This window comes from Rossellomorea sp. NRS-1567 (assembly GCF_050467885.1).
Taxonomy (GTDB): domain Bacteria; phylum Bacillota; class Bacilli; order Bacillales; family Bacillaceae_B; genus Rossellomorea; species Rossellomorea aquimaris_C.
In genome coordinates, this window is the sequence record NZ_JBITPL010000015.1 from 173015 (window position 1) to 403700 (window position 230686).

Consider the following 230686-nt stretch of genomic DNA (forward strand, 5'->3'; position numbering starts at 1 on the left):
GTACCTCGGATCTTGGGGGAGGAATGATAGGGAGCGTTCTATTTGCCGTTTCTTATTTTCTATTTGACTCTCAAGGAGCAAGAATTGTTAGTGCCACATTCATATTGATCGGAATCATACTAGTGACAGGTAAATCCATCGGGGATGTTCTGGGAAGAGCGGGTAAGCGCTTTGGGGCATTCTTAAGCGGACAATGGTCTGCATTCAAACAAGATATGAGTGATTGGAAAGAAGATCAGTCAAAGAAAAAAGAAGTGAAAGAAAAGAAAAAGAAAGAAGTTCCTGTGAAACAGGAGAAAGCGGTTGAAACACAGCTGCCTCAGGAAGAGGAAACGAGAGAACCGATTATCTCCAACTTCGCGGAACGTGCATACGGAGGAGTCCAGACTAAAGAACAACCTTCCTCTACAGGTGCGGGAATGAATGATGAAAATGATGATGCTGCAGCTAAAGATAAGTCCGGTTCAGAGGGAGAAGCGGATTCTGCACCACCGATTACGTTTACTGAGGTAGAAAATAAGGATTATAAACTACCTTCTATTTCGTTATTAAAGAGTCCTAGAAAAACAGATCAGAGTAATGAATATCAACTGATCCATGCCAACGCAGCCAAACTTGAAAGAACCTTCCAAAGTTTCGGAGTGAAAGCGAAAGTTACACAAGTTCACTTAGGTCCTGCCGTCACCAAGTATGAAGTACACCCGGATGTAGGTGTGAAAGTAAGCCGCATCGTAAACCTTAGTGATGATTTAGCGTTGGCTCTTGCAGCTAAAGATATCCGAATCGAAGCTCCTATTCCAGGGAAATCGGCTATCGGGATTGAAGTTCCTAACTCAGAGGTGGCCATGGTGTCTTTAAGAGAGGTGCTTGAAGCTAAGGAACATAATAAACCGGATGCCAAGCTCCAAATTGGTTTAGGACGGGATATTACGGGAGAAGCCGTACTTGCAGAATTGAATAAAATGCCTCACTTACTTGTAGCCGGGGCCACAGGAAGCGGAAAGAGTGTCTGTATTAATGGTATCATTACGAGTATCCTAATGAGAGCTAAACCACATGAAGTTAAACTCATGATGATAGATCCGAAAATGGTTGAATTGAATGTATATAACGGGGTCCCGCACCTATTGGCTCCCGTTGTAACTGATGCGAAGAAAGCTTCACAGGCATTAAAAAAGGTTGTAAGTGAAATGGAGCGGAGATATGAATTGTTCTCTCACACAGGGACAAGGAATATTGAAGGCTACAACGACTACGTTAAGAGACAGAATCTCGAAAATGAAGAAAAGCAGCCGCTGCTTCCGTACATTGTGGTGATAGTGGATGAGCTGGCTGATTTAATGATGGTTGCTTCAAACGATGTAGAAGACGCAATCACCAGACTCGCACAGATGGCACGTGCCGCAGGGATCCATTTAATTATTGCGACCCAGCGTCCTTCTGTTGATGTTATTACAGGGGTCATCAAAGCGAATATACCATCCAGGATTGCGTTTGCCGTATCATCTCAAATCGATTCCAGAACCATCCTGGACTCAGGTGGCGCAGAAAAACTATTGGGTAGAGGAGACATGCTCTTTATGCCTGTAGGGGCTTCAAAGCCTACAAGGGTACAAGGCGCCTTTTTATCTGATGAAGAAGTTGAAGAAATCGTTGACTTTGTCATTTCTCAACAAAAGGCACAGTATCAGGAAGAAATGATTCCGGATGAGATACAAGAAGATGAGAAGACGGGCGAAGCTGAAGACGAACTTTATAATGATGCAGTTCAGTTAATCGCTGAAATGCAAACCGCTTCCGTGTCCATGCTTCAAAGGAGATTTAGAATTGGATATACAAGAGCAGCACGATTGATTGATGAGATGGAAGTAAGAGGAGTCGTTGGGCCTTATGAAGGAAGTAAGCCGCGAACCGTCTTGATCGGAAAACCTTCAGAAGAGCAAAGCTCTTAACAAAAGGTGTGTTACCCTATTCAAAGTGAACGGGGTAACACACCTTTTTTATGTAAAATCCAAGGAGGAAACCTCAAAATGTATCCGTTTTAAATGATGTTATTCTAGTTTATCCACTAATGTGTTATACTATTAAAAGCGTTTACAATTGTAATGGCGTTGTTTTAATTTTGTAAAGATTGATAATCTATAACAACCTTACTGTAAATTATTTGTAAAATTACTCCATGAAACCCTATTCATCTTTACTTTTTTACTATTTTTTTACAAATAAGGATTCTAAATTGTCATTCTAGTCATTTTTTTCGACAAAATCACACAATGCTATTTATTTATGAAAAGAAAAGTGTTATAGTATTTTCGATTAGTAGGAAAGATATACATCAGAGGTCTGATGTCTTGAGAAAATTTGGTGGTGGTTCCAGTGACAATAAAGACAGACAATCGACATTTATACTTACAAGTGATAGACCGTTTGAAGAAAGATATCGAAGCGGGGGTATACAAAGAAAAAGAAAAACTCCCGTCTGAATTTGATCTCTCCAAACAACTAGGTGTGAGTAGGGCTACTCTCCGGGAAGCTCTCAGAATTCTTGAGGAAGAAAGTGTCATCGTACGACGTCATGGTGTAGGTACATTTGTAAACGCTAAACCGCTCTTTACTTCTGGTATTGAGCAGCTGAACAGTGTAACGAACATGATTAAGCAGGCTGGTATGGAGCCAGGGACCATTTTCTTAAGCTCAACAACTCAAGAAGCTACTGAGGATGATGTGAAGAGGTTTACTTGCAATGAAGAGGACGACGTGATCCTGATTGAGCGGGTTCGTACTGCAAACGGGGAACCGGTTGTGTATTGTGTAGACAAAATTCCTGAAAAGATTATGCCGAGGAATTTCACCCATGAAGATAATTCGATTTTTACCGTTTTGGAAAAACGTGAGAATAAGAGAATCACTCATGCTGTTGCACAAATAGAACCTATGGGCTATCACGATAAAATCTCCCCTATTCTAAATTGTGAACCAGAAACGGCACTACTCGTTTTAAAGCAAATGCATTTTGATGAAAACGATGAGCCGATTCTGTACTCAGTAAACTATTTTCGGTCAGACAAATTTAGCTTCCACGTATTAAGAAAGCGTGTATAACAACAATCCATCTTTCTACTAATTTATTACAATATTAGGGGGTACTCTAGGTGAAAAAACGTAAAATGGGTTTAGCGTTGTCATTTGTTCTAGCTGCAGGTACATTATTAGGTGCTTGTGGAACAAGCGAGGACAAAGAAGGTGCATCTAGTGGTGAAGGTAACAAAAAAGAAGATCAATTTACAGTAGCAATGGTTACGGATGTTGGTGGAGTAGATGACAAATCTTTCAACCAATCTGCTTGGGAAGGTTTAAAAGCTTTCGGTGAAGAACACGACTTAGAAAAAGGTAAGAAAGGTTATGACTACTTACAATCACAATCTGATGCTGACTATGCTACTAACTTAAACACATTAGCTCGTCAAGACTTTGACTTAGTATATGGTATCGGCTTCCTTATGGAAGGTGCAATCAATGATATTGCACAACAACAAAAAGATTCTCACTTTGCAATCGTTGATGCTGTTGTAGATCAGCCAAACGTTGCAAGTATCACATTCAAAGAGCAAGAAGGTTCATTCCTTGCCGGAGTTGCTGCTGGGCTAGCAACGAAAACGAACAAAATCGGCTTCCTTGGTGGAATGGAAATTCCAGTAATCGAGCGTTTCCACTCTGGCTTCATTGCTGGTGTTAAATCAGTCAATCCCGAAGCTGAGATCGTTGCAGACTATGCAGGAGCATTCGATAAAGCTGAACTTGGTCAAACAATCGCGTCTAAGATGTACTCACAAGATGTAGACGTTATCTTCCATGCAGCTGGTGGTACGGGTAATGGATTGTTCAAAGAAGCACGTGACTTAAAAGAAAAAGATCCTTCCCGTGAGCTATGGGCAATCGGAGTTGACTCCGACCAATCGGCAGAGGGTAAAGTTGGGGATCATAACATCATCTTAACTTCTTCTTTAAAGCGTGTAGATAATGCGGTTCTGGATCTTTCTAATAAAGCAAAAGAAGGAAACTTCCCAGGTGGAGAAGTTATCTCTTACGGTCTTAACGAAGAGGGTGTTGGATTAGCTGAACTTAACGAAGAGCTTTCTAACAAAGACGAGGTTATGACTAAAGTTGATGAATGGAAAGAAAAGATCATGAGTGGGGAAATTACTGTACCTGAATCTTTAGATGCAGCAAATTCATTCTCTGCTAACTAATTGAACAGGGATAAGGGGGGCCAAGGATAGCCGGCCTCTTAAACCCTTTTTTAGAAGGAGTATTCATAATAATTAAAATTTTAATTGAAGTATAGAAACTTCTTTCTATCTTTCATTTAGAGTTTTAATCGGGGCAACCCTTTTTTTTCTAGAGTCTTAAGGTCTGACCTCTAACTACTAGATAAATATCCCTAGCCTATGCAAGGAGTGATTAGCAATGGATTATGTAATTGAGATGCTGAATATCCGTAAAGAATTTCCAGGCATCGTAGCAAACGATAATATTACCCTCCAGCTCAAAAAAGGTGAAATTCATGCGCTTCTAGGTGAAAATGGAGCAGGTAAGTCTACACTGATGAATGTTTTATTTGGACTTTATCAGCCTGAACAAGGAGAAATTCGTGTTAAGGGGCAGAAAGTAAACATCACCAATCCCAATATCGCCAATGACTTAGGGATTGGAATGGTTCACCAGCACTTTATGCTCGTTGATACCTTTACAGTAACAGAGAATATTATTCTTGGAAGAGAGCCGAAGTCCGGTGCAACAGTGGATATTAAAAAGGCAGAGAAGGATATTCGGGAAATCTCAGAAAGATACGGTTTGAAAGTGGATCCTTCCGCTAAAATTTCTGAAATTTCAGTAGGAATGCAGCAGCGTGTTGAGATTTTGAAAACACTTTATCGTGGTGCAGAGATTCTGATCTTCGATGAGCCTACAGCGGTACTGACTCCACAAGAGATCAAAGAGCTTATTCAAATCATGAAAACTCTAATTCAAGAAGGCAAGTCTATCATTCTTATCACTCATAAGCTTAAAGAGATTATGGAAGTGTGTGATAATGTAACCGTTATCAGAAAAGGAAAAGGGATCGGGACGGTGCAAGTATCGGAAACCGATCCGAATCATCTTGCCAGCCTGATGGTAGGACGTGAAGTAACCTTTAAGACGGAGAAGAAGGAAGCCACTCCTACTGACAATGTACTCGAAATTCGAGATTTGAACGTAAAAGATCACCGCAACGTTTCCGTTGTAAAGGGGTTAAACCTGGAAGTGAAAGCCGGGGAAATCCTTGGTATTGCGGGAGTTGATGGGAACGGTCAAAGTGAACTGATTGAAGCGATTACAGGGTTATACAAAGTTAATAGTGGCTCGATCAAGCTGAATGGAAAAGAAATAGTCAATATGAAACCGCGCAAGATTTATGAAACAGGTGTAGGTCATATTCCTCAGGATCGCCACAAACATGGTTTAGTCCTGGATTTTCCAATCGGTGAAAATATGGTTCTACAAACCTATTACCAAAAGCCTTATTCAAATAAAGGGGTATTAAGCTATAAGAATATTTACAATCAAGCGAGAAAGCTAATTTCAGAGTTTGATGTAAGGACACCTTCTGAATATACCCTTGCAAGGGCATTATCCGGTGGTAATCAGCAAAAAGCGATCATCGGTCGGGAAATCGACCGTGATCCGGATCTGTTGATTGCTGCCCAGCCTACCCGGGGACTGGATGTAGGAGCGATCGAGTTCATTCACAAGCGCCTGATCGAGCAGCGGGATAACGGGAAAGCTGTACTATTACTTTCATTTGAATTGGATGAAATCATGAATGTGAGTGACCGCATCGCTGTCATTTATGAAGGGCAAATTGTAGCAATTGTGAATCCGAAAGAAACAACCGAACAAGAACTTGGACTACTGATGGCTGGTTCGAAGAGGAAGGAAGCGGGGGAGAACGCACATGTCTAATCGATTAACAAATATATTAATCCCGGTTATTTCGGTCCTTTTAGGAATTATTGTCGGAACCATTATTATGCTTGTGAGTGGATATGATCCAATTGCAGGATATTCTGCACTATGGCAAGGTATTTTCGGAGAGATCTACTATGTAGGGGAAACGGTGCGTCAAGTGACTCCATATATTCTTGCGGGATTGGCTGTTGCCTTTGCATTCAGAACCGGATTATTCAATATAGGGGTCGAAGGACAACTGATTGTAGGGTGGCTTGCTGCAGTATGGGTAGGGGTCGCTTTCGATGAGTTACCTAAGATCATTCACTTACCGCTTGCTGTAATCGCAGCGGCATTAGCTGGCGCATTCTGGGGCTTCATTCCAGGATTACTGAAAGCAAGATATCGTGTACACGAAGTAATTGTTACGATCATGATGAACTATATTGCACTTCACGTAACGAATGCGATTATCCGTGATGTATTGACGGAGCGCAAAGATCGTACGGACTATATCGCAGAGACGGCTTCATTAAAGTCTCCATTCTTTGAGGCCTTAACGGATTACTCAAGACTGCATTGGGGGATCTTCATTGCCCTTCTGTGTGTCTTTATCATGTGGTTCCTTTTAGAAAAAACGACTCGTGGATATGAACTGCGTTCCGTAGGCTTTAACCAACATGCTTCTCAATACGCAGGAATGAACGTAAATGGAAACATCATTCTTTCTATGGTCATCTCTGGAGCATTTGCCGGACTCGCAGGTGCTATGGAAGGATTGGGAACATTTGGATACGCTTCGATCAAAGGTGGATTTACAGGGGTCGGATTCGACGGGATCGCTGTAGCTTTATTGGGAGGAAATGTTGCCATTGGTGTTGTGTTCGCAGCACTATTATTTGGAGGGCTAAAAGTAGGTGCATTGAATATGCCTCTTGAAGCGGGCATTCCAAATGAACTAGTAGACATTATTATTGCCCTGATTATTTTCTTTGTAGCATCTGGTTATATGATTCGATATCTGATTCAACGATTTAGTAAGAAGGGGGTGAAATAAGTGGGCTTTATCGATATCTTAACAATCCTTATTCCATCAACATTATTGTGGGCATCACCACTTATTTTCACTGCTTTAGGCGGAGCGTTCTCTGAACGTTCTGGTGTGGTTAACATCGGACTTGAAGGATTAATGGTCATTGGAGCTTTCTCAAGTATCGTTTTCAACTTGGCGTTTGCTGACACATTTGGTGCGGCAACACCATGGGTAGCCCTGCTTATAGCCATGGTCATGGGGGCGTTACTTGCCGTACTCCATGCGGTTGCTTCCATTACATTCCGTGCCGATCAGGTAGTGTCCGGAGTGGCAATCAATCTGCTTGCCATCGGTTTAACTCTTTTCTTAGTCAAACGTATTTACGGAAAAGGTCAAACAGACATCATTTCTGAAGGTTTTGGAAAAGTGGATGTACCGTTACTTAACAAAATTCCGGTGATAGGGGATATTTTCTTCTCCAACACTTACTGGCCACCATTTGTAGCCATTCTTGTGTCGGTCATCGTTTGGTTCATTATGTTTAAAACTCCATTTGGTCTCAGATTGCGTTCCGTAGGTGAGCATCCAATGGCTGCCGACACTATGGGAATCAACGTAACGAAAATGCGCTATATCGGCGTCATCATTTCCGGGGCTTTTGCAGGAGTAGGCGGAGGAGTATATGCCCAGTCGATTTCGTCCGACTTTAGTCATGCAACGATAAGCGGACAGGGATTCATGGCCTTAGCTGCTTTGATCTTCGGTAAGTGGCATCCCCTTGGCGCAATGGGTGCAGCATTATTCTTTGGATTCGCTCAAAGCTTAAGTATCATCGGATCGAGTATCCCGTTATTTGAGAATATTCCAAGTGTATATCTGCTAATCGCACCATATGTATTGACCATCCTTGCACTTACCGGATTCATCGGCCGTGCAGATGCACCTAAAGCACTTGGTACACCATATATTAAAGGAAATCGTTAATCATAACATAAGCACCAATCAAAGGTATCTCGACATTCGGGGTACCTTTTTTGTGAGGTTCTTTTGGTTATTGAAAAAAACAAAAGAAAGATCATAAATGAATATTATCCATGCATATACTAGTTTACTCTATGGGTATTTTTCCAATAGAGGAAGATGCTTGAAATCAACATATCACTACATGTATAGTTATACATAAATACCGCACAATAAAGGTGTTTATAACTTTTTTGATATCAAAAATGACGGAAGTGTTGAACTAAGGAGGACGGTACGATGACAGCCATAAATGAAGTAGTAAAGAAGAAACAGGGGTACACGCTACATATCGTTCAAACGGATAAGTATAAAACCAACAGTCTGATCTTGAAAATGAAAGCTCCACTAGATCAAGAAACAGTGACCTTACGCGGATTACTCCCTCATGTGATGCAAAGCAGTACAAAGACCTATCCGAGTACAACGGAATTACGATCCTACCTTGATGAATTATATGGTGCTAACTTTTTTACGGATTTAGGTAAAAAAGGTGAGTACCACGTGGTCAGCATGTCAGTTGAAATCGCCAACGAAAAGTTTTTAAGGGACTCAGAGCCTTTACTTCAAAAAGGAATAGAATTTTTAGCAGACGTCCTGCAAAATCCGCATATTGAAAATAACGAATTCGATAAGAAAACGGTGGAGAAAGAAAAACGAAACCAGAAGGTAAGAATACAGGCAGTATATGACGATAAAATGCGCTACGCTAATTCCCGGCTTGTAGAAGAAATGTGTAAGGGAGAACGTTTTGCCCTTCATGTCAATGGCATTAGTGAAGAAGTAGAGTCCATAACGGCCAAGAGTTTATATGAATATTATCAAAAAGTCATGAATGAAGATCAATTCGATCTTTATGTCATCGGCGATGTAGATGTTGCGGAAGTTGAAAATCTGTGTGATCAACTCCTCCAATTAAACGAACGTACCCCTCTCGAAGTCGATTCATCGAAAGTGGAACAAAAAGAAAGGGAAAACGTCGTGAAGGAAAAGCAGGATGTGAAGCAAGGTAAGCTGAATATGGGCTACCGGACACATACACAATATGGCGATGATGATTACTTTGCCCTTCAGGTGTTCAATGGCATATTCGGTGGATTTTCTCATTCTAAATTGTTCATAAATGTGAGAGAAAAAGCGAGCTTAGCCTACTATGCAGCAAGTAGACTGGAAAGTCATAAAGGATTATTGATGGTTATGTCCGGCATAGAATTTGAGAAATATGATCAAGCAGTCGGAATCATCAATGATCAGCTGCAAGCCATGAAGGATGGAGACTTTACAGATGGTGAGATCGAACAAACGAAAGCGGTCATCCGCAATCAACTGCTTGAAACCATTGATACGTCCCGTGGGTTGGTTGAGGTCCTTTATCATAATGCTGTCGCCCATGAAGAAATTGATCTAAAACACTGGCTTGATGAAATTGAGAAAACGACGAAAGAAGACATCGTGAAAGCAGCAAATAAAGTCGAACTTGATACCATCTACTTTTTAACAGGAATGGAGGGATAAGGATGAAGAAAATTTCCTTCGATCAACTACAGGAAAACTTATATTATGAAAAAATGTCTAATGGACTGGATGTCTATATTCTCCCGAAAAAAGGATTCAATAAGACGTATGCTACGTTTACGACGAAGTACGGAAGCATCGACAATCATTTTGCCCCTCTGGACGAAGAAGGATTCGTTAAGGTTCCAGATGGAATCGCCCACTTCTTGGAGCATAAATTGTTTGAAAAGGAAGATGGTGATGTATTCCAGCAATTCAGCCGCCAGGGAGCGTCGGCTAATGCTTTCACATCTTTTACACGAACGGCTTATCTATTCTCAAGTACCACCAATGTAGAACGAAATTTAGAAACGCTTATAGACTTTGTTCAAGACCCGTATTTTACAGAAAAGACAGTGGAAAAAGAAAAAGGCATCATCGGTCAGGAAATCACCATGTATGATGATAACCCTGACTGGCGATTATACTTTGGTGTGATTCAGAATATGTACAAAAATCACCCTGTGAAGATTGATATTGCAGGAACGATTGAGTCCATCACACCAATCACGAAAGATATGTTGTATCAGTGCTATAACACATTCTACCACCCAAGCAATATGCTTCTCTTTGTAGTGGGGGCTGTAGACCCGGATCAAATCATGAATCAGATTCGTTCCAACCAGGAAAAGAAGGATTATGAAAAAATGCCTGAGATCAAGCGGAGATTTGATGAAGAACCGGAAACGGTTGCTGAGAAGAAGCAGGTCCTTAAGATGAATGTACAAAGCCCTAAGTGCCTGGTAGGTCTTAAAGCGCCTGAACCACATCAGCAAGGCAAGGAAATGCTTAGACAAGAGCTTTCTATGAACGTTTTCCTGGATATGTTATTCGGTAAAAGCTCTACGTATTATTCTGAACTATACAATGATGGCTTGATCGATGAAACATTCCACTATGACTATACACAAGAAAATGGCTTTGGATTCCTAACCGTCGGCGGGGATACGGAAAAGCCGGATATCCTTGCCGAGAAGGTACAATCGCTGCTACTTAAAGCCAAACATGAATCTCTCTTTACAGAAGAGGGATTAGAAAGAACGAAGAAAAAGAAAATTGGTGCGTTTTTACGTGCCATTAATTCTCCTGAGTTTATTGCAAATCAATTCACACGCTATGCTTTTAACGAAATGGATCTGTTTGAGGTCGTACCTACACTTGAATCATTAAAGTATGATGATATTCAAACCGTTGCGAGTACCATTATTAGTGAAGAGCGCTTTACGGTGTGTCAAGTAGTTCCGAAATCATAATATCGGAGGGAGCTGCCCGAGGGTAGCTCCTCTCTTTATGTAGACATTGAGGTGGAAACAGATGAAATATGCTTTAATAACAGGGGCTTCAGGGGGAATCGGAAGCAGTACGGCTTTAAGCTTGGCAGAAGAGGGATGGAATTTATATTTACATTATCATTCGAATGAAAAAGCTATAACAGAGCTGCTACTTAAGATTGAAAAGTTTGGGGTGGAGGCCATCCCCATTCGGGCAAATCTTGCCCTCCCGAGAGAAGTCGGGAGTCTCGTGAACAGTATCTTCCAACTTGATGCCATTATATATAGTAGTGGGAATTCAAGCTGGGGAATGTTTCAAGATCAGACTGAAGAAGAGGTGGACTATTTGATTAACGTTCATGTGAAAAGTCCTTTACTCCTTATTCAAAAGTTATTGCCTAAGCTGATAGAACGTAAGGGGAGTATTGTAATGGTAAGCTCCATTTGGGGACAAATTGGCGCAGCATGTGAGGTCGTTTATTCAACTGTTAAGGGTGCGCAATTGGCATTTGTGAAATCATTGAGTAAGGAGCTTGCTCTAAGCGGGGTAAGGATCAATGCAATCGCTCCAGGAGCAGTTGATACATCGATGATGAGTTCGTTTTCTGAAGGGGAACTAGAAGCTATCAGGGAGGAGATTCCAATGGGTCGTCTCGCTCAGGCGGATGAAATAGCCGACTCGATTCAATTTCTCACTTCTGCCAAAGCCTCTTATATCACAGGTCAAACCATTTCCATCAATGGTGGGTGGCATACATGAAAAAGTTTTTTGGTCAAAAGATTATGGCGAATAATTTTTCCTCCGGGATACAAACTAAGGTTGTATTTCAATAAAGGAGGTCATGACAAATGTCTGTATTAGATAACTGGTCTGATTGGAAAAACTTCTTAGGTGAGCGTCTCAACCAGGCTCAACATGGTGGAATGGAAAATGAAACGGTTTCTGACTTAGCTTACCAAATTGGTGACTACTTAGCGAATCAAGTCGAAGCTAAGAACGATCAGGAAAAAGTGTTAGCGGATTTATGGTCTGTCGCTTCCCCTGAAGAACAACATGCCATTGCGAACATGATGGTTAAACTTGTTAATAACAATGGTACTCGTTAAGGAGAGGGATTTTTTCCTCTCTTTTTTTATATGCTTCAAAAAAATCACTTGAGAAGTCTATACTTCTTTACTATAAACAGCTTATGAGGTCTAAAATGAGAAATTGTACATATTTATGTAGGTTTTGCTTTTCTATTACCGGAAAATCATTTATTATAATACCTAGATGTTTAAATAAATTTTCCGAATTATGTCGATTTTTATCGAATTGGAATGTCACAGTTTTTTCAGGAGGGAACCAATGGAACGCAAAGAATGGTATTTAGAATATGAAATTCAAAAAAATCGTCCTGGCCTCTTAGGTGATATTTCCTCGTTATTAGGAATGCTTTCTATAAATATAGTGACGATAAATGGAGTAGATGAAGGCAGGAGGGGAATGCTTCTTCTTGCAAACAATGATGAACAGATTACGAGGCTTGAGTCCATCTTACAAACGATGGACACCATTAATGTAACAAAGCTCCGAGAGCCGAAATTACGGGATCGCCTTGCCGTTCGTCACGGCCGTTATATTCAGCGTGATGCCGATGACAAGAAAACGTTTCGGTTTGTTCGTGATGAGCTGGGTTTATTAGTAGACTTTATGGCTGAGCTATTTAAGCAAGAGGGACATAAGCTTGTTGGGATCAGAGGAATGCCCCGGGTAGGGAAGACCGAATCCATTGTGGCATCAAGCGTATGTGCAAATAAGAAATGGCTCTTTGTCTCTTCTACTTTGTTAAAGCAGACAATAAGAAGCAAACTGATTGAAGACGAGTATTCATCTGAAAATCTATTTATTATTGACGGAATCGTTTCAACTCGCCGTGCAAGTGAAAAGCACTGGCAACTAGTAAGGGAAATCATGAGATTGCCTGCTGTGAAAGTAATCGAACATCCTGATGTATTCGTTCAAAACTCTGAATATTCACTTGAAGATTTTGATTATATCATTGAACTTAGAAACGATCCTGATGAAGAAATTACATATGAATTAGTAGAACAAAATAATTTATTTCAAAATTCCGATTTTGGAGGTTTTGATTTTTAATATTGGAAGGTGTTAAGTGGTGACGGAATTAGGAAATCGTTTAAAGGAAGCCCGTGAAGCTAAAGGTTACAGCCTCGATGATTTACAAAGAATAACAAAAATTCAAAAACGCTATTTGATTGGGATAGAAGAAGGCTCGTATGACGCGATGCCCGGGAAGTTCTATGTGCGTGCATTTATTAAACAATATTGTGAAGCGGTCGGTCTTCCTCCTGAAGTGATTTTTGAGGAGCATAAGGAAGAAATTCCGACTACCTATGAAGATGAGATACCGGTTTCCCTTTCCAGGGTTCAGTCAAGAAAGTCTGTATCAGAAAGCTCTACAAGGGTATTTGACTTCGTGCCCAAACTGCTTATAGCCCTGTTCGTTATTGGTGCCTTGATTGCCGTATGGGTATTCTGGCAAGGGAAGGTGGGGGATAAAGCCCCTGAGACACAACCTTCAGAAAATCAGGAGCAAGTCGCTGTAGATGAGAATCAAACGACTGAAAGTGAAGAGCCTGAAGAAGAAACCAAAGATAAGAATGAAACAGAAAGTAAATCTTCAGAAGATGAAAATGCTAAGGAAGATAAAGAACAAAAACCAGAACAATCATTAGAAGCTGTTAATACTTCAGGCTATAAAACAACCTATGAACTAAAAAATGCAGATGAATTCAAGCTGGAATTATCTGCTAAGGGTGATACTTGGGTCGGTGTATATAACACGAAGGATGAATTGTTGTTTGAAGGGTTATTAAAAGAGGGGAATAAAAAGGACTTTGACTTTTCCGCAGAAGAGCTTGCTTATCTTGTAATCGGTAACGCTTCAAATACAAATATTTCAGTAAACGGCAATCAACTTGAGTACAAGATATCTTCTTCGGATGTTGTAAGACAGGATATTATCATTAACTATGAACCTAAAGCGACACAATAATTGAGATGAAAGGAGTTTTAATAACTCCTTTTTCTTACATACTATAGTTAGAACGTGTTTTTTAAGTATTGGAGGTAGAAAGGTGAACTTACCTAATAAGATTACAGTTTCAAGGATATTTTTAATTCCATTATTTTTAATCATTATGCTTGCACCTTTAAACTGGGGTGACATGATGTTTCTTGGGGCAGAAATGCCGGTCAAGCACTTTATAGGGGCTTTGATATTCATCATTGCGGCAACAACCGATTGGGTAGACGGTTATTATGCACGAAAGCTTGACCTCGTGACGAACCTTGGGAAATTTTTAGATCCATTAGCGGATAAATTGCTTGTATCCGCTGCATTAATTGTTCTGGTTGAGCTTGGCCTTGCCCCGTCATGGATTGTCATTATCATCATCAGCCGTGAGTTTGCGGTAACAGGCCTGCGCCTTGTGTTAGCCGGTGAAGGGGAAGTGGTTGCTGCGGGTCAACTTGGAAAGATCAAAACATGGGCACAAATCATCGCTATATCAGCGCTGCTTCTGCATAATGCCATTTTCGAACTGATCAATCTGCCATTTGCGACCATTGCTCTTTGGGTGGCTATGTTCTTTACGATTTGGTCTGGGTGGGACTATTTCAAACATAACAAAAAAGCATTTGTAAATTCGAAATAAAACGTTTAACAAGGGGGTTGATTCTACTGGAATCATCCCCTTCTTTACATCAATGACAGGGGGAATAAGGATGAATGCAGAAATCATAGCGGTGGGATCGGAACTACTATTAGGTCAAATCGTCAATTCCAATGCTCAATTCATTTCAGAGCAGCTGGCTGAAATGGGGGTGAATGTATACTACCACACTAGTGTTGGAGACAACCCTGAACGATTGCAGCATGCGATTTCAGTAGCTCAAAGGAGAGCAGACTTGTTGATTTTCACTGGTGGACTTGGACCGACGAAGGATGATTTGACGAAAGAAACCATTGCCAAGTCATTAGGTAGAACTTTGACCTTGGACGAAGATGCATTGAAATCAATAAAAAGCTATTTTATAAAAGTCAATCGGGAGATGACCCCCAATAATGAAAAACAGGCTCTCATTTTAGCCGGCTCTCAGGTGTTGAAGAATGAACATGGTATGGCTCCCGGCATGCTATTGAAAAAAGATGCTAAAGCATACATGCTTTTACCCGGACCTCCATCTGAAATGAAACCGATGTTCAGTACTTACGGCAAACAGGCCATCCAAAATTTATTAAAAAAGAAAGAAATCATCCATTCCCGAGTCCTGCGCTTCTTCGGCATTGGTGAAGCTCAGTTGGAAACAGAACTGGAAGATCTGATTGATCAACAAACCAATCCAACGATTGCCCCACTGGCTGGTGACGGAGAAGTTACACTGAGGCTGACGGCCAAACACGAATCGAAAGGTGTTGCCATTACCCTATTGGATGCGTTGGAAATTGAGATTATGAATATTGTAGGAGAATACTTCTACGGCTACGATCAGGATTCTCTCGTCGAGGTGGGATTCAAATTATTAAAAGAGCAGGGTTTCACACTATCCTGTGCAGAGAGTTTAACCGGGGGGCTCTTTCAAGCTCAATTAGCATCATTACCAGGTGCATCCTCCATCCTGAATGGTGGGGTGATCTGTTACCAGGATGAGGTCAAGAAGAAGGTACTCTCCGTGAAAGAGAGTACGCTTGAACAGCATACCTCAGTAAGCGAAAAGTGTGCACAGGAGCTTGCTGAAAACGTAAGAGAACTTTTATCATCCGATATCGGGATCAGCTTTACAGGTGTGGCAGGTCCCGGATCACATGGAGGGCAACCTGCAGGAACCGTTTGGATTGGGTTGTCCATGAAAGATCAGCCAACTAAAACGTTTCATTTGAATCTTGGCGGCGGACGAAATGCTAACCGAATGAGAACGGCGAAGTATGGTTGGTATTATTTGATGAAAGAATTGAGTAAGTAATTGTACTGAGGCTGTCTTCTGATATGGAAGACAGTTTTTTTGAGCCAAACCGCTCTAAATTCAATCCAAAACACCCAGATTAAAAAACCGAATGAATGTTCGATTTTTTTCTTGTTTTCTATTATAAAAACGTTTATAGTATAGATAGGTTGGATTTGAGACAAGCTTATAAGTTGTCAATTTCAAGTTCTATATTCAAAGGAGGAAGATTTGTGAGCGATCGTAAAGCAGCCTTAGATATGGCGTTAAAACAAATAGAAAAGCAGTTTGGTAAAGGCTCAATCATGAAGCTTGGGGAGAAAACGGATAGAAACGTAGTAACATGTCCAAGTGGTTCACTTGCACTGGACGCTGCTCTTGGAATAGGCGGATATCCACGTGGAAGAATCATTGAGGTATATGGTCCCGAATCATCCGGTAAAACAACAGTAGCACTTCATGCGATTGCAGAGGTTCAGGCTCAAGGAGGTCAAGCTGCATTCATTGATGCAGAGCACGCACTTGATCCTGAGTATGCTCAAAAGCTTGGAGTAAACATAGATGAATTATTGCTTTCTCAACCTGATACAGGTGAGCAGGCATTGGAAATTGCGGAAGCGCTTGTACGTAGTGGAGCAGTGGACGCTATCGTTATCGACTCTGTTGCAGCCCTTGTACCGAAAGCAGAAATCGAAGGAGAGATGGGAGATGCTCACGTAGGTCTTCAAGCCCGTTTAATGTCACAGGCTCTTCGTAAGCTTTCAGGTGCCATCAACAAATCGAAAACCATCGCGATTTTCATTAACCAAATTCGTGAAAAGGTTGGAGTCATGTTTGGAAATCCTGAGACGACTCCCGGTGGGCGCGCACTGAAATTCTATTCTTCTGTACGTTTGGAAGTCCGTCGTGCTGAAACACTTAAGCAAGGAAATGAAATGGTAGGGAACAAAACGAAGATTAAAGTAGTGAAAAATAAGGTGGCTCCACCTTTCCGTGTAGCGGAAGTAGATATCATGTACGGTGAGGGGATTTCTAAAGAAGGTGAAATCGTCGATCTTGGATCTGAGCTTGATATTGTTCAGAAGAGCGGTGCCTGGTATTCTTATAACGAAGAGCGCTTAGGTCAAGGTCGTGAGAACGCGAAGATTTTCCTTAAAGAAAATCCGGAAATCCGCAGCGAAATCATGCTGAAAATCCGTGAACATTACGGATTGGATACAGGTCGAGCTGAAACCGATGATAAAGGTGAATTAAGTCTTTTAGAAGACTAACCAAATATAAGAGAAGCAGCCATTTTCGGTGTGCTTCTCTTTATTATGTATGATAAGCTATTAGTTGGCAGAAAATAGTAATAGTGTTTTTCTCTAACGCTAATCGCTTATAGTTGTGAAAAGCATGAGAATAATCGTGTTCTGAAGATAACTTCTAAATTCAACAAAAAATTTTCAAATAGTTGGATGGTGTCAAAAAATCATCCATAACCCCAGAGTGACAGTGTCAATTTATGTCGAATGGAAAAAATCCCTTGAGAAATCTAGGGATAGAGGGCTCAACCCCTTGACAATAAATTTTCAGAGATTTAAAATTAACATGTATATTTTACAAATTTTTCGAATGAATATTTGAAAGCCTAGCGCTGTATATTTTGTTCAAGTGAGCAATGTACAAGCCGACATGTAAAAGACATGATGACAGTTCATAGCAAGAGGAGGTGAAATAATGCAACCTATAACAATCATCTCCATTTTGCTTGGCCTAATCGTCGGTGTAGTTGTTGGATACCTAATTCGTAAGTCCATTGCTGAAGCAAAGATTGCTGGTGCTAAAGGTTCAGCAGAGCACATTTTAGAAGATGCTAAGCGCGAGGCAGATGCTCTGAAGAAAGAAGCACTATTAGAAGCAAAGGACGAAAATCATAAACTTCGCACAGAAATGGAAAATGACCTTCGTGAACGAAGAAATGAATTGCAGAAACAAGAAAATCGTTTGATGCAAAAAGAGGAAAACCTCGATCGGAAAGATGAAACGCTTGATAAGCGTGAAGCCTTACTCGAGAGAAAAGAGGGGACTCTTAACGAGAGACAACAACATATTGAAGAGATGGAAAGCAAAGTGGACGAGATGGTACGATCACAGCAAACAGAGCTAGAGCGTATCTCGAGCTTAACTCGTGATGAAGCGAAAGGAATCATTCTTGACCGCGTTGAAAATGAACTCTCCCATGATATCGCCATTATGGTCAGAGAGCATGAAACACGTGCGAAGGAAGATGCAGATAAGAAGGCGAAAGAAGTCCTTTCACTGGCTATTCAACGTTGTGCTGCTGAACATGTGGCAGAAACAACTGTTAGTGTTGTGAACCTACCGAATGATGAGATGAAAGGTCGAATTATTGGGCGAGAAGGACGTAACATTCGTACGCTGGAAACTTTAACAGGAATTGATCTGATTATTGATGATACTCCTGAAGCAGTTATTCTTTCTGGTTTTGATCCGATTCGTAGAGAAACGGCTCGAATTGCATTAGAGAAGTTAGTTCAGGATGGACGTATCCACCCTGCGCGAATTGAAGAGATGGTCGATAAATCTCGACGTGAAGTGGATGAATACATCCGTGAAATTGGTGAACAGACAACCTTTGAAGTTGGCGTTCATGGTCTTCACCCGGATTTAATTAAAATCTTGGGACGTTTAAAGTATCGTACAAGTTACGGTCAAAACGTTTTAAAACACTCAATGGAAGTGGCGTATCTATCCGGGTTACTAGCAGCAGAGCTTGGTGAGGATGAAAGACTCGCTAAACGTGCTGGATTACTTCATGATATCGGAAAAGCGATCGACCATGAAGTAGAAGGAAGCCACGTAGAAATTGGTGTTGAACTGGCAACGAAGTACAAGGAACACCCTGTTGTCATTAACAGTATTGCCTCTCACCACGGAGATACAGAGCCTACGTCCATCATTGCCGTACTGGTTGCTGCAGCTGATGCTTTATCTGCTGCGAGACCTGGCGCAAGAAGTGAGACGCTTGAGAACTATATCCGCCGATTAGAGAAGCTGGAAGAAATCTCAGAGTCATATGAAGGCGTTGAGAAATCTTTCGCGATCCAGGCAGGACGTGAAGTTCGTATTATGGTTAGACCAGAAGCCATTGACGATTTGGAATCTCACCGATTAGCGAGGGATATCCGTAAACGGATCGAAGATGAGCTCGATTATCCAGGCCATATTAAAGTAACGGTCATCCGTGAAACTAGGGCTGTCGAATACGCGAAATAAGAGGTTGACTCGAAAAGGGATATCCCTTTTCGAGTCAGCTTTTTTTATCGTTTATATGCTCCCGGGACGGATGAATAGACGACAGGTTATTTGTGATACAATAACTACAAGACTGAATACATATAGAGAAGGGAATTTTCATGAAAATTTTATTTGTTGGAGACGTTGTCGGTTCAATGGGCAGGGAAATGATCACAGAATACCTGCCGAAGTTAAAAAAGAAGCATTCACCGGATTTCACCATCGTTAACGGGGAAAATGCTGCTTCAGGCAGAGGGATCACGGAGAAGATTTACAAACAATTTTTGCAAGATGGTGCCAATATGGTTACTCTCGGTAATCATACTTGGGACAATAGAGACATTTTCAATTTTATCGACTCATCGAAGCGAATGGTGAGACCGGCGAATTTCCCGGAAGGAACGCCTGGGAGTGGTCTGGTGTTTGCTGAAGTGTATGGAAAAGAGGTAGCGGTTATCAATGCCCAGGGTAGAACTTTCATGCCTCCCCTTGATGACCCGTTTAAGGCACTGGATGAACTTGTAGCTGAAGCAAAGAAGAGAACGTCCGTTATCTTCGTTGACTTTCATGCAGAAGCAACTAGTGAAAAGCAGGCGGTTGGCTGGCTATTGGATGGCCGGGTATCTGCTGTAATAGGCACCCATACACATGTGCAAACAGCGGATAACCGCATCCTGCCCAATGGCACAGCATTTATGTGTGATGTCGGTATGACAGGCCCATATGATGAGGTACTGGGAATGAGTAAGGATTCTGTTCTGAAGAGATTTCAGACCAGTTTGCCCGTTCGTTTTGAAGTTCCAAAGACAGGTCGTAAAATTTTGAGTGCCTGTTTAATAGATGTTGATCAAAAAACGGGTAAAGCAAAAAAAATCGATCGTATTTTAATTAACGAAGATCATCCATTTATGGCAGAATATTAAATGTTTTCGTTCCTTTTTTCAATGAGACCGGAATGATTTGTCCATTTCCTGAATATAGTATCAGTGGAATCATTTATACCAAGTTTGTTCTTTACCACGGACATACGGTATGGGGGAAATGACAAGGAGGAAAAGGAATGGAAATATTAAAAGTTTCAGCAAAATCTAATCCTAATTCTGTAGCTGGTGCACTCGCCGGTGTTCTTCGTGAAAGAGGAGGAGCTGAGATACAAGCGATTGGTGCAGGGGCTTTAAATCAAGCCGTTAAAGCAGTTGCGATTGCCAGAGGCTTTGTGGCTCCCAGTGGTTTAGATTTGATATGTATCCCGGCATTTACAGATATTCTGATCGATGGGGAAGAGCGTACGGCGATAAAGTTAATAGTGGAACCAAGATAATATACCATAGGCTGTTCATTAAAGAGGGGATTCTTTAGTGGACAGCCTTTCTATTTTTCCATAATATTATTAATACGGAAGTCAGGCACTTGAAAGGATGAAGAGACATGTTATTTGATGCACACTGTGATGTATTGATGAAGTTATACTTAGAACCGGAGAAGAAAGCATTTCAATCTAAGCATACTTTACATATTACCTATCCACAGCTGGTGGATAGCAGAAGTAAGATACAATTGTTTGCTATTTATATCCCATCCAGTTTGAAGCCGGGTCAACGATTTCAAGCTGCCCTGGAAATGGTGAACTTATTTCATAATCAAATTCTGAAACCCAATCCTAAGCTTAAATTTGTCACCTCGAAAAGAGATATAGAAAAATTAGCGCATGATGAAATCGGGGCAATGCTTACACTTGAAGGCATTGAAGCGATAGAAGAGGATCTTACCAAGCTTGAAATTCTTTATCGGCTCGGGGTTCGTTCTACGGGATTAACATGGAATTGGGCCAACGCTGCAGCAGATGGAGCACTGGAGCCAAGGGGTGGCGGATTAACCAATTTTGGCCATGAGGTCGTTTCATTCTTAAATGAGAACAGGATGTGGACAGATGTTTCCCATTTATGTGAGAAAGCATTTTGGGATACAATCGAGATTGCTGAATATCCCATCGCTTCTCATTCGAATGCTTACTCCATTTGTCCAAATCCCCGAAATTTGAAAAACGGACAAATTGAAGCGTTAATCAAAAAGGACAGTGTCATGGGGATCACGTTTGTACCGCCATTTCTAAACAAAAAAGGTACAGCGGAAATTTCAGATGTCATCAGGCACATCGAACATGTTTGCAGTTTGGGTGGAGAGGATCACATTGGATTTGGATCGGATTTCGACGGAATATCAGAAACAGTACAGGGGTTATCATCATTCGATCAATATAATAACTTAATCAACACACTTCAACGATACTATAGCGAGAAACAGGTGGAAAAATTCCTGTTTGAAAACTTTGTTGGAAGATTACCAGATTGATTACTAAACCAGATATTAAAGAAATACCTTTAATGGTTTTTTTGTACCAGGAATAAAGTGTTTACATTCATAATCTCTTTAATACAGTAGTGATTTAAATAGAAAAGTGATAAACTGATAGAGTGAATACAAAGAAAAAAGTTGCAACAATCCTTTGTAGTAAAAGATTGTTTGAACGAAAAATGGGAATATGCTTCTCTAATAGATGTTGCAAAAATTGATTGAAGGGGTGTAATAAATGAAGGAACAACTTTCATGGAAAGTTGGTGGCCAGCAAGGTGAAGGGATAGAGAGTACGGGTGAAATCTTTTCTATGGCCCTCAATCGCCTTGGGTATTTCTTATATGGTTACCGCCATTTCTCCTCTCGTATTAAGGGAGGACATACAAATAACAAGATTCGGGTAAGCACAACACAAGTGCGTGCGATTGCTGATGACTTAGATATTTTAGTTGCATTTGATCAGGAAACGATTGATGTGAATTATAAAGAATTACATAGCAATGGTGTGATAATAGCTGATGCGAAGTTCAAGCCAGAAAAGCCTGAAGATACGGATGCTTCTCTCTATATCATCCCTTTCACACAGTTGGCTACGGAACTTGGGACGTCGTTAATGAAGAACATGGTAGCGGTAGGTGCGACCTGTGCCGTTCTCAACCTAAATCCAGACGTTTTCAAGGAAGTAGTGGAAGAAATCTTCGGCCGTAAAGGTGAGACGGTAGTAGAGAAAAATATGGAAGCCATCAAGCAAGGATATCAAACGATGAAAGATGAGCTTGGAAGCAAGGTCGGTTCATTACAACTGAAGGAAGCCGACGGAAATAAGCGCATGTTCATGATCGGGAACGATGCGATCGCTCTCGGTGCTCTGGCTGGTGGGGTTCGCCTGATGGCAGCATATCCAATCACTCCAGCTTCTGAAATCATGGAATACCTTATTAAGAAGCTTCCGATGGTCGGAGGAACGGTTATCCAGACAGAGGATGAGATTGCAGCCGCAACGATGGCAATCGGGGCGAACTACGGGGGAATCCGTTCATTCACTGCATCGGCTGGACCTGGTCTTTCACTTATGATGGAAGCAATCGGTTTATCCGGTATGACAGAGCAGCCTTTAGTAGTGGTGGATACTCAACGAGGAGGACCGTCCACGGGACTTCCAACGAAACAGGAGCAGTCCGATTTAATGGCCATGATTTACGGTACGCACGGTGAGATTCCTAAGATCGTCCTCGCTCCAAGTACTGTACAGGAAGCGTTCTATGATACAGTAGAGGCATTTAATTTAGCCGAAGAGTATCAATGTCCAGTCATCATTCTTTCTGATCTTCAACTTTCATTAGGAAAGCAATCGGTTGAACCACTTGATTACAGCAAAGTGGAAATTCGTAGAGGGAAGCTTGTCGGCAATGAATCAGAATTAAGTGAATTAGAAGCAAAGAAATACTTTAAACGTTTTGAAGTGACTGAAGATGGTGTATCACCACGTGTCATCCCTGGAATGAAGAACGGCATTCATCATGTGACAGGAGTCGAACATGATGAAACAGGGAAGCCTTCTGAATCTCCGGTAAACAGGCAGGCGCAAATGGATAAACGTATGCGCAAGGTGGAAAGCATCCGCTTTAACAATCCAATTCACACTTATGCACCACATGAAGAAGCCGATTTATTATTAGTCGGTTTCAACTCGACACGTGGAGTAATTGAAGAAGCAATGGAACGACTTGAAGCGGATGGACTGAAAGTAAATCATGCTCATATACGCTTGATCCATCCGTTTCCTGCAGATGAGCTGGAGACGTTGATGCAATCAGCGAAGAAAGTGGTCGTAATCGAACATAATGCTACTGGACAATTAGCCAATATAATCAAAATGAACGTAGGGTATGGAAATAAAATCACGAAGATGACAAAGTATGATGGCACACCCTACTTACCAAATGAAATTCATTCAAGATGTAAGGAGTTGATCTGATCCATGGCTACCTTTAAAGATTTTAGAAATAATGTTAAACCCAACTGGTGTCCTGGGTGTGGTGACTTCTCTGTACAAGCCGCGATTCAACGGGCATCGGCAAATGTAGGGCTGGATCCTGAACAATTGGCTGTCGTATCCGGAATCGGTTGTTCCGGACGTATATCAGGTTACATTAACTCGTACGGTTTTCATGGTATTCACGGACGTTCCCTTCCAATCGCTCAAGGATTGAAGATGGCTAATAAGGAGTTAACCGTCATCGCTTCTGGTGGGGATGGAGATGGGTTTGCCATCGGCCTTGGGCATACGATCCATGCGATCCGTCGTAATGTAGATGTCACATACATCGTTATGGATAACCAGATTTATGGGCTGACCAAAGGACAAACCTCTCCGCGTTCGTCATCCGGTTTTAAGACAAAGTCTACACCTCAAGGAAGCATAGAGCCGGCACTGGCACCGATGGAAATGGCACTGACAGCAGGTGCAACCTTCGTTGCCCAAAGTTTCTCTTCTGACTTGAAAGAGTTGACGGCGATAATCGAAGCAGGGCTTAATCACAAAGGCTTCTCATTGATCAACGTGTTTAGTCCTTGCGTAACCTATAACAAGATCAATACGTACGACTGGTTCAAAGAAAATCTGACAAAGCTCTCGGATGTTGAAGGCTATGATCCATCAAATCGTGAACAAGCAATGAATATGCTTATGGAGAAGGATGGACTGGTGACTGGATTGATTTATCAAAACAAAGAACAGCCTTCCTACCAAGAACTGGTGACCGGGTATTCTGAAGAGCCATTGAGCACCCATGATTTAAGGTTAGATGAAGATAAATTTGATGAATTAGTCAAAGAATTTATGTAATAGAATAAACCGGGCACCTCACTTGGATGTCCGGTTTTTTAATTTATTGATTTCTTCAATTAATTGAGCATTTGTGAATTGCAGGTGCTGAATTGTGTTTTCATAGCTTTTCATTTTATTTTTAATTGCAGCTGATTCTTCCTCGTGGAAACTGAATACGTCTTTTTTCATAAGTTTAATGTTCTTCCTAAGTGCATGAAGGGTATTGGTATAGGACTCTTTTTCGTCCAACTGTTTTTTTAGTGATGTTTCTATCTTTTGGATATATGCTGATTTTTCGATTTGCATTTTGGATGCCTGTTCAAGCTGATTTGCTTTGATGGTAAGTAAGTCCTTGTAATGGAATGTAGATTCTGAAAAAGTTTGTTGGACTTCATACAATTCTATTTCTCTTAAGTAAAGTTGAGCTTTCAAGGCTTCGATCTGATCCAGGAGATTGTGGTTTTTATGTTCCTCAAAGCTATGCAGTATGAGCAAATGTTGTTTCGTTGCTGCCCACTCGATTTTCAATTTTTCCAACTGCTCTCCCAGCTCCATTAGTTCTGTTTCTCTTAAGTAAAGATGAGTTTTCAAGGAGTCGTTCTGATTTAGGAGATTGTAGTTTTTATGTTCCTCACAGCTATTCAGTATGAGTAAATGTTGTTTATGTGCACTCCACTCCCTTTGTAATTCCTCTCCTGACACTCCCAGTTCCAATAATTCACTTTCTTTTCTGTATAATTGTTTTTCAATTTCTTGTTTATTTATCAATAGAAGTTCTATTTCTTTTGTAAGATAGCAATTTGTCACTTGTAGAGAAATGATTTTTTTTTCAAATGCATCCTTTGTTTCATTTTGGTGTTCCGTTTGTTTGTTTTTTTCCGTTAAGTGGATTTGGTTTGTTTTATGGAGTTGATCCTTTAGCTGATTGATGGTGTAGCGAAGCTTTGTCATTTCCTTTTCCTGTGCCTTAAGGAAGGTTTGGTATTTTGAGGATATCTGCTCTTTTTCCGCTTCTGTTTTTTTAATTTGCATTCGATACTCTTCCAGTGTGTTTTCTAAAAGTTGATTTTCCTTTTTTAAGGTTTTGCATTGTAGGACAAGAGAATTTCTTTCTAATAATGAACATTTTTGTTTGTATTTTTCCAGTTCGGATTTATAATGAATGATTTGCTGCTGCAATTGTATGGAAGAAAGCTGTTTCATCCAGGATGGCTCCTTTCTTTTCGTTTTTATTATGTATATGTTTTCAACAATGTGAACGCTATTTGTCCATAAAAATAAGCCATGAAAACTTCCCAGTGTTTACATGGCTTTTATATTTATAATAAATATCATTGCAATGATAAGATAAGCGTTTACGTTCGTAATATTCATTTAAAAGAGTAAGCGTAACCAATCAGAAGCTTTTTTTGAAGAAATATATATGAATGTCATATTATTGTAGTTTTGATCATTTTACATCACAAGTGGAGCAATTCGTTAAAGGTTATACAGTCCCCCTTTCCTTATGGTATATGATATGCAGGACTCGAAGTTGGAGCACTGACAAAAGTCTATATGATCAGCCTATTTTTTCATAGTTTTAAAAAACTATTAGTATGCCTATTATTTTTTTTTGTAAAAATAGGTATTTTCTCTATACCAAATTCTTTCTCGTCCATAGGATATAGTGTGATAGAAATATAATATTCATTAAAAGAAAGGAAGGATTTTTTTGAAGAAGCGTAAACAAATTAGGGGTTCCCAGACTCCGACTCCAACGCCAACCAGTATCCCATTGGATACAAACGATTTAGCACCTGAATGTATTCGAGTAGACAAAGTGTATGACTGGGTGTTCTTTGCGAATAAGTATGAGAACAAGAACTTCATTCCAGATGAAGCCTGTCGTGCAGCAGTCAGTGCAGCATTAGCGGCAGGTCAAAGAGTAGAGGTGCAAACTGCACCAGTAGACCCGGCTGACGTCAGCGTATCAGGTTCCATCATCGAGAATGGTAACCCTGGAAAAGTTCTTATCGTTTGGACTGTACCTGTAGACGTTACGATTTTGATCGATGGAGTAGCAGAGTGTTCATTCACTATTCGCACTCAATTCACCGACGAAATTATGCTTTGCGTACCGACAGGAATTACAAATGATAACTTAAACATCAGAGCGACTCAAGTAATTGCGACCTCTGGTGGAGTATTAATGGGGCCGGATCCATTTGGACCAATGATCCCATTGAAAGTCGTTCTATGTAAAGATGTTCAAGTAGAGTATCCGGTTAAACTTGAAGTATTGGCTAAATTCTGTTTCCCACGTCCAAACAATATCCCAGTACCTGAAGAAAGACTTCAATGTGACCTGAGCTTACTAGAATTCCCACGTCAATGTCCAGGATTATTCCCGGTTGATAACTGTGAATGCCAGGCCACTGCTCTTGCTAGAAATGAAGATACACTTGCAACATTTGGTTCCGGTGCAACCTCAGACGTTGTGACAGGTCTATCGACTCTTAGAGCAGAGATTTGTCAAGAATGTTCACTTGCTGATAGCACATGGTCTTACTCTTTCACTGATACTGAAGTAGGTCCTACACCGGCTCCAACTGGAACAGGATTCCAACCAGACTTCAGCTTCACTTTCGATCCATCTTCGATTGATAGCGTAACATGTGGAGAGGACGCGTTGACAGCTGTAGGAGAAGGAATCCGCTACTTTGATGGTGCTCCTGAACAATTATTCTACGAATTACAGATCTTTACAGGATTATTAGGACCAATCTCAGAAGGCTTCCGCTTAATCTTAAGAAATACAGCTAATGTTGTTATCTTTGATAGTGGAGTAGTAGAAGCATTGGTAGAATTCGGTGAGTGTGATACATTTGCTGACCTGCTTGGCGGATTGGATGACTAATTAAATGAGGGAGAGAGGGAACTCTCTCCCTTTTTTTTAACATGTAAACAAACCATACATAAGATAATACAAAGAAATCAATGGAGGTGAATGTGATGAAAGTGGAGGAGGATGAATCTAAAGATGGCACAGGCTACCCGGAAGTCATGAATGATATTCATTTGTTATCAGAAGAACTTGAGTCTCTCTATAATCATTATTCAAGGCGAATGAAAAATGTGTCAGAGGAATTGTCCAGGGAAAGATCAAAACATAAGGTGTATCAATTGGAAATCGCGGAGAATCACCATACCATTCAGATGTTGACAGAACAAATTGACTACTTACTACAAGATATAGAACTGAAACATGAGATTTATCTTCAACTGCAACATGAATTAAAGAGAGGACCATTTCAAGATGAAACTGAATTAATCAATGAAGCAACCTATGAACCAGAGTATCTGAATGTTAGCTGGGAAGATCATGACTTTTTACTTCCTACAGCCATTCCAGAAATAAGGGTTATTTATGAAAGCACTATTAGTCATAAGAAATCAAAACTGGAAAGTGTTAAAAATGATGCAATATCCTTGTTGATAGAAGCCAATGAGTACTTCCTATCAGAGAGCAAAAGGTCCTTTGAGGTCGAGTTATATGCGAATGCATTCATAACGCAATTAGCATGGATAAGAAAGCAACAGAAGCAATACATGGAGGAAAAAAATGAAAGGTGGTATGCGAAAATGTGGAAATTTTTATGGGGTAAAGAAGAAAACAATCATCCTGAAATAATTAAGAAGCTTAATTTGATTGAAGAACATTTAGAATCATATTCTGGAAAAATCAATGAAGTGAAGGAATCCTTGAATAAGAGCAATGAAAGAGAAGAAACCACTCAGAATTACTTACAGAAAATGAGTGCCTTGCATGAAGAGCTAAAGAAAATTGAGGAGCATTACGAGGAAGAACTTCATGCATTAAGGAATCAAATTGAAGAATTTAAACAAAGAGAAACAGATCTTGAAAGACAAATGACTTTAATGAATGAAAAAGATTCAGGTAATCAGAAGGGAAAAAGCCATCGGGAAATGGAACTGGAAAAAGAATTGACTAAACTGCGTCAAGATCTAAAATCTCAGTCAAATAAGAAAAATGATCTCTATAATAAAATGAAACAGCAAAGTAAACAGGCTCCCCAGGGGAACCCTCAATTTGAAGAGTATGGAAATATACCGATGGCTCCTGAAGCAAAACGAACAATGTTTAATCCGAATAAATACATTCGATGAATTTGAAAGGGGGGAAAAAGATGCAATCCAATGATCTAAATAAAATTTACAGGCAGCAAAAGAGCGTACCCATTGGGATTAGAAAAGAACAAAAAAAGAAAATGGAAGCGAAACGAACAAAGTTCAAATATAAGGGATGCGGGTGTAACGCATAAAGAAAAAGTCTATATCTCAAAGAAATTAAACCAATCACTCATAGCGGAATGTAAAAAAGAACTTCCAAATGAGGCATGCGGATTTATTTCTGGTCATACGAAGTTATGTAAAAATGTATGGCCGACCAGAAACACAAACCCTTCTCCTTATACATTTGCCATTGATATCCATGATCAAGATAGAATATTGGGTGAACTGAAAAAAAATCATGAAGAATTAGTTGGAGTTTATCATTCTCATCCTTTTGGTAAAGCAGTACCTTCAAACGATGATATTAAGCATGCCCCTGGCCAACAAATTTATTATTTCATCATTGCCTTAGGAAGGGGAGAAGCAAATATCAGATGCTATAAAATATTTAATGGTATGGTAAGGGAAGTCGATATCGAAATTTACGGTTGACAAATTTCACTTTAAAAAGGGATCTGCCATAGCAGGTCCCTTTTACTATTGAAAAGGTTGACCTGACAATAAGAATAAGAAGGAGATTCAATCTCCTTCTTCGAGTGTATAAACATTAAATACCCTTCCTTTTTGAAAGGATTTTCAGCATTTCTTCTTTTTTATTATAGGCCATAAAATATTCACTAACAATTCTATGGTTATTTGAATAATATGGGTTTGTTTTAGCTTTTTTTGGTGGGTGCCATAAATGATAGATGTTACCGGTTAATCTTTTATGAGCACCACAAATTGTATCACTGGCAGCAACAAATGCGTCGTCCTCACCACCCCAGCCTGTAAAACGTTCATCAAAACCATTAATCTTCATAAAGCATGTTTTTTTGATTAAATTTATTCCGCCCACAGGAACTGACTTTTGATTGTGTCGGTTTTTACCATGTAACATGGAAGTGCTCAGAGAGTAATTCGGTTTGTCATATAGCACTTCAGACATCTGGCGGGACAAATCACACACATTATTATATGGGAGAATAAGGGGAAAAGATTCAAGAAGTTTCAAGCCTGTGAGCAATGAACTTTTTGGACAAAGTATATCTGCATCTATAATGGCAATGAATTCAGTTTTAGTCCTTTTTACTGCCTTATTTATTGCAGAAGATTTGGAGTAAGGATCACTCACATTGGAAGCGATTAAGATATCTGTGTATGGAAACAACGTTTTATAGTAATTCATAACAACTCCTAAGGCTTTTTTTCGATAGGGGTCCTTTGAATGAAAAGGGATGATGATTGAAAAGGTAATCATCTTTAAACACATCCTTTCTTTAGGAAAAGTTAAAAAGCCTAATTCAGGTTTGCAAGTATTCTTTCAATAATGGAAAGGGAAGTCATACCATCTTCAGCTGTTACCTTTGGTTCCTTATCGGCTTTAACCGTTTGAATGAAATCTAATAGCTGCATTTGTAATGGATCATACTCAGGAGCAGAAATATTAATTGTAGATACTTTATCCTGATTTACAATATCTTCTAGTTCAGGATAATGAGATGACACTTGAATCGTCTTAATCGTATGGTTTATCAAATCTACATCAAAGTATGAATGGTTGGTTATTATTTCGATTTGTCTCTTTTTATATTTTGATATATAGCTGGCTGTTAATGTACAAATCAATCCGGACTGAAGGGTAAGAATAGACGTTACATGATCGTTCCCATGGTGATTTTTCTTTTTGGATCTAATAGAATATATTTCTTTAATTGTTTCACCCTTAGTGATCTCCTCTAAGAGATAAACATCATGAATCATTAAGTCACTAACTACATCAGGGGAATCCAAACGGATAGCAGCTGGGTTTAACCTATTAAAATTGATAGAGTAAATATCCTCGTACTTTAATAGCTCCATTAATAATCTAAAGGTAGGGTTGTATAATTCTATGTGCCCCACTTGTACAATCAAGTTTTTAGACTGAGCTTTTTCAACAATCTTTTCTGCATCAGAACTATTAGCAGTTATGGGTTTTTCTATTAATAAATGAACATTTTCATCTAAACATAGATTCGCAAGTTCGTAGTGATAATTAGTTGGCACACAAAGACTTATTGCATCCACACTTCTTACAAGATCGATCATAGTAGGGAAACGTTTAATTTTATATTTCTCTGAAATGTCTTGACTCTTTTTTATATCGTTATCAAATATTCCTAGTAGTGTCACATGATCCTTAAGTGCCAATAAGGCATTAATGTGCTTCTCTCCCATTTTACCAGCACCAATAACTCCAATTTTCAATTTGAACACCTCTTATACCTGTTTTTAATATAATATGCGAAAAATACTAAATTGCTTGGACAAACAATTAATTGTTTAGATTAGTCCAAACTTTTATAGAGGTTTGTACATACACTATGTAATAAATAACGTTTGCAGGGGTGATCTACGTGAAGAATCTTAATGGTGTGAAACTAGGGAGAAATGTAGTTGTAGAAGAGGATGTTTTGATAGAAGAAGGGGTCGAGATCGGCCATAACAGCGTGATTTTAAAGGGAACACATATAATGAAGAATTCAAAGATAGGGAATAATTGTGTGATTGGTATAAAACCTCAAGGAAATAATAGGATGAGGGGTAACGAAAGTTCTACTACATTATTAATTTCAGAGAATGTGAAAATAGGCAACCTGGTCAGCATTTATTCAGGTACCACTATTGGTCAACATGTATTCATTGGAGATCATGCAAGTATAAGGGAGAACGTAAAAATTGATCAGGATACTGTAGTTGGTAGGGGTGCTATCATTGAATTAAATAGTACGATTGGTAAGGCATGTACTATTCAAACGCTTGCGTATGTGACAGGTGATACCATTATCGAAGATCACGTATTTATTGGCCCTTGTGTTTCTATGTCTAATGATAAATACATGGGGAAATCTCCTTATGAGTTGAAAGGTCCTGTTATAAAGAAAGGTGCTTCCATTGGAAACAATGCCACTTTACTTCCTGGAGTGAAAATTGATAACGATTCTGTGGTTGGTGCAGGTTCAGTAGTAACAAAAGATGTACAAAATAATAGTACTGTTATAGGAAACCCCGCAAGATTATTATAGAGAAATTAATTCATACACATACTAATCAGTGAGAATGACTAAAGTAATTATTTTTAGACATGAAAAAAACCCCTCATAAACTGACATTTATGAGGGGTTTTTTACTTGTATAAATGATTAGGTGAAGAAACTTTTTCAAGTTAAGTTATAATTTTTTTATAGTATCTACACTATATAAGGTTTTCATTGTGTTAATTTCATTCTCTTTCATTGTAGTTACATATTTATCAATTTGCTTTTTGATAAATTGGCGGTAAGGTGGTGCGATAATATCTAAAGCTTCTGGGTGAAATTTTTCCATCCAGGATGTATTGATGGAATCCCCTCTAACTTTTTTCTTCAATTTATTCATTTCAAGGTGGTTGCCATTATATTTGGAAGTAATGTATGAAAGGACGTTTCCGAAGTGTGGATAAGGATGTTTTATTATATTGTTTGCATCATTGATTTTAAACAAATTATTTAGATAAGGTTCTGAAAGAGGTACGTTATTAATCGTTTTTTCCAATAGATCTTTCCTGAAACATTTATAACAGTTCATACAAGGCTTTCCTACGCCGCCTCTGCTGCATGCTTGCGCAATATTTTTATAACGGGAGTTCATAACCATCTTTGTTGTAGATACTTCACTTAATCCTATTAATGGAAGTGTAAAGGGCATATCTACGCTATCTAATATTTCTGACCAGATGGCTATGAATGGATTTTTCCTCCAGTCTGTATACCCCTCATAACCGACCCTGTATCCCTCTTCGATCGTATGACCATTTGCTAAACTATTGAAGCCGTAGTAATCAGATAATAGTAAACTAGGAGCTGCGTCGGCCAAAATGGTATTAAAGCCAACAGGATTCCTCACATACTGTAAATCTGTCTTTATTCGATGAATATTAAATCCAAGTTTTTTTAAAGAATCACATGCAAAATATGCAGCTTCTTGATTAAGCAATGTTTTTCTCTGTTTAAGTGTATTAGGAGGGATTCTATCTATATAGAACAAGTGAGTTGAAGGTGGGAGAAGTAATAAAGCTGAAGTTGAATCCATACCTCCACTATATGAAAGGGCTGGTGCAGCATTAATTGGAGCTTTTCTGGGTTTGAGATTATAATTTACAGGAACTATTTTTTTATTAGTGAGTCTGTAGAAAGCCCTGTGGAAGTGTACACTGACTCCTATTGGTACAGAGATTACAGGACCACAAAATGGGTACACAATGGAAATAGCAGCAAGAGCTAACATATCTGGATGAACTGAATCGATATTCCAGTTGTTTGGCAAGTGAATATTACATTGTTTATTATTTAGGTGTATTTCACCTGATGTTTTATAACTGTTTCTAAAAATAGTGAACTTGGTTTTATCCGATGGGTCAATAAAATAAGAGAGGGTCAATAACCCGCTTTTGCATTTGTAGTATATTTTCATTCCATTCATCCTTTTTTAATAAAATTCATAAAACTAATGATATAGAACCATTGTGAAGATAAGGTGATAAATGGGATATAATAGTTTTAGGGTTGGATAATCAATGTGATATAGTGTTTGAATTTCTTAGGGATTATAAAGCTATGAATCCCACTTATTTTTCCATTTTATCTTTTTTGGAGGATAATATCTTTTACGGAGTTAACAAACTGTCGAGCCCGTATTTGATTAGAGTGATTATGTTGAATGAAATGGTATCCATTATTTATTATTTCCTCTCTTGATTGATTGTTATTGAGATAATACTTCGCTTTTTCCTCAAAATTTGTATAACTGCAAGCGATGAAATTCTCACCATCCTTGAAGCCTAACTCGAGGATATCGTTGTTGGGTTCAGCGAGCAGTAAAGCTTTACATGCCGGTACCTCAAAGAACTTCAAAATTGGATATTTGAGATTACTTCCACAAGTGAAAAAGATTTTAGCCTTGTTGATTTCTTTCGCATATTTAATATCGACAATCGGTTCCTTATCCCAGGATACTAAGTGACCCGGGTGTGCAATGTGGGTGAAATTAGGAAGAGTATTAAACTTATTTAACACTGCTTCTCTAAATTTGTACCGGCCATGCGTTGGCGTGTTGATTAATCCCATCAGTAGATAGTCATACTCTTTATTTTGTTTCCAATCTCTATAAATTTTTGTGTTTACTGACCAGGGTAACCATTTGAATTTATGCTGAAGTTCTGGATAGGACTTGAGAAAATTTTCTTTGGATACCGAAAAAACAGCATCAAATTTATTAGTACGAACATAGTTTTTCCTGAAAGAAGGATTATAATGAGAATCAATAATAAAGCAACCTTTAGGTATGTCAATGGAATGTAAACCAGTGATATTCGGTGCCAGTGCATAATTATATCCGACATCATAATGAAAAATAAAATCAGGTTTGACTCTTATTTTTTCCAATATATCTCTTATATCCCCATCTTCATACCAATAGTATAGATCAGCAAATTCTTCAAATGCTTTAATCATATCAAACTTCGCCTTATGCTTAGCGTATTTTTTCCAGAATGGCTTAATTAATATTAAAATTTTAGGTTTCATCAGTTGACACCTCTTTAGTAATAATAGAGTAATCAAAATTATCAGGATTATAATTTTGAGGGAATAATATTAAGTCATTACATTTAGTATCAATAGAGTAGTAGGCACTTAGGAGATGAATGTTTAGCTGGGGGATTTTTATTAGAGTGTTTTCTTCACCAGGAATGAAAATGTTGAAGTTCTCATTTAGATAGTTAATGAATTCTTCTACATTAACATTGACTTTTTTGAGGAAATCTATATTGAACTCAATACATCCCACGAATGTATGGCAGCTTTTTATGATATCTTTCATCCCCTCCAATACTTTCCATTCGTGACCTTCGACATCAATCTTAAAGATGACTATCTGATTTTCAATACTTTTCAACTTAAATAGGTCGTCAATTTTAATACTGCCTATTTTCTTTTTAATTTGTTCTCTATGTTCTAATTGATAGATTGATGAATTTCCGGAACGTTCTTTATCTACAAAAAAATCTTGAGAATATAAGTTTTGATCAGAAGCCAATTTATAAATGATTTTCATTTGGTCTTTATTTAAATGCTTTTGTAGAGATTTTTCGATATAAGGTTTAAGTTCTTTATTTGGCTCCACACCATAAATCAATGCATCCTTACAGTAATTTGCAGAAAATAAAATCTCTCCATAATTCAAACCAATGTCTAAGATTATGTTCGGTTCCAGCTTCTCTACAATTCTTCTCCAGAAATTCACGACTCTGGGCTGAGTTATCCCATTGTGCAGTGACAAGCCTAGTCCTTTCTTTTCTTTATCATTTACAAAAAATGAATTGTGGTTATCACTAAATATGATTTCTTTCATCATTTCAACACCCCTTTATTATTATTGTTTTGGAGAGATTAGACTGAGAGAGTATGAATCAATCAATCCCGGGTTTTTTTCTTTCAATAATTAATTCATTAACATGCTTAATGAATTGATTTGCCCTAACCTCATTTGAGTGGTACCTATTAATAAAATTCGCCCCATTTTGAGATATCCTATTTCTTAAAGTAGGATTATTTAAATAGAAGAGAGCCTTTTCTTCAAAATCTTCTTTTGTACAGGCAATGAAGTTTACCCCATTACTGAACCCAAGTTCATAAATGTCATTATTAGCCTCAGCAAGTAATAGAGAATTACAAGCAAGAACTTCAAAATACTTTAAAACAGGGTAATTTAATGTACTACCACAAGTAAAAAAGATTTTCGATTTATTGATTTCTTTTGCGTAATTTAGATCGACCAAAGGATTTCCTTTCCATGAAACTAAATGTCCGGGGTGATGGTGATGGACAAATCCATTATATTTTTTCATTGTTTCCAATACTTTTTCCCTGAAAGGATATCTTCCTTCTAATACAGGATTGACTAAACCCATCAACATAAAGTCATAAACTTTTGGTTGCGACCAGTCTCTAAATATAGCGGTATTTATCGACCAGGGTAACCAAATAAACCGGTTTTTTAGGTCTGGATACATTTTCAGGAAGTTTTCTTTAGTAACCGAAAATATAACATCAATTTTATTTTTTTTTACATACTCCCTGCGGAAGCCAGGATTGTAATGGGAATCGATAATATAACATCCCTTAGGAATATCAATTTCAGACAAACCAGTGATTCTCGGTGATAGTTTATAATTGTACGCTGTGTCATAGTGGAAGATGAAATCTGGTCTAATGTTTAACTTTTTAATAATTTCATGTATTGACCCGTCTTTATGCCAATAGTATACGTCAGCAAATTGTTCTATTGTTGTAATGAAGTCGTATTTTGATTTATGTTTTGCGTACATTCTCCCAAATGGCCGAATTAGAATTAATAACTTTAATTTTTTGATTTTCAAATATCACACCTCCCTATCTAATATTTTATGGATAAATGGTGATTATGTGAGGACAAGATATGAAAATTTCCAATAATAGATTAGTGTCTTAACAGTTTCCTTGGATATGCATAAACTGATAAAAACAATAAGGGGTGTGTATATTGAATCTTGATAAGGATAACTTGAAAGTGACAGTTATTGGACTGGGCAAAATAGGGTTAACGATTGCTTCAGTAATAGCGGAGAAAGGGATAATAGTTTATGGAGTCGATAAGAATCCTGATGTAGTCGAACAGGTTAACAAGGGAATTTGTCATATTAAAGGAGAACCTGGATTGGAAGAATTGGTAAAGGCAAATCAAATCGCTCAAGTATTGATTTCTACCACGAATACTAAAGAAGCCGTCAGTAACTCCAATGTAGTAATTGTCATTGTCCCGGTATTAATAACATCCGATAACCAGGTTGATTACCAATATATTGATGAAGCCGTTAATCAAATTGGACAAAGTATAAAAAAAGATACATTAGTGATATTCGAAACAACGTTGCCAACCGGTGATACAAGGAATCGATTTGGTTCCAGTATCGAGAAGCTTTCCGGATTAAAGATGGGAACTGAATTCTACCTTGCATATAGTCCAGAGAGAGTATATTCAAATAGGATCATAAAAAATCTCAAGGATTATCCTAAAGTCGTGGGGGGAGTAAATGAAAAAAGTAAAGACCTTGCTGTATCTTTTTATAGAAGGGCACTAAAGTGTGAAGTGATTGAAATGAGTAGCACTGAAGCTGCTGAATTTGCTAAAGTAGCAGAATCAGTTTATAGAGACGTGAACATTGCGCTTGCAAACGAGCTTTCTGTATATGCGAATCAAAAAGGTGTAAATATCTTAGAAATCATAAAGGCTTCAAACTCACAACCATTCTCTCATATCCACAATCCCGGCATAGGAGTGGGGGGGCATTGCATTCCTATATACCCTTACTTTTTCTTGAATAACGGATTAAGTACCGATGGCTTAGTTCACAAAGCTAGAGAAATCAATGACAGCATGGCGGTTTATTCTGTCGATTTGATAGAAAAAGAAGTAGGTAAATTAGATTCTATGAATATTCTTATTTTAGGGCTGTCGTTCAGAGAAAATGTGAAAGAACATACAAAATCGATTACTATACGTCTAAATGAAATCCTAAATGAAAAGAATGCGAATGTGGTTGTGAACGATCCCTATTATTCTCCTGCTGAAGTTGAAGACATGGACCTAAAGTATATTTCACTTCAAGATAATTTAGTTTGTGAAATGGATATTGTCATTTTACAAGCTAATCATTTCGAATATAACAATCTTGATCTTTCCATGTTAAAGAACTGTAAAGTATTCCTTGATGGGAGAAATGCGTTCCACCGCAATGAAGTGGAAGAGCAGGGAATCAAATATATCGGCATTGGAGCCACATAAGAGGGTGATTGAATGATACCTATGGTAGATACTAAAAGTGACTTGAAGCTATACGAAAAGGAAATATTGAAAGAAGTGACTGCAGTAATCAGGAGTGGGGAGTATATTTTAGGACCTAAGTCCAAAAAAATCGAGGAAAAGATAGCTGAATATGTAGGCGTTAAGTATGCGTTGGGGTTAGCAAGTGGTACAGATGCTATTACATTGGGATTAAAAGCCCTGGGGATCGGAGAAGGGGATGAGGTCATCACTACTCCTTTCACCTTTTTTGCAACGGCTGAATCCATCGCCCATGTAGGAGCGAAACCGGTATTTGCAGATATTGAAGAAGAAACATTTAATATAGACCCTAAGGAAATCATCACGAAAATTACAAATAAAACGAAAGCCATCATAGTTGTCCATTTATTCGGCCTGGCTGCAAATATGGATGAGATAATGAAAATAGCCAAAGAGCACGGATTGTATGTAATTGAAGATGCTTGCCAGGCGTTGGGAACAAGGTACAAAGGAAAGATGGCAGGAAGCATAGGGGACATAGGGTGTTTTTCGTTTTATCCTACTAAGAACTTAGGTGCCTGCGGAGATGCAGGAATGCTGACAACTAACTCCCTGGAACTAAAAAGTAAAATTATACAATTACGAAATCACGGCTCTGAAGAAAGGTATATTCATAACACAGTAGGAATCAATAGCAGGTTGGATGAGATACAAGCAGCCATTCTATTAGTGAAATTAAAATACTTTGAAGAATTATTGGATAAAAGAAATTCTATTGCTAAAACGTATTATTCTGGATTAAAGAATATTCTAAAGCTTCCCGAGTATATACAATCAAGAGAACACACGTATCACCAATACTCATTTAGAGTGGAAAAAAGAGAAAGATTTATGGAGTATTTAAAAGAAAAAGGAATTTCGTCTATGATTTATTATCCAATTCCGTTACATTTACAAAAAGCGTTTAGCCACTTGAATTATCAAAAAGGGGATTTTCCAAAAACAGAAAAAATCTCCGATGAAATCATTTCCCTCCCATTGTATCCAACCCTATCCAAAACCCTTCAACAATATATCATTAACACTGTAGTCGAGTTTATTAACAATCAATAAAACTTTAAAAAAACCATTTCTTTTTTAGATAAAAAGAAATGGTTTTCGCTATTAAAAGTGTATATTAAAGTGTTTGAAATACCATTCATCATTAAAAGACCTGTTTTGAAGATATTTTCTTCTTCGTTGTTCCACTCCATCCTTGAGAACCAAATTTTCAATTTTTTTTGGACTCCTATGAATAATTAAATCTTTTGTTTTTTTAATCCTATCCTGATTAAAATGCAGGTAAGCCATCCGCAGTAAGTTATAATATACTCCGTCATAATCTACTTTGTAGGGATGAGACTTCCTAAACAAATGTTTAATTGTAACTGCCGGCTCACAGCTGCACCTATAGCCGAACAACCAAAGTTTTATCGATAATTCTACATCTTCATGTCCCCAGGTTTTAAAGCCGGTTTCAAATCCACCCACATTAAAGAAAACATCTCTTTTTATTAAAAAGCACCCGCCTGGAATGATTGCGGTATGAAATAAACCTGGCTTTTTCTTATGCCATTGTATTCTCAAGCTGCTATTTAAAGTTTGCCCATACCCTACAATCTTCGGGTCGTCCATTGAAGCTATAGCGGGACACACGACATCCGTCATATCCAACCTTAAAGTAGTTAATAATTTATCTATCCAAAAAGGTTGGAATGCCAAGTGAGCATCACAAAACATTAAATAGTCATATTTAGCGTTTTCTGCTCCGATATTACGCGCTACTGAAGGACCCACTCCCTCCGTTCTAATTAAATTAACTTTATTTTTAAAAGGGGATTGTTCTAAGAAATCACAACACCGATCTTCAGAAGCATCGTCAACTATAATAACTTCGAATTCAATAGTCGTATCATTGGCAAAAAGTGATGTTAATGTATTTTTTACATTAGCACCTTCATTTTTCACAGGAAAGATAATAGATACCTTCGACTTATCCATTTGCACGTCATATTCTCTCCTTCACATATATTCATCCATTTATCTTATGTCAATGAATACTGATGGTGTTTATAGAATTCAGGGCTCAAGAGATGCATCATAGTTAGTCGATTTGAATCATAAGATAAAGAGACCAAATAAGAATTAGGGGTGGTGAGACTGTAAATGAAATTAAAAATCAATAATCATGACTGGGGATCAATTCCAGCCCATTCCTTATTAGCCATCCAGTTTTTTTGTGCGGAGAATAATTATCATTTCAATTGGAACAAAGAGGAACAATTGGTGGAAGTGAAAAGTTCTCTTCATGGAAAAAAAGTATGGCTATCAGTGAATACATCGAATGAAGACATAAATCATGTGATAAATGAAGAGGTGAAAGAGGTATTAACTCATTATGGGGTTGATATTACAATAGTGGGAAATACTGAAGAGCTTACTGAGGGGGATCTATTCATTGAACTAGTGTCGAGCAAACCAAAGAACGATAAACGGTTTGTTTCATTAGGGTATAACGAAAAACTGAATTCCATCAATGTCAAAAAAAATCTCTCGTTCTATAAGGATGAGCTGCATTTCAATGGGTATTATCTATTGCCCGAGCGCCACTCCATTCCACATCTTAGATGTTCCGTGCAGTGTAAGGATGAGGAATTCCTACTTAATGAAGGCCCCTCCATTTTGACGACTTGTGTACTAAAAACACTACTGGGGAAGCAAAAACCTACCTTACTCGAATTGAATGTTCTGCATTTATTAAGAACGACAGATAAGCTTGTAGAGGATACCGGAATAAATAAGGGTGAGATGAAGAAGCCAAATAGGCATACCCAGATTGATGATAAAGAATACGAAGAAATCAAAAAGCAAAAAGCGGACCGGAAGATTCGAGAAGCCCAGGTGAAAAAGCCTTCTGCTGAAATATATTTTGATTATCATGTCCTACCTAATCGAAAATTGGAAAGATATTCTATCAAAGCCGGCTTTTTTATAAAGAATACCGGAAACGTAGACTTATTGAATCCAAAAATCTGCTTCCGAATGAACCCTCCTGATAAAATTGAAATTGGAGGACAGATCCTTCCCCCTGAAATGAGTGATATCTTTTCCATTCAAGGCCAAAACGGTGCACAAGGATGGAAGTATATGGGGGAAGACTGGCTGGAAAAGGCATACGCAACTGGCGATTATTGGATTGAATCTATACAGGAATCATTTATCCCGCCGGGTGAAACAATTGCGGTGGAGGGATTGCAATTTACGTTAGAAAATCTTGAAGAACAGGAAACCTCTACTATTTTAGGGTTTGTGTTATTTGAAGAACAAGAGCTCCAGCTCAGTTCAAACAATAAAATCATGATTACCTATTAACAATAAAAAGTTGCCCAGGGTCTCCCGAGGCAACTTTCTTTATTACTGTCGTCATTCTCTTGGACTGTCATCCTTTTGTGTACCCATCTTATTTGCGGAAGCTTTTTGACGAGGCTTAATTATATGAGTCTGACTTCTCTTTTGGTTCTCAACCAAGCGTTTCAGTTCAAATAGATTGTGAGTCATTATGGAATTATGGTCACGGATGGAATCCACTTCTTCAATAAATTCTATAAATCGCTGCTCGACTTCTTTAAATTTCTCCATTAGAGCTTCATTCTGGTGGATGAAGTGAAGTTCTTGCTCCTGTTCAACCGCTTCAATCCGTTCATCCTGTTGTTTTGACCGTTGATCAATATCGGCAAATTGGGTGGAAAACCACCACTCATTCTCTTCAAATTGCTTTTGATATTCGCTGATAAACGTTTTTATATATTCCATTTTTTGTTTTTCTGCTTCAACTAACTGATCCTTTGCGAACTGCAATGAATCAAGAGTATGTTTTCTCTCAGACATCAGCTTTTCTAACTCTTCTGTTTTAGAAATAAGGCTATAGAACATTTCTTTCTTCGTTTCTTCGGAATGAGCTAAAGCAGCATTTATATCAGAAATATGCTGTTGTTGACTATGGACCTTCGTATTTAACGATTGATTTAGTTGCAGTAATGTTTGATTTTCATTTAGTAACGTTACGTTTTCAGTTGATGACTTGTTATGACTTTCTTCCAGCTTGGATAATGAAAGTGAGAGGCTATTGAGTTCATTTTCCGATTGAAAGAGCTTTTTTTCAAGTTCGTTAATGGATATAGCTTTTTCTTGAAGGAGCGTTTCCTTATGATGAAGCTGTTGACGGAGTGAATCTCTTTCTTCATCTAGCCTGGACATGGAAAGGGACAGGTTTTTCCGTTCTACCTCAGTTTGAACCAGTTTTTTCTCCAACTCTTTTACCGTTTCACCTTGTTCCAAAAGGAATTCTTCCTTACTGATAAGCTTATCCTGAAGTGTTTTCACTTCATCTTCTAATAAGGATAAAGATACTGATAGATTTTTTCGCTCCATCTCGGTCCGAAGCAGCTTTTGCTCTAATTCATTAACCGTTTCAACCTTCTCTATAAGGATATTTTCCTTGACGTGTAGTTGATGATGAAGCTCATTCACTTGATACTCAAGCTTCTCTTTCCCTTCTTTAAATCTATTTCGATCCCGCATAAGTTCTTCCTCAGAAACCCGGTTTACTTCTAACTCCTCGTTTAGATCCTCCAATTGGTGAAGTTTTAAAGTGAAAAGTTCTTTATAATGCTGAACCTCTGCATACAGATAGCTTTCTTGTAATCTTTCAATGGTTTGATTCAGTTCATCTATTTTGGAATGGAAGTATAATTTTTCTTGGTTTTCAATGTGATACCTAGGCGTCTTTATTTTATCCTTTGCTATTTGAATCTCCTCCCTGGGTATTTGTCTTACTTTACGTTATGCACCATTTGCGAGGGGAGTTACATGGATGAAAGCCCATTTATCCACGTATGCAGGAAGTTTCGAACAAATTTCAACACTTAAGCGCCTCTATTGTATGTAGCCTCAAAAACCTTTATACTATTATAATGTGCAAGAATGTATATCTTCTTAGATTGTTTTATAATAGAAGATAAGCGGTTTGGTTATAGAGGTAGAAAGGGGATTTTTCATGAACGAAGAGCAACGAAAGCATGGACAACAATCGAAGTCTGTTACTCCACCGGACCAAAAATCCGAAAGGGACTACAGTAAATACTTTGAAAGTGTCTATATCCCACCATCGTTAAAAGATGCCAAAAAGCGTGGGAAGGAAGAAATTAAATATCATAATGACTTTACGATTGATGATCAATATAGAGGTTTAGGGGAAGGCAAGAAATTCTATATTCGTACGTACGGTTGTCAAATGAATGAACATGATACAGAAGTGATGGCAGGGATTTTCATGGCATTGGGCTATGAAGCGACGAATTCGACTGATGATGCAGATGTTATCCTTTTAAATACATGTGCGATTCGTGAAAATGCCGAAAATAAGGTGTTTGGGGAATTAGGGCACCTGAAGCATTTGAAACGGGAAAAGCCTGAGCTGTTAATCGGTGTATGCGGGTGTATGTCCCAGGAAGAATCCGTTGTGAATAAAATCCTGAAAACATACCAGCAGGTTGATATGATTTTTGGAACCCATAACATTCACCGTCTTCCTAAAATCCTGTCCGATGCTTATATGTCCAAGGCAATGGTCGTAGAAGTTTGGTCTAAAGAAGGGGACGTCATCGAGAACCTTCCGAAGGTACGCCGCGGTAACATTAAAGCATGGGTGAACATCATGTACGGGTGTGACAAGTTCTGTACATACTGTATCGTTCCATACACACGGGGTAAGGAACGAAGCCGCCGTCCTGAAGAAATCATTCAAGAGGTACGACAGCTTGCCGCCCAGGGGTATCAGGAAATCACTCTTCTTGGTCAGAACGTGAATGCCTATGGTAAAGATATCGAGGATCTTAAATATGGCTTAGGAGATTTAATGGATGACCTTCGAAAAGTGGATATTCCACGCATTCGATTTACGACGAGCCACCCGAGGGATTTCGATGATCACTTAATAGAAGTCCTTGCGAAAAAAGGGAATCTGGTTGAGCATATTCATTTACCGGTTCAATCCGGATCGACAGATGTTCTTAAAATCATGGCCCGTAAGTATACTCGTGAGCAATTCCTGGAATTAGTAAGGAAAATTAAAACAGCGATGCCGGACGTTGCTCTTACAACTGACATTATCGTCGGATATCCGAATGAAACCGACGAGCAATTTGAAGAAACTCTTTCTTTATATCGGGAAGTTGGATTTGAATCGGCTTTTACGTACATCTATTCTCCTAGGGAAGGTACCCCTGCAGCGAAAATGAATGACAATGTACCGATGGAAGTCAAAAAGGAACGGCTTCAACGATTAAATGCAGTTGTGAAGGAATACTCTGCTGAAGCGATGAAGAACTATAAAGGACAGATTGTTGAGGTATTGGTGGATGGAGAGAGTAAGAAAAACCCTGACATCCTTGCCGGCTATACCCGACGCAGCAAGCTTGTCAACTTCAAGGCTCCTAAAACAGCCATTGGAAAAATTGTAAAGGTGAAGATCACAGATGCTAAATCGTGGTCACTGGATGGGGAAATGGTCGAAAAAGGCCTGATTGGATCAGAATTTCAAGAACCGGTAGAGGTGAATTAATATGGCAAAGTACACAAAAGACGATATTATGAAGCGGGCAGAAGAGCTTGCAACGATGATTGCTGAAACAGAAGAAGTGGATTTCTTTAAACGCGCAGAAGCTCAGATTCACGAAAATCAAAAAGTGCGTGAAATGATCGCAAGTATTAAGAGCTTACAAAAACAAGCGGTTAACTTCCAGCACTATGGTAAGACAGAAGCGTTAAAAATGGTTGAAGAAAAGATTGAAAACCTGGAAAAAGAAATCGACGCCATTCCAGTCGTACAACAATTTAAAGAGTCTCAAACGGACGTGAATGATTTACTGCAAATTGTTGCTTCCGTCATTTCTAATAATGTGACGGATCAAATCATTGAAACCACCGGGGGAGACTTACTCCGTGGTGAAACTGGATCACAAGTGAAAAACTCAACGCCTGGAAGCTGTTCTTAATAGAAGAATGGTGTAAACAGGTGGATAATTAAAATAAAAACGATCTCTGCTTAAAGGAATGTCCTTTTCATGCGGAGATCGTTTTTTGTGTTTAGTTTGATCTTTTGCTAATGTTTCCTTTTTTGTTTTAGTTGTGCGCTCCATTATTGAAAAGTCTGGTAAGGTACTTCGGAGCCTCGTCACATCCCGGCCCGTATTTCTAAGGACATGATCCCTTTTTCGTCTTGCCTTGCTTTTTGACATGAATACATCCTCCTCTTCGAATCAACACTTCATTGCTGAATCTTAGTTTACCATTTTTCTATGGTGACGGGTAGTGCATTCCGGAACATTCAATGGGTATTCGCATACAATACATTATCTCGCAACAATCCCATTATGTAATTAAATTTACTCGCACAAACACCTAGATAGTCGCATAAGATGAATTGAAAATGAATGAGGAGGTTCGCTCGAATGGCAGAATATAGAGAGATTATTACTAAAGCGGTCGTAGCGAAGGGACGTAAATTCACACAGTCTCATCATACGATTAGCCCGCCGCATAATCCATCGAGCATTTTAGGCTGCTGGATCATTAATCATCAGTATGAAGCACACAAAGTCGGCAAGAAGGTTGAAATTCACGGTTCATACGATATCAACGTATGGTACTCCCACAGTGACAACACAAAGACATCCGTTGTAACAGAGAGAGTACAGTATACAGACTGCATTAAGTTGAAATACCGTGATCCTGATTGCTTAGATGATATTGAAGTATGTGCTCGAGTACTGCAACAGCCGAATTGCTGCGAAGCGGTTATTTCACCAAATGGTAACAAAATCATTGTTCACGTCGAACGTGAATTCCTAGTGGAAGTTATAGGAGAAACGAAAGTATGTGTCCTTGTAAATCCTGAAGGTTGTGACGATGAAGACTGGGATTGCGACTTAGATGATGAAGAATTTGAAGAGTTAGATCCAGACTTCTTAGAAGGAGACGAAGAATAGCATTTACTAGGAAGACGGCCTCTTCCTAGTTTTTTCTTCTTCAGAGTTAAAGGGAATTTATCGCATAAGGGATGGTAAACAGTACAGGGGGCATCTCTCTAGATGCTCTTTTTTTCGTGGGAGAAACCAACCACATGTAAAGGTGATTGCTCCGAACTCTAAAACACTATTCATTTTATTGTATGTTAAAATAGAAAAGATATAGAAACAAAACACCTAGTATTGAAAGGATTTTTTACATGAAAAAGATTTTAGTCCTGGCAGAAAAGCCTTCTGTCGGTAGAGATATTGCCAAAGTACTTCAGTGTACGAAAAAAGGAAATGGATTCTTAGAAGGAAACGACTATATCGTCACTTGGGCCCTGGGACATTTAGTCACATTAGCAGAGCCTGAAAGCTATGATGACCGCTACAAAGCATGGAAGATTGAGGATTTGCCTATGCTTCCCCCATCCCTTAACCTTGTGGTCATTAAGAAAACAGGGAAGCAGTTTAGCTCAGTGAAATCACAAATGAACCGTCCGGATGTCAAAGAAATCGTCATTGCCACTGATGCCGGCCGGGAAGGGGAACTTGTTGCCCGATGGATCATTGAGAAGGCCAGGGTAAATAAACCGCTGAAACGGTTATGGATTTCATCTGTCACCGATAAAGCGATTAAAGAAGGATTCAATAAACTGAAAGATGCCAAAAAATACGAAAACTTATATGCGGCTGCCCAAGCGAGATCTGAAGCCGATTGGTATGTGGGAATGAATGCAACCAGGGCTTTGACTACCAAGCACAATGCACAGCTATCATGTGGACGTGTACAAACACCTACGTTAAGCATCATTGCACAGAGGGAAGAAGAAATCAGGAACTTTAAACCACAAACGTATTATGGCATACAGGCCACGACGGATCGCGGTACGTTTATTTGGTCAAACCGTAAAAATAAAGATACGAAAACATTTTCTAAAGACGAAATGAAAGACGTCATGACTTTATTGAAGGACAAAAAGGAAATCACTATTCAGTCAGTAAAAAAATCACAAAAGAAAAATCACGCTCCTTCATTATATGATTTAACAGAATTGCAAAGAGATGCTCATAAAATCTTTGGCTATTCTGCTAAAGAAACACTGTCCATCATGCAGAAATTGTACGAGCAACATAAATTGGTGACTTATCCTAGAACAGATAGTAAACATTTATCCAGCGATATGGTCGACACATTGAAGGACAGATTGAAAGCGGTCAGTGTACAACCTTATCGTAAAATGGCTCATTTAGCGTTGCAGAGTTCAAAACAACTTTCAAAAGCATACGTGGATGACCAAAAGGTGACAGATCACCATGCCATTATTCCGACGGAGGAGACACCTTTCCTACAAAAGTTACAGGACCGTGAAAGAAAGATCTATGATCTAATCGTGAAACGCTTCTTAGCTGTATTCTACCCTCCATATCTTTATGAACAAACGACGATAGAAGCCTCGATTGGGACTGAAACCTTTCAGACGAAAGGAAAGCGGATTGTAGAAATCGGTTGGAAAGAAGTATATGATTTTGATTCAGAAAAAGATCAATTTCTATCAAAAATGGAAGAAGGGGATATATTTTCCGTTCTGTCAATAAAAGAAACAGAAGGGCAGACGAATCCTCCCGGCCGTTTTAATGAAGGAACACTTCTATCCGCTATGGAAAACCCGAAGATATTCATGAAAGAAAGTAACAAAGATCTTCTCGACACCATACATGAAGCAGGGGGACTGGGTACAGTCGCGACAAGGGCAGATATAATTGAAAAGCTTTTTAACTCAGGAGTGATTGAACCGAAAGGAAAAGAAATTCTTATTACGTCTAAAGGAAAGCAATTATTGGAATTGGCCCCTCTTGAATTACAATCCCCGACACTGACAGCAGAGTGGGAGCAAAAGCTTGAAAAAATCGCAAATGGATCTCTTAATAAACAAGTATTCTTAAAAGAGATTAAAGATTATACGAATAAGTCGGTTAATGAAATCAAGAACTCTACTAAGAAATTCTCTCATGATAATCTGACAGGAACCAAATGTCCTGACTGTGGAAATCTGATGCTGGAAATAAAAAATAAGCATGGGAAGAAATTGGTCTGTCAAGATCGCGAGTGCGGTCATCGCAAAAATATTAGCAAAAAAACCAATGCGCGATGCCCTAATTGCCATAAACGCTTAGATCTAAGAGGAGAAGGGGAAGGGCAGATGTTCACTTGTGTGTGTGGGCATAGAGAGAAACTTTCAACCTTTAACGATCGAAGAAAAAAAGAAAAGAATAGCAAAGCAAACAAAAAGGATGTAAATAAGTATTTGAAAACTCAGCAGAAGGATGAGCCGGTCAACACTGCATTAGCTGATGCTTTGGCTAAATTTAAACTGGATCAGTAACTTTTTTATAGGGATGACTTCCTATTTTAGGAGTCATCTCTATCTTTTTTTGAATACAATTGATAGAATATTTATAATTATGTGAAAATGAGGTGGATGTAATGACATCAATTACCATTCAAGAATTTTTTGAAGCAATTGAAACAGGTGACAAAGAGACAGTAGAACAGTCATTGAGAAATGACACAAATCTTTGTAACGCAGATAATGAACAAGGTTTAATAGCATTAGGAGTGGCTGCACATTATGGTCATAAGGAGATCGTCGAGCTTCTTCTGAATTTTGGTGCGGATATCAATTCCATTTCAAATTCGAAAGTTTCCTACATTCCTTCTAATACTGCTTTACATGCTGGAATCGCCGGGAAAGCTTCTAAAGAACTGCTGGAGTTTTTATTAAAACAGGGAGCGAATGTCAATCAGCCCGATTCATCGGGGCACACACCGTTACATATTGCTGCTTTCGACGGAAGTGAAGAAATTGTGTCCCTGTTACTGGCTCACGGGGATGGACAAGAGATACATTCAGGAAATGACCGTACTCCATTGGAAATTGCAAAGGAAAGGAATAATAAAGAATTTTTAAAAGCTCATGAAGAATTTGCAAAAGGAAAAGTACAGTAGCTTCCAACATGTAATATGCACCTCTTTTAAGAGGTGTATTTTATTTTTGTGATTTTATTTAAAAGAGTGTCGATTCAAGCAGAATGATTCACTATATATGTATTATGTTAGGAAACTTTTTTTGAATAATGTAATCCCTTACATTGTTTATTTGTCAGTCTTTAGCTTATATATAAATTGATTATTAATTCGGAAGAAATAATATTTTTAGAAAATTCTGTTGTTTTTTGTCGTTTCTCATATTAAAATAAACGTTAAATTCATTTACTGAAGGGAGGACATCGTGATGCTAACATTTCTTGCATCCATCTGTATTCTAGTAGTAGGTTATTTCATTTATTCAAAGGTGGTAGAGAAGATTTTCGGTATTGATGATAGCAATGTGACTCCTGCATACTCAAAGAAGGACGGCTTGGACTATATGCCCATGAGCTGGTGGAAAGCAAGCCTGGTTCAATTGTTAAACATTGCGGGGTTAGGTCCAATCTTCGGGGCAATTTTAGGTGCTTTGTATGGGCCGGTAGCATTCCTATGGATTGTGATTGGCACCCTGTTTGCTGGAGCGGTTCATGATTACTTTTCTGGAATGTTATCCCTTAGGCATAATGGAGCTCAGTTTCCTTCTATCGTAGGAAAATACTTAGGAAAACCTGTACAATCCGTTATGAACATTTTATCGATCGTGCTGATGATTCTCGTAGCCGCTGCTTTTACATCGGGCCCAGCACAACTAATGGCAGAGGTGACACCGCTTAATTTTATGACGTCACTTATCATTATTTTTACATACTTTCTCATTGCGACTGTCTTACCGATTAATAAGATTATTGGAAAGGTTTATCCGTTCTTTGGAGCCATCCTTATCTTTATGGCAGTGGCGATTGGAATTGGGTTGTTTTTCTTTGAACATCCAGTCCCAAATCTAACATTTGAAAACTTACATCCAAATGATTTACCTTTGTGGCCTTTGCTAATGGTTACCGTTTCATGCGGGGCAATCTCCGGGTTCCATTCCACTCAAAGTCCCATCTTAGCCAGAACCTTAAAAAAAGAAAGTGAAGGACGAAAAGTATTCTATGGAGCAATGGTGGCTGAAGGAATCATCGCATTGATCTGGGCTGCAGCAGGTATGGCATTCTTTAATGGAACAGCGGGGCTTCAAGAAGCATTGGCAGCTGGCGGACCTGCAGGAGTGGTAAATGAAATCAGCAAAACGACGTTAGGCACGTTAGGTGGAATACTTGCTGTCCTGGGTGTAATCATTCTTCCCGTCACAACTGGGGATACTGCGTTAAGATCATCAAGAATGATGCTTGCTGATTTACTGAATGATGTACGTAAGAAAGAGATTGAAGGGAAATGGCTACCGGTCTTGTTAGTTATTCCGGTGGCAGTCCCTACGTTTTTACTTACTCAAATTGACTATACTTTCCTGTGGAGATATGTTGGATGGTCCAACCAGGTAGTAGCAACCGTTATGTTGTGGACTGCTGCCATTTATTTATTACAGCAAGCAAGATTCCACTGGATTTGCAGTATTCCTGCACTGTTTATGACAGGAGTCGTAAGTTCGTATATTTTTTACGCTCCAGAAGGTTTTGGTCTTCCCTATTCAACAGCAATGATGATTGGTTTGGTCATTTGGTTGGCTGTCTTGAGTTGGTTTGTGGGACAAGTAGTGAAATACAGACCTAGAAGGAAACAATTACTAGAGATGAAGTCAGTAAGTTCATAACGATTATTGACAAAAACAGCCTTTTCAGTAGAGAAGGCTGTTTTTTTATTAGGAAAGTTCAACTGCTCTTGCACAGACCTTCAGGAATGAGAATGATGAATCAAGAGGGTAGCCTGTTTTTTTGTCGATTGAAAACTGAATTTTCTAAAGGTTAAAACAAATAATTCTACAAAATTCGTAATGAAAGTATGCTACTTTAAGAGAAACCATACATTTTATTGAATATACATAATGACAAATCAGGAACGTAGTTAGTGTTACAGAATGTATAGTGCATTCTGTGAATGTACGGGTTAAAATAAAGTGAAAATACTTAAAATTCAGATTTTTATTTCAGTAGTGAAATCTAGTAAGTGTGAACCAATGGAGCAAAAAACAATGAAAGCGCTTACTATTTTATATAATCTATCTGTGTAGGGGGTAATGAAATGTCAGACATGGTGAAAATTGGACTTATTCAAGCTTCTCATGATGTAGATGGAAGTGAAGGAGTTGACGTCCATAAAGAGCAAGCGATCAAGAAACATCTGGAACTGGTCCGGGATGCAGCAAAAAAGGGAGCTCAAATCATTTGTTTACAGGAAATCTTCTATGGTCCTTACTTTTGCTCCGAACAAAATTCAAAGTGGTACGATTCTGCTGAAGAAATACCAAATGGTCCAACAACAAAACAGTTTCAGGCGTTAGCCAAAGAGCTGAGTGTCGTCATCGTTCTTCCAATCTATGAGAGAGAAGGAATAGCTACTTACTATAATACGGCAGCGGTCATCGATGCAGATGGATCCTATCTCGGAAAATATCGAAAACAGCATATTCCACATGTTGGGGTTGGAGAGGATGGTTACGGATTCTGGGAGAAATATTACTTCAAACCAGGAAACCTTGGGTATCCGGTATTCGATACTGCATATGCAAAAGTAGGAGTTTATATTTGTTATGACCGTCACTTCCCGGAAGGGGCCCGCTTATTAGGATTAAAAGGGGCAGAAATTGTGTTCAATCCATCTGCAACCGTAGCCGGTTTATCTGAATACTTATGGAAGCTTGAGCAGCCAGCCCATGCGGTGGCAAACGGCTACTACTTAGGAGCTATTAATCGTGTTGGTTTTGAGGGTCCGTGGAATATGGGTGAATTTTACGGACAGTCCTATTTAGTCGATCCGAGAGGCAGCTTTGTTTCCATTGGAAGCAGAGATAGTGATGAGGTCATTATCGGTGAAATGAATAAGAAGCTATTACGTGAAGTCCGGGATACATGGCAGTTCTATCGAGATCGCAGGCCAGAAACTTATAACGATATGACGGCTTTACTTCCTTAATAAATTGAGGCTGACGGTGAACATCATTGTCAGTCCTGGGGTGTTTAACAGGTTATGGAAATCAATAGGAAATGGATAGGGGGAAGTCAGTTTGTCTAACACACTTTCATTACTCAATCTTGAGAAGAATTTTCTCGAAGCCCATGAGGGATTGACCAATAGGGAAGCCGTGGAGGAAGCGAATCGCTGCTTGTATTGTTATGATGCTCCGTGCATAACAGCTTGTCCCACAAGCATTGATATACCTTCATTTATTAAAAAGATTGCATCCGGGAACTTGAAAGGATCGGCAAAAACAATCATGTCTGCAAATCCTGTGGGTGCGAGCTGCTCGCGGGTCTGTCCGACAGAAGAGTTGTGCGAAGGGGCCTGTGTACTGAATCATTCTACTAAGCCAATCATGATTGGAGACTTGCAGCGATATGCAACAGATTGGGCAAGACATAACGACACTGTGCTATTTGAAGCAGGGGAGCCAAACGGGATTAGAGTAGGGATTATCGGAGGGGGACCAGCCGGCTTATCGGCTGCGAGGGAACTTGCACGCTTCGGTTATGAAGTGACCATTTATGAAGCTGAAAAAGAAGCGGGAGGCTTGAATACTTATGGAATTGTGTCTTTCCGCCTTCCCCAGAGCGTATCTTTCTGGGAAGTGGACCAGGTAAAGAAATTGAATGTCGATATTCGAACCAGCGTAAAAGTTGGTCAAGACATATCTGCAGATGAAATCGTAGAGAGACATGATTTTGTCATCCTGGCAGCAGGAATGTCCCATGTTCCAGATTTGAAAATTGAAGGGGAAAATTTAAAAGGTGTTCATGACGCCATTGAATTTGTTAAGGCCACGAAAAGTGGCAAGCTGTCGCAAGATTATGTAGGCAAAAAAGTGGTGGTGATCGGAGCGGGGAATACAGCCATCGATGGAGCCACCTGTTCTGTCCGCTTAGGAGCAGACAATGTAAAAATCTTATACCGACGTACACAAGAAGAAATGACTGCTTATGATTTTGAATACGAATTTGCAAAACAGGATGGAGTAGAATTCCGCTGGCTAACGTCACCTCAGCGAATTATAGGAAATGATGCAGGAGAAGTAACGGGAATCGAATGTATCAAGATGGAGTTAGGAGAGCCTGGTGAGGATGGAAGAAGACGTCCGATTCCTGTCAAAGGCTCACAGTTTGTGCTTCCTGTTGATGCAGTCATTAAGGCGATTGGCCAAACTCGTCATCTATCACTTATTGAACAATTCGATCTGGAGCATTCAGACGGTGTTGTACAGGTTAATCTTGAAACCTTCCAAACCTCTAATCCAAAGATTTTCGCCTGTGGAGACGTTGTTTTTGGTAAGGGAGTAGGAGAAGCAATGGTCGTTACGGCTGCAGAGCAAGGGAAGCTTGCCGCCTATCATTTACATGCACAATTGGAGAAAGTCCACGTGAATTAAGATTGTCCTAGGGGGGGGAACTCATGGCAAATTTAAACATTGATTTAGCAGGAATAAAATCACCTAATCCATTTTGGCTGGCGTCCGCGCCACCAACGAACTCGGGTTATCAGGTTCAAAGAGCATTCGAGGCCGGTTGGGGTGGTGCAGTATGGAAAACATTAGGGGAGCCTATTATTAATGTATCTTCAAGGTTCGCAGCTGTAAGCTTTAATGGTCAAAAAGTAGCAGGATTCAACAATATCGAACTCATTACCGACCGACCTTTAGAAGTGAATCTGAAGGAAATCTATGAAACAAAAAAGCGATTTCCGAATCATGCAATCATTGCATCATTAATGGTAGAGCCTAAACAAGAAAAATGGCATGAAATCGTAAAGAAGGTTGAAGACGTCGGTGTTGATGGGCTGGAGCTGAATTTCGGATGTCCACACGGAATGGCTGAACGGGGAATGGGATCTGCGTCCGGTCAGGTACCAGAACTCGTCGAGAAACAAACCTTTTGGGCCAAAGAGGTGGCCAGGACACCTGTAATTGTAAAATTAACGCCAAACATTACAGACATTACTGTCACAGCTGAAGCCGCTGTCCGGGGTGGAGCAGATGCAGTAAGTATGATCAATACAATCAACAGTTTAGCAGGTGTTGATCTGGATTCTTGGAATACCATTCCGCATGTAGCCGGAAAAGGTGCTCATGGAGGTTATTGCGGACCTGCAGTGAAGCCAATTTCATTGAACATGGTTGCCGAATGCGCCAGAAATCCTCGTATCAACGTTCCGATCTCAGGAATGGGAGGAGTATCCAATTGGCAGGATGCCGTTGAATTTATGCTTATGGGAGCATCTGGGGTTCAGGTTTGCACTGCTGCTATGCATCATGGTTTTAGAATAGTCGAGGATATGCTTGATGGCTTAAATAATTATTTGGATGAAAAAGGGATTGCTTCAGTCCAGGATATCGTCGGAAAATCAGTACCGAGATTTTCTGATTGGGGAAATCTTGATCTTAATTATAGTGTTGTGGCAAAAATCAACACCGATGTTTGTATTAACTGCAATAAGTGTCATATTGCCTGTGAAGATACGTCTCATCAATGCATTGACATGCTGAAAGACCCTAAAGGAAACAGCTATTTAAAAGTGCGGGAAGAAGATTGTGTCGGATGTAATTTATGCTCGATTGTATGTCCGGTTGATGGGGCTATTGACATGATAGAGGTTCCAAGTGGCCATATGCCAATGACATGGAATGAACGTCAAGCGGTAGTAGGGAGCTTATCCGAAGCTAAAGTAAACGCGGCGAAATAAATCTGGAGGTTTGGAAATGAATAAAATTATTCAAAATGGGACCATTGTGACGGCAACAGACACATATAAAGCGGATGTGCTTATACAAAATGGGAAGATCGCAGCCATAGGTAAAGGGTTTGATACTAGCAATGCAGAAATAATTGACGCGAAAGGAAAGTACATTTTTCCCGGTGGGATCGATCCCCATACTCATCTGGAAATGCCCTTCGGTGGGACGGTATCAAAGGATGATTTCGAGAGTGGAACCATTGCAGCAGCGTTTGGAGGAACGACGACACTCATTGATTTCTGTTTGACCAATAAGGGAGAACCACTTCAAAATGCCATTGATACATGGCATGCGAAGTCTAAGGATAAAGCAGTCATCGATTATAGTTTCCATTTAATGATCGGGGAAATCAATCAAGAGGTTCTATCGCAGCTTCCTGAGGTGATGGATAAAGAGGGGATTACTTCGTTCAAAGTCTTTATGGCATATAAAAATGTATTCCAGGCAGACGATGAAACGCTATTTAGAACCTTAATAGCCGCGAAGGAATTAGGAGCACTCGTCATGGTACATGCCGAGAATGGCGACGTTATTGAGTATTTGACCGAAAAGGCTTTAGAGGAAGGGAAAACGGAACCAATTTATCACGCGCTGACGAGACCGCCTGAACTGGAGGGTGAAGCGACTGGCCGCGCAGCTAAACTAACCGGATTGGCAGATTCCCAATTATATGTTGTGCATGTTTCCTGCTCTGATGCCGTTGAGCAGATTTCAGCAGCAAGAAGTAAAGGATTGAATGTCTGGGGAGAAACATGTCCTCAGTATCTTGTGCTTGATCAAACCTATTTAGAGCGTCCGAACTTTGAGGGAGCTAAATATGTTTGGTCGCCTCCCCTTCGTGAGAAGTGGCACCAAGATGTTCTCTGGAATGCCTTGAAAAGTGGACAGCTGCAAACATTAGGGTCTGATCAATGCTCATTTGATTTCCAAGGGCAAAAAGATCTTGGGAAAGATGATTTCACTAAAATCCCGAATGGCGGACCGATTGTTGAGGACCGTGTATCCATATTATTCTCAGAAGGAGTTGAAAAAGGGCGGATAAGCTTAAACCAGTTTGTTGATATCATGTCTACGCGTAGTGCAAAGCTGTTTGGTCTTTATCCTCAGAAAGGGACCATTGCTGTAGGTTCTGATGCAGATGTGGTCATTTTCGATCCAAGGGCTGAGAGAGTGATAAGTGCTGAAACTCATCATATGGCAGCAGATTATAACCCGTTTGAAGGCATGAAGATAAAAGGTGAACCTGTTTCTGTATTGTCCAGGGGTGAATATGTCATTAAAGACAAAAAGTTTGTCGGTAAGCTGGGAACCGGAAAGTATATTAAGAGAGCAAAATACGGTAAGCTTCTTTCAAATGAAGAGAGTGAAGCACTTCAATCCTCTAAGTCTTAAAAACTTTAGAAAATAATGCATCTTAACTGTAGAACAACTCCTGCCAGAGGAAGGGAGACTACCTTCCTCCGGCCTCTCTTGTCAAAGATATGGTTTTGCCATTCGAAGCAAACAAATAAGGGGTGTTCAAGATGAAGAAAAGTTATTTAAAGTCTCCGGATTTATTACCGATTAAAGAGAGCGAAAGAAAAATCACCAAGCTTGGCTATTCATTTATGTGGGTTGGAATGGTTGTCGTTCTTGCAACCTTCGCCATTGGGGGAGCCGGGGTCGTATCCCTACCTCTGCCTCTTGTTGTTCTGGCCACCATTATTGGGTCTCTTGCGATTGGTCTATTTATTACATTAACCGGGGATATCGGGATTGAGCATGGGGTATCATTTCCAGTTTATATGAGAGCACCTTTTGGAACACTGGGAACCCATATACCCTCTGTAGTTCGTGGTTTGGCAGCATCAATGTGGTTTGGAATAAACACCTACTTTGGTGCAACAGCGATGAATGGTATTTTAAATATTTTATCTGGTTTTGATAATTGGTTTGTTTGTTTCGTGATTTTTGCCGTCCTTCAATTAGTGAATACAGCTCTTGGGATTAAAGCGGTGGAAAGATTTGCCGACCTTGCCGCACCGGTCATCATTCTTATTTCTGTATGGATGTATTCATCCTTATCTGAATCAGCCGCTTCTCAAGGAAGGGACATTTGGAGCTGGGTTGAAAGTCCGGTAACAGGTGCTGCCACGTTTACTGCTTTTCTGGTAGTCATCTTTAGTAATATGGGATTTTGGGCCACACTATCTGCTGATATTCCGTCCATTTCCAGATTCATGAAAGCTCCAAAAAATGAGCGGAATTGGTTTAAGAGAAACAAAAGCTCAATCATTGGTAACCTTGTAGCTCTCCCTATTACTCAATCATTTATGGTGTTAATTGGTGGGATTTCGTATATTGCCGTTTTAAATTATGATCCCGTCGTAGCCCTTCAAGAAGCAGCGAGCGGATTCGTTTTAGGGGTCCTACTTCTGATGATCGTCCTGGCTCAATGGTCAACGAATATAGCTGCGAATATCGTTCCGGCTGCAACAATATTTTCTAATGTCGGGGGACCTAAATTCCCGTTCTGGGCAGGGGTCATCACTGCTGGTATTGTGGGTACGATCGTACAACCATGGAACCTTTTTGGTGTAATCATTCCAGTTCTACTATTCGTAGGGGGCATACTGTCAGCCATCGTGGGGATTTTAATTTCAGACTATTATTTTATCAGGAAGCGAAGAGTCAATGTACCTGCATTATATGAAGAAAAAGGACAATTCAAGTATATGAATGGAGTGAATCTAGCCGGGTTCATCTCATGGATTATTGGGGGAGTTGCCGCCTATTACGTTCCAAACTTCTCATTTTTAGTCGGCTTCGGGGTTGGAGCTCTTTGCTATTATGTATTGGCTAAATTCTGGTGGTTTAAGAAATACGAGCAGGCAGAACTAATTGACCCGAGTGATGAGAAATATCTTGGATTGTCTGTCGGTCGCGATTGGGAAATTCAAGTCGAAGAAGAAGTCGTTGTCTCGGAAGAATCCCCAACAGGAACAAGTTTTTCTTAATAGGAATGGTTTTCATTGGATCATGAAGCAGGGGAGTTCTTATCTGAAGATACGATAGAAGGGGTGTCGTCATGTCTGATTATCAAGAGTTTTTAAGTGAACGGGATAAGATTGATTTTCTCATTCAAAAAGGCTTTAAAATTGAGAAAATAACAGAGAACCTAAGTGGGGCATTTGTTCTGTTTAAGCATACTGAAAATAAAAGAAGTGCCACTCTTCATGTGAAAACGGCAAATGCACGAAAATATTTTTCAAATCTATTACTTCAAAACTAATAGTTGAAGGGGGAACTTGGATGAGTGACGTTATGGGACCGCGTGAAGGAAAGGAACTGACACTCTTTCCTGGAAATATGCAAACGTCTGATGAGTTAATCGATTGGGTGTTAGCCGTCTTATCTTCACAACAGCTATCAGATGAAGAAATAATGAAATGGTGGAGTGAAGAAATCCAGTTTGCCATCCCCTATATAGAAGATTAAAAGCAAAATGAAGGATTGGTTCCGCCAATCCTTTTTCTCCATTTTCCTAAGGCAGAACATAAGGAGAGAAAAATGAAAAGTAATTACTATTTCTCAGTAGAAGATATTCTAGAAAGAAAGTACTTTGAACATGCTAAAGTGATTGCTGGGCACAATGGTCTCAGCCGTCAGGTGAAGTGGGTCCATGTAGTCGAAGTAACTTCGATAAAAAATCTTCTTAACGGAAATGAACTGATTCTTTCTACAGGAATCGCTTTACAGGAGGAAAAGACCTTTCTTTCACTCCTTCAACAGTTAATCGAGAGTGAAGCAGCAGCCATTTGCATTGAACTTGATACAAATATTTCCACAATTCCGATTTCTGTATTAAAGTGTGCAGATGCATTTGATTTTCCTATTATCGTGTTTCAAAGGGAAGTTCCGTTCGTTAGTATAACTCAGGATATTCACTCCGTACTCATCAATCAGCAATACGACATGATAAAAAAACTGGATTCATATGCACAGGAGTTAAACAGAAGGCTGCTCGGGGTTAATCACTTCAGAGAGATCCTTCAGGTTTTACATAAGGAGCTTACTGTACCTGTACTCTTTCAGTTGAAAGAACAAGAGGTGGAAGTCTATCCACTCATGTGCTCACCGGATGAAGAGAGAATACGGAAATGTTATCACAGTCATAAAGATTCCCGTAATCACCATTTTGCCTCCGCTAAAGTTATTTTATTTGACCAGGAATATGCAGAGTTATGTATATACAGAAGCGATCATCCTTTTAGTGAATATGAGCTTCTCATATTGGACAGAACTTCAACGGCGCTAGCCCAGTATTTAATGAGAGAATTGTATTTTAACGAGCAAAAACGGTTAGAAGACTCCAAATGGATTACCTGTTGGTTAAAAGGAGAACAGTCCTATGAGAGACTCTCCGCATTTTTAGCCGACTTAAAAGTACAAGTCAATGGTGGAGTCGTCTGTATTTGCCAGACGAATAGGCTGAATGAACAAGAGCCGATTGATTTCACCTATTTTAATCTTGTCACCAGAAGTATTTTTGAACAACAGGGTTTTCGTGTGTTACCCGAAAGAGTAGGGAATGAGCTCATCTTCATTCTTCTGGACACAAGGAGGACAGGAGATTGGAAATCGAGAGTCGCCACTGCCTACGAAAAGATTCTTCAGTCTGATTTCTTTAAAGGTTCTTCACAAACAGTATTTGCAACTGGCAAATACCAAATGGAGACGATGGAAATTCACAAGAGCTATGAAACAGCTAAAGACAGTCTCATGTTTCAGTCAAAGGTGGATGCTTCAAAAGCGTATTTTTTCTTTGATGATCTGCATTTATACAGGCTGATTTCAATCGTTAACAACAATGTTAATCTGTGGGAAATGATCGAAGAGTACCTCACACCGCTCCTTGATTATGATCGTAAACATGATGGCAGTCTATTGAAGACGTTGAAGGTTTTCCTTGCATGTCAGGGATCAAAACAGGAAACATCGAAACAACTATTTATAGTAAGACAAACACTCTACCATCGCCTCAAAAAAATTGAAGATTTGCTTGGAGATGATTTCATGACCTCTGATAAACGTGTGGCCATCGAGTTCCTCCTTGCTGCCCATGATTATTTGCAACCACTTAGCTCTTTGAAAAAGTCGAAGATTAATTAATGGTAAAGTGTCAAATTGAGAAGTCAGGTTCTTTTACACAATGTCTAATGAAACCACTGACAATTTCTTTCATAATAAAACTATAAACTATACGACAGGTCCTACACCACGGAGAAAAATCCGATGAAAAAATAAGGAGGAACTAGAATATGACGATCATTAAAAAAGACGTAGCTGTATTAAAGAATTACATTGGAGGGGAATGGGTTGATTCTCTTAGCTCACAGACGTTACAAGTAGTGAATCCTGCTACAAATGAAGAGATTGCAAGAGTTCCGGTTTCTACTAAAGAAGACGTCGCTATGGCTGTGAAAGCTGCTAAACAAGCCTCACAAACCTGGAAGAAGACGCCGGTTCCAAAACGTGCCCGTATTCTATATAAATACCATTCTTTACTTTCTGACAATCATGAGGAGTTGGCCAAACTGGTTGTACAGGAAAATGGTAAATCATTTAAAGAGGCGTATGGTGAAGTGCAGCGTGGGCTTGAGTGCGTGGAATTCGCCTGTGGTGCACCGACGTTAATGATGGGTGAAACGCTGAGTGGTATTGCAGAGGATATTGACTCAGAGATGTTCCGATATCCACTTGGTGTAGTGGGGGGGATCACGCCTTTTAACTTTCCTATGATGGTACCCCTGTGGATGTTCCCGCTTGCAATTGCGTGTGGAAATACTTTCGTGTTGAAGCCATCTGAAAGAACCCCGATTTTAGCCAATAGGCTTGCAGAGTTATTAACAGATGCAGGAATGCCCGATGGTGTATTGAATGTCGTGCATGGTGCACATGATGTCGTAAATGGGTTGATCGAGCATAAAGATGTTGCAGCCATATCCTTCGTCGGGTCTCAGCCGGTGGCTAAATATGTGTACCAACAGGCTGCCTCTCATGGGAAAAGGGTTCAGGCCCTATCCGGGGCGAAGAATCATCATGTTGTCATGCCTGATGCAGATATGAATAAAGCGGCTGAGCATATTATCAGTTCAGCGTTTGGCAGTGCCGGCCAGCGATGTATGGCGTGCAGTGCCGTAGTGGTTGTAGGGGATAATGAACCGTTTGTTAAGGCATTAAGTAAAAAAGCAGATGAATTATGTATTGGTAACGGGATGGACGAAGAAGTGCTTCTCACTCCCGTCATTCGAAAAGAACATCGAGAGAAGACACTGGGTTATATTGACAAAGGACTGCAGGAAGGTGCAACCCTCTTACGGGATGGGCGTAAAGAAATGGATGACTTCAAGGAAGGAAACTTCTTGGGTGCAACAATCTTTGACCATGTTTCACCGGATATGACCATTGCAAAAGAAGAAATGTTTGCCCCTATCCTCAGTTTGTTGAGAGCCAAGGATCTGGATGAAGGTCTTGATTATATTCGTCAATCAAGATATGGAAATGGTGCTACGATTTACACGAAAGATGCAAAGGCAGTCCGACAGTTCAGAGAAGAAGCAGACGCTGGAATGCTGGGTATTAACGTTGGTGTTCCTGCGACAATGGCGTTCTTCCCATTTTCAGGGTGGAAGGATTCTTTCTATGGGGATATGCATGTAAACGGTAAAGACGGAGTAAATTTCTATACTAGGAAGAAAATGATCACTTCTCGATTTGATTTTTAATCAGAGTTAGGGGGAACTTTCATGGTGAAAGCAGGTCAATCTCAAGATGTATGGTTAAGGAATGATGAAAAGCTCATTTGGCATTCCATGAAACCATACAATCCCGATGGAACAATGGTTGTTACAGAGTCTGCCGGGTCCTGGATTACAGATAAGGATGGTCAAAGATTTCTGGATGGCATGGCAGGGCTATGGTGTGTAAACGTAGGATATGGTCGACAGGAATTAGCAGAGGCAGCCTATGATCAGCTTAAGAAAATGGCTTACTTCCCACTAACACAAAGTCATCAGCCGGCTATCGAGCTTGCAGAGAAATTAAATCAATTACTTGGGGATGACTATGTCATTTTCTTTTCCAATAGTGGATCCGAAGCCAATGAAACCGCCTTTAAGATTGCCAGGCAGTACCACCAGCAAAAAGGGGAACACGGACGGTATAAAATTTTCTCCAGATATAGAGGGTATCACGGGAATTCCATGGGGGCCCTGGCCGCAACAGGTCAGGCACAGCGGAAATATAAGTATGAGCCGTTAGCTCCTGGGTTTATCCATATCGCTCCACCTGATAGCTATCGCGATGAAACATCGGGGAAAAATCCACATGATCTTCCTGGAGTAAAGGCACTTGATCAAGCCATGACCTGGGAATTAAGTGAAACAGTGGCTGCGTTGATCATGGAACCGATCATCACAGGAGGTGGGATTCTCATTCCACAAGATGAATATATGAAAGCGGCGAAAGAAGTTTGTGAGAAGCATGGAGCACTTATGATTGTCGATGAAGTGATTTGTGGCTTTGGTCGTACAGGCAAGCCATTTGGTTTCATGAATTATGATGTGAAGCCGGATATCATCACGATGGCAAAAGGGATTACGAGTGCGTATCTTCCGCTATCAGCAACAGCCGTGAAGCGTGAGATATATGAAGAGTTTAAAGGATCTGAGGAATATGATTACTTCCGCCATATTAATACATTCGGTGGAAACCCTGCAGCATGTGCCCTTGCTTTGAAAAACATTGAAATCATGGAGAGTGAAAAGCTTTTTGAACGATCTGCTGATCTTGGTGAAAAGGCATTGAACACGTTGAAAAATCATTTACAAGATCATCGATATGTTGGAGATGTCCGAGGAAAGGGTCTGTTAATTGGAATTGAAATGGTAAGTGATAGGGAAACAAAAGAACCTTTAGACGTATCGAAGGTCAATGAGGTGATTGGATACTGTAAGCAAAAAGGGGTAATCATAGGGAAAAATGGGGCAACAGTCGCTGGTTACAATAATGTGCTAACTTTATCACCACCATTAAACATAGAAGAGGAAGATCTGGATCTGTTATTATCCACCGTGATGGATGGGATCAAGCAACTTCAATAGTAATGACTGGGAAAACACCTTGTTTGTGAGGTGTTTTTCCATTTTATGGCGAATTGAATATTATGGTAAAATTAACGAGTAGGAATCAAGGGGGAGGGGATGAGCATCATTTTCAAAGGGATTGATCATATTCAGTTTGCTGGTCCAAAAGGCTGTGAAGAGGAAGCTAGAAAGTTCTTTGGTAAAATTCTAGGTCTGAAGGAAATACCGAAACCTGAAAATCTTCAAGGGAGGGGCGGCTGTTGGTTTCAATATGGACCACAAGAAATTCATGTAGGGGTACAAAATGATTTTGCACCAGCAACAAAAGCGCATCCGGGTCTACTTGTTACAGATTTAGCTGCGCTCAAGCGTACCCTATTAGAAAAAGGAATCAGTATAAAAGAAGATACACCGATTAACGGTAGAGATCGCTTTTTCGTCTCAGATCCATTTGGAAATCGAATTGAATTTTTAGAATACCATTAATAATGAATGCACCTCAATCAGGAGGTGCATTTTCATTTCCATAACACTATTCATGAATAGATTTATCCACATCTTTCTCCGTAGATAATTGTTGTGAAGCGCTAGGTACCTTTCTTTTTTCCACATTGATAAGATCTGAAGAATAAATCGAAGTGATAACTTGCCCGCCCATTACTTTTGCACGGATGAGCAGTGGTTGGTTATAAGCGTTTCTAAAAGTGAAGTCAGGTCCATACCAGCTAACTGTAGCGTCTCTGCCCTTTGGCACGTATGGAACCCTCTTTGAATGATGATACCGTTCCAATATTTTTACGCCTGCCTGGTCAACGGCATTAAATAAAGTGGATGATACCTGACAAATCCCACCCCCTATATCTTCTGAGAGTTCCCCTTTTACAATCACGGGGGCTTTTTTATATCCCTTTTCTTTTGTTCTTTTCCCTACAACGCCGTTAAAGGAGAATACTTCTCCGGGGAACACAACCGTATTATTGATCTTTTCGGTTGCTAAAACAATATTTTGAGTCCGTTCCTCATTATGCTTATTGAAATATGTGACGTATCTCCCAATAAGCTGTGTCCGGATGTGAGCAAGGATCTCACTATCGACTTTGGGGTGTAGGGTCATAAGGGGGGCTTCCGTATTGACTGATCCTCTGGAAAAGAAGAAGGAATGAACAAGCTCACGAAATTTCCTTTCATTAAGTTTGTAGCCCGCTCTTTCTGAAATAATTTGATTATTCTCATTGATATAAGCATTCTGAGGCGGGCTATAAACCCGATTTTGCACTTCTGAAACTAATTCCTCATATTGATTTTCGTCCATTATTGGTTCATCTACCAATGGTATATTTAATGAATCTCGTTCTATAGATATTGGCATATGATTTGGAAATTGTATATGTAATTGATCTTGACCATTCATCACAGGAAACAGTAAAAGACCAATGGTACTAAGTTTAATCAAGAGCATATGAACCCTTCCTTTCGTATGTAGTATCGGTGGAAAAGGCTTCTTTCATGTCAAATCCTAATTGCCAAAAATTGATGGTTATGTATTTGTAGTTGTGATTAGAAACTAAGAAAAAAAAGAGGTCTTTACATGCTTTATTTATTCAGGTTCATGATGGTTGTGTCTTTACTTTTTGCATGCAGTCCTAAGCCTGCGGGGGCAATGCCTAGTTTTACTGTAGAAATACTTCCGTGGGATGAAGTGAAAGATATCATTCCTAAACAATCGTATTTTACGATCATTGATGTAGAAACCGGCCTTTCTTTCAAGGTACAAAGAAGAGCGGGAAGCAAACATGCAGATGTACAACCAGTTACTGAAAAAGACACGAAAATCATGAAAGCCATCTATGGAGGAAAATGGAGTTGGGACCGTCGTGCAATTCTCGTTTTAGTACACGATCAATTGATATCTGCCTCAATGAACGGGATGCCGCACGGAGCAGGTGCTCTCCAAAACAATTTTCCGGGACATTTCTGCGTGCATTTTTATGGAAGTACAACCCATAAAACGCCAACGCCTGATTTGGCCCATAAGATCATGATTTTAAAAGCAGGTGGAAAACTGGATGAGTTTCTATACAAATTGGACCCCTATGAGTTGATCAGCGTTATGGAGATTGCTGTCAATCAGCAGGATGAAAAGCTGATTTCACAAGTGATGTTTGGAAGTGGTGGGTCTGTCCTTAAGAGAGTGAAACATATAGATGTTACAGAGAGATCGATACTTCCTGTAGAGGATTTACCGGTACTTGTTGGGATGAAGCTTAAGCTTAGAGTGAAATGGATACGTTCCAATCAATCTCAAGAAGAAAATAACGTTCAATTCATCATTCGGAAAGATACGATTGAGGATCAATGGAAAATAGACGGTCATGCATTTCTTGAGGAAATGGAATAAGGGGCCATTCAGATACATTATTTCCCTCCAGTGGATGAATTCTTATTCTTTATGAGCGTTTTTAATATGCAAAATAGGGAAAAGGGTATGTAAATGAATCGTGGAGGGAACACACCGATGTTTGATTTCGTAATAAATTTAATTAAGGAGCTTGGAATGTGGGGGTTATTCGCTGGAAATGCGATTGAAGCATCATCCTTGCCATTTCCGGGAGCCCTCGTGACGCTGACATATGGTTACCTTTTGGATCCATCCTGGACGAAGCTAATCATTTTAGCATTCACAAGCAGCTTGGTATATACGGTATTTAGTTATATCCCATATGGTATAGGATATAAATTAAAAGATAAAATCAAAGAAAAAACCAGCTCAAAGAAAATGGCTAAAGGTCAGAAATGGTTTCGGAAATGTGGATTGTGGAGTATTGCCATCACGAGACCGCTTGGCATTGGTAACTATATTTCTTATGTTGCAGGTATTAGTAAAGTGAAAAAATGGAAGTTTGGCGGACTTACGTTCATCGGAATATTTCCCATTACCCTCACGATGTTAATAGTCGGCAAGAATGGAAACCTCAAATATGTACAGTCTTTGATGAGTAACATACAAACCTACCTTCTCATTGGAGGGGCTATACTGTTGATTGGTTTCTTATCATATAAATATTTTTTCAAGTTGAAGGCAAAAAACACCAGCTGTTTGAACGATGAGTCAAACATTGCAAAACAATCCGAATAAACAAGACATCGATTCGCTCCTCATTCGGGAAGCGGATTTTTTTGTAAAAAAGGAAATATACCCACTAATCTTGAGGTGACCAGATCCGGTTTCCTCAATCTACTACATGCTCCATCCCTTTTACGTGTGATATAATGAATAGTCGAGATTAGTAGATTTACTTGGAAAGGTTTGAATGAAACCATGACACAATATACTCCAATGATAAAACAATACTTACAAGTGAAGGCAGAATACCAGGATGCCTTTTTATTTTTTCGTTTAGGTGATTTTTATGAAATGTTTTTTGACGACGCCATTGCCGCATCGCAGGAACTTGAAATAACGTTAACAAGTCGTGATGGGGGAGGGAAGGAGCGTATTCCCATGTGTGGTGTACCGTATCATTCTGCCCCTAACTATATAGAGCAACTCATCGATAAAGGCTTCAAAGTAGCGATTTGTGAACAAACCGAAGATCCGAAACAAGCTAAGGGAGTTGTGCGGAGAGAAGTTGTTCAGCTCATTACACCAGGTACGGTTATGGATGGAAAGGGCCTGAATGACAAAGAGAACAACTATATTGCTTCTGTGACTGATTTTAATGATGAAACTTACGGACTGTCTTATAGTGACTTAACAACAGGGGAAACAAAAGTGACCTTAGTCACAGATGGCCTTCAAGCATTGCTGAATGAATTATCCACGGTTGGTGCGAAGGAAGTCGTCATTCATCCCGACCTTGGTGAAGCGATACAAGGAAAGATTAAAGAACGAAATGATGTTACCTTGTCATATGAGAAAGAAGCTGACGGCGGAGAAGATTTTGCTCATCTCGTTGCTCCTTTAAAACAAGATAAACTAATAAAAGCTTCATCCATCCTTTTTCATTACCTCTTCCGTACACAGAAGAGAAGCCTGGATCATTTACAAGTAGTTGAAACATATCAGCTGCATCAATTTATGAAAATGGATTATTATTCAAAGAGAAATCTGGAGTTGACAGAAACGATCCGCTCAAAAGGAAAGAAAGGTTCGCTTCTTTGGCTATTAGATGAAACGATGACGGCTATGGGAGCCCGGTTACTCAAGCAATGGATCGATCGACCACTTATTCATAAACAGGACATTGAAAGACGTCAAACGGTTGTCGAAGTGCTATTGGAGCGATTCTTTGAGAGGCAGGACCTTAGAGAACGATTAAAGGAAGTGTATGATCTGGAGAGGCTCGCCGGGCGGGTTGCGTTCGGTAATGTGAATGCACGTGATCTGATTCAGCTGAAAAAATCACTTCAGCAAGTACCCGTGTTAAAACATTTGGTCGGATCACTCGAAAATGAAACAACCGACGATCTCGTAAAGAAACTTGATCCATGCGAAGAGCTGACAGATCTTCTTGATCTAGCTTTAGTGGAAAACCCTCCTCTTACAATTAAAGAGGGAAGTCTGATTCGGGATGGGTATCATGATGAGCTTGATCAATACCGTGATGCAAGTAGAAACGGGAAGTCCTGGATTGCTCAACTCGAACGTGATGAGAGGGAAAGGACTGGAATCAGGTCCCTTAAAGTTGGATTTAACCGGGTGTTTGGCTACTATATCGAAGTAACGAGAGCAAACCTTCAACACCTGGAAGAAGACCGCTATGAAAGAAAACAAACATTAACAAATGCGGAGCGATTCATCACCCCGGAGTTAAAGGAAAAAGAAGCGCTTATCCTTCAAGCCGATGAAAAAAGCGTGGATCTGGAATATGAACTGTTCCTGGGGATTCGTGAAAGCGTGAAGGAATTTATACCCCGCCTTCAGAAGCTCGCGAAACTCGTAAGTGAATTGGATGTTCTTCAATGCTTTGCAACGGTCAGTGAAAAGCGTCATTATACCCGCCCTGCCTTTAATGAAGAAAGAAGAATCCTGTTGAGGGACGGACGTCATCCGGTTGTGGAAAAGGTGATGGGTGCTCAGGAATATGTTCCGAACGACTGCGATATGGATCAAGAAAAAGAAGTCTTTCTCATAACAGGACCGAATATGTCGGGGAAAAGTACCTATATGAGACAGGTAGCTTTAACGAGTATCCTTGCTCAAATTGGGTGTTATGTTCCTGCCAGTGAGGCAAACCTGCCAATCTTTGATCAAGTATTTACGCGAATTGGGGCAGCGGATGATCTGATTTCAGGTCAAAGTACTTTCATGGTTGAGATGTTAGAGGCGAAAAATGCGATCATCCACGCGACTCAGCAGAGTTTAATATTATTTGATGAAATTGGACGTGGTACTTCCACTTATGACGGCATGGCATTGGCCCAAGCAATCATAGAATACATTCATGAACATATAGGGGCAAAAACCTTATTCTCTACTCACTATCATGAGCTGACGGTTCTTGAAGAAGAATTACAAAAGGTAAAAAACGTACATGTAAGTGCCATGGAACAAAACGGGAAGCTCGTCTTCCTTCATAAAATCAAGGAGGGAGCAGCTGACAAAAGTTATGGAATTCATGTTGCCGAGCTTGCCGAGCTGCCTAAAGCCCTGATTGAAAGAGCGAACGAAATCCTTCTTGAGCTTGAGCGCAAGGATGAGCCTTCCTACTCCAGAGAAGTGGCTGCTGCGATGGAATCAGCTGGTGGGAAACACGAACCAAATGAAGAAGATCTTGCCCAGCTATCCTTCTTTGCTGCTGAGAAAAAGGGGAAAAAAGAAAATCTTACTACTAAAGAAAAGAAATGTTTAGATGAGCTTAAAAAGCTCGATATCCTGGAGATGACACCATTGGATGCAATGAACACCCTTTATGGGATCCAAAAAAAGTTAAAAAATTAAAGGAGGTGAAACTGTGGTGAAAATATTTCAGCTTGATGATGCGCTTTCTAATAAAATTGCCGCCGGTGAAGTGGTGGAAAGACCCGCTTCTGTCGTGAAGGAGCTCCTTGAAAACAGCATAGATGCAGGCGGATCCGTGATCGAAATTCATATAGAAGAAGCAGGTTTACATTCGATACGCATCATTGATGATGGTGACGGTATCGAAGAGGATGATGTACAAACAGCTTTTAAGCGTCATGCAACCAGTAAAATCAAAGATGAAAATGATTTATTCCGAATCCGGACTTTAGGATTTAGAGGAGAAGCACTTCCGAGTATTGCTTCTGTTTCTCATTTTACGTTAAAGACGAGTACGGGAGAAGGTCCAGGAACGTGTATCGAGCTTGAAGGTGGAGAAATCAACTCACTCGAAAAAACGTCGTCAAGAAAAGGCACAGATATCACAGTTTCACAATTGTTCTTCAATACACCCGCACGATTAAAATACATGAAAACCATTCACACTGAGCTGGGAAACATTACAGATGTGGTGAACCGGATTGCCCTGGCTCATCCTAACGTTTCAATCAAGCTTTTGCACAACGGTAAAGCTTTATTACAAACCAATGGTAATGGAGATGTCCTGCAGGTTCTGGCAGCAATCTATGGGATAGGAATTGCCAAAAAGATGGTTCCGATTGAAGTGAGCTCACTTGATTTCAAGGTTAAGGGCTTTATTTCCCTGCCGGAGGTTACACGTGCCTCCAGAAATTATATTTCAACGATGATCAATGGGCGGTTTATTAAAAACTATGCTTTGGCGAAAGCGATCGGCGAAGGGTATCACACACTTCTTCCTATTGGTCGTCACCCCATCGTCCTTCTGAGCATAGAAATGGATCCAATTCTGGTAGATGTCAATGTACATCCTTCCAAAATGGAAGTCCGCATTAGTAAAGAAAGTGAATTAAATACATTAGTTACTGAAGGAATCAAAAATGTGTTTAAAGGAAAAGAATTGATTCCTTCAGGATCCGTGGCACCGAAGATTGTACAGCCGAAATCAGAGCAAACGTTTATGAGTCTGGACCATTCGGCTAATACTCAGGCGAAAGAGGAGAGGGCAGGATTCGCAGGTGCGGTTCGTGAACGATTGCTTCCTAAAGAAGAGCTGGAAAAGCTTTATGAGCCAAAACCAGAAATGAACGAATCCCATGAGGCAAAAATTCCTGTTTCAGATAAACCGGCAGTTCCGGACTTAACGCACACACTTGAGGAAGAAATGGAATTTCAGGATACAAAAGGGGCAGAAGTATTCGATGAGAAAGGTCACTCTCCTAGAGTTCCACCACTTTACCCTGTTGGCCAAATGCACGGTACGTATATCTTCGCCCAAAATGATCGCGGCCTATATATCATTGATCAACATGCAGCTCAAGAACGAATAAAATATGAGTTCTTTAAAGAAAAAGTGGGGGAGGTTGCGAAGGAGCTCCAAGAACTCCTGGTCCCTCTTAACCTTGAATTTTCTACAGACGAGTATATTAAAATTAATGAATACCGCCATCTTCTGGAAGACGTCGGTGTGTTCCTGGAAGAGTTCGGCTACAATAGCTTTATTGTCCGGGCGCATCCTCAATGGTTTCCAAAAGGGGAAGAACAGCAAACCATCGAAGATATGATCGAACAAGTGTTGAAAATGAACCGGGTTGATATCAAAAAACTCCGGGAAGAAGCGGCTATTATGATGAGTTGCAAAGGTTCGATCAAGGCAAACCATCATTTGCGCAATGAAGACATGCAAGCTTTACTGGACGAACTGAGAAGAACCAGTGACCCATTTACCTGTCCACATGGGCGACCTATTATAATCCACTATTCAACTTATGAATTGGAAAAGATGTTTAAACGTATCATGTAATATCAGAAGTAGGGGATGAACCAGCAGTAGTTCATCCCTGTTCTATTTGTCATTAACCATATTTGTTTTGATGTTCTTTTTTTAGATGAAGGTATTCTTCATCCTCTCTGGCAAGCTTCCACTTTGTTTCGAATATTGCTGCAGATGCAGCTTTCTCTTCATCTATCTTTCTTCTTTTTAAATCTCCATCTTTATTATACTTTTTCCCTCCTGGGTAGTTGGCGTAACGCCGTGCTCTTGTATACCCCATTTGTAGAAACTTCCTGGCCATGTCCATTCCTACAAAATCATTTTCCAATTTATATTGAATAAACATCTCATAAATCTTATTAGAAGATTCTTTGGCAATATCAGTGGTCTTAAAGCGCCAGTGGGGAAGGATTTCACTCTTATAGGGTTCGACAAGTAAAACACCTTGTTCCCCTCGTCCCACCCGGTATTTTTCAGGCTGATCCCGAAAATCAATCTTCTCGAAATCAAGGTCATAATCAAATGCCATGTTCTTCACCTCCTGAATGTCTTGTACCCAACATGTTCCACCGTCTAAACGAAGGGGTGTGCAGGAAGGTTATTGCCAGTAATAATATTATGGTAACTAATTGAATCTTTCTCTTATTTTAATAAAAATGGAGTAGATATCAGCATAAAAAGCTTGTGATTGAAATGATAATCCATCACAAGCTTTGTTATATTGAATAAAAATATATTGAAAAATAACTATTATCGTGTAAAATTACACTAAAAGGGTAAGTTTGGAGGAAGAGGAAATGATTATTGGTTCCAAGAGAAAAAACAGGTTATGGTTGCTAATCCTTATTATGATTTCCTACACGGTGATATTCCAGTGGGTGATAACTAGTACTGACTCGGACAATGTCATTTCAGATGTAGGTAGATTAATGCCAATTAAAATCAAAAAAATGGTAAAAGGACAGGAAGAGGATAGTATAATCAATACGATAAATGAAGCACATAAAGAGGACCTTAAAGTTTCGATTGCGGGGAAGAGACACAGTCAAGGAGGTCATACATATTACCCGGATGGCATCGTGTTGGACATGACGGAATTTAACAAAGTTCTTAAAGTTGATCCCGTTCATAAAACTATTCATGTGCAAAGTGGTGTAACCTGGAATGATATTCAAAGAGCGATTAACCCCTATGGTCTTTCAGTGAAAGTGATGCAGTCCCAAAACCTTTTTACTGTAGGTGGGTCTTTATCTGTAAATGTGCATGGGAGAGACATCCGAAATGGTGCTTTAATTGAAACCGTGAATTGGTTTCGACTATTGAAGCCTGACGGCGAAATCATAACCGTATCGAGAGAAGAAAACTCAGAATATTTTCCGCTGGCTATCGGAGGATACGGATTGTTCGGAGTCATAATGGATGTGGAACTTCAGCTTACTTCAGATGAATTATATTATATAAAAACAGAAGAACTGAACTATGATGAATATGAGAACTATTTTAAAGAGAGTGTCTTACAAAATGACAAAGTGAAAATGCATCTGGCCCGATTGTCTACAGCACCTGACACATTTCTCCAAGACATGTATGTGACAGATTATTTGATAAGTCCCAAGCATGAAGAGTACTCTAATCATAATCAACTGAAAGAAGATAAATTTACCTTCTTAACTAAATTCTTGTTAGGACTCTCAAGAGATTTTAATTGGGGAAAAGATGTATTTTGGACCATGCAGAAATCATTTTTTCGGGATCGAGACGGTCATTTGGAAACGAGAAATAATGTGATGCGTTCTGAATCAGAGTTTCTGGAGCATGAGGGGAAGAATGACACAGATATCTTACAAGAGTATTTTATCCCAGTGGATAAGTATGAAGAATATATAGATGATTTACGGAAGTTCTTAGCTGATAAGGATCTTAACTTAATGAATATTACCGTTCGATACGTGACACACAATGAAGAAGCCGTTATGTCTTACGCCAAAGAGGATATGTTTGCACTTGTTCTGTTAATCAATCAGGGAATGGATGAAAAGGAAAAGAAGAAGACGGGAGATATCATTCAAGGTATGGTTGACGTGACACTGAAACATAGTGGAAGCTATTATCTCCCTTATTACGAGTATCCTACTGTAAAACAAATGCATGTTGCCTATCCAAAAGCAGAAGAATTTTTCAGGAAAAAGAGACAGCTTGATCCGGATGAACGTTTTGTGAATCTATTTTATGAGGAGTATGGCCAATGAAGTGGTTGATTGTTTCCCAAAGTTTTGCCATGGTAGCTGCAAGTGTATCCTTTCCTTTTTATCTATTGTTCATACAAAATATCGGCAGTTCATTTTCCAGTTTTGGTTTTGCTTATGGGTTGTTTACGTTAAGTGCCGCCCTTAGTCATCGTTTCATTGGAAGGCTGTCTGATTTAATCGGAGGTCCGAGTCTTCTAGTCATTTATTCCATAGGGATGAGTTTCCTGTTCCTTTTTATACCATCGGCAGGTTCCATTCATGAGGTATACTTCATTCAGGTAGGACTTGGAGTATTAGGGGCTTTGCAGAAAACGTCAGAGAAGGTAGTGATAAGTGAAGTGGTAGACCATGCTTCAAGAGGTAAGAGTATCGGGGTGTACCATTTTTGGACGTCTCTATTCTCAAGTGGAGCCGTTATGGGAACTGGGTTTCTATTAGACTACTTTACTATTAACTTTATTTTTTACGCCTGCTCCATTTTCTTTTTAACAAGTGGGATATTAATCATGACTTTCTGGTCAAGATTGAAACGTACTGTACCTCTATAAGACGAAAGAGCTTAATAGCCCTTTCGTTTTTTTATATATGAAATTTATCTGAATGCATTTTTGTAGAAGGAATTCTTCTCACATAAAGCTAATACTAAGATATAGATATTTTCAGAAAATTCCATATATACTAGGGGGAAATGGAATGAATGGAGACATAGAGCTTCTAAGGGAGAAAAAGAATAAACGCCTTAAAGTTACATTATGGACAGCGGGGGCCATCATGTTTATCATGCTTGGAATCCTAATTTTTGCAAATTATTACATTGACAGATCGCTGCCTGTTACAACTGGTTCCATTTCTTTAAAAGGGTTATCCGAAGATGTAGAAGTGATCAGGGATAAAGACGGTGTGCCCCATATTCTTGCTCAAAATGAAAAAGACTTGTATATGGCACAAGGCTATGTACAGGCTCAGGATCGCCTATTCCAAATGGACCTAAGCAGAAGGCAGGCTTCAGGGCGATTGAGTGAAGTGGTCGGTGAGAAAGCAGTTGATCGGGACAAGTTCTTCCGGACATTTGGTTTGCGGAGGGCAGCGGAAGTTTCATTTGCAGCATATCCTGATGAAGCCAAGCAGCTTCTCGAATGGTATGCAGGTGGGGTCAACGCTTATATGCAAGAAGCCACAGATGAAGGAAGGCTCCCTATTGAATTTACCCTGCTTGGTTATAAACCTGAAAAATGGACTCCCATTGATTCATTAACCATAGGGAAGTATATGGCATTTGATTTAGGGGGCCACTGGCAAGGTCAGGCTTTCCGATATTGGGCATTAGAAAACCTGCCAAAGGATAAAGCGTATGATTTGTTTCCGTCATACCCTGAAGACGCTCCTACCATTCTATCGGATATAGGAGAAGTTCAGGTTGATATGGAACAATCATTTGCCGGTGCAGTCATTCCACCTGAGTTTAATGGAAGCAACAACTGGGTGGTAAGCGGAGAGAAAACAGCCAGTGGTAAGCCCCTCCTGGCAGACGATCCCCATCTCTCATTGGGAACTCCTTCCATATGGTATCAGATGCACCTTGAATCACCACAAGTCAATGTGAGTGGAGTGATTTTTGCCGGTATTCCAGGGATCATCCTTGGTCATAATGAGCAAATTGCGTGGGGGGTAACAAATACGGGACCTGATGTTCAGGACTTATATGTTGAAAAACAAAATGAAGAAGATCCTTCTCTGTTTTTATATGATGAAAATTGGGAAAGGGCAACGATCATAGAAGAGCCCATTAAAGTAAAAGATGGTAACACCATTCCTTATGAAGTCACAATCACAAGGCATGGTCCGGTAATTTCAGAATTTGCTCATCAAAATGAGAGTGAAAAAGTACTATCAATGAGATGGACAGCACTTGATCCAAGTCTGGAACTTCTTGCAATCCTTAATATCAATAAGGCAAAGGATTGGGATGAATTTGAAGAAGCCTTAAAGGATTTCCATGTTCCTACGCAAAATTTCGTTTTTGCCTCAGAGGATGGGACGATTGCGTATAAGGCAAATGGGAAAATCCCTATAAGGAAAAAAGGGAACGGACTTCTGCCTGTTCCCGGATGGGATCCTGATTATGAATGGGAAGGATTTATACCATTCGAAGAGCTTCCAAAAGTCATCAATCCCCAATCGGGTTTCATTGCAACAGCAAATAATAAAGTAGTTTCCGATGAATATCCATATCACATTAGTCATCACTGGGCTCAGCCATATCGGTACATGAGAATATCGGAGTATTTAGAAGCGGAAAATGATCTCACTCTTTCCGATATGAAAGACCTTCAAATGGATCAGATGAATTTACATGCACGTGAAATGGTTCCCATCCTTATTGAAGATATGGAGAGTGTCTCGCTAACAGCTAAAGAAAGAGAAGCGGTTGAGTTGTTGAAGTCCTGGAACTATAAAGATGATAAAAATTTTGCTGCGCCACTCGTTTTTCATCAATGGATGAACGAAATTTCCACTGGGCTATTTAAGAAGGAAATTCCAAAAGATATGATCAAATTGTTTGAAGGCCGGCAAAGTGTCGTGGATGAACTCATTCGAAAAGCTCATAACGGAGAGGAGTCTCAGTGGTTTGTGGACAGGGGAGGGTACAAAACTTTTATAACAGCTTCATTTACCCAAGCAATAGACGAGCTGGAAGAAGCCTATGGTTCTTCAATGGACGAGTGGAAGTGGGGACTGTATCATAAAGTATACTTTGAACACCCTTTATCGGGAGCTTCTTCCGTGTTGAAAAGGTTCTTAAATGACCGGGATCCCGAGCCCGTGGGAGGAAGTAGGGTGACGGTGGGCGCTGCGAGTTACAATGAAAGTGGAATCGTCAATCATGGGGCTTCCTGGAGATTTGTTATTGATACAGAGAACATGAACAAGGGTTATCATATTGTAGGTCCGGGGCAATCGGGGCATTATAAAAGTAAATGGTATCAAAATCAAATAAACGCATGGAAAAATGGGGACTATCATCAAACATCTATTTCAAACCCAGATGGGGATAGGTTAATTTTAAAAGCAAATTAAAGTCTATAGCAGCTGGTCATCAAAGGTTTAAAAACAATTTCTATATGAAAAATAATGAACATCCATAGAGGCTGGGACAAAAGTGTTTTAGCCTAAGTAAAACCCGAACAAGTCTGCTTCCTAGAAGGCAGATTTGTTCGGGTTTATTATTTAATTCGGTACATTTGATTTTAGCTGTTTCCAGCGGTTGATTGGAGTGCAAGACGAAGACTCCTGCGGGAAAAGTAGCTTATGTGAGACCCCGCAGGCTTGCCGAGGAGGCTCACGGGCTACCCGCGGAAAGCCTAGTCTTGCACGGAAATCATTAGCGGCATTAAGAACCTACACTTCTATTGTTCGTCTTTATATCGTGGCATTTTAGTTTTGTCCCAGCCTCATAGTATGAGAGTTTCATATCGTTGAGTTTTATCCCATATAGAAATGGGTACATTCACTTCTAAGAAGAAAGGAGGAAACAGCTTCTTATATTGAATAAACATAAAAGAATTGGGTATACTGGCAAGATGTGATTTAACAACCTCTATCATTATGGTACGATAATATGTAACGAAACATTTACATAGAAAGCAGTGAACGTATGACAAGAATTGAAAAAGAGAAAGTGATCGTTCTTATTGGTCCCACTGCTGTAGGGAAAACCAATACAAGTATAGAACTTGCCAAGAGGTATAATGGCGAAATCATAAGTGGTGACTCCATGCAGGTTTATAAAAAAATGGATATCGGTACCGCGAAAATCACACCTGAAGAGATGGAAGGAGTCCCACATCATCTGCTTGATATTAAAGATCCAGGGGAATCCTTTTCTGTAGCAGACTTTCAGCAACTGGTCCGAAAGAAAATTTCAGAGATTCACTCACGTGGAAAAGTCCCTCTTATAGTAGGGGGTACAGGACTGTATATTCAGTCGGTATTATACGATTATCAATTCACTGAAACTCCAGGTGATGAACACTATCGTGAGGAATTAGAAGCAAGCCTTGAGAAAAATGGTTCCGAGTGGCTTCATGATCGGTTAGTATCTGTGGATCCCGTTTCAGCAGGGAATATTCACCGGAATAATACCCGACGAGTCATTCGTGCTTTGGAGGTTTATCATTGTACTGGAAAGACAATGTCTGAGTATCAAGAAAAGCAATCACAGGAGCTGCAGTACGAAGTTGCATTAATTGGGTTAACCATGGATCGGGAAAGACTTTATGAAAGAATAAATCTTCGCGTTGATCTGATGATGAAACAAGGTTTGTTAGAAGAAGTAAAAGAGTTATACGATGAAGGAATAAGAAATGTTCAGTCTGTTCAAGCCATTGGGTACAAAGAACTTTACGATTATTTTGATGGTACAGTCAGCTTGGAACGGGCAATAGAAAGCCTAAAGCAAAATTCAAGAAGGTATGCAAAGCGCCAACTTACATGGTTCAGAAATAAAATGGATGTTGCCTGGTTCGATATGACAAATGAGAGCCAACGCACCAAAAATATTGAGGATATTTCAGAATTTATTGCAGGAAAGCTACAATTAAAGTCGAATAAGTAATGTAGAGATAGAAGAGGAGGACTAACCATGAAACAATCCATTAATATCCAAGATCAATTCCTTAATCAATTGAGAAAAGAGAGTTCACTATGTACGGTATTTTTACTGAATGGATTCCAAATCCGTGGACAAGTGAAAGGTTTTGATAACTTTACAGTGCTGTTTGAATGCGAAGGAAAACAGCAGCTTGTTTATAAGCATGCCATTTCAACATTCGCTCCACAGCGTAATGTCCAAATAAATTTTGAAGAACAAAGCAATTAATAGGAAAAAACAGCGAAAGCTGCCTCTAGGGGCAGCTTTTTTTGTAGTCATTTTCAGTATGATTTATCATACATGACATGAATCTGATTCATGATTGCAAGAAATAATTAATGAAACGAAAAGTAAGTGAATAGGATGATAAGAGAGGCTTTTTTTATATGTCCCTCACTTATAATGTTCCAATTTAGTTTTCAATAGTTATGAATACGATGAAACGTTATGAAAAATAAACGAAGCAAATCACTCCGTATTTCTTTTTATTTCTCGGGAAAGCGCAGGAATAGACAGAATTCTTCTTATTTGTCGAAAAAAACAGGTGAAATATAGGCGTTTGTCACCCTAAAATCTTCAGGAGCGTATACTGTCTTAAGAATGGTGAGGTGAATCCATTGGATCAACCAATGAGAATGAAAAATAATGGTCAAATCAGCATTGTATTGAATTCTCAAAAACGGAGTTCAGTAAAAGATACGTTGAGGCATGATTCCGTTCCTCAGTCGCTCCCTCAAGAGCATGTCGCATTAAAAGAAATAGAAGAAGAGCTTGGATCTCTGGTCGGAATGGAAGAAATGAAGAAAATGGTGAAAGAAATCTATGCTTGGATATATGTTAATAAGAAACGGGAAACAATGGGGTTGAAAGCGGGAAAACAAGCCCTTCATATGATGTTTAAAGGAAATCCTGGTACAGGAAAGACTACTGTCGCAAGGATTATTGGAAAACTGTTCTTGAAAATGAATGTACTATCTAAAGGACATTTAATTGAAGCAGAGAGAGCTGATCTGGTTGGTGAATATATTGGTCACACAGCTCAGAAAACAAGAGACCTTGTCAAAAAAGCATTAGGAGGAATTTTGTTCATCGATGAAGCGTATTCACTGGGCAGAGGGGGAGAGAAGGATTTCGGGAAAGAAGCCATTGATACACTTGTCAAACATATGGAAGATAAGCAGCATGAATTCATCTTGATCCTGGCAGGATACTCGAGGGAAATGGAACACTTTCTTACCTTGAATCCCGGCCTCCAATCACGATTTCCTCTCGTTTTTCACTTTCCTGATTATTCAGTTGATCAGCTGATGGAAATCGGCAGAAGGATGTTAGAGGAAAAGGAATATTTATTAAGTCATGATGCAGAAAGAAAGATTCGGGAACACCTTCACACAGCAAAAAATACATTATCTCCTATGGCATTTTCAAATGGCAGATATGTACGAAATGTATTAGAGAAGTCTATTCGTGCTCAGGCCATGAGGCTACTAATGGAAAATTGCTATGATCGACATGATTTAGTAACAATCCGCAGCAATGATTTAATGTTTAACAAAGGGTCATCTGAATGACTATACTTAGTAAACATCTAGTAATATAAAAATCTATAAAAAAATGCATTCATAAGTGAATGCATTTTTTTATTATACATGTGCTCGTAAGCTCCTATTGGGTAACCTCCATTTATATAAATAGGATAGCACCCGTAATGTTGTTGTAATCACGAATAAAGAGTAGAGTTCAAAGGCTGAATGGACAATTCCAAGCCCGATTGCTGCTCCACACAGGACTGCCCACACAGCATAAATTTCTGACCGAAGCACCAAAGGTTTACGACCGGCAAGGAGATCACGAATGATACCACCACCGCTCCCTGTCAGTACAGCTGCTACAATAATAGCACTTATCGGATGATTCATTTCAGAAGCATACAGTGCTCCTTGGATAGCAAAAGCTGATAGGCCTATGGCATCAAAGAAATTCCCCCATTTTCTCCAGTGTTTTAGGAGATTATTAGGGAAAAGAAAGACAGCTGTTATGGAAAGGAGGGCAATCTGAAACAACATGCCTTGCTCCCATAGAGCGGAAACAGGGACCCCAATCAGTAAATTCCGAATAGCTCCACCACCGAATGCTGTGACAATTCCTAATATATAAACACCGAGGATATCGTATTCCTCTTCCATGGCAATGATAGCTCCTGAAATAGCAAAAGCAATGGTACCTACAATACTCAATACTTCCCAAGTCATACACATTCCTCCTAACCCTATTACAATATGCTACATGCCATTATGTAGATTCTTGAATGAGTGTGATTTCGTAAATTCAAACATACTGATTTTAACACGTCTGCACTTAATTGCAACCATTTTTCACTGCTTTTAACATAGAGTTTACGAGTCGGATTTGTTATGATGAAGATGAAAATGAAATGTACAGAAAGAAGGATGTTTATTGAAGAATGAAATGAAGGAAAAAGTCATTCTGGTTGGGTGTCAACTGGAAGAAGATGACTTGCGTTTTCAATATAGTTTAGCGGAGCTTGAAGAACTGACTGAAACAGCTCAAGGTCAAGTTGTGGCTGCTCTCACTCAAAAACGGGACCGCGTTCATCCTGGTACATATATCGGGAAGGGGAAAGTAGAAGAGCTGGTCATGTTGGAAGAACAATTCGAACCGGATATCATCATATTTAATGATGAACTTTCTCCGAGTCAAATACGAAACTTATCGAAAGATTTACATGCAAGGGTGATCGATCGAACTCAACTCATTCTGGATATTTTCGCTGGGCGCGCCCGTTCAAGAGAAGGGAAATTACAAGTAGAGCTTGCACAACTTCAATACTTACTTCCAAGATTAATCGGGCAGGGAGCATCTCTCTCAAGATTGGGTGGAGGGATTGGAACAAGAGGACCTGGTGAGACAAAACTCGAAAGTGACCGGCGTCACATTCATCGCAGAATTGATGATATTAAGAAACAATTACAAACCATTGTCGAGCATAGAGAAAGGTATCGTGAACGAAGAAAGCGTAATAAAGCCTTTCAAATTGCACTGGTAGGTTATACAAACGCTGGGAAATCGACTTTGTTTAATCGAATTTCATTAGCAGATTCTTATGAAGAGAATCAACTCTTCGCAACATTGGACCCGATGACAAGAAAAATGCCCTTGCCCAGTGGCTACTCAACATTACTTACGGATACTGTCGGATTTATTCAGGACCTCCCTACTACATTAGTAGCGGCATTTCGTTCTACCCTGGAAGAGGTGAAGGAAGCGGATCTTCTTCTACATGTAGTGGATAGTTCAAATCCAGATTACAGTCAGCATGAAAAAACGGTTCAGTCATTATTGAAAGACTTGGATATGAAAGGAATTCCTCAGTTAACGATTTACAACAAGCGGGATGTGGTGGATCCTGACTTTGTTCCGGGTAGTGAATGGGATCATATCATGATCAGTGCCTTGATCGAAGAGGATCGAGGTCAGCTTTTATTAAGAATTGAAGAAATCGTGAAAAAATATATGACATCCTATCATGTGCTCATCCCAGCAAGTGAAGGGAAGCTCCTTTCGCAATTAAAAAAGGATACGATCCTAAGAAAATTAGAATTTATAGAAGAAAGCCAGGTTTACGAATTGACGGGCTATCACTTAGAAGATCATCCAATCGCAGGCAGCATCAAGAAATTTCAAAGGTAGAAGGGAAACAAAAACCTCATGTTTGAACAATTAGTGCACGGAAACACTCTAAAACCATTGGTAACAAAAGTTGAAGCAAGCATTAAAGATATACACTACCAAATTGAAGAACGAGCTGAAAATAACCAGTTCAAGGTACTTAAATCTTTTCAAAAGCATCGTGTAAGCGATTCTCACTTCATACCTTCCACAGGTTATGGGTATGACGATGCAGGAAGAGACACATTAGAAAGTATTTATGCCGATGTATTCGGAGGAGAAGCAGGGCTGGTACGACCTCAGATTATTTCAGGTACTCATGCGATTTCCATCTCCTTATTTGGTGTACTTAGACCTGGGGACGAACTAGTGTACATAACGGGAAAACCATATGATACCCTGGAAGAAATTGTTGGGATTCGCGGCGAAGGAACGGGGTCACTGAAAGACTTTCAAATTGGCTATCAAAGTGTAGATTTACTCCAGTCAGGAAAGGTCGATTTTGAAGAGGTGGCAAAAACGATTTCTTCCAAAACAAAAATGGTGGGGATTCAGCGTTCAAAAGGATATGCCAACCGACCTTCCTTTACTATAGAAGAAATCAAAGAAATGATTGATTTTGTAAAAGAGATCAACCCTGAAATGGTCGTCTTCGTTGACAACTGCTACGGTGAATTTGTAGAAGAGAGGGAGCCTTGTCACATCGGAGCAGACTTAATGGCAGGCTCCCTTATCAAAAATCCTGGCGGAGGTCTTGCTAAAACTGGGGGTTACATCGTAGGAAAGAAAGAATACGTAGAGGCATGTTCATATCGAATGACATCCCCTGGAATAGGGGCAGAGGCGGGGGCATCTCTTTATAGCTTGCAAGAAATGTATCAAGGCTTCTTTTTGGCACCCCATGTGGTGGCACAATCATTAAAGGGGGCCGTCTTCACATCGGCGCTCTTAACGGAACTTGGCATGAATACAAATCCAAGTCCCCATGCAAAGCGAACAGATTTAATCCAGTCCGTACAGTTCGATGACAGAGATAAGATGATCGCATTTTGTCAGGCAATACAGTTTGCATCACCTATAAATTCTCATTTTACTCCATATCCCAACTATATGCCTGGCTATGAGAATGATGTCATTATGGCGGCAGGTACATTCATTCAAGGCTCCAGCATTGAATTATCTGCAGACGGACCGATAAGACCGCCTTATTTGGCATACGTTCAGGGGGGATTAACTTACGCCCACGTGAAAATTGCTGTTTGCTCAGCAGTAGATAATTTGATTGAAAAAGGTTTAATCACTGTGACAAAAGGATAATAAAGTAGTAATTGGATAGTCTAAATCTGACTATCCTTTTCTTCTGAATTCTTATGTAAGAAAAACTAACATTTGATTGACAGAACTCCTTACATTACATATAATAAGGTCAAGAAGGAAAACAAAAGGAGGAATCAAGATGAGCGGAAGTGAAATTCGTCGAACGATGGCATTATTCCCGATTAGTATTGTCATGCAGCTCACGGACCTAACAGCTCGTCAGATTCGATACTATGAAGAGCACCAATTGATCAGCCCTGCGCGTACTGAGGGGAATCGTAGGCTCTTTTCCTTGAATGACATTGATAAGTTATTGGAAGTAAAGGATCTGTTAGATCAAGGCATCAACATGGCTGGGATTAAGAAAATATTTGCGGTATCCAGTCATAATGAAAGTAAAGTAGTATCTGACGTAAGTAATGAAAAGGAAGAAAAAGCACGACAGGATCTATCCGATGACGAGCTGCGTAAATTACTTCGAAATGAATTGATGCATTCTGGTCGATTTACTAAAGCATCATTGCGTCAAGGTGACATGTCCCGCTTTTTTCATTAAATAATACCTTTAATAAACTTGAGGAGGAAACACGAAAATGGCAAAGTATACTCGAGAAGATGTTTTAAGATTAGCGAATGAAGAAGGTGTCAAGTTCATTCGACTTCAATTCACTGACATTCTGGGGACGATTAAGAACGTAGAAATCCCTCTTAGTCAGCTTGAAAAGGCATTAGATAACAAGATGATGTTTGACGGATCTTCAATTGAAGGATTTGTTCGAATTGAAGAATCAGATATGTACTTATTCCCTGATTTAGACACTTGGTTAGTATTCCCATGGACAGCTGAAAAAGGAAAAGTAGCCCGACTAATCTGTGATATCTACAATCCAGATGGCACTCCATTCGAAGGAGATCCGCGTAACAATTTAAAGCGCATCTTAAGTCAAATGGAAGAGCTAGGGTTTACTGACTTCAATCTAGGACCTGAGCCGGAATTCTTCCTCTTTAAATTAGACGTAAATGGTGATCCGACTTTAGAATTAAACGATAACGGTGGCTATTTCGATTTAGCTCCTACCGATTTAGGTGAGAACTGCCGTCGTGATATCGCATTAGAACTGGAAGAGATGGGATTTGAAATCGAAGCATCTCACCACGAAGTTGCCCCTGGTCAACATGAGATCGACTTTAAATATGCAAGTGCATTAAGAGCATGTGATGATATCCAAACATTTAAACTAGTGGTTAAAACGATTGCACGTAAGCATGGATTACATGCAACATTCATGCCTAAGCCTCTATTTGGTGTAAATGGATCAGGAATGCACTGTAACATGTCCCTATTCAAAAATGGGGAAAACTCATTCTTCGATGAAAAGGGAGATCTGCAATTAAGCGATACAGCTCGTCAATTCCTTGCAGGTATCATTAAACATGCAACTGACTTTACAGCGATCACGAACCCGACTGTAAACTCATACAAGCGTTTAGTCCCTGGATATGAAGCACCTTGTTATGTTGCATGGTCTGCACGTAACCGCAGCCCATTAATCCGTATCCCTGCTTCTCGTGGATTAAGCACACGTGTTGAAGTCCGAAGTGTTGACCCGGCGGCTAACCCATACCTGGCGATGGCTGTATTACTGGCAGCTGGATTAGATGGAATCAAAAGTAACCTTCCAGCACCTAAACCAATCGACCGCAACATTTATGTGATGGACAAAAAAGAGCGTGAAGAAGCAGGAATCGTTGATCTTCCAGCAACATTACACGCTGCATTAGAAAATCTTAAAACAAATGAAGTAATTGTTAAATCCCTTGGAGAACACATCTTCGAACATTTCGTGGAAGCGAAAGAGATCGAATGGGATATGTTCCGTACACAAGTACACCCTTGGGAGCGCGAGCAATACATTCAAATGTATTAATCCTTAATAATTGCTATTAATTAAAAGGCAGTGGGTGGTAGCGAAAAATGCTACCACCCACTGCCCTTTTTAGAACCTTCAAAAGTATAGAAAAAATTAAGCCGCTATTAAACATAGCGGCTTAACGTATTAATGTACTTGGCGATAAACTCCGACAACTTTTCCTAAAATGGATACATTACGTAAAATGATCGGTTCCATTGTTGAGTTCTCTGGCTGTAATCGTACAAAATCTTTTTCTTTGAAAAAACGTTTTACAGTTGCTTCATCTTCCTCTGTCATCGCTACGACGATGTCTCCATTATTCGCTGTTTGCTGTTGACGCACGATGACAAAATCCCCATCTAAAATTCCGGCTTCTATCATACTATCACCCATGATCTCAAGCATAAAGACCTGTTCATCTGAAGGTGCCATACGCTCTGGCAACGGGAAAAATTCTTCTACATTCTCTACGGCTGTAATAGGTTGACCGGCTGTCACCTTACCAATTAAGGGAACATTCACAACTCGTTGGCGTGGGATCGTATCCTCTTCAAGGTTTAAGATTTCAATGGCTCTTGGCTTAGTGGGATCTCTACGAATAAGACCTTTGCTCTCTAACCTGGCCAGATGTCCGTGTACGGTGGAACTAGAAGCAAGACCAACGGCTTCCCCAATTTCCCGTACGGAAGGTGGATACCCTTTTTCTCTTACTGCAATTTTAATATATTCTAGTATGTCTTGCTGTCTTTTAGACAATTTTGTCATGTTCACGCACCTCTATTATAGATCTTATGTTCCCATTATAGCATGTCTTTCCGGTCGGTACAAACATAAGTTCGAATTTCTGTTGACACCAAACGAATGTTCGTATTACAATGAGTGTAACAAAAAACAGAACAAACATTCGTATGGAGGTTTTATTATGTTAACACATATTTGGAATCGTTTCTCTTACATTATTATTTTATTTGTCTTAGCACTTTTATCAGCGGTATATTTTCTAATAGTCACGGCAAGTCAACCTTCTTACCAAAGCATCACTGTTCAGGATGGAGATACACTTTGGACTATTGCCAAACAGTACAATGAAGAATATTCTATGACGGTGGAAGAATTTATCGCTTGGGTCGGAGAGGAAAATAATCTCACATCATTCTCAATCCAACCAGGTGAATCACTTGTGTTACCAATAGAAAATCCAACATTATCTACCCATTCAGATTATGAATTGGTAATGAACGAAGAATAGAGGGATAGAAGATGGAGGCAGTAATTTACTGCAGAGTCAGTACAAAGAAAGACACGCAGGAAACATCCTTGGAACGCCAAGAAGAGGAACTAGTGAAATTAGCGCAAGACCACCAATACGAAGTGGCTGCTATCATAAAAGATCAAGCAAGCGGTTTTGAATTAGATCGTCCTGGTGTTCTTGAACTTCTTGATTTGATTAAAGATGAGTCGATTGAGGCTGTTCTCATACAGGATGAAACAAGAATTGGCAGAGGGAATGCCAAAATTGCTCTCATTCACTGTTTACTAAAAGAGGAAGTCAAGATTATCAGTCAAACCCATAGTGGGGAGCTTCACTTATCTGAATCTGATTCTATGGTGATTAATATTGTAAGTATGGTTGAGGAATATCAAAGAAAACTCCATAATTTGAAAATCAGACGAGGGATGAAAAGGGCAGTGGAAAATGGTTTTCAACCTCATAAAAATCTAAAGAATAAAGGAAATGTGGATGGAAGAGAGCGGATCGAAGTACCGGTTGAGGAAATTGTTCGTTTAAGGAAGAACGAACTGACTTTTGCTGAAATTGCAGCAACATTAAGAGGGTTCGGGTATGATGTCTCTAAAGCTACGGTACATAGGCGTTTTAAAGAATATATGACTTCAGTTGAAAATGCGTAACTCTTGTTTTATCTTCTTGAATCTAGTAACATGACGATAGAAATACGTTGGAATTTTAGTTGTGTTTTAGAATTTGCTGACTATGCAATAAAGGAGTTTTTATAGATGCTTTCAAAAACGAAAATGAATAGAATCAATGAACTTGCCAAAAAGTCTAAAAGTAGCGGACTAACCGAGCAAGAAGCAAAAGAGCAGTCCAAGTTGAGAAAAGAATACCTGGAAACGTTTCGTCAATCGATGAAAGGGACCATTGAAAATACAAGAATCTTTGATCCGGAAGGTAATGAAGTGACACCTAAGAAGATCCAGGATATACAGACTAAAAAGAAAATGCATTAGATTAATGAACGGCCAGGTCCATTTTAAAATGGACCTGGCCGTTTTTTTCATTCTTAACCCTTATGAAATCATAAGGTTTTTTATTTTCAACGATCATAAAGTCATGTTATCATTCAAGATAGTTGTATAAACTAACAAAGAAGATTAATATTAATAAGGTACATTAAAAGGAAGGATGTCTGACATATGTTTGATAACACAGATCAATTAGCAATTAATACAATCCGTACATTATCTATCGATGCAATTGAAAAAGCAGGTTCAGGACACCCTGGAATGCCTATGGGAGCAGCTCCGATGGCGTATGCTCTTTGGACAAGATTCATGAATCATAATCCGAAAAATCCTGAGTGGTTTAACCGGGATCGCTTCGTTTTATCCGCTGGTCATGGATCGATGCTATTATATAGCCTGCTTCATTTATCGGGTTATGACGTTTCAATGGAAGATCTTAAAGAATTCCGTCAATGGGGAAGTAAAACACCGGGACACCCGGAATACAAACATACCCCAGGTGTTGAAGCCACGACTGGACCACTTGGACAAGGAATCGGTATGGCAGTCGGTATGGCATTAGCTGAAAGGCATTTAGCTTCTACATACAATAAGGATCAATACAATATGGTAGACCATTTTACATATTCTATTTGTGGAGATGGAGACTTAATGGAGGGTGTGGCCTCTGAAGCAGCTTCATTAGCAGCTCACTTGAAATTAGGTCGACTTGTCGTTCTCTATGATTCAAATGATATTTCACTTGATGGAGAGTTAGACAAATCTTTCTCTGAAAGTGTGAAAGGCCGCTTTGAATCGTATGGTTGGCAATATATTCGTGTTGAAGATGGGAATGACCTTGATGAAATCTCCAAAGCAATCGAAGAGGCTCAAGGTGATACTAGCCGTCCTACTATGATCGAAGTTAAGACGGTCATCGGATACGGAGCTCCTAATAAATCAGGGAAATCTGCTGTTCACGGTGCTCCACTAGGTGAAGACGAAATGAAGCTTACGAAAGAAGCTTATCAATGGACGTTTGAGCAGGATTTCCATGTACCTGAGGAAGTTTACAGCAGATTCGAGGAAAGAATCCAACAAGCAGGTTCTGAAAAAGAAGAAGCTTGGGCTGAGCTATTCATTAAATATAAAGAAGAGTATCCAGAGCTTGCTGTCCAATTAGAAGCAGCAATCAAAGGTGATCTTCCAGAAGGTTGGGATCAAGATATCCCGGTATATGAAGAAGGAAAAGCACTAGCAAGCAGAGCTTCTTCTGGTGAAGTGTTAAATGCGATTGCAAAGAAACTTCCTTCATTCATTGGTGGATCAGCTGACTTAGCCGGATCTAACAAGACGATGATTAAAGATGAAGCAGACTTTACTCATGAATCGTATGAAGGTCGTAATATCTGGTTCGGTGTTCGTGAGTTCGGTATGGGTGCAGCCATGAATGGTATGGCTCTTCACGGCGGTCTGCACGTATTCGGAGGGACATTCTTCGTATTCAGTGACTATTTAAGACCTGCTATACGCTTAGCGGCTCTAATGGGCTTACCTGTGACATATGTATTCACGCATGATAGTATTGCTGTCGGAGAAGATGGACCTACGCATGAACCTGTAGAACAGCTCGCTTCACTTCGTGCCATGCCTAACCTTTCTGTTATCCGCCCTGGTGACGGAAATGAAGTTGCTGCAGCATGGAAATTATCCTTAGAGTCAAAGGATCAGCCTACGATGTTAGTTCTATCTCGTCAGGACCTCCCAACTCTTAAAGGTACTGCAGATAAAGCATATAACGGCGTAGATAAAGGAGCATATGTGGTATCTGCTTCCGGCAAGGAACAGCCTGATGCCTTACTGATTGCAACTGGTTCTGAAGTGCATTTAGCAGTAGACGCTCAAAATGCACTTGAAAAAGACGGAATCAGCGTATCTGTCGTAAGTATGCCGTCTTGGGATCGCTTCGAGAAACAATCAAAAGAATACAAAGAATCTATTCTGCCTAAGAGTGTGAAAAAACGTCTTGCTATCGAAATGGGATCTCCAATGGGTTGGGATCGCTATGTAGGAGACGAAGGAGACATCTTAGCGATTGATGGATATGGTGCATCTGCACCTGGAGCAAAAGTCATGGAAGAGTACGGCTTTACATCAGAAAATGTAGTTTCAAGAATCAAAGCATTGATTCAGTAATAATATAAAGACATCAAAGGTCGACTCCTTAATACTCTTAAAGGGGTCGACCTTTTTTAAGCTGAATGGAATTGTCGATTAAAAAGAGTATGTGTGAAAGAGAATGGGTAAATGATGATAACTCCCCATACTTTACAACTTGAGACAATCCCCGATATTTTGAGTTCACTTGCCCTTCGACAAAACTAGTGTAGATTTTCAACAATTTCCGACAATGACTCCTCTCTAGTTGATTTATACTATATGAAAGAAAGGTAGGAGGGTGTAAAGGTGCGAAACTATCAAATCTATTGGATTGAAGAAATGTTTGTTCAGCACTATTATGGTCGGGAAAGAATATTCTATCAGCTGTTTTCCGAATGGGAAGTAAGTTCAGGGGAGCTTCACGATATCATCTCGAAACAAGTAAATTACATTACCAGGCCAATTCCATACCTTCCTACTCAAAGAATCCTGCAGCACGAGATCAGTAAAATTGAAGGAGCGGCTTGGGTTGATTCTGTTGCAACAATTGAAAGGATCGATTCAGGTGCTACACTTGTTCTCAATGAAAAATGGATGACCCTCAATGCTTGGGGTCACGATGAATCTGAATATATATTTTTTGAGATCCTGCGCAGAAATATGGGTCAATTGCTCGCGATCGATATCCAAAATGAACGTTTTGGGTGGTTAAAACCGATAAAACAAAGAAAATTTATATATTAATAAGAAATTATGACAGAAATATTGTATAATGTTTCATGGTTTAGTACACTTTTATAAGGACAACATGAAGGAGGAAGTAAGAGTATGTCAACGACTGGGTTACTTATTCTAGTTGGAGTTCTAGCATTACTAGCTGGAGTTGCACTAGGATTTTTCATTGCTCGTAAATATATGATGAGCTATCTTAAGAAAAATCCACCAATTAACGAGCAAATGTTACGCATGATGATGATGCAAATGGGTCAAAAACCTTCCCAAAAGAAAATCAATCAAATGATGAATGCAATGAATAAGAACATGAAGTAATAGATAGAAGCACTCAGTTGATGAGTGCTTTTTCTATTTGTGACAAACTATTTACGATAATGAGTTTATAATCATTCCTTCGTCATTTAGGCTAAATTGATTATTTTAGTCAATTCAAAAAAACTTAATGATTATCATTCAGATTAAAATTGAATTTATGATAGAATATAGTCCGGAGGGAGTCATATGAAAAAATGGATGATTGCTTCACTGTCTCTCATGATTCTTGTTGCCGGTTGCAGCAATAAGCCTCAAGAAGTGATGGATGAAGAAACACTTGAAATTCAAAATAGTGCAGCTGGAGAAGCGCGCGAATATTTAAATTATAAAGTGCACAAAGAGAAGAAATCAATCAATCGTGGTCTTATTACGATGATGATTAACAATCGCAGTGATATGGATGAAATCGAGACTGGCCTCATGTCTTTATCCACCGAGCATTTTTCACCGGAGGATTATGTATACCAGGAAGGTCAATATCTAAAAGGTCTAAATTCATGGCTGGGAAGAAAGTCTAAATCAAATAAATTAGGGCTTAATCCTGCTCTGGAGATTAAGGATGATATGGGCTGGGAACAACAAATGGAGCTTGAAAAAAAGAATCCCATGTATCTCGCTTATATCCATGAACAGAACTACGTTGACTCAGAAGGAAAAATAAAAGGGATTTCCCTCGGTCTTGCCATGAATACCGTAGATTATATCCGAGTTGAAGATGAAAATAAGCTCATGCATTTTGATGAGGCAAAGATCGATGACCAACAGTTAGAAGAATACGGAAAGAAGATAGCTAACACCGTTGTCAGTAGGGTGAAAGCCAATAAGGAACTGAAAGATGTCCCTATTCTGATATCCCTTTACAAACTTCAACCATTGAATAGCGTAGTGTCCGGCAACTATATTACTTCCAGTTATGTTGACGAAAATGATAAATCTGCAAAAAAATGGAATGATGTAACGGATAAATATTATTACTTCCCTAGTGATGAAGGGGAAGAGAAGGATCGGGATCTACATAATCGGATACGTGATTTAGAAGATTATGTTTCGAAATATTTTTCACACCAGGATATTGAGTTTGTCGGAAAAGCCTTATACCAAAAGGACACCTTGAATAAACTCGTGATTGATGTACATACAGGAATGGTGAAAGAAACAGAACTAATAGGCTTTTCTCAGGCAATTGGTCCTGAAATTGTTGATTACTTCCCTCATACGCCCGTTTACCTATATGTGAAGACACCAAAGGGTCTGAAAGCAACCATTGTAAAAGAAGTGGACCAAGAACCATTTGTTCAAATCCATTAGTATAATATCAATTATAAGAACATCTCTTAAGACATTAAGAGGTGTTTTTTTTGATTATAAATATTATTTAAAGGCTCTCTACGTAAACATTGAGTATTTACATAACTTTCCAAAAGTGAATTTCTGTTTTAGATGAGTGTTAGTGTGAAAAAATGGACCGTTCCTTTCCGCTCCAGGCACTTGCTTTCCGCGGGGAGGAAGTCGAGCCTCCTCGGGCTTTGCCCTGCGGGGTCTCGACCTTTCCTCTATTACCCGCAGGAGTCAAGTGACTTCCGCTACAATCCACTCTGTGCTTCTTTATTCTGACTGCCGAATGATGGATAGCAAACACAAAAAACTCCTAGTTTGTTCCCAAAATCAAAATGTCTACAAAGGAGTATCAAATTAACATCATTATGATAGCTCAAAAATCAGTTATTAGTCATATTTTTATCGTTATTACTCACGAAGGATTTAGCTTGTTCTCTTTTAATTTCATTAACTATATAAAGAAAGCCGTTTTCTGCTTGTATATGATAGAAGACCTGTTTTCTTTCAGCCATTTTTTGTCTCTCTTAAGCTCTGTCACGAAATTCTATTAAAGATGGTGAGGGGAACTGCGTAGACTCTTGCGGAAGTACGGTAGTGCCGAGACCCCGGAAGCGAAGCGGTTCCCCTCACCATCCAGCACACGCTAGTTGACAGAGCTCCTGGCAGATTTTATGTTACACAACAATATTTACGAAAAGAGTCTATAAAAAGATTTCTCATTTTTTTGAAATTTGGTAAAATAAAGAGTCGATTTATTATAGATACGGGGGAGAGAGAATGAAAGTCTTTATAGATTTAAAGTGGTTTTTTCTGCAAGAGAAAAAATCATATATCACAGGAACCATCCTGCTTTTATTTGTTGCATTTCTTCAATTGATTCCACCAAAGATTGTAGGGATTATTGTGGACAGTATCAAAGAGAACACATTGACCCGTGAAGACATGCTGAAGTGGATTCTCATCCTTATCACTACGGCTCTATCCATGTACGGACTTCGGTTTGTATGGAGGATCATGATTTTTGGTTCGGCGACCAAACTTTCCCGCTTGCTTCGGAATCGGTTGTATCATCATTTTACCAGGATGTCGCCTTCCTTTTATCAAAAGAGGAGAGTCGGTGATTTGATGGCGCATGCCACAAATGATCTTCAAGCGATTCAACAAACGGCAGGAGTCGGAGTATTGACGTTTGTAGATTCCATCTCTACAGGAGGTTTCGTGATACTGGCCATGGCTTTTACAATCAGCTGGAAGCTTACCCTTATTGCTTTGATCCCAATGCCGTTCATGGCAATGCTGACGAGTTATTATGGTACCCTTCTACATAAACGATTTCATAAAGCTCAAGAAGCATTCTCATCCTTAAATGATAAAACGCAGGAAAGTGTAACGGGAATCAAGGTTCTTAAGACGTTTGGACAAGAGAAAGAGGATATCGAATCATTTAGAAAGCAATCTGATGATGTAGTGCAGAAGAATATTGCTGTTGCAAAAGTGGATTCTCTTTTCGATCCAACTATTTCCATCATAGTAGGGATTTCTTTCTTTTTATCGATTGTATTTGGGTCAAGACTTGTCGTGAGTGAAGAGCTGACAATAGGAGAACTAATCTCATTTACTACCTACCTGGGACTTCTCATTTGGCCGATGCTCGCATTCGGATGGTTATTTAATATTGTGGAGAGAGGGCGTGCGTCTTACGACCGTGTATCACAGCTGTTAAATGAAAGGGTAGACGTTAAAGATCACGAAGGGGCGTTGGATCGAGCTCCTTCAGGAAATATAGAATATAAGATTGAGTCTTTTTCTTATCCAAATGAAGATGTGCATGCATTAGAGAATATTCACTTTTCCTTAAGGAAAGGTCAAACGTTAGGAATTGCAGGGAAAACGGGAGCAGGTAAAACAACCCTGTTAAGATTATTATTAAGAGAATTTGAAGGGTATAAGGGCGAAATAACGTTCGGCGGGCAGATGATCCAGGGTTATAAATTATCCCGTTTACGTGAAAGTATTGGTTATGTGCCTCAAGATCATTTTCTATTTTCAGCCACGATTCTTGAGAATATAGCTTTCACTCATCCACTTACCCCCAAAGAAAAAGTGGAGGAGGCGGCATCACTTGCGCATATTCATGAGGATATCGTTCATTTCGGTGAAGGATACGGAACTGTGGTCGGTGAAAGAGGGGTTTCCTTATCTGGTGGACAAAAGCAAAGGATCGCGATTGCTAGAGCCCTGTTAATGAATCCAGAGGTACTCATTCTTGACGATTCTTTGTCAGCTGTTGATGCGAGGACAGAGGAATCCATTTTGACATCATTAAAGGAAAATAGAGAAGGAAAAACGACTATGATCACTTCTCATAGATTAAGCGCCATCCAACATGCAGATCTGATCATTGTTCTCGATGAAGGGAAGGTCATGGAGAGAGGCACTCATAGCGAACTGATGATGAAAAAGGGATGGTATCGGGAAATGTATCTGCGTCAACAGTTAGAAGAAATAGTGGAGTATGGGGGATAAGATATGGATACTATACCGACTTTAACGGCGAAAGAGCAGCGAAACATATTTTTTCGTCTAATGAAATATACAAAGCCGCATAAAAAAACGATTTTATTTGCATTTTCATTATTACTGCTGACAACGATAGGCGATGTCTTTGGACCAATCATCATCAAGGTCTTTATAGACGATTATTTAACCCCAAGAGAGTTTCCGTACGGTCCACTTGTAGGATTGGGAGCGACCTATTTATTCATTCAAATAGGGAATGTATTGATCTCTTACTTTCAAATATTGAAGTTCCAAGAGATAGCCCTAAAAATCATTCAGCAGATTCGTGTGGATGTTTTTACGAAGGTCCAGGGGTTAGGAATGAGGTATTTCGATAAAACCCCTGCAGGAAGTATTGTCTCACGGGTTACCAATGATACGGAAGCGATTAAAGATATGTTTGTGAGTGTGCTGGTATCCTTCATTCAGGGAGCATTCCTATTAACAGGTATCTTTATCGCTATGTTTGCACTCAATACCCGGCTGGCTTTCTTCTGTTTATTCATCTTGCCTGTCATTTTTATGATTATGAATCTTTACCGCAAGTTTAGCGCCATCTTCTATCAGGATATGCGCGAGAGATTGAGTCAGCTTAATGCAAAGCTTAGTGAGTCTCTTCAAGGAATGTCCATTATCCAGGTGTTCAGGCAGGAAAAAAGACTAAGGGAAGAATTCGGCGATATCAATGAAAAACACTATTTAGCTGGAATGAAAAATATAAAAGTGGATGGATTATTATTAAGGCCGGCCATTGATCTGGTGTATGTAGCGGCATTAATTGTAGTTTTAAGCTATTTTGGCGTGACATCATTCAATCAGCCTATTGAAATAGGGGTTTTATATGCCTTTGTTAATTATCTGGACCGATTCTTTGAGCCGGTCAATCAAATCATGATGAGACTATCCATGTTTCAGCAGGCAATCATTGCCTCTTCCCGTGTCTTTAAGCTACTGGATGAAGATGAACTTTCCCCGGCACAGAATGTAGAAAATCATTCGAAAGGAACCATCAGTGAAGGTGAAATAACATTTGACAATGTTTCATTCTCTTATGATGGGAAAAGAGATATCCTTAAGAATATTTCATTTACCGCAAGACCTGGAGAAACGGTCGCTTTAGTGGGACACACAGGTAGTGGAAAGAGCTCAATCATCAATTTACTCATGAGGTTCTATGAATTTGATCGTGGAAATATTCTAATAGACGGTCAAAATATCAGGTCTTATCCAGTAGAGGAGCTCCGTGGGAAAATGGGGCTTGTCCTGCAGGATCCATTTCTCTTCTTCGGAACAATCAGAGATAATATAAAGCTTTATTCAGAGGCCATGACGGAAAAAGAAGTGGAGGGAGCTGCCACATTCGTTCAAGCCAATACTTTTATAGAAAAACTACCAGAAGCATATGAGCATCCAGTGGTGGAGAGGGGGTCAACGCTTTCGAGTGGCCAAAGGCAATTAATCGCTTTTGCGCGAACCATCGCAACCAGACCGAAAATACTTGTCCTGGATGAAGCAACGGCCAATATCGATACAGAAACGGAAGAAGCCATTCAAGGGGCATTATCAAGAATGAGAAAAGGAAGAACAACGATTGCCATTGCTCACAGACTTTCTACGATTCAAGATGCAGACCTCATACTGGTTCTTCATCGGGGGGAGATTGTCGAGAGAGGAAGTCATCAGGAATTACTTGTTCAAAAAGGGATTTATCACAAGATGTATCTTCTTCAAAATGGCTTAATTGATGGCATGGAAGATGCCGTTACAAGTACTTGAAGGTATAAAAGGCAGACTCTATAAATTTAGAGTCTGCCTGTTGGTCGTTGATATTTATATTAGAATAGTATATTTGTATTCAATCATGCCTTAGCTCATTTGAGGTGAGCACTTTTTTATGTATAGGGAGTTGTAGCTATTTAACAGACGATCAAGTTCCTGACTAAATTGAATAGCTTGAGGTGACGTGAGTCCATTTTCAGCAACAATATCAATTAATTGAGCACGCTTTTTTTCAATTCGTTCGAGAAGCTCTTTTTTAGACACGGCTGTTTCCTTTCTTTTGTATGTCCTTACAAACGGAATACAAAACTAGTAATAACTGTAACTTTTTATTAGTATAACGAAAATCGAACTGTTTTTCAAAGCAAAATTATTGGTTTATTAAAAAAGAAAAGAGAGTTTAACACATTTGAAAAAGTAAAATGTGCATGTAATATGATGGTCACAAATCTTTCACACAAACATTCCTCATAGAAACCGGTTTTGTTTGATAGAATAGAGATATATACTGAAATGTAGGAGTTGTAAAAATGTCTGACTTTAATATTTTCTTAGCAATTGGGGCCGGTTTCCTAAGCTTCATTTCTCCATGCTGCCTTCCACTATATCCCGCTTTTCTTTCTTATATAACAGGAATGAGTGTGAATGAGCTCAAAACAGATAATGCAATGCTTCAAAGAAGAAGTTTATTACATACGTTGTTTTTCTTAGTCGGTTTCTCGGCAATCTTTATCGCCATCGGTTTTGGTACTTCCCTGATCGGAAACTTCTTTTTGGATTATAAAGATCTCATTCGTCAGCTTGGAGCTATCTTCATTGTCATATTTGGATTGGTAGTCATCGGCGTATTCACACCGGAAACATTGATGAAGGACCGTCGCATTGAATTCAAAAATAGACCGGCAGGCTTTTTTGGTTCCGTATTAATCGGAATGGCATTCGCTGCCGGCTGGACACCATGCACGGGGCCGATTCTTGCTTCGGTTCTGGCTCTTGCCGCCTCTAATCCAGGTTCTGGCGTCATATATATGACAGCTTATGTATTAGGGTTTGCCATTCCGTTTTTCATTCTGTCATTCTTTATCGGAAGAATGCAATGGATCAGAAAAAACAGTGGAAAGATTGTAAAGGTAGGAGGATATGTGATGATTGCGGTAGGGATCATGCTATTCTTTGATTGGATGACCGTCATTCTAGCTTACCTTACTTCGGTATTTGGAGGATTCACTGGGTTTTAAACCAATAAAATAATAGAATAGAATATACATTGCATTACGTTTTATGGTATAGTTTAAATGGATGAATTAGGAAATTAGATATAACAGACATCGGGTAGCGTATACGAGGAGGAAACATCTGTGGCAACGATACTTGTAGTGGATGATGCGAAATTTATGAGAATGACTCTTGGAAGCATGCTTTCCTCTGGCGGTCACGAAGTCGTAGGGGAAGCAGAAAATGGACTTATCGCTGTAGAAAAGTATCGTGAGCTTCAGCCGGATCTGGTGACAATGGACATCACGATGCCTGAGCTGGACGGAATAGAAGCGGTTAGAAGAATTTTATCCGAGTTTCCCCAAGCAAAAGTAATCATGTGTTCAGCTATGGGTCAACAAAAGGTAGTGGTGGAAGCCATTGAAGCGGGTGCGAAGGACTTTATTGTGAAACCCTTTGACGAAGTGCGGGTAGAAGAAGCCATCAAAAGAGTTTTAGGGTGATAAATCGATAGAGAGGTTAAGGCTCTATTTAACCTCTCTTTTTTGTGTTTTCGTTTTTCTCTCATTTGGGCTATAATAGGGAAAGGTATGAAAGTAGAAAATAAAAGGATGATGATGGTTTATGATGATAGCTTCATCCATTGTTGCGATTTGCATGGGTTTTATGGTGATATTTATTAGAATGAAGGCTCAGAAAAAGCCTGTTAGCAGTAAGAAGATTATCTTACCTCCTTTGTTTATGAGTACAGGTGCGTTAATGTTCTTATTTCCTGTTTTTCGAGTCACTTTAGGAGAGTTTCTAGAAGCGATTACCGTAGGCATGATCTTTTCTATATTGTTGATCAAGACTTCCAAATTCGAAATTCGTGATAATGATATTTATTTAAAACGTTCTAAAGCGTTCGCATTTATTTTGATTGGGCTCCTATTAATACGAATATTGGCCAAATCCATTCTAAGTGCATCGATCGATTATGGTGAACTTAGTGGGATGTTCTGGATTCTTGCCTTTGGTATGATAGTTCCGTGGAGAATCACCATGTATCTTCAATATAGAAAGCTGCACCAAGAGCAACAGGATTTAACAACGAATTCAATTTAATTCATGGGGAAAAATAGCAGGGTGATTCCTATCACGCTGCTATTTTATTTGGGAATTTCTTCACATGAGATTACGATTTCTTTACAAAGGAGACCAATATGCTTAGGGTTGAGGCATTTAGGGCAAAGAGAGAGATGAAGAAAATAACAAGAGATATTGGTGGGATAAGTATTGTTTACACTAGCAGATATTTGGACGTTTTTTCTGGCATTCTTTTTAACACTGCCATTGGTCACCATCGTCCATGAAGCAGGTCATATCCTCGTTGCTCGCATATTCGGTGCAAAGATAAAATTTTGCATTGGAACCGGTAAGCATTTAATGAGCATTGGTCCATTGGAAGTGAAGAGAATGTATTTTATGGAGGGTTGGTGTCAATATACAGAATTGAAGTATAATAAGGTGTGGGTTCATGTGCTTATTTACATGTCTGGAAGTTTATTTAACCTGATTGCGATTTTAGCCATTAACTTCCTGATATTTGAAGGAGTCATTCCTGTTCACATCTTTTTCTATCAATTTGTGTATTTCTCCGTTTATTTTATATTCTTTTCATTGTTTCCGTTTCGAAATGGAGAAGGGAAACCAAGTGATGGACAAGCGATACTTGACGTCATTAGATACGGTAAGGCAGAGGATCCCATTGATTAATCATATAAAAAAGGTAAACGACAATCGTTTACCTTTTTTTTGCTTTCTTCCATTTATAAAACAGGAATGCCGCACCTATAATAAAAATTAAATATAGCACAATCGGAATAATTAGTATCGATCCCATCGTCTTTCCTTCCTGTCACCTAGAATAAATGTTCGTAAGGGGTTACATCTATTTGCATTTCGTTTAGTTTTTTTCGAAGAAACTTATGATCCCGTTTCGGAGTCGCCAGGATATACCCTCTGATGACTAATTCCTGAGTAATGGAAGAGGCTCTCTCTTTTATAGCCAATTCTCCAATTTTACCTGCAATTTTTTGCTTCGCTACGTCTCTAAATAATTCGGGTACGGGTGTGACCAACTCATTGAGCATTTTCTTTTCCTCTTCACCCCATAAATGGATGGTTTCATTCACATAATGCTCTTCCCAGTCCAAATCGGATCTTCCATCCTCTTTAGGAAATCTCTTTAAGAATTTCCTGAACATAAAGAATCCACCAATAGCAAATGAAGCCACTAAAAATACGACCCAAAACAGTATGAAATATAAGAACCAACCTTCAAGCATGCTTTCACCTCAATTTTTCAAAAAGCGTATGTATCGTATTCATTATAGACAAGGGAAAAGCTTGTGACAAGAATATCGTTGTTTTTACAAAAGAAGTCTATACTGTTCTTAATTAGAAATGATATACTAATAAATAACAAATATCGCGAAAATTCTTTCTATTTCGATTCTCGTGCTTGGATGGATAGGGGGCTCACAGGATGATCTATAGAGGGAGAATAGTATCAGTGCTCATTGGACTTTTACTAGTCTTAACATGGGATTTTATTTATTACTTTGTTCTGCATTATCCAGTGGATTTGAAAGTGGATTTGGTATTCACTCTATTGATTCTCTTTATCAGCTACTATATGGGGAAGAATTATGACACAAGCTATAAAACGTTAGCTGCCCTGCGAAAGAGTGAAGAGAGGGTGAAGCTTCTCAATGAAGAAATGCAGCATGTACTTCAGAGTATAGATGAAGTAGTCTTTCATACCAATTCCAAAGGAGAGTTTCAATTTCTGAATCAATCCTGGGAAGACTACACGGGATATACGGTTAAAGAAAGTTTACATAAGAATGCACTTCATTTTATATCCCTACATGAACGTCATGAAATTCTTCGAATGGTAAGACAAAGCATAAGCTTGAAAAAGGAAAAAATGAAAATGGACTTCTCTTATCAGAAGAGGGATGGTCAGTTTCGTTGGGGTGAAGTGAATGTTAAGTTAAACTATAATGAAAATGGTGAACTTCTTGGTACGGTAGGAACCATCTCAGACATTACCGAAAGAGTACATAATGAAGAAGAATTGATTGAAATGAATGAAACGTTAGCCATTGAATCTCAAAAACTATCTGTCGCCGGGCAATTAGCAGCCGGAATTGCACATGAGGTACGTAATCCCCTTACGTCTATTAACGGTTTCTTACAGTTATTAAGAGATGATGCCGATGAGAAGACGAAGGAATACTTAGGGATTGTCTTTTCTGAAATTAAGAGGATTGAACTTGTGCTGAGCGAATTGTTGATTCTTGCAAAGCCGCAATCCGTTACATATAGACGAATCAATATTATCGAGACCCTTGATCATGTTGCGAAATTATTAAATACGAATGCCATTTTATATAATATTGAAATCCAAACCGATTTTCATGAAAGGGAGCTCCATATTCGTGGAGATGAAAATCAGCTAAAACAAGTATTTATAAACTTACTTAAAAACGCCATAGAATCGATGCCTCATGGAGGAACGATTACGATAAGTGCAGACTTGTCCTCTTATAACAAGGTTCAATTAATCTTCAAAGATGAGGGAGTAGGCATGAAAAAAGAAACGCTGGATAAACTCGGAGAGCCTTTCTTCACAACGAAGACAAAAGGCACGGGCTTGGGTCTCACCATATGTCTGAGAATTCTTCGTGATCATGGGGCGGATATCAGGGTGCAAAGCGAGCAGGGAGAAGGAACCACCTTCCATATCATGTTTGAAGCTGTTCAGGCCACAGAAAGAAAAAGGAGGGAAACCTTACAAAACCAATGAGCCAAGAACCCTTATGGATCGAACATAAGGGCTCTTTCGTGTGGATAATAGGCTGTATATTTAAAATATTTATAAGATTTAAACTTTGGAAAAATTAGAAAATTCTTCTTTACCAGTCTATTCTCCCCGTGATAAGATACTTTTTGCCGGCTTATCATTAATTGGAGAAAGCGATTTCCTATAGGAATTGCTTGCCTTCTATACTTGAACATGTTGATTGAGACAGAGAGGGGAAAACAAGTATGAAAAAAGTATGGTTTTTAGGTCTGGGTCTATCTTTAGCATTGGTTGGATGCTCCGATTCAGGTTCTGACGAAGCTAAAAAAGAGGAAACAACAAATGCAAAGGAAGAAAACGCAAATGTTGCTGGAGATATAATGGATTTTTATTTAAATTTAACAACAACAGTCAATGGTGTTGATGTTGATCTTAATGGATATGAAGAAGCGATAGCAGGAGAAGAGTTGAAAAAAATGAAGGAAGCTGCTGCAGCATCAGCAACTGAATCTGCAAAAGCGGTAGAAAGCATGGAGATCCCTGGAGGTCTTGGTGATCATAAAGATGCGGTGGAATCATTCAAATCGACCCTGACAGAATCATATAATATGAAAGCTGAAGCACTCTCTAAAGAGGGAGAAACAGATTTAACGGCAGCCAATGAAAAATTAAACGAAGCAGAAAACCAAATCAAAGAGATTCTTGATGAAGCAGGGTTAGTAAGCTCAAGCTTAATAAGTGATCTAAACGGATGATAAATTTAAAAAGCGACTCCATGAAATGATGGATTCGCTTTTTATTTTCATATAGTCTCCTTTTTCACTCCTTTTACCTATATAGAAGATGAGAGGAGGGAAAAGGATGGAAACTATTATTTCATTCGTTTCTGATGTAGGTTTTCCGATTGTTGTCACGATGTATCTGCTCTATCGTATTGAGACGAAGCTGGATGCCGTAATCACGTCGATACAAACACTACCTCAGCAGTTAAAAGAATAATAGAAAGGAGGCCCCTCATTTCACATGAGGGGCCTCCTTTCCTTTCTATTTATGAAAGCTCAATAAAGAATTAAAGTGATATAGGAACGAATGTTCTGTAAGTTGACATTTTTTTTCACGTATAACTTCTTAGTTTGATATAATTTAGGGAGATAATCAATGACCGGAGAGGGGACTACAGCAGTGAAATTTATTCATACCGCCGATTGGCATTTAGGTAAACTGGTTCATGGCATTTATATGACAGAAGAACAACGCTATATATTAGAGCAATTCATAGAACTTGTAAAAGAGGAGGAGCCCGATGCAGTCGTGATTGCAGGGGATCTTTATGACCGATCCGTTCCTCCTACTGAAGCTGTAGAGTTATTGGATGAGGTATTATTCCGGATTAATGTAGAGTTAAATACACCTATAGTGGCTGTATCAGGAAATCATGATAGTGCAGAACGATTATCATTTGGTTCATCATGGTACAAGCATAGCCACTTTTACTTGAAAGGGAAGCTGACAAATGACCTTACTCCAATCACTATTAATGGGGTTAATTTCCACTGCGTTCCCTATGCTGAGCCTGGTAATGTCAGACAAATCCTTGAAGACGATTCAATCAATTCTCATCACGCTGCAATGGAAGCGATTGTGAACCGGATTGAAGAAAAGATGAATCCGAATGAACCACATGTCTTTGTGGGTCATGCATTTGTACTTGGGGGTAAAACCACAGATTCAGAGCGGACCCTTTCTGTTGGAGGATCTGGCTGTGTCGGTGCCGATGTGTTTAAGCCTTTTCATTACACAGCCCTGGGGCATCTTCATAGTCCAGATGCTATCAAGCATGAAACGATTCGATATTCCGGATCTCTATTAAAATACTCTTTTTCTGAAGCAAGTCAGCGAAAATCAGTGAGCATTGTAGAATTGGATGGGGAGGGGTCATTCCAATTACGAGAAAAAGTGCTTCAGCCGAAACAAGATATGAGAGAACTCCAGGGACTGATGGAAGAGCTTCTTGATCCCGCATTCTATCAATCCCAGAAAGTGGATGACTATTTAAAGATTACGTTACATGATGAAGGAACGTTAATCGACCCCATCAATCAATTGCGCCAAGTTTATCCGAACGTCCTTCATTTGGAGCGGAAAATGGATCTCACCGATGCAAAAAAGAAAAATACGTTCCGTGTACTAGAGGATAAGAAAAGGTCGGAGCTTGACTTGTTTAAAGAATTCTATGGGGATATGACGACAGGTGAATTTACCGATGAAAAGGAACAAGTCCTGCAGAACGTTATTGAACAAGCGAGAAAGGAGGTCGATCAAGCATGAAGCCTCTCCAATTAGTGATGCAAGCCTTTGGACCCTATGCAGGAAGAGAAACGATTGATTTTCGTTCGTTGGGGAATCGCACAATGTTCGTGATATCCGGGAAGACTGGTTCAGGTAAGACGACTATTTTTGATGGAATATCCTATGCGATCTACGGAAAGGCAAGTGGTGAAGATCGCAGTCCGACTGAACTGAGAAGTCAATTTGCAAGTAATGATGTTATTACGGAGGTAGAGCTTACATTCAGTTTAAGAGGCAAATCGTATCGTATTTGGCGCTCCCCTCAGCAGGACAAAAAGAAAGCAAGAGGAGAAGGCTACACAACCATCAATGCCCGATCTGAATTATACGTATACGATGAAGATGGGAAAGAACAGCTACTGGCGGCTAACGTCAGAGACGTGGATGAGAAGATCAAAGGGTTAATTCAACTGGATGCCAATCAATTCAGGCAGATCCTGATGATTCCTCAAGGGGAGTTTCGAAAGCTCTTAACTTCAGACAGTAAAGATAAGGAGCTTATCCTGCAACGTCTATTCCATACAGAGCTCTATAAGACCATCCAGGAAAAACTGAAATCTGAGGCAGACGATTTAAAGAAGTCAGTAGAAACCTCTATGGAAGAACGAACAAGGGAATTACTTAGAATTCATTTTGAAGAAAATGAAGAGCTTCAATCACTATTATTAGAAAATCCACTGAATGACCACCATATTCTACACCTTCTTCCAGCTCACATAGAGAGCATGGAAATAAGGGAGAAAGAAATGCAGCTTAACTATGAAAGTGTGCAGGAGAAAAGAGATGCTCTTCAGAAGGAGCTTCAAGAGGCAGAAGGGTTGGTCGATCAATACGTTCTTCAAGAAAAACTAAGGGCTCAGAAAGAATCCCTTCTAAAATTAAAGCCTGAAATCGAATCAATCGATCGAGACATTTTATTAGCCCAGCGAGCCTCCCGTTTAGTTCCACAAGATGAGTATTGTCATAAACTAAATCGAAACTTGAAGGAACTGAAGGGTCAATTAGCTCAACTTACCGAGGAAAAGAATGCAATCTCGCAAAAGCTACTAGTAGCTAAAGAAACATTAAAAGAAGAAAAGAATAACGAAATTCTCAGAGACGAGGTTTCAAAGAAAATCACTCAACTCGAAGAAATGGAGAAAGATATAGATTCTCTGGATAAGTTGATGAAAGATACCAAAGAAATGAAAGAAAGTTATGAGAAGCAGCAAGACATCGTCAAAAAACAGAAAGAGCAGATTTCATTTTTACAAGAAGGCATAAAATCCCGGGAGAAACGACTTGAAGAAGGCGAAAATGGTCAAGAAGATTTATTTAAATTAGAAAAATCTTTGCAAGAGAATCAATCCTTTCTTGAACAGGTAAATGAAATAAAGAAGATGGATCAAAAATTTCAGCTTGTCCATAAACAAGAGCAAAAATTAAAAGAACAGTATCTTCACCTTCAAAAACAAAGTTTGGATGCGTCTGAAACTCTGGCCCATTTAGAAGAAAAGTGGCACTCTGCTCAAGCTGCTCACCTTGCAAAAGGGCTGGTTGATCATGCACCTTGTCCCGTTTGTGGCTCAGAACATCATCCACACCCTGCCGCCAGTGTTGATTCATTACCCTCTCAGGAAGATTTGAAAGTGGCGAAGGAAAAGCAGGAGGAACTCAACCAGGAAGAAAAAAGGATGAGCCTTGCGATCGCTCAAGAGGAAACAAAAATGCAGGGTATTCAGGGTCAGATAGACGATATCGTTCGGAAAATTTGTGTCAAGAAAAGCGATTTTGAGCGGGACGAAATAGATGATACTCTTTCTCAAATGACATCAGAGATGGAAGCATTGAAACGTACAATGGCTGAAAAGAAAGGAGAAGTCGAACAAGCAAAGGTACTGAGGGAGGAAGTAAGAAAAGGAAGGGAAAAGCTAGAAGAACTGGACGGCTCAAGGTTGAAAAATCTAGACAAGCTGCAGGAGCTGAATACTCTCTTCCTTACGAAGGATACGACCCTTCAAAAGGTGAAGGAAGGTATTCCTTATGAGCTCAGATCAAAAGATCAATTTAACAAAGTGTTAAAGGAGCAGAAGCAAAAAAGAGAAGAGTTGAAGACAGCATATGAGCGCGCCCAGAAGCAATACTATGAGCTTGAGAACATGTACAGCGTAAAAGAGTCACAAGTGAGAGACAAAGAAACGCAGATAGAAAAAGTAGATGATGAGATGAAAACAGAACGTGATGCATTCCTTGCGCTCCTTACAGAACAAGGTTTTTCCCATTATAAAGCATTCCAGGAAGCGAAAAAGTCTGAATCAGAAATCCTCGGTCTTCAAGAAAAAGTGAAGAAGTATGGTGAAGACCTGCGTTCTGTTTCCGATCGTCTACATGACATCGAAAAGCACTTACAGGATAAACATAAGCCTGATGTTAAAAGCATTGAAGAAAACATATCACGGGTTACCGAGGAACTTAGGCTTGTAAATGATAAACTTAATAAAATCATGACAAATACGAAAGAGAATAAGCTTATTCTTTCACGGGTGACAAGCATAAACGAAGGGATAAAGCATTTAGAATCCAGATATCAAATGGTGGGACACTTGGCAGAAGTGGCCCGGGGTCAGAATGCAAATCGAATTACATTTGAAAGATATGTGCTGGCATCATTCCTTGAAGATATTCTTCAAGTGGCAAATGAACGATTAATCAAAATGACTTCGGGGCGATATCAGCTGATTCGAAAAACGGATAGAAGTAAAGGAAACGTCCAGAGCGGTTTAGAGCTTCTCATATTTGATCAGTACACAGGTCAGGAACGGCACGTTAAAACGTTATCCGGAGGGGAGAGCTTCAAGGCATCGTTAGCATTGGCCCTCGGACTTGCAGATGTCGTGCAACAGTATGCAGGTGGCGTCTCACTTGAAACGATGTTTATTGATGAAGGATTTGGTACTCTCGATCCAGAGTCCCTTGATCACGCAATCGAAGCACTTATGGATATTCAAAGCAGTGGGAGACTAGTTGGGTTAATTTCTCATGTTCCAGAGTTAAAAGAAAGAATCGACGCTCGTCTTGAGGTCATATCCTCCCAAAGTGGAAGCAGAACCGAGTTTCAGTTTTTGGCTTAGTTCTATTCATACATGGGAGCTTCACAATAACGATGAAAACAGTCAAAGAGACCATCTCTTTGACTGTTTTCAATTGTGGCAAGGATACTTATCAGGAATATAGAAGTGATTTGGGCATGTGCGATCCTTAATTGGTATAGGAGGTTTGATTTCTTTTATGTAGGACATAAATAGAGATAAAACAGTCTGAAATTTGGAGATAACCTATGAAAAGCATTCGTCCTATTTTAATTCCCCGACAATTAATACTATTACTCATCCTTTCAACAGGCTTATTAAATCATGTCATGCTTATACCAAGCATCCTAAATGCAGCCGGGAGAGATGGATGGATCAGTATCCTCTTAACCTATCCAATATTATTTATCGTGACATTATTCATTTATTACATAGTAAAGAATTCCCCGCAGGAAGGGTTCTATCATCTACTTAATCAAAAGTGGAACAAATGGTTTGTTTTCCTATTCTCACTGCCAATGTGTTTATTTTTATTATCAAGTGCATATATAACCTTTGTTGATTTAATAATATGGTTAAGTGCCTATTTTTTAGCTGATGTTCCATCCGTATTAGTGGTAGGAAGCATCTTCCTTATCTGCTTCTTAATCAGTTGGTCAGGGATTAAACATATGGCCATCGCCAGTGGGATTTTATTGCCATTGGTTATGTTATTTGGTTTTTTTATTGCTTTTACAAACACCAATATGAAAGATCCCAGTCTATTATTCCCAATTTTCAGTAATGGATATGAGCCTGTCTTTAAAGGGATGATTTATGTATTATCTGGTTTACTTGAATTATATTTGATCGTATTAATACAGCCTTATAGTGAAGGGAAAATAAAATTTCACCATTTAATCGTTCTTGGGCTAATAATAATGGGCTTAATGTTTGGCCCATTAACCGCTTCCATAATGGAATTTGGACATATAGAATCAGCGAATATGAGATATCCAGCTTATGAACAATGGAGAATTTTATCCATTGGAGAATTTATTACTCATTTAGATTTCTTTGCTCTCTATCAGTGGTTATGTGGTGCACTTATCAGGATTAGTTTATTCATGTTTCTGTTGGCCGTTTTTTTTACGAAAAAGAAGGATCGTTATCAAATATCACTAAAAGTGATGGTGCCAATTTTTCTAATACTGCTGGTACTTATTTTTATAGATGTAGATACTTATTTTTTTTATAAGTTCTTATATGTGTACTTTTTTCCCGCAACCGTTGTCCTTTTCATCGTACAAATTATTACGTCAGCAGTGATTCTCCGATTTATAAAGTAAAGGATGTTCAAAATGAAGAAGTCTTCGAAAGAAAAGCGGATAAAGGAAGAAAAAAAGGACACTTTGAAAGAGTTAAAGCAATTATTTTCAAAGAGTCATGATTTACTGATTCGAGAACATTTTTTTCACGATGAAGTCGTCACCCTGGTATATTTTGAGAGTTTGGTCGATCGACATTACCTCGATCAATTCATTCTCCCAAAATTAGAAGAAGCACATGAAAAATCCTATGCAAAAAAGATGGAGGGGAATTTCCAAGCCGTAGATGAAACGGGAAAGTCCCTGGATATGCTCTCCAACGCTCTATTCAATGGGTATATTTTGTTTTTTATCGATGAAAAAATTATCTCCTTACATGCAGGCAATTTTCCTAAACGGCTGCCGGAAGAATCTTCGCTTGAAACCTCCATCCGCGGGCCAAAAGATGGATTTGTTGAAGACTTAAATACAAATATATCCTTAATCAGAAGAAGGCTTTTCACTCCAACTCTTTCAGTCGAAAAATACAAGATAGGAACCCGCAGTCATACAGAGATTGCCATCATGTACCTGAGTGATGTGATAGACGAGCGTGTTATCGATGAGTTATATACCAGATTAGAAAAAGTAGATATTGATGTTCTAACCAGCAATCAACAGTTGGAATCGATACTGGATGACAATCCATACTCCATTTTCACTAATTTCGATTTTACCGGTCGGCCCGATTTTATCGTTGATTCACTGGTCCAGGGAAGATTTGCCCTGTTGGTGGATGGATATCCTACAGTTTCTTTTGCGCCGGTAAATCTTCTACTACAAACGAAGTCACCAGAAGACTCCAGTATCAACTACGTATATGTATCTATGGAAAGGATCTTACGAGTAAGCGGGATTTTGATTTCAGCTTATTTACCAGGATTATGGGTGGCATTTTCGGCTTATAATATTGAACAAATTCCCTATCTGCTCGTGGCGACGATTTCCATGTCCAGATTCGGCCTGCCCCTTTCTGCTCCTGTTGAGATGTTTATCGTCCTATTTTTGTTTGAGTTTTTTAACGAAGCGGGTGTCCGGCTACCCAGGGCGATTGGTCAGACGGTTTCTGTGCTTGGTGGCCTGATTGTAGGGGATGCCGCCATACGTGCCGGGTTGACATCCCCAACCATGCTGGTCATCGGAGCCATTACTTATATTTCGTCTTTTACACTCGTCAATCAAACGTTAAAGTATGGGACTACGGTATTAAGGTTCGTTGTATTGCTGATTAGCACTTTTTTTGGATTATTCGGTGTTGTTATGAGTTTTATTCTGACGGTTCTATATTTCGCGACAAAATCTTCCTTTGGTACTCCATTCCTTGGTTCAGCAGCTCCAATCAGTTGGAATGAAATCATTCGGTCATTTTTCCGATTGCCTATTCAATTTTATAAAAACCGTACCCCTTCAACCAGCCCAGATGACAATACAAGGAAAGGAATAAATCAGCGTGATCAACAAGACAAATAGACTCATTTTCGTTTTTTTAATCCTTTTATTGACAGGGTGTACAGGTTCAAAAAACATTCAGGATCTAACGTATGTCGTTTCGATCGGATTGGATTACAATGAAGAAAACCAGGAATACACAGCCTATCTTCAAGGCTTGAATTTTGCCAATGTAGCAAAACAGGAAGGAAGTAAGCCTTCAGAACCTGTGCCGGCGTTTATCGGTTCTGCTTCTGGTAAAACACTGAATTTGGCTGTAAGACACCTATATAAAGCATCAAGGCCATCATTATTTTTTGGACATACAAAAACGCTCGTCGTCTCAAAAAATGTGTTGAAGTACAAATTCAAAGAGGTCCTGGAGGATGTGGGAAGAAATCGCTCATTAAGACCGAATCTGCAGATATTTACCACTGATGAGAGCATGGAAGAAATCTTTAAGGTGAACGGCTTATTTCATTATCCTCCCGTTTATACAGTTTTGCTGACGGAAGAAACGATGGAGTCTTTACAGGATGATATCGGGGCTACAAGTTTAATGCATTTTTTAAGGGATTACTATGAACCGATGGGCACGGCATTCATCCCGAATATTAGTATTGATAAAAAATCCTGGCAGACCGATCAACCTTACCCTGTACTTTATCTGAACGGTTATAGTCTATTTCAACACTCACAATTCAAAGGAGATCTTCCTTCTAAACCTTCCATCATCGTAGATTGGTTGCTTACCAAAAAAAATCAAATGGATTATCCTTTGTATCAGGATGACGAATTGATATCGACATTTAAACTAATGACGAAGGAGCCTAAAATAAAATATAAGAAAGAAAAAGGTGATTTTCCCACATTTTCACTTGAAGTCAGTGTGAAAGCTGAACTAATAGAAAAATTAAAGGATGCCCCCTATAAAGAAGTGAAAAGTGCACTTGAAAAGTCTTTGGAAAATGAAATTGAAAAAGTGTATAACATGGGGCTGGACAAACAAGTGGATTTACTAAATGCAGGTGAAAAATGGTATAGATACCATCCGCTAGAGTTTGAAAAACTTGAAGAAAAACCTTCATTCTATTTAACAGACCATTCATTAGAGGAAGTAATTGTGAAAGTGGATATCACTCATTTCAACGCATATCGTTACGATCACAAAAGTTCCGAATAGGATTAAGGCAGAAAAACACCAAATCGATTGGTGTTTTTCCCATTTTCTCTTTCATTTTCCAGCTCAATTGAATACCATAGAAATAAGAATATTTTGAATGGAGGGCATCATTGATGAAAATAAGCATTTACATATTATTATTGTTAGTATCAGCCGTAGTTGCAATTGGATGGAGCTGGAAGAGGCTGTTGGATTTCAATACCTATAAAAAGCCATTCTTGGAGGGAGTCGCTCTTCAATTTCTATTTCTTCTTTTTGCATCGGTATGGTGGCTCATTACTGAGGATACTTCAGATGGGGTCATAGGTGTTTTCTATTATTTTCTTGCGTTCCTTACGATAATGGTTGTTCATGGGTTTACCCTGCACTATTTATTTTCTAAGAAAAAAATGCAGGAACGGGAAGAATGAGTGTGGTCGGGGTCGATGCCGGCGGAACGTTAACCAAGATCGTGTTTGAGGAAAATGGCGCACTGCATTTTAAAACCTTTTCCAGTGAGCAGCATGTGCTGCAGTGGCTTGGAATCCTCGCCCAAAATCATAAGCTTTACATTACGGGAGGAAAAGCAGAGAAGTGGGGAGAAATTTTTCCACATGCTCACATTGTTGGAGAATTCGAAGCGGTATGCAGTGGAGCTAAACTTCTCCTTAAAGAGGAAAAAAGTGATCTGAAACAGTTCACCCTCATAAATATAGGTACAGGGACGTCTTTTTTTAAGGTTGATGAAAACGGATGTGAAAGATTACTCGGTAGTGGGTTAGGGGGCGGAACCTTAATGGGATTGGGAGGTTTACTAACTGGAGAATCTGACTATTACGAGCTGGTACGGTTATCAAAAGAAGGCAAACGAGAACTAGTTGATTTATCAGTGAGGGACGTATATGAGGCAATGAATTCTCCAGTTCCTGAACATTTGACAGCTGCTAATTTCGCTAAAGGGGATGCTTCTTCTAAGAAAGCAGACAAACTGAGGGCTCTAACGAATATGATAGCCGAAACCATTATTCTCCTTGCATCTCAAGCGTCTCAAGCCCATAAGTTAGAGAATTTCGTGTTTATTGGAAGTACATTGAAATCAAATCCTGCTTTAAAAGAGGACCTTTCACAATTTCAAGATATGTTATCCTACACCCCTATTTTTCCAGAGAAAGGGGCATACGCTGGAAGTCTGGGAGCGTTTGATGTTGGAAGGGAAGCAGAGCATTCACAAAATAGACAATGAATATTGCCTCTGCTGATTGTTTTTTTATCCCCTTTTTACTAACATAGAATGGGAGATATAGATAAAGTCGGAGGAGATAAAGATGTCAAAAACCAAAACATTCATTGTGGTGATGACCATCATAGGGATTCTCCTTGCAGGTTGCAGTAATAGTAACTTTCAAGCAGAAACAGATTATGAAGTGAAAGAATTTTCTTATACGAATCAAAATAATCAAGAAGTCGGTTTGAATGATTTGAAAGGACAAGTCTGGATCGCAGATTTCATATTCACTAATTGTGAAACCGTTTGTCCACCTATGACATTTAATTTAACGAAGCTTCAAGAAAAGCTGAAAGAAGAAGGGGTAGAGGATTACAAAATCGTTTCCTTCAGCGTAGACCCTGAAAACGATACACCGGACGCATTAAAAGAGTATATTTCAAACTTTGAAGCAGATACAAGTAAATGGGAACTACTTACAGGATATGAATTTGACGAGGTAAAAGACCTTGCGGAACATTCTTTCCGCTCGATTGTAGCCGACGATCCTAATTCCGATCAGATGATTCATGGTACCAGCTTCTACTTGGTGAATCAAGAAGGTACAGTCGTAAAAACCTATAGTGGCAATAGTGACGTCCCTTACGATGAAATTGTCCAAGATATGAAAACATTAATTCAAGAGGGGTCTAAATAGACTTTTCTCGAAGGAGAATCACAGATTTTCAGGTGATTCTCCTTTTTTACTATTGAATTTCCATTCCAAAATCAGGGTTTTAATGATTATAATGATAAAAAGGGGAGTCGCTATGGGTTTAGACCCAATGGAATGGTGAACCAGGAATATGATAAAGTAAAAGAATCGCAACTAAATTAAGAGGCAGCAGGTGAAGAGACATTCGAAACTCAAAAGGTATGATGATGATTGATACAGCCATTACCCTATTTATTTTGATATGGGTATTGAAATCTTTTTCAGATGGAGATGTATGGAAGGGAATCTTATTCGCCATATGTTTTGCCATAATGGCCGGAGTCCTATTTTTGCGGTTCAAAAAGAAAAGATAGAGGGAAGGTGAGAGGATGGGGAAATAATGCAATCAGCTTATTATTTTACATGGAGAGACGTGTTTACATATAGAAGAATTAAGGTATAAAGGGTTAGATGAATATCATCGTTTGAAGCTTAGAGGAAAGTAGGAAAAGGAATCATGAAAGAATTATGGAGCGCATTTGGTTGGGTTCTTCCAATTATTATAGTTGTGACGATTTCCCTTATCTTTGCGGTCTCCTTTTGGAAGAAAAGAAAAGGGAAGGGCAGATGGATGAACTTACTGCCTGTTCTATTTACGTGCATAACGATTGGAGGCATCTGCTTAATTACCCTGACTCCATTGACTGGTGGAAATGTAGCTGAGGGGTCGGTGAATTTTGATCCATTCTCTAATCTTAAGTTGAATTTAATTTACCGAAATCATTTAGATGTTCCCATTAGAAATCTGTTGGCCAATATATTTTTGTTTATTCCATTAACCTTTTTTATAGCTTGGTGGATGAGGCATTCGAAACAAATTATTCTGATGGTCACGTTTATTGGGGCACTTTTTTCCTTTGGTATTGAATTTGCCCAATATTATTTACCTTTAGGAAGAGCGACGGATATTGATGATTGGATAATGAATACGCTAGGTTCATTTATAGGTGGCCTCCTATTTGTGATCGCACGTTTTATCTATAATATTTTGAAGCTCAATAAGAAAGTAAACTGAGAGTATTAACGATAGTTAATGCTCTTTTTTAGTATCAAAAATATCGCATAAATGCTAAAGCGGCATGTTAAATTCCAAAACGGTGGATTTATCTTAGGATTCAGATAAACTTTCAACGGAAATGTATAGTCCTTTCCCTTAAACAAAAGCTAACACTACATAAAAGGAGGTGAGTTCTCTTGCTGAAAAAAGGACTTAAAGGAATCCTGATAACGGCTGCATGCATCGTGATTTTGTTCCTCATCATGCATTGGGATGTGAAACAAGGTGTGAAGAACTATGCGAGAACTCACCCGGTTACGGAAACCCTTTCTCGTAAAGCTGCAATCAACGTATACAATACAGGGAAGGACTTATATGAAAATTTGTTTGCGGATATTAAAACAGCAGATGAGCTTGTTTGGATTCATTTTTTCATTATCAGGGACGATCAGATTTCCAACGAGTTTTTTGATTTGCTGATTGAAAAGGCTAAGGAAGGTGTAGATGTTCGATTGTCTGTCGACTTCCTTGGTTCAGATATTAAGAAGGAAAGTATAAAGAAGATGAAAGAAGGAGGGGTGAAGATTGTAAAAAGCAGGCCACTCTCCCTGAAGAATATCTTCTATTCCCTTCACCATCGGAATCATCGCAGGCTCGTTTCCATTGATCAAAGAATTGCTTATATTGGAGGCTTCAATATGGGCGATGAATATTTAGGGAAAGACCCGAAGCTTGGGTACTGGAGGGACTATCACATACGGTTGGAGGGTGAGGCAGGAATTGAGGTGGCACAGCAGTTTAAAAGGGACTGGATCGAGGATGGGGCAGAAAGTATGGAGATCGTACATCCTACTCGTACTTCAAATGGAAATGAAGGGAGCAGCGTTCAATTCTTGTTCTCAACAGGAGACAGTATTGTAGATAAGACAGTGAACTGGATTAACAGTTCGGAAGAGAGTGTCACAATTACAACGCCATACTTTCTACCAAATGGGAAACTTATATCCGCTTTAAAGAAAGCAGTGAAGCGTGGGGTGAAAGTGAAGATCCTCATTCCGGACGATACCGATGCATGGTTCACGAAGCCGCCAAGTTACAGAATAGAGAAAACTTTGTTAGAGAGCGGAGTGGATCTTTATCTATATGAAAAAGGGTTTTTCCACGGTAAAGTGCTTGTCATTGATCATAAATGGGCTGATATTGGTACAGCCAATTGGGATCCACGAAGCTTCTACTTAAATGATGAAAGCAACTGCATCATTCGCGATGCAAATGTTGCCGCCGAATTAGAATCACTGATCCATAATGACATTAATGATAGTAAAAAACTGACCATGAAGTCTTTCAATGAACTCCCTGCCTGGGAAAAAGCGCTCCGTAAAACGCCTGAATGGGTATATTATTATTTCTAAGAATAAATAATTTTTATTGTATAAGAAAATATGGTAAAGTGATTTCATATCTTAAATAGAATACACCTCACTGAAGAAAGGGATTGTCCATGAGCGAGCTCTTGTTTGTATCTTTGTTTATTCTTTCGTTATTGGCTTTTAAGTTTTTTAACGTGTTAAAGAAGAAACATGTGTCAAAGTCTCACAAGTCAGTAGCAGTTAGTATCGTGATCTTTTCTGTTATCGGCATGATGTTGACGGTCCTTTTTTATCTTCCAAATGCATCTTAAAGAAAGCAAGCTATACACCGATTTAACGAGTAAACACACAAGAGGAGCGTACTTGTGTGTTTTTTTGTGAAATTCTAGTGATAGTGTGAATAAAATAATGACCGTTCCTTTCCGCTTCAGGCACTTGCTTTCCGCGGGGAGGAATTCGAGCCTCCTCGACGTTCCGTCTGTGGGGTCTCGACCTTTCCTCTATTTCCCGCAGGAGTCAAGTGCCTTCCGCTACAATCCACTCTGTGCTTCCACATTCTACATCCTTACTGACTATTAGTATGGATAGAAAAACACAATAAAAGCTCCTACTGAGATAGGTTGAGCATTTGCTCCCAAAAACAACGAAATTTTAGAAATCAATTACCAGTGATTTATTTTCTCTTGTGTACTAGAAATTCTGTTTCTTTTGATGTTTTTGGACACATTAAAGCTCTGTCACGAAAAATTCTTATAGATGGTGAGGGCAACTGCGTAGACTCCTGCGGAAGAACGGGCGTGCCGAGACCCCGTTCGGCAAAGCTGAGGAGGCTTGGCCGTACGTCGACGGAAAGAGGAGCGGTTCCCCTCACCATCCAGGACTCACTAGTCGACAGAGCCCCTGGCAAATATCATGTTTATAAATCAACAAACTTTGTGAAAAGGCATCTTCATCTTCCTAATATACGCAGCTGCTTTCATTTGGCCGTGAATTTGATATGATTATAGAAGGTTATTTCATATAAGCAATATAGTGACTTAAGTATAAATCGTCGATCATATTAATGTACGAAAGGCAATAAAGGAGAATATAGATGAAAGCTGCAATGATTTTTGATATGGATGGAACGTTATTTCAAACTGATCGTATTCTTGAAGCTTCACTTCATGATACCTTTCAACGACTTAGAGATGAAGGAATGTGGAAAGGGGTTACACCTCTTGAAATATACAGAGAAATTATGGGTGTCCCTCTTTCTGTTGTGTGGAAAACACTTTTACCTCATCATCCCTTACATATACATGGGAAAGTGAATGATGTATTTCATGAAAAACTGATTGAAAATATTCAGAAAGGAAAGGGAGCTCTCTATCCTCATACGGAAGAAATATTAGCTTATTTATCTGGGAGAGGGTTTCCGATCTTTGTGGCAAGCAACGGATATCCTCATTATTTAAAGACGATCGTCGAGTACTTTCACTTGGATCGGTGGATCTTAGACTGCTACAGCATTCAGGAAATACAATCAGATGACAAAAGGGAGTTGATTCGAAAAATCAAAGAGGATCACAATCTTACCCATGGGGTTGTGATTGGAGATAGATTGTCTGACTTCAAGGGAGCAGAGGAAAACCACTTTCTTTCGATAGGTTGTGCCTTTGATTTTTCTCAGGAAAAAGAATTACGTGAAGCGGATATTGTGGTTGAAGATCTTTTGGAGGTTAAAGAGTATCTGGAGGAAATGAAATAAAGGAGGGGTTCGGGTGGAGGATGAACAACTAGCCGTCTTTGATGAATACGGTAATAGGCTTGGAGTAGCCAGTCGTTCCGAGGTGCATATAAAGGGATATTGGCATGAAACCTTTCATTGCTGGCTTGCGCATTATGATGAAATTTGTGGAGAGACCTATATTTATTTCCAAATGAGAAGTGATAAGAAAAAAGATTTCCCTGTCTTACTTGATATTACCGCCGCTGGACATATCTTGTCACAGGAGAAGATTGAAGACGGTGTGAGAGAAGTTCATGAAGAGCTTGGACTTCATCTTACGATAGATGAACTTCTATCATTAGGAATCGTTAAAGGAGAGTTAATTCAACGGGATATGATTGATCGGGAACTAACTCACGTATTCCTGTACTCCAAGCCGGTTGCATATGACGAATTTCAACTTCAGTCAGAAGAAGTGTCCGGTATTTTCCGTTCGACTCTTCAAGACTTTAAAGCGCTCGTTCAACAAACGAAAGAGGAAATCGACGTAGAAGGATTTCTTATTAATGAAACAGGGAATAAGGACTTCATTAAGCAAAGGGTGAGTTACCATCACTTTGTTCCACATAAAAGGTCCTACCTTCTTGAAATTATTGAGCGCATATCGGCTCATCTTTAGAAATTAATTCGTACTTCCCATAGTCAATATGGATAATCAAGGCTATTATAGTAATCTAGTACATACATAATGTGATAAGAGAGTAGGAGGACACACTTGAACGGCACAGCACATATGGCAATTGGAGCAGCAACAGGATTTATTGTGGCCAACTCATTTGGATCTGGTCCTGACATAACGGCCGCACTTGTGGCAATAGGCGGGGTATCCGGACTCATGCCTGATATGGATATTGATGGAAAGCTTAGTAACAAGGTTACTTTTTCACCAAAAATGATCAGAGCAGTGGCACAAATCATTGGTTTTTTAATGATGGTATACAGCTATCTTGAAGGAATCGGGAAAGAACGATGGCTTGGTATAGGATATGGTGCAGGAATGATGATTCTCGCAAGTTTCATTACCCAGAGAAGAATGCTGATGATTACAGGCATCGGTGTGACAGCATGCGGTTGGCAGTTAAATGAAACGTGGTTATGGTTGTTAGGTATTTATATTTTCATTGCCTCATTCGTTTCACATCGCAGTTATACTCACTCTGTTCTTGGGATTGTATATTATGGCATGATTGCTCATTATCTAGAGTCTTCTTTAATGATTGATGGAGTATTTGAAGCGTGTGTAATCGGTTATGCAAGTCATTTGGTCGCAGATATGAAATTTCTTCCTTTTAATAAGAGAGGCATAAAGCTTTTCCTTCCCCTTTCATCCAAAGAAATCTAAATTGTGTCTACACCCACTTGACCATTATTTCCCCATACATTAAAATAATGGAAACACTTTATATGGTAAAATGCGATGAGGAAGAAGAGTAGACGAACGAAACATTTCAGAGAGCTGATGGCTGGTGAGAATCAGTATGGTGAAATCGTTGAATGGGCTTTTGAGCATCCAGGCTGAAATTAAGTAGGTTATGGCGGAGGGTCTCACCGATAAAGGAGACGATGTATCGAAGGCGACTTCTGTACAGATGAGTGCGTTTACTAAAGTGTAAGCGAATGAAGGTGGCACCACGGGTTTCCCGTCCTTTTTTAGAGGATGAGAAGCCCTTTTTGTGTTTATTTTTATTATTTTGAGCGGAGGGAATTGTTATGAAAAAACAAGTTCTGACGGGGATTAAGCCAACAGGACGTATTCATTTGGGGAATTATATTGGTGCAATCAAACCGGCATTGCAATTGGCAGAGAACCAATCCTACAATACAGCTTATTTTGTTGCCGATTATCATGGTTTAACGAAGATACATGATGGGCATGAAATGAAAGAACTATCTTATGGAGTGGCAGCGGCTTGGTTAGCATTAGGTTTGAATCCTGATCGAGCGATCTTTTATCGTCAATCTGATGTACCTGAGATCTTTGAATTAAGCTGGATCCTGTCTTGTTTTGCACCGAAAGGATTAATGAACCGGGCCCATGCATATAAATCAATGGTTGAAGAAAATTATTCCGCCGGCAGGGAGATGGATGCGGGCGTCAACGTGGGCTTATTCACTTATCCTATATTAATGGCGGCGGATATCCTTCTTTTCCAAACGGAACTGGTTCCTGTCGGAAAAGATCAAATTCAGCATGTTGAAATTGCAAGAGACATAGCAGAAAACTTTAATAAGCTATATGGAGAAACATTTATTCTTCCTGAATATGTCATACAGGAAGAAACATCCGTTCTACCGGGACTCGATGGACGGAAAATGAGTAAAAGCTATAACAACACCATTCCATTATTTGAAGAACCAAAAAAACTCCAAAAACTAATCAATAAAATCAAAACAGATTCTTCACCTCCTGAAGAGCCTAAGGATCCTGAAACATCCGTCTTATTCTCTCTTTATAAAGAATTTGCAACCTCCGATCAAGTTGAAGAAATGAGAAGGAGATTTCAAGAAGGAATAGGCTGGGGAGAAGCGAAAAAAGAGCTATTCCAAGTAATGAATTCATTTATCGAGAAACCAAGATCGAAATATGAAGAACTGATGGCCTCCCCCCATATGCTGGATGTCATCTTACAAAATGGAGCAAAAAAAGCACGGGAAAAAACAATCCCATTCATGAAAGAGATTAAAAGTAAAATAGGGATTTATCATTGAAATAAAAAATGTTGATGAAGCGTAAAATGAATATTTTTTATTCAGATAATTCATAATTCTCATTGACATTTCTTCTTCTTTATTATAAGTTATGGGAAAGTTATTTTTCACAAAATCAAATAGTTTCTTATCAAGAGAGGTAGAGGGACTGGCCCGAAGACACCTCAGCAACCAGCCGCGAGTTTTGGTATGGTGCTAATTCCAGCAAGTTGATGTCAACTTGGACGATAAGAGGGAGAACGAACGTACAAAACCTTCTTATTTTCATTAAGAAGGTTTTTTTGTTTTTTCCCTTTTCGTATTCAAGATAGAAAAGGAGAGAAGAATGTTGAAAAAGCATATTGATACAATACTTGTCCAGGCGGGAAATCGGAAAGATCCTTCAACAGGTGCTGTGAGCTTGCCCATTCATTTATCGACTGCCTATGAACATAAGGGGATTGGCCAATCGACAGGCTATGATTACACAAGGACTGGAAATCCAACCCGCACCACCTTGGAAGACACCCTCACTCAATTGGAGGAAGGTCACAGAGGGTTTGCCTTCAGCTCGGGGATGGCAGCGATTCAGGCAATCCTTAGCTTATTTTCCAGCGGGGATGAATTGATTGTTTCGAAAGACCTATACGGCGGGAGCTACCGTTTATTCGTGCAGTATGAAGCACAATATAGTATCAAATTTCATTTCGTCGATACAAGTGATGTTGGCTCCATAGAAGAACAAATTTCTAACAGAACAAAGGCCATTTTTGTTGAAACCCCAACCAATCCATTGATGAATGAAGCAGATATTTCTGAGATTGCCGGCATTGCTAAGGCCAACGGGTTGCTCTTAATTGTCGATAATACCTTCTATACACCTGTTCTACAAAAGCCGCTCGCTGAAGGCGCAGACATTGTCATTCACAGCGCCACGAAATACTTAGGGGGCCATAATGATGTATTGGCCGGTGTTGTGGTCGTAAACACAGAAGAGTTGTCGGGGAAAATCTACACCATTCAAAATTCAATCGGAGCGGTTCTCGCCCCTTTTGATTGTTGGCTCTTATTAAGAGGGATGAAAACCCTTAGTCTCAGAATGGCTCAGCACGAAAAAAACGCAAGAAAATTAGCGGAGTATCTTGATGCCCATGAATGTGTAACAGACGTTTTATATCCGGGAAAAGGCGGCATGCTTTCCTTTCGTATCGCAAAGGAAGAATGGGTTGCTCCATTTCTCCAACACTTAAAAGTTATTACGTTTGCTGAAAGTTTGGGAGGGGTGGAAAGTTTTATCACCTATCCCGCTACCCAAACACATGCAGACATTCCTGAAGAAGAACGGAAAAGGCTTGGTATCTGCAACAGACTCCTGCGGTTTTCTGTAGGAATTGAATTTATTGATGACCTGATTGAAGACCTAGAGAATGTTTTTCAACAATTGGAAAAAGAGGTGCTTACGTATGAGTAAAAAACCATTTTCACTTCAGACGTCACTCATTCATTCTCACGGAGTTGATAAAGAAACAGGAGCGGTCTCTACACCGCTTCATCATGCTACGACCTTTCATCAACAGGATTTTGATCAATATGGAACGTATGATTACAGCCGTTCGGGAAATCCAACGAGGGAAACCGTTGAAGAAACGATCGCTGAATTAGAAGGCGGGGTAAGGGGCTTTGCCTTTTCATCCGGAATGGCGGCAATCTCAACAAGCTTCTTATTATTGTCCAGTGGAGATCATGTTCTCGTATCAGAAGAAGTGTACGGTGGAACATACAGAATGATTACCGAGGTCCTCACTAAGTTTGGGATTGCATACTCATTTGTGAACATGAAGGATCTACATGAAGTGGCTTGTTCAATTAAGCACAATACGAAAGTGATTTATATGGAGACGCCATCCAATCCGCTTCTGAATATCACCGATATTGAAGGAGTCGTAAAACTTGCCAAGGCGAATGGATGTTTAACGTTTCTTGATAATACATTCATGACTCCCCTCCTGCAAAGACCGATCAGTCTAGGTGTGGATGTTGTCCTGCACAGTGCCACGAAGTTTCTTGCCGGACATAGTGATGTCTTGGCAGGGCTTGCCGTAACGGGAAATGAGGAGATTGCCAGGAAACTTGCTTTCTTGCAGAATTCGTTTGGTGCTGTCCTCGGTGTTCAGGATTGCTGGCTGCTCTTAAGAGGGCTGAAAACACTGCATGTACGATTGAAGGAATCATCAGAATCGGCTTATAAGATTGCGACCTTCTTAGAAAAAAGAAAGGAAGTAGAAGAAGTGTATTACCCAGGATTAAGCTATCATCCCGGTCGTGAAATTCAAGTTCGACAAGCAGAGGGTCCTGGAGCGGTTCTTTCCTTCCGATTAAAAGGGGAAGAAGAAGTGAAGCAACTCATACAAAATTTAAACATTCCCGTGTTCGCCGTAAGTTTAGGAGCTGTTGAATCCATCCTATCCTATCCATCAAGGATGTCACATGCTTCCATGCCAAAAGCAGAACGGGAAAGAAGAGGTATTACAGATGGTTTATTACGATTATCAGTAGGACTTGAAAACGTGGATGAATTGATTAAAGATCTTCAAAACGGATTAGATAGTATACAAAAGATCAATCGAAACAACGTGATTAATTTATAAAAAAGGAGGGAATGTCATGACGCCGTTGCTGGAAGCACTGAAAGAGAGAATCTTAATTGCAGATGGTGCGATTGGAACGTTGTTGTATTCATATGGAGTGGACAGATGCTTTGAAGAGCTGAATCTTTCTCACCCAAATGAAGTGTTGAAAGTCCATAAAGAGTATATTGATGCAGGAGCTGATATCATTCAGACCAATACGTATGGAGCCAATTATCAAAAGCTTTCCAGATACGGATTGGAGGATTCGGTTAAGGAAATAAATACAGCTGCAGTGCGTCTGGCAAGAAAAGCCGCGGGTGAAAACACCTATATTCTGGGCACCATCGGGGGAATCAGGGGCATTAAACAAAATGTGTCGCTGGAAGAAATCAAAAGAAGCTTTCGGGAACAGCTATACTGTTTATTACTAGAGGGTGTAGATGGCATTCTGCTTGAAACCTATTATGATTTCGAAGAATTAACCACTGTATTAAACATTACTAAACGTGAAGCAGACATTCCTATCATTGCTCAAGTTTCTTTACATGAAACGGGAGTTCTTCAAAATGGAATGGAGATAAAAGACGCTCTTCAACAATTAGAGTTATTGGGGGCCGATGTTGTCGGCATCAATTGCCGCATGGGTCCATTTCATATGGTGAACTCATTAGAGGAAGTTCCATTACCAAAAAGGGCATTTCTATCCGTCTATCCCAATGCCAGTCTGCCAAACTATGAAGAAGGTCGATTCTATTACTCTGCTGAGCCTGATTACTTTGGAGATATAAGCAACGAATTGCGACTGCAAGGTGCAAGAATCATTGGGGGATGCTGTGGGACCACACCTGATCACATTCGTTCTGTAGGAAGCAGGTTAAAAAGCCGGGAGCCAGTGAAAGAAAAAGTGGTGAAAACAAAAAAGGTTGTTCAGTTATCGTCACCTTCTATCAAGGGAAGCTTGCTGCATGAGCAAGTAAGGAAAAAGAAAACGATCATTGTTGAACTCGATCCACCAAAGCATCTCGACACGAAGCTGTTCTTCCAAGGGGCTGAGGCATTAAAGGAAGCTGGAATTGACGCACTCACGCTTGCAGACAACCCGTTAGCATCGCCTCGTATTAGTAATGACGCCATTGGCAGCCTGGTAAGCTCAAAATTTGATCTTACGCCTTTAGTTCACATCACTTGTCGGGATCGAAACCTGATTGGACTTCAATCCCATTTAATGGGATTACACACGTTAGGAATACACAATATATTAGCGATTACGGGGGATCCGGCCAAGATTGGAGATTTTCCCGGGGCAGCATCCGTTTATGATTTATCTTCTCTTGAACTCATTGAATTGATTAAACAGAATAATGAGGGGATATCCTTCTCCGGTAAATCACTCCGGGAACGCACTCAATTTTCAGTAGGTGCAGCTTTTAATCCGAATTTCCGTCATTTAGACGCTTCTGTCAAAAGGCTTGAAAAGAAAAAGAATGCCGGAGCTGACTATTTCATTTCTCAACCGATCTTTGGGAAAGAACAGCTGATTCAAGTACATGAAGCTACGAAGCATTTAGATGTTCCGATCTTTATCGGAATCATGCCGTTAATCAGCTCAAGAAATGCAGAGTTTCTCCATCATGAAGTACCGGGAATCAATGTGCCGGAAGAAACAAGACAAAGAATGAAGGAAGCGGGAAGTGATCCCGTTATTGCAAGGGCTGTCGGAATGGAGATAGCAAAAGACTTACTTGATACAGCAATAGATCTGTTTAATGGAATTTACCTTATCACACCTTTTGTCAGGTACGATATGAGCATTGAACTGATTCATCATATACAAGAGAAAACCATCACAGAAAGAGAGGTTCCCTATGGCCATCACTTTGTTTGAAGAACAGCTAAGGAAAAAAATACTCGTACTCGATGGAGCAATGGGAACGATGCTTCAACAAGCGAATTTATCACCGGAGGATTTTGGTGGAGAAGAGCTTGAAGGATGTAATGAAAACCTGGTTTTAACATCGCCGAAGGTAATCTATCAGATCCACCTGGAATATTTAAAAGCCGGAGCTGATGTGATTGAAACGAATACCTTTGGTGCAACCCCCATCGTACTGGACGAATATGATTTAGGCTATAAAGCATACGAAATCAATAAAGTAGCCGCTGAAATCGCTAAAAAAGCTGTAGAAGATGTCTCAACCTCCGAGTGGCCAAGGTTTGTTGCAGGATCTCTGGGTCCCACTACCAAAACCTTATCTGTTACAGGAGGGGTAAGCTTCGAAGTGTTAGTAGACAACTATCGTGTTCAAGCAGAAGGTCTTCTCGATGGAGGAGTTGATGTACTGCTGCTTGAAACGAGCCAGGATGCGTTAAATGTAAAAGCAGCAAATCTCGGAATTCGAAGTGCTTTTGAATCCAGGGGGAAAGAAATCCCCATTTTGTTATCCGGGACCATTGAGCCAATGGGCACTACACTCGCCGGACAGACAATCGAGGCATTTTATTTATCACTTGAACATTTAAATCCTTTGGTCGTTGGTCTAAACTGCGCAACAGGACCTGAATTTATGCGTGACCATATCCGTTCCTTATCGAGTTTAGCCACTACCTATGTAAGCTGTTATCCGAATGCAGGACTTCCTGATGAAGAGGGAAATTACAATGAGACCGCAGATTCTCTCAGTATAAAGATGAAGGGTTTTGCCGAGAAAGGCTGGCTGAATCTTGTTGGAGGGTGCTGTGGAACGACACCGGAGCATATTCGTGCCCTTTCAGAAGTGGTGAAGGGATTACCTCCCCGTCAACCCAATGAGTCTCACCCTCATGCGGTGTCAGGAATTGAAGCGTTCGTCTATGAGGATGCAGACAGAAGACCGATTCTCGTCGGAGAACGGACGAATGTCATCGGTTCACGTAAATTTAAACGATTGATTGCAGAGAATAAAATAGAAGAAGCGTCAGAGATTGCAAGAGCACAGGTTAAAAATGGAGCTCAGGTGATCGATATATGCCTTGCAGATCCCGATCGTGAAGAAGTAGAAGATATGAATGTATTCATACAAGAAGTGGTAAAAAAAGTAAAAGTTCCTCTTGTCATTGATTCAACGGATGAGAAAGTGCTTGAGACCGCTTTAAAATATTCTCAAGGGAAAGTGATCATTAACTCGATTAATCTTGAAGACGGAGAAGAGCGGTTTGAGAAGATTACAAAGCTGATGAAGGAATACGGAGCGGCGGTTGTAGTAGGAACGATTGATGAAAAAGGAATGGGAGTGTCAGTCGAGCGTAAAGTAGACATTGCCCTTCGTTCTCATAAACTGTTAACAGAGAAATATGGGGTAGCTTCAGAAGACATCATCTTTGATCCTCTTGTTTTCCCAGTTGGAACAGGAGATCAGCAATACATTGGATCAGCCAATGCCACCGTTGAAGGGATAAGACAGGTAAAGGAAGCCCTACCGGAATGCCCTCATATTTTAGGGGTTAGTAACGTTTCTTTTGGACTGCCTCCTGTCGGAAGAGAAGTTCTAAATGCTGTGTATCTTTATCACTGTACGAAGGCTGGCCTTGATTATGCGATAGTCAATACGGAGAAATTAGAGCGATTTGCATCTATCCCTGAAGAAGAAATTCGAATGGCGGAGAAACTATTATTTGAGACGACTGATGAAACCTTGGCTGAATTCACAGCATTTTACAGAGGGAAAAAGAAAGAAGTAAAGGTACCAGTCAACACTATGACTCTAGAAGAAAGACTGGCTCATTATGTGGTGGAAGGGACGAAGGAAGGACTGATTTCCGATTTAAATATCGCTTTGGAAAAATATGACGCTCCCCTTGAAATCATCAATGGTCCCCTTATGGCTGGAATGAGTGAAGTCGGAAGGTTATTTAATGATAATCAGCTGATTGTAGCGGAGGTATTACAGAGTGCCGAAGTCATGAAAGCATCCGTTGCTCATTTGGAACCACATATGGAACAAACGGAAAGTTCATCTTCTAAAGGCAAAGTGGTCCTAGCTACGGTTAAGGGGGATGTTCATGATATTGGTAAGAATCTCGTTGATATTATCCTCAGTAATAACGGATATAAAGTGATTGATTTAGGCATTAAAGTAACACCTCAGGAACTGATCGAAGTCATACGGAAAGAGAAGCCCGATATCATAGGTTTGTCCGGGCTCCTTGTAAAGTCTGCCCAACAAATGGTCATTACTGCTCAAGATTTGAAACAGTCTGATATTTCAGTTCCTCTTGTAGTAGGAGGTGCGGCCCTCACCCGAAAATTCACTACAAACAAAATTGGCCGGGAATACGATGGACTGGTTCTTTATGCGAAGGATGCAATGGATGGACTTAGCATCATGAATGGGATTCAACATGAAGAAACAAGGCTTCAGTTGGAAGAAGAGAGTCGCGAAAAGTTAAGTAAGGTCGTTTCGACTGAAGATTCACCGAATCGAAATACATCTTCTGTTGCGGTGAAAGTACGTTCTACAGTTGCACAAGATGTAAAAGTCCATGTTCCTTCTGACTTAATTCCACATACCATAAAAGAATTTTCACTTGATCAAATTCAACCCTACATTAATCAGCAAATGCTTCTTGGGCATCATTTAGGGATTAAAGGGAAAATTTCAAGATTACTGGAAGAAGGGGACGAACGAACAGTCGGACTTAAAGCAGTGACTGATGAATTGTTCCAGAAAGCAAAAAGGGAAGGGATGATTCAGGCATCTGCACGATATCAATTCTTTCCAGCTCAATCAGATGGTGATGATGTTGTTATTTATCACCCGGAGGATCCTCACACAGTAATCGAACGATTTCATTTTCCCAGACAAGCAGGAAATCAGCATTTGTGTTTAGCAGATTACTTACGGCCTGTAGAAAGTGGAGAAATGGATTATGTCGGTTTCTTTGCGGTAACGGCCGGTGTGAAAATCAGGCAGTGGGCTAGAGAGATGAAGGAAGAAGGCCGATTCCTTGAAAGTCACGCACTGCAGGCTCTTGCCTTGGAAACAGCAGAAGGACTGGCTGAAAGAGTGCATGAGATGATGAGAAGCCGGTGGGGGTTTCCTGATCCTGTTGATTTCACGATGCAGGACCGGTTCCGGACTCATTATCAAGGACAGCGCTTTTCATTTGGGTATCCGGCGTGTCCTGAACTTGAAGATCAGAAGAAGCTGTTTAAGCTTATTCAACCTGAAAGAATCGGAATCCAATTAACAGACGGATGTATGATGGAACCGGAAGCATCGGTAACAGCGATGGTCTTCGCTCATCCGGAAGCAAGATATTTTAATGTATTATAAATACCATACTAAAAAGGCAACTTCCCAAAGAGGAGTTGCCTTTTTGTTTTTGTGGCGATAAGTTTAGCAGTCTATTCTTATTATTCTTTTGGCAAGACCAACAGAGGTCCACTAATCCAAAATAAAAATGGATATCTGGGTAATGAAAGAATTTATTGGTTAGGGGATGAAGGAAAATCTGCTTGTAGAGTAATAAAGGGGAAACACAGAGTCAAAAAGAGTGATCTTCTGTTTTAACACTTTGATTACTGAACTTGTTTTCGAGTATTTCCAGTATTCTTTCTTCTGAGAATCCTGTGATCATCGATAGATTGAGTAAACCGGGCTTGATTCCTATAGACACACAGAAATGATAGGCACTTTGGATAGCAAGTGTTTCAATACACTTTCTTGTCAGATTGTTTTTCATTCTCTCATCAGCTCCCAACTATTTTGACAAATGACTAAGTAGTAGGATTACGACATCATATTTAGATTTGCGGTTGGTTTCTAGTAGGAGATTCATATACACATCGAAATAGTATATCGAGACATACATGCTGTCTGTTTCTCAGTTAATACTCTCATTATACACTTTATATTGTGAATTGTAGAGTTGATTTTACAAAACAATGTAATATTTTTAGAATATACTTATAATTTTACCAGGTTTAAATATATAATTTAAAGAGTGCAGTAAAAGGTATTACTTAGGGGGATCGCAATGAAATTTATAAGATTGAGCCTGATGTTGGTTTTGCTTCTTTCTGCGTGTACTGGAATAGACGAAAATCTCCCACATCAAAAACTGGATTTGAGGGAAACATCTAAAGCGCTTCAGAAGTCTATTTCAGATCATGGAAATGGAATCTTTCTGTATGATAATGGAACCGGAAGTACGCTTGTTGTGTTAAATGGAAGTGTAGTAGATCTAAATGCAAAAAAAGCCCCCTATTATGAAAACATTGATTTTGAAGTAAGAGAAAGCACATTATGGATTTCCTTTACTGAACACTTTGAAATAAACTATTCGCATAAAGAGCTGACTAATCAATTAATATATCGCATTAATAGAAATGAATTTAAAGAGAACTTTGATACGATTAAAGTGTTGAAAAATGATAAGGAAATTCCCATTACCAGTGTAATTAGCGGGGGATTTTAGGATGAATATAGTTACAATACTAGAGCAAATGAATATGAGTGATGTCCGTTTAAGATGGGTGTGTTGAGGGGACGGACCTGTCATGCTCTTAGTTAAGAGTGTTTAAATGGAATTTTTGTATGAATGTGATATATAATGAAGAATGGTATAAGAAAAAGTCGAAAGCGGATGGATCGACTCAACCTGTAAGGCGGAATTTAATGAAGATGTAACAAGAGAAAAGAGTCTGATTTCCCAACTACTCATTGCATCAGAGAGGGAAGAAGAAATTGATATAAATTTGTTGGATATCATAGGAGGAATCATACATGCATAGAAATAAGGAACTACATACATTTTTATTAAGTAAGGCTCGTCAATTAACGGAAGATTGGTATAACTCCCTGGATAAAAACACAACAAATGGTGTTTATTCTTCCTCAGATCCCAAGGTGATAGAAACTTTAAAAAATCAAAACTTTGAGTTTCACGGGATTCTTTGTAATGTGTTTGCTGAGGATAAAGAAACGTTTAATCAGAAGATTGATGAATGGGTCTTGACCATTGCAGAGGATAAGGAACATCTAGAAACCCCAAATCACTATATTCTTAGAGAATTCATGAGGGTTAGACATCAATACCTGGAATTCTTGAAAGAATACGCCGAAACTCATATGGAAAAAAACATCTTCGAACAATTCAGCCGTTGGAATCAAGTCATCATTGAAGCATTTGACCGGGTTATGTTGCGATTTGTTGAGCTGCAAACGGAAGTTGTGGAGCAGCAGATCCAATCCCAGCAGGAAGTCATCAACGAATTAAGTTCACCTGTCATATCTTTGAATGGACATACTGCGCTTTTACCCCTTGTAGGTAATATCGATCCTACACGTGCGGAATTAATATTAGAGAATGCGTTGGAACAATGTGTTAATAAGGAAGTTTCTCAATTGTTCATCGACTTATCAGGAGTTGTATTAATAGATACGATGGTAGCCCATCAAATCTTTCAGCTGATTGATGCACTTCAGTTGATCGGTGTGAAGCCGATTCTATCTGGGTTACGCCCTGAAATCGCACAGACAGCTGTCCAGCTGGGATTGAATTTTGACAACCTGACAATTACTTCTACCTTGTCACAAGCCCTGACTATTAAAAATAATGAAGTCGAATAATTGAACAAAAAAACATTCGTACATGGTGTACGGATGTTTTTTTTGTAGGGATATTGGAGAGTGTAGAAAAAAGAAAAAAACACTTCGAAATAAAGTATCTTGAATTAAAGGTAATTTTCGTGTATGATGAAGATAGAAATTAAGCAAGATTATTACTAAGGAGTGAATCGATTATGAACTTAAAACCACTTAAAGGGCAGCATCACGTTTCTGCCATTACAGCGAATGCTAAGAAAAATTATGACTTCTATACAAAAACACTAGGGCTTCGACTCGTAAAAAAATCCATCAACCAGGACGATACATCTGTTTACCATCTTTTCTATGCAGATGAAAGAGGAAATCCAGGGACGGACCTCACATTCTTCGAAATTCCACATGCGGGGAATACGTATAAAGGGACGAACAGTATTTCATTAACGGCACTGAGAGTGAGCACGGATGAGTCTTTAGCTTATTGGAAGAATCGCTTTGAAGAGATGGGTGTTGAGCATGACGAAATTTCTCACCATAGTGGGCGGGCAACACTAAGCTTCCGTGATTTTGAAGGTCAGCGCCTCATGCTTGTGTCAGATGAAAAGAACGAAGGAGTTCCAGGTGGGAAGCCTTGGGACAAGAGCCCGGTACCCGTGGAGCATGGGATTGTTGGCCTGGGTCCGATTACGCTGACGGTTGCTAGTGGGGAAAACACGGCAATGGTACTGAAAGACGTATTAGGTTTTACAGAAACAAGGGCTTTTCCTTCACATGTAGATGGGCAACCGGATATCCGAGTGTTTGAAACAGGGGAAGGCGGTACTGGTGGAGAAGTATATCTTGAAGAGAGAAATGATCTTCCACAGGAAAGACCGGGAAGAGGAAGTGTTCACCATGTAGCCTTCCGTGTGGAAGATGAAGATGAATTACGTAAATGGGTTGATTGGGTCACACAAAACCGCTTGCCGAACTCAGGTTTTGTTGAACGATACTATTTCCGTTCCCTCTATTTCCGTGAACCAAATGGTATTCTTTTCGAACTGGCTACTGACGGACCAGGCTTTGAGACCGATGAAGATTTTGATAATTTAGGTGAAAATCTATCACTTCCACCATATTTTGAAGCGCAAAGAGGTTCCATAGAAGCGAAATTAAAACCCTTGGATACAAAAGAATAAAGGAGGAAGTCAGCTTGAAACATATATTTAAACAAGGAAGTAAAGACTTACCTACACTTCTGCTCCTTCATGGAACAGGTGGAGATGAGCGTGACCTATTACCACTGGCTGAGATGATTGAACCCGATGCATCTGTATTAAGCGTAAAAGGGAATGTGGATGAAAATGGAATGGCCAGATTTTTTGCACGCTTACGGGAAGGTGTTTTTGATGAAGAGGATTTAGTATTCCGAACAAAGGAATTGAATGAGTTCATTGATGAGAGTGCTAATGACTACGGGTTTGATCGTCAAAATATCGTTGCGCTGGGATACTCAAATGGAGCGAATATTGCGGCTAGTTTAATGTATCATTACAAGGATGCATTAAAAGGTGGAATCCTGTTCCATGCTATGGTTCCTAGACGAAATGTCAAGCTTCCAGACTTAAGTGACGCACTTGTATTCATTGGTGCAGGAAAGCGAGATCCACTCATCCCCATGCAAGAAACAATGGAACTCGTTAAAAATCTTCAAGACGCCCGAACCCAGGTAACAGAGTTCTGGACAGAAGGTGGGCATGAGCTTCGTCGCGAGGAAGTAGATGAAGCAAAAAGATGGTTTGAAGCGAATTTTAAATAATGTTTAGAATCCGGAAGGGAAGTCTTCCGGATTCTATATTATTTAATTGTCTACTATCTGATAGGCCTCAAAAATCCGTAGCTTTCCAAGGGTCAAAATCCCTCTCCATTCCTTTTCAGCAATTGGCCAGGTCTCGTCATATTGTCCGAACCAGGACCAATTCGGCTGCCAAAAACCTTCCTGGTGTTGAGTTTCAATCTCGACATTCAATTGCATATGTACCTCCTCTTTTAAGGCTTCATAAAAAGGGGAAGCAGGATGACTGGCTACCTGCAATGGTTTGGCTACATATTCATTCCAACGTGATGGATCGGTACAAACAGTTTTTCGTAGGGAAGAAGAAAGAATTCTATAAAGAGTGGATTTCGTTTCCTCTTTCACCTCAGAAAGGAGTCGATCATAACAGAGAAAATCATGCATCTCTATTGGGTGTGAAAGATTCTTTAACTCTGTGACCGCTCTCTCAGTCCATTCTTTTAACCGAGGGTGTTCTGGACAAAATAAATGAAAATAACCTACTATTTCAGCGTTAGGGTTAGCCCAAGTTGTTTGAACACCACTTTGTCCCTTTTCAGAATCAAAATGCCACCATGGTGCATGGGGAACCAAATTAATCTCTTCAGACACAGCATGCCAGCCGTTGATTTTCTCATCGTATGTGTTTTGCAGGTAGCTAATCGCCTTTTGAACGATAGGATGTTCGGTTGAAAGCTTTAAGTCCTTTGCATGCTGTAATCCAACGGTTGTTGCCATTGGAGATGAACTGTCCAATCGAAAATCAGGCTCTATACAGTTGCCGAATCCTCCGTCCATATTTTGAAAATTTGCTAGTTCTTTGATTGCTTCCTCTTTACTTCCTTCTTCAAAATAAAAGCTGAATAGCTTTTGTTCAATTGGTCTTGCATGTGTTTTGATATAGGTAGCTGCTGTATTCCATTGTTGTGACGTCAGTTTCATAATAGATGCTCCTTTATCGTAATTTAGATTGAATAATTATTAATTGCTACCTTAATAAATTATCTATTGGGTGAGAGAATCCCTGCTTGTTACGATAATTAGTTGGAATATCAAGGTCCGTCCCTCAAAAAAGGAGAAGAATAGTAACTTCTTTTAGTATAAAAATCGATGCCTGATTTTCGGCGGCATCGTTGTTTTATTGAGGTTATAATAAAGGAAGAATGAAATAGTGGAGGAATGAGGATGATTTCCGTCGAACTACAAAGGGAGTATTATCAAGCGTTAGTCGAAAAAAGATCGGATTTTGAAGGGATTTTTTATGTAGGGGTTAAAACGACAGGTGTGTTTTGTCGCCCGACTTGTCCGGCTAGAAAACCTAAATTTGAGAATTGTGAATTCTTTGGAACAGCTCAACAGGCCCTTCTGGCGTCGTTTCGACCTTGTAAAAGATGTAAGCCCTTATCGCACCCCAATAGTATCTCAGATGTTGTAAAGAAGCTGGTAGAGGCTGTGGAAGAAAATCCTGAAAAACGTTGGAAGGATAAAGATTTTCAGGAGCTATCCATAGATGCATCTACTGCTCGGCGTCAATTTAAGAGGCGGTTCGGTATGACCTTTGTAGAATATGCCAGAGCCCGCAGGATGGGGATTGCCATGAAGCACATCCGATCAGGGTCGATGGTGATGGATGCTCAACTTTCAACGGGATATGAATCAAGCAGCGGATTCAGAGATGCTTTTTCGAGAATAATGGGAACGGCACCAGCTTTGTCTCATCAACAGCACATACTTAAAGCAGCTTGGATTGATACGAAACTTGGACCGATGATTGGAATGTCAGACGAAGAGGCTTTATACCTGCTGGAATTTGTTGATCGTCGCGGTCTGGAGAATGAAGTGAAGAGATTGAGGGAGAAAACAAAGGCGGCAATCATTCCCGGTTCTACCGAGCCTCTTCGTTCCATTGAAAAGGAATTGAACGCCTATTTTGATGGCACTTTATCAGCCTTCCAAACCAAGTTAAAAATCAACGGAACACCTTTTCAACAAAACGTTTGGAGCGAATTGCAGAGAATCCCTTTTGGACAAACCAGATCCTACACTGAGATCGCTGAAAATATTTCCAGTCCAGCAGCTGTTCGAGCAGTCGCAAGAGCCAATGGGTGTAATCAGCTTGCCATCATTATTCCTTGTCATCGAGTGATACGAGCGAATGGAGATCTTGCCGGCTATGCAGGTGGTCTTAACCGGAAGAAATGGTTGATTGAACATGAATGTAAGATGAATGAGGGAATGAAGGGATCATTCACCAACTAATTCTATAGAGAAGAATACAATTGAACAAATATGATGAAAGGGTGGTCAAACATGAAATATGATGAAGTAATGGCAGCACTTTAAGAGATGGGTAACGAACAGACCAAGAATACATATTTACGTCACGGCGCACATGAACCATTATTCGGAGTGAAAATTGGAGATATGAAAAAACTGGTAAAATATGTGAAAAGAGAGCGAGGTCTTGCATTAAGCCTGTACGAATCGGGAAATTTCGATGCCATGTAGCTGGCAGGATTATCTGTAAATCCTAAAGAAATGAAAAAAGAAATCCTACAGGATTGGGTCAATAAAGCAGATTGGTACATGCTGGCTGAATACACTGTTGCTAATATAACCGCAGAGAGCGACTACGCTATTGAATTAGCGAATGAGTGAATCAATTCGGAAAATGAAATGACGGCAACGGCTGGCTGGAGTGCCTATGCAGGGTATATTAGTATAACCCCAGACCAAGAAATCAATATAGACGAAATCAAACAGTATCTGAAACTTATTGAAAAAACGATTCATGAAGAGAGAAATAGAGTACGTTACGTAAAGAATGGATTCGTCATTTCTGTTGGAGCACATGTAGCTCCATTGCTAGTTGAGGCAAAACTAGTGGCGAATAAAATTGGGAAAGTACATGTCGATGTTGGAAATACAGCATGTAAAGTACCGGTAGCGGCCACCTATATAAAAAAGATAGAGGATAAAGACAGAGTCGGAGTGAAAAGAAAGACATGCATTTGTTAAATAGGTAAAAGGAGATTGGAAATGAGCTCATATTGAATTTATTTGGCCGGGCTGACGGTCCAATAACCATATTTTTAATGAATTTATACTACTAATATTTGAAGAATTTCAATTAGTCCAAAATCAGTCATTTTCATTTCTCTGTTGCAGAAGAAGTGTATAGCTACTAGACTATGAAATAGAGTCCTTTACAGAATCGGGAGCAATGTACAGATGAATGTAGTAAGAAAGGGTACTATTTTAGGTATAGCAGCAAGCATACAAGGATTGGCCATGGCTGTCTTTTTGTTTCCCCATTTTATCCCTTCAGGTGGCGCTGCAAGTGTGAGTGTGCTATTAAACTATTTGTTGCATGTCCCATTTGCCATTACGCTATGGGTGTTAAATGCTTCTCTTTTACTAGCTGCGGTTAAATGGTTAGGAAAAGAGAATGCACTTTGGACCATGTATTGTGTGACAGTCACGTCGTTTGTAGTTAATTTCTTGAATTCTCATTTAATTGGAACTGTTTCTTTTATTTTCGTCGATCTATTGATTGGCAGCATCCTTTTCGGAATCGGAATAGGGATCCTGTTCAGAATGGGAGCATCCTCTGGAGGGATGGACATTTTAGCACTTATTATTTCAAAGCTAAAAGGGTACACCCCAGGGAAGACTTTATTCGTCATTAATGGCAGTGTGTTACTACTAACAGGAATCGTAGTAGATTTAAAAATCATTCTTTTTGCCTTAATCTGCCAATTCATAGGAACAAGAATCCTGGATATCATTTGTCAGCTGGAATACAAACGAAGCCTCAACCGCCTCGGAAATCAGTAAACAGAAGGTCCGTCCCTCTAAATAGGGACGGACCTTCTGTTTACGATATTTCTTTGATAATGGATTTGACTGTATGTACTGGTGAGTTTTCGAAAAGTGAAATATATTGAAAAAGTTTGTTTTTGGGAAGCAGGTGTTTTCGAATTTCTTTAGCCGTTTTTCCCTCCAGGTGTGCTATCATAACGGCTTCTTGAAGGTTCTGAAGATAGGCTAGTTTCTTCTCTAAAAGCTTTCTTCCTTGCTTCAAGTATCCTTGATGTGAACAATACACTTCTTGAAAGGAATACTGCAGGGTTCTGTCAATTGATCGAATGAGATCAGGTACAGATTCAAATGAAAAATTAGAAGTAGGAGAATGGAATAAGTATAAATCCCCTGAAAAGCAAATGCCCTTTTCTTCATCTATGAGAACGATGTGATCATCAGCGTGTCCCGGTGTATGAACAATTTGAAACGAATGCTCGGCCGTTTTAAATACGTCTTCTTTAAGTGGAAACGGGTGAAATGCCTGGCGATTATGCCAGAACATAGCTCTGTAAAAAGGCAGTTTAGTGCTGTGAGAGCACTTTTGTACCCCTAACGGATGAATCCATTGAGGAATGGAGTAAAACCTTTCAATCCATGAACTGTTACCCGTGTGATCCTCATGATGATGAGTATGAATCACTCGTTGGATAGGAAGCTCTTTTACAATTTTCCGCACTTCGTTTTTCATACTGTAAGGTCCTGTATCAATAAGGACATCGTCGACTCGAAAAATGTAAACCGGCATTTTCTGACCCATCGTTTGAACGTTTAGTTTAAATGATTGTATCAATTTAGTTACCCCTTATGATTTAGTGTTATAGTACATAGTTCGAATGAAAGTTGAAAAATCCTGCATGAATTCATTTTTTTGAGGGGAATATCCTTAACCAAGTTAACTGATTGGTTGAACATGGTATAATTTACTATAATTGGTGTATCAAACGCTTTTAAAGGGGATTTTAATTTATGAAAGGGAAACGGAAGTCTTTGCTCTTAATCCTAACCATCATGATGGTGATCACCATCATACTGCTCGATAAAATGGGTTTAAAAAATACGATTGAGTCTTGTGAGAACCATGGCAGTGTAGCAGAGGTGGAAGAAGGAATCCTGTCATGGAATGTATCATGTGAAAAAAAGTAATATTGGTGTTGAAATTAAAATTTGGTTAGATATGTGAAATTATTCACAAAACTGCACTGGAAATATTGGTGATGGGGTGTGATTTTGGGGACCCTAGCAGTAAATACGAGGGACGGACCTCAGTAACATCTACTCCTGACAGACTTATAATGGTAAACTAGAGAAAAGAGTAGATAATTTACATAGGGGGAAATGCTTTGCAGAAGTGTAATGTATGTAAGAATCAGTTTCAATGGAAAGAGTTATTATTCTCCATTTGGAGGTCTTATAAACCTATAGAATGCAGTCAATGTGGTAAAAAACATACGATTAATTTCACCTCGAAATTTATTGTTTCTTTTCTCATCATTGTTCCAGCGGTTGTATTCGGATTATTGATTGCACCCGAACAGGGTTTATCAAAGCCGCTCACGTTTGGTGTAATCGTATTATTGGCTATGGTTATTTCACTATTTCTTCCGTTATTTGTGAAATATGAATATAAGAACAGATAAGAAAGAGAGCTGCCGATCACAGGCAGCTCTTTTCATTTACTATAAATTATCCAGAATAATTTACAAGATTAGGAAAACACTAAGAGAAAAAGAAAAGGAGTCGAAAGATGGAGGACAAAGACATAAGATTGACTACCGCAGAAATCTCCGCTTTGTGGACGACTTATATTAAGTGCTCGGCGCTAAATTGCTTTTACACCCATTTCCTTACATACCTGAAAGACGAAGGAATCAAATTCATCATCGAAGAAAGTCTACAGACAAACGTAGAGATAATGAGTAAGATTAAGTCTCTCTTTATGTCTGAAGGATTTCCTGTACCAAAGGGCTTCATTGACAGGGACATAGATACAACCGCACCACCCTTATATACTGATTTGTTTGCTCTTAGTTTTGTTTACCGCGGAGGTCAGGTCACGAGCGGTCATTACACCACTATAGTGGGGGCCGTTGCCCGTACAGATGTATATGACCTTTTTGAAAAGGCGCTGACAAAATCATTATCACTATATAAACAATCATTGCAATTAATGTTGGAAAAAGGGATCTATGATCGTCCACCAAAAATGAATTATCCCCATTCTATAGAATACATTTCAGAGCAGCCAACTTTGTTGGAGAGCTGGTTAGGTGAAACAAGGCCACTTAATGCATTGGAATTGAGTGAATTATTCTTTGTAATTGAGAGAAATTGCATTGGAATCATTCTATTGAAAGGATTTATACAAGTTTCTAAAGATATCGAAGTGAAGAATTACCTTAAAAAAGGAAAAAAATTAAGTGAAAAGCAGATTACCACTTTTAATAATGTCCTGGTAAAAGATGATTCATTTCCCACTTATCCGGTATCCATGGAGGTAACAGATTCAAATGTGGCCCCATTTTCAGAGAAGTTGATGCTTTTTTTTATCTCTTCTTCAAACTCAGTGGGGCTGTCAACACTTTGTCACGCCATCACGATGTCTACAAGGAAGGATTTAGCCGTTCATTATACACTTTTTGTGACAGAAATCATGAAGTATGGTGCAGATGGCCTTAAGCTGTTAGTTGAACGTGGATGGTTGGAGCAGCCACCACAGCAGAAGAGTCGTGAGGACTTGTAGGAATGAAATCTGATTGGGAGGTATGTTGATATGGTTTCGAAGATTCTTTTTATTTTTCTAATTGGAATGATTACGCTGCTGAAGGTTGATTTAATAAAAATTCGGGTTAAAAATGCAGTACGGTATAAGTTCTCTAGCGTGGTATCGGCATTTTATATAGTGCGGTAGTAAGACATTTGAAAGCAAATGTATCCAAACCTTCTATTTAGGTTGGGATCTTTTATTTGGTAAAGATATTATGATCGTGTAGGGAGTATATGCTCTTGTTTCAGAGCAGAAGATAATGATGGCAGTAAGGTGATAAGTGTAAGGAATTTCTATAATTGGAATGTATTATCCCATTCATCACAAAATGTTCGGAATTTCTTCAGCTATTATATGACAAAGCGACTTCAGATAGTATAGAATAATAGATAATTAAGGTAAGGCTTCAAGAGCATAGAGTGTATCATGCAATTGTTTTGAAAATCGATTTTCATATTAATGATAGTTAATAGAAGGAAAACGATTCTCGAATAATTGGCCTGATTCATTTCATTCTTTTGGTAGGTTGTGCTGTTTTAAGGAGAGAATTGATGCTAGAATACAACGTTCATCAAGGAGTCGGCAAAGAGTATGTGGTGTTTCTCCATGGAATCGGGGGAAACTCAAGAATTTTCGGCAAGCAGCTGGATATATTCAAGAAATCTTATAATGTAATAACGATTCATTTGCCCGGGCATGGAGAGTCCCCAAATATAGAATCATATAATGAAAAATTCACAATTGAATTAAATATACGTGAAGTTCTTAAGGTACTTGATCATCTTAAAGTGGAACGGGCTCATTTTATCGGCATTTCACTTGGCTCGGTTCTCATACACGCTTTGCTTCAAACTGCTCCCAATCGTGTGAAAAGTGCAGTTTTAGGAGGGTGTATTACCAGGTTTAATTTACTATCCAATACACTTCTTAAAATTGGTGATACAGTAAAAAATATGATTCCATTTATGTGGTTATATAAAATTTTCGCCTATATTATGATGCCTAAAAGCAATCACAGAGTTTCACGAAAGTTATTCATCCGTGAAGCAAAGAAAATGAACCGTAATGATTTTCTCGGGTGGTATCGCCTTACCCCTTATGTGAAATCAACATACACTTCTGTACAAGAAAGGGCTTCTCATATTCCCAAGCTTTACATATCCGGGAAGGAAGATCACCTATTCGTAAAGTCTCTTGATCAGGATACAAATGGAGACCCCTCAGCTACGAAAGTGTTCATTGAAGATTGCGGACATGTTTGTAATGTGGAGAAGCCAAGGGAATTTAATCGACTGGCACTTGATTTTATTTATAAGAACCAGGGTGTGCCATTACGCAAGGTTCAATAAAAAAACAGATGTTTCCCATTTCCTTATCGAGATGGGAGCTTTTTTTGTGAATGCAGGATATTCACAGACTAGATTACGATATTAAAGGTTTACATAATAATATATCAATCCTACAGAAAAGGGAGTGGAAATATGGGAGATTCTTTGGATGATAGCTATTTAGATAATGTTAAACGTGTGAACGAGCTTACGTGCATGAACGTTTACCAGTGTGGGAGGGAAGAACGCTACGACCGCATAACCCGGCTCGTGAAAGAAGTATTCCAGGTTGATGTGTGCCAGATCAATCTATTGACGGATAAAGAACAGTTGTTTAAATCTTCTGTGGGGTTAGGGTTAGCAGGGGAAACGGATGCGGTAAGTCGATCGCCGGTACGCGAGTCATTATGTCAGTATGTAATTGTGGATAAAGATTATTTTGTAGTTGAGGACACTTTAAAGGATGTTGAATCATCAACCCACCATTTTGGAGAGAAGTATGGAATACGATTCTATGCGGGCGTCGGATTAAAAGTGAAATCAGGACATGTGATTGGGACACTCTGCATTGTCGGACACGCTCCAAGAACTTTTTCTTGTGATGAATTGGATCTCCTTAGAAGCTTCGGGAAGTGGGTAACAACCGAAATAGAGCTTCAAGAAGAAATGACGTTAAAAGAAAGTCGGGAAACCTATTTAAAGAAGTTGTATTCCATTTTCACTTCAACTCAATCATTGGAAGAGAAGCAGCAACAATTGCTTGATACCTTTTCGCGTCTATTAAAAACCCGTTTACTTGGCATGTATTATAGGAAGAAAAATCAGTTTCTTCCTATAGACGGTGAAGAAGACCTTTCATCGTTCTTGAATCAGGAACTTCAAAGGGAAATACATACCTATATAACGGTTTCCAGTCGTAAAGGGACCCTTGAGATTAATGACACTCAAGTTCATCTTTTGCCAATAGTGGATAATGGGGTATCAAAAGGATGTTTCTTCTTCATTGATGATTCATGTGAAGAAGATTCCTTGCTTCACCAACACTTGAAACTGAACGAAGATTTATTAAATTTGGGTAGCGAGTGGATGAACACGGAGTATATCCGGATGGAATCACATCTTGAAATTCAGAAGCTACTAAGAACCGACGAGCTTACTCAATTAAAAAATAGAAAAGCGTTAAATGAGGACCTAAAAGACTTGTACACAAAGACGATAGACTACGCATTGTTGTTCCTGGATATCGATCACTTTAAAGGGATCAATGACACCTATGGTCACTCAGTTGGTGATTATGTGTTAAAGGAGATAGGTAAACGTTTAACCTCATTGAAACAAGAATATACTGTTGCATGCTACCGGATCTCAGGAGATGAATTTGTGCTTCTAATAAAAAATGAAGATGCAAATACGGTTAAAATGTTGGCTGAAACAGTATTAGGGGCTTTCTCGGTACCTGTTGTATTTGATGGCGCAAACGAACTGATAGTGGGAGTGAGCATTGGCGTGAGTGTCTCATCTGGTAATGAAGTGGATGACTTTAAGTCTACGATTCAGCGTGCAGACCGGTATATGTATGATTCAAAGCGAAGTGGCGGAAATCGAATTACAATGGAATAAGAGTTATAGAGTGGAGAAATCTCTGTTAAGGAATCTGATGGATTCTTAACAGGGCTTTTTTGTTCTGTGGTTAAGGATTAAGAGAAAGGGAATAGGGAGGGAAGGAATGTTTAGGTTGAGTTAAGGAAAATGATTGTGAGGTATCTTTGGGAAGGTCCGTCCCTTAAGTGTATTAGATTGTGATGAAAAGCTTGTTTTAGCTGAGTATGGTGTAAGAGTGAGGTCCGTCCCTTAAAGGAATTGATGAACCATTAAGAGAATATAGTATAGATGGGTGTTCGTAGGGGAGTTGTGGATTTGGTGAAGGAGTTTATGAATTTTAGGTATGAGGAGTATCCTTTTGAGTTGTTTTCGGTCTCCCATGTGGCAGCAATGATAGTCTCGTTCGGATGTATGATCGGTTTGTTTGTGTTTAGAAATCGACTAAGCGGCAGTGGTAAGGGTGTGTTGAAATGGCTAATCGTGGTGCTGCTGGTTTTGAGTGAAGCATTATTTCAGATTTGGTACTTTATCAATGATCAATGGGATGTAGCCATTAATTTGCCCTTTCAATTATGTTCCATCTCATTGTATCTGTGTACGATCATGCTTATTACGAGAAACTATAGGATCTTTGAAATCAGTTTTTTTGCCAGTATGACAGGTGCCTTTATTGCCATTGTGACACCTGAGTTGTTTTTTGGTTATCCCCATTTTCGTTATTTCCAATTTTTCTTAGCACATTTGGCGATTGTATTATCCTGTTTGTACATGGTATGGATCGAAGGCTTCATATTGACGTTCCGGTCTATGGTGAGGGCATTCATTGCTTTAAATCTGATTGCTGTCATCGTGTTCATGGTGAACAGATTGGTAGGAGCAAATTATATGTTTCTTTCTCATAAACCGTATAATGCAAGTCCCATAGACTATTTAGGAGAGTATCCTTACTACCTCCTGGCTCTTGAAGGTGTCGCCCTTATATTATTCATCCTTCTTTATATACCATTTTATCTCTTTAAAAATAGGAAAAGTGGAGGAAATGTAAATACATGAAACTTTCCTGGGTATCAATCCGTCTATTAACATATAAGAAAAGTCAGGTGTAGGAATGATGAGTAATAGTATAATCATAAGTAGTATCATTTTGGTTTCTTACGGTCTGGGAAGTATAACAGGTGCTTATTATATAGTGAGAATGTTTACCGGTGAAGATATTCGTAAACTGGGAAGCGGGAATGTAGGAGCGACGAATGCAGGTCGAGCTATAGGAAGAAAAGGTTTTTTTCTGACGCTGCTGATAGATGCCGGGAAAGTTATTCTTGCATTAATGATCACGGCACAACTGGCTGAAGGTCAGAGTTACTACGTTCTCAGTTCTATATTTGTCATGATCGGACATCTCTTTCCAATCCAGCTTGGACTACATGGTGGAAAGGGAGTAGTTGCTTATTTAGCATCTGCATTATTTCTTAAGCCCCTTACCATTGGGATTTTCGCCATCACTATGGGAATCTCATATATGATTTTGAGAAAATACACCATTGCCGGTTTTCTTTCAATGGCAACCATTCCGATTACGGCATATGTGATTGAGGGTTCATTCACCATTTTTATCGGATTATTGTCACTTTTTGTGATGGTACTGTTGGTCCATAAGCGATAGCTGAAGCAATCTGCGGATACATAGGAGGTACGAGAATGGAAAACCTTTCTCTTCAATATAAAATTGCAAGTGAATCATATGAGTTTCAACAGATCTATACATTGAATTATCGGACCTTTGTAGAAGAAATACCTCAGCACGAAGGAAATCCAGAACGCAAACTGATTGATAAGTTTCACGATGAAAATACATATGTTATTGCTAAAGATGAAGGTGAAGTCGTTGGCATGATTGCGGTTCGTGCCAAGCGTCCCTTCTCTTTGGATTTAAAACTGAAAAATCTTAATGAATATTTACCGGCTGGTGCGGTTCCTTGTGAAATTCGCTTATTATCTGTAAAAGAAGCATATAGAAGTACGAGGGTTTTTTATCAATTATGTGAGCGTTTAGTATCTTATTGTTTGGAGAAAGGATATACGATGGCTCTCATTTCAGGAACGGTTCGTCAGCTAAAGTTATATAAACGAATCGGTTTTCAGCCATTTGCCGATCTCGTGGGGGAGGAAGGGGCCAAATTTCAGCCAATGTATTTAACCCGTGAGAGCTTCGAAAATTCGACGAAAGCCTTTCAGCGATTAATGATTCGCAAAACAGAGAGTTCAGTTCCCCTTTCTTTTCTCCCAGGGCCGGTTCCACGTCATGAAAAGGTAGAAAAAGCTTTCAAAGGAGATGCCGTTTCTCATAGAAGCAGCTCGTTTATTCATGAAATGGGAGAAGTTAGAAGATTATTATGCGAGATGACAAACGCAAACTATGCAGAAGTTGCAGTGGGAACGGGCACCCTATCTAATGACATGGTTGCAGCTCAGCTGAAATGTTTGTCAGGTAGCGGCCTGATTCTCGCAAACGGAGAATTTGGGTACCGGTTGATCGATCATGCAAACAGGTTTGATTTACATTATCATACGCTAGAAAAAGATTGGAATGAAGCAATTTCATTAGGCGAAGTGGAATGCTTACTCCAGGAAAATCAAAACATAAAATGGCTTTGGACGGTTCATTGTGAAACGTCGACAGGCTACTTGTATGACCTGAACGGGCTACTTTGTCTGTGTAAAAGGTATGGAGTGGAGCTATGCGTCGATGCCTGTAGTTCGGTTGGGACCATTCCACTGGACTTTAAGGAAGTGTACTTTGCCACAACGGTCAGTGGGAAGGGATTAGGCTCTTATCCCGGCCTCGCCATTGTATTTCATCGAGAAAAAATACAGCCCAGTCCATCAATTCCAAGGTACCTGGATATGGGAATGTACGAGGTCAATGGAAGCATCCCGTATACCCACTCATCTAATCTGGTAATGGCGCTAAAGGAGGCACTGAATTTTATTGAATATGAAGTTCATGAAAAAATAGCTCTGAGAGTAAGGTGTGTGTTAACTCAAGGAGGATTTCATATACTAGGGAATGAAAACTATTCTCCAGGAGTGATTACAATGGCACTGGAGAGGGAACAGTGTAGTAGACAGTTTGGTGATGTTTGTAAAGATAAAGGTATTTTATTAAGCTACGAAAGTGATTATTTAGTAAAGAGAAATTGGGTGCAGGTAGCACTTATGGGAAGACAAAACGAACGAAAGGTTTTGGAAGCAATGAAAATACTCAACAGAGAATATCAAAGCAATGTCGATTCAAGGGTTGTGAAATGAGAAAGATATCCCGTTTTATATCTCGCTTTAAGACATACAAATTGATTGGGTTTGCACTCGTAACCTTATGGTTAAAGACCGTGTTAGTTTCTTTTATTGGATTTAATTTACGTATCGAATCCTTCTTGGACTTATTACTCATCATATTCAATCCTCTTGGTTCGTTAATGCTATTAATTGGATTCAGTTTTTACTTCTCTAAGAAGATAAAACCCGCTGTTGTCGTCCTTGTTATGGGGATTGCAACCGGGCTTTTATACGGTGATCTATTATATTTTCGATTTTACTCTGATTTTGTTACCGTTCCGATTTTATTTCAGTTTAAAAATGTAGGGGGGATTGGACCAAGTACCTTTGAACTAATGAGTCCCTGGGATCTCCTCTTAATTGTAGATTTCCTTCTTGTCGGGTGGTTATTAAAGAGAAAGTGGACGGCTACCTCTTCCTTTAAGGTTTCAAGGAGGTGGAAGCTTTCATATATCGGGTTGAGTCTAGTGTTACTGCTCGTTACAGTAGGATTAGGCCTGGTGAAATCTCCATATTTATTTGCTGAGTCATATGATAGAGAGCAAATGGTCAAATCAGTGGGGCCATACAATTATCACCTATTTGATATCGGGGTCGAATCTACGGTACCTTTCACAAAGATGCTTGCCAGTAAATCAGATACGGAAGCGTCCATTAAATATACACAATCCAAGAAACATAACAACTCAGATTTGTTCGGTGTTGCCGACGGAAAAAATGTTGTATTGATCAGTATGGAATCCACCCAAAATTTTGTCATCAACCAAAAAGTCGGCGGAGAAGAAATCACACCTTTTTTAAATTCTTTAATCAAGGATAGTTTTTATTTTAATCAAATTTATGATCAGACAGCTCAAGGGAAAACCTCAGATTCTGAATTCATGATCGATACAGGGTTATATCCACTGGCAAGCGGTTCAGCATTTGTTCGCAAACCGGATAACCATTATAAAAGCATGCCCCATATTTTGAAAAAGAAAGAAGATTATTATGCGGCAGTTTTCCATGGCAATGATCGTACTTTTTGGAATCGTGAAATAATGTACGAATCGTTAGGCTACGATCGCTATTTTTCGAAAAGAGACTTCAATGTAACGGAAGAAAACTCTGTTAACTACGGATTAAAGGATATCCCGTTCTTCGAACAATCCATTTCTTATCTTGAGAAATTACCTCAACCTTTTTACACACGTTTCATTACGCTGACCAATCACTTTCCATTTTTATTAGAAGAAGAGGATAAACTTATTCCAGAGGCTTCAACAAAAGAGGATGTTGTGAACCGTTACGTAACAACAGTACGTTATGAGGATGAAGCGATTAAATCATTGTTTGACAGGCTTAAAAAAAATGGAATGTACGAAAATACTATTTTTGTACTATATGGAGACCATTATGGCATCTCAGAAAAATATGAAAATGGAGTTTTCGAGCTTTTAGGGCAGGAAGACACTCCGGTGAATCATGTGAAACTTCAACAAGTTCCACTCATTATCCATGTGCCTGGTGAAGATGGAAAAACGATCAAAACGATAGGGGGAGAAATCGATATTCGTCCAACCATTCTCCATTTATTGGGGATTAATACGAAGGATAATCTTTCATTTGGACATAATCTGTTCACTCGAAAAGAAGACCATCCTGTCATTTTCAGGGATGGTGACTTTGTAACTGAAAAGTACGTCTTTAAAGACAATGTTTGCTATGATAAGAGCAGTGAAGCATCAACTTCTGAATCATTATGTGAGCTATTTAAAGAAACAGTAAGAAAAGAGTTAGGCATGTCTGATGATATTATTTATGGAGATTTGCTGAGGTTTTTAGATTAGACGAAGAAAACCCGGCTCTGTAGTAGAGTCGGGTTTAGTGTTGCACATATAAATGTCTATAATATTATTATGTAAACTTTAGTCATTCCTTGTTCATTCCCTATTTCCTAAAAGACCTATTTCTGAATTTATTTCGTAGAATCTTCCATTAAAGCCAATCACTCCTACGCTAAATATGCGGTCAGGGTCATTTAGGCTTATGTAATGTCTATTTATTCGTAATGTAAATAGTCCAGGAGTATAGGCTCCATTACCGTTTGCTAGCTTTATCCTCTCTGTAATGTTCCCCTCGCCACTATCCATTTCAATGATAGAGCAGTCTTCATTGCAGTCAATATTATATTCCTCTTGCAGCCAAAGGGTAAAATCTTTTTCTGTGGGCTTATTGAGAATGGTTATGATGCATAATGTTATGATTAGACCTATTAAAAACAGGATTGTCGATCTTTTGCTCATCGTATTAGCCTCCCTCCAGGTTATAGAGCCCTGGAAAATATTGATAAAGTAAGTGTATCATAGATTAACAGCGATGGGATTATTCCAAGAAAAAAGCCCAGGATAAAATCTCCTAAGCTTTTGGTGATGATTATTGTTTGGTTGTGAGGGGTAGTCGAATTTTCACGACAGTACCCTTATTCAACTCACTTTCGTATTCAATCATTCCACCCATTTCACGAATGATTTTATTCGTTACCATGCTCCCAAGGCCGGTGCCCTTTGTTTTCGTGGTGTAAAAGGGTAAACCGATCTTTTTCAACTCATCCCCGGTCATCCCTTTTCCCGTGTCTGAAATATTGATTACCACATTGTCCCTGGTAGAGTCTTCTTTTAAAAAAATGGTGATTTCCCCACGTTCCTCAATTGATTCAATTCCGTTCTTTATGACGTTCATAATCGCTTGCTTCATATGATGCTCATCACCCTTAATATAATGGGTGCCATTTTGGAGGAATAGTATCGCTGTATTCGAATAGGAGGCGAATGGTCTTAGTAAGTCGACACAGTCTTGAAGCACTCTTTCCAGGTTGAGTGTAGACAGCTGAAATTCACTTGGTCTTGCTACGCTAAGGTAGTCTGTGATGATTTTATTCGTACGATCTAATTCATTCAGAATAAGTGGGGAGTACCTTTTAAACTGTTCATCTTCAGTATCCTCGCTTAGATGCTGTATGAATCCTCTAACGGTTGCAAGGGGATTGCGAATCTCATGGGCAATAGAAGCCGCCATCTGTCCCACCATATTCAATTTATCGAGATACACCATTTCTTCAATCTGTTTGTTCGTTCGAATCAAATGTTCAATAATGAACACCAGTGCCACAAATGTAAAATAGAAAACCGTGAAATAAATGAAATAAAACGGCAAATGAAGAATAGGAATATAGTTGTTGATAATTGTGATGTAAAACAATGAATGAATCAGGAAGATGATTGTACTTCCCAGTAATTTATATTGTGTTTTTAATAACATCTTACGAAAGAGAATGCCTATTACAAACGCCAGCACGGAGACCGTTATTCCAACCATTACATATGGACCACCTATTAAATAGCGGAAGATGATCACGCATCCTAAAACGATCGATCCTGATAATAATCCGGCGTAGATCGTTGCAATTAAAATGGCGATCATGCGTAAGTCGAAATGAGTCTCCCCAAGGGTTTCAATCGGATAGAGCATACACAATAAAGCCCCAAAGGATGCGATAAGACCATAAGTGATTTTATGTTTGTAATGTGGAACTTGTTTTTCTTTAAATGGAAATAATACGTTAGCATTATACGTAAACGAAAACAAAATTGTAATATTGACTAACAAAGTTTTGATTAATGTAATCAAAGAAAAGCCTCCAAAACCTAATTTACCTGGAAACAGAAAACAGTTCCAGCCTATCCAAAATATGAATATACAAGTAATAAAAATACTTCATTTTCCCCCTTGAGTCAAATCTTACAATTAGATGAGGGACGGACCTTTAAATTATTAATAGAAAATGGCTAGATAACTTGAATAACATGATTAAAACAAGATATTCGTTGTTCCACTGAAAGGCGGATGGTGCTCTATTAGAGGTCCGTCCCTCACTTTTAGCAGGTATTTTGAAGGTGATAATAGAATATATAAGTTATACAAGCCGGTTTTTGTGGGCTTTGATGGATTGGTTTGGTGTATGTTACATAGATCATTTTGGTTCCAATGAGATGAGTTCAGTAGTTGTCGCGGGATGTTAATCTTAGGAGGAGGAACGAAGATGATTGAAGGACAGGTAATAGATCAATTGCAGCAAGTGAAAATAAAGCATAAGAAGATTCCCCTTAAAGAGGTAGTGAAGAGAGCTTTCCTCATTACCATCGGGGCGATGATCATGGCAGTTGGGCTTGAAATATTCCTAGTCCCGAACCAGGTCATTGATGGAGGAATCGTCGGCGTCTCGATTATGCTCTCCCATATAACAGGCGTTAAGCTTGGTCTTTTCATCTTTATTCTCAACATCCCCTTTTTCTTCATCGGATATAAACAAATCGGAAAAACCTTCGCATTCTCAACATTATATGGAATTATCATATTATCGATTTCAACTACATTTCTTCATCCGGTAGCTGCCTTCACACAAGATATTCTGCTGGCTTCTTTATTCGGCGGGATCGTTCTCGGAATAGGAGTGGGTATGGTCATTCGTTACGGTGGATCTCTGGATGGTACGGAAATCCTTGCTATTTTATCAAGTAAAAAGCTGCCCTTCTCTGTCGGTGAAATAATAATGTTCGTCAATCTGTTTATTTTGGCTTCCGCCGGATTTGTGTTTAGCTGGGATAGAGCCATGTATTCACTTCTGGCCTATTATGTAGCATTTAAAATGATTGATATTACTATTAAAGGACTGGATGAATCCAAATCGGTTTGGATCATAAGTGAAAATTACAAGGAGATTGGTGATGCCCTCTTACACCGACTGGGGAGAGGAGTGACCTATTTGAAAGGAGAAGGGGCCTTTTCAGGAGACGACAAAAAAGTCATATTCTGTGTCATCACTCGTCTGGAGGAGGCGAAGCTTAAAGATATCGTTGCAGAACATGATCCTTCCGCTTTTCTAGCCATTGCGGATATAGCTGAGGTAAGGGGCGGGAGGTTTAAGAAGAAAGACATTCATTAGTTGTAAGAGAGAAGTACAGTATAGGAAAGCCCTATACTGTATTTTTTATAGATTTGACCTTGAAAATGATCTTTTAGGCTAATGATACAAATGATACATTTGAAGTGTTCTGTTCAGTAATTCCTTATTGTCGTCCCCAGTCGGTTATAGTATGATAAGCTAGATTATCGCGAGAGGGGGAGAAGAGAGTGAAGAAAATCATGTTGCTTGTGCTATTTTGCTGTTTTGGAATTTTTCAGCAGATAAACGATATTCAGGCTCATAGGGGAGAAGAAGTCATTCAGGATCAAGCTCAGATTGCCTATCTTGACGATGATTCTTTCTCATTAACTCCTTCTTTAGTGACGAAGAAAATAGAAGATAAAAGCAGAATTCCTTTTAATAGAATTCTGCCTCTAATTCCTCCCACTCTTTCCAAAGACCAGCTATATTCCCATTATCGTGGGGATTCAAACGGGTTTGGTGTCATTGTGAAATACCACTCCAACTATCTTTCATGACTGACAGATTCACAGTATGATTAAACGATAGAGGAGAAATGACAAATGGACTTCATCATGTTAATAAAAGCATTCATATTGGGTATGGTCGAAGGGTTAACGGAGTTTGCTCCTGTATCTTCCACTGGCCATATGATTGTAGTAGACGATTTATGGATCCAATCGAAAGAAGTATTGGGTAAATATCCGGCAAATACGTTTAAAGTTGTGATTCAACTAGGCTCAATTTTAGCTGTTGTCATTGTATTTAGAGAGAGATTTAAAGATTTACTCGGATTTAATCATCGTACCGCAAGTAATTCATCTAATTTGAAATTAACCCACATACTGGCTGGATTAATACCCGCAGTTATTCTAGGCTTGTTATTTGAGGATTATATCGATGAGCATCTTTTTTCGCTGAATACAGTTCTGGCTGGTTTAACGATCGGTGCTTTCCTCATGATTGCAGCGGATTTGTTTCGTCCCAAAAGCGTCACTGTGGAAAACGTCGATGAGATAACACATAAAAAAGCGCTGGTGATCGGGCTTATTCAATGCTTATCATTATGGCCGGGTTTTTCGAGGTCAGGATCCACCATTTCTGGAGGAGTTTTACTAGGGTTGAGCTACCGGGCAGCATCGGATTTCACATTCATTATGGCGGTTCCGATCATGCTGGGAGCAAGTTCCCTTTCTCTAATGAAGAACTGGATGTACTTTACCCCTGAGTTTTTACCGTTTTTATTGGTTGGGTTCGTAAGTGCATTTCTATTCGCTTATCTGTCGATACACTTTTTCCTTAAGGTGATCAATAAAATCAAGCTAATCCCTTTTGCGATTTATCGACTTGTCCTTGTCGCGATAATTCTTCTTGTTTTTATTTAATCCCTCTTGACAGCTAGAAAATACTACCATATAATTTCAATAACAAATTTATTCTGTATTGAATATACTATACGAAAGCAAAGATGAGGACATGATTCATTCCGTTTTTTCTTGATCAGAGAGCAGGGTCACCGGCTGAGAGCCCTGAAGAGAAAAGAATGATTTACCACCTCGGAGCTATTATGGTGAAATGTCAGTATCCATAATCGGGAAAACCGTTATCTTACTTAAGCGAAGAGTAATATTTTACACTTCTGAATTAGGGTGGAACCACGACCGCACTCGTCCCTTGGTTAGGGATGGGTGCGGTCTTTTTATTAATTGAATAAAAAAGTGTTGAAGAGGACATGAATCATTTGCTGTTTTTCTTACCAGAGAACAGGGTCACATGGCTGAGAGCCCTGAAGAAAAGGAAATGATTTACCACCTTGGAGCTATTATGGTGAAATGTCAGTATCCATAATCGGGAAAACCGTTATCAACTTTGAGCGGAGGGCTTTTGTTTAGCACTTCGGAATTAGGGTGGTACCACGACCGCATTCGTCCCTTGATAGGGATGAATGCGGTTTTTTAATATAAATAAATGATTAGGAGGAAACAAAATGTCAATTCAATCTGAAGTAGATAAAAGAAATCACAGGAAATTAGGTCAGGAGCTGGAGTTATTTGTATCAATGGAAGAAGCACCCGGGATGCCCTTTTATTTACCGAAAGGGATGCTATTACGGAATGAGTTAGAAGACTTTTGGAAAAAGGAACATCGGAAAGCAGGATACCAGGAGATTAGGACTCCCATTATGATGAAGCAGGAGCTATGGGAAAAGTCGGGGCACTGGGATCATTACCATGAGAATATGTATTTCTCAGAGGTAGATGATCAGAAATATGCGATCAAGCCAATGAGTTGCCCAGGGGCAGTCTTGATCTATAAAAGCAAGAGAAGAAGTTATCGGGAGTTACCCCTCCGTTACGGTGAACTGGGATTAGTTCATCGACATGAGCTATCGGGTTCATTAAGTGGATTATTGAGAGTCCGTTCCTTCACTCAGGATGATGCTCATCTATTTGTAAGGGAAGACCAGATTCGATCAGAGCTTCATAAAGTATTGGATCTTATCGATCTTTTCTATAGCAAATTCGGGTTTGACTATAAGGTCGAGCTTTCGACTCGCCCGGAAGATTTTATGGGCTCCGTTGAATTATGGGATAAAGCCGAAGGAGATTTGGAAGTTGTATTGAAAGAGAGAGGAGTCGATTATCAAATCAATAAAGGAGACGGTGCTTTCTACGGGCCAAAAATAGACTTTCATATATTGGACGTTCTTGGTCGAAGCTGGCAATGTGGTACGGTTCAACTAGATTTCCAAATGCCTGAAAAATTTGAGTGTGAATACATTGGGGAAGACAATGGAGCAGTCAGACCTATTATGATTCACCGAGCCATTTACGGTTCAATCGAACGCTTTATGGCAATCATCATTGAACATTTCGGAGGAGACTTTCCCATTTGGTTAGCTCCTTACCAGGTCAAAATCCTTCCTATCTCCGACGCACATATTCAATATGCTCAAGGAGTGAAGTCTCAGTTAGAAAGAGAAGGCTTTAGGGTGGAAGTCGATGATCGAGTAGAAAAAGTCGGTCTGAAAATCAGAGAAGCAGAGATACAAAAAGTTCCTTATATGATGGTGATCGGTGACAAGGAAATCAAGAGTGAAGCTATTTCATTACGGAGGAGAAAGGAAGGAAACATTGGGATGTTGAAGATAAAAGAAGTTATATTGAAATTACAAGAAGAGGTAAATGGCTAGGTTAGTAAGGCAAACTGAATCAAAAAAATTCACTTGACCATTTCCTATATTTTCTATACAATTAGAGAAGGAAAATTCTGAATAGTGCGAGAGGGGGAGAAGTTATGTTAATCAATCATCAATCATGTTTCGGTATTTCTTCTCCTATAAAAAGAACTAAAAGGGTATTCATTACCTTTTTAGTTCTTTTTTTATGTCCAGGGGAGGAATCTAGATGAGATACAAGCGTGTGTTAATTAAATTAAGTGGTGGAGCGATGGCGGATAAGGAAGGAAATAATTTTGGCACTGAAGAGCTTGATCACATTGCAGGCGAAATCATGTCGATCGTCAATATGGGGATTGAAGTCTCCTTAGTTGTGGGTGGAGGCAATATATTTCGGGGCAGCTTGGCAGATACATGGGGAATAGAGCGGGTAGAAGCGGATAGTATTGGTACTTTAGGTACCATTATCAATAGTTTGATGCTTAGAGGTGTGTTGAAAAGTAAGACTGACAAAGAGGTTCGAGTGATGACTTCAATCCCTGTTTCAACGGTTGCCGAACCGTATATTCGCCTTCGTGCCGTTCACCATCTTGACAAAGGATACATTGTTATATTCGGTGGAGGAAACGGTCAACCCTTCGTAACGACGGATTACCCCAGCGTTCAGCGGGCCATCGAAACGAATAGTGAGGCCATCCTGGTAGCGAAGCAGGGGGTCGATGGTGTTTTTACGAGTGACCCTAAACGAAATAAAAACGCGAAGATGTATCACAATTTAAATTATGATGACGTTGTAACGAATAATATTAAAGTCATGGATCAATCAGCTCTGCTGTTAGCAAGAGACTATAAACTCCCTGTACACATTTTTAACTTCGGCCAGGCAGGAATCATGGAGAAAATATGCTCTGGGCAGAAGCAGGGAACGCTGATAAATCATGAAGAGACGAGACTTTGAAAAGATGAACATAACTATGATTTTATGAATATGAGTGATCGGATTGGTTGGAATAGGAAAGGTGAAAAATAATGGAGATCAAGATTCATCACAAATTTGATTCGAATAAGCTGGATGAGATATGTGAAGTGTACCAGTCAGCAGGATGGTTGAAGCACTCAAATGAAGTAATCACCAAGGTTTTTCAAAGAAGTGATATTGTAACTTTAGCTATTAGTGATGGTAGGGTCATTGGAGTTGGAAGAGCTTTAACGGATGGAGTGTTCAATGCCGCAATTTATGATGTGGTCGTTCACTTAGAGTATCAAAAAAATGGAATCGGCAGTCTCATCTTGAGTGACCTTTTAGAGCAGTTAAAAGATGTTTCCTGCGTTCAGTTAATCTCGACAACCGGTAATGAAGAGTTTTATAGAAAACATGGTATGAAGAAACTGAAATCGGGTATGGCAAGATATTTGAGCTCAAGTTTGACGGAAGAGTATTTGGAATAAGGTACAATGAACAAAAGAGACAGCCCCTCGGGACCGTCTCTTTTGTTTACACCATTTCCTTATACAGTTTTTCATACTGATTGGCCAAATCAAAGTCCAAATCCGTCAGACCATTTTCACTCCAAGAGGTTAACTCTACAATAACCAATTTGTATTGAATCGTTATAAAAGGATGGTGATTCACTTCCTCGGCTGCCTCTGCCAGTTTGTTTACAAACCGTATTCCTTCAAGGTAGTCCTTGAACCGATAGCGCCGTTCGATCCACTTCTTTTCTTTTAAGCGCCACTTTTCAAGAGATTTAAGTTTTTGAGAGAGGGCAGCTTCACTTAACTTCTTCATACCGTAACCCCTTTCTTTCCAAAGATGACATCAAGGCCATTTTGAATGAGTCTTGCAAACCGATCCTGCTTCCTTAAAACGTATAAGTCTTTCAGAAGATCTTCCTTTAACTGAGATTCAGGCTCGTGAATCTGCAGAAGTTCAATGATTTCAAGTCTAAGCAGCCACTCTTCAGGGGAATCCTCTTTCAGTCTACCTACTATACTATGAGTAAGATCTGTGGAAAAGGATACTTCTCTCAGTTCTCTGACCTCTCTGAAGAGGCTGTCTAATGGTGTAAGATCACGAGATCCGCCATCCTCTTCTTCGATAAGAGGAGTGTCGCCGAAGAAAGCATCATAGTCTGCCGCATGTGGCCGCGCTGAAACGATTTCACTGCCTACTGCCAAATCGTATGTTCCCCATGAAGGGTGGAATAAAATTTCTTCACCCAAAGTCACCATACATTCATCAATGGATATGAGGACAAGACGGTGATGATGAAAGACGAGATTCGTCACATGTCCAGAAACTTCAATTCCACCATCAAATGTGATTTGCATCATTTTGTTCGTCTCGATGCCCAGCTTCTTTAAATCCGCTTCGGTCTGGTTCTCAAGCATGGTGCCATCCTGAAGGATACCTATAGGTGCACCAAAGCCTTCTGCATGATGATCTGTCCCGTGTTGATCGAGTTGCTCGTTTTGGATGGAAAGTGAAGTAGGTCCAACGGTTTTGACGTAGATTGCTTCACCTCGCTCATTTTTTATTACTTCTTTGAAGGTCCCGGTGACTTGTAAACCCGAATTATATTCGATATGAGCAAGTTGGTTCGAACGAATCGCTTTATCAATCGCTTCAGTTCCACCTTTACGAAAAGCCATGGTCTCACCGAATTTCTCTACTTCTTCAATGAGTTGTTCGAAACTTTCACAAACAAACAATTGAGTTTGCATGGAGGTAACATCATAGCTGGTATGAATGGCATCTTCGATTGTGAACGGTCGTTTGATCACCATACTTGATAAGCAGTGTTTGCTTTCTCCAACCGATGACAGAAGTCCTGCACCGAAGATCTTCGGTTGATGAAAATCCCCGATTAAACCGAATTCCACTGTCCACCAAAAGATTCGCGAAATTTGTTCTGCTTCAGAAAGACCAGAAACAGCTTCTTGCTTTTCAATTAACACCTGCTTTGCTTCTTCAATTTCTTCCAATGTGGAGCTTGGATCCTCCATCACAATGGATAAATGCCTGGTTGCCTCAAAAGCTTCGTGTTCTTCTTCAGTGGCAAAAGCGTTCGCTCCGATATTGCCGATGATCTTTACAAATCGGGAATAGGTTTCATCAAAAAGAATGGGAGCGTGTCCGGCTGCTTCATGCAATATATCAGGAGCAGGGGTATATTCAATATTCGATTTTTGACGAATATCCGTTGCTATTGGGAGAATACCGTGAGCTTGAAAATCAAAGAACGCTGTACCAGGGATCAAACCGTCTACAATCGCTGCCCCCCAGCCAATTTTCGCTAAGTGTCGGTTCATATCACTGACCCTGGGAATTTCGTGTATGTTAATACCGGAAGCTTTTAATCCTTCTGTGAATGCTTCATGTGCAGTATCTTCCAGAAAATGATGATTCTGTCTCATTACATAACGCCACACGGCATGATTGATAGGGGTGTATGAATGATAATGCTGCTCAGCTACAAATGGCCGTAAATGACTCGGAATGGATTGGTTCATATTAAATTCTCCTTATTTCTAAATGTTATTTAGTGCTTAAACGCTTTTGTGTGCGAAAGTAGATACATACAAAAAATCCCTGCTGAAAAAATCAGCAGGGACGAATAAGATCGCGGTACCACCCTTGTTGTAAGCGAATTGCTTACCACTCAAATTGATAACGGACAATAACCGTCTTGTCCCACTATAGAACAAGAAGCTCAAGAAACGTAATTCATGATTTTCCTATGTACTAGTTCCCAGCACCACTAGCTCTCTATAACAGGGAGGAAATCACTACTTCAAATCCATCACAGCTCTTTTTTAAATATGTATGATCAAGATGCTTTATATCTTAAACGCTTTTAAGCGTTAAAGTCAAGCGGCGTTTTTACGGAGTATAAAATAATATCACTCAAGTGGCCGTGGATCTATAAAGCCAGACAGATAAAAACGCCAGGAGATCCTGGCGTTTTTATTTATAAAATTTGCGTTTTTTCCTTAGGATCCTGAAGTTTCATTTGTTCTAATTCGAGTCTCATTTTCTGGGTTTCAATCACAAAGTTTTCGTGCTTCAGTTTTTCCAGTTCGAGTTGGTCTTCTATCATTTTTTGCTTTAGCTTGGATTGTTTTTGGAAATGGTCCGTTATGATTCCGAGGATGGGTATTGAAAAAATCATGATAACAGCAATGGTTCCAGTCATGACAATCCTCCTTTTTCTCCTAATCGTATTCGTTACTTAATAGTTAAATTATAACAAAACATAAGATGGATTAGTATATAGTGTGATAATGTTAAGATAGAATCTTCATAGTAGAATATACGAATAAAAACATGAAAGAGTTTCATCATTTTTTAAAAAAAGGGGGGATTACAGTGAAGGAGACAAAAAATTTTCCCGAAATGGAAACATCCCGTTTACGTTTAAGAGAACTTCGACTAAATGATGCACATTTTATCTTGAACTTGTATTCAGATGAAAATGTGTGTAAGTTTCTCTATGACGAGGAATTGTATACGAATATTGATGAGGCCAATAACTATATAGAGTGGAATACTTATTGTGAAAACAAAAACCATAATCGTTGGGGGATCATAAGGAAAGCGGATGGAGTTATTATGGGAACCCTCGGATTTCACTTGTGGGACCGCTATAATCATATTGCGGAAATAGGGTATGATTTGGCTGAGGAATTTTGGGGAGAAGGCTATATGAGTGAAGCCGTGGAAAAATCCTTGGAACACGGGTTTGATTTTTTACGTCTTAATCGGATTCAGGCTTATGTAGCACCAGAAAATCATTCCTCCATCCGTGTCCTGGAGAAGCTTGGATTTAAAAAAGAAGGGATTTACAGAGACAAGCATTTTTTTCGGGGGGAATACTATGACCTCTATTGTTATTCATTGTTAAAGAGAGAGTGGAAAAGACTATAAATTCCACTTCTTCTGCACATACGCGAGCATCGTCTCCCGGTATTTTCTAACAATGGAATGTATGATGAAGTAAGTGAGGATACCGAATAAGGGGATATTGATGAACATCCCTATAAAGAATGCTTTCCCCAATTGCACCCCTACGTCTACTGCTTCACTGGCGTGGTCTAAAGAAGGATCCATTACATCAATGGGGTAGAAGAGATATCCTACAATAAGATTTAAGTAGAAGAAGATAGGGAAAGCCCAAATTAAGGAGATCCCTCCTACTAATCCAGCGAATGAATTCCCTTTAATCATCTTCGCACAGGCTGTGGAAATGAACGGACCTATGCCAAAAGAGGGAACGAAGTTGATTAATAATCCAACTGTGAATCCTAATGCAATACTGTGAGAGTTATCTTTGAGACGCAATAGTTTTAGAGTAAGACATTTACATTCACGAAGCTTTTTTCTAATCATGAGATCAACACCAATTATCGTTTACTTTCATACTCAGTAAATAGTATGGTCAACTTTCAGTATTCTAAATAAAAATTTTATAAGATTTTATGAAGTTTTTTCACAACATTTCTTTAAGAAAATCTGTAACATGGTATCCTAGAAGTAATAGAATTTTTGGTAGAGCGAGGATAAAAGATGAAACTAACGAAAAAAATACCCAATATGGTCACGTTGGGAAATCTGTATTGCGGTTTCTTATCAATTGGGTTTGCCGCAAGCGGACAATTTAAAAACGCAGCAATACTAATTATTATTGGCATGATGCTTGATAGCATGGACGGCAGATTGGCGAGGATGCTGCAAGCGGATAGTGTATTAGGAAAGGAATTGGATTCATTAGCTGATATTGTTACGTTTGGAGTTGCACCCTCCTTTCTTGTGTATTATACATATTTCTTTCAATTTGGTTTATTAGGGTTTATCGTAGCAGGGTTATTTCCATTATTCGGAGCTTATCGCCTGGCAAGGTTTAATACCAGTCCGCCGAAATCGTCTCTTCATTATTTCGTGGGGGTACCGATTACGGCAGCAGGTGGTATCCTGGCGATTCTAACCCTATTTGGAGACTTTATACCAAATATCGTGACAACGGTCATTTTCACAGCAATGTGTTTTCTCATGGTGAGTCGTATACGAATCCCTAGTCTCAAGGAAGTGCCTTTACCCAAATACGGAACGATTGTGACGCTCTTCATTGGAGCATTACTATTCGTTATCTACAAAGGGACCTATGAGCAGTTTCCCTATTTAATTTACATTGCTACACCCCTTTATATTGCATATCTTACGTATCGATTTATAAAAAGATAGAATGAAAAGTGATCCAGGCATCCATTGCCAGGATCACTTTTCATTATTCAGCACTCTAAAAAATGTATCTGCCGTTTACGTTCTATACTTATACTTCCGCTGTGCAAGATCGTGTCCTCCATAAACCAAAAAAGTTAGGGAGCATGTCCCTAACTCAGTCTATTTGATGAATTATATGAATCCCATAACGAGTCCACCAACTGCACCTGTGACCACGACGACCCAAGGTGGAAGTTTCCAAAATACCAGCATGCTAAACAAAACCGCCGCAAAGGCAAAGTCTTGTGGAGCAAGAATGGAGGAAGTCCATATCGGATGGTAGAAAGCTGCGATCAGGATTCCAACAACAGCTGCGTTCACTCCCATAAGAGCTCCTTTTATCTTAGGATTCCTACGTAGAGAATCCCAGAATGGCAGCGTCCCTAAAATGAGTAGAAAAGCCGGGAGAAAAATAGCGAAAGTCGCAAGCAGTCCGCCTTGCCATCCATTAATGACAGCACCAATATAAGCTGCAAAAGTGAAAAGAGGGCCAGGAACCGCCTGGGCTGCACCATATCCTGCCAAAAACGCTTCTTCCGTTAACCAACCGGTAGGAACAAACTCACGTTCAAGAAGTGGCAATACAACATGACCACCGCCAAACACCAATGACCCGGAACGGTAAAAGCTATCGAATAAAGCGATCCATTCAAGTGATGTCAATTCCCTCAGGAACGGAAGAAGAAACAGTAATCCGAAGAATAGAGACAAACAAATCACTGCAAATCTACGGGAAATCGGAAAGTCAATCCGGGATTCAGCGTCGGGTTTATGTTGCTTAAAAAGAATAAATCCAATAAATGCTGATAGAAGAATGACCCCTATTTGTGAAAACGCCGTTTGCCATAATAAAATGACCACTAAAGCGAACAATGCAATCGCTTTTCGTTTTAAGTCGGGCGTCAACTTTTTGGCCATTCCTAAAATAGCATGAGCAACCACGGCAACTGCGACAATCTTCAACCCGTGTATCCACCCGGCATCTGCCACATCCAATCCTTGCAGTATAATGGCGAAAAGAATCAATGCAATGACAGAAGGGAGGGTAAAGCCTAAAAATGAAACAATTCCTCCAAGTACTCCTGCCCGCATGATCCCAATGCCCATTCCGACTTGAGAGCTGGCAGGACCTGGGAGAAATTGGCATAGAGCGACCAGATCTGCGTAACTTTTCTCATCCATCCATTTTCTTCTGCGAACATATTCCTCATGGAAGTATCCTAAATGGGCAACAGGCCCACCGAAAGATGTTAGCCCCAATCTTGTAGAAATAAATAGTATTTCAATCAGCGACTTCAAACCTCTAGATGTTTTCATTATATTTCACCTTCTTTGTTAGTCTTTGATTTCTTTAAATAGCTCATAGGCTTTTTCACGTGCTTCACTGAGTACTTTATTGCCTTTATCTGTAGTCGAATAATACTTCCTGATCTTTCCGTCCACGTTTTTCTCTTCTTTTTTTAGTAGTCCGTCAGTCTCCATTGAGTGAAGAATTGGGTACAGTGTACCGGAGCTTATGCTGTATCCATGTTCCCTTAATTCTTCTAACATCCACGTACCGTAAATCGGCTCTTCCTTGGCATGATGGAGAATATGGATCTGGATAAACCCTAGAAAGAGTTTCCGTAATACTTTGTCTTCCAATGAAACACCTCCCAATCTTCAAATGGAATTCCGATATCGAAATTCGATATCGGAATTTTATACAAAGACTATAACATGAAAAATGTACCGACTCAAAGACCTAACGTCAAATTTACAAACTCTTAACATAAAAGGCCTTTCCGGATGTTTTTTCTTTTATATTCATTCACTGATTTCAGATAAAAATTCCATCAAATAAAGCCATATCCACCCTGGATACAGCTAACGTTCATCATTATCCCTATCTTTATGAAAAAAAGAATAGGTTTTGACTAATCCAATCAAAAATAAGCCAATGGCAAAGTAGGCGGGCAGAAGGTGGAGAAACGAGGTGTACCCGATAGCAAAATGAATATATATCCCCGATATAAAGGCAGGTAGCCCCCCGATTAGAAGCGTCCACCAAACCCACTTATTTCCTTGCTGAAAGCCCCAAAGTGAAAGAGTTAAGACTAGTAATCCGACACTTACTAAAGCACTGCCGAACCCCGCTCGATCATGTGCAATAACGGGAATGAGATTCTGATTGAACTCATGAAGAATCTCGGGTGGCATACAGAGGTATAGGAGATCCGTCGGAACAAAAACAGAAGTAACCCCATAGTAAGAAATGACAAGACCTCCGAGAACAAAAGAAAATCCAAGTACGACAAATGCCAGCTGACCATACAGGGATTGTAACCATAATTTATGATTTCTTCGGTTTCTAGATGATGGAGTTCCCTTTATCTCCCTTGTATGAATCCAGCCATATACGTAAGAGGGCAGCAAAATGAGCCAAAATAAAAGATGAAGCCAGTCGAAGTAGCCATACCCGATAAATAAGAATATTCCCAGAAATCCTGTAATGGCGGCAATGTCTATTGACTGTTTGGCCCATAGGAGACCTCTCCTGACACCATGGAAGGCAAGCTGCATATACACAATTCCTCCAGAAATCATTGTACCTGCTAAGGTCATCCGATCATGAGACATAAATTTCACGATACGATCGTTGAATCCAGCAATCGATTCCCTTTGCATCCCCAAGTAATGTTCATCATAGGGAAGAGTCACAGACGTTAAACTAAAAAGGAGGGCTAAGAGTCCCCCTATAAATATAAATAAACCAAAACACCAGTAAGATTGCCATCCCTTTTGAGGGGGTAACTGATCGTTCAAATCATCCAGCAATGCTTCGTTAATGCGTTTGGTTAAACCCGGACCCGAAAAGACATACCCATCTGAAAGAAGAAGGAGATCTGCCCCCTCACTTAGTAGAGATAGTGCCTGACTTGGTTCACGAATTTCACCTGTAGTGATGATGGATATAGCAGGGATTGCTTTTCTGTATGAACGAACAGTTGAAAGGAGAGTGTTGAATTCATTTTTTTCCACAATGATTCCTGAAATATCTTCAACGTTCAATGTGTAGAGAAGTTCTAAAGTCGGATTTGAGATGAAAATCGGTTTGTCACTATGTATAGTAGAATGAAGTTCATCAGCTTCTACAATATAACCATCTGCAAATACATCTAATTGTTGCATCATAATAGATAATTCTTCGGGTGTCCCCGACAGGCGGATGATAAAGGGCTGTTTTTTTCTAATCTTCCTTAATTTCTCTAGCGTCCTCTCTAATCCAATGGATTCAAGGGGATCCGAGAATTGAATACGCTGCTCTTTATGATCCGCATCAGGGTAACAAGACTCTGATGAAGCTTGTAAAGTTACAGGACCAATTTCAATAAAACCAAAGCCTAAATGAACAAAGGCGGATGTACCGGTAAGTAAGGGATCAATTTTACCGGAGAGACCAACAGGATTGGTAAATTTCATCCCTTTGATTTGTTTATTCAGGTGAGGGGAGCACTCTTCTCTTCCTAGAAAATGTATGAGGTGAGGACCAAGGGGGAGAGAAGCGATTGTACTCATTCCTCTATGTATAAACTCTCTTGATATGTAAGCAGGGAGTTTGGATAAAACGGGTTTGAATATTCCGTGATAGGACCAATCAGGCATAACACATTCCTCGCAATTTTACGTATTACCCTCATTCTAACAGGGATTAGGAAAGAATGGGTGGTGAATTTAGAGAAGAATTGGTTACGTGAACATACGAATTAATTTTTTGTGTTCAGATATTAGTAAAACCTATCGAGAGGTAATAGCGTGAGATAGAATGACTAAGATTCAGGATCTTGATAGTGAATGTTCATGTGAAAGAGTAGAATTGTGAACATTTTTTAGTTCTTTCTTCCCGAATTCTCTTAGGCCAGTTATATCTTCTGAATTCCGTCGATATACTTTACAGGTTCATTTCAACGGAAAAGGAGAGAGTGTATGATCAAAAAGATTGGTATGACCGTTTTTGCACTATTTTTACTGTTTCCGTCATGGAGCCAGGCCGGTTCATTTGGTAAGGATGATCCTTCTGGAGTTCCCGGGCAGTGGTATGTAGGTACAACTCCCGCGTATGTAGCCCCTTCCAAACATCCAATTCTCTTTGTTCACGGATTAAATAGTTCTTCAAACACATGGTGGAATGAAAATAATATGTATGACACTGCCTTTCAAAATGATTATGAAACCGCTTTTATCGATCTTTATCCAACAAAGAATATGTGGGATAACGGTGCCCTCCTGGCCCAGAAAATTCATGACATATACAATTACTACGGCGAAAAGGTAGTGATTGTGGCCCATAGTAAAGGGGGCATTGATACACAATCAGCTCTTGTACACTATGGTGCTTATCCATATGTCGCAAGGGTGATCACCCTATCCACCCCACATTATGGTTCCCAGTTAGCAGATCTTGCTTATAGCAGCTGGGCAGGATGGTTAACAGGCATTCTAGGAAGTAAGAATGATGCCACATATTCACTGCAAACAGGATATATGAGCTATTTCCGCTCAGAAACAGATCATCATCCGAACGTAAATAGAAATCAAATCTATACGTTTGGCGGGACGAAATGGGGAAGTTTCGGAAGCTCACTATATTGGGGAGGATTGTACCTCAGGGCTTATGGCAGCAACGATGGAGCCGTTACGGTCACTAGTTCAAGACTTCCCTATGGAACAGAACTGAGAGTGGGGGATTGGAATCACTCGACCATCAAAGAAGGTTCATCTACATTTAATATTTTCAAAAATTATTTGAATGAAGCGACCAATACATCGGGTTTCAATACTCAAAGTGTGGTCGAGTCAAATGTTGCCGAAAATGCTGCCTCTTTTGTTAGAGGAGGAGAATATAGTGAAAAGAAACAAGAAAAGGTATTAGTAGAACAGGGGGCTAAGTCCGTAACATTCGATTGGATAAGCAATAGCCCTTCGTCACAATTAATTCTAAAAAATCCTGGTCAAAACACACATTCAACCTTCAAGGTGAAAAAGGATGAAAGTGAATACTTTAACGGTGCGTATCACCATACGGTAACAGTTCAAGATCCGGCACCAGGGGAGTGGACGATTGAAGCATCATCATCTTCAGCAGAAAAATATCTCTTACATGTGTCTTTTGAAAGCGCGATGAATGATGCATTGAGTATCCATTTAGCACAGGATGAAATCAGCTTGAAGGCCAAAGATAGTAAGCTAAAGCTTAAACCGGACATGACCATTGAATATTACAAGGGTGGTAAGTTGAAAAAGAGTAAGGTGAAAACAAAGAACGGATCATTAAAACTTCCGAAGCTTGGAGAAGGAGTTTATAATGTGACCATTGATGTGGAAGGAAGCAAGGACAAAAATACGTTCCAAAGAACCGTCATTAAAACTATTTACGTTGATGATTCAGGGAAGATTTATGGACAGTAGGATAGGTTGAAATGCTTTGGGAGAGAAGCTGATGTTTTATTAGCTTCTCTTTTTTATGGGAAATAGGGACTGAACAATTAGTCTCCTGCTATTAGTTTGACAAAAGACAACAATTCCCGAAAAGTCATAGGAACTTATATCCAGACGCAGTTACGTAGTTCAGTTCCATAGTTTCATTTTTGCAAATGGAAAAGGGTTTCAATCCTTTTATCTCTAAATAGATTAGGGAGTCGAAATAAAAGGAGGAATACATAATGAAAAAGAAATTAATGGTTGGTGCACTTTCGGGTGTGTTGGTAGCATCAGGAATCGCTTACTCTGCACCGGGTGCATCTGTACTTGCAAATGGTCCAGGATACAATGGTAACGAGACGATCAAAAACGAGCGACTTCATAATTATGAAGAAATGGCTAGCATGCTCCAACATTTAGATCAAAGATCAGATGCTCTTTCTTTAGAAGTATATGGTCAATCCGTCAAAGGACGAGATCTTTACCTTGCGAAATTTGGAACAAATGAAAACACCCCTACGATCCTATACTTAACTCAGCAGCACGGAAACGAAACATTGACGACTGAAGGGGCTCTTCAGTTCATCAAGCACCTTACTTCGAACTCAAAAGAAGTAAAAGAAATGCTCGAGAACGTAAATATACTGGTTGCTCCGCGATTAAATGTGGATGGAGCAGAAGGGGACGTTAATTTCTCCCTTGAGGATTATGTATCGGGAACTCACACCCGCTATAATGCGAACGAAGTCGATCTAAATCGCGATCATGTGGACCGGGAACAACCGGAAACACAAGCTCTACATGAAAACGTTCTTCAAAAATACAAGCCTGATTATATGATCGATCTTCATCATCAAGGAGCTGAAACAACGCTTGGAAATACGGATGAGCTTGTGTCAGGATCAATTCTTTATCCTACTAATGAAAATGTAGACCCTGGAGTCGTCGAAAAATCAAAACAGCTCGGATCAGTCCTTTACAACACGGTCGAACACCGTGGATTCGGTACTTTGTCCAAATACATCGGGGGAACGGCACCGACGATCAGCCGTAACGGACTGGCGGTTGAATATGGAATAGCAACCCTTCTTTTTGAAATGAGAGGAATGGCTGATCATTATCGTGATGATTATGTTCTGGGTCAAAAGAGTAATGGGTACCTCATTAAGCAAGCGGTCATTAGTTTAGAAGCTACGGCAAAAGCCATTGCTGACGGGTCAATTGAAAATGCTGATACTTCTTTCTGGGACACGCTTCCTGAAAGCTCATATAATCGAAGTGAAAGTGAATAAAATTGCTCAAAAGGGGTCCTATCTTAACGGAAACGCCCCTTTTAATGTTGGAGTAATTCTTCAATATACTCTCCATATTTTTTAGGCACGTAATGAAATTGCCTGGAGAGAGCGGGTACCGATGATTTTTGATTATTTGTATTAGGATGAAATAGAGAAAGACTTCCTATTTGGAAGTCTTTCTCTATTTCACGATCATCACGGGACATTTAGCCCTTTTTGCGACTTTATGGCTTACACTTCCCAAGACCATTTCTTGAAATACATTTAATCCACGGCTTCCAATGACTACTGCATCGAAGTTGTTTTTGTTCGCATGCTCAACAATGGTCGGCCCTGGCTCTCCGTGTAAAAAGATAATCTCGTAGTCGATGCCTTCATGTTTTGCTTTTTGTTCGATCATTTGCAGTTTCTGCTTCCGTTTATCTGTTGCATCCAGTCCCCAATGATGCAGAACATCTTCCTTGGATTGCTTTCCGTCTACTACATATACTATATCTATTTTAGAGCCTTCATGGCATCTTGCGAGAGCGATCGCTTTTTCTCCTGCCCTTAGAGAGTGTTCAGATCCATCTGTTGCTAGAAGAATGTGTTTGAACATTGCTTTTCCTCCATCCGATGAAAGCGTTTATTATTTAGTTCTATATTATTATTCAATTTCCTCTAAAGGAATTTAAGATTTTTTTACATGTGTTTGAACTGAACCAGATTAACAGTGAAATCAAGAGTAAATGAAAGATAATATGTTATGTTTGCGCTTTCATTAATGTTTCACAAATTGAATCATCCATTATATAATGTCCCTTGTGTTAAACGGACCCGACTTTCATGAGAGTTGAAAGTCATAAATTAACAGGAAGAGGTGCATTATGAGTTTAAGTCAAAAAATTAAATATGAGTGGTTTGGTAATATTCGTGGAGATGTGTTAGCCGGTTTAGTCGTGGCTATGGCATTGATTCCGGAAGCAATTGCGTTCTCTATTATCGCAGGTGTTGATCCAATGATCGGATTATATGCTTCCTTCTGTATTGCAGTAGTGATAGCATTTGTAGGCGGTCGTCCGGGAATGATTTCTGCCGCAACGGGTGCTACAGCACTGGTCATGGTGACGTTGGTCGCAGATCATGGTTTACAGTATCTGTTAGCAGCGACCATCTTAACAGGTGTGATCCAAATTATCATGGGTGTCCTTAAACTAGGCCGCTTAATGAAATTTGTACCACGTTCCGTTATGGTTGGATTTGTGAATGCACTTGCTATCTTGATTTTCACTTCACAGTTACCACACTTTGTTGGTGAAACGTGGATCATGTATGCTATGGTGGCTGGTGCATTGGGTATCATATATATTTTACCCCGCTTTACAAAAGCGGTTCCATCACCATTAGTGGCAATTATCGCTGTGACCATTTTCGCAGTGCTGACAGGAAGTGGAGTACGTACGGTAGGAGATATGGGTGAGCTTACTCAAGCATTACCAGTCTTCTTGATTCCTGATATTCCATTTAACTTCGAGACATTGCAAATCATTTTTCCATATTCTTTATCCATTGCAATTGTAGGGTTAGTTGAGTCTCTGTTAACTGCTTCTATTGTTGATGATATGACAGATACCACAAGTGATAAAAATAAAGAAGCAAAAGGTCAAGGGATTGCGAACATCGTATCCGGTCTTTTCGGTGGAATGGCTGGTTGTGCGATGATCGGACAATCAGTTATTAATGTTAAGTCAGGTGGACGGGGACGTTTATCAGCATTTGTGGCTGGTACATTCTTAATGATCTTAATCCTATTGCTCAATGATTTCTTGGTTCAAATTCCAATGGCTGCTTTGGTTGGAGTCATGATCATGGTATCCGTTGGTACATTTGATTGGGCTTCAGTGAAGAACTTACACAAAACACCGATTACAGACTCTCTTGTTATGATTGCAACAGTTGTCACTGTATTGTTTACTCATGATTTATCTAAAGGTGTTCTTGTCGGGATTATCTTAAGCGCTATATTCTTCGCTTCCAAAATATCAAAAGTGAAGATTACCACGATGGCGTCTGAAGAAACTCACAAGAAGGTATACCGTGTGTCAGGTCAATTGTTCTTTGCTTCTGTTACGGAATTTGTTGAAACCTTTAATTTCAATGAAGATGTGAAGGAAGTAACGCTGGATTTAACTCACACACATTTATGGGATGATTCTGCCGTGGGAGCGATTGATAAAATCGTTATTAAGTACCATCAGAATGGTGTGAAAGTAAATCTGATTGGTCTGAACACTGAAAGTAATAAATTAATTGACAAATTGGCCGTGCATAATAAGCCCGGTGGATTAGATAAAGCCGTTAACCATTAAGTAAGAATCAGAAAAGTCCTTGGTCAAGTGATCAAGGACTTTTCTATATATACAAAGTTGTACTGTTAGCGCCAAAAAAACCAATGAATTTTTTAAAAAGGTTGAAATAAGCATATAAGTATTTTATTATATAAGCAAGAGCTTATATGGGAGCCTTTAGAAAGGTTCTTATTTTTTCTTATTATATAAGTAAATAATAATATACTAATAATATAAGTGATTGAGGAGGTGTTTACATGCTTAAATCAAAAGTTGATATTGAAAGGGCGGCAACAATGTTAAAGCTTCTAGGGGATAAAACCCGTCTTACTATGGTGAAACTATTAGAATCCAATGACTGCTGTGTGTGTGAATTTGTCGAGATTTTCAAAATGAGTCAACCTGCAATCTCTCAGCATGTCCGTAAATTGAAAGATGCAGGACTTGTGAAGGAATTAAGAAGGGGACAATGGGTCTTTTACTCTCTTAACAAAGAAAGTGATGCGTATCGAATTGTTCAAAGCTTGATGGAACACTTGCCTAATCAGGATGATCGATTAACAGCATTAGAGAAGCAAGGATTACGCATTTCTTGTAATTAGGAGGAGGGTTTCCCGTGTTATCAGTAATTTTAGCTACCATGATTTTTGTGGCCACATTGGTCCTCGTGATTTGGCAGCCTAAAGGATTGTCCATTGGCTGGTCTGCTTGTGGAGGAGCAATCCTTGCCTTAATTGTAGGGGTTGTCGACTTCCAGGATGTTGTGGCTGTGACAGGAATAGTATGGAATGCGACTTTAGCATTCATTGCTATTATCATTATCTCTTTAATTCTGGATGAAATTGGATTCTTTGAATGGTCTGCTCTACATATGGCGAGAGCAGCAAAGGGGAATGGCGTTAAAATGTTTGTTTACGTCTCCCTATTAGGAGCGGTTGTCGCAGCGTTTTTTGCGAATGATGGAGCTGCGTTGATATTGACTCCAATTGTTTTGGCAATGGTGAGAAACTTGAATTTTGAAGAAAAAATGGTTTTTCCATTTATCATGGCAAGTGGATTCATTGCCGACACGACTTCTTTGCCCCTTGTCGTGAGTAACCTTGTGAATATCGTATCAGCCGATTTCTTTGATATCGGGTTTGTAGAATATGCATCAAGAATGATCATTCCAAACTTCTTCTCATTGTTTGCAAGCATACTTGTACTGTATCTGTTCTTTAGAAAAAGCATTCCAAAGAATTATAATGCCAGCCAGCTAAAGAAACCGGTTGAAGCGATTAAAGATCAGCGTATGTTTAAGCTATCCTGGATTGTGCTTGGTATCTTGCTTGTTGGTTACTTTATCAGTGAATCACTGCACATTCCTGTATCGATCATCGCAGGTATCGTGTCAATATTCTTCTTAATAATGGCTAGGAAAAGCTCAGCCGTCAATACGAAAACTGTCATTAAAGGTGCTCCATGGGCGATTGTATTCTTCTCGATTGGAATGTACGTGGTAGTGTATGGTTTGCGTAATGTAGGACTGACGAATGTGTTAACCGATGTTATCCAAGTTGCCGCTGATCAAGGGCTGTTCGTCGCTACGATTTCCATGGGATTCATTGCAGCGATATTGTCATCGGTCATGAACAATATGCCTACCGTTATGATAGATGCGATTGCGATAATGGATACGAACACTACAGGGGTTATTCGGGAGTCCCTTATTTATTCCAATGTCATTGGTTCTGATCTTGGTCCGAAAATCACCCCGATTGGTTCACTGGCAACCCTCTTATGGTTACACGTCTTATCATTAAAAGGCGTGAAAATCTCATGGGGTCAATATTTTAAAACAGGGATTATTTTAACCGTACCAACGTTACTCATTACCCTTATTGGTTTATATATCTGGTTAATGATCATATCTTAAAACATACAATAAAAGGAGCTCGACTAATATGTCTAAAAAAACACTATACTTCTTATGTACAGGTAACTCATGCCGCAGCCAAATGGCAGAAGGTTGGGCGAAGCATCATTTAGGAGAGGATTGGGATGTGAAAAGTGCAGGTATTGAAGCGCATGGATTAAATCCTAACGCCGTTAAAGCAATGAAAGAAGCGGGAATTGATATTTCAAACCAAACTTCTGACATAATCGATTCTGACATTTTAAACAACGCAGATTTAGTCGTTACTCTTTGTGGTGATGCAGCTGATAAATGCCCAATGACTCCTCCACATGTCAAGCGTGAGCACTGGGGCTTCGATGACCCGGCAAAAGCCGAAGGAACGGATGAAGAAAAATGGGCATTTTTCCAACGCGTACGTGATGAAATCAGCGATCGCATCAAAACATTCGCTGAAACTGGAAAGTAAACAGAAATAGAGGGACGGACCTCATTGTGAATTGTAAGTGTGAAGTAATGAACAATAGGTCCGTCCCTCCTTATAAAGCCGAGAGATTCTTCTCGGCTTTTTTCATACAAACTTAGTAAAGGGAGAGGGATTTTGATGGTTAAGGTTGAAATTTTTGATCCGGCAATGTGTTGTTCGACGGGGGTTTGTGGTCCCAGTATTGATCCTGAGCTTACTCGCGTAGCGAATGCTGTATATTCACTTGAAAAACGAGGGTTTGATATTAGCCGATACAATTTAGCGAATGATCCAGGGGCATTTGCTGACCATGAAGTGATCAACCGTATTTTACACGATGAAGGTCCGGATGCTTTACCTGTCACGCTTGTTGATGGGAAACAAGCCGCTGTTGGAAAATATCCTTCAAATGAAGAGTTTGCACAATGGTTTGAAGTACCGCCTGAGGAATTGAATGAGAAAAGAAAAGTACGACTGACATTGGATATTAATAAGAAATAAGAAAGTTGGGGTAGAATGTTCACATCGTTTCAATTTGAGGCTGTCCATCATACACCATTCCTCTTTTTTACAGGAAAAGGCGGAGTGGGGAAAACGTCTACGGCGAGTGCAACAGCCATTGCCCTTGCTGATGAAGGAAAAAGGGTGCTGATCGTCAGTACAGATCCAGCTTCCAATTTACAGGATGTATTAGAAACCGAACTTACCAATCAACCAAAACAAGTTCCAGGATTACCGACATTATCCGCTTGTAATCTTGACCCGGAGGAAGCAGCAGCTTCATACCGTGAAAAAGTTATTGGACCATATAGAGGGAAGCTCCCAGAATCTGTAGTAAGTAATATGGAGGAACAACTGTCTGGTGCTTGTACAGTTGAAATTGCCGCTTTTGATGAGTTCACAAGCTTGCTTTCAGACCCTGCCATAGTAAATAAGTTTGATCATATTGTATTTGATACGGCACCGACAGGTCATACACTCCGTTTACTGCAGCTTCCAACAGCTTGGACGGGATTCTTGGAAGAGAGTACACATGGAGCTTCTTGCTTGGGACCTCTTTCAGGGCTTGGAGACAAGAAGGATATGTATTCTTCCACTGTTAACGTTTTATCCGATAAGGAAAAAACAGCTCTTGTACTTGTTGCACGGCCGGATTCTTCATCGTTAATGGAAGCTGACCGGGCATCAACGGAACTCAAGGACATTGGAATAAAAAATCAAATGTTGATTGTAAATGGATTAATGGGTAAGCATCAATGGGATGATCCGATTGCATCGGCCTTTTACAGCCGTCAGCAAGAAGCATTACGTTCAATGCCGATTGCACTTAAGGAAATTCAAACTTATTCGCTACCTTATGTAGCGTATTCCTTAACGGGAACGAATTCTTTGAGGCAATTATTCTCTCATGTAGAGGTTAACCCGAATGCCGTAACTGTTGATGACGATGAATCAATTGAAATTCCCGGATTAAAAGATGTGATAGATGACTTCTCCAAGAATAACACCCGAGTCATTTTCACAATGGGAAAAGGTGGAGTGGGGAAAACCACTATTGCTTCTGCCATTGCTGTTGGATTGGTTGAAAGGGGACATAAGGTACATTTAACTACAACAGATCCTGCAGCCCACTTAACTCATATGTTTCAAGAAGAACGAGGGAAGGACGACTTAAGAATCAGCCGGATCGACCCGCAAGAAACGGTTGAGTCGTATAAAAAGTCTGTTCTTTCTAAAGCTGCAGAGGGTCTCGATGAAGAAGGATTGGCGTATCTGGAGGAAGATTTAAACTCCCCTTGTACCGAAGAAATAGCCATCTTTCAATCTTTTGCAGAGATAGTAGGGAAAGCGGATGAAGAAATAGTCGTGATCGATACTGCTCCAACGGGCCATACTCTGCTTTTACTGGATGCGACTGAATCTTATACGAAAGAAGTGTCGCGTTCAAAAGGAGAGGTGGAAGACCATTTGAAAAATCTTCTGCCACGTCTTCGTAATCCAAACGAAACGAGCGTAGTGATAGTGACATTACCTGAAGCTACCCCTGTTTTCGAAGCGAAACGACTTCAGGAAGATTTGCATCGAGCGGAGATTCACCCAAAGTGGTGGATCATCAATCAAAGCCTATCTGCAACGGACACAACAGATCCCGTGTTAAGAGGCAGGTCTGTCTCAGAGCGGGAATGGATACAAAAAGTGCATAAAGACTATGCAAACAAGACAGCACTCATTCCATGGATGAGTGAAGAAAAGATAGGGTACAAAAAACTGATGGACTTCTCTAAGTAAAGGTGGATAACAACAAAAATATATTAAAAGGACTATATTCAAACAATTGAGGGACGGACCTCAAAAAGAAATGGGGATTGTATACAATGAATATTACGAATGAAGCAAAAGAAGTACTGTTGAATGCAATGGAAGAGAACAAATCGGAAGGTATCAGATTCTTTCTTAATCAAGGTGGATGCTGTGGGCCACAAATTGGCGTTTCTTTAGATTCAGCTCAAGCAACAGATAAAGTGGAAGAAATTAATGGGGTTTCGGTTGCCTTTGATACGAATGTGATTTCTTTGACTGATGATATCACATTAGATGTCCAAGATGGGGGATTAGTATTAGTGGGTGTTCCGGATAGCGGATGCTGTTAAGGTATCCTGAATAGAAGAAGCCTGTTCTGGGTACTTATTGTACTTAGAAACAGGCTTTTTTTAATAAAGAATGAAGATATTCCAATGAAGAAAACCAGCAAGGAACCTAATCCCTGCGGGTCTCGCAAACTCTTTAATTTATTCCAACCGCATCAAATGATAGCTTCACAGCATTGACTTCGGCTGAAGTGCTGCCATATAAATCGGTTGCAGACTGGACGGCTGCAGCTCTTGCCTGACTGAAGGTTGAGGAAGCTGTCAGATATACTGTATTCATACGGTAATAAATATCCCCAAGCTTTTCACGGCCGATTCCGGGAACGGTTATTCCAAAATGATTACCACCTTCACTTAAAAGGTAAGCCTGCTTGTTGATGATTCCACTGTTTGTATGAACACCGCCATTATCTCCTGTACCAGTATAACGTTTAGAGTAGTGGTCAGGGTCACCGTATTTAGCAGGGTTGCTCATGGAGCGGAGGGCATCACCGGATGTGCCAGGTGTATAAATATCTTCTCCAATCTCGAAATCTGGATTCGATCCATTCTCGTATTCTACCAATGTCCCAAAAATATCTGAAATCGCTTCATTTAAGGCTCCCGATTCATTCTGATACACAAGGTCAGAAGTAAAGTCTGTCACCGCATGAGTTAATTCATGGGCAACAACGTCAATGCCGCCTGAAAGTGGGGCAAACGTCGTGCCATCCCCGTCACCATACACCATTTGAGATCCATTCCAGAAGGCGTTATTGTAGCCGCTGCTGTAATGAACAGAAGACACCAGGCGAGCGCCTTGATTATCATAAGAATTCCTATTGTAGTTATCCTTATAGAAGTCATACGTGACACCTGCGAAATAATGAGCATCAACTGCAGGAGCATCGTATGCAGCATTAAGTACATTATCGCTATCTGACCACAATGTGCCCGGTAAGAAAAATTGAGGGAAGAAGGTACGGTTGTTCATGTTGTATGTATACACACCATTACCCCGGGTATTATCCTGCAAATAGTATTTTCCACTTGAAAGGGTTGTGTTCAACGGTTTAGAGTCACCTAATACGCCTTTACCGGTTCCTACTTGATTCGTTCCTGTGACTTCATGCATGTCATTGTATTTATTCAAAATCTCTCCGGTTTTCGCATCGATAAAATAGTTCCAGTTACCAGGAGATGGTACTAAATAATTCAGGTTCACAAAATAGGCAAAGGAAGCAGAATCACCATCTGTATAGACGACTAATTCCGGTTTAGACTCTTTTTCTAATTTTGGATCAATTCCGAGATCTTTCTTTGCGATCTTTAAGGCTTTTTTCGCGTTCACTTTCTTATTTGGTGAGGTTATCTTTTGATCCAAGTCAGCTACGACAGTACCGGAAAAAGCTTGAAGTGTGCCATCTTCCTTTACAACTGCTGACTGTGTAGAACCCCAAACAGGTACTCCATGGTAGGTTTGCTGAATGCGAACGACTCTATTTCCAAGTTCATCTTTTTCAACAGACAGCACCTTGAACTGCTCATCCGATTTCTTTTCAGAAAGCTTGAATTTCGCCTTGTTCTTTTCTAAAAAAGATAGAACGATTGTCTCGGCCTTTTTCCCGGATGGAGCAGATAATAGTCCGGAAACAAATTCCGGTGTTCCTTCTTTTTTATTCATTTGAAAGAGAGCGTTGTCGGATGGTGCAGCTAAACTCCCCGTAGCCATCATTCCTGACAGCAAGCCAATGGATAACCCCACGCTAATCATTTTATTCTTTTTCAAATCAATTCCTCCTATTTTTCTAAAAGTTCTGTCAAAAATAGATTATCATAGAAAAAAAGAAGAAGGTATTGAGAAAATGCAGGACTTTTTGAGGGTATAGAGGGGGCCATTAATGGTAGTATTCAGGAAAATTTTCATGAAAACGAATCTTTTTAATAGATATAAAACTTTTGTTGGAATTTGTTATTTTTTTCTAGTGTTAATATAGGTTGGGTGGGCTAAAAAGGTGAGGGGTTCGTTCGGGACAGCCAGTGATTATGAAACTAGGTAACTATCAAATCTCGAAGCATTTGGCTTTCTAATTATGTTGGGGAAGTAGATTCAATTATTATAAAAAACCCCTCAACCAATGGGTTAAGGGGTACTTACTAATTATTAGTATCTTACAGCATCGTAAGAGTTAATTCTTCCATGTTGGAAGTAAGAGCCTGTACCACTGATAGGATCAGCTGTTTGTTCGATTGCTTGACGAATTTGAACATTGTTTCGTCCTTGCCCTGCAAGTAATCCTGCTAAACCTGCAACGTGAGGGGAAGCCATTGATGTACCTGACATGTATGAGTAGCCATTGTTAGGTACGGTAGAAGCTATGTCAACTCCTGGAGCGGTTACATCCACCCATGTTCCATAGTTTGAGAAAGAAGCTTTACGGTCTCTGGAATCAACTGCTCCTACGGCAATCGCGTTAGGATAAGAAGCTGGTTCAAACGTTGTTGATACTCCGTCATTTCCAGCAGCGGCAATGACGACAGATCCTTTATTCCACGCATAATCAACTGCATTTTTTAAAGTTGTGGTATTACAGTCGCAACCAAGAGAAAGATTTAGAACTTCAGCGCCTTGATCTGCAGCGTAGCGAATACCTGCCGCGATATCATCAAGTGATCCACTTCCGTTGGCATCTAATACACGAACGGCAAGAATCTTTGTATTCGGAGCCATACCAGCAACCCCGGTTCCATTGTTCGTTTCAGCCGCAGCCGTACCTGCCACATGTGTACCATGTCCATTTAAATCCATTGGATAATAATCATTGTCGACGAAATCATATCCACGAATCGTTTTGCCGTCTAAGTCAGGGTGGTTATAATCTACACCTGTATCGAGAACGGCGATTTCCTGACCGCTGCTTCCGCGTGCAAGATCCCATGCACTAGGTGTATACGTGTTTTGAGGACCATATTGGTATCCTTGGTAGTAATAATCATTTGGGGTCCAGGTGGCTGAGAAGGTATAGTTCGGTTCTACGTATTCCACATTCGGGTTTTTGCTTAATGCTTTTACGGTTGCTTCTACATTTCCTACTTTTAACACTTCGAAGGGCTTCTTCTTATTAGCTTTTTCCTTTACTGCAGAAGCATTGACTTTTTTGAGGGTGTTTCCTTTTTCAGACTCTGCCACACCGTCTTTAAATTTTACAATAACTTCACCTTTTACATAGCTGCCTTTTTCGAGGCTTTTACTGACAACTGTCTTTTTCGGGGCTTTCTCAAGAGGGTTTTGATCTTGTGCAAAGGCACTTCCTCCGAAACTAGGTACGAGAGCAAGCGATGCAGCTAAAGATAAAGCAGCAATTTTTTTAAACTTCATAATAGCATTCCTCCGTTTTTCTTTTTTTTGGCTCAACGACAAATGAATTGAGTAGTAAATCGTTTGCTTGTGGAATGACCCCCTCTTATGAATATTCACAAGAATAATAGAGATTGTGTATGGGAAACTATGTATATGATTCTTGCTAACTAGGATTCTAGCAGACCCTTAAGAAAAAAAGAATAGGGCAAGAATTAAGGATTTGTAAATATAAGGAATAAAAATCCGGCCAGTTACAAAAATCACCGAGAATCACGAAAACTTTCCTCAAAACTCCCTCAAAAACAAAAATGACCATAGGAAAACAGTCACGCATTTTCCCAACATCATTTTTAAAATAATGAGGTCCGTCCCTCCAGTTTCGGTGAGTATAGTAGGGTGATTTCAGGCTGGAATTCTATAATTAGCAAGATTAGGAAGAGGGAATTAGAGGTCCGTCCCTTTATGTAATAACATTCAATTAAAAAAATACAGCGGTTTCATTTTTATTTCACAACTCCATAGTACATTTAATAATGGCTAATAAGTCAGTTCACGAAAGATAAAAAAACGAAATTCATTGATCTGAACTTATTAAGATTACGTATTCCTTTTACAAGTCAATCAATAAAGGAGATTAGAGATGGAAACAGCAAAGAAATTAAAATCTGCCCCAAAGCCAACAAAGAAACAAGAAAGAGCTGCGCTATACCAAACTGTATGGAGATGGCATTTCTATGCAGGAGTCATTTTTGCCCCGTTTTTAGTTATTTTAGCACTGAGTGGTGCAGTGTATTTATTTAAGCCACAAATTGAATCCGTCCTGTATAAAGATGTTTATTTTGTACAGGAAGAAGGCACTTCTATGAGCAGTCCTTCTGCACAAATGGCAAAGGTCAAGGAGGAAGCCCCTGATCAAATCGTCACCTCGATGAAAGTGTATGATGACCCCTCTCGAACAACGGAATTCAGTGTAATGAATAATGGTGAGATGTCTTCGGTGTATGTCGATCCTTATACAGGAGATGTCGCCGGGTCAATAAAAAAAGATGAGAAATTTACAGAAATCTTTAAAAAGCTACATAGTGAATTGATCGTTGGCGGTACGGTAGCCAATCGATTAGTAGAGCTTGCTGCATGTTGGGCTGTTATTTTACTGATAACAGGTCTGTATGTATGGTGGCCGAGAAACAAAGCATCGATTTGGGGTACAGTCTTACCAAGGTTTAGACAAAAAGGCAGGACATTCTGGAGAGATATGCATGCAGTGCCCGCGTTTTGGTTATCCATATCCATTTTGATCCTCATCCTGACAGGCCTGCCGTGGTCCGGCGTGATAGGGGAGCAAATCAACCGACTGGCTACTTCGACCAATACTGGATATCCGCCATATGCTACTAGTTTTGGAGAAAAGCCTCAATCGGTAGTAAGAGCGAAAGATGTGGCTGAGGATATACCTTGGGCATCGGAAAACATGGCAGTACCTTCTTCTACTACAGGGGGATATGTTCCATTATCTTTAGAAGATGCTACGTCTATAGCAAAGAATGAAAACATAGAAAAACCGTATACGATTTCTATGCCACAAGGGGAGAAGGGTGTATACACCATCGCTACTTCTCATTCAAAACCCTGGGATAACGCTACTCTCCATGTGGATAAATACTCAGGTTCCATCTTAAGTGATGTACGCTTCAGTGAATATGGCATTATGGCTAAAGCCATCACAATGGGGATTGCCTTACATGAAGGCCGCTTATTTGGACTGGCAAACCAAATCATAGGTCTTATCATCTGTATTGGGTTGATCGGAATGGTAGTAAGCTCACTCATCCTTTGGAGAAAACGCAAACCAGAAGGTAAATCGGGTGCGCCAACTAAGTCTAAAGATAAAAAAATGACAAGAGCGGTCTTTATCATCATGCTGGTGATGGGTGTCATCATGCCACTCGTTGGTATATCCATAATTATTGTGTTTTTACTGGATCGTTTTGTTTTTCCACATATCAAACCAATAAAGACCTGGTTAAATTAAGAATTAGGGGATTGTTTATAATGAAGAAACTTATAACAGCTTTAGGAATCGGATTATTAATAGGAGTGTTATCAGCTTGTACTGACAATTCCACCTCTTCTGAAAGTGAATCAGAAATATCTCAGTTAGTGGAAGTGGATATCACTTTACCAGAAAAAATATCACCTAATGAGGAAAGTAACTTAAAGGTTAAAGTAACCCAAGCAGGTGAAAGTGTAGAAGATGCTGATGATATACAGTTTGAAGTATGGAAAATGAACGGCAAAGAGGAAAGTGAAATGATTAAGGCCACCCATGAGAAAGATGGGGTATATAGTATTAGAAAGACATTCAAAGAAGCCGGAATATATTATGTTCAAACCCATGTAACGGCACGTGACATGCATGTGATGCCGAAGAAGCAATTTCTAGTTGGTAACATTTCTAAAGAAGAGATGGAGAAAATCAAACAAATGGAGGCGGAAAGTGACCAGGAGGGTGAGAGCGGAGGGCATCATCACTAATAAGGAAAAGGACTTCAGTTAATGAAGTCCTTTTCCTAATGCTATATCACCTTAATGATTTTCTACTGCTTTATTTAATGATTGATAGATTTTCATACTTGAAATGTTTATACCCATCTGGACAAATTCGATACTCATTTCTGGGCGCATTCCTGATAAAATCGGTTCGATACCCAATAATTTAAGGCTATCAATCAGTTTCATGATTCCTTGTTGGAACAATGGATTCACTTCATACACACCGGAAAGGTCGATGATTAATTTATGAATGGATAGCTTTTTGCACTCAAGAAGGACATGCTCTGCCATCATTTCTCCACGTGCTTCATCCACTTGTCCAATGAGAGGCAATACAGCTAAGTCGGAGAAGATGGGAACGACTGGAGTAGATAAGGACAAATACTTTTCTTCAGAAATTTTCAGCTGTTCTTCTGCAAACTCACTATATGCTTCACAAAAAGCAGAAATCATAGTCGTGAAGGTGTGATCGATATCATTTGTGATTTGCAGCAGGATTTCTTTAGATAATAATGCTTCATTATGCAAAACGATATCTTCTAATATAACTTTTTTATATAAAGAGGATTTACTTATGGACATATGCAAAGGGACTCCTTGGCCTGAAGCAAGTCTTCCAACTTCTTTTCCCCACTGACTTGTTTTGTCTAAGTTATTTTCTCCCCTTAGCAAGCCTTCACCTATAAGTTCGATTAGCTGCTCAAAATAAGGAAGGCTTTCAGTTCTATTTGCTTCCACGTAAAGTGTTGGATAAGCTGCTAAAAGATTTGAGAAAATGTTATTGGCGATTTCCTGCTTTCTCTCAATCAATTGATCTCCAATAGATGTAGTGATTGTTTGGTGAGTCATTTTTCTCCTCCAGATGTATGTTTTTCCTTTATTATAAAGTATTATTAATTTTTAGTATAGGCTGGAAAGACTAGAATAATAGTATACCAGGTATATTGACATTAAGATGTCATTACCTTATAATTTCATTAATTTAAAATTTTTCCAATTAGACGATGAAGAGAAAATCATAATGAAGAAAAATCAACTCTCGTCCTCAAGAATGATTTCTTGAGAATGAGAGTTTTTTATTTTGATAAAAGGAGTGTTTTGTATGAACCCTGTATTACTTGAAGTTCCAACAGTGTTAGAAACGGAAAGATTAGTGCTAAGAATGCCTCAGCCAGGTGATGGCAGATCAGTGAATGCAGCCATTAAGGCTTCTCTATCTGAATTAAAACCGTGGTTAGGATTTGCACAAAATGACCCTTCAGTAGAAGATACTGAAACGAACACCCGTGAGGCTCACGCAAAATTCCTGACAAGGGAAAGTTTGAGGTACCTCATCTTCCGAAAAGATACAAATGAATTCGTCGGTTCAACAGGCTTTCACAACATTGATTGGAGTGTTCCGAAATTCGAAATCGGTTATTGGATTGATACCAGAATGAGTGGGCATGGTTACATGGTGGAAGCTGTTGGGAAATTGACCGATTTTGCCTTAACTGAATTAAAAGGAAAAAGAGTGGAAATCAGGTGTGAATCCACAAATGGGAGGAGCAGGGCGATTCCTGAAAAGCTTGGCTATGTGCTGGAAGGAGTTTTGCGCAATGAGGATCTTTCGGTTGATGGAGAGCGGTTAACGGATACGTGTGTGTATGGAAAATATTAATAGATGAAGCATGGTCTTAATTAAGACCATGCTTCATCTATTAACCGTCATTGTATTGACTGCTTATTTTTAAGCAGATTCTTATGGTTTCGAAAAAATTTTTCTTTCGAATGAATTTACATATTTCAGAAAAAAACATAGGGAACATTGCACCGGCAAAGGAGGAAGTGAAACCGCCTCGTTTACATATAGCAATTTTTAAAAGAGGAGGCGTTTCTAAAATGAAAACTGCCTATGTAATGAGTGACTCCTTAAGACATAGCCCAATCTTTTCTCAACAAACTATACGTTACAAGGTCTTCATAATGATCATATAACCATTGACCATCCCGCGTGATACCTTCCTTGTCAAATCCCAAACGTTCCGGGATGCCAATGCTTTTCTTATTGTTGATGGCACATTGGATTTCTACCCTGTTGAGGCCCATTTCACTAAATAGATAGTTTAATAGAGCGGAAACGGCTCGTGTAATGATCCCTTTTCCTTCTGCTTCTTCCGAAAGTAGGTATCCAATACTGGTGCTCTTGCTTTTCCAATCAATATAATGCAGCCCGATCATACCGACTAATTTCCCTTGATAGCGTATTCCGGCATCGAATCCGTTGTTATCCGCATAATTCCGTATCCAGATGGGTATGATCGACTCTAAATCCTGTGGGGACTTCCGTTTATCGACCCAAAGAAGCCACTGGCGAAGATGATCCCGGTTGGAATCAATCAGTTCGTATAATTCCTCTTTGTGGTGCTGCTGAAATAGCTCGATCGAGATTTCTTGATCTACTTTGAAAGAAAACATGGGAACATCTCCTTTAAGATATTTAGAAGATTATACCATGTGTTGCTTCTTATTAGGCTTTTTATCATAATGTGATTCAACCGAATTTATTTTATAATAGAAGAACGAACAACAACTTAAAGGAGGTGGTGACATGGTAATGAAAACAAACTTACCAGAGTCCAAAGCGTCTCATGCAAAGCCTATTATTAGAAAGGCGATACTTTGCATGGGGGGACGCTGACTGATCGCCCTTAAAGTTCATTTCTAGTAAGTCGGCTTTGCACCTTATTTACTTTATTAATCAGAAAATAAGGGGCTGACTGAAATGAAATATGTGAAAGCTGAGAGTGTTTTACCACCATCGCTTCTTGTTGAAGTCCAGAAATATGTACAGGGGGAAACTCTTTATATTCCTAAACCTAAGGTGAAATACCGAAAATGGGGTAGCCGTTCTGGAAGTAGAAAAAAAATTGATGAACGAAATGTTGAGATCAATGAGGCTTTTTTGAATGGAAAGACGATTCAAGAATTAGCCGAACATTATTATCTTTCAACGGAAACAATTAAGAAAATAGTGTATAGAAAGCGCTGATGATTATGTCAGTGCTTTTTATTTTGTATAGATTGATTCTGAACCAAACTCTACATATATTTTTGACATGTACCGGTATATAGTAAAAATAGGGTTGCACGGAATAACTGTGCTCCTTGACTCATCTTGAAAACCCCATTTAAGATGATGATTATGACAAATGTTTTTAGGAGCGATTAACATGGAACCATTTATTCGAAATGATCAATATAATTTCATAACGTATCAGACTCAAGTGCTGATCAATGGATATTCAACAGTGAATGATCTAGGTGTCCTTCAAGCCTTGAAAGGACTAGTGAAAGATAAGGTGACAAATTTGTTCGATGGACTGTCTCAAGCTCAACTGAACATACTTGATCCAATCGGGAATATCAGGGGTTCTGACCAGGCGGAAGATTATTTAATTGGATTAAAACCTTATGTAATTCCATTTCCAACTGTTTCTGAAGCCTCATTGAAAAAATTATTCCCCAAAGTGAAAAAACTAAAGTCACCTGATTGGGGAAATATCGATTTCAGGGATATCTCCTATTTAGGCTGGAATGATTACGGGCAGGAGCGAAAATATATTGTGGCTATGCATGAGGGTAAATTGAAAGGATTTAAGGGTACCTTCAAAAGCAGCAGCAAGAAGGGGATTTGCACGATTTGCAATACCTTTGGAAGCATCGGATTTTACATGTCTGAATCGAAAACTTCATCTCAAGGAACCTTTGTGAAGAAAGGGAATTACGTCTGCCAGGATAGTCATGAGTGTAATGAAAAGCTTAAAGACAAAGAGAAATTGGATGATTTTATTCAGAGAATCAATCATTAGTAGGGTGCGCCGAGCAAGTGTCTCGGCGTATTATTATTGTATTTATACTAAATTACGGAATTCCAATTCTTCTCAACACTTATAAATCCCTTGAAACATTGCCATACTTTAAGTAGTATAGATAAGTAGAAAATTGTAGAGTTTTGAAATGAGGGTTTTAAATGGAAAAGAAATCCATATACGGATTAACATTAGATCAACTGACAACATGGCTGGTCGAGCACGGTCAAAAGAAATTCCGTGCGGCTCAGGTGTGGGATTGGTTATATAAAAAGAGAGTGACAAACTTTGCGGATATGAAGAATCTAAACGCTGACTGTGTACAGTTGCTGGACGATCACTTCTATCTCCATACACTCACTCAAGAGGTTAAACAGGAATCTAAGGACGGCACAATCAAATTCTTGTTCAAGCTTGAGGATGGTAACCTGATAGAGACGGTTCTTATGCGTTTTAATTACGGACTGAGTGTGTGTGTGACGACTCAGGTCGGATGCAACATCGGGTGTACATTCTGTGCGAGTGGACTACTCAAGAAAAACCGGGACCTATCAAGCGGTGAAATTGTCGAACAAATCATGAATGTCCAACATCATTTGGATGAAGCAGGAAATGGAGAACGAGTCAGTCATATCGTCGTAATGGGAATTGGTGAACCATTCGATAACTACGATAACATGATGGACTTTTTCCGAGTAGTGAATGACCAAAAAGGTCTTTCAATCGGTGCTCGTCACATCACTGTATCAACAAGTGGCCTGGCAGATAAGATTTACAAATTTGCCGACGAAAACATTCAAATCAACCTGGCAGTTTCCTTGCACGCACCAAACAACGAATTGCGTACGAAGATCATGAAGATCAACCGCGCGTATCCTTTAGAGAAGTTAATGCCGGCCATTGATTACTATTTAGAAAAAACCAATCGACGAATCACCTTTGAGTATATTTTATTGAGCGATGTGAACGATCATAAAGAAGAGGCTATACAGCTAGCCAAGTTGTTAAAGAACAAGCGTCATCTTTCTTATGTGAACCTGATTCCTTATAATCCAGTTGACGAACACAACCAATATCAAAGAAGTACGAAAGAAGCGATTGTTGAATTCTACGGTACATTACTTGAACATGGAATCAACTGTGGAGTCCGTGTGGAACAAGGGACGGACATTGATGCCGCTTGCGGTCAATTGAGAAGTAAACAGATTAAAAAAGATAAAGTGAAATCTTAATACTTTATATTTAGCACATGAATTCCTGTATGGGATTTGTGTGTTTTTTTTGTGATTGTTGAGACTGAATATGAGATTGGATTCCATATTTTGTTAAAATACGCAATTAACCATTATTTTGGCGCAATTCCACTGGATCATGACGCAATTCCAATTTAACAGACGCAATAAAATGAATTTTGCCGCAATTAAGAAAGAAAACGACGCAATTCTCCTATCGAACGACTTTAATATTTATGAATGCCAGTACGAAAAGCCATATTTGGTAACAACATCTCATGATCACATAAGATTTGAGTCGTTTTATCCAATAAGGAGCGAAGAAACAATATTTTATTAAAAGTATGCTACTTTTCCTGGAATAAATTCAATATTTGTTGAATTTATCGTTCTATAATTATAGAATATATGTAAGGGAGAAATTTTTGGGAATGAGGTGTTCCAATATGGATGTACTCCATACGACAAGCCGAAAAAGAGAGACATATGAAGTAAGAATCGAGGCTTCTCTGCTTTGGGAATGCGCTTTGGGGATTGCTGCCATCACAAATACAAGGCTTATTGATACGTTAGAAAAACCGAAAGAGTCATGGGACAAGTTAAAGAAATCTTTATCTGAGCCGTTGATAGAGAATTTGAAATACGTTGAAAAGCATAATACCTGGAAATCCCTACTGCTCTTGTTGCATCAAAAAGATTTCCGGGATTTCTCTGACTTCATCACGTTTTTGGGTGGGGTGGACGATCAAAAACTCAGATTTGTCTGCATTCCATACATAGGGATGAAATTTCAAGAACTTCGAACGCATGCTTCAAAAGGTGATGAGTCATCACGAGACAGATTGAAAAAGCAGACCAAGGATAATCCATATTTTCCAGGATATATTGAGTTTATCTGCACCACAAATATCCAGAACTTAAGGGATCACTTGAAGAGCGTCATGACCCGGTGGTATCAAGAAGTGATCATTCCTCAACAAGAGGCGCTATTTCAGATATTGACAAGGGATAAAGAGTCCAAGGAGAAGATGAATGAAAAACTGAAGCCCGAGGCCATGGTTGAATGGGCAACGGGAGGAATTACTTATCTGCCCGAGCCCAGTGTACATACCGTCCTGCTGATCCCTCAGTCGATTTACCGCCCTTGGAACGTAGAAGGGGATGTTGAAGGAGTCAAGGTGTTTTATTACCCCGTAGCCAATGAAAGCATTTATCCGGATGATAAGGATATGCCAAGCTATTTTTTGGTCCAGAAGCATAAAGCCCTTGGGGATGAAGCGCGCCTCCGTATGGTGAAATTACTGAAGGGGTCAGATCGTACACTTCAGGAAATCACGAATGAGCTGAACATGGGGAAATCGACGGTCCATCATCATTTGAAAATACTCAGGTCCGCAAGGCTCGTAGAAACGCAGGATGGGAAGTATCGCCTGAAAGAGAATGCGGTTCAATCTTTATCGAATGAATTAATGCAGTATTTAGCTGAGAGTTAAACGGGGGAAATGATATGGGGGAGCGTGCGGTCAGGCTAAATCAAGTGGAAGATTTCCCGCCCTTAAAGAAAAACTATTCTGTTTTCCGATTCATGGGTGGGAATCTGATTTCATTTTTCGGTGATCAAATCTATTTAATCGCAATTCCTCTAATGGTATTAACCCTCACTGGATCACCTGTGAGTATGGGGATTGTGGCGGCGCTTGAACGGCTGCCGATTCTATTGCAGCCCTTCGCAGGTATCATGTCCGATAAATTCAACCGGAAGCACCTGCTCCTTTTATGTGATTTAGGGCGATGTTTACTTGTTGGGATGATTGGGGTTCTATTTATCATGGAGGTACTGGAGATGTGGATGGTATATCCCGTTGTGTTCGGTATCGGATGTTTAAGCCAAATATACAATATATCTCAATTTGCTTCAGTACCAAGCCTAGTGAGAAGAGAAGACCTTCAAGCTGTGAATTCACTAAATTCCGGGATATTTAATTTGACGGTTTTTCTGGCACCAGGTTTGGGAGGGCTGATCATTTCCTTTTTGAATCCAGGATATGCCCTGTTGGTGAACAGCGTCAGTTTCCTGGTATCTTTTCTTGCCATTGCGAGTCTCCGGATGAAGATAAATGAGAGAGATTCATCAAGGCATTCCATATGGGGAGAGATCAGGGAGGGGTTTCAATTCGTTATAAAGACCAAGCCGATTTTGTACACCAATCTAGCCATGGTATCTTCTGTGTTCGGAACTACATTGTTTCTCACATTGTTGGTATTTCACCTAAAAGATTCCATCAGTTTAAATACGGTCATGATTGGTTGGTTATTATCAATGGGTGGAGTAGGTGCCATTCTTGGCGCTGTTACGTCAAACCTTTTTCGGAAGCGGTTTTCTTATCGGAGCATTTTATTTACGGCCTCTGTCATTGGAGGGCTTTCGATCCTGTGTTTCGGCTTTATAGAAACCTATTTTTGGCTTGTGATCATGAATGCAGTTGGAACCTTTTGTGCTTCGATGATGAGTCCATGCATCATTACAATCCGGCAAACGCTGACACCTGATCACTTATTGGGAAGGGTGCAGGCCACAAGCCGCCTCATGACTTGGGTATTCATGCCCCTGGCCGCATTTCTTGCAGGAATACTGGCTGAAGCAATAGGTACAGACCAGACCATCATGCTTGCTGGAGCCATCTCAACACTCGCTTCCTTTCCCTATCTTCATCACAGTTTGAAAGATAAATAGAGGGACGGACCTTCCTCATTTCTCTTTTATGGTAGGATGGAAATGGAAGGCATTTTGGTTTGGAGAATTCAGATATGATTACTGAAAGTCAATTGAAAGAGAGATTAAGAAACATCGATTTTAATCGTCCTGATATAAAGTGGCACATGAACGTCTACAACTAAGAAAGGGGAGCAGAGGATGCAATCGAATCATCACGACATCACCATCATCGGAGCAGGTGTGAGCAGTGTGTTTCTCGCTTACACCTTGATGAAGCACAATGAACATGTTTCCATCCACATGATTGATCTCGGCAAAAAACTGAGTGAACGTACATGTGGGTTAGATGAGGGAGGAGTATGTACTTGTGAAGGAATGTGCAGTAAATACATTGGGTTTGCAGGTCTTGGGAAATCAGAAGGGAAATTTAATTATACAAATGATTTCGGAGGAGAGCTTGGTAGGAAGATTGGAGAACAAACGACACTTGATTTGATGAAGGAAGTAGACGATATCCTCTGCGAGTTTGGCGGTGACATCATCCCCTCCTATAGCACGAAAAATGAGATACTTTCGAATAGAGCCGGTATGGCTGATTTAAAGGTGCTTTCAACAGAGGTCCGTCATTTAGGAACACGCTTGGCGAGTGAGGTTTTTCATAAAATGTATAAGGTGCTGAAAAACCGTATTACCTTTAGTTTCGAAACTCATGTAGAAACGATCTCTAAAAATGAGGCGGGCTTTCATTTAAAATCCAATATCGGTGATTTTACGACGGGGAAATTAGTGATTGGTACAGGAATGAGTGGCAGCACATGGCTGAAAGAACAAGCAGGATCACTTGGACTTTATCCAGGAGAAACCCGTCTGGATTTGGGGATACGTGTGGAAATGAAAGGTGATCAGCTTCAATCGATATTAAAAGATACATTTGAAGCAAAGCTGAAGATCGAGAGGGAATCATTCAGTGCGACAACTTATTGTATGAATCCGCGAGGGAGGGTCATACGGAAGCACCAGCATGGCGTAGTGATGCCTGATGGACAAAATGCCCGTGAAGAAGATATACCAAGTGCGAATCTGAACTTCAGCTTGTTCGTTCCACGCTATTTTCTCTCCCATGATGAGGCAATGGACTATGCAATGAACATCATAGGTGGAATCAATCAAGGACGAGATCGGATTGTCGTTCAGAGATTGGAAGATTTCAAATCAGATAGGAATACAGAAACGTTGGATGGGAATCTGGTAGGTCCGTCCCTAAAAGCGGATTATGGGAATCTTCGGGAAGAGGTTCCAGAATTGTATGTGATGGCGCTCGAGAAGTTTTTCGCTTCTTTGGAAAGGCTTATTGGGGAGACTATACATCCTGATACACTTTTGTACGGTTTGGATGCGAAATTCTATGAACCTAAATTACCGACGGATCAGAACTTTGAAACAGATGTGTCAAATCTGTATCTCATTGGTGACTGCTCGGGAGAAACCCATTCCTTGTCTCAGGCAGCGGCAAGTGGTATTTATTTGGGGAAACATCTGGGAAGATAGTATTTACCACTTAATAATAAATTTGGAATAATTTGAAACCTTTCTGTTTGTTCTTTCGTACTAGTAGAAAAGAACAGGCAGAAAGGATTTTTTTATGGGATTAAGAGTAGAAAATAAAGATTTTGAATATGAACCGATGGTAGATAATCATCCAAAAAAGCAGATGAGTATGTACTCGTTCCTTCGTTTATTGGGAATTTTTATTTTCGCTGGGTGGGGATTCATGTTCTTCACTGTCCCCCTGGATCTTAACCATACATTCGAATGGGTTCATGTTAAGGGCATTCATGTATATAGGAAAATGATAGGAGAATTCTTTCTTTGTCTGATCACGGTAGGATTCATATATTTTGGATTGCTATATTTATATTTTAAAAAAATGTGGGGAAGAACGTTTTTATTGATCACTTTGTTAAGTCTGGGAGTAATCAATGGCATCTTATTTTTCCTTTCATTAAATTGAGGGGATATTCTATGAATGAAGGCAACCCCCTTTAATCATTGTTGTTGGATTGTTCACTGCTTTTAGAATACATAAAATCATGAAGGGCAGGTTGAAAAGATGGTAGAACTTTTTTCTTATAATTGGCAGTTACGGGAAGAATGGTTTGATTGGTGCAGGGAAATTGATCAGTATGAATTGACGAAAGAGCGTACAGGCGGGATGGGGAGCATTCTGAAGAATCTCTTTCATGTAGTGGACTGTGAGCAAATTTGGATGAATCAATTACAAGGGAAACCCGTGGCGAAAAAGGATTTCCACACTATTTCGACGCTAGACGAAGTCATTGAGTTTTCAGAAACGACTCGGCAGCAAACGGAAAGCCTTCTGTCATTATGGACTTCTGCCTATGGAAAGAAAGAATTTAATATGACATCAAGGTCAGGTAGAACATACAACTTTACATACAAAAAGGTTATGCAACATGTGGTGACTCATGAGATTCATCATATTGGTCAATTATCCGTGTGGGCAAGGGAAGTCGGAAAAAAGCCGGTGTCGAGTGATTTTATTTTCAGATGATGTATATGTAGCAGATAGAAAAGGAGGACTATACATTGAATAAACAACAAAAGCCATTCATCGAAAAAGTAAAAATCATTCATGGTGAAAACTATGCGACCATTGAGGATACGAATGATTTGACCATTGCAGAACTGAAAGAACTTGTCAGTTATCTGGATCAGAGCCCGCCTTATCATTCCCTATCTAACTTGAAGATTCTTGTGAGTCAAACATTCTCCCGGGAAGTGGATGAGTATTTAGAGGGGAAAGGATATGACCTGGTTGATGAATTTGTGACTGTGTATAAAAAGCTTGAGAAGTCGGAAATCAAACACTCTTTTACATTGAAAAATTTACATATGATTTCAGAAAATGAATTTGCTCATATTTGGATGCAATCTATGGAGGGCTCCCTTAATGCTCCATCTCGTTTAACCATGCCAGAACATATGAAAAGTGTAGAAATCGAATTAGGTGACAGCTATAAGGATTCCTGTATTGCGGTTTATGAAGGAGATCAGCCTATTGGGGTCATAATGCCACATATAGAACCGGGTACGGTAGATGAGGGAAGGTTGTTTTATTTCGGATTGATTCCTGATGAAAGAAACAAAGGAAAGAGTAAGATCCTTCATAAACTGGCACTTAATCTGTTAGCTAGTGAGTTTCATGCAAAAAATTATATCGGGGGGACAAGTAAGAATAACGCTCCGATGATTCGAACATTTCTTGCAAATGGGTGTGAAGTGAAGGATGTTAACAGGGTGTTTTATAAGAAATCCCTTTAGTACTGTGACCAGCAGTGTTATAATGGATGAATTGTTCAAGTAGAAAAGGGGAAACGCCTTATGAAATATATGAAATCACAAATGAAACAGTTAATCAGGGATAATAAAGAATTGCAAAGTCGTCTGAAAGTATTGATGGATGAGATGAATTTAGAGCGTACGTTTGCTCTTAAAGCATTGTATCATTCAGAGGTTGCAGAAGGCGGAAAATATCAGGCTGCTTATCAAGCGTTAGACCAACCAAAGGAGTAAGTCCTTTACTCATTCAAGTGATGGGACCTAAGTTTAGCGTGTTTAAGAAATAATCCATATAGACGGCCAGGTAGGAAGATAGTTTCCCTCATTACCTGGCCTTTTTCATTTTCACTCAGGAAAAGATCTCCTGCAACAAAGGGTCTTCATCTAATATCTCCAAGGCTCTTTGTCGATAACTGGAATCATGTAGATAGGTATAACGATTAGGTTTGATCGATGTACTCATTAAAATCGCTTCTTTGTATTCTGCTTTAATTAACCCAATTGTTTTAACATAGTCAAAAAAACCAGTTCGTGTAAAAACTTTTTCAATACGTTCTATTCTATGCTCTTGAACTTTTGCCATGATATAGGTGGCGACACCTACTTGAATTCCATGCATTTGCGGTGTATTAGAAATGATTTCAAGACTGTGGGAAATCAAATGCTCTGAGCCGCTGATGGGGGCACTGTTTCCGCTAATGACCGTCGAAACCCCTCCCATTGTTAACGAACTGACTAATTCTTTAAGAAGGATTTCATTTTTTAATTCATGCATCGGTGTCCGGATAAAGCTATTAACGGCTTTCTTACTGAGCATATAGGCGAAGGCATTTACAGAACCAACCCCGTTTTTTTCTTCAAACTCCCAATCATATAGAGCTGTCAGATTAGACATGAGATCGCCAATCCCCGCTAGAATGAATCGATCTGGTGCATGCTTTATAATATCTAAATCTACTATGATTCCATATGGGACCTTTGCGGGGACCGTTGTCTTCTTGCCATCAACGATTAATGAGCAGTTACTGCTCGCGAATCCGTCGTTTGATGGGGCAGTTGGAATCGATATGAATGGACTTCTTCTGGAAAAAGCCACATATTTTCCGTAATCGACAACTTTTCCACCTCCAACCGCCATAACGACATCAAAGCGGCTCCAAGAAAATGCGGCAGAAAGTAATTCATGTATATCCATTGTGTCATCCAGCTTTACGCACTCAATAGAGAGATGGGACAAGGCGTTTTCGATTGTGTTTTTTAAAGTGGTATATGAAAATTCATCAAATAATACGATAGCGTTGGTGAATGGATGCCTTTTTAAAACATCGTCTAACCGTGACAATACGTCAGATCCAATTTCTAAAATAGAGGGAATCGGAATGTTTGTAACTGAATTTATCATAGGTTATAATCTCCTTTAATTCTCGACATTTTCTCACTTTACACTTTCTACATTTGTCAAAAGGAATCCTTTAATTCATTAGATCCTTCTCCCAGGTCCAAATATTTGACTAATAAAACGACATGTATTATATTAATTGACAGGTCAATGATTGACCCCTCAATTAAAATGGAGGAGGAGGATGCTTTGTCCATCTCGTGTCGTGAAGAAGAGAAGATAATTGTTCAACTAAATGATATATATAAGCAAATGAGTCCCAAGTTTGAGCGCTGTACCGGAATCAGTCAGTCTCGTTTGGATCTTTTGCACAAGTTGTTTGAAGTGGAAGAGATCAGTCAAACGGCTTTACAAAGAGAAGTGAATATTGATAGTGCAGCCGTGACGAGACACTTAAAGCAGCTTGAAGGAAAAGGGATGGTCTCCCGCCGTAAAAATCCTGATGATAACAGGTTTACATTTGTTCGGTTGACAGAAGAAGGCCGTAAAAAAATAGAGGCTTATCGTGAAGAGAAAGAGATCTTTATCTCAAAAGTCTTTAAAAGCTTTACAAAAGAAGAACGTTCGGTTTTATCGGACATGCTAAATCGTATTCAGGATAATGTTCGGGAGATTGAATACTAGATTTTACCCATAAAGGAGAATGCACCATGAATCAAACAAAAATCAATGACTTCAACGAAATCATCACAGGCCGTCGTTCCATCCGTAACTATGACCCGTCTGTGAAAATCAGTAAAGAAGAAATGAGAGAGATTCTAACCGAAGCCACTCTAGCACCATCATCTGTAAACTTGCAGCCATGGCGTTTTGTTGTTATCGATAGTCCAGAAGGGAAAGAAAAACTTGCACCACTTGCGAAATTCAATCAGACCCAAGTCAAAACTTCATCTGCAGTTATTGCGGTATTTGTAGATATGAACAGCCTTGACTATGCGGATGAGATTTACAATCAAGCAGTAGAAGAAGGGTATATGCCTGCAGAAGTAAGAGACAGACAGCTACCATCTATTAAAGGATTACTACAAATGATGACAACTGAACAGTTCAGGGAAATGAACCTCATCGATGCAGGCTTAGTATCCATGCAGCTAATGCTTGCTGCACGTGCTCACGGATTTGATACAAATCCGATTGGTGGATATGAAAAGGATCAAATTGCTGAAGCATACGGTATGGACAAAGACCGTTACTATCCAGTCATGCTGATTTCAATAGGAAAAGCGGCGGATGCAGGCTACAAATCTGTTCGCCTGCCAGTAGAGTCCATCACAGAATGGAAATAAAGATGAGAAAAGAGGAAAAATATATGATTATTATACATGCAGAATTTCATATTAATCCAACCAAAGAACACGCATTTTTAGAAGAGATTCGTCCACTTATAGCAGCATCCAGAGCAGAAGATGGAAACATCTCATATGACTTAATGAAAGATACAGAAAGAGAAAGTGTCTATACTATGGTTGAGGTGTGGAGGGATGCTGCTGCCGTTGAGAAACACAATGCGAGTGAGCATTTTTCTTCATTTGTTGGAAGAGCGCCTGAGTATTTAGCGGCTCCTTTAGATGTGAAGATTTATGAAGGAAACAAGTTAGAGAAATAATGGATTGGAGAGCACCTGACTTTTGGTTGGGTGCTTTTTTATTAAAAAATGCCAGGTACATAAGCACCCGACATTTCCAACTATACTTCAATAATGATTGGCAAGATCATTGGTTTCCTCTTCAAATGCTTGAATAGGTATTGACCTACGTCTTTTTTGATGGCCTGTTTCATTTCTTTCCAGTCGCGAATATTTTCTGCAGACAATTCATCTACGACTTTTTTTACGAGATGGTTTACGTCCTTTAATAGGTCTTCTGAGTTTCGTACAAAAACGAATCCCCGTGAAATGGTATCAGGTCCAGAAATAATCGAATGATCCGACTTACTAAGGGTGATGACAATGATAAGCATTCCATCTTCAGAAAGTTGTTTTCGATCCCGAAAAACAATTGATCCGATATCTCCGACGCTCAAGCCATCTACAAAGGTGTCTCCTGCAGGAATGGCACGCGTTTGACGGGCAACGGAATTCTCAATATCAACGACTTCACCGTTTTTTATTATAAAAGTATTTCCTGCTTCCACTCCTACCGATTCAGCCAGAATTCGGTGATGATGAAGCATTCTGTATTCACCATGTATAGGAATAAAGTAAGTCGGCTTCATTAATGTTAGCATGAGTTTTAAGTCTTCTTGGTACCCGTGTCCTGACACATGCATGCCTGTTGTACTTCCACTTCCGTAAATCACGTGGGCACCCAGTTGAAATAAATGATCCAGAATACGTGATACGTTCTTTTCGTTTCCTGGTATTGGTGAAGCAGCCAGAATGACCGTATCACCTGGATAAACGTATACGTCCCTGAATCTTCCAGTAGATAGGCGAGCTAGTGCAGCCATAGGTTCCCCTTGACTTCCCGTACATAAAATCGCTACCTTTTCGGGAGGTAATGCATCAATTTCACGGGCATCAATCAGCATCCCGTCAGGCACAGTTAAATATCCCCGTTCCATGGCGACTGAAACGACATTGATCATGCTCCTTCCTAATAATGCCAGCCTCCTGTTTGTCTTAATGGAAGCATCGACTACCTGTTGGACCCGGTTGACATTGGAAGCAAAGGTTGAGACAAAGATCTTTCCAGTGGCTTTTAAGAACGCTTCATCCATATGATTCCCCACCATTTGTTCAGAAGGGGTCAATCCGCTCCGCTCCGCATTCGTGCTTTCAGAAAGTAAGACCAATACCCCTTCATCGCCGATCCTGGCCATTTTATGAATGTCCGAGTATTGATGATTGGCAGGGGTTAAGTCGAATTTAAAGTCTCCGGTATGTACGATATTTCCTTCCGGCGTATGAAATACGATACCTAAACAATCCGGAATGCTGTGACTGACCTTGAAGAACGAAACATCGATCGTTCCGAAATTCAGGTTAGAATTTGAGTCGATGGTTACAAGTTTTGTCTCTCTTATAAGCCTGTGCTCTTCTAATTTTAGTTCGATCAGTCCCAGGGTGAAATATGTAGCATAAATGGGTATGTTTATTTTTTTTAGAAGATAAGGAATGCCACCTACGTGATCCTCGTGGGCATGAGTGACAATTAACCCCCGTATTTTATCTTTGTTTTTTTCAAGATAAGTAACATCAGGAATGATTAAGTCGATCCCCAAAAGACTTTCATCAGGAAACTTACCTCCACAATCAATGATAATAATATCATCATGATGTTGAATGACATACATATTTTTTCCGATTTCATTGATTCCGCCAAGTGCAAAAATGGATAATGCCTGTTCAAAGGTATGCAAGAATGAACCCTCCAAGACAAATTGTTTTGGTTATTATGCCCGAATAGGTTGATATCATTAAGGTGGATTTTGTTTTGAGAGATAAAAAGTTACGTTAAATAATTTTTTATATGGTAAATTATGCTACTATTATTTATGAAAGTTACATACTAAGGAGTGATGGTGATGAAATCAACAAAAACATGGACAGAAGTAGATCAATATTTTATGAATAAACTTCAAGTATCAGATCCACTTATGGATTCTGTATTGAAGGCAAATAGTGAAGCAGAACTGCCTGCAATCGATGTATCTCCGAATCAAGGGAAGTTTCTTTCTTTGCTTGCACAGCTTAAAGGAGCGAAACGCATATTGGAAATCGGGACACTCGGAGGCTATAGTACAATCTGGCTTGCACGTGCATTGCCCGAGGACGGCCATCTTGTAACCTTGGAATATAGTGAAAAACATGCAAAAGTAGCCGCAATAAACATTCAAAACGCTGGAATGGATCGAAAGGTGGAAATTAAGGTAGGTGCTGCCTTAGATACGTTGCCGACTATTGAGGGTGAATTTGACTTTATTTTCATCGATGCAGACAAACAAAACAATGCAAATTATTTAAAATGGGCACTCGAGCTTTCGCAACCTGGAGCTGTCATCATTACAGATAATGTGGTACGCGGGGGAAGAGTAATCGATAATAATAGCGGAGATGAAAGCGTTCAGGGTGTGCGCTATTTTGTTGATATGTTGTCTAAAGAGCCCCGCATTGATTCAACGGTTGTTCAAACCGTTGGGTCTAAAGGTTACGACGGGTTTGTAATGGGGATTGTGAAGGGATAAAAAATTATTATTGTATTTTATGGCATACTTATGTAAAATAAATGAAAATTCATAATCTTAGATGTCATGATAGGAATGAGTAGTGACTTATCTCCCTGGTGAAGAGAGCTGATGGCTGGTGGGAATCAGTACAAAGATAAGCGCGAATTACCTCCTTAAACATTCTCTGTGAACCCATTAGTAGCAGAGAACGGCCGGTCCGTTATCCGTATGAAGTGGAAGAGAAATCTTCAATGAGGGTGGTACCGCGTTAACCACGTCCCTTTTTTAGGGGCGTGGTTTTTTGGTGTGATTTTTAGTTGAGGAGAGTGGATAACGGCGAAATCTTTGATTTAACTGCGAAATCACAAATTCGAATTTGGCAATCAAATATATCAGCGGAATTTTCATTTTATCAGCGAAATCCAGGATTTATCAGCGAATTAAAATAATTTCAGAGAACCCCACCAACCTGACAAATCTTTGAACGAAACATATTATTAAGGAGGAATGATCATGCAACACAAGTGGGAATCACTTTCACAAGAACAACAGGCAGAAGTAGAAAGGCAGTTAGCCGTATACAAAAATGGAGTGCATGAAATCATTCCAGAAACAGAATTAAGAAACAAACTCGTCAAGTCAATTGCAACTGGAGTACCATTGAAAATCAAGCTGGGTCTAGACCCAACGGCTCCCGATGTTCACCTGGGTCATACGGTTGTTCTGAACAAATTAAGGCAGTTCCAAGAAAACGGTCATACCATACAGCTCATTATTGGGAATTTCACCGGTAAAATCGGTGATCCAACTGGCAAGTCTGTTGCAAGGAAGCAGCTGACTGATGAAGAGGTGAAGAGAAATGCCCAAACATACTTTGAGCAATTTGGGAAAGTCTTGGACAAAGAGAAGGTGGAGCTTCATTACAATTCAAAATGGCTGTCATCGTTGAATCTTGAAGATGTGATTCATTTGTCCTCAAAGATAACGGTTGCTCGATTAATTGAAAGAAACGATTTTTCGAATCGGTTGTCAACAGGGAAGCCAGTTTCGCTTCATGAGTTTTTCTACCCGTTAATGCAAGGATACGATTCCGTCGCATTAGAAAGTGATGTGGAGCTTGGCGGGACGGATCAGCAGTTTAATGTGTTGATGGGGCGGCATCTTCAAGAGCATTATAACCAGGAAAAACAAGTTGTCATATTACTTCCTTTACTTGAAGGTCTTGACGGCGTAGATAAAATGTCAAAATCAAAACATAATTACATTGGAATTGATGAAGATCCTAACCAAATGTTTGGGAAGACGATGTCGATTCCGGATGAATTAATCATAAAATACTTCAACCTGATAACGGACATATCTTTAGATGAGAAATCGAAAATAGAGAAGGAATTAATTCAAGGGACACTCCACCCTAGAGATGCCAAAATACATTTAGGAAAAACCATCGTGTCTATGTACCACGGAGAAGCATCAGCCGTGCAAGCCGTGAACAATTTTAAGGAAGTATTCCAAAAAGGCGCCATGCCTGATGACATTCCAGAGATACAGTGGACAGGTGAAAGTAGAGTGCCCATTATCAACTTACTTGTTGAACTGAATATGCAAGGATCAAAGAGTGAAGCGCGGCGGATGATTCAAAATGGAGGAATCAGAATCAATTCAGAAAAGGTTCTGGATATACAATTAGAAGTAGAGATTGAAGATGGACTGATTGTGCAGGTAGGGAAGAGGAAATATAAAAAGCTGCGAATAATGTAACCCCGTAAGAAAGTCGTCTAATCAGCATGAATAGATGGCTTTCATATTTTTAATTATAAATCAAATCTTTTCGATTTATTAGTTGACTTATTGGAAGATCCTGCATATAGTGAGGATATATCAAATAAACTTGATTTAAGAGGAGCAGATAGCATGAATAAACAAATTCCATTAAAAGATATATCTCTGGATTCAACCTTCAGTAAATACGAAAAAAAATTCAAGGCACTTGCAGATCAAAAAAGGTTATTTATCCTGCATCAAATTACTGAAATGGGAGAAGTGTGCGTATGTGACTTATCGGATAAATTAGACTTACCCCAATCTAAACTTTCCTACCATCTGAAAATTTTAATGGACGCTGAGTTGATCTTGAAAGAAACACGTGGCACGTGGAGTTACTATACATTAAATCACTCTGAATTGAATCACTTGTTATCAGAACAACTTTGCTGCTTGTTTAGGAAGGAATAAGATGCTCAATCTCTTTATGCCTTATTAATCAAAAAAAGTTGATGTAAGCTTAGACGGATGTTTTGTGAAAGAGATTGTTTTAATTCGATTTATTAATCAAAAAAAATTGATTCAACAAAATGGAGGTAGTCAAAAATGACTATATTGAAAGATTTCATCAGTATTGCTCTTGAACTAACTGTGCTGTTTGTCGGAATTTCCTTTATTATTCATTTACTGCAAGGACTCATTCCCTATAAAAGGATGGAGGAGCTGATGGATAGAAGCCATCCTCTGTTGAGTGCTCTGATTGCTGTTGGTTTTGCGTTCGTCACACCATTTTGCTCCTGTTCAACCATCCCTATAGTCGTAAATCTATTGCGAAACAAAGTCCGCTTTCCCATTGTGATGATTTTCCTTTTTGCCTCTCCTGTACTGGATTTAACGATTTTGTCCTTGATGACCTACTTACTGGGATGGAAAGTAGCAATTGCATATACGATTTTAACCACTTCTTTTTCTATTATCATCGGATTTGCGTTGAGTGCATTTGGATTTGAAAGACAACTGAAAAATGTAATGGTAGAAAATTTCTCAGCCCCTGAGAATGGTATCGACATTAAGAAAGCGATAAGAGAAACACTTACACTTATGAAAAATGTCTATCCATTTCTTATTATCGGGGCAGGGATTGGTTCGGTTATTCATGGTTCTGTTCCAACAGAATGGATTACAACCTATTTAGGAGGCGAGAATTGGTGGCTGGTGCCGATAGCTGCGATTATCGGGATTCCTTTATACATCCGACTATCTACAATGATCCCGATCTCTCAAATTCTTATTGCTAAAGGTATGGCACTGGGACCAGTAATGGCTCTAATGATTGCATCAGCAGGAGCAAGCCTTCCGGAAGTGACTTTACTCCATAGCATCTTTAAGAAGAAGCTTGTGGTAGCTTTTATTGGCTCTGTACTCACCATGTCTACTATGTCGGGTTTCTTATTTTACCTTATATAAGGAGGTGAAAAAAATGAAATGGTTAAAGAGTTTGATGGGTCAGAATGAACAGAAGGATTGCTGCAAAGTGAAGTTGGTTGAAGTGAAAGATGAAAATGTAAAAAAAGAATGTTGTCAAAAATAAAAAATGAAGCCCTCGTTTTCTAACGCAGGGCTTCATCTTCTTTTATTGGGATGGTAGTAAAGAGGGTTTGCGACGATCTACTTTCAAATCAATGAGTAGGCGTTTCGGTTAAATGAAAGCCAATATACTTCAACGCAGATTCTAAATTGCGTACCTTGACAATAGGTAGTTGAGATAATTGTCCGCTCTCCTTTTCGTGAATCGCAAGATCAGGTGTGATTCCTGTGAGAATCGATTCAATGCCCATTATCTTGAGTGATTTTACTAAGTTAATAAATACCGTTGGAAATACTCCATCTAAAATGAGCAGACCGGATAAGTCGATAATAAAGTACACCGTATCGTGACTGGACCCATATTCGAGAACTTTGTTAATTATTTTTTCTGCACGTATTTCATCGATGACTCCTTGAATACTAAGACAGGCTATTCCTTCTGTAATCGGGATAATCGGAACACTCAAGTAATTCATATTAAATTTGGTTTGATCCAAATCCACGATATAAGACAGAATATCTGCCATGGATTGAAGGTATTCAATATCCGACTGACAGAAATTCTTCTCTTCTTTATCCATGACACATAATGTTCCGAATACATCCCCTTGTATATCTCTTAGTGTAACCCCGAGAAAGCCTTTTACCCCTAATTGAGATGTAACTTCCAATTCTTTGGTGATGGCATCTTCTTCAAGGTTAATCTTATGCATCTCATTGTTTTCATTCATTATAATCAATCTACAATATGTATCCCCATATTTAACAGAGTAACCCTCTGGAATGATTTCTTCTTTTTCGTTAAAAGAACTTAAAACAGTCATGGCATCATCGTCTCGTCTTGTTACATAAGCCGTTTGAACATTTAAATGTTTGCTTATGCTATGGAACAACTTTTTAGAGGTGGCTATTAATGAATGGTATTCGGATGACGCTAAATTATACTCATTAGACACGAATCTTACCTCCTCCTCTAAACTAGAATTCTATGAACTATGTAAGCAATGAAAAAAGTGCAGTTAATGTAACTATATAGACAATGGAGATGAATGTCTAATAAGAGACTTTTTTTACAAAAAACACTAATTTAAGTTATAATTTCCCATATAATGAAAACCGAAGAGAGGAAATGAAAGTATTTCAATGCAAATCTGTTGCTTAATGAGCAATTAATAAGAGATAAAGAGGAGAAAGTAAATGAGTACAATCACAATAGAAAGAGCACGAATAGAAGATGCAGGTATCCTTACAGATATAAAAAGGAAAGTGTTTGATGCTGAAAAAGAAAAATGGCTTTCATATGCAGAGAATGTCGTCGATTACAATATCCAGCCACCAGGCTACGACTCCATCGAGATGGGGAAGTATATGATCCTAGAATTGAATTATTTCAAAATCCTTTATCAAGAAGAGCTTGTTGGAGGTGTGAATGTCACGTTAGGGGGAAAGCGCCATGGAAGAGTCGACCGTATCTTTGTTGATCCGGATTACCAGGGAAAAGGAATTGGTTCATCTGCCATAAGATTAATAGAAAAGGAGTTTCCACTGGTGAAATCGTGGGAACTTGAGACATCTAGCCGGCAGCTGAATAATCATGCCTTTTACGAGAAGATGGGGTACACGAAAATATTTGAATCAGAAGATGAATTCTGCTATGAAAAAAGGGTACAACTTAATGCTACAGTAGAGGTTGAGACGAGGGAGATTCTCATTCAAGGTGATACCTTGGGACAAGTTGACCTTTCTCGGCTGCAAGTGGAACAGAGCGACATGACGGAGACGGATTTCTATGGGATCGCCGGGGTTCATACCACATTTAGTAACAGTAACCTAATGGGAGCTCAATTTAGCAATTGCAATCTAAGTGAATCCCGCTTTCAAAATATTAATTTCAAAAAATCCCTGATTGCTGATTTGAATCTTTCACATAGTGAATTCGCCCATGTGACTTTCGGTGGCGTTTACGTTCATGACACGACTCTTGAAGATGAGGAAGAGCCTGTAAGATTTGAGCGTTGTGATCTTAAAGGGAGTCAGTTTAAAAGTTGTAATCTGAATAATGTTGAATTAATAGATTGTGAGACGCACGGATTGAGGATCAATAATATTTTGGTGAAGGATCTTTTGGATGCGTATGAAGTAGTACATAAGAAGAGGTAAAGTGAAAATCTCCAGACACCCGATTTAGGGGGAAGTCATAAGATACTTAATGACAGACAGAAAGGAGAGGTGTCTTTCTATATGAATCCTTATCAGTTTTATCGTCAATTCAAACCTTTTCATTTAGATGGTTACTCGCGGGTTCAGGAGAATCAATCACTGATAAAAGATATACAAAAGGCAATTAACGGAGAATATAGTGCGATCGCTTGTTATAAAAAACTTGCCAAATTGGCCCCAACCGAAGAAGAGAAAAATCAGATTCGAGAAATTCGAAAAGATGAAATGCGCCATTTCAAAGCTTTCAGTGATATCTATACGACTATAACAGGAGTTCCGCCCACTCCTCAATTGCAAGAAGGTTGTCCTGATTCATACAAAAGAGGTCTTGAATTCGCCATAAAAGACGAGCAAGAAACGGTTGATTTCTATTTAGAGATTGCTGATGGAGCCCAAGATACCTATATAAAGGAATCATTCCGTCGGGCTGCTGCAGATGAACAAAATCATGCCGTCTGGTTTTTGTATTACTTTATCAAGAACCAAGGAAGCTGGAGACAGGAGAGGCAGATGAATTACGGCGCAAAAGGAGCACTTGAGGCAACTTCACTCACTGTCCCTCTAATGCTCGTTTATGCCATACAAGATGAATACCTGGCTCAGGCTAGATACGATCGAATCATACAGAATTTCGGTAATGTTCGAACCTTCTTAAGAATAAAAGAAGCCGAGCTGCGGCATATTGCAGCTTTGCAAACCCTTTTCCAGCGCTATGGTGTGTCATTGCCTGAAGATGATTCTCATGCCTATACCTCAACTCCGGATTCGATTAAGAGTGCATACGCAGCAGGAGTTCAGGGTGAAATTGATAATATAGCTATGTATAATAAATTTCTGACTTACAATCTTCCTCAAGATATAAGATTTGTTTTTACACAATTGAGGGATGCTTCACAGAATCATTTAGCTGCTTTTGAGAGAGGGTTAGCCAGATGAAGTGACCCCCTGTATGGGTGGGTTTGAGTTCGACATCTTGATTCCCGTATTGAAAAAATAATGAAAAAAAGAGATAGATGAGCCTGTCATCTATCTCTTTTTTCGCTTACTTAAATATCCCGAATGGCTTTCCTACAGGAAGTGTTTCTCTCCCAAAGTGGGTGTTCAACACACTTGCAGCAGAGCCGTAGAAGCTGAATAATGCAATAAACAACTCGGAAATGGCCGCTAATTTATGCATGGCTTCAGGTGCAATCCCCAGTGTAGACAGGGACAGGCCGATAAATAAGAAATCAATCAGGACAAATATAATAAATAAGACCTTATGTGTTTCCATCGCGCCAACGGTCATAAAAATACTGAAAATCAGGTAACCGATATATGCAATCCCCAGTTGGTGTGGATCAACTGCAGCCGCCGCTGCTTCTCCAAACACACCGAATGAAATTAACCAGGATGTTCCGACTCCAAGCCAAAATAATCCGAATGCTCCAAATGCAGTGGAACCGAATGTATTATTATGTTTTGCATCTCCAAAGCATGCGATCAGCTGTGCAATTCCACCAAGGAAAATCGCCCATGGTAATACAAAAGAAACTCCATCCGTCCATCCAAGTTTCGCTGAAGAAGCGACAAGGGTAACCATAGCTAATCCAAAAAGTCCAAGCGCAGATGGATCCGCTGTCGCGATTTGAACGCGCTGAGTGTTTTGTGTTTGATTCATGATGATACCTCCTATTAAACATACTTGACTAATTTACATAAAAAAGTCTCCATATGCAATAGAAAATATTATGTAAGCATAACTTTCATAAAAAAGGTGGTATTTTTGAGGTAGTTGAGGAATAAAAGTGGGTTTCGCTGATAAAATCAAGATTTCGCTGATATATTCAAAAAATCGCTGATAAATTTTCTCATACGCTAATCCAGCTCACAAAAACCTCATAAAAAGAGTCGATTTCAACAAGATTTCAACTCATCCAATGAAAATTCATCAAAAACCTCCTCGCTAATGAAAAAACTCCCGGATTATCCGCAAAAAGATAATCCGGGAGTTCTTCCTTCTGACCGTACATCCAATTCATAACAAAAAAACGCATGAATTGAGTCTATCCTACATACATATCAACAGGGGACAAATATTTTACTCGAGCGATCCTCTAGAAGGGGGTGAGGGTGGTGGAGAACTACTTTATTTTCATGCTGATATTTCAAGCAGGAAGTTTCATCATTTCGTTGTTGAATCATATTGAAAAGTAGAGGGCTCCTTAAAGATTTTTCCGGACTATGACTGGCCTCATAGTTCGGTTTTTTTCTGTCGGATCGCTTCCCTTATAGTCTATGTAGATCTTCTCGCTAATATACGTTTCTATTAATATAGTAATCGATGACGTACAGTTTCTAAATATGCCTTTTGTTGTTATCATAGGATTATTGAAGAAAACCAATTAGGAACTTTCGCTTACATACAAACATTTCCAGGAAGGAACCAGACACGTGAAGGTCATACATCAAAAACTTATAAAAGAACGATGCGGTACTGTTTCTTTCAAAAGGGGAGAGGGCTATTACCGTTCCAATAAAGTGAAAGTGGACGAATTCAGTTCAAATTATTGTGAAGCGACCGTTACGGGGGAGGAAGATTTCCACGTAACCATTACAGGGGGAGCTAATGAAGAACTCCACGCAAAGTGCAGCTGTCCCAAACTGGCATCGTTTGATAATGATTGTCAACATATCGCAGCTGTCCTACTCTCCATTCATTATGAGCAGCGGCGGGGAAACAGCCAAGAAGGGGAAGTAACAGAAGAATTTTTCACCTTGTTTCAGGATGAATCCATACGACCCACAGGTCACCAGAGGCATTTTGAAAATAGACAAGTTCTGCAATGTGAAATAATGATTAAGCCTGTAACCTTAAAAACAGGTGGAGCTGTGATCGGGATTGAATTAACGATACACTCTGTCAAGGTTCAACGGGTTAGAGGGTTTCTACAGAGCATCAAAGAAGGAGTTCCCTTTCATCTTTCAGAATCATTCATTTTCAATCAACAACTTCATTGCTTTGAAATCGATACCGATACTGTGATGCAACAGCTTAGTATAGTGGCCCAGGAAGAGACAATATACTCTTTAACTGAAGTGAACAATAATGAACAATTGCTCATTCCATCCTCATCATGGGAGCGGCTTTTACAATTCCTTTTAAAAGCGCCAAGGGTTAAAGTAGAGCAAAGTCAGCACACCGTAGAGGGGATCAAGCTATTGAAGACCCCGCTTCCATTGAAGTTCCAATTTGCCCAAAATGAGAATGGAAGCTATCGATTACACATAACCGGGTTAAAAAATATGGTCGTCCTGGAGGAATATCAAGCCGTTTTTCATGAAGGAACATTGACCCGACTGGACACCAGGGATTGCAAGCGTCTTTCTGAATTAAAGCGACTTCTAACCAAATCAGGAACAGATTCGATTCCCATTCCTCAAACCAAGATAGGCTTTTTTCTAGAGAAAGTAGCGATTGGTTTGAAGAAATTGGGGAAGGTCACAATCTCGGACGAAATTTCCAGAAGGGTGGAAAAGTCGCCGCTTGTTGCAAAGCTGTATCTTGACCGGGTGAAGAATCGCTTGCTGGCGGGTCTTGAATTTCATTACGAAAATGTAGTGATTCACCCATTAGAAAATCGAGAACCACCCTCGGGATCCTTACTAATAAGAGAGGTGGAGAAAGAAGATACCATCCTTGAATTAATGGAAGAGTTCTCTTTTGGAAAAACAGAAGGCGGTTACTTTTTACACAATGAGGATTTAGAGTATGAATTTTTAACTTACGGAGTGACGAAGATTCAGAAGCTTGTCCAGATCTACGCGACTACTGCAGTTAGAAACCGTGTCTTTAAGGGCAATAATGGTCCGAAGATTCGGGTAAAGGTGAAGAAAGAACGAATGAACTGGCTGGAATTCAAATTTGAAATGGATGGGATCCCTGACAGACAGATCATGGAGATCCTTGATGCCTTAGATGAAAAACGTAAATATTACCGGATGCGAAACGGATCGCTTCTGTCACTGGAATCCACTGAATTCCAGGACATTCAGCGATTTCTTCATACGTCACAAGCGGAGAAAAATGATTTAATCAAGGGACTCGAACTGCCATTGCATCAAAGTATTCAACTCCTGGACTCAGTTGATGCGAGCCACACGTTCACATTAGGGGAATCGTATAAAGAGTTCCTGCAACATATCATGAATCCCGGCAGTATGGAATTTGCCGTACCACCAACCTTGAACACACTGTTGAGAGAATATCAAAAAGACGGCTATCAATGGATGAAAACCCTGGCCTTTTATGGTCTGGGCGGGATCTTAGCCGACGATATGGGGTTAGGAAAAACCATTCAAAGCATTTCTTTTATTGTTTCTGAGTTAGATGAGATTAGGACGCAGAAACTTCCGGCTCTGATTGTTTGTCCTTCGTCCCTCACCTATAACTGGCAAAGTGAATTTACGAAGTTTGCTCCTGAAATACAAGCAGTGATACTGGATGGAAATAAAGCAGAACGGATGAAGAAGCAGAATGGATTAAAGGATGTCGATGTGATCATCATTTCCTATCCGTTACTTCGAAGTGATATCAAGTGGTACGAGCAACAGAAATTTCACACGGTGTTTTATGATGAGGCTCAGGCGTTCAAAAATCCAATAACGCAAACAGCAAGAAGCGTAAAGAAGATCGAAGCCAATCACCGTTTCGCATTAACGGGAACCCCTGTTGAAAATTCCCTTGAAGAGCTGTGGTCAATCTTCCACGTAATATTTCCGGGGTTATTTCGAGGGCTTAAAGATTACAGTCGTCTTACAAAAAAAGATATCGCCAAAAGAATTCGCCCGTTTGTTCTGCGCAGGATGAAGGAAGATGTTTTATCAGAACTTCCGGAAAAAATGGAAATCATGGAATCGGCGGAACTGCTGCCGCCACAAAAGGAATTGTACGCTGCTTATTTAGCCAAGCTGCGTCACGATACGCTTAAGCACCTGGATAAAAATACTTTGAGGAAAAACAGAATCAAAATTCTCGCTGGTTTAACCAGACTTCGACAAATATGCTGTCATCCAGGTTTATTTGTAGAGGGGTACCAGGGAACTTCAGCAAAATTGATTCAGCTCATGGAGATTTTAGAAGAATCAAGGCTTTCAGGAAGGCGGGTGTTGATTTTTTCGCAGTTTACTAAAATGCTTGAGTTCATCGGAAGAGAGCTGTCGGCAAAGGGACAGACCTTCTTTTACCTTAATGGTTCAACGCCTTCCGAAGAGCGGGTAGGCATGTGCAACAGATTTAATGAAGGTGAACGCGACCTGTTTCTTATTTCATTGAAAGCGGGAGGTACGGGACTCAATTTAACAAGCGCTGATACGGTCATCCTCTATGATACATGGTGGAATCCTGCTGTCGAAGAGCAAGCAGCGGATCGAGCCCACCGCATGGGGCAAAAAAATGAAGTACAAGTCATCAAGCTCATTTCCCGCGGAACCATTGAAGAAAAAATGAATGAGCTGCAAGAAAAAAAGAGACACCTCATTCAAGAGGTGATCGACCCTGAAGATAAAATCGTTTCTTCCATGACGGAAGATGAGCTTAGAGAAATATTATCGTTTTAGTCAATATAAAGGTGGAGCTTCTATATAAATGAAGCTTCACCTTTTATTTATATATTCCTCCTGAATTTTAGAAAGAAGGCTCACATCGAACGAATAAATATTTAATAAATAAGCATGATAAATGGGAAAGAATAGAAAGTTTCATGCGAAGAAGAGATTGTTGTTTTTTCAAAATGGTTGTGATCTATTATTTGAAATGAATGTGGCAACTAATGATAAAAATTTGTACATAAAGTCAGGTGTAATTTATGCAAAGACGTTCAAAAACAAATAAAGAAGATGAAGCAGATACGACCTCCACTCCTCAAGATAATAACAAGGGTACATCACAAGAGATTCAATTACATCCAAGCTTAGAAGAAAATCTAAAGTCCATCTCAAAAGCAATTGGAAATAGTGATGATGTTGTCATAAGGAAAATTAAATTAGGAAAAGGAGGGTGCATAGAGGCAGGGATCATTTATACAGATGGTATCGTTGACACAAAATCAATCAATGATTTTCTCTTAGAACCTCTCATGATTGACTTTGATTCTGAAGACAATAGTGATACTGAAAGAGATTTATTGGATTGTTTGAGAGATTCTGTTGTTGCTGTTGGAAATATTCAAGAATGTAAAGATTTTCAGACACTATATTCCACTCTCTTTTCTGGACACGTCATCGTTTTAATTAATGGATTTACGAGAGGATTCACTATCGATTTAAGTGGAGGAAAGGACAGGGAAGTAGCAGAAGCCACTCAGGAATCAGTTGTCAGAGGACCGAGGGAAGCGTTTACAGAGTCGTTACGGACGAATACAGCTTTGATAAGACGGAAAATCAATGATTCAAACCTTTGGGTAGAGTCTAAAAGGATTGGTAGAGTCACAAAAACGCAGGTTTCTGTTATGTACATTAAAGGAATCGTCAATGACAAAGTGCTGGAAGAGGTAAGAGAGCGTCTCGATCGAATTGAGATTGATGGGATATTAGAAAGCGGTTATATTGAGGAACTGATTGAAGATAAAACATTCTCTCCATTCCCTACAATATATAACACAGAACGCCCCGACGTGGTTGCCGCTTGCCTTTTGGAAGGGCGTGTAGCCATTTTGGTAAATGGTACTCCCTTTGTTCTAGTGGTCCCTTCATTATTCACCCAGTTTTTCCAAGCTGCTGAAGACTATTATCAAAGGTGGGATTTTAGTACCCTCATACGTTTCCTTCGTTTAATTTGCTTTTTCATCGCTTTATTAGCCCCGTCCATTTTTATTGCTGTCACTACGTATCATCATGAGATGATACCGACCCCACTCCTTATTAGTCTGGCGTCTCAGCGTGAAGGTGTCCCATTTCCTGCTTTTGTCGAAGCACTAATAATGGAAGTAACGTTTGAAATATTAAGGGAAGGCGGTATAAGGATGCCGAGAGCAATCGGGCAAGCCGTCTCCATTGTTGGCACATTGGTCATTGGAACAGCAGCGGTAGAAGCCGGAATTGTGTCTGCTGCAATGGTCATTGTTGTATCTATTACAGCGATTGCGAGTTTCGTGGTACCGTCTAACAATATGGGTATTTCTATTAGAATGATCCGCTTTATATTTATGGGATTGGCTGCGTCATTTGGCATTTTCGGGATTACCGCTGCGTTTATTGCAATGATACTCCATTTATGCAGTTTACGTTCGTTTGGCATTCCTTATATGAGTCCTTTTGGACCGTTTAATGCTGAAGATCAAAAGGATTCCCTATTCAGATTTCCTCACTGGGGATTGATCTCACGCCCACATTTAATGAATCACCAGAATGTGAATCGTGAAAATAGTCCATCCCCAACCCCACCTGATAATCAATAATAGATGTATGGAGGTTGTTAGATGCTTAGAAAAACAATAACTCTCCTTTATATTTTTCTTTTGATTCTTTGTACTACAGGTTGTTGGAACCGGGTTGAGTTAAATGAACTGGCCATAAGTGTAGGTCAAGGAATCGATAAAGAGGATGGTAAATACAAGGTATCTACACAAATTGTTATTCCGAGTGAAGTTGCTTTAAAAGCAGGTGCGCACTCTGGAATACCCGTAACCCTTTTTACAGGGACTGAAGAAACCGTATTTGAAGCAATGCGGGAAATAACGACCGTCAGTCCAAGGAAGATTTATCATTCTCATCTCAGGATTCTTGTCATTGGGGAAGAATTGGCCAAAGAAGGAATAGGAAAAGTGTTGGACTTTTATGCAAGGGATCATGAATACCGGACAGATTTCTTTATTGTAATTGCCAAGGAAACGACTGCTGAGAATATATTATCAATGTTAACTACAATTGAGAAAATACCGGCAAACAATATGCTCTCCTCTCTGGAAACCTCAGAGAAGACATGGGCCCCGACAACCTCCGTAACCTTACATGAGCTTATCAGGAGCCTGGTGACTGAAGGAAAGAGTCCTGTACTAACAGGTATTGAAATTAAAGGTGAACCTTCTATTGGAGATAACGTTCAGAACATAGAACAGATTAACCCTGCAGCCTATTTAAAATATTCCGGCATAGCGGTTTTCAAGAGAGACAGAATGTTGGGATGGTTAAACCAGGAACAGAGTAGAGGGTATAACGTCATCATGGATAATGTGAAAAACACGGTGGCTAATGTCCAGTGTCCAAGCGAAGGGGAAATGAATTTTGAGGTTATACAGTCAAAAACGAAAGTAAAAGGAAAAGTGGAAAATGGAACTCCAAAAATTGAAGTTTCTATCGAGGCCGAAGGAAATATAGGAGAAGTGAAATGCGCCATTGATTTAACAAAACCTAAAACCATTTATGAATTAGAGAAGCAAACAGAGGATAGTTTTGTGAAGCTCACTCAAGAAACAATAAAAACAGTTCAGGAAGATTTCGGAGTCGATATTTTCGGATTTGGAGATGTCATTCATCGTTCAGACCCTGAGTTATGGAAGAAGCTAAAAAAGGATTGGAATGAGAAACACTTCACTGATCTTGAAGTGAATGTGAAAGCTGATATAAAAATACGCCGTTTAGGTAAGATAGGAAACTCGTTTTTACCTGAAATGAAGGAGTGACCATAATGTGGGCAACCCTGGGAATTGTTATTGTAGCTATCCTCATTTTTATGGCTGAAGCACCTTCCCTTTTGAAAAATAAAGCTAAAAGAGAGCTATGGGTATTTTCTGTTCTATTCGTTATAGGAGTTGGATTAAGCATAACGAGAGGTTTAAATGTCAGTATCCCAAATCCCTTGGACGTACTTATCATCGTATATAAACCTCTCAGTGATTTGCTCACGTCGTTGTTAAATTCATAGTAAATGAGGTGTGAATTCTTTTGGATAACAAAAAAATAGATCTTCCTCAGTTTACTATACTTGTAATACTCATTACCATTGGAGATTCTATTCTGGTATTACCGGCAATACCAGCTGCTATAGCCAAACAAGACGCCTGGTTATCAGCGATTCTCGGATTATTAATTGGTTTATTTGTTGTCTATTTATTAGGAACGGTAGGGAAACTATATCCTCATTTAACTTTAGTGGAATATAACGGAAAAATCCTTGGGAAGTGGCCTGGAATTGTTGTTTCAATCCTATTTATTTTTTACCCCGTGCTATCTGTTGCAGCACATGTAAGAGAAATCGGGGATTTTACAACAACACATATCATGACGAATACACCTGTGTTAATGGTGAACCTGTTATTTGTAGTCATTATTGTCATGGGGGCACGATTAGGTATCGAAGTGATTGCGAGATCAGGGGAAATCTTTTTCTTTTTCTTTACGATTCTATTTGTAGTATTTGTTATAGCGCTTATTCCCTTAATTGATTTCAAGAATGTGCAGCCTATTCTTGAGGGTGGGATAAAACCCGTCATTAACGGTGCCTTTACAGTAGTGGCCTTTCCTTTTATGGAATTAGTAGTGTTTCTAATGGTTTTACCCTATGTAAATCATCAAAAAAAAATCAGAAAAAGCTTTCTTATAGGTTCTTTATGTGGGGGGCTTGTATTAGTCATTATCATTTCTTTTACGATTCTAATACTGGGGTCCGATCTTACACAAAGGTCATTTTACCCTACATTTGCTTTAGCCAAAGTGATCAGGATTGGTGATTTCCTGGAAAGGATAGAAGTGATATTAGCCGTGATGTGGATTTTAACCACTTATTATAAGATTACGTTCTATTTTTATATTTTGAACGTAGCATTAGCCCAAATAGTAAGAATAAAGGAATACAAGGTACTTCTCTATCCAATGGGTATGATTATCACTGTACTTTCAATCGTCATTTCTCCAAATGCAGCTTATTTTAATGATACGATATCAAAATACTGGCCATTTTATGACAGTACATTTGGCGTGTTTTTACCTTTGCTTTTATTGACTGTAGCTTTCATAAGAAAAAAACATGGAAAGATAGGCTATAACCAAGAAAAAAGTAACACTGATCATTGAACGAAGTATAAGAATGGTTTAGTTATTGAATAGATTAGTTATTGAATAGTTGTAATTTTTTCACTGAGTGGGTGTAAGGGAGGGCTACCTCATAACAACATACAAAATAAATTCAACCCAGTTGTTTGTATTGATTTTCTTGTTTGAATTAGGCAGTTCAATTATCGTGGGATTAGGATTTGAAGCAAACCAGGATGCATGGTTAGTGATTCTATTAGCGATGATAGGTGGAATCATTCTATTTCTTTTGTATGAATCCCTTTTCAAACAGTACCCCAACCTTCTATTAACGGAATATGTGGAAAAGATAGTAGGGAAATACCCTGGGAAAATCATTGCTTTTATGTATATTCTTTATTTTTTCTATATCGCTGGAAGGGTGTTGCGGGATTTCGGAGACCTTCTTATTACAACCACACTTAGTCAAACACCATTAGTGGTCATAAATTCACTCATGGTATTATTGGTGGTTTACGCCTACTACTTAGGGATTGAGGTTATTGCGAGAACTGGCAATATATTTTTCATTATCCTAACGATCCTCGCTTCATTGTTTTTTATATTCGTGTTTATCGATCGCCTCCCGCAAATAGAGCATCTTCAACCTGTACTTGAAAATGGTTGGCTTCCTGTTATAAAAACAGCATTTCCCTTAACCTTTACATTCCCTTTCGGTGAACTTATCGTGTTTACGATGATTTTCCCATTTTTAAATAGAAAGGAAAAGGTATTGAAGACAGGGCTCTTTGCAGTAATATTTAGTGGTACCGTACTCATGGTAACCATGGGTGTCATATTAAGTATACTCGGGCCCATTATAGGAAAAAACACAGAATTCCCCCTTATGGAAGCAATAGAAAAAGTAAATATTGCCGAAATTATTCAACGTTTAGATCCCATCGCACTCGGGATATTCATTATAGGTGTCTATTTTAAAATAACCCTTTTCTTTTTTGCAGGAATGTATGGATTCGAGAGATTGTTTCGTATCAAGAAGCAGAAATTCTTTTTATTACTAACGGGTACAGCACTTCTAGCAAGCTCAGTTTTTATGGCTGAAGGATTTACACAGCATCTACAAGTAGGTCTGAAAGTTGTTCCGTTATATGTACATATGCCATTTCAGGTGTATATTCCAATATTATTATTTCTAATTATGGTAGTGAAAAGATTATTCAAAAAAAGGAGCCGTTCCCTGTAGAAGGTCAATTTAAAAACATGAAAATGTGGAAAAAGATGAAAAAGCTTAGAAATAATGAGCTTTTTTCTTTTTTACGTTACTGGTTAGGAATATCTTCTGATTGAAATAATGATCAAAGGAAAAGTACATAAAAAAGGATAAACTATTATACAAAAATAACATTGACCAAACTGGTCAAAAAAGGCTATAATAAAATTGACCGATGTGGTCAAACGCTTGTCCCCTTAAAGGAGGAAGAGAAAATATTGTTTAAAACATTGAACATAGATCCTGAGAAAGAAGAAAGGATCATTAATGCAGCAACACAAGTTTTTGCGAAGAATGGTTACCAAAATGCCTCGACAAACGCGATTGTGAAGGAAGCAAAGATTTCAAAGGGCATTTTATTTCATTATTTTAATAGCAAAAAGGATTTGTATGTTTCACTGTACGAACATCTATCCGATTTATTCACTGAGAAGATTTATGAGCGTATAGACTGGAAAGAGCGCGATATTTTCGTTGCGATTCGTGCAGTAACGTTGATAAAGTTTGAGCTTTTTGCCGTGTATCCTCATCTGATAAATTTTCTTACTAGTGCATTTCTTGAAGAAGCACCGGAAGTGAAAGATGATATCGAGAAGATTAAAGCCAAAATGGTGGAGCACAGCTTTGCAAAATTATTCTCCAATATGGATACATCGAAATTCAAAGAAGGTGTCGATGTGAAAAAGTCGATTCAAATTATTTATTGGACCTTTGAAGGAATAGCCAATCAACAACAACAAAAAGCTAAGAAACTTTCTGTAGACGAAATTGATCAAGAAGAAGTGCTGACTGAAATCGATTCCTACATCGAATTATTAAAGGCATCATTCTATAAATAAGATATAGGAAAAGGGGAGGATGAAATCCATGAATGTAATTGAAATTAATGAATTAACGAAAACGTACGGAAAGTCGAGAGGGATCACAGACATCAGTTTCCAAGTGAAAGAAGGGGAAATCTTTGGCTTTATCGGGCCTAACGGGGCAGGGAAATCAACGACGATCAGAACCCTCCTTTCGCTGATTCATCCGACGAGCGGCAGTGCGAAAATATTCGGAAAGGATTGTATTGAGTCCGCTCCAGAGATTGCGAAGGAAGTAGGATATCTTCCATCTGAAGTGTTCTATTACGACAATATGAAGGTGATGGATCTTCTAAAGTATTCAGCAAGCTTCTACAAGAAAGACTGCACGAAGAGGATTAAAGAATTAGCTGAAGTGCTGAACTTAGATTTAACGAAGAAGATTGACGATCTCTCACTTGGAAACAAAAAGAAAGTGGGAATCGTTCAAGGACTGCTTCATGAACCGAAGCTCATTATCCTGGATGAACCAACTTCAGGCTTGGATCCATTAATGCAACAAAAATTCTTCGAACTGCTTCAAGCTGAAAATAAGAAGGGAGCCACCATTCTATTTTCTTCTCATATTTTAAGTGAAGTTCAGCGACTATGTGATCGAGTAGCAATCATTAAAGAAGGAAAAATCGTTCAAGTTGAAAAAATCAGCACGTTAAAAGAAAACAATCATAAAAAATTCAAACTTGAAATGAAAAGTGATGTAGATAAATCATACTTCGAGCTTGAAGGTGTGAGCAATCTTGAAGTGAATCAAAATCATGTCAGCTTCCTGTTCAGGGGTAATATCAACACGGTGATGAAGAAGATTGCCGATATCCAAATTGCTAATCTTTGGATCGAGGAGCCGGATTTAGAAGAAATCTTCATGCACTATTATGAAAAGGAGGCTTGATCCTCTATGAATATCTTTTTATATGAATTAAAGGCTTATCGAAAGTCAACGTTTATTTGGACCGGTGCACTTATTGTTTTAGTGATCCTGTTTATGTCGATGTTTCCTTCTATTTCTAAAGAAATTAATGAATTTAAGAAACTCCTGGAAGGATTCCCAGAGGGAGTAAGAAAAGCGCTAGGTATCCAGGTGGACACTATAGGCTCTCTAAATGGTTATTATTCGTATATATTTTTGTACATCACACTATGCGGTACGATTCAAGCCATGAATCTGGGGATTTCAATTAGCTCGAAGGAAATTCGTGAAAAGACAGCTGATTTTCTATTGACCAAACCAGTAACCCGTACGAAGATCCTTTCTTCTAAAATACTCGCAGCTTTAACATCGCTGCTTTTTACAAATATCGTGTATGTGATTGCAGCAATCATTGTGGCGAATGTCGTGACAGTGGAGAATTTCAGTCTGTATGTATTCTTGCTGATTTCTTTAACTCTCTTATTCACTCAATTGATTATGTTTGCCGTTGGAATCATCACTGCTGTTATATTTCCGAAGGTGAAATCGGTAATCAGCTTATCACTCGGTGTCGTGTTTGCTTTTTTTCTAATAGGTATGGTTGCAGCTGCTGAGGAGGCCACTCGTTATTTATCTCCATTTAAGTACTTTGACTATAGCTATATCATGAACCACGAGGGGTACGAATGGTCATTCCTGCTATTAGGGATGTTCTTGATTGTTCTTTCACTGATCGGCAGCTTCGTTATTTACAACAAAAAAGATATTCATACGGTATAAGGGGAGGGGAACAAGATGAACGTATATATAAGAGAAATGAAGGCTCACCGTAAATCCCTCATCATTTGGTGTATAGGGATGATTGCCTTGATCGGTTCGGGTATGGGGAAGTTTGCAGGATTCTCTTCTTCAGGTCAATCCATGAATCAGCTAATGGCTCAAATGCCAAAATCACTCCAAGCATTTCTAAGCGTAGGTAGTCTCGATATGTCGACTGCCAGTGGATTTTATGGAGTGCTCTTTCTGTATATAGTGTTGCTCTCAACGATTCATGCAACAATGATTGGTGCAACAATCATTTCAAAGGAAGAAAGGGATAAAACCGTAGAGTTTCTGTTCGTAAAACCACTGCCCAGGAAGAAAATCATAGGGATTAAATTGTTGGCAGCTCTTACGCAAGTTGGGATTCTGTCGATCATCACATGGTCAGCTTCTTTACTTATAGTAGGAAGATATAGTGAAGGAGAATCCATTATCAGCGATATCGGGAACACCATGTTTGGAATGTTAATTTTACAAGTATTATTTTTAGTAATCGGAACAGCGATTGCAGCTTCGACCAAAAAGCCTGGAAAAGCCGCTACATTAGCAACGGGCGTTTTATTAGTCACCTTTATTCTTTCTTTTGCCATCGACTTGAGCGAAAAAATCGAAGACTTGAAATACTTCACACCATTCAAGTACTTTGAAGCGAAGACTGTGATGGATGGCGGTTTGGAATTAATATTTGTTGGGATATCGCTTGCTCTGATAGGTGTATTAGCAGTATCTACGTTTGTATTTTATGATAAGCGGGATTTGAATATATAGAAGTAAGGTACGAAGATATAAAGAGAATATTGAAAAAGGATCTTTTCCATTAAGGAAAAGATCCTTTTTTAGTAACTTATAATTTTGCCTTTAGTTCTTCAATCTGTTCCAAATGCCTCTTTTCATGGTACCCAATAAACGGTACCCATTCATCTAATCGGATAAGTCCGAAAATAGGATGAGGATACGCTTTTTTCTGTAATTCTTCTTTGCTTGTTGTATAAAGAAAGGTAAGAAGGTCTTTACGGGAAGCATTCAGTTTGTCGTTCATTTCTTGAAGTGTAAGACTTTCTTCAGTAGGAACGACAAATGGAGGTGCATCTACTTTTGTCGATCGGTCCACCGTATAGTGGATCGGCTTCGATGGCACTTCCTGCTCTTCACCTTTAGCTAACGTTGATTGAATCGCTTTAGTCAAGGATCTCTCCATTAGATACAGGTGATCCAGCACTTGCATGATTGTCCAGCGGTCTTCCTCAATTCTTTTGTTTAAATCATCATTGGTTAAACCGCTCACACTATTCAATAGGTCAGAACGGATGTCCTCAATTAGATTGATCTGTTTGTCCATATAAGCTCCTCCTCATGGGTGGTTTCAACATCCATTTTACTCTTTTAGAAAGATGGACGTACAGTAATAGCACTTTTGAAAAAAAGCTCAGGAATCTGAGCTTTACATGTAATATGGTAAATCGTTAACGTAACTTTAACTTTCACTCTCACTTCCAGCCTGTTCTCCTTCTCCAACAAAATCAGGAGCAACAGCTTTTCGGATGAATAGTGAAATAAGGAAAGCGAGGGCAGCTAAGGCAAGAGCAAACCAATAAGCATGATGTACACCATAGGTCATGGCATTATTTAAGAGTCCTTCTGTCACCTCACCCGATTTCCCTTCAATATACCCGGCCTGACTTTGTGTCATGATGCTGACAAAGATGGAAACACCCAGAGCTCCTGCGACTGGCTGCAGGGTGTTTGCAATGGCGGTTCCATGTGGATATAAATGCTTTGGTAGTTCATTTAAACCATTCGTTTGTGCAGGCATCATGATTGCTGAAATGGATAGCATCAGAACCATATAGAAAAGAACGAATAACCAGATCGGTGTAGATGGATTGATCGTGCTGAAGAAAATCATTACCCCCACTAAGGTTAAGGTTCCTGGAATGATCAGTTTTCTTGGGCCGTATTTATCGAATAACGATCCCATCGTTGGAGACATAAGACCATTTAAGAGTGCCCCGGGAAGTAATAATAATCCTGCTGCTTTTGCAGAATATCCGAGAGGTCCTTGTAAGTACATTGGCATGACGATTTCGGATGCAAACATAGCCATGATGACGATGACGAAGATCGAAACTCCTCTCGCATAGCTTTTATATCGGAAAACACGAACATCGAGAAGTGGTTCATCAAGCTTTAATTGACGAAGGACAAATAGGACCAGACTAATAACCGAGATTGAAATGATCACGATGATTTTCATAGATGTAAATCCGGCAGCTTCCTCTCCTGCTGAACTAAATCCATAGACGATTCCTCCAATACCGATAGAAGAAAGGATAATGGAAAAGATATCCACACTGGGACGAGTGATTTCGCCGACATTTTGTAAATATTTTAGAGCGAATAGAATAGAGAAAACGGCGAAGGGAATGACCGTAATGAATAACCATCTCCACCCTAACAAGTCGACAATCACACCAGAAAGAGTCGGTCCGATCGCTGGTGCAAACATAATGACCAGTCCGAACGTACCCATGATTTTACCGCGGACTTCCGGTCGGTAAATTAATAATAAAGCATTCATGATGACAGGAATGAGTAAACCGGTCCCAACAGCCTGAATCATCCGGCCGGCAAGTAACATAGGAAAATTCATGGCACATGCAGCAATCACCGTGCCGAGAAGAAACACACTCATCACACCGATAAACATTTGACGAGTCGTGAACCATTGGATAAGCAGGGCGGAGATAGGCATCAGCACACCCATGACGAGCATGAATCCTGTTGCTAACCACTGAACCGTGGGAGCATCGACGTTAAATACAGCCATTAATTCGGTTAGGGCGATATTTAACAACGTTTCATTTAATATGGCAAAAAAAGCACCGATCATAAAAGTAATGAGGATCGCTTTTGTATTGATTTGTGATGACATGTTGTTCCTCCATTAAAGATTAAAATAAAATACTTATCTATAATGCTTGATTTTGAATGATTTCTCAAGGGAATTGTTCCGTAAATCACGAAAAAGAGGGGTGTCACATGACACCCCTCCAGACCATTCTTATGCTTCTCGTTTTCTTCTTCTAAAGCGGTGGAAGACAAGATACATCATCGGAACTATGATCAGCGTTAATACAGCTGAGAACATGATACCTGAAATAATGGTAACAGCAAGTGGTGTAAAAAGGGCATCTCCGCTGACTGCAACTGGAATAAGTGCCACAATCGATGTGAGAGCTGTAAGTAGAATTGGACGAATTCGTGTACGTCCTGATTCAACCACAGCTTCTTTGACGTTCATTCCATTTTTCAATCCTTGTTCAATGAATTCAATCAGAACAACCGAGTTTCTGACAACAATCCCGGTCAAGGATACCATACCCATCACAGCCAGGAAGCTGATCGGGGTTTGAGTAACGAATAACCCGAGAATCGCACCTGCAATCGCAAGATAAACCGCAACAAGAACTAAGAACGGAAGTGATAAAGAATTAAATTGAAGGGCAATGACTAAATACACTAAGAATATAACGATTGTAAAGAGTATGGTGATTTCAGAAAAGAAGTCATTCTGGGCTTGATTTTCTCCACCAAGTGTAATCGAATAGTCATTATCATCAAGATTTTCTCGTACATCTTTCAATATATCCTGGACATTTTCTTTATAGTTCTCCTCATTCTCAGGGAAGGCACGAATCGTGATTGCACGCTCGCCGTCTTTATGAGGGATGAGTTGTAGTTCTTCTTTCTTCTCGGGAGTCACTAGCTCATCAAGAGAAATCAGCTTCGGTGGTCCAGCAGGATTAGCAGTTTCAGCGGGAATCTCAAGAGAAGACAGGTCGACTTCTTCATTATTCCCTTCCAAAACCAGTGTCATATCACGTTTTGTGACACCATTATCAAAGGCTTTCATCGGAATGCCTTCTGTAGCCAATCGCAGCTGTTGGCTGATTTGATTGATCGTAACACCATTTTCCTCGAGGAGCTCGCGGTTAGGAACATATTCAACCGTTGGCTCCATTTCCCCGACATTATCAACGACCAGATCAGTATCCAGTTTTTCAATTTCAGATGAAATCTTATTACGAAGTTCAATTAATTTTTCCATCTCAGGACCAGAAACCGTAACTGTAACGGGAGCCCCTGCCGGTGGACCTTGCTGGATTGTTTCCATGAAGATCAACGCATTTGGATACTCTTCTCTCAGTTTGTCAGTCCATTCGTCAATCAGACCTTGAGCCGTTTGGTTTTCACGATCGACTCTCGCGACTAATTGACCTGTATTTTGACCGGAATTTGATAGAGAGCTGTTAAATAAGTTAGGTAATCCTGAACCAGCAAAAGCAGAGGTTTCATAGACACCCTCATCTGTTTTTAACAGTTGTTCCATGTCTTCTAAAGTGCTCGCTGTTTCTTCAATCGTTGTGCCGATTGGCAATGTTACATCCACCGTTACTTCTTCTCGGTCCGCTGACGGGAAGAATTCAAATGGTGTAAGAGCAATCAGTCCAAAGATGGCGGTTGTGAAGACAAGGCCGATGGCAGATACCACGAAAGGTCGCTTTGAAAACTTCTTTAGAACAGTATCAGCATAAAAGTCAGCCAGTTTATTCAATGGTTTTCCTAGTAAACCAGGAGCATCAGATACCTTTTTAGTTGTTTTACTATAAAGCAGGTATCTCATGATTGGAACAAAGATCAATGCAACGAGTGTTGATGCAATGATCGTCGTAATCAGAACAGTCGGCAATGCTCTTATGAACGCTCCGTTTCCGCCTGATAAGAAAATAAGCGGTAGGAAGGTGAATACAATAGCTAGAGAAGAGGTCACGATCGAAACCCAGATCTCTTTGACACCATTTACGGCCCCCATTAGTGCACGATCACCAAGCTTGTAGCGACGTTGTATATTGTCATTCACAACAATCGAGTCATCCACAAGGATACCGAGAGCGATGATGGCACCGATGACAGAAATTTGGTTAAGGTCAACACCGGCAAACGGCAGTGGAATCAACCCCATCAAGACGGAAATAGGAACCGCTAATGCAACCACGAATGCGCCAGAAACGGTAAGTCCTAATGCAGTTGTCAAAATAACCGCTACAACGGAAATCGCAAGGGACATAAATAATCCATCAAAGATGTCTGTTACAATCGAAGCCTGAGAGTAATAAGGTTCTAGTTTCACATCAGAAGGAAGAGACTTTGCCAGTTCATCCACTTTGTCGCTTACTTTCTCATCTACAGAAGGGATATCTTCCCCTGACTGAACAAATGCTGTAAAGGATAGGGATGGCTTTCCTTCAAAGGTGACGATATCTTTTACTTCTTTAGGGGCTGCTTTAATGTTGGCGATGTCTTGTAGGTAGACTGATTCTCCTTGAGGATTCTTGCCAACAAAAAGCTCTTTCATTTCATCAAGAGTCGAGTAATGATCAACCGTTAATTGAACGACTTCGTTATCGACTTCTTGCTTTCCTAGAGGAGTAGGATAGTATTCGTCATTAATCGCACTCATGACAGTTGAAGGATTGAGTCCGGACGCTTTTAGTTCATCTTGTTTTAATTCGATAACAATTTCTTCTTCAGGTAATCCTTTTACCGCTACACTGGAGACACCAGTGATTTCCTTGACTTCTTCCTGCCAACGATTCATTTCCCCTCCAAGAGCAAGTAGGGACTCCTTGTTATCACTTGTGAGATGATAAGAAACAATAGGCATTTTCACCGTGGATTCGTTAATTTCCGGATCGAACACCTCATCAGGAAATGAGGTGGATGCATCGGAGACAGCTTGTCGCACATCCCCAAACACTTCTTTTTTGTTTTCTCCATCTTCAACCTCTACAATAATAGTAGAGAAACCGGCTGAAGAGGAGGAACTGATTTCTTTAATTCCATCAATCGACTGGAGGGAAGATTCGATGGAATTGGTTACCGTCCTCTCAACTGAGTCAACGGTTGCACCTGGATAAACGGTGCTGACCGTTCCGATGTTTACGCTAGTTTCCGGGATTTCTCGCTGTGGTAATTGTAGGAACGTTAATACACCGATAATCACAAACAACACGACGAAAATCAGCGCGATTTTGGAACGGTTTAAAATAGCTTTCAACATGAATGTTATCCTCCTTTAAAAAGTTTTGACTCATTGGTCAAATGATTTTTTTATAACTTGAGTAATTGCTGATATAACAATCATTAATAGGTTGACTCATTAGTCATTTTACCTGTATTTTTTCTATAGTCAAGAAATAATGTTCTTCTATTTTTGTCAGAGTATGGGTAGAATGAGAGAGTGAATACCTGGATTTAGAGGTGTAGAAATGGACAAACGAAACGCAATACTTGAATCAGCAGTGGAACTCTTTGGAGCCCATGGTTATAATCATACATCCATGCAGCAAATCGCTGAAAGTGTCGGAATTTCAAAAGGCTCCCTTTACTCATTTTTTCAATCAAAAGAAGATTTAATTATATCGATTTATGAACATTATCAGCAGCTCGTATTTGAAAGGGCATTCGTTGTCGGATTAGATGGTAAGCTACCTCCTTTGGAACGATTTGCCAAGCAGTTCCAGGTGCAATTCGAAGGGATATTGGAATACAAGTCCTATATGAAAATGCACATGCGAGGGGAGTCCGCGAAGAATAGTGACAAACTTGCTGCCATGGAACATCGCATGAGAGGACGTCTGTTCAGCTGGCTCGAACATAATCTATTAGACGTGTTCGGGGAGAGTATTAGGCCATACAAATGGGATCTTATGTGGATGACACAGTCCATTTATTCATCATATATGATGTTGATGATCTCACATGATAACGCTCTCGATCCAGAAGAACTCGGCGATCATCTGGTGAAGCAGATCTCTCTGCTGGCAAATGATTTCATGAATGGAAACAGCTCTCCACTTTTGGACGATGACATGATGAAATCCTTTACTGTCAGCATGGACAAAGAAGGTGCATTCATTTCGTTTGAGAAAAGGGAGAATGCATGGAAGGCACTTTATGAAAAGATCAACGGATTGAGCGAAGCTCGTGGTGTGTACTTCTTGAACATAGCAAATCGGATTACAGAAGAATGCCGCGACTCGGAGCCAGAAGAGTTGATCATCAAAGGGTTATTTCGATTGTTGGTGGATGAAGAGGAATTAAAAACAGAAGCTGAAGAATTAGAAATGCTGCTCCTTCCTGTTAAATAGGGAGGGGTTTTTTCTGTTCATTTGCAGGGAAAGATTGATTTAGAAATCTAATATCATAAAAAGCTAATATAAAAATGCTAAATATTACCAATCGCTCTTCGTCCAATTTCTCCTCATTTATTTACAAATAGGATATCCAGTGTTGGAATAGGCTATCACCACCCCGATAAAAGTTCCATTAGAACCAAAAATGGCACAACTTCAGTAGTTTCCTAGACGTTTGGTAAGACAAAACTCCTGTTTTTTCAATACCATAATAAAGACCATATCATTTAAAGGAGGTTTTTTTTATGGCATTTCCCAGTAATGCACAATATACCCCGGTATTAGTCGGGGGAGTACCATTATTTGACGTCTTGGGGGATGAGAGTCCCGTATCGACGGATATTGTAGGCAATTCAACTTTCCCAGCAGGTTTCTTTGCCTACGATGGTACCAATGTCTATTTCCGGTTAAGGTTGAATGGGGATCCCCGGAATAATCAGTTAACGGGCTTCAGAAATTTCTCGTGGGGCGTTTTGATTAACACAACAGGTGTAGCAGGAACTTACGACTGGCTTTTTAACGTGGATGGGTTGAATAATCGAGTGAGTTTAATTCAGAATACGGTTAAATTAGTCAATTCATGGAATGATCCAGCAGAAGGGACGGGGGGAGGGAATCCGAACTTCGCACAGCCGATAACCAATTTCGACTTTGCCAGGGTAACACCTGCCGATTCCAGCATCGGTGGAGATCAGGATTTCTTCCTCGACTGGTTTCTACCGGCAAGTACGGTATTTTCTTTCTTAGGAATTAATGCATCCTCAGCCATTCGTGCCGTGTATTTTTCATCGGCAAACTCCAATAACTATAATAAGGATTCATTAAGAACAAGTGAAGGCTTTTCATTCACTAACGCCTTTACAGATCCAGTCACTCCGGATCAGGCTGACATCAGGGCGAGGCTTTCAACGAACAAAGTATTGAATTCAGGACCGCAAACCGTCGTCCTTGGCCAGCAGGCGACTTGGACAGGTACCGTGACGGTTACAAACACAGGCCGCTCCCAGGCTACCTCGGTATTTCTTGATGACATCATCGGTCCTGATCAAGTGAATTCATTCGTCGTGAATTCAACCACGCAAGGACTCACCACGTATAACCCAGCAAGTAAACTGCTTACATGGAACGTAGGGAATTTAAACCCCGGTGTCACCGCATCATTGACCTTCACCTTGAATGGTGCCTTTACAACGAGTGGTTCAAGAAATTTAGACAGGGTGCAAGCGACTGGATTCGATACCTCTTCAGGTAATGCCATTCAGTCTAACACTTCCGTCGTCACAATTAACGTTCAACAGACAGCCACCATCAACGGGACAATAACCGATCAATCAACAGCTTTGGTACTCCCGAATACAACGGTGTCCCTACTTCAAGGGATGAGCGTGATTGCAACCACTCAATCGAATGCAAGTGGATTTTATACGTTTACCAATGTGGTACCTGGAAACTATACCGTACAGGCTGCTAGAACGAACTATGTAACCGGGACAGCTAATGTGACGGCTGCAGGAGGTACGTCGACAACGGCAGATATAGCACTTGTACCTCAGCCGAGTACGATTTCAGGAAATGTATCTAATGGTGGTCCCATTAACAATGCAACCGTCCAGCTTCTCAATAATTCAGGAGCAGTAATAGACACGATAACCACTAACGTAGCAGGAAACTATTCTTTTGTAAATGTAACTCCGGGTATTTATAACGTCTCTGTTATCTCAGCCGGTTTTCAATCTCAAGCTAAATCTGTCATGACAGAGCCCAACCAGGCAGCGGTCGTCAATTTCACGCTTATCGCAAACCCCGGCTCTATTTCGGGTACCGTTCGGGATTCCTCCGATAATACAGCCATCCCACTGGCAAACCTAGAGTTGCTTGATTCTAACGGGGTACTCATTGCCACGACGACGGCAGATGGAAGCGGTCAATATACCTTTAATGATTTAGCACCAGGAAATTATAAAGTGAGGTCATTCGCTACCAACTATAGTACCACAACAGTATCTTCAACGGTTACAGCTGGTAATACAACAATAACGAACATTTTCCTTGAACCAAATCCTGGTTCGATTCAAGGAACCGTAGTAGACAGCGATACCATGGCGGCGATTTCAGGAGCCACAGTACAGGCAGTGAATAGTCAAAATGTCGTCGTGGCGGCTACGACGACCGATGGAAGCGGTCAATTTGCCTTTGAGAGTCTTTTACCCGGATCATATTCTCTTATTTTTACAGCAAGCGGATATGCGACCCAAAACCTCGGTGCAATTGTGAATTTCAACGCCACCACAGTTGTAAATGCGTTTCTATCTAAACTTGCCGGAGCCCTCGCCGGTACAGTCCAGGACCCTAATGCTGTAGCGATACCAGATGCAACGGTAACTATTTTCCAAAACAATATTCAGATTGGTAGTGTAGTAACTGACGTAAATGGTAATTATATGGTTCCCGGACTGCCTCCAGGAAGCTATACGGTTGTTGTCAGTGCACCGAATTACACGACCGAAACCGTTGCAGCTATGATAGAAAATGGTCAAACCACCACGTTAAATGTAACGTTAAACGAAGATCCGGGTACATTGACAGGGTTTGTAAGAGACACGAATAATGACCCGATTGCCGGTGGAAGTGTTACGATTCAAATCAGTACTGGGGCAGGAATCATTGTAGCTACCACTGTTACCGCACCTGATGGATCCTATACGGTTCCGAGCCTTGCGCCTGGGAATTACACCGTTGTCGCAGCAGCATCTAATTTTCAGGCAGCCACACAAGGGGTGACGATTGTTTCCAATACGATCTCTAACGTGAACTTTAACTTAGAAGCAAATCCGGGATCAATTTCTGGAATCGTTTCCAACTCACAAACAGGCACGCCGATTATTGGAGCCAATGTGGAGGTAAGAATTGTTGATTCAAGTGGAGCAGTCATCGCTACCGTTTTGACAGATGAAAATGGGGAATATATTGTAAATGGATTGGCCCCAAGTATTTACACGGTCGTTGTTTCAGCACCAGATTTCCAATCCAATGCCACTACTGTGCAAGTCAATTCAAATCAAACAGTGGATGGAAGCATCGCACTTGAACCGGATCCCGGGCGGATAACGGGAACAGTCGTAGACAGTGTTGGAAGTAATCCTATTTCTGGAGCAAGTGTCAGCATCGTGAATAGCTCTGGTACCTTGATTACAACTGTATTAACGGATTCAGACGGAGTATTCATGGTTGAAGGACTCGCACCGGATAACTACACATTGAATGTATTTGCAAACGACTTCCAAAATGGGACAGTGGGAGCCCTTGTTAATTCAGGGCAGACAACGCCTGTTTTGGTTTCACTGGACCCCAATCCAGGAGCAATTACGGGGACCATCAGCCCAATTGTAACGAATACAACCATTCAATTACGGAATGTTAACAACATATTAATCGATTCTGTCGTGCCAAATCAGGATGGAACATTTTCTTTCAATAATTTAACACCGGGAACCTACACCGTTTTAGCTTCAGCTCCTAACTATTCAACCGCCCAGGCTGGAGTAAATGTCCTAGCGAATCAAACCTCAAACGTAGATTTAATCCTTATCCCAAATCCAGGATCAGTATCAGGGATTGTGACAGATAATCTCGGGAATCCAATAGGCAACGCCACTGTACAAATCTTGGATCAAAATAATATTTTGATCGGTTCCGGATTCACTGACTCATCTGGACAATATATTGTCGGAAATCTCCCAAGCGGATCTTTCAATGTGGTTGTCAATTCACTAGGCTTCGGGCAGGTCATTACAGGGATCTTCATAGGTATCGCTCAAGATTTAATCGATGTAAATATTTCTTTGATTCCGAATCCGGGATCCATTAACGGTCAAATCACAAATCGAACCAGTGGAGACACGATTTCAGGCGCAACTGTAGTCATCATTGATGGAAGTTCTCAAATTCCAGTTGCAACTACGACAACTTCAGTATTTGGAAACTATTCTGTAAGAGGTTTAGCACCTGGCTCTTATATTGTCTCAGCTTCCAAAATGAATTTTACCACAGAGCAAATCGGTGCCATTGTTATTAGCGACACGGATACGAGAGCCGATTTATCATTAAGGGAAAATCCAGGTGCTCTGGAAGGAGCTGTTGAAGATACCAATGGAAATCCAATTACAGGCAATGGTATTCAAGTTTCAGTCTACAATGAAAACAATGTCCTGGTTGTTTCTTTCCTGGCCAATTCAGACGGGACCTACACTGTACCATCTCTTGCACCGGGTACGTACTTCATTACAGTTGCAGCACCAAATTATTCCTCCTCAACCGTCTCAGCCATCGTAGAATCCAATCAAACAACCACCGTAACAAATGTTTTAGCTGCAAATCCAGTAACGTTAACCGTTCAAGTCCTGATTGAAAATACCGCGACTCCAATCCAAGGAGCTACGGTCACGGTCAGGCACGGCAATAACATTCCGATTGCAACAGGAATCACTGATGAAAGTGGATTTGTCACGTTTTTCTCTTTACCGACTGGTATATTGAACGTCACGGCTGATGCTCCTTCGTTTGGAACGGATACGAAGTCTGTTATCGGCGGAGCGGGAGATATTTTATTTGTATCCCTGAATCTGGCGCAAAATCCCGGTCAACTTCAAGGGTTCATTTCAAATCTTTCTAACGGAGATGCCATCCCTAATGCCGTCATTCAACTTTACGATTTCACGAATGTACTCGTCCAAACCACTTTATCTAATCAAAATGGAGAATACATCTTCTCCGGAGTCTCCCCTGGGGTGTATACGGTCATTGCCAATGCAACAGACTTTGGGCCCGAGACGGCTGGTGCCATTATTGAATCAAACCAAACCAATTTATTAAGCTTTGCCTTAAGACCAAATCCGGGCATCGTACAAGGATTTGTTCGGGACTCTATCACGCTTAACCCAATTGCAGGTGCAACGGTAGAAGTCCGGGAGCTTTCCGGATCGGGTCCAATCATTTTCACAACGATTACGAATACTGATGGATTTTTCCAAACGACAACGTTATCACCAATTGTGTATGTGTTGGTGGGAAGCAGTCCTGATTTTGGTACTAATGCTGTAGCGGCAGAAGTAAGTAGTGGGGGAATTACCAATGTTGAAATCCTGCTCACACCAAATCCGGGTTCGCTCACTGGTATAGTCAGAGATGCTATAACCTTACAAAGGTTGGCGGACACACTTATAAGGGTCATTGACAACCAGGGAACTGTAGTGGCAACCGTGCAGACGACAGTGGATGGAACGTACCTTATCGAAGGGCTGGCTGAAGGTGCTTATACCGTATCTACCATTAATCCTAACTATCAATCCGAAATCGTTCAAACCACGATTCAGCCTAATTCTATGACTTCCTTGGATTTTGCTCTACAGGGCAATCCGGCTACTCTTAGCGGGTCCATCGTTGATGCTTTCGATCAGTCCCCATTAACCGGCGTAATTGTAGAGGTTTATTTAAGTGGAACCGACACACTGGTAAGGCGTGTCCTCACTGACGAAAACGGAAACTATTTGATAGAAGGGCTTCCTCAAGGAACTTTTGACGTAAAAGCTCAGCTTCAAGATTACGCTATTAGTGTGAACACCGTATTTTTATCACCTGGTGATAGTGAAGTGCTTAATATTGCACTTGTTCCATTCCCTGCAACTGTTCAAGGTACGATTCGGGATGCTGTGACACTTGACCCCATTAGCGGAGCCCTTGTGAAAGTGGTCATACCGAATACAGACATCACCGTCGGAAGCATCATTACTTCCAGTGACGGTACGTATTCAATCGGTAATTTACCACAGGGAAGCTACAATGTAGTCATATCAGCTAACGGCTATGCCACAGAGGTCATTCCTGTCATTCTTGTTGCAAATGGAACAGAGACGGTGAATGCAGAGTTAGATACGAATCCATCCACGATTACGGGTACCGTGTTAAATGCCCAAATGGCCACCGGAATACAAGGTGCGCTGGTGAGAGTTTTTAACTCTGACGGTGTATTTATAACCAGCATTTTAACCGATGAGAATGGTTTCTATGCTATTTCTGGCTTGGCAGCAGGTCAGTATACTGTTATAGCGAGTGCCGATGGTTTTGCCGATGGCATTAACATCGTTACACTATCACCAGGTGAAACCGAATCCCTTAATTTCAGCTTATCCAACCAAACAGCAACTCTTAGAGGAATTGTGAGGGATAACGTGAACAATCAACCGATTCAATCTGCTTTAGTTCAAGTTTTTAGAATAGGAACATCGATTCCAATTGCCTCTGTCCTAACAAATGGATCAGGTGAATATGTGATTGAGGGGTTAGACCCTAGAGAATATCGCGTCGTCTTCTCAGCTGATGGATACGCAAGTGAAGTATTCAGGATTTTCCTAACCAATGCTGAAGTCCGGACACTTAATGTGAACCTGCAGCGTCAGCCGGCAACCATCACAGGTAAAGTAACCGATGCGTCTACGGGGTTACCGATCCAAAGTGCCGGCGTCATTACGGTGATCAGTGGAAGTGGAATCGTCGTAGCGTCCACCTTGACTGACCAAGAAGGAAATTATATCTTAACTGGTCTGTCACCTGGTGATTACAATGTAATCTTCTCAGCTGATGGATACGTCAGATCGACGTTCATGATCACATTAAGTCCGAATGAAACAGCCGTCCTCAATGCCGCTTTAGAACCAAACCCCGCTACCATTACCGGAAATGTAAGTGACGCGAATACGCTCGCTCCAATTGAGAACGCAATCATCCAAGTATTCACACTGGAGGGGACACTACTGGGAGTTACCCTTACAGATATGAATGGGAACTACACTATTTCAGGTTTACCCGGAGGAACAGTCGTGCTGGTCGTGCGTGCTCAAGGATATCAAAGTCAAATGCAAAACGTCTCCGTAACGAGAGGAAACACGACGACGGTCAACTTCTTATTAGAAAATAATCCGTCAAGCGTAAGCGGGATCGTTACAGATATTCGAACCGGCGAACACATTTCCCAAGTGCTTGTTCAAATCTTTCCGATAGGTTCTAATATTCCGATTCGTTCTACCTTAACCGATCCAAATGGATTCTATATCCTGACGGGATTACCAGCAGGAGCATACGTGATTCGATTCACTGCAGCAGGCTATCCGGTCAAGGAGATTTCAATTGTACTCCGAGAAAGTGAAGACCTACAGTTAAACGTTCAATTAGGAGAAGAAGTCCCACCTCCCCCACCAGGAAGTATAAGACCTGAATGTATCTCTGTGGAAAAAGTGTACGACTGGGTCATCGCAACCCACAACACCACTCAATCTGTCAGTCTCTCACCTGATTGCAGGGAGCTCGTAGATGAACTCGTGGCAAGAGGGGAAGGAATAAATGTGAAGTGTCAGCTCAGTCCAAATACCAAGCCGAGATGCTCGCTCATTTCGTTCGAAAGAGGAACACCGGGTTATGTAGTGATTCGTGGGCAAGCGCTCTTGCTCGTGACCATCCAATCCCTATACAATGAAGAAGATTTCTGCACCATGGAAGTACCAATCTTCTTTGATAAAAAAATAGCCGTATGTTTACCAGAAGGAATGGGTGCAAGCAATGTGAACTGCTCTATAGTGGATATAAAGTGTCGTGAGAAGGAAGGAAGCCTTACACGCGAACAAGTGAAGATACAACTCATCGCATGCCTGGAAGTAGAAATACTTCATCCTGTTGTTCTTGAAGTGTTAGGAACATTCTGTACGCCAAGAACCATGATCAAGCGTGTGGAAGAAGACGATATGTGTTAAGAAAAAATGAGGTGCCACCAGTGGAGGGCACCTTTTTATTTGATTTAAAGCTTTCTCTGAAGTTCCTTAATGTTTTTTCGATAAAAAGAGGAGTCTGTTTGTTCATTTACGCATGCCTGAATGGGCAGGGATAAACGGATATGCCAGAAGAAGATATTTATGGCAAGTAGAGAGATTTTATCGTTTTGATAGTGGTGAACAGGAATAGACCGATTCGCCGTTAAATTTGAAATTTCGCCGTTAAATGTAATGATTTCGCCGATAAAATCAATTTTTCGCCGTTAAAACGAATATATAGCCGTTATCTCCCATCTTAGCCTATGCATCATTATGAAAACTTTACTCTAATGGACTCAAAACAGCCTCATACTAGAATAATAGTCGTTTCGTAACCCTTTTCACTGGAAAAATTCACGGAAGCCATCCAAAATATCAATAAATTTCGAAAATTATTATATGATCCCCAAATAGACTACACAATTAGGAAGATATCACGTACCTTCCACACATCCCATTACACCTGCTGATCTAACAATATTCACAGCCCAAACTTAACCTCTTCCACCACTATTTTCCGACATAATGTTTCAAAATTCTACAATAGGGGTAAAAGAATGTTGGTGCAATTATACGGTTATACTAAATCCGTGGGTCGTCAGGACTAGATGAGATCCTTGACGGCTTTTGTTTTGCCCTAAATACATATATAAAGGAGGGTGTAACTATGGAGAAATGGATGAAGTTTCTCGAGGTTAATGCACCTCGGATTCTTGATTTGACGATTGAGCATGCAGTGCTCGTCGGACTTGCGATTATCGTTGCCCTTTTAATCGGGATACCTTTAGGGATATATTTAACGACCAATGATTATCTGGCAGAAACGGTGTTGCAGATTGCGTCGGTTATGCTGACCATTCCCAGCATTGCCTTGTTTGGGGTGATGATTCCAATCTTTTCAATCATTAATCAGGGGATAGGATTTGTTCCGGCCTTTGTGGCATTGGTTCTCTATTCGCAGCTTCCTATTATACGGAATACATATACTGCGATTCGAAACGTGAGTCCTGAGATGCGTGATGCGGCGAAGGGAGTCGGGATGAAGACGCATCAACGTCTGCTGCGGGTTGAGATTCCAAATGCATTCCCTGTAATCATGGCGGGGATCAGAACTGCCGTGGTCTTAAACATAGGAATCGGTGTAATTGCAGCTTATATCGGAGCTGGTGGCCTCGGAGTCCTTATTACTCAAGGGATTTCCAGAGGAGACAATTATTTAATTATTAGTGGATCTGTAGCGGTCGCGATATTGGCGATGATTGCAGATGCCATCCTTTTATGGATTCAAAAACGCTACACACCAAAAAGTATTGCATAAAGAGGAAGTGGTGAAGAGATGATTACATTTGATCATACAACGAAGACTTATGAAGGTGATGTGACAGCGGTTAAAGGTGTCGACTTTACCGTCGAGAAGGGTGACATAGTAGTTTTATTAGGGCC

General features: G+C 39.7%; 202 protein-coding genes, 1 pseudogene, 1 riboswitch and 5 other annotated features (2 of these 209 cut by a window edge). Of the genes and pseudogenes, 162 read left to right on the top strand and 41 right to left on the bottom strand.

The features are described from left to right. The 21 genes from ACIFOD_RS10300 to ACIFOD_RS10400 all read left to right on the top strand — a co-directional run. Positions 1-1952 carry the 3' portion of a DNA translocase FtsK gene (locus tag ACIFOD_RS10300; protein WP_430314509.1) on the top strand. The gene continues 412 nt to the left of window position 1, outside the view, so only the last 1952 of its 2364 coding nucleotides appear in the window; its start codon lies beyond the left edge, outside the window; it ends in the stop codon at positions 1950-1952. 424 nt (positions 1953-2376) lie between these two features. After that, a complete protein-coding gene (locus tag ACIFOD_RS10305; RefSeq protein WP_113968169.1) occupies positions 2377-3102 on the top strand; it encodes a GntR family transcriptional regulator in 726 nt (241 codons plus the stop codon). Positions 3103-3152: 50 nt separating this feature from the next. Beyond that, positions 3153-4250: a BMP family protein gene (locus ACIFOD_RS10310; RefSeq protein WP_397551670.1), complete on the top strand. Its 1098-nt coding sequence runs from the start codon at positions 3153-3155 to the stop codon at positions 4248-4250. A gap of 217 nt (positions 4251-4467) precedes the next feature. Beyond that, positions 4468-6003, top strand: coding sequence for an ABC transporter ATP-binding protein (locus ACIFOD_RS10315; RefSeq protein WP_430314510.1), 1536 nt, complete (start codon positions 4468-4470; stop codon positions 6001-6003). Continuing rightward, positions 5996-7045 (top strand): ABC transporter permease, encoded by a 1050-nt coding sequence (locus ACIFOD_RS10320; protein ID WP_113968166.1) that lies wholly within the window; start codon positions 5996-5998, stop codon positions 7043-7045. Before ACIFOD_RS10315 ends, ACIFOD_RS10320 begins: the two co-directional genes overlap by 8 nt. Next, the gene (locus ACIFOD_RS10325; protein ID WP_148968788.1) at positions 7046-8005 is read left to right on the top strand and encodes an ABC transporter permease; all 960 of its coding nucleotides are present in this window, start codon (positions 7046-7048) and stop codon (positions 8003-8005) included. A 276-nt stretch (positions 8006-8281) separates the two neighbouring features. Beyond that, positions 8282-9556 (top strand): EF-P 5-aminopentanol modification-associated protein YfmF, encoded by a 1275-nt coding sequence (yfmF, locus tag ACIFOD_RS10330; RefSeq protein WP_113968164.1) that lies wholly within the window; start codon positions 8282-8284, stop codon positions 9554-9556. A gap of 2 nt (positions 9557-9558) precedes the next feature. After that, on the top strand, positions 9559-10848 hold the full coding sequence (gene yfmH, locus ACIFOD_RS10335) for an EF-P 5-aminopentanol modification-associated protein YfmH (protein ID WP_430314511.1): 1290 nt from the start codon (positions 9559-9561) through the stop codon (positions 10846-10848). Between the two features lie 61 nt (positions 10849-10909). After that, positions 10910-11626, top strand: coding sequence for an elongation factor P 5-aminopentanone reductase (ymfI, locus tag ACIFOD_RS10340; RefSeq protein ID WP_430314512.1), 717 nt, complete (start codon positions 10910-10912; stop codon positions 11624-11626). Positions 11627-11715: 89 nt separating this feature from the next. Next, a complete protein-coding gene (locus ACIFOD_RS10345) occupies positions 11716-11973 on the top strand; it encodes a DUF3243 domain-containing protein (protein ID WP_113968161.1) in 258 nt (85 codons plus the stop codon). A 241-nt stretch (positions 11974-12214) separates the two neighbouring features. Then, positions 12215-13006 carry a DUF3388 domain-containing protein gene (locus ACIFOD_RS10350; RefSeq protein ID WP_113968160.1) on the top strand — a complete coding sequence of 264 codons (792 nt, stop codon included), beginning with the start codon at positions 12215-12217 and terminating at the stop codon, positions 13004-13006. Positions 13007-13025: 19 nt separating this feature from the next. Then, on the top strand, positions 13026-13925 hold the full coding sequence (locus tag ACIFOD_RS10355) for a helix-turn-helix domain-containing protein (RefSeq protein WP_430314513.1): 900 nt from the start codon (positions 13026-13028) through the stop codon (positions 13923-13925). Positions 13926-14007: 82 nt separating this feature from the next. Then, positions 14008-14586: a CDP-diacylglycerol--glycerol-3-phosphate 3-phosphatidyltransferase gene (gene pgsA, locus ACIFOD_RS10360; RefSeq protein WP_430314514.1), complete on the top strand. Its 579-nt coding sequence runs from the start codon at positions 14008-14010 to the stop codon at positions 14584-14586. Between the two features lie 70 nt (positions 14587-14656). Then, positions 14657-15895, top strand: a complete 1239-nt coding sequence (locus ACIFOD_RS10365) for a competence/damage-inducible protein A (RefSeq protein ID WP_430314515.1) — start codon at positions 14657-14659, stop codon at positions 15893-15895. Between the two features lie 212 nt (positions 15896-16107). Next, the gene (recA, locus tag ACIFOD_RS10370) at positions 16108-17145 is read left to right on the top strand and encodes a recombinase RecA (protein WP_113968156.1); all 1038 of its coding nucleotides are present in this window, start codon (positions 16108-16110) and stop codon (positions 17143-17145) included. A 448-nt stretch (positions 17146-17593) separates the two neighbouring features. Next, entirely contained in the window at positions 17594-19153 is a 1560-nt protein-coding gene (gene rny / locus ACIFOD_RS10375) for a ribonuclease Y (RefSeq protein WP_113968155.1), read from the top strand. A 140-nt stretch (positions 19154-19293) separates the two neighbouring features. Beyond that, complete coding sequence (locus tag ACIFOD_RS10380; RefSeq protein WP_430314516.1) at positions 19294-20097, top strand: TIGR00282 family metallophosphoesterase; 804 nt, start codon at positions 19294-19296, stop codon at positions 20095-20097. Positions 20098-20234: 137 nt separating this feature from the next. Beyond that, a complete protein-coding gene (gene spoVS / locus ACIFOD_RS10385) occupies positions 20235-20495 on the top strand; it encodes a stage V sporulation protein SpoVS (protein ID WP_034760060.1) in 261 nt (86 codons plus the stop codon). 107 nt (positions 20496-20602) lie between these two features. Next, on the top strand, positions 20603-21526 hold the full coding sequence (locus tag ACIFOD_RS10390; protein ID WP_430314517.1) for a dipeptidase: 924 nt from the start codon (positions 20603-20605) through the stop codon (positions 21524-21526). A gap of 238 nt (positions 21527-21764) precedes the next feature. Beyond that, positions 21765-23507, top strand: a complete 1743-nt coding sequence (locus tag ACIFOD_RS10395; protein WP_430314518.1) for a 2-oxoacid:acceptor oxidoreductase subunit alpha — start codon at positions 21765-21767, stop codon at positions 23505-23507. A 3-nt stretch (positions 23508-23510) separates the two neighbouring features. Further along, entirely contained in the window at positions 23511-24377 is an 867-nt protein-coding gene (locus tag ACIFOD_RS10400) for a 2-oxoacid:ferredoxin oxidoreductase subunit beta (RefSeq protein WP_113968151.1), read from the top strand. A gap of 18 nt (positions 24378-24395) precedes the next feature. On the opposite strand, the gene ACIFOD_RS10405 is transcribed toward ACIFOD_RS10400, so the two are convergent. Beyond that, positions 24396-25562, bottom strand: a complete 1167-nt coding sequence (locus ACIFOD_RS10405; RefSeq protein WP_430314519.1) for a hypothetical protein — start codon at positions 25560-25562, stop codon at positions 24396-24398. Positions 25563-26073: 511 nt separating this feature from the next. On the opposite strand from ACIFOD_RS10405, the gene ACIFOD_RS10410 reads away from it, so the two are divergent. The 3 genes from ACIFOD_RS10410 (at position 26074) to ACIFOD_RS10420 (ending at position 29087) form a co-directional block, all read left to right on the top strand. Continuing rightward, positions 26074-27258, top strand: coding sequence for a hypothetical protein (locus tag ACIFOD_RS10410; RefSeq protein WP_397551656.1), 1185 nt, complete (start codon positions 26074-26076; stop codon positions 27256-27258). A gap of 95 nt (positions 27259-27353) precedes the next feature. Beyond that, positions 27354-28529: a hypothetical protein gene (locus tag ACIFOD_RS10415; protein ID WP_430314520.1), complete on the top strand. Its 1176-nt coding sequence runs from the start codon at positions 27354-27356 to the stop codon at positions 28527-28529. 72 nt (positions 28530-28601) lie between these two features. Continuing rightward, positions 28602-29087 (top strand): M67 family metallopeptidase, encoded by a 486-nt coding sequence (locus tag ACIFOD_RS10420; protein ID WP_397551654.1) that lies wholly within the window; start codon positions 28602-28604, stop codon positions 29085-29087. A gap of 115 nt (positions 29088-29202) precedes the next feature. Here ACIFOD_RS10420 and ACIFOD_RS10425 read toward each other — a convergent pair whose 3' ends face one another. Together ACIFOD_RS10425 and ACIFOD_RS10430 are read right to left on the bottom strand one after the other, a co-directional pair. Then, positions 29203-29895, bottom strand: a complete 693-nt coding sequence (locus ACIFOD_RS10425) for a galactosyltransferase-related protein (protein ID WP_430314521.1) — start codon at positions 29893-29895, stop codon at positions 29203-29205. A 38-nt stretch (positions 29896-29933) separates the two neighbouring features. Further along, on the bottom strand, positions 29934-30884 hold the full coding sequence (locus tag ACIFOD_RS10430) for a Gfo/Idh/MocA family protein (RefSeq protein ID WP_430314522.1): 951 nt from the start codon (positions 30882-30884) through the stop codon (positions 29934-29936). Between the two features lie 149 nt (positions 30885-31033). On the opposite strand from ACIFOD_RS10430, the gene ACIFOD_RS10435 reads away from it, so the two are divergent. Next, positions 31034-31702 (top strand): acyltransferase, encoded by a 669-nt coding sequence (locus ACIFOD_RS10435; RefSeq protein WP_430314523.1) that lies wholly within the window; start codon positions 31034-31036, stop codon positions 31700-31702. Between the two features lie 145 nt (positions 31703-31847). On the opposite strand, the gene ACIFOD_RS10440 is transcribed toward ACIFOD_RS10435, so the two are convergent. The 4 genes from ACIFOD_RS10440 to ACIFOD_RS10455 all read right to left on the bottom strand — a co-directional run bounded on the left by ACIFOD_RS10440 (position 31848) and on the right by ACIFOD_RS10455 (position 36093). Then, on the bottom strand, positions 31848-33128 hold the full coding sequence (locus ACIFOD_RS10440; RefSeq protein WP_430314524.1) for a DUF6395 domain-containing protein: 1281 nt from the start codon (positions 33126-33128) through the stop codon (positions 31848-31850). 167 nt (positions 33129-33295) lie between these two features. After that, positions 33296-34240, bottom strand: coding sequence for a glycosyltransferase family protein (locus tag ACIFOD_RS10445; RefSeq protein ID WP_430314525.1), 945 nt, complete (start codon positions 34238-34240; stop codon positions 33296-33298). Further along, positions 34230-35066 carry an FkbM family methyltransferase gene (locus ACIFOD_RS10450; RefSeq protein WP_430314526.1) on the bottom strand — a complete coding sequence of 279 codons (837 nt, stop codon included), beginning with the start codon at positions 35064-35066 and terminating at the stop codon, positions 34230-34232. Before ACIFOD_RS10450 ends, ACIFOD_RS10445 begins: the two co-directional genes overlap by 11 nt. Positions 35067-35124: 58 nt before the next feature. Continuing rightward, positions 35125-36093: a glycosyltransferase family protein gene (locus ACIFOD_RS10455; RefSeq protein ID WP_430314527.1), complete on the bottom strand. Its 969-nt coding sequence runs from the start codon at positions 36091-36093 to the stop codon at positions 35125-35127. Between the two features lie 143 nt (positions 36094-36236). Between ACIFOD_RS10455 and ACIFOD_RS10460 the strand changes: the two genes are divergently transcribed. After that, positions 36237-37538: a nucleotide sugar dehydrogenase gene (locus ACIFOD_RS10460; RefSeq protein WP_430314528.1), complete on the top strand. Its 1302-nt coding sequence runs from the start codon at positions 36237-36239 to the stop codon at positions 37536-37538. 12 nt (positions 37539-37550) lie between these two features. Beyond that, entirely contained in the window at positions 37551-38651 is a 1101-nt protein-coding gene (locus tag ACIFOD_RS10465) for a DegT/DnrJ/EryC1/StrS family aminotransferase (RefSeq protein ID WP_430314529.1), read from the top strand. A gap of 51 nt (positions 38652-38702) precedes the next feature. On the opposite strand, the gene ACIFOD_RS10470 is transcribed toward ACIFOD_RS10465, so the two are convergent. Continuing rightward, entirely contained in the window at positions 38703-39578 is an 876-nt protein-coding gene (locus ACIFOD_RS10470; RefSeq protein WP_430314703.1) for a glycosyltransferase family 2 protein, read from the bottom strand. Positions 39579-39743: 165 nt separating this feature from the next. Here ACIFOD_RS10470 and ACIFOD_RS10475 point away from each other — a divergent pair, with 165 nt between their 5' ends. Then, the gene (locus ACIFOD_RS10475) at positions 39744-40949 is read left to right on the top strand and encodes a hypothetical protein (RefSeq protein ID WP_430314530.1); all 1206 of its coding nucleotides are present in this window, start codon (positions 39744-39746) and stop codon (positions 40947-40949) included. Positions 40950-41000: 51 nt separating this feature from the next. Here ACIFOD_RS10475 and ACIFOD_RS10480 read toward each other — a convergent pair whose 3' ends face one another. Continuing rightward, positions 41001-42212 carry a hypothetical protein gene (locus ACIFOD_RS10480; protein ID WP_430314531.1) on the bottom strand — a complete coding sequence of 404 codons (1212 nt, stop codon included), beginning with the start codon at positions 42210-42212 and terminating at the stop codon, positions 41001-41003. 421 nt (positions 42213-42633) lie between these two features. Here ACIFOD_RS10480 and miaB point away from each other — a divergent pair, with 421 nt between their 5' ends. Both miaB and ACIFOD_RS10490 read left to right on the top strand, forming a co-directional pair. After that, a complete protein-coding gene (gene miaB / locus ACIFOD_RS10485) occupies positions 42634-44199 on the top strand; it encodes a tRNA (N6-isopentenyl adenosine(37)-C2)-methylthiotransferase MiaB (RefSeq protein ID WP_430314532.1) in 1566 nt (521 codons plus the stop codon). 1 nt (position 44200) lies between these two features. Further along, complete coding sequence (locus ACIFOD_RS10490) at positions 44201-44632, top strand: RicAFT regulatory complex protein RicA family protein (RefSeq protein ID WP_113968135.1); 432 nt, start codon at positions 44201-44203, stop codon at positions 44630-44632. Here ACIFOD_RS10490 and ACIFOD_RS10495 read toward each other — a convergent pair. Continuing rightward, a complete protein-coding gene (locus tag ACIFOD_RS10495) occupies positions 44609-44875 on the bottom strand; it encodes a hypothetical protein (protein WP_430314533.1) in 267 nt (88 codons plus the stop codon). The two genes, ACIFOD_RS10490 and ACIFOD_RS10495, sit on opposite strands and share 24 nt — an antisense overlap. 213 nt (positions 44876-45088) lie before the next feature. Between ACIFOD_RS10495 and ACIFOD_RS10500 the strand changes: the two genes are divergently transcribed. The 15 genes from ACIFOD_RS10500 (at position 45089) to ACIFOD_RS10570 (ending at position 63131) form a co-directional block, all read left to right on the top strand. After that, positions 45089-45625 carry an outer spore coat protein CotE gene (locus ACIFOD_RS10500; protein ID WP_113968133.1) on the top strand — a complete coding sequence of 179 codons (537 nt, stop codon included), beginning with the start codon at positions 45089-45091 and terminating at the stop codon, positions 45623-45625. A gap of 239 nt (positions 45626-45864) precedes the next feature. Then, the gene (locus ACIFOD_RS10505; RefSeq protein ID WP_430314534.1) at positions 45865-48033 is read left to right on the top strand and encodes a DNA topoisomerase III; all 2169 of its coding nucleotides are present in this window, start codon (positions 45865-45867) and stop codon (positions 48031-48033) included. A 101-nt stretch (positions 48034-48134) separates the two neighbouring features. After that, positions 48135-48656: an ankyrin repeat domain-containing protein gene (locus tag ACIFOD_RS10510; protein ID WP_430314535.1), complete on the top strand. Its 522-nt coding sequence runs from the start codon at positions 48135-48137 to the stop codon at positions 48654-48656. Between the two features lie 286 nt (positions 48657-48942). Beyond that, positions 48943-50391, top strand: coding sequence for a carbon starvation CstA family protein (locus tag ACIFOD_RS10515; protein ID WP_430314536.1), 1449 nt, complete (start codon positions 48943-48945; stop codon positions 50389-50391). Between the two features lie 428 nt (positions 50392-50819). Continuing rightward, positions 50820-51710 (top strand): nitrilase-related carbon-nitrogen hydrolase, encoded by an 891-nt coding sequence (locus tag ACIFOD_RS10520; RefSeq protein ID WP_430314537.1) that lies wholly within the window; start codon positions 50820-50822, stop codon positions 51708-51710. A gap of 91 nt (positions 51711-51801) precedes the next feature. Then, on the top strand, positions 51802-53157 hold the full coding sequence (locus tag ACIFOD_RS10525) for an NAD(P)-dependent oxidoreductase (RefSeq protein ID WP_430314538.1): 1356 nt from the start codon (positions 51802-51804) through the stop codon (positions 53155-53157). Positions 53158-53180: 23 nt separating this feature from the next. Then, complete coding sequence (preA, locus tag ACIFOD_RS10530; RefSeq protein ID WP_397551635.1) at positions 53181-54467, top strand: NAD-dependent dihydropyrimidine dehydrogenase subunit PreA; 1287 nt, start codon at positions 53181-53183, stop codon at positions 54465-54467. A gap of 16 nt (positions 54468-54483) precedes the next feature. Then, positions 54484-55911 (top strand): dihydropyrimidinase, encoded by a 1428-nt coding sequence (hydA, locus tag ACIFOD_RS10535; RefSeq protein WP_430314539.1) that lies wholly within the window; start codon positions 54484-54486, stop codon positions 55909-55911. A 131-nt stretch (positions 55912-56042) separates the two neighbouring features. After that, positions 56043-57515 carry an NCS1 family transporter gene (locus ACIFOD_RS10540; RefSeq protein ID WP_430314540.1) on the top strand — a complete coding sequence of 491 codons (1473 nt, stop codon included), beginning with the start codon at positions 56043-56045 and terminating at the stop codon, positions 57513-57515. A gap of 71 nt (positions 57516-57586) precedes the next feature. Beyond that, positions 57587-57790, top strand: coding sequence for a hypothetical protein (locus ACIFOD_RS10545; protein WP_113968125.1), 204 nt, complete (start codon positions 57587-57589; stop codon positions 57788-57790). A 20-nt stretch (positions 57791-57810) separates the two neighbouring features. Next, entirely contained in the window at positions 57811-57996 is a 186-nt protein-coding gene (locus tag ACIFOD_RS10550; RefSeq protein ID WP_430314541.1) for a hypothetical protein, read from the top strand. Positions 57997-58068: 72 nt separating this feature from the next. Further along, positions 58069-59670: a PucR family transcriptional regulator gene (locus ACIFOD_RS10555; RefSeq protein WP_430314542.1), complete on the top strand. Its 1602-nt coding sequence runs from the start codon at positions 58069-58071 to the stop codon at positions 59668-59670. A gap of 149 nt (positions 59671-59819) precedes the next feature. Continuing rightward, entirely contained in the window at positions 59820-61286 is a 1467-nt protein-coding gene (locus ACIFOD_RS10560) for a CoA-acylating methylmalonate-semialdehyde dehydrogenase (RefSeq protein ID WP_430314543.1), read from the top strand. A gap of 21 nt (positions 61287-61307) precedes the next feature. Then, a complete protein-coding gene (locus ACIFOD_RS10565; protein WP_430314544.1) occupies positions 61308-62663 on the top strand; it encodes an aspartate aminotransferase family protein in 1356 nt (451 codons plus the stop codon). Between the two features lie 99 nt (positions 62664-62762). Further along, the gene (locus ACIFOD_RS10570) at positions 62763-63131 is read left to right on the top strand and encodes a VOC family protein (RefSeq protein ID WP_430314545.1); all 369 of its coding nucleotides are present in this window, start codon (positions 62763-62765) and stop codon (positions 63129-63131) included. A gap of 46 nt (positions 63132-63177) precedes the next feature. Here ACIFOD_RS10570 and ACIFOD_RS10575 read toward each other — a convergent pair whose 3' ends face one another. Then, positions 63178-64104, bottom strand: coding sequence for a VanW family protein (locus tag ACIFOD_RS10575; protein ID WP_430314546.1), 927 nt, complete (start codon positions 64102-64104; stop codon positions 63178-63180). Between the two features lie 129 nt (positions 64105-64233). Between ACIFOD_RS10575 and ACIFOD_RS10580 the strand changes: the two genes are divergently transcribed. The 4 genes from ACIFOD_RS10580 (at position 64234) to mutL (ending at position 70489) form a co-directional block, all read left to right on the top strand. Next, positions 64234-65043 carry a hypothetical protein gene (locus tag ACIFOD_RS10580; RefSeq protein WP_430314547.1) on the top strand — a complete coding sequence of 270 codons (810 nt, stop codon included), beginning with the start codon at positions 64234-64236 and terminating at the stop codon, positions 65041-65043. Positions 65044-65160: 117 nt separating this feature from the next. After that, the gene (locus ACIFOD_RS10585) at positions 65161-65781 is read left to right on the top strand and encodes a DedA family protein (protein WP_430314548.1); all 621 of its coding nucleotides are present in this window, start codon (positions 65161-65163) and stop codon (positions 65779-65781) included. Between the two features lie 183 nt (positions 65782-65964). Then, positions 65965-68586 (top strand): DNA mismatch repair protein MutS, encoded by a 2622-nt coding sequence (gene mutS / locus ACIFOD_RS10590; RefSeq protein ID WP_430314704.1) that lies wholly within the window; start codon positions 65965-65967, stop codon positions 68584-68586. Positions 68587-68599: 13 nt separating this feature from the next. Next, positions 68600-70489, top strand: coding sequence for a DNA mismatch repair endonuclease MutL (gene mutL / locus ACIFOD_RS10595; protein WP_430314549.1), 1890 nt, complete (start codon positions 68600-68602; stop codon positions 70487-70489). A gap of 52 nt (positions 70490-70541) precedes the next feature. Here mutL and ACIFOD_RS10600 read toward each other — a convergent pair whose 3' ends face one another. Further along, a complete protein-coding gene (locus ACIFOD_RS10600; RefSeq protein WP_430314550.1) occupies positions 70542-70988 on the bottom strand; it encodes a DUF4385 domain-containing protein in 447 nt (148 codons plus the stop codon). A 319-nt stretch (positions 70989-71307) separates the two neighbouring features. Here ACIFOD_RS10600 and ACIFOD_RS10605 point away from each other — a divergent pair, with 319 nt between their 5' ends. From ACIFOD_RS10605 to spoVK, 6 genes are all read left to right on the top strand, one after another. After that, a complete protein-coding gene (locus tag ACIFOD_RS10605) occupies positions 71308-72708 on the top strand; it encodes an FAD-binding oxidoreductase (RefSeq protein WP_430314551.1) in 1401 nt (466 codons plus the stop codon). Further along, the gene (locus ACIFOD_RS10610; RefSeq protein ID WP_430314552.1) at positions 72705-73256 is read left to right on the top strand and encodes an MFS transporter; all 552 of its coding nucleotides are present in this window, start codon (positions 72705-72707) and stop codon (positions 73254-73256) included. Before ACIFOD_RS10605 ends, ACIFOD_RS10610 begins: the two co-directional genes overlap by 4 nt. Positions 73257-73401: 145 nt before the next feature. Further along, entirely contained in the window at positions 73402-75786 is a 2385-nt protein-coding gene (locus tag ACIFOD_RS10615; protein WP_430314553.1) for a penicillin acylase family protein, read from the top strand. A 577-nt stretch (positions 75787-76363) separates the two neighbouring features. After that, positions 76364-77323, top strand: coding sequence for a tRNA (adenosine(37)-N6)-dimethylallyltransferase MiaA (miaA, locus tag ACIFOD_RS10620; RefSeq protein WP_430314554.1), 960 nt, complete (start codon positions 76364-76366; stop codon positions 77321-77323). A gap of 27 nt (positions 77324-77350) precedes the next feature. Beyond that, on the top strand, positions 77351-77587 hold the full coding sequence (gene hfq / locus ACIFOD_RS10625; protein ID WP_113968114.1) for an RNA chaperone Hfq: 237 nt from the start codon (positions 77351-77353) through the stop codon (positions 77585-77587). 389 nt (positions 77588-77976) lie between these two features. Further along, on the top strand, positions 77977-78930 hold the full coding sequence (spoVK, locus tag ACIFOD_RS10630) for a stage V sporulation protein K (protein WP_397551620.1): 954 nt from the start codon (positions 77977-77979) through the stop codon (positions 78928-78930). A gap of 72 nt (positions 78931-79002) precedes the next feature. Here the strand turns inward: spoVK and ACIFOD_RS10635 are convergent, their stop codons facing one another. Then, the gene (locus ACIFOD_RS10635; protein ID WP_397551619.1) at positions 79003-79611 is read right to left on the bottom strand and encodes a trimeric intracellular cation channel family protein; all 609 of its coding nucleotides are present in this window, start codon (positions 79609-79611) and stop codon (positions 79003-79005) included. Between the two features lie 217 nt (positions 79612-79828). On the opposite strand from ACIFOD_RS10635, the gene hflX reads away from it, so the two are divergent. The 4 genes from hflX (at position 79829) to glnA (ending at position 84294) form a co-directional block, all read left to right on the top strand. Beyond that, positions 79829-81070 carry a GTPase HflX gene (gene hflX, locus ACIFOD_RS10640; RefSeq protein WP_430314705.1) on the top strand — a complete coding sequence of 414 codons (1242 nt, stop codon included), beginning with the start codon at positions 79829-79831 and terminating at the stop codon, positions 81068-81070. Between the two features lie 18 nt (positions 81071-81088). Then, the gene (locus tag ACIFOD_RS10645; RefSeq protein WP_430314555.1) at positions 81089-82366 is read left to right on the top strand and encodes an aminotransferase class I/II-fold pyridoxal phosphate-dependent enzyme; all 1278 of its coding nucleotides are present in this window, start codon (positions 81089-81091) and stop codon (positions 82364-82366) included. Positions 82367-82505: 139 nt separating this feature from the next. Further along, a complete protein-coding gene (locus ACIFOD_RS10650) occupies positions 82506-82922 on the top strand; it encodes a MerR family transcriptional regulator (RefSeq protein ID WP_113968110.1) in 417 nt (138 codons plus the stop codon). A gap of 37 nt (positions 82923-82959) precedes the next feature. Beyond that, positions 82960-84294 (top strand): type I glutamate--ammonia ligase, encoded by a 1335-nt coding sequence (gene glnA, locus ACIFOD_RS10655; protein WP_113968109.1) that lies wholly within the window; start codon positions 82960-82962, stop codon positions 84292-84294. Positions 84295-84423: 129 nt separating this feature from the next. Here glnA and lexA read toward each other — a convergent pair whose 3' ends face one another. Further along, positions 84424-85044 (bottom strand): transcriptional repressor LexA, encoded by a 621-nt coding sequence (gene lexA / locus ACIFOD_RS10660; protein ID WP_113968108.1) that lies wholly within the window; start codon positions 85042-85044, stop codon positions 84424-84426. Between the two features lie 157 nt (positions 85045-85201). On the opposite strand from lexA, the gene yneA reads away from it, so the two are divergent. The 9 genes from yneA (at position 85202) to ACIFOD_RS10705 (ending at position 95406) form a co-directional block, all read left to right on the top strand. Beyond that, positions 85202-85528 (top strand): cell division suppressor protein YneA, encoded by a 327-nt coding sequence (gene yneA, locus ACIFOD_RS10665; protein WP_181778039.1) that lies wholly within the window; start codon positions 85202-85204, stop codon positions 85526-85528. A gap of 11 nt (positions 85529-85539) precedes the next feature. Continuing rightward, positions 85540-86190, top strand: coding sequence for a YneB family resolvase-like protein (locus ACIFOD_RS10670; RefSeq protein WP_430314556.1), 651 nt, complete (start codon positions 85540-85542; stop codon positions 86188-86190). Positions 86191-86295: 105 nt separating this feature from the next. After that, complete coding sequence (locus ACIFOD_RS10675) at positions 86296-86529, top strand: DUF896 domain-containing protein (protein WP_113968105.1); 234 nt, start codon at positions 86296-86298, stop codon at positions 86527-86529. Between the two features lie 186 nt (positions 86530-86715). Beyond that, positions 86716-88719 carry a transketolase gene (tkt, locus tag ACIFOD_RS10680; protein ID WP_430314557.1) on the top strand — a complete coding sequence of 668 codons (2004 nt, stop codon included), beginning with the start codon at positions 86716-86718 and terminating at the stop codon, positions 88717-88719. Positions 88720-88989: 270 nt separating this feature from the next. Continuing rightward, positions 88990-89427 carry a sporulation inhibitor of replication protein SirA gene (gene sirA / locus ACIFOD_RS10685; RefSeq protein ID WP_430314558.1) on the top strand — a complete coding sequence of 146 codons (438 nt, stop codon included), beginning with the start codon at positions 88990-88992 and terminating at the stop codon, positions 89425-89427. 84 nt (positions 89428-89511) lie between these two features. Further along, on the top strand, positions 89512-89733 hold the full coding sequence (locus tag ACIFOD_RS10690; RefSeq protein WP_044337285.1) for a YneF family protein: 222 nt from the start codon (positions 89512-89514) through the stop codon (positions 89731-89733). A 186-nt stretch (positions 89734-89919) separates the two neighbouring features. After that, positions 89920-91041, top strand: coding sequence for a CamS family sex pheromone protein (locus tag ACIFOD_RS10695; RefSeq protein ID WP_430314559.1), 1122 nt, complete (start codon positions 89920-89922; stop codon positions 91039-91041). A gap of 807 nt (positions 91042-91848) precedes the next feature. After that, the gene (locus tag ACIFOD_RS10700; protein WP_430314560.1) at positions 91849-93597 is read left to right on the top strand and encodes an ABC transporter transmembrane domain-containing protein; all 1749 of its coding nucleotides are present in this window, start codon (positions 91849-91851) and stop codon (positions 93595-93597) included. Positions 93598-93600: 3 nt separating this feature from the next. Next, complete coding sequence (locus ACIFOD_RS10705; protein ID WP_430314561.1) at positions 93601-95406, top strand: ABC transporter ATP-binding protein; 1806 nt, start codon at positions 93601-93603, stop codon at positions 95404-95406. A 90-nt stretch (positions 95407-95496) separates the two neighbouring features. Here ACIFOD_RS10705 and ACIFOD_RS10710 read toward each other — a convergent pair whose 3' ends face one another. Beyond that, entirely contained in the window at positions 95497-95673 is a 177-nt protein-coding gene (locus ACIFOD_RS10710; RefSeq protein ID WP_113968098.1) for an aspartyl-phosphate phosphatase Spo0E family protein, read from the bottom strand. Between the two features lie 266 nt (positions 95674-95939). Between ACIFOD_RS10710 and ACIFOD_RS10715 the strand changes: the two genes are divergently transcribed. The 4 genes from ACIFOD_RS10715 to ACIFOD_RS10730 all read left to right on the top strand — a co-directional run bounded on the left by ACIFOD_RS10715 (position 95940) and on the right by ACIFOD_RS10730 (position 98379). After that, positions 95940-96647, top strand: a complete 708-nt coding sequence (locus tag ACIFOD_RS10715; RefSeq protein WP_428973962.1) for a cytochrome c biogenesis CcdA family protein — start codon at positions 95940-95942, stop codon at positions 96645-96647. Positions 96648-96767: 120 nt separating this feature from the next. After that, complete coding sequence (locus ACIFOD_RS10720) at positions 96768-97127, top strand: response regulator (RefSeq protein ID WP_397551610.1); 360 nt, start codon at positions 96768-96770, stop codon at positions 97125-97127. Between the two features lie 121 nt (positions 97128-97248). Next, positions 97249-97728, top strand: a complete 480-nt coding sequence (locus ACIFOD_RS10725) for a CcdC family protein (protein ID WP_113968095.1) — start codon at positions 97249-97251, stop codon at positions 97726-97728. A gap of 171 nt (positions 97729-97899) precedes the next feature. Beyond that, positions 97900-98379: a site-2 protease family protein gene (locus tag ACIFOD_RS10730; protein ID WP_427597414.1), complete on the top strand. Its 480-nt coding sequence runs from the start codon at positions 97900-97902 to the stop codon at positions 98377-98379. Between the two features lie 146 nt (positions 98380-98525). Here the strand turns inward: ACIFOD_RS10730 and ACIFOD_RS10735 are convergent, their stop codons facing one another. Then, entirely contained in the window at positions 98526-98951 is a 426-nt protein-coding gene (locus ACIFOD_RS10735) for a DUF2621 domain-containing protein (protein WP_430314562.1), read from the bottom strand. A 200-nt stretch (positions 98952-99151) separates the two neighbouring features. Between ACIFOD_RS10735 and ACIFOD_RS10740 the strand changes: the two genes are divergently transcribed. From ACIFOD_RS10740 to ACIFOD_RS10790, 11 genes are all read left to right on the top strand, one after another. After that, complete coding sequence (locus ACIFOD_RS10740) at positions 99152-100477, top strand: ATP-binding protein (protein WP_430314563.1); 1326 nt, start codon at positions 99152-99154, stop codon at positions 100475-100477. A 242-nt stretch (positions 100478-100719) separates the two neighbouring features. After that, positions 100720-101229 carry a hypothetical protein gene (locus ACIFOD_RS10745; RefSeq protein ID WP_430314564.1) on the top strand — a complete coding sequence of 170 codons (510 nt, stop codon included), beginning with the start codon at positions 100720-100722 and terminating at the stop codon, positions 101227-101229. 106 nt (positions 101230-101335) lie between these two features. After that, positions 101336-101473 carry a YvrJ family protein gene (locus tag ACIFOD_RS10750; RefSeq protein WP_430314565.1) on the top strand — a complete coding sequence of 46 codons (138 nt, stop codon included), beginning with the start codon at positions 101336-101338 and terminating at the stop codon, positions 101471-101473. A 183-nt stretch (positions 101474-101656) separates the two neighbouring features. Next, positions 101657-102802: an exonuclease SbcCD subunit D gene (locus ACIFOD_RS10755; RefSeq protein ID WP_430314566.1), complete on the top strand. Its 1146-nt coding sequence runs from the start codon at positions 101657-101659 to the stop codon at positions 102800-102802. Next, positions 102799-105933, top strand: a complete 3135-nt coding sequence (locus ACIFOD_RS10760; RefSeq protein WP_430314567.1) for an AAA family ATPase — start codon at positions 102799-102801, stop codon at positions 105931-105933. The genes ACIFOD_RS10755 and ACIFOD_RS10760 overlap by 4 nt, the downstream gene beginning before the upstream one ends. A gap of 206 nt (positions 105934-106139) precedes the next feature. Continuing rightward, positions 106140-107219 carry an endospore germination permease gene (locus tag ACIFOD_RS10765; RefSeq protein WP_430314568.1) on the top strand — a complete coding sequence of 360 codons (1080 nt, stop codon included), beginning with the start codon at positions 106140-106142 and terminating at the stop codon, positions 107217-107219. 12 nt (positions 107220-107231) lie between these two features. Then, on the top strand, positions 107232-108707 hold the full coding sequence (locus ACIFOD_RS10770) for a spore germination protein (protein ID WP_430314569.1): 1476 nt from the start codon (positions 107232-107234) through the stop codon (positions 108705-108707). A gap of 28 nt (positions 108708-108735) precedes the next feature. Next, positions 108736-109848, top strand: coding sequence for a Ger(x)C family spore germination protein (locus ACIFOD_RS10775; protein WP_430314570.1), 1113 nt, complete (start codon positions 108736-108738; stop codon positions 109846-109848). 113 nt (positions 109849-109961) lie between these two features. Continuing rightward, positions 109962-110258: a hypothetical protein gene (locus ACIFOD_RS10780; protein WP_149155638.1), complete on the top strand. Its 297-nt coding sequence runs from the start codon at positions 109962-109964 to the stop codon at positions 110256-110258. Further along, on the top strand, positions 110255-111070 hold the full coding sequence (gene coaW / locus ACIFOD_RS10785) for a type II pantothenate kinase (RefSeq protein ID WP_430314571.1): 816 nt from the start codon (positions 110255-110257) through the stop codon (positions 111068-111070). Before ACIFOD_RS10780 ends, coaW begins: the two co-directional genes overlap by 4 nt. Before the next feature lie 82 nt (positions 111071-111152). Beyond that, complete coding sequence (locus tag ACIFOD_RS10790; protein ID WP_324748209.1) at positions 111153-111749, top strand: SCO family protein; 597 nt, start codon at positions 111153-111155, stop codon at positions 111747-111749. 118 nt (positions 111750-111867) lie between these two features. Here the strand turns inward: ACIFOD_RS10790 and ACIFOD_RS10795 are convergent, their stop codons facing one another. After that, on the bottom strand, positions 111868-112077 hold the full coding sequence (locus ACIFOD_RS10795) for a hypothetical protein (protein WP_397551598.1): 210 nt from the start codon (positions 112075-112077) through the stop codon (positions 111868-111870). Positions 112078-112263: 186 nt separating this feature from the next. Here ACIFOD_RS10795 and ACIFOD_RS10800 point away from each other — a divergent pair, with 186 nt between their 5' ends. The 11 genes from ACIFOD_RS10800 (at position 112264) to metH (ending at position 126574) form a co-directional block, all read left to right on the top strand. Then, positions 112264-112821: a VanZ family protein gene (locus tag ACIFOD_RS10800; protein WP_430314572.1), complete on the top strand. Its 558-nt coding sequence runs from the start codon at positions 112264-112266 to the stop codon at positions 112819-112821. A gap of 179 nt (positions 112822-113000) precedes the next feature. Beyond that, the gene (cls, locus tag ACIFOD_RS10805; protein ID WP_430314573.1) at positions 113001-114215 is read left to right on the top strand and encodes a cardiolipin synthase; all 1215 of its coding nucleotides are present in this window, start codon (positions 113001-113003) and stop codon (positions 114213-114215) included. Between the two features lie 131 nt (positions 114216-114346). After that, positions 114347-114484: a hypothetical protein gene (locus ACIFOD_RS10810; protein WP_430314574.1), complete on the top strand. Its 138-nt coding sequence runs from the start codon at positions 114347-114349 to the stop codon at positions 114482-114484. A 782-nt stretch (positions 114485-115266) separates the two neighbouring features. Then, positions 115267-115923 (top strand): HAD hydrolase-like protein, encoded by a 657-nt coding sequence (locus tag ACIFOD_RS10815; protein WP_430314575.1) that lies wholly within the window; start codon positions 115267-115269, stop codon positions 115921-115923. Between the two features lie 13 nt (positions 115924-115936). After that, positions 115937-116563, top strand: coding sequence for an NUDIX hydrolase (locus tag ACIFOD_RS10820; RefSeq protein WP_430314576.1), 627 nt, complete (start codon positions 115937-115939; stop codon positions 116561-116563). A 96-nt stretch (positions 116564-116659) separates the two neighbouring features. After that, on the top strand, positions 116660-117286 hold the full coding sequence (locus tag ACIFOD_RS10825; protein WP_430314577.1) for a metal-dependent hydrolase: 627 nt from the start codon (positions 116660-116662) through the stop codon (positions 117284-117286). 66 nt (positions 117287-117352) lie between these two features. Further along, positions 117353-117595: a binding site (T-box leader), on the top strand. Positions 117596-117654: 59 nt separating this feature from the next. Beyond that, the gene (locus ACIFOD_RS10830; protein ID WP_430314578.1) at positions 117655-118653 is read left to right on the top strand and encodes a tryptophan--tRNA ligase; all 999 of its coding nucleotides are present in this window, start codon (positions 117655-117657) and stop codon (positions 118651-118653) included. 124 nt (positions 118654-118777) lie between these two features. Next, a riboswitch (SAM riboswitch) is annotated at positions 118778-118887 on the top strand. A 91-nt stretch (positions 118888-118978) separates the two neighbouring features. Then, complete coding sequence (locus ACIFOD_RS10835) at positions 118979-120103, top strand: methionine biosynthesis PLP-dependent protein (protein ID WP_430314579.1); 1125 nt, start codon at positions 118979-118981, stop codon at positions 120101-120103. Then, positions 120096-121280 (top strand): cystathionine beta-lyase, encoded by a 1185-nt coding sequence (metC, locus tag ACIFOD_RS10840; protein ID WP_430314580.1) that lies wholly within the window; start codon positions 120096-120098, stop codon positions 121278-121280. Before ACIFOD_RS10835 ends, metC begins: the two co-directional genes overlap by 8 nt. A gap of 16 nt (positions 121281-121296) precedes the next feature. Next, positions 121297-123147, top strand: coding sequence for a bifunctional homocysteine S-methyltransferase/methylenetetrahydrofolate reductase (locus ACIFOD_RS10845; protein WP_430314581.1), 1851 nt, complete (start codon positions 121297-121299; stop codon positions 123145-123147). Then, the gene (gene metH / locus ACIFOD_RS10850; RefSeq protein ID WP_430314582.1) at positions 123128-126574 is read left to right on the top strand and encodes a methionine synthase; all 3447 of its coding nucleotides are present in this window, start codon (positions 123128-123130) and stop codon (positions 126572-126574) included. Before ACIFOD_RS10845 ends, metH begins: the two co-directional genes overlap by 20 nt. A gap of 211 nt (positions 126575-126785) precedes the next feature. Here metH and ACIFOD_RS10855 read toward each other — a convergent pair whose 3' ends face one another. Then, positions 126786-126983, bottom strand: a complete 198-nt coding sequence (locus ACIFOD_RS10855; protein ID WP_397551587.1) for a hypothetical protein — start codon at positions 126981-126983, stop codon at positions 126786-126788. Positions 126984-127277: 294 nt separating this feature from the next. Here ACIFOD_RS10855 and ACIFOD_RS10860 point away from each other — a divergent pair, with 294 nt between their 5' ends. From ACIFOD_RS10860 to ACIFOD_RS10875, 4 genes are all read left to right on the top strand, one after another. Beyond that, positions 127278-127718: a hypothetical protein gene (locus tag ACIFOD_RS10860; protein ID WP_430314583.1), complete on the top strand. Its 441-nt coding sequence runs from the start codon at positions 127278-127280 to the stop codon at positions 127716-127718. Positions 127719-128026: 308 nt separating this feature from the next. Beyond that, entirely contained in the window at positions 128027-128872 is an 846-nt protein-coding gene (locus ACIFOD_RS10865) for an STAS domain-containing protein (RefSeq protein WP_397551585.1), read from the top strand. A 173-nt stretch (positions 128873-129045) separates the two neighbouring features. Next, positions 129046-130026 carry a ring-cleaving dioxygenase gene (locus tag ACIFOD_RS10870; protein ID WP_430314584.1) on the top strand — a complete coding sequence of 327 codons (981 nt, stop codon included), beginning with the start codon at positions 129046-129048 and terminating at the stop codon, positions 130024-130026. A 14-nt stretch (positions 130027-130040) separates the two neighbouring features. Then, a complete protein-coding gene (locus tag ACIFOD_RS10875) occupies positions 130041-130646 on the top strand; it encodes an alpha/beta hydrolase (RefSeq protein ID WP_430314585.1) in 606 nt (201 codons plus the stop codon). Between the two features lie 42 nt (positions 130647-130688). On the opposite strand, the gene ACIFOD_RS10880 is transcribed toward ACIFOD_RS10875, so the two are convergent. Beyond that, positions 130689-131603 (bottom strand): hypothetical protein, encoded by a 915-nt coding sequence (locus tag ACIFOD_RS10880; RefSeq protein WP_430314586.1) that lies wholly within the window; start codon positions 131601-131603, stop codon positions 130689-130691. 243 nt (positions 131604-131846) lie between these two features. Between ACIFOD_RS10880 and ACIFOD_RS10885 the strand changes: the two genes are divergently transcribed. The 3 genes and pseudogenes from ACIFOD_RS10885 to ACIFOD_RS10895 all read left to right on the top strand — a co-directional run bounded on the left by ACIFOD_RS10885 (position 131847) and on the right by ACIFOD_RS10895 (position 134498). Next, entirely contained in the window at positions 131847-132920 is a 1074-nt protein-coding gene (locus ACIFOD_RS10885; protein WP_430314587.1) for a bifunctional transcriptional activator/DNA repair enzyme AdaA, read from the top strand. Positions 132921-133007: 87 nt separating this feature from the next. After that, a pseudogene (locus ACIFOD_RS10890) lies at positions 133008-133679 on the top strand (DNA alkylation repair protein). A 213-nt stretch (positions 133680-133892) separates the two neighbouring features. Next, positions 133893-134498 (top strand): YitT family protein, encoded by a 606-nt coding sequence (locus ACIFOD_RS10895; RefSeq protein WP_430314588.1) that lies wholly within the window; start codon positions 133893-133895, stop codon positions 134496-134498. 40 nt (positions 134499-134538) lie between these two features. Here the strand turns inward: ACIFOD_RS10895 and ACIFOD_RS10900 are convergent, their stop codons facing one another. Next, positions 134539-135315 carry an MBL fold metallo-hydrolase gene (locus tag ACIFOD_RS10900; protein ID WP_430314589.1) on the bottom strand — a complete coding sequence of 259 codons (777 nt, stop codon included), beginning with the start codon at positions 135313-135315 and terminating at the stop codon, positions 134539-134541. Positions 135316-135491: 176 nt separating this feature from the next. On the opposite strand from ACIFOD_RS10900, the gene ACIFOD_RS10905 reads away from it, so the two are divergent. From ACIFOD_RS10905 to ACIFOD_RS10945, 9 genes are all read left to right on the top strand, one after another. Next, positions 135492-135668 carry a hypothetical protein gene (locus tag ACIFOD_RS10905; protein ID WP_430314590.1) on the top strand — a complete coding sequence of 59 codons (177 nt, stop codon included), beginning with the start codon at positions 135492-135494 and terminating at the stop codon, positions 135666-135668. A 197-nt stretch (positions 135669-135865) separates the two neighbouring features. Next, entirely contained in the window at positions 135866-136162 is a 297-nt protein-coding gene (locus ACIFOD_RS10910) for a TIGR04104 family putative zinc finger protein (protein ID WP_430314591.1), read from the top strand. Positions 136163-136269: 107 nt separating this feature from the next. Continuing rightward, a complete protein-coding gene (locus tag ACIFOD_RS10915; protein ID WP_430314592.1) occupies positions 136270-137265 on the top strand; it encodes a DUF3231 family protein in 996 nt (331 codons plus the stop codon). A gap of 575 nt (positions 137266-137840) precedes the next feature. Then, complete coding sequence (locus tag ACIFOD_RS10920; protein WP_430314593.1) at positions 137841-138638, top strand: alpha/beta fold hydrolase; 798 nt, start codon at positions 137841-137843, stop codon at positions 138636-138638. Positions 138639-138770: 132 nt separating this feature from the next. Then, positions 138771-140237 (top strand): sensor domain-containing diguanylate cyclase, encoded by a 1467-nt coding sequence (locus tag ACIFOD_RS10925; protein ID WP_430314594.1) that lies wholly within the window; start codon positions 138771-138773, stop codon positions 140235-140237. Between the two features lie 312 nt (positions 140238-140549). After that, entirely contained in the window at positions 140550-141272 is a 723-nt protein-coding gene (locus ACIFOD_RS10930) for a TIGR02206 family membrane protein (protein ID WP_430314595.1), read from the top strand. Between the two features lie 58 nt (positions 141273-141330). Next, on the top strand, positions 141331-141882 hold the full coding sequence (locus ACIFOD_RS10935; RefSeq protein WP_430314596.1) for a glycerol-3-phosphate acyltransferase: 552 nt from the start codon (positions 141331-141333) through the stop codon (positions 141880-141882). 35 nt (positions 141883-141917) lie between these two features. Beyond that, the gene (locus tag ACIFOD_RS10940) at positions 141918-143528 is read left to right on the top strand and encodes an aminotransferase class V-fold PLP-dependent enzyme (protein ID WP_430314597.1); all 1611 of its coding nucleotides are present in this window, start codon (positions 141918-141920) and stop codon (positions 143526-143528) included. After that, positions 143525-145384, top strand: coding sequence for an LTA synthase family protein (locus ACIFOD_RS10945; protein WP_430314598.1), 1860 nt, complete (start codon positions 143525-143527; stop codon positions 145382-145384). The genes ACIFOD_RS10940 and ACIFOD_RS10945 overlap by 4 nt, the downstream gene beginning before the upstream one ends. Positions 145385-145477: 93 nt before the next feature. Here the strand turns inward: ACIFOD_RS10945 and ACIFOD_RS10950 are convergent, their stop codons facing one another. Together ACIFOD_RS10950 and ACIFOD_RS10955 are read right to left on the bottom strand one after the other, a co-directional pair. Further along, complete coding sequence (locus tag ACIFOD_RS10950) at positions 145478-145840, bottom strand: hypothetical protein (RefSeq protein ID WP_430314599.1); 363 nt, start codon at positions 145838-145840, stop codon at positions 145478-145480. A 130-nt stretch (positions 145841-145970) separates the two neighbouring features. Next, positions 145971-147224 (bottom strand): ATP-binding protein, encoded by a 1254-nt coding sequence (locus ACIFOD_RS10955; protein WP_430314600.1) that lies wholly within the window; start codon positions 147222-147224, stop codon positions 145971-145973. 412 nt (positions 147225-147636) lie between these two features. Here ACIFOD_RS10955 and ACIFOD_RS10960 point away from each other — a divergent pair, with 412 nt between their 5' ends. From ACIFOD_RS10960 to ACIFOD_RS10985, 6 genes are all read left to right on the top strand, one after another. Beyond that, positions 147637-148539, top strand: a complete 903-nt coding sequence (locus ACIFOD_RS10960; protein WP_324748245.1) for a YitT family protein — start codon at positions 147637-147639, stop codon at positions 148537-148539. A 188-nt stretch (positions 148540-148727) separates the two neighbouring features. Next, positions 148728-149039: a hypothetical protein gene (locus ACIFOD_RS10965; RefSeq protein WP_430314601.1), complete on the top strand. Its 312-nt coding sequence runs from the start codon at positions 148728-148730 to the stop codon at positions 149037-149039. 45 nt (positions 149040-149084) lie between these two features. Further along, positions 149085-149906: an undecaprenyl-diphosphate phosphatase gene (locus ACIFOD_RS10970; RefSeq protein WP_430314602.1), complete on the top strand. Its 822-nt coding sequence runs from the start codon at positions 149085-149087 to the stop codon at positions 149904-149906. A gap of 71 nt (positions 149907-149977) precedes the next feature. Continuing rightward, positions 149978-150199, top strand: a binding site (T-box leader). 34 nt (positions 150200-150233) lie between these two features. Next, positions 150234-150457 (top strand) — a binding site (T-box leader). A gap of 51 nt (positions 150458-150508) precedes the next feature. Beyond that, positions 150509-151714, top strand: a complete 1206-nt coding sequence (gene thrS / locus ACIFOD_RS10975; RefSeq protein ID WP_430314603.1) for a threonine--tRNA ligase — start codon at positions 150509-150511, stop codon at positions 151712-151714. A 214-nt stretch (positions 151715-151928) separates the two neighbouring features. Beyond that, positions 151929-152657 (top strand): UMP kinase, encoded by a 729-nt coding sequence (gene pyrH, locus ACIFOD_RS10980; RefSeq protein ID WP_430314604.1) that lies wholly within the window; start codon positions 151929-151931, stop codon positions 152655-152657. A 71-nt stretch (positions 152658-152728) separates the two neighbouring features. Next, the gene (locus tag ACIFOD_RS10985; protein WP_430314606.1) at positions 152729-153148 is read left to right on the top strand and encodes a GNAT family N-acetyltransferase; all 420 of its coding nucleotides are present in this window, start codon (positions 152729-152731) and stop codon (positions 153146-153148) included. Between the two features lie 46 nt (positions 153149-153194). Here ACIFOD_RS10985 and ACIFOD_RS10990 read toward each other — a convergent pair whose 3' ends face one another. The 3 genes from ACIFOD_RS10990 to ACIFOD_RS11000 form a co-directional block, all read right to left on the bottom strand. Further along, the gene (locus ACIFOD_RS10990) at positions 153195-153488 is read right to left on the bottom strand and encodes a 4a-hydroxytetrahydrobiopterin dehydratase (protein ID WP_397551560.1); all 294 of its coding nucleotides are present in this window, start codon (positions 153486-153488) and stop codon (positions 153195-153197) included. Further along, positions 153485-155212 (bottom strand): aromatic amino acid hydroxylase, encoded by a 1728-nt coding sequence (locus ACIFOD_RS10995; protein ID WP_430314607.1) that lies wholly within the window; start codon positions 155210-155212, stop codon positions 153485-153487. Before ACIFOD_RS10995 ends, ACIFOD_RS10990 begins: the two co-directional genes overlap by 4 nt. A gap of 93 nt (positions 155213-155305) precedes the next feature. After that, positions 155306-155515: a binding site (T-box leader), on the bottom strand. Positions 155516-155670: 155 nt separating this feature from the next. Continuing rightward, positions 155671-155895, bottom strand: coding sequence for a hypothetical protein (locus tag ACIFOD_RS11000; RefSeq protein WP_299741187.1), 225 nt, complete (start codon positions 155893-155895; stop codon positions 155671-155673). A 173-nt stretch (positions 155896-156068) separates the two neighbouring features. Here ACIFOD_RS11000 and ACIFOD_RS11005 point away from each other — a divergent pair, with 173 nt between their 5' ends. Beyond that, the gene (locus ACIFOD_RS11005) at positions 156069-156626 is read left to right on the top strand and encodes a GNAT family N-acetyltransferase (RefSeq protein WP_430314608.1); all 558 of its coding nucleotides are present in this window, start codon (positions 156069-156071) and stop codon (positions 156624-156626) included. On the opposite strand, the gene ACIFOD_RS11010 is transcribed toward ACIFOD_RS11005, so the two are convergent. Next, complete coding sequence (locus ACIFOD_RS11010; RefSeq protein ID WP_430314610.1) at positions 156621-157088, bottom strand: DUF2062 domain-containing protein; 468 nt, start codon at positions 157086-157088, stop codon at positions 156621-156623. The genes ACIFOD_RS11005 and ACIFOD_RS11010 overlap by 6 nt on opposite strands. 177 nt (positions 157089-157265) lie before the next feature. Between ACIFOD_RS11010 and pssA the strand changes: the two genes are divergently transcribed. Continuing rightward, positions 157266-157940: a CDP-diacylglycerol--serine O-phosphatidyltransferase gene (gene pssA / locus ACIFOD_RS11015; protein WP_324748259.1), complete on the top strand. Its 675-nt coding sequence runs from the start codon at positions 157266-157268 to the stop codon at positions 157938-157940. 171 nt (positions 157941-158111) lie between these two features. On the opposite strand, the gene ACIFOD_RS11020 is transcribed toward pssA, so the two are convergent. The 3 genes from ACIFOD_RS11020 to ACIFOD_RS11030 all read right to left on the bottom strand — a co-directional run bounded on the left by ACIFOD_RS11020 (position 158112) and on the right by ACIFOD_RS11030 (position 161624). Then, positions 158112-159296, bottom strand: coding sequence for a chromate transporter (locus tag ACIFOD_RS11020; RefSeq protein ID WP_430314611.1), 1185 nt, complete (start codon positions 159294-159296; stop codon positions 158112-158114). An 18-nt stretch (positions 159297-159314) separates the two neighbouring features. Then, positions 159315-159623, bottom strand: a complete 309-nt coding sequence (locus ACIFOD_RS11025) for a PadR family transcriptional regulator (protein ID WP_430314612.1) — start codon at positions 159621-159623, stop codon at positions 159315-159317. 222 nt (positions 159624-159845) lie between these two features. Further along, entirely contained in the window at positions 159846-161624 is a 1779-nt protein-coding gene (locus ACIFOD_RS11030; protein ID WP_430314613.1) for a dihydroorotate dehydrogenase, read from the bottom strand. A 321-nt stretch (positions 161625-161945) separates the two neighbouring features. On the opposite strand from ACIFOD_RS11030, the gene ACIFOD_RS11035 reads away from it, so the two are divergent. Further along, positions 161946-163427 (top strand): esterase/lipase family protein, encoded by a 1482-nt coding sequence (locus tag ACIFOD_RS11035; protein WP_430314615.1) that lies wholly within the window; start codon positions 161946-161948, stop codon positions 163425-163427. A gap of 254 nt (positions 163428-163681) precedes the next feature. Further along, positions 163682-164731: a M14 family metallopeptidase gene (locus ACIFOD_RS11040; protein WP_430314616.1), complete on the top strand. Its 1050-nt coding sequence runs from the start codon at positions 163682-163684 to the stop codon at positions 164729-164731. 184 nt (positions 164732-164915) lie between these two features. Here the strand turns inward: ACIFOD_RS11040 and ACIFOD_RS11045 are convergent, their stop codons facing one another. Continuing rightward, the gene (locus ACIFOD_RS11045) at positions 164916-165332 is read right to left on the bottom strand and encodes a universal stress protein (RefSeq protein WP_430314617.1); all 417 of its coding nucleotides are present in this window, start codon (positions 165330-165332) and stop codon (positions 164916-164918) included. Between the two features lie 268 nt (positions 165333-165600). On the opposite strand from ACIFOD_RS11045, the gene ACIFOD_RS11050 reads away from it, so the two are divergent. From ACIFOD_RS11050 to ACIFOD_RS11080, 7 genes are all read left to right on the top strand, one after another. Further along, a complete protein-coding gene (locus ACIFOD_RS11050) occupies positions 165601-167082 on the top strand; it encodes a SulP family inorganic anion transporter (protein WP_430314619.1) in 1482 nt (493 codons plus the stop codon). Positions 167083-167318: 236 nt separating this feature from the next. Next, positions 167319-167663 (top strand): ArsR/SmtB family transcription factor, encoded by a 345-nt coding sequence (locus ACIFOD_RS11055; RefSeq protein ID WP_430314621.1) that lies wholly within the window; start codon positions 167319-167321, stop codon positions 167661-167663. Between the two features lie 14 nt (positions 167664-167677). After that, positions 167678-168976, top strand: coding sequence for an arsenic transporter (locus ACIFOD_RS11060; RefSeq protein ID WP_430314622.1), 1299 nt, complete (start codon positions 167678-167680; stop codon positions 168974-168976). Between the two features lie 28 nt (positions 168977-169004). Then, positions 169005-169424 (top strand): arsenate reductase (thioredoxin), encoded by a 420-nt coding sequence (gene arsC, locus ACIFOD_RS11065; RefSeq protein ID WP_428974025.1) that lies wholly within the window; start codon positions 169005-169007, stop codon positions 169422-169424. 135 nt (positions 169425-169559) lie between these two features. Next, the gene (arsD, locus tag ACIFOD_RS11070) at positions 169560-169922 is read left to right on the top strand and encodes an arsenite efflux transporter metallochaperone ArsD (protein WP_430314623.1); all 363 of its coding nucleotides are present in this window, start codon (positions 169560-169562) and stop codon (positions 169920-169922) included. Between the two features lie 15 nt (positions 169923-169937). Further along, positions 169938-171710: an arsenical pump-driving ATPase gene (arsA, locus tag ACIFOD_RS11075; RefSeq protein WP_430314625.1), complete on the top strand. Its 1773-nt coding sequence runs from the start codon at positions 169938-169940 to the stop codon at positions 171708-171710. Between the two features lie 86 nt (positions 171711-171796). After that, positions 171797-172072: an adhesin gene (locus tag ACIFOD_RS11080; protein ID WP_397551547.1), complete on the top strand. Its 276-nt coding sequence runs from the start codon at positions 171797-171799 to the stop codon at positions 172070-172072. Between the two features lie 133 nt (positions 172073-172205). Here the strand turns inward: ACIFOD_RS11080 and ACIFOD_RS11085 are convergent, their stop codons facing one another. Together ACIFOD_RS11085 and ACIFOD_RS11090 are read right to left on the bottom strand one after the other, a co-directional pair. Next, positions 172206-173822, bottom strand: coding sequence for a M4 family metallopeptidase (locus ACIFOD_RS11085; RefSeq protein WP_430314707.1), 1617 nt, complete (start codon positions 173820-173822; stop codon positions 172206-172208). Positions 173823-174212: 390 nt separating this feature from the next. Continuing rightward, positions 174213-175427, bottom strand: coding sequence for a S8 family peptidase (locus ACIFOD_RS11090; RefSeq protein ID WP_397551546.1), 1215 nt, complete (start codon positions 175425-175427; stop codon positions 174213-174215). A gap of 622 nt (positions 175428-176049) precedes the next feature. Between ACIFOD_RS11090 and ACIFOD_RS11095 the strand changes: the two genes are divergently transcribed. Beyond that, the gene (locus ACIFOD_RS11095) at positions 176050-177441 is read left to right on the top strand and encodes a PepSY-associated TM helix domain-containing protein (protein ID WP_430314626.1); all 1392 of its coding nucleotides are present in this window, start codon (positions 176050-176052) and stop codon (positions 177439-177441) included. Positions 177442-177461: 20 nt separating this feature from the next. Further along, positions 177462-177944: a FixH family protein gene (locus ACIFOD_RS11100; protein WP_430314627.1), complete on the top strand. Its 483-nt coding sequence runs from the start codon at positions 177462-177464 to the stop codon at positions 177942-177944. Positions 177945-177995: 51 nt separating this feature from the next. On the opposite strand, the gene ACIFOD_RS11105 is transcribed toward ACIFOD_RS11100, so the two are convergent. Then, a complete protein-coding gene (locus tag ACIFOD_RS11105; protein ID WP_430314629.1) occupies positions 177996-178811 on the bottom strand; it encodes an STAS domain-containing protein in 816 nt (271 codons plus the stop codon). A 253-nt stretch (positions 178812-179064) separates the two neighbouring features. Between ACIFOD_RS11105 and ACIFOD_RS11110 the strand changes: the two genes are divergently transcribed. Then, positions 179065-179622, top strand: coding sequence for a GNAT family N-acetyltransferase (locus ACIFOD_RS11110; RefSeq protein ID WP_430314630.1), 558 nt, complete (start codon positions 179065-179067; stop codon positions 179620-179622). Positions 179623-179873: 251 nt separating this feature from the next. On the opposite strand, the gene ACIFOD_RS11115 is transcribed toward ACIFOD_RS11110, so the two are convergent. After that, positions 179874-180419, bottom strand: a complete 546-nt coding sequence (locus tag ACIFOD_RS11115) for a GNAT family N-acetyltransferase (protein WP_282137877.1) — start codon at positions 180417-180419, stop codon at positions 179874-179876. A 307-nt stretch (positions 180420-180726) separates the two neighbouring features. Between ACIFOD_RS11115 and ACIFOD_RS11120 the strand changes: the two genes are divergently transcribed. The 10 genes from ACIFOD_RS11120 (at position 180727) to ACIFOD_RS11165 (ending at position 189355) form a co-directional block, all read left to right on the top strand. Continuing rightward, positions 180727-180993 (top strand): CD3324 family protein, encoded by a 267-nt coding sequence (locus ACIFOD_RS11120; RefSeq protein WP_430314631.1) that lies wholly within the window; start codon positions 180727-180729, stop codon positions 180991-180993. A gap of 181 nt (positions 180994-181174) precedes the next feature. Continuing rightward, entirely contained in the window at positions 181175-181813 is a 639-nt protein-coding gene (locus tag ACIFOD_RS11125; RefSeq protein WP_430314632.1) for a FusB/FusC family EF-G-binding protein, read from the top strand. Positions 181814-181974: 161 nt separating this feature from the next. Beyond that, positions 181975-183045, top strand: coding sequence for a 23S rRNA (adenine(2503)-C(2))-methyltransferase RlmN (gene rlmN, locus ACIFOD_RS11130; RefSeq protein WP_044337210.1), 1071 nt, complete (start codon positions 181975-181977; stop codon positions 183043-183045). A 446-nt stretch (positions 183046-183491) separates the two neighbouring features. Continuing rightward, on the top strand, positions 183492-184538 hold the full coding sequence (locus ACIFOD_RS11135) for an ArsR/SmtB family transcription factor (RefSeq protein WP_430314635.1): 1047 nt from the start codon (positions 183492-183494) through the stop codon (positions 184536-184538). A 14-nt stretch (positions 184539-184552) separates the two neighbouring features. After that, positions 184553-185779: an MFS transporter gene (locus ACIFOD_RS11140; RefSeq protein ID WP_430314637.1), complete on the top strand. Its 1227-nt coding sequence runs from the start codon at positions 184553-184555 to the stop codon at positions 185777-185779. Between the two features lie 180 nt (positions 185780-185959). Continuing rightward, on the top strand, positions 185960-187309 hold the full coding sequence (locus ACIFOD_RS11145) for an NAD(FAD)-utilizing dehydrogenase (protein WP_430314638.1): 1350 nt from the start codon (positions 185960-185962) through the stop codon (positions 187307-187309). Positions 187310-187403: 94 nt separating this feature from the next. Beyond that, the gene (locus ACIFOD_RS11150; RefSeq protein WP_430314639.1) at positions 187404-187772 is read left to right on the top strand and encodes a hypothetical protein; all 369 of its coding nucleotides are present in this window, start codon (positions 187404-187406) and stop codon (positions 187770-187772) included. Between the two features lie 99 nt (positions 187773-187871). Further along, positions 187872-188333, top strand: a complete 462-nt coding sequence (locus ACIFOD_RS11155; RefSeq protein WP_430314641.1) for a DinB family protein — start codon at positions 187872-187874, stop codon at positions 188331-188333. Between the two features lie 35 nt (positions 188334-188368). Beyond that, positions 188369-189103, top strand: coding sequence for a GNAT family N-acetyltransferase (locus tag ACIFOD_RS11160; RefSeq protein WP_430314642.1), 735 nt, complete (start codon positions 188369-188371; stop codon positions 189101-189103). A gap of 60 nt (positions 189104-189163) precedes the next feature. Continuing rightward, positions 189164-189355 (top strand): hypothetical protein, encoded by a 192-nt coding sequence (locus ACIFOD_RS11165; protein WP_428974046.1) that lies wholly within the window; start codon positions 189164-189166, stop codon positions 189353-189355. 115 nt (positions 189356-189470) lie between these two features. Here the strand turns inward: ACIFOD_RS11165 and ACIFOD_RS11170 are convergent, their stop codons facing one another. Next, positions 189471-190523 (bottom strand): iron-containing alcohol dehydrogenase family protein, encoded by a 1053-nt coding sequence (locus ACIFOD_RS11170; RefSeq protein WP_430314644.1) that lies wholly within the window; start codon positions 190521-190523, stop codon positions 189471-189473. Positions 190524-190709: 186 nt separating this feature from the next. Between ACIFOD_RS11170 and ACIFOD_RS11175 the strand changes: the two genes are divergently transcribed. The 3 genes from ACIFOD_RS11175 to ACIFOD_RS11185 are packed head-to-tail and all read left to right on the top strand — an operon-like array spanning position 190710 to position 192126. Next, positions 190710-191144, top strand: a complete 435-nt coding sequence (locus tag ACIFOD_RS11175) for a MarR family winged helix-turn-helix transcriptional regulator (protein ID WP_430314645.1) — start codon at positions 190710-190712, stop codon at positions 191142-191144. 26 nt (positions 191145-191170) lie between these two features. Beyond that, positions 191171-191806 carry a nitroreductase family protein gene (locus tag ACIFOD_RS11180; protein WP_430314647.1) on the top strand — a complete coding sequence of 212 codons (636 nt, stop codon included), beginning with the start codon at positions 191171-191173 and terminating at the stop codon, positions 191804-191806. Between the two features lie 23 nt (positions 191807-191829). Then, positions 191830-192126, top strand: coding sequence for a putative quinol monooxygenase (locus tag ACIFOD_RS11185; protein WP_430314649.1), 297 nt, complete (start codon positions 191830-191832; stop codon positions 192124-192126). Between the two features lie 80 nt (positions 192127-192206). On the opposite strand, the gene ACIFOD_RS11190 is transcribed toward ACIFOD_RS11185, so the two are convergent. Beyond that, on the bottom strand, positions 192207-193880 hold the full coding sequence (locus ACIFOD_RS11190; RefSeq protein WP_430314650.1) for a ribonuclease J: 1674 nt from the start codon (positions 193878-193880) through the stop codon (positions 192207-192209). A gap of 165 nt (positions 193881-194045) precedes the next feature. Between ACIFOD_RS11190 and ACIFOD_RS11195 the strand changes: the two genes are divergently transcribed. The 4 genes from ACIFOD_RS11195 (at position 194046) to ACIFOD_RS11210 (ending at position 197918) form a co-directional block, all read left to right on the top strand. After that, on the top strand, positions 194046-194705 hold the full coding sequence (locus ACIFOD_RS11195; protein ID WP_430314652.1) for an O-methyltransferase: 660 nt from the start codon (positions 194046-194048) through the stop codon (positions 194703-194705). A gap of 57 nt (positions 194706-194762) precedes the next feature. Continuing rightward, positions 194763-194972, top strand: a binding site (T-box leader). A 228-nt stretch (positions 194973-195200) separates the two neighbouring features. Continuing rightward, complete coding sequence (gene tyrS, locus ACIFOD_RS11200) at positions 195201-196448, top strand: tyrosine--tRNA ligase (RefSeq protein WP_430314653.1); 1248 nt, start codon at positions 195201-195203, stop codon at positions 196446-196448. 153 nt (positions 196449-196601) lie between these two features. Then, on the top strand, positions 196602-196922 hold the full coding sequence (locus ACIFOD_RS11205) for an ArsR/SmtB family transcription factor (RefSeq protein WP_430314654.1): 321 nt from the start codon (positions 196602-196604) through the stop codon (positions 196920-196922). Between the two features lie 135 nt (positions 196923-197057). Next, positions 197058-197918, top strand: coding sequence for a permease (locus tag ACIFOD_RS11210; protein ID WP_430314655.1), 861 nt, complete (start codon positions 197058-197060; stop codon positions 197916-197918). A gap of 212 nt (positions 197919-198130) precedes the next feature. Here ACIFOD_RS11210 and ACIFOD_RS11215 read toward each other — a convergent pair whose 3' ends face one another. Further along, on the bottom strand, positions 198131-198994 hold the full coding sequence (locus ACIFOD_RS11215; protein ID WP_430314657.1) for a GAF domain-containing protein: 864 nt from the start codon (positions 198992-198994) through the stop codon (positions 198131-198133). A gap of 241 nt (positions 198995-199235) precedes the next feature. On the opposite strand from ACIFOD_RS11215, the gene ACIFOD_RS11220 reads away from it, so the two are divergent. Next, positions 199236-200198 carry a GNAT family N-acetyltransferase gene (locus tag ACIFOD_RS11220; RefSeq protein ID WP_430314658.1) on the top strand — a complete coding sequence of 321 codons (963 nt, stop codon included), beginning with the start codon at positions 199236-199238 and terminating at the stop codon, positions 200196-200198. Between the two features lie 81 nt (positions 200199-200279). Then, positions 200280-201194 (top strand): ferritin family protein, encoded by a 915-nt coding sequence (locus ACIFOD_RS11225; RefSeq protein WP_430314659.1) that lies wholly within the window; start codon positions 200280-200282, stop codon positions 201192-201194. Between the two features lie 106 nt (positions 201195-201300). Here ACIFOD_RS11225 and ACIFOD_RS11230 read toward each other — a convergent pair whose 3' ends face one another. After that, positions 201301-201918: an acetate uptake transporter gene (locus ACIFOD_RS11230; protein WP_397551517.1), complete on the bottom strand. Its 618-nt coding sequence runs from the start codon at positions 201916-201918 to the stop codon at positions 201301-201303. Positions 201919-202691: 773 nt separating this feature from the next. On the opposite strand from ACIFOD_RS11230, the gene ACIFOD_RS11235 reads away from it, so the two are divergent. The 9 genes from ACIFOD_RS11235 (at position 202692) to ACIFOD_RS11275 (ending at position 214896) form a co-directional block, all read left to right on the top strand. Next, positions 202692-205856, top strand: a complete 3165-nt coding sequence (locus ACIFOD_RS11235) for an SNF2 helicase associated domain-containing protein (protein ID WP_430314660.1) — start codon at positions 202692-202694, stop codon at positions 205854-205856. Between the two features lie 248 nt (positions 205857-206104). Beyond that, entirely contained in the window at positions 206105-207694 is a 1590-nt protein-coding gene (locus ACIFOD_RS11240) for a spore germination protein (protein ID WP_430314662.1), read from the top strand. 21 nt (positions 207695-207715) lie between these two features. Beyond that, complete coding sequence (locus ACIFOD_RS11245; protein WP_430314663.1) at positions 207716-208918, top strand: Ger(x)C family spore germination protein; 1203 nt, start codon at positions 207716-207718, stop codon at positions 208916-208918. A 262-nt stretch (positions 208919-209180) separates the two neighbouring features. Then, the gene (locus ACIFOD_RS11250) at positions 209181-210308 is read left to right on the top strand and encodes a GerAB/ArcD/ProY family transporter (RefSeq protein ID WP_430314664.1); all 1128 of its coding nucleotides are present in this window, start codon (positions 209181-209183) and stop codon (positions 210306-210308) included. 67 nt (positions 210309-210375) lie between these two features. After that, positions 210376-211509 (top strand): GerAB/ArcD/ProY family transporter, encoded by a 1134-nt coding sequence (locus ACIFOD_RS11255; protein WP_430314666.1) that lies wholly within the window; start codon positions 210376-210378, stop codon positions 211507-211509. 245 nt (positions 211510-211754) lie between these two features. Continuing rightward, the gene (locus ACIFOD_RS11260) at positions 211755-212375 is read left to right on the top strand and encodes a TetR/AcrR family transcriptional regulator (RefSeq protein ID WP_430314667.1); all 621 of its coding nucleotides are present in this window, start codon (positions 211755-211757) and stop codon (positions 212373-212375) included. 28 nt (positions 212376-212403) lie between these two features. Then, entirely contained in the window at positions 212404-213288 is an 885-nt protein-coding gene (locus ACIFOD_RS11265; RefSeq protein ID WP_430314668.1) for an ABC transporter ATP-binding protein, read from the top strand. A gap of 6 nt (positions 213289-213294) precedes the next feature. Then, a complete protein-coding gene (locus tag ACIFOD_RS11270) occupies positions 213295-214086 on the top strand; it encodes an ABC transporter permease subunit (protein ID WP_430314669.1) in 792 nt (263 codons plus the stop codon). A 15-nt stretch (positions 214087-214101) separates the two neighbouring features. Beyond that, a complete protein-coding gene (locus ACIFOD_RS11275; protein WP_430314671.1) occupies positions 214102-214896 on the top strand; it encodes an ABC transporter permease subunit in 795 nt (264 codons plus the stop codon). A gap of 76 nt (positions 214897-214972) precedes the next feature. Here ACIFOD_RS11275 and ACIFOD_RS11280 read toward each other — a convergent pair whose 3' ends face one another. The 3 genes from ACIFOD_RS11280 to ACIFOD_RS11290 form a co-directional block, all read right to left on the bottom strand. Further along, entirely contained in the window at positions 214973-215467 is a 495-nt protein-coding gene (locus ACIFOD_RS11280) for a DinB family protein (protein WP_397551507.1), read from the bottom strand. A 135-nt stretch (positions 215468-215602) separates the two neighbouring features. Beyond that, a complete protein-coding gene (locus tag ACIFOD_RS11285; RefSeq protein ID WP_430314673.1) occupies positions 215603-217060 on the bottom strand; it encodes an MDR family MFS transporter in 1458 nt (485 codons plus the stop codon). Between the two features lie 129 nt (positions 217061-217189). After that, positions 217190-220249 carry an efflux RND transporter permease subunit gene (locus ACIFOD_RS11290; RefSeq protein WP_430314674.1) on the bottom strand — a complete coding sequence of 1020 codons (3060 nt, stop codon included), beginning with the start codon at positions 220247-220249 and terminating at the stop codon, positions 217190-217192. A gap of 208 nt (positions 220250-220457) precedes the next feature. Between ACIFOD_RS11290 and ACIFOD_RS11295 the strand changes: the two genes are divergently transcribed. The 4 genes from ACIFOD_RS11295 to ACIFOD_RS11310 form a co-directional block, all read left to right on the top strand. Then, on the top strand, positions 220458-221339 hold the full coding sequence (locus ACIFOD_RS11295; protein ID WP_430314676.1) for a TetR/AcrR family transcriptional regulator: 882 nt from the start codon (positions 220458-220460) through the stop codon (positions 221337-221339). A 290-nt stretch (positions 221340-221629) separates the two neighbouring features. Then, positions 221630-229186, top strand: a complete 7557-nt coding sequence (locus tag ACIFOD_RS11300) for a carboxypeptidase regulatory-like domain-containing protein (RefSeq protein WP_430314678.1) — start codon at positions 221630-221632, stop codon at positions 229184-229186. Positions 229187-229910: 724 nt separating this feature from the next. Beyond that, positions 229911-230561 (top strand): ABC transporter permease, encoded by a 651-nt coding sequence (locus ACIFOD_RS11305; protein WP_324748334.1) that lies wholly within the window; start codon positions 229911-229913, stop codon positions 230559-230561. Positions 230562-230579: 18 nt separating this feature from the next. Then, positions 230580-230686 carry the start of an ABC transporter ATP-binding protein gene (locus ACIFOD_RS11310; RefSeq protein ID WP_430314680.1) on the top strand. 886 nt of this gene lie beyond the right edge of the window, so 107 of the gene's 993 nt are visible here — the first part of the coding sequence; the start codon lies at positions 230580-230582; the stop codon falls past the right edge of the window.

What these genes read in the sequence shown, in the direction of transcription:
- ACIFOD_RS10995 (WP_430314607.1), bottom strand. Translation starts at nt 155,212, where the DNA reads ATGAACCAATCCATTCCGAGTCATTTACGGCCATTTGTAGCTGAGCAG.
- ACIFOD_RS11245 (WP_430314663.1), top strand. Translation starts at nt 207,716, where the DNA reads ATGCTTAGAAAAACAATAACTCTCCTTTATATTTTTCTTTTGATTCTT.
- ACIFOD_RS10715 (WP_428973962.1), top strand. Translation starts at nt 95,940, where the DNA reads ATGTCTGACTTTAATATTTTCTTAGCAATTGGGGCCGGTTTCCTAAGC.
- ACIFOD_RS10545 (WP_113968125.1), top strand. Translation starts at nt 57,587, where the DNA reads ATGTCTGATTATCAAGAGTTTTTAAGTGAACGGGATAAGATTGATTTT.
- ACIFOD_RS11145 (WP_430314638.1), top strand. Translation starts at nt 185,960, where the DNA reads ATGCAATCGAATCATCACGACATCACCATCATCGGAGCAGGTGTGAGC.
- miaB (WP_430314532.1), top strand. Translation starts at nt 42,634, where the DNA reads ATGAACGAAGAGCAACGAAAGCATGGACAACAATCGAAGTCTGTTACT.
- tkt (WP_430314557.1), top strand. Translation starts at nt 86,716, where the DNA reads ATGTTTGATAACACAGATCAATTAGCAATTAATACAATCCGTACATTA.
- metH (WP_430314582.1), top strand. Translation starts at nt 123,128, where the DNA reads ATGGCCATCACTTTGTTTGAAGAACAGCTAAGGAAAAAAATACTCGTA.
- ACIFOD_RS11210 (WP_430314655.1), top strand. Translation starts at nt 197,058, where the DNA reads ATGACTATATTGAAAGATTTCATCAGTATTGCTCTTGAACTAACTGTG.
- ACIFOD_RS11140 (WP_430314637.1), top strand. Translation starts at nt 184,553, where the DNA reads ATGGGGGAGCGTGCGGTCAGGCTAAATCAAGTGGAAGATTTCCCGCCC.
- ymfI (WP_430314512.1), top strand. Translation starts at nt 10,910, where the DNA reads ATGAAATATGCTTTAATAACAGGGGCTTCAGGGGGAATCGGAAGCAGT.
- ACIFOD_RS10380 (WP_430314516.1), top strand. Translation starts at nt 19,294, where the DNA reads ATGAAAATTTTATTTGTTGGAGACGTTGTCGGTTCAATGGGCAGGGAA.
- ACIFOD_RS10885 (WP_430314587.1), top strand. Translation starts at nt 131,847, where the DNA reads ATGATTTCCGTCGAACTACAAAGGGAGTATTATCAAGCGTTAGTCGAA.
- arsA (WP_430314625.1), top strand. Translation starts at nt 169,938, where the DNA reads ATGTTCACATCGTTTCAATTTGAGGCTGTCCATCATACACCATTCCTC.
- ACIFOD_RS10675 (WP_113968105.1), top strand. Translation starts at nt 86,296, where the DNA reads ATGCTTTCAAAAACGAAAATGAATAGAATCAATGAACTTGCCAAAAAG.
- ACIFOD_RS10735 (WP_430314562.1), bottom strand. Translation starts at nt 98,951, where the DNA reads ATGCTTGAAGGTTGGTTCTTATATTTCATACTGTTTTGGGTCGTATTT.
- ACIFOD_RS10970 (WP_430314602.1), top strand. Translation starts at nt 149,085, where the DNA reads ATGGACTTCATCATGTTAATAAAAGCATTCATATTGGGTATGGTCGAA.
- ACIFOD_RS11135 (WP_430314635.1), top strand. Translation starts at nt 183,492, where the DNA reads ATGGATGTACTCCATACGACAAGCCGAAAAAGAGAGACATATGAAGTA.
- ACIFOD_RS10490 (WP_113968135.1), top strand. Translation starts at nt 44,201, where the DNA reads ATGGCAAAGTACACAAAAGACGATATTATGAAGCGGGCAGAAGAGCTT.
- ACIFOD_RS10580 (WP_430314547.1), top strand. Translation starts at nt 64,234, where the DNA reads ATGCTTTATTTATTCAGGTTCATGATGGTTGTGTCTTTACTTTTTGCA.
- ACIFOD_RS11040 (WP_430314616.1), top strand. Translation starts at nt 163,682, where the DNA reads ATGAAAAAGAAATTAATGGTTGGTGCACTTTCGGGTGTGTTGGTAGCA.
- ACIFOD_RS10845 (WP_430314581.1), top strand. Translation starts at nt 121,297, where the DNA reads ATGACGCCGTTGCTGGAAGCACTGAAAGAGAGAATCTTAATTGCAGAT.
- ACIFOD_RS10500 (WP_113968133.1), top strand. Translation starts at nt 45,089, where the DNA reads ATGGCAGAATATAGAGAGATTATTACTAAAGCGGTCGTAGCGAAGGGA.
- ACIFOD_RS10760 (WP_430314567.1), top strand. Translation starts at nt 102,799, where the DNA reads ATGAAGCCTCTCCAATTAGTGATGCAAGCCTTTGGACCCTATGCAGGA.
- ACIFOD_RS10560 (WP_430314543.1), top strand. Translation starts at nt 59,820, where the DNA reads ATGACGATCATTAAAAAAGACGTAGCTGTATTAAAGAATTACATTGGA.
- metC (WP_430314580.1), top strand. Translation starts at nt 120,096, where the DNA reads ATGAGTAAAAAACCATTTTCACTTCAGACGTCACTCATTCATTCTCAC.
- ACIFOD_RS11305 (WP_324748334.1), top strand. Translation starts at nt 229,911, where the DNA reads ATGGAGAAATGGATGAAGTTTCTCGAGGTTAATGCACCTCGGATTCTT.
- ACIFOD_RS11010 (WP_430314610.1), bottom strand. Translation starts at nt 157,088, where the DNA reads ATGATTAGAAAAAAGCTTCGTGAATGTAAATGTCTTACTCTAAAACTA.
- ACIFOD_RS10510 (WP_430314535.1), top strand. Translation starts at nt 48,135, where the DNA reads ATGACATCAATTACCATTCAAGAATTTTTTGAAGCAATTGAAACAGGT.
- ACIFOD_RS11090 (WP_397551546.1), bottom strand. Translation starts at nt 175,427, where the DNA reads ATGAAGTTTAAAAAAATTGCTGCTTTATCTTTAGCTGCATCGCTTGCT.
- ACIFOD_RS11030 (WP_430314613.1), bottom strand. Translation starts at nt 161,624, where the DNA reads ATGCCTGATTGGTCCTATCACGGAATATTCAAACCCGTTTTATCCAAA.
- ACIFOD_RS10440 (WP_430314524.1), bottom strand. Translation starts at nt 33,128, where the DNA reads ATGAAAATATACTACAAATGCAAAAGCGGGTTATTGACCCTCTCTTAT.
- preA (WP_397551635.1), top strand. Translation starts at nt 53,181, where the DNA reads ATGGCAAATTTAAACATTGATTTAGCAGGAATAAAATCACCTAATCCA.
- yfmH (WP_430314511.1), top strand. Translation starts at nt 9,559, where the DNA reads ATGAAGAAAATTTCCTTCGATCAACTACAGGAAAACTTATATTATGAA.
- ACIFOD_RS11170 (WP_430314644.1), bottom strand. Translation starts at nt 190,523, where the DNA reads ATGATAAATTCAGTTACAAACATTCCGATTCCCTCTATTTTAGAAATT.
- ACIFOD_RS11045 (WP_430314617.1), bottom strand. Translation starts at nt 165,332, where the DNA reads ATGTTCAAACACATTCTTCTAGCAACAGATGGATCTGAACACTCTCTA.
- ACIFOD_RS11280 (WP_397551507.1), bottom strand. Translation starts at nt 215,467, where the DNA reads ATGGACAAACAGATCAATCTAATTGAGGACATCCGTTCTGACCTATTG.
- ACIFOD_RS11100 (WP_430314627.1), top strand. Translation starts at nt 177,462, where the DNA reads ATGAAGAAACTTATAACAGCTTTAGGAATCGGATTATTAATAGGAGTG.
- ACIFOD_RS11295 (WP_430314676.1), top strand. Translation starts at nt 220,458, where the DNA reads ATGGACAAACGAAACGCAATACTTGAATCAGCAGTGGAACTCTTTGGA.
- yfmF (WP_113968164.1), top strand. Translation starts at nt 8,282, where the DNA reads ATGACAGCCATAAATGAAGTAGTAAAGAAGAAACAGGGGTACACGCTA.
- ACIFOD_RS11125 (WP_430314632.1), top strand. Translation starts at nt 181,175, where the DNA reads ATGGAACCATTTATTCGAAATGATCAATATAATTTCATAACGTATCAG.
- ACIFOD_RS10835 (WP_430314579.1), top strand. Translation starts at nt 118,979, where the DNA reads ATGTTGAAAAAGCATATTGATACAATACTTGTCCAGGCGGGAAATCGG.
- ACIFOD_RS10470 (WP_430314703.1), bottom strand. Translation starts at nt 39,578, where the DNA reads ATGGATAAGTCGAAGGTATCTATTATCTTTCCTGTGAAAAATGAAGGT.
- ACIFOD_RS10450 (WP_430314526.1), bottom strand. Translation starts at nt 35,066, where the DNA reads ATGAAAGAAATCATATTTAGTGATAACCACAATTCATTTTTTGTAAAT.
- ACIFOD_RS10985 (WP_430314606.1), top strand. Translation starts at nt 152,729, where the DNA reads ATGGAGATCAAGATTCATCACAAATTTGATTCGAATAAGCTGGATGAG.
- ACIFOD_RS10505 (WP_430314534.1), top strand. Translation starts at nt 45,865, where the DNA reads ATGAAAAAGATTTTAGTCCTGGCAGAAAAGCCTTCTGTCGGTAGAGAT.
- ACIFOD_RS11000 (WP_299741187.1), bottom strand. Translation starts at nt 155,895, where the DNA reads ATGACTGGAACCATTGCTGTTATCATGATTTTTTCAATACCCATCCTC.
- ACIFOD_RS10585 (WP_430314548.1), top strand. Translation starts at nt 65,161, where the DNA reads ATGTTTGATTTCGTAATAAATTTAATTAAGGAGCTTGGAATGTGGGGG.
- ACIFOD_RS10320 (WP_113968166.1), top strand. Translation starts at nt 5,996, where the DNA reads ATGTCTAATCGATTAACAAATATATTAATCCCGGTTATTTCGGTCCTT.
- ACIFOD_RS11055 (WP_430314621.1), top strand. Translation starts at nt 167,319, where the DNA reads ATGCTTAAATCAAAAGTTGATATTGAAAGGGCGGCAACAATGTTAAAG.
- spoVS (WP_034760060.1), top strand. Translation starts at nt 20,235, where the DNA reads ATGGAAATATTAAAAGTTTCAGCAAAATCTAATCCTAATTCTGTAGCT.
- ACIFOD_RS11020 (WP_430314611.1), bottom strand. Translation starts at nt 159,296, where the DNA reads ATGAAAACATCTAGAGGTTTGAAGTCGCTGATTGAAATACTATTTATT.
- ACIFOD_RS10745 (WP_430314564.1), top strand. Translation starts at nt 100,720, where the DNA reads ATGAAAAAAGTATGGTTTTTAGGTCTGGGTCTATCTTTAGCATTGGTT.
- ACIFOD_RS10425 (WP_430314521.1), bottom strand. Translation starts at nt 29,895, where the DNA reads ATGATTACCTTTTCAATCATCATCCCTTTTCATTCAAAGGACCCCTAT.
- ACIFOD_RS10690 (WP_044337285.1), top strand. Translation starts at nt 89,512, where the DNA reads ATGTCAACGACTGGGTTACTTATTCTAGTTGGAGTTCTAGCATTACTA.
- miaA (WP_430314554.1), top strand. Translation starts at nt 76,364, where the DNA reads ATGACAAGAATTGAAAAAGAGAAAGTGATCGTTCTTATTGGTCCCACT.
- ACIFOD_RS10915 (WP_430314592.1), top strand. Translation starts at nt 136,270, where the DNA reads ATGGAGGACAAAGACATAAGATTGACTACCGCAGAAATCTCCGCTTTG.
- ACIFOD_RS10725 (WP_113968095.1), top strand. Translation starts at nt 97,249, where the DNA reads ATGATGATAGCTTCATCCATTGTTGCGATTTGCATGGGTTTTATGGTG.
- ACIFOD_RS11080 (WP_397551547.1), top strand. Translation starts at nt 171,797, where the DNA reads ATGAATATTACGAATGAAGCAAAAGAAGTACTGTTGAATGCAATGGAA.
- ACIFOD_RS10475 (WP_430314530.1), top strand. Translation starts at nt 39,744, where the DNA reads ATGAAATTAAAAATCAATAATCATGACTGGGGATCAATTCCAGCCCAT.
- pssA (WP_324748259.1), top strand. Translation starts at nt 157,266, where the DNA reads ATGAAACTAACGAAAAAAATACCCAATATGGTCACGTTGGGAAATCTG.
- ACIFOD_RS10345 (WP_113968161.1), top strand. Translation starts at nt 11,716, where the DNA reads ATGTCTGTATTAGATAACTGGTCTGATTGGAAAAACTTCTTAGGTGAG.
- yneA (WP_181778039.1), top strand. Translation starts at nt 85,202, where the DNA reads ATGTTAACACATATTTGGAATCGTTTCTCTTACATTATTATTTTATTT.
- ACIFOD_RS10905 (WP_430314590.1), top strand. Translation starts at nt 135,492, where the DNA reads ATGAAAGGGAAACGGAAGTCTTTGCTCTTAATCCTAACCATCATGATG.
- ACIFOD_RS11275 (WP_430314671.1), top strand. Translation starts at nt 214,102, where the DNA reads ATGAACGTATATATAAGAGAAATGAAGGCTCACCGTAAATCCCTCATC.
- hfq (WP_113968114.1), top strand. Translation starts at nt 77,351, where the DNA reads ATGAAACAATCCATTAATATCCAAGATCAATTCCTTAATCAATTGAGA.
- ACIFOD_RS10740 (WP_430314563.1), top strand. Translation starts at nt 99,152, where the DNA reads ATGATCTATAGAGGGAGAATAGTATCAGTGCTCATTGGACTTTTACTA.
- ACIFOD_RS11050 (WP_430314619.1), top strand. Translation starts at nt 165,601, where the DNA reads ATGAGTTTAAGTCAAAAAATTAAATATGAGTGGTTTGGTAATATTCGT.
- ACIFOD_RS10365 (WP_430314515.1), top strand. Translation starts at nt 14,657, where the DNA reads ATGAATGCAGAAATCATAGCGGTGGGATCGGAACTACTATTAGGTCAA.
- ACIFOD_RS10855 (WP_397551587.1), bottom strand. Translation starts at nt 126,983, where the DNA reads ATGAAAAACAATCTGACAAGAAAGTGTATTGAAACACTTGCTATCCAA.
- mutS (WP_430314704.1), top strand. Translation starts at nt 65,965, where the DNA reads ATGACACAATATACTCCAATGATAAAACAATACTTACAAGTGAAGGCA.
- ACIFOD_RS10870 (WP_430314584.1), top strand. Translation starts at nt 129,046, where the DNA reads ATGAACTTAAAACCACTTAAAGGGCAGCATCACGTTTCTGCCATTACA.
- ACIFOD_RS10315 (WP_430314510.1), top strand. Translation starts at nt 4,468, where the DNA reads ATGGATTATGTAATTGAGATGCTGAATATCCGTAAAGAATTTCCAGGC.
- ACIFOD_RS11270 (WP_430314669.1), top strand. Translation starts at nt 213,295, where the DNA reads ATGAATATCTTTTTATATGAATTAAAGGCTTATCGAAAGTCAACGTTT.
- pyrH (WP_430314604.1), top strand. Translation starts at nt 151,929, where the DNA reads ATGAGATACAAGCGTGTGTTAATTAAATTAAGTGGTGGAGCGATGGCG.
- ACIFOD_RS10445 (WP_430314525.1), bottom strand. Translation starts at nt 34,240, where the DNA reads ATGAAACCTAAAATTTTAATATTAATTAAGCCATTCTGGAAAAAATAC.
- ACIFOD_RS11180 (WP_430314647.1), top strand. Translation starts at nt 191,171, where the DNA reads ATGAATCAAACAAAAATCAATGACTTCAACGAAATCATCACAGGCCGT.
- ACIFOD_RS10960 (WP_324748245.1), top strand. Translation starts at nt 147,637, where the DNA reads ATGATTGAAGGACAGGTAATAGATCAATTGCAGCAAGTGAAAATAAAG.
- ACIFOD_RS10880 (WP_430314586.1), bottom strand. Translation starts at nt 131,603, where the DNA reads ATGAAACTGACGTCACAACAATGGAATACAGCAGCTACCTATATCAAA.
- ACIFOD_RS11110 (WP_430314630.1), top strand. Translation starts at nt 179,065, where the DNA reads ATGAACCCTGTATTACTTGAAGTTCCAACAGTGTTAGAAACGGAAAGA.
- hflX (WP_430314705.1), top strand. Translation starts at nt 79,829, where the DNA reads ATGAAGGAAAAAGTCATTCTGGTTGGGTGTCAACTGGAAGAAGATGAC.
- ACIFOD_RS11095 (WP_430314626.1), top strand. Translation starts at nt 176,050, where the DNA reads ATGGAAACAGCAAAGAAATTAAAATCTGCCCCAAAGCCAACAAAGAAA.
- ACIFOD_RS10895 (WP_430314588.1), top strand. Translation starts at nt 133,893, where the DNA reads ATGAATGTAGTAAGAAAGGGTACTATTTTAGGTATAGCAGCAAGCATA.
- ACIFOD_RS11165 (WP_428974046.1), top strand. Translation starts at nt 189,164, where the DNA reads ATGAAATATATGAAATCACAAATGAAACAGTTAATCAGGGATAATAAA.
- ACIFOD_RS11155 (WP_430314641.1), top strand. Translation starts at nt 187,872, where the DNA reads ATGGTAGAACTTTTTTCTTATAATTGGCAGTTACGGGAAGAATGGTTT.
- ACIFOD_RS10865 (WP_397551585.1), top strand. Translation starts at nt 128,027, where the DNA reads ATGCATAGAAATAAGGAACTACATACATTTTTATTAAGTAAGGCTCGT.
- ACIFOD_RS10550 (WP_430314541.1), top strand. Translation starts at nt 57,811, where the DNA reads ATGAGTGACGTTATGGGACCGCGTGAAGGAAAGGAACTGACACTCTTT.
- hydA (WP_430314539.1), top strand. Translation starts at nt 54,484, where the DNA reads ATGAATAAAATTATTCAAAATGGGACCATTGTGACGGCAACAGACACA.
- ACIFOD_RS10650 (WP_113968110.1), top strand. Translation starts at nt 82,506, where the DNA reads ATGAGCGGAAGTGAAATTCGTCGAACGATGGCATTATTCCCGATTAGT.
- ACIFOD_RS10395 (WP_430314518.1), top strand. Translation starts at nt 21,765, where the DNA reads ATGAAGGAACAACTTTCATGGAAAGTTGGTGGCCAGCAAGGTGAAGGG.
- ACIFOD_RS10670 (WP_430314556.1), top strand. Translation starts at nt 85,540, where the DNA reads ATGGAGGCAGTAATTTACTGCAGAGTCAGTACAAAGAAAGACACGCAG.
- ACIFOD_RS10935 (WP_430314596.1), top strand. Translation starts at nt 141,331, where the DNA reads ATGAGTAATAGTATAATCATAAGTAGTATCATTTTGGTTTCTTACGGT.
- ACIFOD_RS11085 (WP_430314707.1), bottom strand. Translation starts at nt 173,822, where the DNA reads ATGATTAGCGTGGGGTTATCCATTGGCTTGCTGTCAGGAATGATGGCT.
- ACIFOD_RS10390 (WP_430314517.1), top strand. Translation starts at nt 20,603, where the DNA reads ATGTTATTTGATGCACACTGTGATGTATTGATGAAGTTATACTTAGAA.
- ACIFOD_RS10555 (WP_430314542.1), top strand. Translation starts at nt 58,069, where the DNA reads ATGAAAAGTAATTACTATTTCTCAGTAGAAGATATTCTAGAAAGAAAG.
- ACIFOD_RS11225 (WP_430314659.1), top strand. Translation starts at nt 200,280, where the DNA reads ATGAATCCTTATCAGTTTTATCGTCAATTCAAACCTTTTCATTTAGAT.
- ACIFOD_RS10705 (WP_430314561.1), top strand. Translation starts at nt 93,601, where the DNA reads ATGGATACTATACCGACTTTAACGGCGAAAGAGCAGCGAAACATATTT.
- ACIFOD_RS11150 (WP_430314639.1), top strand. Translation starts at nt 187,404, where the DNA reads ATGGGATTAAGAGTAGAAAATAAAGATTTTGAATATGAACCGATGGTA.
- ACIFOD_RS10790 (WP_324748209.1), top strand. Translation starts at nt 111,153, where the DNA reads ATGTCAAAAACCAAAACATTCATTGTGGTGATGACCATCATAGGGATT.
- ACIFOD_RS10520 (WP_430314537.1), top strand. Translation starts at nt 50,820, where the DNA reads ATGTCAGACATGGTGAAAATTGGACTTATTCAAGCTTCTCATGATGTA.
- ACIFOD_RS10565 (WP_430314544.1), top strand. Translation starts at nt 61,308, where the DNA reads ATGGTGAAAGCAGGTCAATCTCAAGATGTATGGTTAAGGAATGATGAA.
- ACIFOD_RS11265 (WP_430314668.1), top strand. Translation starts at nt 212,404, where the DNA reads ATGAATGTAATTGAAATTAATGAATTAACGAAAACGTACGGAAAGTCG.
- rny (WP_113968155.1), top strand. Translation starts at nt 17,594, where the DNA reads ATGCAACCTATAACAATCATCTCCATTTTGCTTGGCCTAATCGTCGGT.
- ACIFOD_RS11300 (WP_430314678.1), top strand. Translation starts at nt 221,630, where the DNA reads ATGGCATTTCCCAGTAATGCACAATATACCCCGGTATTAGTCGGGGGA.
- ACIFOD_RS11285 (WP_430314673.1), bottom strand. Translation starts at nt 217,060, where the DNA reads ATGTCATCACAAATCAATACAAAAGCGATCCTCATTACTTTTATGATC.
- ACIFOD_RS11185 (WP_430314649.1), top strand. Translation starts at nt 191,830, where the DNA reads ATGATTATTATACATGCAGAATTTCATATTAATCCAACCAAAGAACAC.
- ACIFOD_RS10700 (WP_430314560.1), top strand. Translation starts at nt 91,849, where the DNA reads ATGAAAGTCTTTATAGATTTAAAGTGGTTTTTTCTGCAAGAGAAAAAA.
- ACIFOD_RS10615 (WP_430314553.1), top strand. Translation starts at nt 73,402, where the DNA reads ATGAATGGAGACATAGAGCTTCTAAGGGAGAAAAAGAATAAACGCCTT.
- ACIFOD_RS10635 (WP_397551619.1), bottom strand. Translation starts at nt 79,611, where the DNA reads ATGACTTGGGAAGTATTGAGTATTGTAGGTACCATTGCTTTTGCTATT.
- ACIFOD_RS11230 (WP_397551517.1), bottom strand. Translation starts at nt 201,918, where the DNA reads ATGAATCAAACACAAAACACTCAGCGCGTTCAAATCGCGACAGCGGAT.
- ACIFOD_RS11035 (WP_430314615.1), top strand. Translation starts at nt 161,946, where the DNA reads ATGATCAAAAAGATTGGTATGACCGTTTTTGCACTATTTTTACTGTTT.
- ACIFOD_RS10920 (WP_430314593.1), top strand. Translation starts at nt 137,841, where the DNA reads ATGCTAGAATACAACGTTCATCAAGGAGTCGGCAAAGAGTATGTGGTG.
- ACIFOD_RS10830 (WP_430314578.1), top strand. Translation starts at nt 117,655, where the DNA reads ATGAAAAAACAAGTTCTGACGGGGATTAAGCCAACAGGACGTATTCAT.
- ACIFOD_RS10350 (WP_113968160.1), top strand. Translation starts at nt 12,215, where the DNA reads ATGGAACGCAAAGAATGGTATTTAGAATATGAAATTCAAAAAAATCGT.
- ACIFOD_RS10400 (WP_113968151.1), top strand. Translation starts at nt 23,511, where the DNA reads ATGGCTACCTTTAAAGATTTTAGAAATAATGTTAAACCCAACTGGTGT.
- ACIFOD_RS10930 (WP_430314595.1), top strand. Translation starts at nt 140,550, where the DNA reads ATGAATTTTAGGTATGAGGAGTATCCTTTTGAGTTGTTTTCGGTCTCC.
- ACIFOD_RS10750 (WP_430314565.1), top strand. Translation starts at nt 101,336, where the DNA reads ATGGAAACTATTATTTCATTCGTTTCTGATGTAGGTTTTCCGATTGTT.
- ACIFOD_RS10570 (WP_430314545.1), top strand. Translation starts at nt 62,763, where the DNA reads ATGAGCATCATTTTCAAAGGGATTGATCATATTCAGTTTGCTGGTCCA.
- ACIFOD_RS10765 (WP_430314568.1), top strand. Translation starts at nt 106,140, where the DNA reads ATGAAAAGCATTCGTCCTATTTTAATTCCCCGACAATTAATACTATTA.
- ACIFOD_RS10925 (WP_430314594.1), top strand. Translation starts at nt 138,771, where the DNA reads ATGGGAGATTCTTTGGATGATAGCTATTTAGATAATGTTAAACGTGTG.
- ACIFOD_RS11195 (WP_430314652.1), top strand. Translation starts at nt 194,046, where the DNA reads ATGAAATCAACAAAAACATGGACAGAAGTAGATCAATATTTTATGAAT.
- ACIFOD_RS10950 (WP_430314599.1), bottom strand. Translation starts at nt 145,840, where the DNA reads ATGAGCAAAAGATCGACAATCCTGTTTTTAATAGGTCTAATCATAACA.
- arsC (WP_428974025.1), top strand. Translation starts at nt 169,005, where the DNA reads ATGTCTAAAAAAACACTATACTTCTTATGTACAGGTAACTCATGCCGC.
- ACIFOD_RS11115 (WP_282137877.1), bottom strand. Translation starts at nt 180,419, where the DNA reads ATGTTTTCTTTCAAAGTAGATCAAGAAATCTCGATCGAGCTATTTCAG.
- ACIFOD_RS11120 (WP_430314631.1), top strand. Translation starts at nt 180,727, where the DNA reads ATGAAATATGTGAAAGCTGAGAGTGTTTTACCACCATCGCTTCTTGTT.
- ACIFOD_RS10415 (WP_430314520.1), top strand. Translation starts at nt 27,354, where the DNA reads ATGAAAGTGGAGGAGGATGAATCTAAAGATGGCACAGGCTACCCGGAA.
- ACIFOD_RS10780 (WP_149155638.1), top strand. Translation starts at nt 109,962, where the DNA reads ATGAAAATAAGCATTTACATATTATTATTGTTAGTATCAGCCGTAGTT.
- lexA (WP_113968108.1), bottom strand. Translation starts at nt 85,044, where the DNA reads ATGACAAAATTGTCTAAAAGACAGCAAGACATACTAGAATATATTAAA.
- glnA (WP_113968109.1), top strand. Translation starts at nt 82,960, where the DNA reads ATGGCAAAGTATACTCGAGAAGATGTTTTAAGATTAGCGAATGAAGAA.
- ACIFOD_RS10405 (WP_430314519.1), bottom strand. Translation starts at nt 25,562, where the DNA reads ATGAAACAGCTTTCTTCCATACAATTGCAGCAGCAAATCATTCATTAT.
- ACIFOD_RS10610 (WP_430314552.1), top strand. Translation starts at nt 72,705, where the DNA reads ATGAAGTGGTTGATTGTTTCCCAAAGTTTTGCCATGGTAGCTGCAAGT.
- ACIFOD_RS11205 (WP_430314654.1), top strand. Translation starts at nt 196,602, where the DNA reads ATGAATAAACAAATTCCATTAAAAGATATATCTCTGGATTCAACCTTC.
- thrS (WP_430314603.1), top strand. Translation starts at nt 150,509, where the DNA reads ATGTCAATTCAATCTGAAGTAGATAAAAGAAATCACAGGAAATTAGGT.
- ACIFOD_RS10495 (WP_430314533.1), bottom strand. Translation starts at nt 44,875, where the DNA reads ATGTCAAAAAGCAAGGCAAGACGAAAAAGGGATCATGTCCTTAGAAAT.
- ACIFOD_RS11290 (WP_430314674.1), bottom strand. Translation starts at nt 220,249, where the DNA reads ATGTTGAAAGCTATTTTAAACCGTTCCAAAATCGCGCTGATTTTCGTC.
- coaW (WP_430314571.1), top strand. Translation starts at nt 110,255, where the DNA reads ATGAGTGTGGTCGGGGTCGATGCCGGCGGAACGTTAACCAAGATCGTG.
- ACIFOD_RS10770 (WP_430314569.1), top strand. Translation starts at nt 107,232, where the DNA reads ATGAAGAAGTCTTCGAAAGAAAAGCGGATAAAGGAAGAAAAAAAGGAC.
- rlmN (WP_044337210.1), top strand. Translation starts at nt 181,975, where the DNA reads ATGGAAAAGAAATCCATATACGGATTAACATTAGATCAACTGACAACA.
- ACIFOD_RS10465 (WP_430314529.1), top strand. Translation starts at nt 37,551, where the DNA reads ATGATACCTATGGTAGATACTAAAAGTGACTTGAAGCTATACGAAAAG.
- ACIFOD_RS10795 (WP_397551598.1), bottom strand. Translation starts at nt 112,077, where the DNA reads ATGGCAAAACATATGGCGAATAAGATTCCCTTCCATACATCTCCATCT.
- ACIFOD_RS10695 (WP_430314559.1), top strand. Translation starts at nt 89,920, where the DNA reads ATGAAAAAATGGATGATTGCTTCACTGTCTCTCATGATTCTTGTTGCC.
- tyrS (WP_430314653.1), top strand. Translation starts at nt 195,201, where the DNA reads ATGCAACACAAGTGGGAATCACTTTCACAAGAACAACAGGCAGAAGTA.
- ACIFOD_RS10990 (WP_397551560.1), bottom strand. Translation starts at nt 153,488, where the DNA reads ATGAAGAAGTTAAGTGAAGCTGCCCTCTCTCAAAAACTTAAATCTCTT.
- ACIFOD_RS10605 (WP_430314551.1), top strand. Translation starts at nt 71,308, where the DNA reads ATGATTTCCTACACGGTGATATTCCAGTGGGTGATAACTAGTACTGAC.
- arsD (WP_430314623.1), top strand. Translation starts at nt 169,560, where the DNA reads ATGGTTAAGGTTGAAATTTTTGATCCGGCAATGTGTTGTTCGACGGGG.
- ACIFOD_RS11240 (WP_430314662.1), top strand. Translation starts at nt 206,105, where the DNA reads ATGCAAAGACGTTCAAAAACAAATAAAGAAGATGAAGCAGATACGACC.
- ACIFOD_RS10815 (WP_430314575.1), top strand. Translation starts at nt 115,267, where the DNA reads ATGAAAGCTGCAATGATTTTTGATATGGATGGAACGTTATTTCAAACT.
- ACIFOD_RS11220 (WP_430314658.1), top strand. Translation starts at nt 199,236, where the DNA reads ATGAGTACAATCACAATAGAAAGAGCACGAATAGAAGATGCAGGTATC.
- ACIFOD_RS10800 (WP_430314572.1), top strand. Translation starts at nt 112,264, where the DNA reads ATGAAAGAATTATGGAGCGCATTTGGTTGGGTTCTTCCAATTATTATA.
- ACIFOD_RS10540 (WP_430314540.1), top strand. Translation starts at nt 56,043, where the DNA reads ATGAAGAAAAGTTATTTAAAGTCTCCGGATTTATTACCGATTAAAGAG.
- ACIFOD_RS10860 (WP_430314583.1), top strand. Translation starts at nt 127,278, where the DNA reads ATGAAATTTATAAGATTGAGCCTGATGTTGGTTTTGCTTCTTTCTGCG.
- ACIFOD_RS10940 (WP_430314597.1), top strand. Translation starts at nt 141,918, where the DNA reads ATGGAAAACCTTTCTCTTCAATATAAAATTGCAAGTGAATCATATGAG.
- ACIFOD_RS10945 (WP_430314598.1), top strand. Translation starts at nt 143,525, where the DNA reads ATGAGAAAGATATCCCGTTTTATATCTCGCTTTAAGACATACAAATTG.
- ACIFOD_RS10645 (WP_430314555.1), top strand. Translation starts at nt 81,089, where the DNA reads ATGTTTGAACAATTAGTGCACGGAAACACTCTAAAACCATTGGTAACA.
- ACIFOD_RS11105 (WP_430314629.1), bottom strand. Translation starts at nt 178,811, where the DNA reads ATGACTCACCAAACAATCACTACATCTATTGGAGATCAATTGATTGAG.
- ACIFOD_RS10575 (WP_430314546.1), bottom strand. Translation starts at nt 64,104, where the DNA reads ATGCTCTTGATTAAACTTAGTACCATTGGTCTTTTACTGTTTCCTGTG.
- ACIFOD_RS10600 (WP_430314550.1), bottom strand. Translation starts at nt 70,988, where the DNA reads ATGGCATTTGATTATGACCTTGATTTCGAGAAGATTGATTTTCGGGAT.
- ACIFOD_RS10515 (WP_430314536.1), top strand. Translation starts at nt 48,943, where the DNA reads ATGCTAACATTTCTTGCATCCATCTGTATTCTAGTAGTAGGTTATTTC.